The organism is Streptomyces luteireticuli, assembly GCF_041519305.1.
Taxonomy (GTDB): Bacteria; Actinomycetota; Actinomycetes; order Streptomycetales; family Streptomycetaceae; genus Streptomyces; species Streptomyces luteireticuli.
In genome coordinates, this window is record NZ_CP167927.1 from 6140172 (window position 1) to 6370857 (window position 230686).

At 71.8% G+C, this 230686-nt stretch carries 191 protein-coding genes, 4 pseudogenes and 1 riboswitch (2 of these 196 only partly in view); of the genes and pseudogenes, 124 read left to right on the forward strand and 71 right to left on the reverse strand.

Translation table 11 applies throughout. The annotated features are described in order from the left end of the window. Window positions 1–758: the 5' portion of a transcriptional repressor LexA gene (gene lexA, locus AB8735_RS27670; protein WP_199895797.1), read on the reverse strand. Its footprint begins 28 nt before the window's first position; the window shows 758 of its 786 coding nt (coding positions 1–758); the start codon lies at window positions 756–758; its stop codon lies beyond the left edge, outside the window. 658 nt (window positions 759–1416) lie between these two features. Here lexA and nrdR point away from each other — a divergent pair. Together nrdR and AB8735_RS27680 are read left to right on the forward strand one after the other, a co-directional pair. Beyond that, complete coding sequence (nrdR, locus tag AB8735_RS27675) at window positions 1417–1974, forward strand: transcriptional regulator NrdR (RefSeq protein ID WP_344025399.1); 558 nt, start codon at window positions 1417–1419, stop codon at window positions 1972–1974. 122 nt (window positions 1975–2096) lie between these two features. Beyond that, a complete protein-coding gene (locus AB8735_RS27680; protein ID WP_372410072.1) occupies window positions 2097–4967 on the forward strand; it encodes a vitamin B12-dependent ribonucleotide reductase in 2871 nt (956 codons plus the stop codon). Window positions 4968–5115: 148 nt separating this feature from the next. On the opposite strand, the gene AB8735_RS27685 is transcribed toward AB8735_RS27680, so the two are convergent. Then, window positions 5116–5538 (reverse strand): VOC family protein, encoded by a 423-nt coding sequence (locus AB8735_RS27685; protein ID WP_372410074.1) that lies wholly within the window; start codon window positions 5536–5538, stop codon window positions 5116–5118. 74 nt (window positions 5539–5612) lie between these two features. On the opposite strand from AB8735_RS27685, the gene AB8735_RS27690 reads away from it, so the two are divergent. Next, window positions 5613–6458: an arylamine N-acetyltransferase gene (locus tag AB8735_RS27690; RefSeq protein ID WP_372410075.1), complete on the forward strand. Its 846-nt coding sequence runs from the start codon at window positions 5613–5615 to the stop codon at window positions 6456–6458. A 33-nt stretch (window positions 6459–6491) separates the two neighbouring features. Beyond that, complete coding sequence (locus tag AB8735_RS27695) at window positions 6492–7097, forward strand: YdbC family protein (protein ID WP_372410077.1); 606 nt, start codon at window positions 6492–6494, stop codon at window positions 7095–7097. A gap of 84 nt (window positions 7098–7181) precedes the next feature. Here AB8735_RS27695 and AB8735_RS27700 read toward each other — a convergent pair whose 3' ends face one another. After that, the gene (locus AB8735_RS27700; RefSeq protein WP_372410078.1) at window positions 7182–7853 is read right to left on the reverse strand and encodes a TetR/AcrR family transcriptional regulator; all 672 of its coding nucleotides are present in this window, start codon (window positions 7851–7853) and stop codon (window positions 7182–7184) included. A 290-nt stretch (window positions 7854–8143) separates the two neighbouring features. Here AB8735_RS27700 and AB8735_RS27705 point away from each other — a divergent pair, with 290 nt between their 5' ends. From AB8735_RS27705 to AB8735_RS27720, 4 genes are all read left to right on the forward strand, one after another. Further along, on the forward strand, window positions 8144–8803 hold the full coding sequence (locus AB8735_RS27705; protein ID WP_344025386.1) for a histidine phosphatase family protein: 660 nt from the start codon (window positions 8144–8146) through the stop codon (window positions 8801–8803). 11 nt (window positions 8804–8814) lie between these two features. Then, window positions 8815–9711: an ADP-ribosylglycohydrolase family protein gene (locus tag AB8735_RS27710; RefSeq protein WP_372410079.1), complete on the forward strand. Its 897-nt coding sequence runs from the start codon at window positions 8815–8817 to the stop codon at window positions 9709–9711. A 65-nt stretch (window positions 9712–9776) separates the two neighbouring features. Next, window positions 9777–10493, forward strand: a complete 717-nt coding sequence (locus AB8735_RS27715) for a ribonuclease HII (protein WP_372410080.1) — start codon at window positions 9777–9779, stop codon at window positions 10491–10493. A gap of 67 nt (window positions 10494–10560) precedes the next feature. Continuing rightward, the gene (locus AB8735_RS27720) at window positions 10561–11157 is read left to right on the forward strand and encodes a hypothetical protein (RefSeq protein WP_372410082.1); all 597 of its coding nucleotides are present in this window, start codon (window positions 10561–10563) and stop codon (window positions 11155–11157) included. A gap of 90 nt (window positions 11158–11247) precedes the next feature. On the opposite strand, the gene AB8735_RS27725 is transcribed toward AB8735_RS27720, so the two are convergent. Together AB8735_RS27725 and AB8735_RS27730 are read right to left on the reverse strand one after the other, a co-directional pair. Continuing rightward, window positions 11248–11826, reverse strand: coding sequence for a hypothetical protein (locus AB8735_RS27725; protein ID WP_372410083.1), 579 nt, complete (start codon window positions 11824–11826; stop codon window positions 11248–11250). A gap of 216 nt (window positions 11827–12042) precedes the next feature. After that, entirely contained in the window at window positions 12043–14208 is a 2166-nt protein-coding gene (locus tag AB8735_RS27730) for a RecQ family ATP-dependent DNA helicase (RefSeq protein WP_372410084.1), read from the reverse strand. 142 nt (window positions 14209–14350) lie between these two features. Here AB8735_RS27730 and AB8735_RS27735 point away from each other — a divergent pair, with 142 nt between their 5' ends. From AB8735_RS27735 to AB8735_RS27765, 7 genes are all read left to right on the forward strand, one after another. Further along, the gene (locus tag AB8735_RS27735) at window positions 14351–15733 is read left to right on the forward strand and encodes a DUF4192 domain-containing protein (RefSeq protein ID WP_344025374.1); all 1383 of its coding nucleotides are present in this window, start codon (window positions 14351–14353) and stop codon (window positions 15731–15733) included. Window positions 15734–15848: 115 nt separating this feature from the next. Then, window positions 15849–17882: a glycogen debranching N-terminal domain-containing protein gene (locus AB8735_RS27740; protein ID WP_344025372.1), complete on the forward strand. Its 2034-nt coding sequence runs from the start codon at window positions 15849–15851 to the stop codon at window positions 17880–17882. Window positions 17883–17979: 97 nt separating this feature from the next. Continuing rightward, window positions 17980–18723 (forward strand): NUDIX domain-containing protein, encoded by a 744-nt coding sequence (locus AB8735_RS27745; protein WP_344025370.1) that lies wholly within the window; start codon window positions 17980–17982, stop codon window positions 18721–18723. 155 nt (window positions 18724–18878) lie between these two features. Beyond that, a complete protein-coding gene (locus AB8735_RS27750) occupies window positions 18879–20636 on the forward strand; it encodes an ATP-binding cassette domain-containing protein (RefSeq protein WP_372410086.1) in 1758 nt (585 codons plus the stop codon). A 254-nt stretch (window positions 20637–20890) separates the two neighbouring features. Next, window positions 20891–21829 carry an FCD domain-containing protein gene (locus AB8735_RS27755; protein WP_344025366.1) on the forward strand — a complete coding sequence of 313 codons (939 nt, stop codon included), beginning with the start codon at window positions 20891–20893 and terminating at the stop codon, window positions 21827–21829. Between the two features lie 381 nt (window positions 21830–22210). After that, window positions 22211–23779, forward strand: a complete 1569-nt coding sequence (locus tag AB8735_RS27760; RefSeq protein ID WP_344025364.1) for an RNA polymerase sigma factor — start codon at window positions 22211–22213, stop codon at window positions 23777–23779. Window positions 23780–23913: 134 nt separating this feature from the next. Continuing rightward, window positions 23914–24804 carry a serine protease gene (locus AB8735_RS27765; protein WP_344025362.1) on the forward strand — a complete coding sequence of 297 codons (891 nt, stop codon included), beginning with the start codon at window positions 23914–23916 and terminating at the stop codon, window positions 24802–24804. A 151-nt stretch (window positions 24805–24955) separates the two neighbouring features. On the opposite strand, the gene AB8735_RS27770 is transcribed toward AB8735_RS27765, so the two are convergent. After that, the gene (locus AB8735_RS27770) at window positions 24956–25186 is read right to left on the reverse strand and encodes a hypothetical protein (protein WP_004949045.1); all 231 of its coding nucleotides are present in this window, start codon (window positions 25184–25186) and stop codon (window positions 24956–24958) included. 433 nt (window positions 25187–25619) lie between these two features. Between AB8735_RS27770 and AB8735_RS27775 the strand changes: the two genes are divergently transcribed. From AB8735_RS27775 to AB8735_RS27790, 4 genes are all read left to right on the forward strand, one after another. After that, a complete protein-coding gene (locus AB8735_RS27775) occupies window positions 25620–27740 on the forward strand; it encodes a DNA topoisomerase IV subunit B (protein WP_344025359.1) in 2121 nt (706 codons plus the stop codon). 180 nt (window positions 27741–27920) lie between these two features. Then, window positions 27921–28409: a DUF1453 domain-containing protein gene (locus AB8735_RS27780; RefSeq protein ID WP_372410092.1), complete on the forward strand. Its 489-nt coding sequence runs from the start codon at window positions 27921–27923 to the stop codon at window positions 28407–28409. Window positions 28410–28443: 34 nt separating this feature from the next. Further along, window positions 28444–29592, forward strand: a complete 1149-nt coding sequence (locus AB8735_RS27785; protein WP_344025437.1) for a histidine kinase — start codon at window positions 28444–28446, stop codon at window positions 29590–29592. A gap of 85 nt (window positions 29593–29677) precedes the next feature. Beyond that, the gene (locus AB8735_RS27790; protein WP_372410094.1) at window positions 29678–30415 is read left to right on the forward strand and encodes a response regulator; all 738 of its coding nucleotides are present in this window, start codon (window positions 29678–29680) and stop codon (window positions 30413–30415) included. A 23-nt stretch (window positions 30416–30438) separates the two neighbouring features. Here AB8735_RS27790 and AB8735_RS27795 read toward each other — a convergent pair whose 3' ends face one another. Continuing rightward, on the reverse strand, window positions 30439–31116 hold the full coding sequence (locus AB8735_RS27795) for a response regulator (protein WP_344025352.1): 678 nt from the start codon (window positions 31114–31116) through the stop codon (window positions 30439–30441). After that, window positions 31113–32768: an ATP-binding protein gene (locus AB8735_RS27800; protein WP_372410097.1), complete on the reverse strand. Its 1656-nt coding sequence runs from the start codon at window positions 32766–32768 to the stop codon at window positions 31113–31115. Before AB8735_RS27800 ends, AB8735_RS27795 begins: the two co-directional genes overlap by 4 nt. A 246-nt stretch (window positions 32769–33014) precedes the next feature. Between AB8735_RS27800 and AB8735_RS27805 the strand changes: the two genes are divergently transcribed. The 3 genes from AB8735_RS27805 (at window position 33015) to AB8735_RS27815 (ending at window position 35908) form a co-directional block, all read left to right on the forward strand. Continuing rightward, on the forward strand, window positions 33015–33860 hold the full coding sequence (locus AB8735_RS27805) for an ABC transporter ATP-binding protein (RefSeq protein WP_372411924.1): 846 nt from the start codon (window positions 33015–33017) through the stop codon (window positions 33858–33860). After that, window positions 33850–34719, forward strand: coding sequence for an ABC transporter permease (locus tag AB8735_RS27810; RefSeq protein WP_372410098.1), 870 nt, complete (start codon window positions 33850–33852; stop codon window positions 34717–34719). Before AB8735_RS27805 ends, AB8735_RS27810 begins: the two co-directional genes overlap by 11 nt. A 130-nt stretch (window positions 34720–34849) precedes the next feature. Next, on the forward strand, window positions 34850–35908 hold the full coding sequence (locus AB8735_RS27815; RefSeq protein ID WP_344025346.1) for an ABC transporter substrate-binding protein: 1059 nt from the start codon (window positions 34850–34852) through the stop codon (window positions 35906–35908). Window position 35909: 1 nt separating this feature from the next. Here AB8735_RS27815 and AB8735_RS27820 read toward each other — a convergent pair whose 3' ends face one another. Then, on the reverse strand, window positions 35910–36830 hold the full coding sequence (locus tag AB8735_RS27820; RefSeq protein WP_372410100.1) for a sucrase ferredoxin: 921 nt from the start codon (window positions 36828–36830) through the stop codon (window positions 35910–35912). A gap of 172 nt (window positions 36831–37002) precedes the next feature. Here AB8735_RS27820 and AB8735_RS27825 point away from each other — a divergent pair, with 172 nt between their 5' ends. Further along, complete coding sequence (locus AB8735_RS27825; RefSeq protein WP_372410101.1) at window positions 37003–38058, forward strand: GTP-binding protein; 1056 nt, start codon at window positions 37003–37005, stop codon at window positions 38056–38058. 314 nt (window positions 38059–38372) lie between these two features. Here the strand turns inward: AB8735_RS27825 and AB8735_RS27830 are convergent, their stop codons facing one another. Continuing rightward, complete coding sequence (locus AB8735_RS27830) at window positions 38373–40832, reverse strand: DNA topoisomerase (ATP-hydrolyzing) subunit A (RefSeq protein ID WP_372410103.1); 2460 nt, start codon at window positions 40830–40832, stop codon at window positions 38373–38375. A 245-nt stretch (window positions 40833–41077) separates the two neighbouring features. On the opposite strand from AB8735_RS27830, the gene AB8735_RS27835 reads away from it, so the two are divergent. The 4 genes from AB8735_RS27835 (at window position 41078) to AB8735_RS27850 (ending at window position 46000) form a co-directional block, all read left to right on the forward strand. Continuing rightward, window positions 41078–42436, forward strand: coding sequence for a pitrilysin family protein (locus tag AB8735_RS27835; protein WP_344025433.1), 1359 nt, complete (start codon window positions 41078–41080; stop codon window positions 42434–42436). A gap of 44 nt (window positions 42437–42480) precedes the next feature. Next, on the forward strand, window positions 42481–43848 hold the full coding sequence (locus tag AB8735_RS27840; protein ID WP_344025431.1) for a pitrilysin family protein: 1368 nt from the start codon (window positions 42481–42483) through the stop codon (window positions 43846–43848). 232 nt (window positions 43849–44080) lie between these two features. Then, window positions 44081–44237, forward strand: a riboswitch (cyclic di-AMP (ydaO/yuaA leader). Between the two features lie 13 nt (window positions 44238–44250). Further along, a complete protein-coding gene (locus tag AB8735_RS27845) occupies window positions 44251–45060 on the forward strand; it encodes a M23 family metallopeptidase (protein WP_372410104.1) in 810 nt (269 codons plus the stop codon). Window positions 45061–45271: 211 nt separating this feature from the next. Further along, window positions 45272–46000 carry a GntR family transcriptional regulator gene (locus AB8735_RS27850; protein WP_372410106.1) on the forward strand — a complete coding sequence of 243 codons (729 nt, stop codon included), beginning with the start codon at window positions 45272–45274 and terminating at the stop codon, window positions 45998–46000. 154 nt (window positions 46001–46154) lie between these two features. Here AB8735_RS27850 and AB8735_RS27855 read toward each other — a convergent pair whose 3' ends face one another. Continuing rightward, on the reverse strand, window positions 46155–46436 hold the full coding sequence (locus AB8735_RS27855; protein ID WP_199895737.1) for an HPr family phosphocarrier protein: 282 nt from the start codon (window positions 46434–46436) through the stop codon (window positions 46155–46157). 98 nt (window positions 46437–46534) lie between these two features. On the opposite strand from AB8735_RS27855, the gene AB8735_RS27860 reads away from it, so the two are divergent. From AB8735_RS27860 to AB8735_RS27875, 4 genes are all read left to right on the forward strand, one after another. Further along, window positions 46535–49333: a GNAT family N-acetyltransferase gene (locus AB8735_RS27860; protein ID WP_372410108.1), complete on the forward strand. Its 2799-nt coding sequence runs from the start codon at window positions 46535–46537 to the stop codon at window positions 49331–49333. A gap of 116 nt (window positions 49334–49449) precedes the next feature. Then, window positions 49450–50037, forward strand: coding sequence for a DUF5998 family protein (locus AB8735_RS27865; RefSeq protein WP_344025331.1), 588 nt, complete (start codon window positions 49450–49452; stop codon window positions 50035–50037). Next, window positions 50037–51245, forward strand: a complete 1209-nt coding sequence (locus AB8735_RS27870) for a nucleotide pyrophosphatase/phosphodiesterase family protein (protein ID WP_344025329.1) — start codon at window positions 50037–50039, stop codon at window positions 51243–51245. Before AB8735_RS27865 ends, AB8735_RS27870 begins: the two co-directional genes overlap by 1 nt. A gap of 74 nt (window positions 51246–51319) precedes the next feature. Then, window positions 51320–52018, forward strand: a complete 699-nt coding sequence (locus AB8735_RS27875; RefSeq protein ID WP_344025327.1) for a thymidine kinase — start codon at window positions 51320–51322, stop codon at window positions 52016–52018. Here AB8735_RS27875 and AB8735_RS27880 read toward each other — a convergent pair. Continuing rightward, window positions 51993–52787: a VOC family protein gene (locus AB8735_RS27880; protein WP_372410111.1), complete on the reverse strand. Its 795-nt coding sequence runs from the start codon at window positions 52785–52787 to the stop codon at window positions 51993–51995. The genes AB8735_RS27875 and AB8735_RS27880 overlap by 26 nt on opposite strands. Before the next feature lie 286 nt (window positions 52788–53073). On the opposite strand from AB8735_RS27880, the gene AB8735_RS27885 reads away from it, so the two are divergent. Beyond that, on the forward strand, window positions 53074–53919 hold the full coding sequence (locus AB8735_RS27885) for a sulfurtransferase (RefSeq protein ID WP_372410112.1): 846 nt from the start codon (window positions 53074–53076) through the stop codon (window positions 53917–53919). 35 nt (window positions 53920–53954) lie between these two features. Here the strand turns inward: AB8735_RS27885 and sepH are convergent, their stop codons facing one another. Beyond that, window positions 53955–55022 carry a septation protein SepH gene (gene sepH / locus AB8735_RS27890; RefSeq protein ID WP_344025321.1) on the reverse strand — a complete coding sequence of 356 codons (1068 nt, stop codon included), beginning with the start codon at window positions 55020–55022 and terminating at the stop codon, window positions 53955–53957. A 347-nt stretch (window positions 55023–55369) separates the two neighbouring features. Here sepH and AB8735_RS27895 point away from each other — a divergent pair, with 347 nt between their 5' ends. Continuing rightward, window positions 55370–56341 carry a hypothetical protein gene (locus tag AB8735_RS27895; RefSeq protein WP_372410113.1) on the forward strand — a complete coding sequence of 324 codons (972 nt, stop codon included), beginning with the start codon at window positions 55370–55372 and terminating at the stop codon, window positions 56339–56341. Between the two features lie 191 nt (window positions 56342–56532). Here AB8735_RS27895 and AB8735_RS27900 read toward each other — a convergent pair whose 3' ends face one another. Together AB8735_RS27900 and AB8735_RS27905 are read right to left on the reverse strand one after the other, a co-directional pair. After that, window positions 56533–57846 carry a D-arabinono-1,4-lactone oxidase gene (locus tag AB8735_RS27900; RefSeq protein ID WP_372410115.1) on the reverse strand — a complete coding sequence of 438 codons (1314 nt, stop codon included), beginning with the start codon at window positions 57844–57846 and terminating at the stop codon, window positions 56533–56535. Further along, window positions 57812–59077 (reverse strand): MFS transporter, encoded by a 1266-nt coding sequence (locus AB8735_RS27905; protein WP_372410117.1) that lies wholly within the window; start codon window positions 59075–59077, stop codon window positions 57812–57814. The genes AB8735_RS27900 and AB8735_RS27905 overlap by 35 nt, the downstream gene beginning before the upstream one ends. A gap of 181 nt (window positions 59078–59258) precedes the next feature. On the opposite strand from AB8735_RS27905, the gene AB8735_RS27910 reads away from it, so the two are divergent. Next, window positions 59259–60386: a ferrochelatase gene (locus tag AB8735_RS27910; protein ID WP_372410119.1), complete on the forward strand. Its 1128-nt coding sequence runs from the start codon at window positions 59259–59261 to the stop codon at window positions 60384–60386. A gap of 9 nt (window positions 60387–60395) precedes the next feature. Then, window positions 60396–61187, forward strand: a complete 792-nt coding sequence (locus AB8735_RS27915) for an inositol monophosphatase family protein (protein ID WP_344025308.1) — start codon at window positions 60396–60398, stop codon at window positions 61185–61187. Window positions 61188–61271: 84 nt separating this feature from the next. Here AB8735_RS27915 and AB8735_RS27920 read toward each other — a convergent pair whose 3' ends face one another. Then, window positions 61272–61439 carry a hypothetical protein gene (locus AB8735_RS27920; RefSeq protein WP_344025304.1) on the reverse strand — a complete coding sequence of 56 codons (168 nt, stop codon included), beginning with the start codon at window positions 61437–61439 and terminating at the stop codon, window positions 61272–61274. Between the two features lie 378 nt (window positions 61440–61817). Here AB8735_RS27920 and AB8735_RS27925 point away from each other — a divergent pair, with 378 nt between their 5' ends. From AB8735_RS27925 to AB8735_RS27940, 4 genes are all read left to right on the forward strand, one after another. Next, window positions 61818–62471, forward strand: coding sequence for a response regulator transcription factor (locus tag AB8735_RS27925; RefSeq protein ID WP_344025302.1), 654 nt, complete (start codon window positions 61818–61820; stop codon window positions 62469–62471). A 5-nt stretch (window positions 62472–62476) separates the two neighbouring features. Next, the gene (locus AB8735_RS27930) at window positions 62477–63736 is read left to right on the forward strand and encodes a sensor histidine kinase (protein WP_372410121.1); all 1260 of its coding nucleotides are present in this window, start codon (window positions 62477–62479) and stop codon (window positions 63734–63736) included. A gap of 440 nt (window positions 63737–64176) precedes the next feature. Then, window positions 64177–64473: a DUF4193 domain-containing protein gene (locus AB8735_RS27935; protein ID WP_004949312.1), complete on the forward strand. Its 297-nt coding sequence runs from the start codon at window positions 64177–64179 to the stop codon at window positions 64471–64473. A 14-nt stretch (window positions 64474–64487) separates the two neighbouring features. Further along, window positions 64488–65333 (forward strand): hypothetical protein, encoded by an 846-nt coding sequence (locus AB8735_RS27940; protein WP_344025294.1) that lies wholly within the window; start codon window positions 64488–64490, stop codon window positions 65331–65333. On the opposite strand, the gene AB8735_RS27945 is transcribed toward AB8735_RS27940, so the two are convergent. Further along, on the reverse strand, window positions 65323–65775 hold the full coding sequence (locus AB8735_RS27945; RefSeq protein WP_372410124.1) for a DUF3093 domain-containing protein: 453 nt from the start codon (window positions 65773–65775) through the stop codon (window positions 65323–65325). The genes AB8735_RS27940 and AB8735_RS27945 overlap by 11 nt on opposite strands. 59 nt (window positions 65776–65834) lie before the next feature. Here AB8735_RS27945 and AB8735_RS27950 point away from each other — a divergent pair, with 59 nt between their 5' ends. From AB8735_RS27950 to kdpC, 7 genes are all read left to right on the forward strand, one after another. Next, complete coding sequence (locus AB8735_RS27950) at window positions 65835–66419, forward strand: PaaI family thioesterase (protein WP_344025289.1); 585 nt, start codon at window positions 65835–65837, stop codon at window positions 66417–66419. Next, complete coding sequence (gene dut, locus AB8735_RS27955; protein ID WP_344025287.1) at window positions 66419–66916, forward strand: dUTP diphosphatase; 498 nt, start codon at window positions 66419–66421, stop codon at window positions 66914–66916. The genes AB8735_RS27950 and dut overlap by 1 nt, the downstream gene beginning before the upstream one ends. A gap of 1 nt (window position 66917) precedes the next feature. Beyond that, a complete protein-coding gene (locus AB8735_RS27960) occupies window positions 66918–67685 on the forward strand; it encodes a DUF3710 domain-containing protein (protein WP_344025285.1) in 768 nt (255 codons plus the stop codon). Between the two features lie 327 nt (window positions 67686–68012). Continuing rightward, on the forward strand, window positions 68013–68102 hold the full coding sequence (gene kdpF, locus AB8735_RS27965; RefSeq protein ID WP_199895718.1) for a K(+)-transporting ATPase subunit F: 90 nt from the start codon (window positions 68013–68015) through the stop codon (window positions 68100–68102). A gap of 8 nt (window positions 68103–68110) precedes the next feature. After that, window positions 68111–69802 (forward strand): potassium-transporting ATPase subunit KdpA, encoded by a 1692-nt coding sequence (gene kdpA, locus AB8735_RS27970; protein ID WP_372410128.1) that lies wholly within the window; start codon window positions 68111–68113, stop codon window positions 69800–69802. Beyond that, a complete protein-coding gene (kdpB, locus tag AB8735_RS27975; protein ID WP_344025278.1) occupies window positions 69799–71910 on the forward strand; it encodes a potassium-transporting ATPase subunit KdpB in 2112 nt (703 codons plus the stop codon). The genes kdpA and kdpB overlap by 4 nt, the downstream gene beginning before the upstream one ends. A 4-nt stretch (window positions 71911–71914) precedes the next feature. After that, the gene (gene kdpC, locus AB8735_RS27980) at window positions 71915–72565 is read left to right on the forward strand and encodes a potassium-transporting ATPase subunit KdpC (protein ID WP_372410130.1); all 651 of its coding nucleotides are present in this window, start codon (window positions 71915–71917) and stop codon (window positions 72563–72565) included. Between the two features lie 132 nt (window positions 72566–72697). Here kdpC and AB8735_RS27985 read toward each other — a convergent pair whose 3' ends face one another. After that, entirely contained in the window at window positions 72698–73159 is a 462-nt protein-coding gene (locus tag AB8735_RS27985; RefSeq protein WP_344025274.1) for a MarR family transcriptional regulator, read from the reverse strand. A 63-nt stretch (window positions 73160–73222) separates the two neighbouring features. On the opposite strand from AB8735_RS27985, the gene AB8735_RS27990 reads away from it, so the two are divergent. The 5 genes from AB8735_RS27990 (at window position 73223) to AB8735_RS28010 (ending at window position 77794) form a co-directional block, all read left to right on the forward strand. Further along, entirely contained in the window at window positions 73223–74290 is a 1068-nt protein-coding gene (locus AB8735_RS27990; RefSeq protein ID WP_372410132.1) for an ABC transporter permease, read from the forward strand. 186 nt (window positions 74291–74476) lie between these two features. Beyond that, window positions 74477–74947, forward strand: a complete 471-nt coding sequence (locus AB8735_RS27995; protein ID WP_372410133.1) for a hypothetical protein — start codon at window positions 74477–74479, stop codon at window positions 74945–74947. Next, window positions 74944–75792 carry a DUF692 domain-containing protein gene (locus tag AB8735_RS28000; RefSeq protein ID WP_344025268.1) on the forward strand — a complete coding sequence of 283 codons (849 nt, stop codon included), beginning with the start codon at window positions 74944–74946 and terminating at the stop codon, window positions 75790–75792. Before AB8735_RS27995 ends, AB8735_RS28000 begins: the two co-directional genes overlap by 4 nt. Next, on the forward strand, window positions 75785–76429 hold the full coding sequence (locus tag AB8735_RS28005; protein ID WP_372410135.1) for a DNA-binding domain-containing protein: 645 nt from the start codon (window positions 75785–75787) through the stop codon (window positions 76427–76429). Before AB8735_RS28000 ends, AB8735_RS28005 begins: the two co-directional genes overlap by 8 nt. Window positions 76430–76456: 27 nt before the next feature. Further along, window positions 76457–77794: a ferritin-like protein gene (locus AB8735_RS28010; RefSeq protein ID WP_372410136.1), complete on the forward strand. Its 1338-nt coding sequence runs from the start codon at window positions 76457–76459 to the stop codon at window positions 77792–77794. Window positions 77795–77849: 55 nt separating this feature from the next. Here AB8735_RS28010 and AB8735_RS28015 read toward each other — a convergent pair whose 3' ends face one another. Then, the gene (locus AB8735_RS28015) at window positions 77850–79121 is read right to left on the reverse strand and encodes a phophatidylserine decarboxylase associated domain-containing protein (protein WP_372410138.1); all 1272 of its coding nucleotides are present in this window, start codon (window positions 79119–79121) and stop codon (window positions 77850–77852) included. A gap of 264 nt (window positions 79122–79385) precedes the next feature. Here AB8735_RS28015 and AB8735_RS28020 point away from each other — a divergent pair, with 264 nt between their 5' ends. The 5 genes from AB8735_RS28020 to AB8735_RS28040 all read left to right on the forward strand — a co-directional run bounded on the left by AB8735_RS28020 (window position 79386) and on the right by AB8735_RS28040 (window position 85442). Further along, a complete protein-coding gene (locus tag AB8735_RS28020; RefSeq protein ID WP_372410140.1) occupies window positions 79386–80681 on the forward strand; it encodes a phophatidylserine decarboxylase associated domain-containing protein in 1296 nt (431 codons plus the stop codon). 224 nt (window positions 80682–80905) lie between these two features. Further along, entirely contained in the window at window positions 80906–83458 is a 2553-nt protein-coding gene (locus tag AB8735_RS28025; RefSeq protein WP_344025258.1) for a sensor histidine kinase KdpD, read from the forward strand. A gap of 73 nt (window positions 83459–83531) precedes the next feature. Next, entirely contained in the window at window positions 83532–84221 is a 690-nt protein-coding gene (locus AB8735_RS28030) for a response regulator (RefSeq protein ID WP_344025256.1), read from the forward strand. Between the two features lie 87 nt (window positions 84222–84308). Beyond that, window positions 84309–84707 (forward strand): OB-fold nucleic acid binding domain-containing protein, encoded by a 399-nt coding sequence (locus tag AB8735_RS28035; RefSeq protein WP_344025255.1) that lies wholly within the window; start codon window positions 84309–84311, stop codon window positions 84705–84707. Between the two features lie 3 nt (window positions 84708–84710). Next, a complete protein-coding gene (locus AB8735_RS28040) occupies window positions 84711–85442 on the forward strand; it encodes a DUF3159 domain-containing protein (protein ID WP_372410143.1) in 732 nt (243 codons plus the stop codon). A 63-nt stretch (window positions 85443–85505) separates the two neighbouring features. Here AB8735_RS28040 and AB8735_RS28045 read toward each other — a convergent pair whose 3' ends face one another. Together AB8735_RS28045 and AB8735_RS28050 are read right to left on the reverse strand one after the other, a co-directional pair. Then, window positions 85506–86183: a TrkA family potassium uptake protein gene (locus tag AB8735_RS28045; RefSeq protein WP_344025254.1), complete on the reverse strand. Its 678-nt coding sequence runs from the start codon at window positions 86181–86183 to the stop codon at window positions 85506–85508. Continuing rightward, window positions 86183–86851 carry a TrkA family potassium uptake protein gene (locus tag AB8735_RS28050; RefSeq protein ID WP_344025252.1) on the reverse strand — a complete coding sequence of 223 codons (669 nt, stop codon included), beginning with the start codon at window positions 86849–86851 and terminating at the stop codon, window positions 86183–86185. Before AB8735_RS28050 ends, AB8735_RS28045 begins: the two co-directional genes overlap by 1 nt. Window positions 86852–87298: 447 nt before the next feature. Between AB8735_RS28050 and AB8735_RS28055 the strand changes: the two genes are divergently transcribed. Continuing rightward, window positions 87299–88537: a transposase gene (locus AB8735_RS28055; protein ID WP_344025250.1), complete on the forward strand. Its 1239-nt coding sequence runs from the start codon at window positions 87299–87301 to the stop codon at window positions 88535–88537. Here the strand turns inward: AB8735_RS28055 and AB8735_RS28060 are convergent. Together AB8735_RS28060 and AB8735_RS28065 are read right to left on the reverse strand one after the other, a co-directional pair. Then, window positions 88525–90468 (reverse strand): helix-turn-helix domain-containing protein, encoded by a 1944-nt coding sequence (locus AB8735_RS28060; protein WP_344025248.1) that lies wholly within the window; start codon window positions 90466–90468, stop codon window positions 88525–88527. The genes AB8735_RS28055 and AB8735_RS28060 overlap by 13 nt on opposite strands. Before the next feature lie 187 nt (window positions 90469–90655). After that, window positions 90656–91783: a transaldolase family protein gene (locus AB8735_RS28065; protein ID WP_372410145.1), complete on the reverse strand. Its 1128-nt coding sequence runs from the start codon at window positions 91781–91783 to the stop codon at window positions 90656–90658. Window positions 91784–92103: 320 nt separating this feature from the next. On the opposite strand from AB8735_RS28065, the gene wrbA reads away from it, so the two are divergent. The 11 genes from wrbA (at window position 92104) to AB8735_RS28120 (ending at window position 103136) form a co-directional block, all read left to right on the forward strand. Further along, window positions 92104–92721, forward strand: coding sequence for an NAD(P)H:quinone oxidoreductase (gene wrbA / locus AB8735_RS28070; protein WP_372410148.1), 618 nt, complete (start codon window positions 92104–92106; stop codon window positions 92719–92721). A 245-nt stretch (window positions 92722–92966) separates the two neighbouring features. Next, the gene (locus AB8735_RS28075) at window positions 92967–94847 is read left to right on the forward strand and encodes an ATP-binding protein (RefSeq protein ID WP_372410149.1); all 1881 of its coding nucleotides are present in this window, start codon (window positions 92967–92969) and stop codon (window positions 94845–94847) included. Continuing rightward, window positions 94844–95281, forward strand: a complete 438-nt coding sequence (locus AB8735_RS28080; protein ID WP_344025240.1) for a roadblock/LC7 domain-containing protein — start codon at window positions 94844–94846, stop codon at window positions 95279–95281. The genes AB8735_RS28075 and AB8735_RS28080 overlap by 4 nt, the downstream gene beginning before the upstream one ends. Further along, entirely contained in the window at window positions 95278–95640 is a 363-nt protein-coding gene (locus AB8735_RS28085) for a DUF742 domain-containing protein (RefSeq protein ID WP_344025238.1), read from the forward strand. The genes AB8735_RS28080 and AB8735_RS28085 overlap by 4 nt, the downstream gene beginning before the upstream one ends. Then, window positions 95618–96253: an ATP/GTP-binding protein gene (locus tag AB8735_RS28090; protein WP_344025236.1), complete on the forward strand. Its 636-nt coding sequence runs from the start codon at window positions 95618–95620 to the stop codon at window positions 96251–96253. Before AB8735_RS28085 ends, AB8735_RS28090 begins: the two co-directional genes overlap by 23 nt. Continuing rightward, window positions 96250–97689, forward strand: a complete 1440-nt coding sequence (locus AB8735_RS28095) for a cytochrome P450 (RefSeq protein ID WP_372410153.1) — start codon at window positions 96250–96252, stop codon at window positions 97687–97689. The genes AB8735_RS28090 and AB8735_RS28095 overlap by 4 nt, the downstream gene beginning before the upstream one ends. Next, complete coding sequence (locus AB8735_RS28100; protein WP_372410155.1) at window positions 97686–98798, forward strand: cytochrome P450; 1113 nt, start codon at window positions 97686–97688, stop codon at window positions 98796–98798. The genes AB8735_RS28095 and AB8735_RS28100 overlap by 4 nt, the downstream gene beginning before the upstream one ends. Before the next feature lie 115 nt (window positions 98799–98913). Further along, window positions 98914–100965, forward strand: coding sequence for an APC family permease (locus tag AB8735_RS28105; RefSeq protein ID WP_372410157.1), 2052 nt, complete (start codon window positions 98914–98916; stop codon window positions 100963–100965). A gap of 77 nt (window positions 100966–101042) precedes the next feature. Continuing rightward, window positions 101043–102362 (forward strand): class I SAM-dependent RNA methyltransferase, encoded by a 1320-nt coding sequence (locus AB8735_RS28110; protein ID WP_372410159.1) that lies wholly within the window; start codon window positions 101043–101045, stop codon window positions 102360–102362. Window positions 102363–102462: 100 nt separating this feature from the next. Further along, a complete protein-coding gene (locus tag AB8735_RS28115) occupies window positions 102463–102741 on the forward strand; it encodes a hypothetical protein (RefSeq protein ID WP_372410161.1) in 279 nt (92 codons plus the stop codon). After that, entirely contained in the window at window positions 102738–103136 is a 399-nt protein-coding gene (locus AB8735_RS28120) for a PIN domain-containing protein (protein ID WP_372410162.1), read from the forward strand. Before AB8735_RS28115 ends, AB8735_RS28120 begins: the two co-directional genes overlap by 4 nt. A gap of 138 nt (window positions 103137–103274) precedes the next feature. On the opposite strand, the gene AB8735_RS28125 is transcribed toward AB8735_RS28120, so the two are convergent. The 6 genes from AB8735_RS28125 to AB8735_RS28150 form a co-directional block, all read right to left on the reverse strand. After that, a complete protein-coding gene (locus AB8735_RS28125; protein ID WP_372410164.1) occupies window positions 103275–104393 on the reverse strand; it encodes a three-Cys-motif partner protein TcmP in 1119 nt (372 codons plus the stop codon). Window positions 104394–104491: 98 nt separating this feature from the next. Continuing rightward, window positions 104492–105247: a DUF5131 family protein gene (locus AB8735_RS28130; RefSeq protein ID WP_372410165.1), complete on the reverse strand. Its 756-nt coding sequence runs from the start codon at window positions 105245–105247 to the stop codon at window positions 104492–104494. Window positions 105248–105640: 393 nt separating this feature from the next. Beyond that, window positions 105641–106864: a TIGR02679 family protein gene (locus AB8735_RS28135; RefSeq protein WP_372410167.1), complete on the reverse strand. Its 1224-nt coding sequence runs from the start codon at window positions 106862–106864 to the stop codon at window positions 105641–105643. Next, the gene (locus AB8735_RS28140) at window positions 106861–110916 is read right to left on the reverse strand and encodes a TIGR02680 family protein (RefSeq protein ID WP_372410169.1); all 4056 of its coding nucleotides are present in this window, start codon (window positions 110914–110916) and stop codon (window positions 106861–106863) included. Before AB8735_RS28140 ends, AB8735_RS28135 begins: the two co-directional genes overlap by 4 nt. Then, window positions 110913–112151 (reverse strand): TIGR02678 family protein, encoded by a 1239-nt coding sequence (locus tag AB8735_RS28145; RefSeq protein WP_372411925.1) that lies wholly within the window; start codon window positions 112149–112151, stop codon window positions 110913–110915. The genes AB8735_RS28140 and AB8735_RS28145 overlap by 4 nt, the downstream gene beginning before the upstream one ends. A gap of 5 nt (window positions 112152–112156) precedes the next feature. After that, entirely contained in the window at window positions 112157–113713 is a 1557-nt protein-coding gene (locus tag AB8735_RS28150) for a TIGR02677 family protein (protein WP_372410170.1), read from the reverse strand. Window positions 113714–114095: 382 nt separating this feature from the next. Here AB8735_RS28150 and AB8735_RS28155 point away from each other — a divergent pair, with 382 nt between their 5' ends. The 3 genes and pseudogenes from AB8735_RS28155 to AB8735_RS28165 form a co-directional block, all read left to right on the forward strand. Beyond that, complete coding sequence (locus tag AB8735_RS28155; protein WP_372410172.1) at window positions 114096–120761, forward strand: DUF3320 domain-containing protein; 6666 nt, start codon at window positions 114096–114098, stop codon at window positions 120759–120761. Between the two features lie 156 nt (window positions 120762–120917). Then, window positions 120918–121025, forward strand: a pseudogene (locus AB8735_RS28160) (hypothetical protein); the annotation flags it as partial. Window positions 121026–121059: 34 nt separating this feature from the next. After that, a pseudogene (locus AB8735_RS28165) lies at window positions 121060–121218 on the forward strand (ATP-binding protein); the annotation flags it as partial. 274 nt (window positions 121219–121492) lie between these two features. Here the strand turns inward: AB8735_RS28165 and AB8735_RS28170 are convergent. The 5 genes from AB8735_RS28170 to AB8735_RS28190 form a co-directional block, all read right to left on the reverse strand. After that, on the reverse strand, window positions 121493–121750 hold the full coding sequence (locus tag AB8735_RS28170) for a hypothetical protein (RefSeq protein WP_372410173.1): 258 nt from the start codon (window positions 121748–121750) through the stop codon (window positions 121493–121495). 239 nt (window positions 121751–121989) lie between these two features. Continuing rightward, complete coding sequence (locus AB8735_RS28175) at window positions 121990–122211, reverse strand: hypothetical protein (RefSeq protein WP_372410174.1); 222 nt, start codon at window positions 122209–122211, stop codon at window positions 121990–121992. A 763-nt stretch (window positions 122212–122974) separates the two neighbouring features. Beyond that, window positions 122975–123976, reverse strand: a complete 1002-nt coding sequence (locus tag AB8735_RS28180) for an aldo/keto reductase (protein ID WP_372410176.1) — start codon at window positions 123974–123976, stop codon at window positions 122975–122977. Further along, complete coding sequence (locus AB8735_RS28185) at window positions 123973–125193, reverse strand: MAB_1171c family putative transporter (RefSeq protein ID WP_372410177.1); 1221 nt, start codon at window positions 125191–125193, stop codon at window positions 123973–123975. The genes AB8735_RS28180 and AB8735_RS28185 overlap by 4 nt, the downstream gene beginning before the upstream one ends. A gap of 75 nt (window positions 125194–125268) precedes the next feature. Continuing rightward, window positions 125269–125667: a toxin gene (locus AB8735_RS28190; protein WP_372410178.1), complete on the reverse strand. Its 399-nt coding sequence runs from the start codon at window positions 125665–125667 to the stop codon at window positions 125269–125271. A gap of 439 nt (window positions 125668–126106) precedes the next feature. On the opposite strand from AB8735_RS28190, the gene AB8735_RS28195 reads away from it, so the two are divergent. From AB8735_RS28195 to AB8735_RS28235, 9 genes are all read left to right on the forward strand, one after another. After that, entirely contained in the window at window positions 126107–126928 is an 822-nt protein-coding gene (locus tag AB8735_RS28195; RefSeq protein WP_372410179.1) for a Scr1 family TA system antitoxin-like transcriptional regulator, read from the forward strand. 17 nt (window positions 126929–126945) lie between these two features. After that, window positions 126946–127128: a DUF397 domain-containing protein gene (locus AB8735_RS28200; protein WP_372410180.1), complete on the forward strand. Its 183-nt coding sequence runs from the start codon at window positions 126946–126948 to the stop codon at window positions 127126–127128. Window positions 127129–127520: 392 nt separating this feature from the next. Then, window positions 127521–128426, forward strand: a complete 906-nt coding sequence (locus AB8735_RS28205; RefSeq protein ID WP_344025204.1) for an aromatic prenyltransferase — start codon at window positions 127521–127523, stop codon at window positions 128424–128426. 211 nt (window positions 128427–128637) lie between these two features. After that, complete coding sequence (mvk, locus tag AB8735_RS28210) at window positions 128638–129645, forward strand: mevalonate kinase (protein WP_372410182.1); 1008 nt, start codon at window positions 128638–128640, stop codon at window positions 129643–129645. Further along, window positions 129635–130651, forward strand: coding sequence for a diphosphomevalonate decarboxylase (mvaD, locus tag AB8735_RS28215; protein WP_372410183.1), 1017 nt, complete (start codon window positions 129635–129637; stop codon window positions 130649–130651). Before mvk ends, mvaD begins: the two co-directional genes overlap by 11 nt. Then, a complete protein-coding gene (locus AB8735_RS28220; protein ID WP_372410185.1) occupies window positions 130651–131766 on the forward strand; it encodes a phosphomevalonate kinase in 1116 nt (371 codons plus the stop codon). Before mvaD ends, AB8735_RS28220 begins: the two co-directional genes overlap by 1 nt. An 8-nt stretch (window positions 131767–131774) precedes the next feature. Further along, the gene (gene fni, locus AB8735_RS28225) at window positions 131775–132884 is read left to right on the forward strand and encodes a type 2 isopentenyl-diphosphate Delta-isomerase (RefSeq protein WP_344025425.1); all 1110 of its coding nucleotides are present in this window, start codon (window positions 131775–131777) and stop codon (window positions 132882–132884) included. Continuing rightward, entirely contained in the window at window positions 132881–133942 is a 1062-nt protein-coding gene (locus AB8735_RS28230; RefSeq protein WP_344025196.1) for a hydroxymethylglutaryl-CoA reductase, read from the forward strand. The genes fni and AB8735_RS28230 overlap by 4 nt, the downstream gene beginning before the upstream one ends. Window positions 133943–133945: 3 nt before the next feature. Beyond that, window positions 133946–135139: a hydroxymethylglutaryl-CoA synthase gene (locus AB8735_RS28235; protein WP_372410186.1), complete on the forward strand. Its 1194-nt coding sequence runs from the start codon at window positions 133946–133948 to the stop codon at window positions 135137–135139. A gap of 106 nt (window positions 135140–135245) precedes the next feature. On the opposite strand, the gene AB8735_RS28240 is transcribed toward AB8735_RS28235, so the two are convergent. From AB8735_RS28240 to AB8735_RS28270, 7 genes are all read right to left on the reverse strand, one after another. Continuing rightward, the gene (locus AB8735_RS28240) at window positions 135246–135500 is read right to left on the reverse strand and encodes a hypothetical protein (protein ID WP_344025191.1); all 255 of its coding nucleotides are present in this window, start codon (window positions 135498–135500) and stop codon (window positions 135246–135248) included. After that, a complete protein-coding gene (locus AB8735_RS28245) occupies window positions 135497–136132 on the reverse strand; it encodes a hypothetical protein (RefSeq protein WP_372410187.1) in 636 nt (211 codons plus the stop codon). The genes AB8735_RS28240 and AB8735_RS28245 overlap by 4 nt, the downstream gene beginning before the upstream one ends. A gap of 141 nt (window positions 136133–136273) precedes the next feature. Then, window positions 136274–137473 (reverse strand): phage tail sheath family protein, encoded by a 1200-nt coding sequence (locus AB8735_RS28250; RefSeq protein WP_372410188.1) that lies wholly within the window; start codon window positions 137471–137473, stop codon window positions 136274–136276. Window positions 137474–137665: 192 nt separating this feature from the next. Further along, window positions 137666–138172 (reverse strand): PhzA/PhzB family protein, encoded by a 507-nt coding sequence (locus AB8735_RS28255; RefSeq protein WP_344025185.1) that lies wholly within the window; start codon window positions 138170–138172, stop codon window positions 137666–137668. A gap of 341 nt (window positions 138173–138513) precedes the next feature. After that, the gene (locus AB8735_RS28260; protein WP_344025183.1) at window positions 138514–138825 is read right to left on the reverse strand and encodes a hypothetical protein; all 312 of its coding nucleotides are present in this window, start codon (window positions 138823–138825) and stop codon (window positions 138514–138516) included. Window positions 138826–138909: 84 nt separating this feature from the next. Continuing rightward, window positions 138910–140085 (reverse strand): 3-deoxy-7-phosphoheptulonate synthase, encoded by a 1176-nt coding sequence (locus AB8735_RS28265; RefSeq protein ID WP_372410190.1) that lies wholly within the window; start codon window positions 140083–140085, stop codon window positions 138910–138912. A gap of 37 nt (window positions 140086–140122) precedes the next feature. Beyond that, complete coding sequence (locus AB8735_RS28270; RefSeq protein WP_344025178.1) at window positions 140123–140386, reverse strand: hypothetical protein; 264 nt, start codon at window positions 140384–140386, stop codon at window positions 140123–140125. A gap of 410 nt (window positions 140387–140796) precedes the next feature. Between AB8735_RS28270 and AB8735_RS28275 the strand changes: the two genes are divergently transcribed. The 4 genes from AB8735_RS28275 to AB8735_RS28290 all read left to right on the forward strand — a co-directional run bounded on the left by AB8735_RS28275 (window position 140797) and on the right by AB8735_RS28290 (window position 145074). Continuing rightward, a complete protein-coding gene (locus tag AB8735_RS28275; protein WP_344025176.1) occupies window positions 140797–141426 on the forward strand; it encodes a DUF4956 domain-containing protein in 630 nt (209 codons plus the stop codon). Further along, on the forward strand, window positions 141423–142277 hold the full coding sequence (locus tag AB8735_RS28280; protein WP_344025174.1) for a polyphosphate polymerase domain-containing protein: 855 nt from the start codon (window positions 141423–141425) through the stop codon (window positions 142275–142277). Before AB8735_RS28275 ends, AB8735_RS28280 begins: the two co-directional genes overlap by 4 nt. 397 nt (window positions 142278–142674) lie before the next feature. Continuing rightward, complete coding sequence (locus AB8735_RS28285) at window positions 142675–144015, forward strand: cytochrome ubiquinol oxidase subunit I (RefSeq protein WP_344025172.1); 1341 nt, start codon at window positions 142675–142677, stop codon at window positions 144013–144015. A 72-nt stretch (window positions 144016–144087) separates the two neighbouring features. After that, window positions 144088–145074 carry a cytochrome d ubiquinol oxidase subunit II gene (locus tag AB8735_RS28290; protein WP_372410192.1) on the forward strand — a complete coding sequence of 329 codons (987 nt, stop codon included), beginning with the start codon at window positions 144088–144090 and terminating at the stop codon, window positions 145072–145074. A 321-nt stretch (window positions 145075–145395) separates the two neighbouring features. Here AB8735_RS28290 and AB8735_RS28295 read toward each other — a convergent pair whose 3' ends face one another. Together AB8735_RS28295 and AB8735_RS28300 are read right to left on the reverse strand one after the other, a co-directional pair. Next, complete coding sequence (locus tag AB8735_RS28295) at window positions 145396–145758, reverse strand: hypothetical protein (protein ID WP_344025168.1); 363 nt, start codon at window positions 145756–145758, stop codon at window positions 145396–145398. Window positions 145759–146354: 596 nt separating this feature from the next. Beyond that, window positions 146355–146693, reverse strand: coding sequence for a hypothetical protein (locus tag AB8735_RS28300; RefSeq protein ID WP_344025166.1), 339 nt, complete (start codon window positions 146691–146693; stop codon window positions 146355–146357). 256 nt (window positions 146694–146949) lie between these two features. Here AB8735_RS28300 and AB8735_RS28305 point away from each other — a divergent pair, with 256 nt between their 5' ends. The 4 genes from AB8735_RS28305 to AB8735_RS28320 all read left to right on the forward strand — a co-directional run bounded on the left by AB8735_RS28305 (window position 146950) and on the right by AB8735_RS28320 (window position 149558). Then, window positions 146950–147363, forward strand: a complete 414-nt coding sequence (locus AB8735_RS28305; RefSeq protein ID WP_344025164.1) for a cell division protein SepF — start codon at window positions 146950–146952, stop codon at window positions 147361–147363. Window positions 147364–147387: 24 nt separating this feature from the next. Beyond that, window positions 147388–148551: an ATP-binding protein gene (locus tag AB8735_RS28310; protein ID WP_344025162.1), complete on the forward strand. Its 1164-nt coding sequence runs from the start codon at window positions 147388–147390 to the stop codon at window positions 148549–148551. Continuing rightward, complete coding sequence (locus AB8735_RS28315) at window positions 148548–148982, forward strand: nucleotide pyrophosphohydrolase (RefSeq protein WP_372410195.1); 435 nt, start codon at window positions 148548–148550, stop codon at window positions 148980–148982. Before AB8735_RS28310 ends, AB8735_RS28315 begins: the two co-directional genes overlap by 4 nt. Window positions 148983–149099: 117 nt before the next feature. Then, window positions 149100–149558, forward strand: coding sequence for a DUF6099 family protein (locus AB8735_RS28320; protein ID WP_344025159.1), 459 nt, complete (start codon window positions 149100–149102; stop codon window positions 149556–149558). 11 nt (window positions 149559–149569) lie between these two features. Here the strand turns inward: AB8735_RS28320 and AB8735_RS28325 are convergent, their stop codons facing one another. Beyond that, entirely contained in the window at window positions 149570–149773 is a 204-nt protein-coding gene (locus AB8735_RS28325) for a hypothetical protein (protein ID WP_344025157.1), read from the reverse strand. 247 nt (window positions 149774–150020) lie between these two features. Here AB8735_RS28325 and AB8735_RS28330 point away from each other — a divergent pair, with 247 nt between their 5' ends. Next, entirely contained in the window at window positions 150021–150944 is a 924-nt protein-coding gene (locus tag AB8735_RS28330; RefSeq protein ID WP_344025155.1) for an LLM class F420-dependent oxidoreductase, read from the forward strand. A gap of 35 nt (window positions 150945–150979) precedes the next feature. Then, window positions 150980–151894 carry a homocysteine S-methyltransferase gene (gene mmuM, locus AB8735_RS28335; protein WP_344025153.1) on the forward strand — a complete coding sequence of 305 codons (915 nt, stop codon included), beginning with the start codon at window positions 150980–150982 and terminating at the stop codon, window positions 151892–151894. A 39-nt stretch (window positions 151895–151933) separates the two neighbouring features. Here mmuM and AB8735_RS28340 read toward each other — a convergent pair whose 3' ends face one another. Further along, complete coding sequence (locus tag AB8735_RS28340) at window positions 151934–152914, reverse strand: GlxA family transcriptional regulator (RefSeq protein WP_372410197.1); 981 nt, start codon at window positions 152912–152914, stop codon at window positions 151934–151936. 71 nt (window positions 152915–152985) lie between these two features. On the opposite strand from AB8735_RS28340, the gene AB8735_RS28345 reads away from it, so the two are divergent. From AB8735_RS28345 to AB8735_RS28380, 8 genes are all read left to right on the forward strand, one after another. Further along, window positions 152986–154413, forward strand: coding sequence for an MFS transporter (locus AB8735_RS28345; RefSeq protein WP_372410198.1), 1428 nt, complete (start codon window positions 152986–152988; stop codon window positions 154411–154413). 19 nt (window positions 154414–154432) lie between these two features. Continuing rightward, window positions 154433–155683, forward strand: coding sequence for an arginine deiminase (locus AB8735_RS28350; RefSeq protein ID WP_372410199.1), 1251 nt, complete (start codon window positions 154433–154435; stop codon window positions 155681–155683). A 37-nt stretch (window positions 155684–155720) separates the two neighbouring features. After that, complete coding sequence (argF, locus tag AB8735_RS28355) at window positions 155721–156773, forward strand: ornithine carbamoyltransferase (RefSeq protein ID WP_372410201.1); 1053 nt, start codon at window positions 155721–155723, stop codon at window positions 156771–156773. A gap of 76 nt (window positions 156774–156849) precedes the next feature. After that, complete coding sequence (locus tag AB8735_RS28360; RefSeq protein WP_344025143.1) at window positions 156850–157677, forward strand: enoyl-CoA hydratase family protein; 828 nt, start codon at window positions 156850–156852, stop codon at window positions 157675–157677. Between the two features lie 2 nt (window positions 157678–157679). Further along, window positions 157680–159926, forward strand: a complete 2247-nt coding sequence (locus AB8735_RS28365; protein ID WP_372410203.1) for a bifunctional salicylyl-CoA 5-hydroxylase/oxidoreductase — start codon at window positions 157680–157682, stop codon at window positions 159924–159926. A 208-nt stretch (window positions 159927–160134) separates the two neighbouring features. Continuing rightward, on the forward strand, window positions 160135–162132 hold the full coding sequence (locus AB8735_RS28370) for a hypothetical protein (RefSeq protein ID WP_372410204.1): 1998 nt from the start codon (window positions 160135–160137) through the stop codon (window positions 162130–162132). Between the two features lie 158 nt (window positions 162133–162290). Next, window positions 162291–163469 (forward strand): histidine kinase, encoded by a 1179-nt coding sequence (locus AB8735_RS28375; RefSeq protein WP_344025137.1) that lies wholly within the window; start codon window positions 162291–162293, stop codon window positions 163467–163469. A gap of 81 nt (window positions 163470–163550) precedes the next feature. Continuing rightward, complete coding sequence (locus AB8735_RS28380; protein WP_372410206.1) at window positions 163551–164210, forward strand: response regulator; 660 nt, start codon at window positions 163551–163553, stop codon at window positions 164208–164210. Between the two features lie 48 nt (window positions 164211–164258). Here the strand turns inward: AB8735_RS28380 and AB8735_RS28385 are convergent, their stop codons facing one another. From AB8735_RS28385 to AB8735_RS28400, 4 genes and pseudogenes are all read right to left on the reverse strand, one after another. After that, window positions 164259–165104: a PaaX family transcriptional regulator C-terminal domain-containing protein gene (locus AB8735_RS28385; protein WP_372410208.1), complete on the reverse strand. Its 846-nt coding sequence runs from the start codon at window positions 165102–165104 to the stop codon at window positions 164259–164261. Beyond that, window positions 165097–165858 (reverse strand): annotated as a pseudogene (locus tag AB8735_RS28390) (AMP-binding protein); the annotation flags it as partial. The gene AB8735_RS28385 and the pseudogene AB8735_RS28390, both read right to left, overlap by 8 nt. A 30-nt stretch (window positions 165859–165888) precedes the next feature. After that, the gene (locus tag AB8735_RS28395; protein ID WP_372406756.1) at window positions 165889–167226 is read right to left on the reverse strand and encodes an IS630 family transposase; all 1338 of its coding nucleotides are present in this window, start codon (window positions 167224–167226) and stop codon (window positions 165889–165891) included. A gap of 45 nt (window positions 167227–167271) precedes the next feature. After that, window positions 167272–168156: pseudogene (locus tag AB8735_RS28400) on the reverse strand (AMP-binding protein); the annotation flags it as partial. A gap of 166 nt (window positions 168157–168322) precedes the next feature. Here AB8735_RS28400 and AB8735_RS28405 point away from each other — a divergent pair. The 3 genes from AB8735_RS28405 to AB8735_RS28415 all read left to right on the forward strand — a co-directional run bounded on the left by AB8735_RS28405 (window position 168323) and on the right by AB8735_RS28415 (window position 170431). Further along, on the forward strand, window positions 168323–169447 hold the full coding sequence (locus tag AB8735_RS28405; RefSeq protein WP_372410210.1) for an acyl-CoA dehydrogenase family protein: 1125 nt from the start codon (window positions 168323–168325) through the stop codon (window positions 169445–169447). Next, the gene (locus tag AB8735_RS28410; RefSeq protein ID WP_372410211.1) at window positions 169444–169842 is read left to right on the forward strand and encodes a RidA family protein; all 399 of its coding nucleotides are present in this window, start codon (window positions 169444–169446) and stop codon (window positions 169840–169842) included. Before AB8735_RS28405 ends, AB8735_RS28410 begins: the two co-directional genes overlap by 4 nt. 88 nt (window positions 169843–169930) lie before the next feature. Continuing rightward, window positions 169931–170431, forward strand: a complete 501-nt coding sequence (locus AB8735_RS28415) for a DM13 domain-containing protein (protein ID WP_344025127.1) — start codon at window positions 169931–169933, stop codon at window positions 170429–170431. A 31-nt stretch (window positions 170432–170462) separates the two neighbouring features. Here the strand turns inward: AB8735_RS28415 and AB8735_RS28420 are convergent, their stop codons facing one another. After that, a complete protein-coding gene (locus tag AB8735_RS28420) occupies window positions 170463–171992 on the reverse strand; it encodes a UDP-N-acetylglucosamine 1-carboxyvinyltransferase (RefSeq protein WP_344025125.1) in 1530 nt (509 codons plus the stop codon). Window positions 171993–172274: 282 nt separating this feature from the next. On the opposite strand from AB8735_RS28420, the gene AB8735_RS28425 reads away from it, so the two are divergent. Then, window positions 172275–172784 (forward strand): DUF6624 domain-containing protein, encoded by a 510-nt coding sequence (locus tag AB8735_RS28425; protein WP_372410213.1) that lies wholly within the window; start codon window positions 172275–172277, stop codon window positions 172782–172784. Window positions 172785–172800: 16 nt separating this feature from the next. Here AB8735_RS28425 and AB8735_RS28430 read toward each other — a convergent pair whose 3' ends face one another. The 3 genes from AB8735_RS28430 to AB8735_RS28440 all read right to left on the reverse strand — a co-directional run bounded on the left by AB8735_RS28430 (window position 172801) and on the right by AB8735_RS28440 (window position 175955). Beyond that, a complete protein-coding gene (locus tag AB8735_RS28430; RefSeq protein ID WP_372410214.1) occupies window positions 172801–173355 on the reverse strand; it encodes a Uma2 family endonuclease in 555 nt (184 codons plus the stop codon). A 150-nt stretch (window positions 173356–173505) separates the two neighbouring features. Further along, window positions 173506–174549 (reverse strand): methyltransferase, encoded by a 1044-nt coding sequence (locus AB8735_RS28435; protein ID WP_372410215.1) that lies wholly within the window; start codon window positions 174547–174549, stop codon window positions 173506–173508. Window positions 174550–174836: 287 nt separating this feature from the next. After that, window positions 174837–175955: an alkene reductase gene (locus tag AB8735_RS28440; RefSeq protein ID WP_372410218.1), complete on the reverse strand. Its 1119-nt coding sequence runs from the start codon at window positions 175953–175955 to the stop codon at window positions 174837–174839. Window positions 175956–176033: 78 nt separating this feature from the next. On the opposite strand from AB8735_RS28440, the gene AB8735_RS28445 reads away from it, so the two are divergent. Beyond that, complete coding sequence (locus AB8735_RS28445; RefSeq protein ID WP_372410221.1) at window positions 176034–176915, forward strand: sigma-70 family RNA polymerase sigma factor; 882 nt, start codon at window positions 176034–176036, stop codon at window positions 176913–176915. Between the two features lie 119 nt (window positions 176916–177034). Here the strand turns inward: AB8735_RS28445 and AB8735_RS28450 are convergent, their stop codons facing one another. Continuing rightward, a complete protein-coding gene (locus tag AB8735_RS28450) occupies window positions 177035–178078 on the reverse strand; it encodes a S66 peptidase family protein (RefSeq protein ID WP_372410223.1) in 1044 nt (347 codons plus the stop codon). 302 nt (window positions 178079–178380) lie between these two features. Here AB8735_RS28450 and acnA point away from each other — a divergent pair, with 302 nt between their 5' ends. After that, complete coding sequence (gene acnA, locus AB8735_RS28455) at window positions 178381–181095, forward strand: aconitate hydratase AcnA (protein ID WP_372410226.1); 2715 nt, start codon at window positions 178381–178383, stop codon at window positions 181093–181095. Window positions 181096–181336: 241 nt separating this feature from the next. Then, window positions 181337–182362, forward strand: a complete 1026-nt coding sequence (locus AB8735_RS28460; protein ID WP_372410228.1) for a hypothetical protein — start codon at window positions 181337–181339, stop codon at window positions 182360–182362. Between the two features lie 60 nt (window positions 182363–182422). On the opposite strand, the gene AB8735_RS28465 is transcribed toward AB8735_RS28460, so the two are convergent. From AB8735_RS28465 to AB8735_RS28485, 5 genes are all read right to left on the reverse strand, one after another. Beyond that, the gene (locus AB8735_RS28465; RefSeq protein ID WP_344025103.1) at window positions 182423–183322 is read right to left on the reverse strand and encodes a VCBS repeat-containing protein; all 900 of its coding nucleotides are present in this window, start codon (window positions 183320–183322) and stop codon (window positions 182423–182425) included. A gap of 114 nt (window positions 183323–183436) precedes the next feature. After that, window positions 183437–184360: an FG-GAP repeat domain-containing protein gene (locus AB8735_RS28470; RefSeq protein WP_372410231.1), complete on the reverse strand. Its 924-nt coding sequence runs from the start codon at window positions 184358–184360 to the stop codon at window positions 183437–183439. 43 nt (window positions 184361–184403) lie between these two features. Next, window positions 184404–185348 carry an FG-GAP repeat domain-containing protein gene (locus AB8735_RS28475; protein WP_372410233.1) on the reverse strand — a complete coding sequence of 315 codons (945 nt, stop codon included), beginning with the start codon at window positions 185346–185348 and terminating at the stop codon, window positions 184404–184406. A 25-nt stretch (window positions 185349–185373) separates the two neighbouring features. After that, on the reverse strand, window positions 185374–186264 hold the full coding sequence (locus AB8735_RS28480) for an FG-GAP repeat domain-containing protein (RefSeq protein ID WP_372410236.1): 891 nt from the start codon (window positions 186262–186264) through the stop codon (window positions 185374–185376). A gap of 108 nt (window positions 186265–186372) precedes the next feature. Further along, complete coding sequence (locus tag AB8735_RS28485; RefSeq protein ID WP_372410239.1) at window positions 186373–190290, reverse strand: GH92 family glycosyl hydrolase; 3918 nt, start codon at window positions 190288–190290, stop codon at window positions 186373–186375. A gap of 454 nt (window positions 190291–190744) precedes the next feature. Between AB8735_RS28485 and ngcE the strand changes: the two genes are divergently transcribed. From ngcE to AB8735_RS28500, 3 genes are read left to right on the forward strand one after another with little or no spacing between them, the layout of a single operon-like run. Next, a complete protein-coding gene (gene ngcE, locus AB8735_RS28490; protein WP_372410242.1) occupies window positions 190745–192184 on the forward strand; it encodes an N-acetylglucosamine/diacetylchitobiose ABC transporter substrate-binding protein in 1440 nt (479 codons plus the stop codon). An 11-nt stretch (window positions 192185–192195) separates the two neighbouring features. Then, a complete protein-coding gene (locus tag AB8735_RS28495; protein WP_344025091.1) occupies window positions 192196–193107 on the forward strand; it encodes a sugar ABC transporter permease in 912 nt (303 codons plus the stop codon). Beyond that, entirely contained in the window at window positions 193107–194033 is a 927-nt protein-coding gene (locus tag AB8735_RS28500; RefSeq protein ID WP_344025090.1) for a carbohydrate ABC transporter permease, read from the forward strand. Before AB8735_RS28495 ends, AB8735_RS28500 begins: the two co-directional genes overlap by 1 nt. A 468-nt stretch (window positions 194034–194501) precedes the next feature. On the opposite strand, the gene AB8735_RS28505 is transcribed toward AB8735_RS28500, so the two are convergent. Further along, complete coding sequence (locus AB8735_RS28505) at window positions 194502–195752, reverse strand: IS110 family transposase (RefSeq protein WP_372411747.1); 1251 nt, start codon at window positions 195750–195752, stop codon at window positions 194502–194504. Window positions 195753–196313: 561 nt separating this feature from the next. On the opposite strand from AB8735_RS28505, the gene AB8735_RS28510 reads away from it, so the two are divergent. The 7 genes from AB8735_RS28510 (at window position 196314) to AB8735_RS28540 (ending at window position 206449) form a co-directional block, all read left to right on the forward strand. Further along, window positions 196314–197519 carry an ROK family transcriptional regulator gene (locus AB8735_RS28510; protein WP_344025417.1) on the forward strand — a complete coding sequence of 402 codons (1206 nt, stop codon included), beginning with the start codon at window positions 196314–196316 and terminating at the stop codon, window positions 197517–197519. Between the two features lie 258 nt (window positions 197520–197777). Further along, window positions 197778–198884 (forward strand): sugar ABC transporter substrate-binding protein, encoded by a 1107-nt coding sequence (locus tag AB8735_RS28515; RefSeq protein WP_372410246.1) that lies wholly within the window; start codon window positions 197778–197780, stop codon window positions 198882–198884. Between the two features lie 16 nt (window positions 198885–198900). After that, window positions 198901–199689: an ATP-binding cassette domain-containing protein gene (locus tag AB8735_RS28520; RefSeq protein WP_372410249.1), complete on the forward strand. Its 789-nt coding sequence runs from the start codon at window positions 198901–198903 to the stop codon at window positions 199687–199689. Further along, window positions 199686–200966: a sugar ABC transporter permease gene (locus tag AB8735_RS28525; RefSeq protein ID WP_372410252.1), complete on the forward strand. Its 1281-nt coding sequence runs from the start codon at window positions 199686–199688 to the stop codon at window positions 200964–200966. The genes AB8735_RS28520 and AB8735_RS28525 overlap by 4 nt, the downstream gene beginning before the upstream one ends. A 611-nt stretch (window positions 200967–201577) precedes the next feature. Further along, window positions 201578–203530, forward strand: coding sequence for a 1-deoxy-D-xylulose-5-phosphate synthase (dxs, locus tag AB8735_RS28530; RefSeq protein ID WP_344025082.1), 1953 nt, complete (start codon window positions 201578–201580; stop codon window positions 203528–203530). A gap of 195 nt (window positions 203531–203725) precedes the next feature. Beyond that, window positions 203726–205234 (forward strand): amino acid permease, encoded by a 1509-nt coding sequence (locus AB8735_RS28535; protein WP_344025080.1) that lies wholly within the window; start codon window positions 203726–203728, stop codon window positions 205232–205234. A 147-nt stretch (window positions 205235–205381) separates the two neighbouring features. Then, complete coding sequence (locus tag AB8735_RS28540; protein ID WP_344025078.1) at window positions 205382–206449, forward strand: hypothetical protein; 1068 nt, start codon at window positions 205382–205384, stop codon at window positions 206447–206449. 252 nt (window positions 206450–206701) lie between these two features. Here the strand turns inward: AB8735_RS28540 and AB8735_RS28545 are convergent, their stop codons facing one another. From AB8735_RS28545 to AB8735_RS28565, 5 genes are all read right to left on the reverse strand, one after another. Beyond that, window positions 206702–208837 (reverse strand): 3-hydroxyacyl-CoA dehydrogenase NAD-binding domain-containing protein, encoded by a 2136-nt coding sequence (locus AB8735_RS28545; RefSeq protein ID WP_344025076.1) that lies wholly within the window; start codon window positions 208835–208837, stop codon window positions 206702–206704. Then, window positions 208834–210048: an acetyl-CoA C-acyltransferase gene (locus tag AB8735_RS28550; RefSeq protein ID WP_344025071.1), complete on the reverse strand. Its 1215-nt coding sequence runs from the start codon at window positions 210046–210048 to the stop codon at window positions 208834–208836. Before AB8735_RS28550 ends, AB8735_RS28545 begins: the two co-directional genes overlap by 4 nt. A gap of 203 nt (window positions 210049–210251) precedes the next feature. Further along, window positions 210252–211526 (reverse strand): ribonuclease D, encoded by a 1275-nt coding sequence (locus AB8735_RS28555; protein WP_344025069.1) that lies wholly within the window; start codon window positions 211524–211526, stop codon window positions 210252–210254. A 74-nt stretch (window positions 211527–211600) separates the two neighbouring features. Further along, the gene (locus tag AB8735_RS28560; RefSeq protein WP_049714042.1) at window positions 211601–212260 is read right to left on the reverse strand and encodes a response regulator transcription factor; all 660 of its coding nucleotides are present in this window, start codon (window positions 212258–212260) and stop codon (window positions 211601–211603) included. A gap of 180 nt (window positions 212261–212440) precedes the next feature. After that, complete coding sequence (locus tag AB8735_RS28565) at window positions 212441–213100, reverse strand: DUF3000 domain-containing protein (RefSeq protein WP_344025065.1); 660 nt, start codon at window positions 213098–213100, stop codon at window positions 212441–212443. 91 nt (window positions 213101–213191) lie between these two features. Between AB8735_RS28565 and hemE the strand changes: the two genes are divergently transcribed. Then, window positions 213192–214256, forward strand: a complete 1065-nt coding sequence (gene hemE / locus AB8735_RS28570; protein ID WP_344025063.1) for a uroporphyrinogen decarboxylase — start codon at window positions 213192–213194, stop codon at window positions 214254–214256. A gap of 68 nt (window positions 214257–214324) precedes the next feature. Here the strand turns inward: hemE and AB8735_RS28575 are convergent, their stop codons facing one another. From AB8735_RS28575 to AB8735_RS28590, 4 genes are read right to left on the reverse strand one after another with little or no spacing between them, the layout of a single operon-like run. Further along, complete coding sequence (locus tag AB8735_RS28575) at window positions 214325–214759, reverse strand: protocatechuate 3,4-dioxygenase subunit alpha (RefSeq protein ID WP_372410260.1); 435 nt, start codon at window positions 214757–214759, stop codon at window positions 214325–214327. After that, window positions 214729–215367: a protocatechuate 3,4-dioxygenase subunit beta gene (locus AB8735_RS28580; RefSeq protein WP_344025060.1), complete on the reverse strand. Its 639-nt coding sequence runs from the start codon at window positions 215365–215367 to the stop codon at window positions 214729–214731. The genes AB8735_RS28575 and AB8735_RS28580 overlap by 31 nt, the downstream gene beginning before the upstream one ends. 29 nt (window positions 215368–215396) lie before the next feature. Beyond that, a complete protein-coding gene (locus AB8735_RS28585; RefSeq protein ID WP_372410264.1) occupies window positions 215397–216584 on the reverse strand; it encodes a 4-hydroxybenzoate 3-monooxygenase in 1188 nt (395 codons plus the stop codon). A gap of 30 nt (window positions 216585–216614) precedes the next feature. After that, the gene (locus AB8735_RS28590) at window positions 216615–217808 is read right to left on the reverse strand and encodes an acetyl-CoA C-acyltransferase (protein ID WP_372410266.1); all 1194 of its coding nucleotides are present in this window, start codon (window positions 217806–217808) and stop codon (window positions 216615–216617) included. Window positions 217809–217932: 124 nt separating this feature from the next. Between AB8735_RS28590 and hemG the strand changes: the two genes are divergently transcribed. Both hemG and hemQ read left to right on the forward strand, forming a co-directional pair. Further along, complete coding sequence (hemG, locus tag AB8735_RS28595; RefSeq protein ID WP_372410269.1) at window positions 217933–219396, forward strand: protoporphyrinogen oxidase; 1464 nt, start codon at window positions 217933–217935, stop codon at window positions 219394–219396. Between the two features lie 5 nt (window positions 219397–219401). Continuing rightward, a complete protein-coding gene (gene hemQ, locus AB8735_RS28600) occupies window positions 219402–220115 on the forward strand; it encodes a hydrogen peroxide-dependent heme synthase (protein ID WP_344025053.1) in 714 nt (237 codons plus the stop codon). Between the two features lie 163 nt (window positions 220116–220278). Here the strand turns inward: hemQ and AB8735_RS28605 are convergent, their stop codons facing one another. Further along, complete coding sequence (locus tag AB8735_RS28605; RefSeq protein WP_372410272.1) at window positions 220279–221853, reverse strand: alpha/beta hydrolase; 1575 nt, start codon at window positions 221851–221853, stop codon at window positions 220279–220281. Window positions 221854–222035: 182 nt separating this feature from the next. Here AB8735_RS28605 and AB8735_RS28610 point away from each other — a divergent pair, with 182 nt between their 5' ends. The 4 genes from AB8735_RS28610 to AB8735_RS28625 all read left to right on the forward strand — a co-directional run bounded on the left by AB8735_RS28610 (window position 222036) and on the right by AB8735_RS28625 (window position 227068). After that, window positions 222036–222755, forward strand: coding sequence for a nuclease-related domain-containing protein (locus AB8735_RS28610; protein ID WP_372410275.1), 720 nt, complete (start codon window positions 222036–222038; stop codon window positions 222753–222755). Between the two features lie 164 nt (window positions 222756–222919). Next, window positions 222920–224065: an imelysin family protein gene (locus AB8735_RS28615; RefSeq protein WP_372410277.1), complete on the forward strand. Its 1146-nt coding sequence runs from the start codon at window positions 222920–222922 to the stop codon at window positions 224063–224065. A 56-nt stretch (window positions 224066–224121) separates the two neighbouring features. Continuing rightward, window positions 224122–225255 carry a Dyp-type peroxidase gene (locus AB8735_RS28620; protein ID WP_372411926.1) on the forward strand — a complete coding sequence of 378 codons (1134 nt, stop codon included), beginning with the start codon at window positions 224122–224124 and terminating at the stop codon, window positions 225253–225255. 22 nt (window positions 225256–225277) lie between these two features. Further along, entirely contained in the window at window positions 225278–227068 is a 1791-nt protein-coding gene (locus tag AB8735_RS28625) for a phospholipase C (protein WP_372410280.1), read from the forward strand. Window positions 227069–227234: 166 nt separating this feature from the next. On the opposite strand, the gene AB8735_RS28630 is transcribed toward AB8735_RS28625, so the two are convergent. Further along, window positions 227235–227456, reverse strand: a complete 222-nt coding sequence (locus AB8735_RS28630) for a BlaI/MecI/CopY family transcriptional regulator (RefSeq protein ID WP_344019581.1) — start codon at window positions 227454–227456, stop codon at window positions 227235–227237. Window positions 227457–228203: 747 nt separating this feature from the next. On the opposite strand from AB8735_RS28630, the gene AB8735_RS28635 reads away from it, so the two are divergent. Both AB8735_RS28635 and AB8735_RS28640 read left to right on the forward strand, forming a co-directional pair. After that, window positions 228204–229979: an FG-GAP-like repeat-containing protein gene (locus tag AB8735_RS28635; RefSeq protein WP_372410282.1), complete on the forward strand. Its 1776-nt coding sequence runs from the start codon at window positions 228204–228206 to the stop codon at window positions 229977–229979. A gap of 46 nt (window positions 229980–230025) precedes the next feature. Further along, window positions 230026–230686: the beginning of a glycoside hydrolase domain-containing protein gene (locus tag AB8735_RS28640; RefSeq protein WP_372410285.1), read on the forward strand. 1814 nt of this gene lie beyond the right edge of the window; the window shows 661 of its 2475 coding nt (coding positions 1–661); the start codon lies at window positions 230026–230028; its stop codon lies off the right edge, out of view.

Here is a 230686-nt window from a genome sequence, read left to right on the forward strand (position 1 = left end):
TTGCCGAGGATCGTGGCCTCGTCGCCGGGGATCGGCTGGTAGGCGGCGTTGTGCGGGAGGAGCCAGACGTGGCCGTCCTCGCGCCGGAAGCGCTTGACCGTGGCCTCCCCGTCGAGCATGGCGGCCACGATGTCGCCGTTCTCCGCGACGGGCTGGCGGCGGACCGTCACCCAGTCCCCGTCACAGATGGCCGCCTCGATCATGGAGTCGCCGACCACCTTGAGGACGAACAGCTCGCCGTCGCCCACCAGCTGGCGGGGGAGGGGGAAGACGTCCTCGACGGACTCCTCGGCGAGGATCGGGCCGCCCGCCGCGATCCGGCCGACCAGGGGCACATAGGAGGCGGCCGGTTTGCCGGTGGTGTCCGTGGGCTGGGAGCTGGGCTGGTCGGAGCCGCGCACCTCGTAGGCGCGGGGGCGGTGCGGGTCGCGGCGGAGGAAGCCCTTGCGCTCCAGCGCCATCAGCTGGTGCGCCACGGAGGAGGTGCTGGAGAGCCCGACCGCCTGCCCGATCTCGCGCATGGACGGTGGGTAGCCGCGGCGCTGGACGGAGTCCCGGATGACCTCGATCACGCGTCGCTGCCGGTCGGTGAGGCCGGAGCTGTCCGCGCGGATTCCCGGTGGCCTGCCGGGGAGCGAGCGGGCCGGCTTCTGGCCCTCGGCGTTCATGGCTGAATCGTTCATCGGGTGTGTCTGGTCGAGTCGGTTCTGGGAGCGGTCCTGGGCGGTGATGGTGGCGCTGTTTGCGGTGGTGGTCACGTCGGCCCCTCTCGAAATGTTCTCCCTAGCTGGACAACGGTAGTTGCTTTCGAAAGGTTGCGCCAAACACACGTTCGAGTGAAATATCGCCGATTCACTGACGTGATCAGCTTGGAGGGTGTACGAGCGGAGATCAATTCGGCTCGTCCCGGTCCCCGCGCGGCGCCGTTCCCGTGAATTCGGTCGTCGTGTCCGACGCTTTTCCCGCAATTCCGAGGGGCCGTCCGGGATCCGATGCCGGGATCGCCGGGCGGGTCCGTGGAGGCGGTGGGCGACGGCGGCCGTCGCCGCGGTGCGTCCCCCGCCCGGTGTGCGGGCCACCAGTGTGTCATCCGCGGCCCCGTGGGCCCGCCACCGCGTCGCTCGCGTAGGCTCTCCAGCGGTCCCGCGCGGCGGCCGCCGCGCGACACGCGCCGGGCCCGCTTGGTCGCCGGACACCAGATCTAGTGGTTTGATGGCCTGCGCCGCCCACAAGTTGTGGTCGGTGACCGATCCCGGTCATCCCCACTCATGGCCATCGCCTATGCTTGGGGACTGCTTCGCCGGGGCGTGTTCGCCAGGCCGGCCGAGGCCGCGGATCGTGCACAGTTTCCCCGAGGTTCCCGTGTGCCGGGTTCCTCGCGGGTCATCCGAGGGTGAAGAAGGAGGGTGGAGAGCCATGCACTGCCCCTTCTGCAGGCACCCCGACAGCAGGGTCGTCGACAGCCGGACCACGGACGACGGTTGCTCGATCCGTCGGCGCCGCCAGTGCCCCGACTGCTCCCGGCGGTTCACGACGGTGGAGACCGCGTCACTGATGGTGATCAAGCGCAGCGGGGTCACCGAGCCCTTCAGCCGCACCAAGGTCATCTCCGGTGTGCGGAAGGCGTGTCAGGGACGGCCCGTGACCGAGGACGCCCTGGCCCTGCTCGGCCAGCGGGTCGAGGAGGCCGTGCGCGCCACCGGCAGCGCCGAGCTCACCACGCACGACGTCGGGCTGGCCATACTCGGCCCGCTCAAGGACCTCGACCTCGTGGCCTATCTGCGGTTCGCGTCCGTGTACCAGGCGTTCGACTCGCTCGAGGACTTCGAGGCCGCCGTCGCGGAACTGCGCGACAGCATCCCCGGCACCGCCGTCGGCGGACCGGGCCGGGAGGGCCGCGACGGACCCGCGAAGCCTGCCGGCGGCCGAGCCGGGGACCTCGAAGTCCCCGCGCCCGCCGCCGCGGCCGACTAGCGGCGACGACGGCGACACATCAGACCTACCCGGTGCGCCCCGTGCGCACCCGGGTGAAAGACACATCGCGCCACGGAAGAAATGGGCGCACAAGGGCGTTTTGCCCGGTAGAGGGAGGCGGCATGACAGAGACGACGAGCGGCCCGGCACGAGGTTCCCGCTCCAAGGGAAACAAGGGCGGCAAGGGTCTGCGCATCGAACGCATCCACACCACCCCCGGCGTGCACCCGTACGAAGAGGTGGTCTGGGAGCGTCGTGACGTCGTCATGACCAACTGGCGTGACGGCTCCATCAACTTCGAGCAGCGCGGCGTCGAGTTCCCCGACTTCTGGTCGGTGAACGCGGTCAACATCGTCACCAGCAAGTACTTCCGGGGCGCCGTCGGCTCCCCCGAGCGGGAGTCCGGCCTCAAGCAGCTGATCGACCGCGTCGTCGGCACCTACCGCAAGGCCGGTGAGGAGTACGGGTACTTCGCCTCCCCGGCGGACGCCGAGATCTTCGACCACGAGCTGACCTACGCGCTGCTGCACCAGGTCTTCAGCTTCAACTCGCCGGTCTGGTTCAACGTCGGCACCGCTCAGCCGCAGCAGGTCTCCGCCTGCTTCATCCTGTCCGTCGACGACTCCATGGAGTCGATCCTCGACTGGTACAAGGAAGAGGGGATGATCTTCAAGGGCGGCTCCGGTGCCGGCCTGAACCTCTCCCGCATCCGCTCCTCCAAGGAGCTGCTCTCCTCCGGCGGCAACGCCTCCGGTCCGGTCTCCTTCATGCGCGGCGCCGACGCGTCCGCCGGAACGATCAAGTCGGGCGGCGCCACCCGCCGCGCGGCCAAGATGGTCGTCCTCGACGTGGACCACCCGGACGTCGAGGCCTTCATCGACACCAAGGTGAAGGAGGAGGAGAAGGTCCGCGCCCTGCGCGACGCCGGGTTCGACATGGACCTGGGCGGCGACGACATCACCTCCGTCCAGTACCAGAACGCCAACAACTCCGTCCGCGTCAACGACGAGTTCATGAAGGCCGTCGAGACCGCGTCGAAGTTCGGGCTGCGCTCCCGCATGACCGGTGAGGTCATCGAGGAGGTCGACGCCAAGGCGCTGTTCCGCAAGATGGCCGAGGCCGCCTGGGCCTGCGCCGACCCCGGCATCCAGTACGACGACACCATCAACCACTGGCACACCTCGCCGGAGTCGGGCCGGATCACCGCGTCCAACCCGTGCAGCGAGTACATGCACCTGGACAACTCCTCGTGCAACCTCGCCTCGCTGAACCTGATGAAGTTCCTGCGCGACGACGACGGCAACCAGTCGTTCGACGCCGAGCGCTTCGCCAAGGTCGTCGAGCTGGTCATCACGGCGATGGACATCTCCATCTGCTTCGCCGACTTCCCGACCGAGAAGATCGGCGAGACCACCCGTGCCTTCCGCCAGCTGGGCATCGGCTACGCCAACCTCGGCGCCCTGCTGATGGCCACCGGCCACGCCTACGACAGCGAAGGCGGCCGCGCCCTGGCCGGTGCTATCACCTCGCTGATGACCGGCACCTCCTACCGCCGCTCGGCCGAGCTGGCCGCGGTGGTCGGTCCGTACGACGGCTACGCCCGCAACGCCGACGCCCACAAGCGCGTCATGAAGCAGCACGCCGACGCCAACGCGGCCGCCCCGCGCATGGACGACCTGGACAACCCGGTCTGGGCCGCGGCGACCGAGGCGTGGCAGGACGTCCTCCGCCTCGGCGAGAAGAACGGCTTCCGCAACGCCCAGGCGTCCGTGCTGGCCCCGACCGGCACCATCGGCCTGATGATGGACTGCGACACCACGGGCGTCGAGCCGGACCTGGCCCTGGTCAAGTTCAAGAAGCTCGTCGGCGGCGGCTCGATGCAGATCGTGAACAACACGGTCCCCAAGGCCCTCAAGCGCCTCGGCTACCAGCCCGAGCAGGTCGAGGCGATCGTCGCCCACATCGCCGAGCACGGCAATGTGATCGACGCCCCGGGCCTCAAGCCCGAGCACTACGAGGTCTTCGACTGCGCCATGGGCGAGCGCGCGATCTCGGCCATGGGCCACGTGCGCATGATGGCCGCCGCGCAGCCCTTCCTCTCCGGCGCGATCTCCAAGACCGTGAACCTGCCCGAGACGGCCACCGTCGAGGAGGTCGAGGAGGTCTACTTCGAGGGCTGGAAGATGGGCCTGAAGGCCCTCGCGATCTACCGCGACAACTGCAAGGTCGGCCAGCCGCTCTCCGCCAAGAAGAAGGAGGAGGAGAAGAAGGCCGAGACCGTCCCCGCCGTCGCCGAGAAGGTCGTCGAGTACCGTCCGGTCCGCAAGCGCCTCCCGAAGGGTCGTCCCGGCATCACCACCTCCTTCACGGTCGGCGGCGCCGAGGGCTACATGACCGCCAACTCCTACCCGGACGACGGTCTGGGCGAGGTCTTCCTGAAGATGTCCAAGCAGGGTTCGACCCTCGCGGGCATGATGGACGCCTTCTCCATCGCCGTCTCGGTGGGCCTGCAGTACGGCGTGCCGCTGGAGACCTACGTCTCGAAGTTCACCAACATGCGCTTCGAGCCGGCCGGCATGACCGACGACCCGGACGTGCGGATGGCGCAGTCGATCGTCGACTACATCTTCCGCCGCCTGGCGCTGGACTTCCTGCCGTTCGAGACCCGCTCGGCACTCGGCATCCACTCCGCCGAGGAGCGCCAGCGCCACCTGGACACCGGTTCGTACGAGCCGGCCGACGAGGACATGGACGTCGAGGGTCTGGCCCAGTCCGCGCCGCGCCAGGTGGAGGCCCCGAAGCCCCAGGTCCAGGAGCGTCCCGCGGCCGCCGTCCCGGCCCCGAAGCAGCCCCACAACTCCACCGAACTGATGGAGATGCAGCTCGGGCTGAACGCGGACGCGCCGCTGTGCTTCTCCTGCGGCACGAAGATGCAGCGCGCGGGCAGCTGCTACCTGTGCGAGGGCTGCGGCTCGACCAGCGGCTGCAGCTGATCCCAGCAGCCTGTCAGGGCGGTGGTGCCGGTTTCTGGCGCCGCCGCCCTGCGGTGCGTTCCGGGTGATTTCCGGCGGGTCGTGCTGTACGGATGTGTTGTGTCGTACGGGATGCGTGATGCCGTACGACGCGTGGTGCTGTACGGATTCAGCGGCGCGGGGGCTCCGCGTAGGACTGGAGCTCGATCAACGTCCCGTCGGGGGCCCGCAGATGGCCGGTGCGCAGTCCTGAGCCCCATGTGAAGCGGTCCTGCCCCGGGGTCAGCACCGTGGCGCCGTGACGGACGAGTACGGCGGAGGCGGCCTCGACGTCCTCCACCGGCAGGCACAGCATCGCGGCGTCCTGGCCCGTCGCGCGGGACGGCAGTCCGTCGGTCCCGATCACCTCGGCGACGGTGGAGCGGGGGAAAATGACCAGCAGGGCCTCGTCGCCGACGGCCCACTTGGCATAGCCGTCCTCCGGAAGGATTTTGACGGGCGCTAAGCCGAGCAGGTCACGGAGCGCCGGTTCCCAGAATCGGGTGGAGGTTTCGAAGTCTTCCACGAGCAGCCGTGGGTAAAGGATGTTCATGGGGTGAGGCTAGCAAGTCCCCTTGGACACAAGCCATATGACAAGGGCGGCCGGATTTGAGGGGCAATCGCGGAATGAATGAGTCCATATGGAATGGCGGCATATGGAACGGTGAGGATGTCGACCTTGACGCTTACCTTGCGCGGACAGAGCTGAGCGGCGGGCTGCGGCCGGACCTGGCGGCCCTCCGTGCGGTGCACCGCGCTCATGTGTCCGCCTTCGCGTTCGAGAACCTCGATGTGATGCTCGGGCGGCCGGTGCTGCTGGACGTCGCCTCGCTCCAGGCCAAGATGGTGGACGGCCGCCGGGGCGGCTACTGCTTCGAGCAGAACCTGCTGTTCGCCGCCGTGCTCGAACGCCTCGGATTCCGGGTGCGGGGACTCGCCGCCCGGGTGCGCATGGGCGGCACCAAGGTGTTGCCGATGACGCACATGGCGCTCCGGGTCGAGGCCGACGGTGAGCGATGGCTGTGCGACGTCGGATTCGGCGGGGAGGGGCTGTTGGAGCCGTTGCCCTTCCACGACGGCGCGCGGGCGCGGCAGGGGGAGTGGACGTTCTCCCTCGCGGACGAGCCCGAAGGGCCGCGCGTCCTGCGGTCGTTGCACAAGGAAGGGTGGTTCGACCTGTACGCCCTGGGCGCCGAGGAGCGCCTGCCCATCGACTACACGGTGGCGAACCACTACATCTCGACGCACCCGCGTTCCCCGTTCGTCTCGCAGGTAGTGGTACAGAAGACGGAGCCGGATGTGCGAACGACGCTCACGGGCTCGGTGCTGTCGGTTGTGCGCCCCGACGGTTCGGCCGACGAATGGGAAGTCGGGGAAGGGGAGTTGCGCGAGGTGTTGGTGGAGCGGTTCGGTATCGAGCTGGCCGACGACGACGCGGTGACGCTCGCCCGGGTGTACTCCTCGCGTACGTGATGCGTGCCACTGCGGGCGCCGTACGATGGCCCGGTGCTGGTCAAGTGGATTCGCTGCACCGTGGTGGACCGCCGCGGTTTCGAACGGGGGCAGCGAAAATGGGCGGGATTGCTGGGCGAGCCGGGATTCCGGGGGCAGGGGGGAGGGTGGAGCCGGGGCCGCCATGATGTGGCGCACCTCTTCAACTTCTGGGAGAGCCGGGCTTTTTACGACTCCTTCATGGCGCGCTCGCACGACAGACTGGCGGCCGCACAGGCCGGCACGTACAGGAATGTCCAGGTGAGGCTCTTCGAGCACCGTCTCGACGTCAAAGTGGGGTTCAGCCCGCAATTCACCGACGCGGACGTGGTGCGCGTCGCCCACTGCCGGGTCCGTGCGGACCGGGAGGAGCACTTCCGGTTGATGCAGGAAAAGGTGTGGAATCCGGCGATGGCAGGTTCCCCCGGAATGCTCCGCGGATTACTGGGAGAGGCTCCCGGCCCGGAATTCCTGGTGCTGTCGATGTGGAACTCCGGGGCCGAGCACGGGAAATACCGGGTGGAGCGGGTGGAACGCCTGGCGCTGCGGGCCCAGATCGAGGCGGATGTCGAGGCGATCACCGGTGATGTGGTCGAGATGGATCCTTCCTGGACGGTGTGAGGGCGGGTTCCGTCCTGCGGGGCCTTGCTGTGCTGCGGAGTTGTGCCGCCGTGCGAAGGGGCGCCGTTCTACGGGGCCGTCGGTCTACGGGGCCGTGCCGGCCGGTTCCCCGGCGGTCGGCTCCGGCGGCGAGGCCGCGTAGGCACCTGCCCGCGCGGCCGCGAGCACGGCCGTGACGGCCTGGTCGGCGACGGCCGCGTCGAGGGGTTCCCGGGTGATGAACAGCCGGAAGAACAACGGGGCGCTGACGGCCCGTGCCACGGCGCTCGCATCCGTGCCGGCCGGCACCTCGCCGCGCCCGACGGCGCGTTCGACGAGCGGGGCGCAGCGCCGGAAGCGTTCGTCGTAGAAGGCGCGGAGCGCGTCGGCGGCGCGGTCGGACTGGAAGGCGGCGGCGATGAACGCGGACGGCGCGGCCGCGGCGGCGGGGTCGGCGAAGGTGTCGAGCACCTCGTGGGCGAGGGCCGTCAGGTCGCCGTGGAGGGAACCGGTGTCGGGCGGGGTCCAGGTGTCCTCGCCCGCCAGGTCCAGGGCGTCGGCCACCAGCCCTTCGACGCCGCCCCAGCGACGGTAGAGGGTGGTCTTGTGGACGCCGGAGTGCTCGGCGACGTATTCGACGGTGAGGCCCGGGTAGCCGTGCTCGACCAGCCCGGTGAGGACCGCGTCGCGGACGGCCGCGCGGGTGCGTGCGGTGCGGCCGCCGGGCCGGACGGTGCCCGGTGTCCGCGGGGACTCGGCATCCGAAGTCAACTGCAACTCCCGTTGTGTTAAGCGGTGGGGTATGCCATCCTGATGGTAACGCGACGATGGTTGCATTTGACTGCCTGGCGTCGGTGCCGGTGGTCGGATGTTGCGGCGGTGTCGGATGTTGCGGACGGGGGAGGGGTGTATGGCTGCTCGACTGGTTCTGGTGCTGTTGTCCCTTCTGCTGCCGCTTCTGCTGTCGCTTCCGCGGGAGATGCCGGCGCCCCGCGGTGTTCGTGGTGCGGTGGGGATGCAGGGGGTGAGGCCGGGCATGACCGGCCGGTACGGCCTAGGGTGGCGCCATGGCACGGCCCCGGCGCATCGTTCTCCTCCGGCACGGCGAGTCGGAGGGCAATGCCGACGATTCCGTCTACGAGCGCGAGCCCGACCATGCCCTGAGCCTGACGCCCCTGGGCCGGCGGCAGGCCGAGGAGGCCGGGGTCCGGCTGCGCGAGCTCTTCGGGGACGAGCGGGTCTCCGCCTATGTCTCCCCCTACCGCCGGGCCCACCAGACCTTCCACGCCCTGGGCCTCGACCCGCGCCGGGTCAGGATCCGCGAGGAACCGCGGCTGCGCGAACAGGACTGGGGGAACTGGCAGGACCGCGAGGACGTGCGCCGGCAGAAGGCCTACCGGGACGCCTACGGCCACTTCTTCTACCGCTTCGCGCAGGGCGAGTCCGGGGCCGACGTCTACGACCGCGTCGGGTCCTTCCTGGAGAGCCTGTGGCGCAGCTTCGACGACCCGCGGCACCCGCCGAACGTCCTGCTGGTCACCCACGGGCTGACCATGAGGCTGTTCTGCATGCGCTGGCTGCACTGGTCCGTGGCCGAGTTCGAGAGCCTGTCGAACCCGGGCAACGGGGAGACCCGCGCCCTGCTGCTGGGGGACGACGGACGGTATTACCTGGACCGGCCGTTCGAGCGTTGGTGTACCCCAGAGTCGTACGGCTTCACCGATTAGAGTTCGCTGCGATGACCGCTGACCGATTCCACCGAGCCCTCGCGAGCCTGCGCGGGCTGGCCGTGGGCGACGCCCTCGGCTCCCAGTTCTTCGTCCCCGCCAACTACCCCTCCCTCCAGCGCCGCGAGGTGCCCGACGGCCCCTGGCAGTGGACCGACGACACCGAGATGGCCTGCTCCGTGCTGGCCGTCCTCGCGGACCACGGGCGCGTCGACCAGGACGTCCTGGCGCGGTCGTTCGCCGAGCACCACGACTTCGACCGGGGCTACGGCCCCACCGTGGGCCGCATGCTGCGGCTGATCAGGGAGGGGGGCGACTGGCGGGAGCTGGCGTCCTCGGTGTTCCAGGGGCAGGGGTCCTGGGGCAACGGCGCGGCGATGCGCATCGCCCCGCTGGGCGCCTGGTACGCGGACGACCCCGAGCAGGCCACCCACCAGGCCGAGATCTCGGCCTACACCACCCACCAGCACCGCGAGGCCGTGGCCGGCGCCATGGCCGTCGCCGCCGCCGCGGCGATCGCGGCCGAGGCGGACGGGGCTCCGGTCACCGGCGAGACGCTGCTGGACGGCGTGATCGCGCTCGTGCCGCGCAGCGCGGTGCAGGCGGGACTGCGCCGTGCCCGCGACATGCTCGACTACGGCGACGCGGGTACCGTCGCCGCCGTCCTCGGCTGCGGCCGACGGACCAGCGCGCACGACACGGTGCCGTTCGCCCTGTGGTCCGCGGCCCGCCATCTCGGCTCCTTCGAGGCCGGGTTCTGGACGACGGCGCTGGCGGGCGGCGACGTGGACACCACCTGCGCCATCGTCGGCGGAGTGGTCGCGGCGGCCGGCCGGGGGGCGCCGCCCGCCGTGTGGCTGCGCCGCACGGAGGAGCTGCCCGGCTGGGTCCCGGACGCCCCGCGCTGACCGGGCCCGGGAGGAGGGGGCCGGGGAGTCGCGCGCGGCTCCCAAGGCGTACCCTTGCTGGCGCCATGCCCTACCAACCGCCCACCCACAGCGTCGAGCGCTCCCTGCGAGCGACGACGGGAGCCAAGGTCGTCGCCGGCGTCGACGAGGTCGGCCGGGGTGCCTGGGCCGGGCCGGTCACGGTGTGCGCGGCCGTCACGGGTCTGCGCAGGCCGCCGGAGGGGCTCACCGACTCCAAGCTGCTGACCCCCAAGCGGCGCCTCGTGCTCGCCCGGCAGCTGGAGACCTGGGTCACGGCCTACGCCCTGGGCGAAGCCTCCCCCGAGGAGATCGACGCCCAGGGGATGACGGCGGCGCTCCGGCTGGCCGCCACCCGCGCGCTGGACGCCCTGCCGGTGCGGCCGGACGCGGTCATCCTCGACGGCAAGCACGACTACCTCGGTGATCCCTGGAGGGTCCGCACGGTCATCAAGGGCGACCAGTCCTGTGTGGCCGTGGCCGCGGCCTCGGTGATCGCCAAGGTCCAGCGCGACGGACTGATGGCCGAACTGGGGGACGGGCACGCCGACTTCGGGTTCTCCGACAACGCCGGGTACCCCTCGCCGGTGCACCGGGCCGCCCTGGAGCGGCTGGGGCCCACGCCGTACCACCGGTTGTCGTGGGCCTATCTCGACGCGCTGCCCCGGTGGCAGCACCTCAAGCGGCCGCGCCTCGTCCCCGAAGGGGCGACGGCCCGTGAGAACGCTTTGGAGGCCGGTGGTCAGCTCGGCTTCGACTTCTGACCGCTTCTGACCGCCAAAGCACCACCCGCCGACGCGACTCGCACCGGCGTTTGATAGATATCAACCCATGCCTCTCATCCCCGAGGAGCCTCAGATTCACGAGAGTGTCCCGGGTCCCCGCACCGTGCCGGCCGCCGGCCGCACCGCGCCGACCCCCCGACCCGTTCCTGGTCCCCGTCCGGCGGCTCCCCGCCCCGGCAACCCCGGTGCGCGCGCCGTGCCGGCGCCTCCGGCCCGGCGCGCCGCGCACGGGCCGGAGGCCGCCGGACCGGCCTCCGCTCCGCAGATCCAGCTGATCCCCGCTCCGGCGGAGGGTGCCCTGGACGCCGCGGACGAGGCCGTCGACCTGCTGCTCGACAGCGGTCGCGCCCCCGGCGAGATCCTGGTGCTCACCACCGGCGGTCCCCACCCCTGGGCCGCGCACGAGCTGTCCTTCGGCGAGGCGTCCTACTGGGCGCAGCAGGACGCCGTGGACGACGTCTTCTACGCCGACGCCGCGGCGGACCGGTCGGCCGGCCGTCCGGTCGTGGTCGTCGCCGTCAACGGCGGCGCGGACGCCGAGGTGACCCGGGCGCTGCCCGCGGCACTGAAGCGGGCGGGTGCCCTGCTGGTCGTCTGTGGCGATCCGCAGCGGGTCAACGCCCTGCTGTCCGTGGGCGTCTGACGACCCGCCCGCGCGTCGGCGTCCCCACGGGCACACGGCCCGCGGGGCGCTCTCGCGTTCCTCCGGGCCGGGTGGTGCCCTGCCGGTAGGTCAGCGCGCCGCGACGTGGCGGTGCAGGGCGGACTCCGGGCAGCCGGTGTCCAGGGGCACGGCGGGGCGCGCGGCCGACCGCGGGCGCCGTCCGCTGCGGCCTTCACCGAGGATCCGCCAGCCCGCTCCCGTCAGGGTGATATACGCGCCGCAGCGCAGCCCGTGCAGGGTGCAGGCGTCACGGAGCCCCCACATCCAGGCGCCGTCCTCCTCGGTCCAACGGCCGTCCCCCTCCCGGCAGTAGAGCAGTACGGCCGTCCGTACCGGCGAGCGCCTGCGCAGATCGTGCGGGATCACCCGGCGCAGCTGGGCGAGGAGTTCGTTGCGCAGTTCCCAGCCGTCGGGCGCATCGGCCCTGCGGGTGAAGGAGGCGCTGGCCGCCAGCCGTTCGTCGGGACCGAGGACGGCGACCACGGCCGTGGAGGGCGTCGGCAGGTGCCGGGCGTGCAACCCGGTGACGACCTCACGGGGGTTGCGCAGCAGGGGAATTCCGGCGGCGGCCCATTCGGCGGGTTCGAGCAGCCGGCCGGGGCGTGGAGCCGGGCCGGCGGACCGGGGCGGAGCGGGACCGAAGGCCATGGTTCTCCCTTCGTCTGCGCCCCCGGCGCGTCCGCACGGGGAATCGGCAACGAGCATCAGGAGACGGCAGCCCGGTGAGCCGCGAACGGGCGGGAGCGGGGAGCCGGTTCAATTCTCGCGGCCCCACCCGCCGTACGGCAACGATCAATTGACGCCACTGACCGGTATCCGGCGGTCCGCATCCGGTCCTCCGCCGCCCGCCCCCGCCTCTCCCGGTCAGCCCTGCACGGCCAGCACCAGGGGGAACACCTGGTCCGCCCCGGCCCGCCGCAGCAGCCGCGCGGCCACGGCCAGCGTCCAGCCGGTCTCCATCAGGTCGTCCACGAGCAGCACCGGCCCTTCCGCCGAGGCCAGCGCCGAGGCGAGGCCGGGCGGCACGGCCAGCGCCCCGTCCAGCGCGCGCAGCCGCTGGGCGCTGTTGCTGCGCGGAACAGGGGCGTCCGTCATCTCGGCGCGGTACTCCACCGAGCCGAGCAGGGGCATGCGCCCCACCGACGCGATGTGTTCGCCGAGCGACCTGATCAACTGCGGTCTGGTGCGGGAGTCCACGGTGACCACGCCCACCGGCCGGGCGAGGGCGTCCGGGGCGCCGGAGGCCCAACCGCCGGGCCCCCGGGCCCAGTCGGCGAGCACCGTGACCACCGCGGCGGCGACATCGTCCGGAATCCGGCCGTCCGGTGTGTGCGGCGCCAGCAGGGGGCGGAGCCGGTTCCCCCAGCCGATGTCGGAGAGCCGCCCAAGCGCACGGCCGGGAGCGGCCTGGTCGCCCGGCGGGATGCGGCCCTTGAGGTCCACCCCGACCGCGGCCATGCCCGTGGGCCACATCCGGCGCGGCTCGACCTCCACCCCCGGCCGGCCCAGCTCGCCGCGGGAGGAGTCGAGCGCCTCCTGCGAGACCCCGGTGCCGAAGCGCGGGCCCGCGCAGTTGTCGCAGCGGCCGCAGGGGGCCGCCTGCTCGTCGTCGAGCTGCCGGCGCAGGAACTCCATCCGGCACTGCTGTGTCGTCGCGTAGTCGCGCATGGCCTGCTGCTCGGCCGCGCGCTGCCGGGCCACCCAGGCGTAGCGCTCGGCGTCGTACGTCCACGGCCGGCCCGTGGCCGTCCAGCCGCCGCGCACCCGGTGGACGGCGCCGTCCACGTCGAGGACCTTGAGCATGGTCTCCAGCCGGGAGCGGCGCAGCTCCACGAGCGGCTCCAGGGCGGGGAGCGAGAGCGGGCGGTCCGCGGCGGCCAGCACGTCCAGCGTGCGGCGCACCTGGGCCTCGGGCGGGAAGGCCAGCGACGCGAAGTAGGTCCAGATCGCCTCGTCCTCCCGGCCGGGGAGCAGCAGCACCTCCGCGTGCTCGACACCGCGCCCGGCGCGGCCCACCTGCTGGTAGTAGGCGATGGGGGAGGAGGGCGAGCCCAGGTGGACGACGAAGCCCAGGTCGGGCTTGTCGAAGCCCATGCCGAGGGCGGACGTCGCGACCAGGGCCTTGACCCGGTTGGCGAGCAGGTCCTCCTCCGCCTGCTGGCGGTCGGCGTTCTCCGTCTTGCCGGTGTACGCGGTGACGGCGTGCCCTCGGCGGCGCAGGAACGCCGTCACCTCCTCGGCGGCGGCGACGGTCAGGGTGTAGATGATCCCGGAGCCGGGCAGCTCGGCGAGGTGGTCGGCGAGCCAGGCCAGCCGGTGGGCCGCGTCCGGGAGGCTCAGGACGCCGAGGCTCAGGCTCTCCCGGTCCAGCGGCCCCCGCAGCACGAGTGCCCGTTCGGTGCCCTCGCCGGTGCCCAGCTGCTCGGCGACGTCCGCGGTGACGCGGGCGTTGGCCGTGGCGGTGGTGGCGAGCACGGGGACGCCCGGGGGCAGCTCGGCGAGCATGGTGCGCAGCCGGCGGTAGTCGGGGCGGAAGTCGTGGCCCCAGTCGGAGATGCAGTGGGCCTCGTCCACCACCAGGAGACCCGTGGCGGCGGCGAGCTTGGGCAGGACGTTGTCCCGGAAGTCCGGGTTGTTCAGCCGCTCCGGCGAGACGAGCAGCACGTCCACCTCGCCGGCCGCGACCTCGGCCTGGACGGTGTCCCACTCCTCGGGGTTGGCGGAGTTGATCGTGCGCGCGTGGATGCCGGCCCGGGCCGCGGCCTCCACCTGGTTGCGCATCAGCGCGAGCAGCGGGGAGACGATCACGGTGGGACCGCTGCCGCGCTCGCGCAGCAGCGCGGTGGCCACGAAGTACACCGCGGACTTGCCCCACCCGGTGCGCTGGACGACCAGGGCCCGGCGGTGGTCGGCCACCAGGGCCTCGATCGCCCGCCACTGGTCCTCGCGCAGCACGGCGGTGCCGGTGGTGTCGCCCACGAGACGGGCGAGGACGGCATCGGCGGCGGTACGGAGGGCTTCGTTGCTCATGACCCCATGCAACACGAGGCCACTGACAACGCGCGAATGAAGCGGTGAAGGGGAGCCCTTCGTCCACAGGTATTAGTAGGACAATATCCGCGATATCCACAGGCCTGGCGGGTTCTTGCGCACCTGCGGGACTCTTCGGGCCATGGCCCACCACAACGAATCAGCCGGCCCCTCACCCCTGCCGTCCTCCGCCTGGGGACCGCCGCCGGAAAACCACGTCACCCTGCGCACCCCGGCCGAACTGGCCGATGCGCTCCCGTACTTGCTCGGCTTCCACCCCGACGACAGCATCGTCATGATGGCGCTCCACGGCGAGCGCAAGCGCTTCGGAGGCCGGCTCAGGCTCGGTATCCCGGCGGACCCCGGAGAATGGCCGTTCGTCTCCGACCAGCTCGCCCGCACCCTCGTCACGGCCACCACGAAGCGGGGCACCGCACCGGACGGGATCGTGCTCTACCTCTGCCAGGACCCCGCGGCCGGGGAGACCGGCCAAGCCGTCATGGAGCGGCTGCGACCGCTCGCCCAGCACCTGCGGATCGCCTGCGGCGGCCTCGACGTGCCCGTGTACGAGGCGCTGTGCCTGTCCGGCGGGCGCTTCTGGTCGTACTGCTGCTCCGACACCCGCTGCTGTCCGCCCGACGGCACGCCCCGGACGATGCCCGGCACCTCGGTCATGGCCGCCGCCGCGGCCTATGCGGGGATGAGGGTCGGAGGATCCCTGCGCGAGATGGAGGCACGGCTCGCACCGCTCGGCGGACAGGCGGCCGAGGAGCAGCGGCGCGCCCTGGACGCCGCCGCGGCCGAGCTCGTCCCGCGCATGCTCGGTGCCGAGTACGAGACCGTGCGGCGGGAGACGCTGGACCTGGCCGAGCTGGTCCTGCTGCGCTTCGACGGCACCCCGCCCGCCGGCGCACCCGCGGAGGCGGACGCGCGGGACGACGGCCTGGTCTCCGCCGACGAGGCGGCGGCGATCGTCCTCGGCCTCCAGGACCGCATCGCCCGGGACCGCGCCGCCGAGTGGATGGAAGGCCCGCGGCTGCCCGCCATCCTGCGGCTGTGGCGCGCACTCGCCCGCCGCTGCGTCCCGCCCTACTCGGAGCACGCCGCCGCGCCGCTGACCCTGGCGGGCTGGGTCGCCTGGGCCGGCGGCGAGCACACCGAGGCGAAGGTCGCCTTCGGCCGCGCGCTGACCGCCGACCCCGACTACCTCTTCGCCCAGCTCCTCCACCACGCCTGCAACGAGGGCCTCGACCCCGAGGCCCTGCGCGACTGCCTGCGCCAGGAACGGGCCGACCGGGCGGTCCTCGACGCCGCCTGTGCCGCCGCGGAGCGACGCGCCCGCCCGGACGGCGGGGCCGTGGAGGGGGACGGACCGGGCCGGGCGGTGTCCGGCGTCCGGCGCCGCAAGCCGCAGGGCGACACGGCCCGCCCGGGCCCGTCGCGCGGCACGGCGGCGGGCGGCCCGGAGGGAAAGCCCCGTGTCCGCCGGCAGCCGGGGCGGCGGGCGGCCCGCGACCGAAAGTGACCGGGGACACGTCCGGGCTCCCGTGACCCCGGCGGTGCCCGTGCCGTTCACCTGAGTGGCCCTCCGTCCGCATCCGTCGTCCCGGCCCGTGACCTCTCACAGGGAGCGCAGACCCGTGCAAGGCACCGCCGCCCACACCCCCTCCGTCCCCCGCCCGGCGGGGCCCCGCCGCCCCGGCCCCGCCCGCCCCCCGGGCCCGCAGCCGGTGCACGCGGCGCTGATCTGCGTCGCCCTCCCCGCACTCGCGATCTCCGGGGAACAGGGCCAGCTCACCGGCCAGGGTCTCGACGGCTTCTACCGGAACGGGCGGCGGCTGCTCGCACGGTGCGCGATCAGAGTGGACGGCGCCGAGCCGGTGCCGCTCCAGGGACGGCTGACGGACGCGGGCCGGGCCCGTTTCGTGGGCACGGTGCGGACCGCCGCGGACGAGGGGCCCGACCCGGCCGTCACCGTGGAGCGGCTCCGCGACGCCGAGGGCGTCGAGCGCATCACGCTGCGCAGCGCCGCGGCCCGGGAGACGCGGCTCGGCGTCGAGGTGTCCCTCGGGACCGACCTCGCCGAGCTGGGCGCCGTCGCCACGGGCGCCGCCGCTCCCGAGCTCCCCGCCGCCGTGCACGCCTCCGGCCTGCGCTGGTCGGCCCCCGGCCTGGACGCGGTGGTGACGGCCGACCCGGCTCCCGACGACGCCCTGGCCTCGGCGGGACTGCTGTGCTGGGAGATACGGCTGCCCCCCGGCGGTACGCAGAGCATCGAGCTCCGAGTCCGCCCGGAGGTGCCCGGCCGGCCACTCCCCGCCCCCGGCCCCGCGGCCCGTGGCGGCGTCCCCTGGGGCGACGCCCAGGCGGAGGGCGACGATGCCCGGACCACCGCCCTGTTCGCCACCGCCCTCGACGACCTCCGAGCCCTCCTGGTGCGTGACCGGCAGATCCCGGGCGACGTCCACCTCGCCGCCGGCGTGCCCTGGCGCTGCGGCCGGCTCGCCCCCGCCGAGGCCCTGTGGGCGGCCCGGATGACACTGCCCCTCGGGGTGCGGCTCGCCGCCGGAACGCTGCGCACCCTGGCCCGCACCCAGCTCCCCGGCCCGGGCCCCGACCGGGGCCGCATCCCCGGTGCCCTGCGGCACGCCGGGGCCCATCTGCCCCCGGGGTGCACCGGTGTCGAAGCGACGCTCCTGTTCCCGGCCGTGCTCGCCGAGGCATGGCGGTGGGGTCTGCCCGGCCAGGAGCTGGAGCCGCTGCTGCCGGCCGCGGAGCGGTGTCTGGCCTGGCTGCGCACGGCGGCCGGTGAGGGCGGCTATCTCGCCGATCCCCATCCCGGCGGGCCGTATCGCTGCGAGGTCCAGGCGCACGCCCATCGGGCGGCCCTGCTCGGCGCCGACCTGCTGGAGGCCCACGGCCGTCCCGGAGCCCGGGAGTGGCGGGACTGGGCGGCGGACCTCCGGCGCCGCTTCCGCGAGGACTTCTGGGTCGAGGACCGCGGCGGCGGTCGCCCGGCAGCGGCCGTCACCCCCGACGGACGCCCGATACCGCACCTGGGGTGTGCCGCCGCCCACCTTCTCGACACCGGCCTGACCGCGGCGGGCGCCTTCGCCCCCGGGCTGCTGGACCGGGTGCGCACCGAGCAGCTCGCCCGGCTCCTCGGCAGCCCGCCCCTCGACTCCGGCTGGGGCCTGCGCAGCCTGGGCACGAAGGAGCCCGGACACAATCCGTTCGGGCACCGCGGCGGAGCCGTGCGTGTCCACGAGACGGCCGTGGCGGTGGCGGGGCTCGCGGCCGCCGGGTTCGAGCGGGAGGCGGGTGCCCTGGCGCGCGGGGTGCTCGACGCCGCCGAGACCTTCGGCCACCGGCTGCCGGAGATGTACGCGGGCGAGCAGCGCACCGCCGGGAGCTCCCCGCTGCCGCATCCGGCGGCCTGCCGGCCCGCGGCCGTGGCCGCCGCGGGCGCGGTCCAGGTGCTGACGGCCTTCGCCGGCGTGCGGCCGGACGTTCCGGCCGGCGGGGTGACCGTCCGTCCGCCCGGCTCGGCGCCGCTCGGTGCCCTGCGCTTCACGGGGTTGAGCGTGGCCGGGCGGCCGTTCGCCGTACGGGTCAGCAGACTGGGCCTCGGCATGGTCGAGGAGGCCGCCGACGGCCTCCAACTGGGGGTGTGAACGCATGCGCACCGGGCTCACCGGAGGCCCGTCGCCGCTCGCGGCCGGCGATGGACAAGGACCTGATTATCGTCAGGCAGACGACTATGATCGCGTCATGCCCTACGACCCGTCGGCCTTCCCGCCCTTCGCCGTCACCGTCGACCTGGTCGTGCTCACCGTGCGCCGCCATTCCCTGTGCGCACTGGCCGTACGCCGCGGCGAACCCCCCTTCCAGGGCCGGTGGGCGCTGCCGGGCGGGTTCGTCCGGGGCGACGAGGACCTGGCGACGGCCGCCGCCAGGGAGCTGGCCGAGGAGACCGGGCTGCACGTCCACGACCCGGCCTGCCCGGCTCCCGCCAACGCCGCGCACCTCGAGCAGCTCGCCACCTACGGCGACCCCCGGCGCGACCCCCGCATGCGGGTGGTCAGCGTGGCGCACCTCGCGCTCGCCCCCGACCTGCCGGCCCCGCGGGCCGGCGGCGACGCGCACAGCGTGCGCTGGGCCCCGGTGGAAGATCTGCTGGGACAGGAAGGGGAGGAGGCCGCCCCCCTCGCCTTCGACCACGCCCGCATCCTCGCCGACGGGGTGGAGCGCGCCCGCTCCAAGATCGAGTACTCCTCCCTGGCCACCGCCTTCTGCCCCCAGGAGTTCACCGTCGGAGAGCTGCGCCGGGTCTACGAGGCGGTCTGGGGCGTGTCCCTCGACCCGCGCAATTTCCACCGCAAGGTCACCGGCACCCCGGGCTTCCTGGTGCCCACCGGCGGCACGACGACCCGTCAGGGCGGCCGTCCGGCGCAGCTCTTCCGTGCCGGCGGGGCCACTCTGCTGAACCCGCCCATGCTGCGCCCCGAGGCGTAGCCGCCGACCCGCCCGCGAGGGGCGGGACACGACCCTCCCGGGCACCGCGTTCCGCAGCAAATAGGACATATCGGGTTACCGTGCTGCGGAACGTCCCACGTTCCCGCGCGTCCCACGACGCCCGCGCGAGATGCCCACGCCCCGCGAGGGAAGTCATGATCCAGGCCATCGGACTGACCAGCGTCCCCCGTCGCAACCGACCCCCCGCCGTCGACGACCTCACCTTCGAGGCCCGTCCGGGGCGCGTCACCGTCCTCCTCGGCGAGTCCGGGGCGGGCAAGACCAGCGCCCTGCGCCTGATGCTCCGCCTCGACCCCGGCCGCGGCATCGCGCTCTTCCGCGGCCGCAGCCTCGACCGTGTCGCTCACCCGGTCCGCGAGGTCGGCGTGCTCCTCGGCGACGTCCCCGGTCACCCCGCCCGCACCGCCCGCGGCCATCTGCGCATGCTCGGCGCGGCCGCCGGCGTCCCGCCCGGCCGCGCTGACGAGGTGCTGGACGTCGTCGGCCTCAGCGGTCTGGCCGGCCGGCGCATCGGCGACTTCTCCCACGGCATGGACCGCCGTCTCGGCCTCGCCGCGGCCCTGCTCGGCGACCCCCACACCCTTCTGCTCGACGAACCGGCCGCCGGTCTCTCCCCGCGGGAGACTTCCTGGCTCCACGGTCTCCTGCGCGGCTACGCGGAACAGGGCGGCGCCGTCCTCGTCACCTCGTCCTCGCCCGGGGAAGCGGCACGTCTGGGCGACCAGGTGGTCACCATCCACCGCGGCCGCCTGGTCGCCGACCAGGAGGCCACCGTCTTCGCCCGGGCCCGGCTGCGGCCCAAGGTCGCCGTCCAGTCGCCGTCGGCCGCCCGTCTCGCGCACGTCATCGCGGCGGAGTCCGAGAGCGCCGAGCCGGTCCCCGACACCCCTCCCGTGGAGGTCGTCCACGACGGCGGCAGCACGCTGTCCGTCTACGGCCGCAGCTGCGCCGCGGTCGGGGAGACCGCGCACCGGCACGGCATCCTGGTGCACCGGCTCGCCGAGGAGATCGACACCGCCCCCCTGCCCCCGCTGCAGCGCGTCGACGGCCGCCGCCCGCCCGACGCCGACCCCGAAGCGGACGACGGGCAGGAACCCTTCGCCCGCATCCAGCCACCGCTCCCCGCTCCCGCCCCGGTCTGGCCGCTCCGCTACGAACTGCGCCGTGCCGCCGGCGTGCGGACGGGATGGATCGTGGTGGCCTCCTCGCTCCTGCTCTCGCTGGTGGCCTCGGTGCTCCTGGCCCGCGCCGGGGCGCCGGTCCTCAGCCTGCTCGCGGGCTGGCCCGCCCCGCTCCCGCTGCCGCCCGCGGCCCTGGGCGCCGGTGTGCTCGGTGCGATCGCCTTCGGCCAGGAGTTCCGCTACCCCGCCCTGGCCCCCGACGTGGGCAGCGTGCCGCGACGCCTGGCCCTGCTGGGCGGCAAGCTCGTCGTCACGGCCGCCGCCGCCCTGCTGCTGGCGCTCGCCTCGGTCGCCCTGGGCGCCGGAGCGGTGCGGCTGCTCTTCGGCGACACCGTGACCGTCCTCCCGGCGGCCTGGGGCACCGCCCTCGTCGGCTGGTCCGCGCTCACGCTCGGCTGTGCCTGGGCCGGGCTGCTCGCGGCGGGTCTGTTCCGCTCGACGATCCTGGGGCTGATGGCGGTCCTGGTGGTCCCGGCGCTGGTGGTGCCGATGGTGAGTGCCGTCCTGGCCCGGCCCGCCGCCCGGTCCCTCGCGGGGCTTCCCGAGCGGCTGCGCTCCACGGCCCTGCTGCAGTGGCCGGCCGGCATGGACGAGGGTCTCTCGACAGCGCTGCGGGTGATCTCCCAGCCCGTCGGCTGGGCTCTGGTCCTCTCGCTCACCGGGTTGCTCGGGGCGTACGTCCTCACGCTGCTGCGCGGGCGGCCGCGCTGAGGCTGTGCTAGTGCGGACGAGGGGCAGGCCCGGCCCGTCGCGCCGGTGCGATGCCGACGCAGAGTGACAATCCGTTCGTCGGGCGAGAGGGAAAGGTGGTCGTCATGAGCCGGGGATATGCCCCTGGGTACCCCTCCGCCGGCATGCCCGGGAGGCTCACCGTCGTTGCTCTGCGTACTTGCTCAACTCCGAAGGGTGCCCGGTTGTGTCCGTTTGGGCGTCAATTGTGAGGTAATGGGCGATCACCCTTTCGTGTGCTTTTCACCAAAGACCTCAAGGCATGTCGGCCCGTCGCCGACAAAGGAAGCGTGAGTACCCTTGCGCACACCATGATGACCGCGGCTCGCCCCGCCGACTCCGGCCTGACGGGCCCGGGCGAGCTCGACCGATACTCCTACGCAGAGGCCCCCGGGGCCGACCGCGGCTCCGCGCACGCCTGGGACGGCGACGCGGAGCTGGGGCGCGCCGGGCGCCGGGCGGCCGGCAGCCGCGGCCGGGGGCTGCACGGCCAGCTCGTACAGCAGCTGGGGCAGATGATCGTCTCCGGCGACCTGGGCGCCGACCGCCCGCTCGTCCCGGAGGAGATCGGGCAGCGCTTCGAAGTCTCCCGCACCGTCGTCCGCGAGTCGCTGCGCGTCCTCGAGGCCAAGGGCCTGGTCAGCGCCCGCCCCAACGTCGGCACCCGGGTCCGTCCGGTCAGTGACTGGAACCTCCTCGACCCGGACATCATCGAGTGGCGGGCCTTCGGCCCACAGCGCGACGACCAGCGCCGGGAGCTGTGCGAGCTGCGCTGGATCATCGAGCCGCTGGCCGCCCGGCTGGCCGCGGGGCACGGCCGCGAGGACGTCCAGCAGCGGCTCGCCGACATGGCGGAGATCATGGGGCACGCCCTGGCGCAGGGTGACTCGCTCACCTTCTCCCGCGCGGACGCCGAGTTCCACACCCTGCTCCTCCAGGTCGCCGGCAACCGCATGCTCGAGCACCTCTCGGGCATCGTCTCCGCCGCCCTCCACGTCTCGGGTGCGTCGGCCGGCGGCTGCGACCGGCCCACCGACACCGGCGTGGGGCACCACCTGCGGATCGTCGACGCCGTCGGCGCCGGTGACGCCGCCGCCGCCGAATCGGCGATGCGCCAGCTCCTCGTCTCCCACCCGGAGGTCGAGCGCGTGGTGCCCGCCCCGCGCGAGCACTGACCGCGGGAGCGGGGCCGTACGGACAGGGAAGTACGCGCGGGACTGCTCGTCCGCCCCGCGCGTACGGCCGTTGAGGGCGCGTGCGGGCGGCGAACGCGCCGCCGGTCTTGGGGTGTGCTGCGGAGAGGCGCAGCAATCCGCCCGGTTCGAAGGGATTTCATCCTGTATGTGGTGTGACTCGGGCCACGGGGATTGGGCGTAACGCTCCTTGAGGCAGTGCGATGACTAAAGAGGTGGTGGCTGCGGAGGGAATACAAGCCTCGTTCGAGGCGCTGTGTTGCACCGCACTATCGCCCGCGCCGCCGGTTCATCCTTGCCGGCGGTCGTCGGCTCCGGTCCGCAGCGGACGGAGCCGGAAGCCGTTTCCATCGTTCCGAGAGGTTGTTCGTGTCGGCCAGCACATCCCGTACGCTCCCGCCGGAGATCGCCGAATCCGAGTCTCTGATGGCGCTCATCGAGCAGGGAAAGGCCGAGGGGCAGATCGCCGGCGACGACGTGCGTCGGGCCTTCGAGGCTGACCAGATTCCGCCAACCCAGTGGAAGAACGTCCTGCGCAGCCTCAACCAGGTCCTCGACGAGGAGGGTGTGACGCTGATGGTCAGCGCGGCAGAGGCGCCCAAGCGCACCCGCAAGAGCGTCGCAGCGAAGAGCCCGGCGAAGCGCACCGCCACCAAGGCCGTCTCCTCCAAGACGGTGACGTCCCGGCAGACGTCCACCGCGGCCGCCTCCTCCGCGGCCTCCGCGGCGGGCGGTTACGGGGACGAGGCGGGCGACGAGTCCGTGGCGCCCGTCAAGAAGGCCGCCGCCAAGAAGACGGCCGCGAAGAAGACGGTGGCCAAGAAGGCCACCGCCAAGAAGGCGACGGCCAAGAAGGCCACCGCCAAGAAGGACTCCGACGAGCTGCTCGAGGACGAGCTGGCCGAGGAGACCCCGCTCCCGGGCAAGGGTGACGAGGAGGAGGAGACCGGCGAGAGCAAGGGCTTCGTCCTGTCCGACGAGGACGAGGACGACGCTCCCGCGCAGCAGGTCGCGGTGGCCGGCGCCACCGCCGACCCCGTCAAGGACTACCTCAAGCAGATCGGCAAGGTCCCCCTCCTCAACGCCGAGCAGGAGGTGGAGCTCGCCAAGCGCATCGAGGCCGGTCTCTTCGCCGAGGACAAGCTGGCGAACGCCGACAAGCTCGCGCCCAAGCTCAAGCGCGAGCTGGAGATCATCGCCGAGGACGGGCGCCGCGCCAAGAACCACCTGCTGGAGGCCAACCTCCGTCTGGTCGTCTCCCTGGCCAAGCGCTACACCGGTCGCGGCATGCTCTTCCTGGACCTGATCCAGGAGGGCAACCTCGGTCTGATCCGCGCGGTCGAGAAGTTCGACTACACCAAGGGCTACAAGTTCTCCACGTACGCGACGTGGTGGATCCGTCAGGCGATCACCCGCGCGATGGCCGACCAGGCCCGCACCATCCGTATCCCGGTGCACATGGTCGAGGTCATCAACAAGCTCGCCCGTGTGCAGCGCCAGATGCTCCAGGACCTGGGCCGCGAGCCCACCCCGGAGGAGCTGGCCAAGGAGCTCGACATGACCCCGGAGAAGGTCATCGAGGTCCAGAAGTACGGCCGTGAGCCGATCTCCCTCCACACCCCCCTGGGTGAGGACGGCGACAGCGAGTTCGGTGACCTCATCGAGGACTCCGAGGCGGTCGTCCCGGCCGACGCGGTCAGCTTCACGCTCCTCCAGGAGCAGCTGCACTCCGTCCTGGACACCCTGAGCGAGCGCGAGGCGGGCGTGGTCTCCATGCGCTTCGGCCTCACCGACGGCCAGCCCAAGACCCTCGACGAGATCGGCAAGGTCTACGGCGTGACGCGCGAGCGCATCCGCCAGATCGAGTCGAAGACGATGTCCAAGCTGCGGCACCCGTCGCGCTCCCAGGTGCTGCGCGACTACCTGGACTGAGCAGCGGCACACGGCGACATGGCGGGGCCCGGTTCCCTCTTCGGAGGGGCCGGGCCCTGTCGCTTCCGGATGCGGGGGCGGCTTCCGGGGTTGACTCTGGGTGTGCAAGGGACTCCCTCGCGTCAGGAGGTCGTATGCGTGCCCTGCGCTGGTCGTCCGCCCTCGCGCTCGCCCTGCTGCTCGCGCTGCCGGGCTCGACGGCGGCCGACGGGCGGCCCGTGGCCGACGGGCGGGTGGTCGTCGGAGGGCAGCCGGTGAAGACCTCCGACGTGCCGTGGGTGGTGGCCCTGGCGAGCCGTGAGCGGTTCGGTCCGACGAGGTCCGGGCAGTTCTGCGGCGGAGTCGTGGTGGCGCCCAGGACCGTGGTCACCGCGGCTCACTGTCTCACCCGCGAAGTACTGGGCAGCGACCCCCGCGAGATCAAGGACCTGCGGGTGCTCGTGGGGCGCGACAATCTGCGCGGCGCCGAGGGCACCGAGGTGCCCGTCCAGGAGGCATGGGCCAACCCGGGCTTCAACGTGATGACGAACGCCGGGGACATCGGCGTCGTCACTCTGGCGCAGCCGCTCCCCGCCACCCATGTGATCGGGATGGCGCAACGGGGCGAGACGGTCTACGGGCCGAACACACCGGCCGTGGTCTACGGCTGGGGCGACACGGTCGGCAACGGTGCCTATTCCGAGACCCTGCACGGCTCGCCGGTGCTGGTCCTGGCGGACGAGCTGTGCGAGCAGGCCTATCCCGGAGGGCTGGAGGGCGCCTTCAACCGGGCGTCCATGCTCTGCGCCGGCTGGCCGGAGGGCGGCAGGGACGCCTGCCAGGGGGACAGCGGCGGACCGCTGGTGGCCGGCGGACGGCTGGTCGGGATCGTCTCGTGGGGGAGCGGCTGTGCCCAGCCGGGCCGTCCCGGGGTCTATACGCGCATCTCCGCCGTTTCCAAGATGGTCACGGCGCACAGTCCGGAGGCCCGTCCCACAAGCGGTCAGAGCCCGCCTCAGGCCGGTCGGCCGGCGGTGCCGTCGTGAGGGGCGCGGAAGCGGAGGAACCCACGGGAACGGGCGGCCTCCCCCGTGGGGGCCGCCCGTTCCCGTCCGGCCGTGGAGGGCCGGGGCACGCTCGTCGTGGATGCGATGTGTCGGCGTTCCGCCGGTGGAGCCGGGAGCTCGCGGGGCGGACTCAGCGGTCCTCGTCGGACGCGGAGGCCGGGACGGCCGTCAGTCGCTCCGTCTCGTCCTGTATCTCCGCGGCGATCTTCTTGAGCTCCGGCTCGAACTTGCGCCCGTGGTGGGCGCAGAACAGCAGTTCACCGCCGCTCAGGAGAACGACGCGCAGGTAGGCCTGAGCGCCGCACCGGTCGCAGCGATCAGCGGCCGTCAGCGGGCTCGCGGGGGTCAGAACAGTAGTCACGTCGCCTCTTCTCTAGCTCGACGAGCTGTCGTACCAGGGTCAACATCCAACCAGGCCGAAAACGTTCCCGCTCGTGGCTTTTCCTCGAAACTTCCTTCCGAGTGAGCCGGATCTTGACGTTTGGCGGCGAATGAGCCGTATTGCGTGGGTTTACGGTTTCACATCGCTGGGGGTTTCCGTCCTCCCGGCCGGCTTGCCGGGTTGTTCTTGAGGACGTGCCCGGAGCCTAAATGGTTCATGCCTCCAAGGGAACGTGATGTGCACGTCACCCCATTGAGTCATCGAACCCTAGTTCGATGCTCGACTAGCATGGCCATTGCCGCGGGTGGCGGCACAAAGGCTCTACTGGGCCTCGGTACCCTCTGAACGGCGACCGAGCCAGCCATTGCGCCCTCAGACGGGCCAGAGAGAAATTCAGCGAGGAGCGAACCGCGTGACCGCCGATACGTCCGTGCCGTCCACTGCATTGCTGACCGGGGCAGACCGGGACGGATCCAACTACACCGCGCGGCACCTGCTCGTCCTCGAGGGACTCGAGGCCGTTCGCAAGCGTCCGGGCATGTACATCGGCTCCACGGACAGCCGTGGCCTGATGCACTGCCTCTGGGAGATCATCGACAACTCGGTCGACGAGGCCCTCGGCGGGTACTGCGACCACATCGAGGTGATCCTCCACGACGACGGCTCCGTCGAGGTCCGCGACAACGGCCGGGGCATCCCGGTGGACGTCGAGCCCAAGACCGGGCTCTCCGGCGTCGAGGTCGTCATGACCAAGCTGCACGCCGGAGGAAAGTTCGGCGGCGGCTCGTACGCCGCCTCCGGCGGTCTGCACGGTGTGGGCGCCTCGGTCGTCAACGCGCTCTCCGCCCGGCTGGACGTGGAGGTGGACCGCAGCAGCAGGACCCACGCGATCAGCTTCCGGCGCGGGGTGCCCGGCATCTTCACGGAGTCCGGCCCCGACGCCCCCTTCGACCCGGCCAACGGGCTCCTCAAGGGCAAGAAGGTGCCCAAGACCCGTACGGGCACCCGGGTCCGCTACTGGGCGGACCGGCAGATCTTCCTCAAGGACGCCAAGCTCTCCCTGGAGACGCTGTACGGGCGTGCCCGGCAGACCGCCTTCCTGGTGCCGGGGCTGACGATCGTGGTCCGCGACGAGCGGGACCTCGACGGCACGGGCGTCAGCGAGGAGACCTTCCGCTACGACGGCGGCATCAGCGAGTTCTGCGAGTTCCTCGCGCAGGACAAGGGCGTCTGCGACGTGCTGCGGCTCAGCGGCCAGGGCACGTTCAAGGAGACCGTCCCGGTCCTCGACGACCGCGGGCACATGACGCCCACCGAGGTCACCCGGGAGCTCGGGGTGGACATCGCGCTGCGCTGGGGCACCGGCTACGACACCACGGTCAAGTCCTTCGTCAACATCATCGCCACCCCCAAGGGCGGCACCCACGTGACGGGCTTCGAGCGGGCGGTCACCAGGACCGTCAACGAGGTGCTGCGCTCGTCCAAGCTGCTGCGGGTCGCCGAGGACGACGTGGTCAAGGACGACGCCATGGAGGGGCTCACCGCGGTGGTGACCGTCCGCCTGGCGGAGCCCCAGTTCGAGGGGCAGACGAAGGAGGTCCTGGGCACCTCGGCCGCCTCCCGGATCGTGGCCAATGTGGTTGCCAAGGAGCTCAAGGCGTTCCTGACCTCGACCAAGCGCGACGCCAAGCAGCAGGCGCGGGCCGTGCTGGAGAAGGTCGTCGCGGCGGCCCGCACGCGCATCGCGGCCCGTCAGCACAAGGAGGCGCAGCGCCGCAAGACGGCACTGGAGTCCTCGTCGCTGCCGGCCAAGCTCGCCGACTGCCGCAGTGACGACGTGGACCGCAGCGAACTGTTCATCGTCGAGGGCGACTCGGCGCTGGGCACCGCCAAGCTGGCGCGCAACTCCGAGTTCCAGGCGCTCCTCCCGATCCGCGGCAAGATCCTCAACGTCCAGAAGTCGTCGGTCTCGGACATGCTCAAGAACGCCGAGTGCGGCGCGATCATCCAGGTGATAGGGGCGGGGTCGGGCCGGACCTTCGACATCGACGCCGCGCGCTACGGGAAGGTCATCTTCCTCGCCGATGCCGATGTGGACGGCGCGCACATCCGCTGTCTGCTGCTCACGCTCTTCCAGCGCTACATGAGACCGATGGTGGAGCAGGGGCGGGTGTTCTCGGCGGTCCCGCCGCTGCACCGCGTGGAGCTGATCCAGCCCAAGAAGGGCCAGGACAAGTACATCTACACCTACTCCGACAACGAGCTGCGGCAGACCCTGCTGGAGCTGGAGCGCAAGGGCGTCCGCTACAAGGACTCCATCCAGCGCTACAAGGGCCTCGGCGAGATGGACGCCGACCAGCTCGCGGAGACCACGATGGACCCGCGCCACCGCACCCTGCGGAGGATCAACATCAGCGACCTGGAGGCCGCCGAGCGCGCCTTCGACCTGCTGATGGGCAACGAGGTGGCGCCGCGCAAGGAGTTCATCACCAACTCCGCCGCCACCCTGGACCGCTCGCGCATCGACGCCTGAGCCTCCACCCCCGGGTGGAGAAGGGGCCCCGGGCCGGGGAGCGATCTCCACCCGGGGTCCACCCGTGCTCCGATCCGGGCCGTCGGCCGGGTCCGTAGCGTCGGATGTGTCGTTCCGCGGCGTCCTGGTTGTGGCAGGACCGCGTGCGACCGTCGTGTCCGCGCTCCACGGAGGCTTTCCATGTCCGGTCCGGTCAATGTGCTGGTGGTCGTCGCGCTGGTGGCGCTGGTGGTCGTCCGCCAGATGAAGCCCCAGAAGGTCGTCCCGGGCTCCCGGCGGTGGTGGGTCGTCCCGGCGGTGCTGGGCGTCGTCGCCCTCCGCGAGCCGGGGCTGGTGGACGCCGGACACCGGGCCATGTCCGTGGGCCTGTTGGCGGCCGGGACACTGCTCGGTATCGGAACGGGCGTGGCCTGGGCGTGGACCACCCGAATATGGACCGACGACACCGGGGCGGTCTGGGCCCGGGGGACGAAGGCCACGGGAGCCGTCTGGGCCGGGGGGATGGTGCTGCGCCTGGGGCTGATCGGGATCGGGGTGCTGCTCGGGGTCCATCAGGGCGCGGCGGGCGCCATGCTGACGGTCGCCGCCATGCTGTCGGCCCGCTCGGTGGTCCTCCTGCACCGGGCCGGGCGGCTGGTTCCGTCGTACGGTGTCGTTGCCGGTGGCTGAGTCCCGCGCGTCGGCGGAGGAGCGGTACGTGCCCATGGAGAACTGGACCGAGTGGCCGCCCCGGGAGGCGCTCTCCCGGGTCGGCGTCCCGCGCCGCCGCCGGGTGCTGACCTGGATCGTGCGGGTCGTCCTGGTCGGGGTCTTCCTCACGGGCATCGTGCGCGAGGAGGCGCTGCATGGATGGGGCTATGCGGGGCTCGGGGCCGGTCTGGCGATCTGTTCCGTCGCGGTCTGGCGCTGTTTCATCACCACGCTCCAGCAGCGCTTCTGGCCCTCGGTGGGCCTGTTGACGGTGCTGATCGCAACGGGAGGCGTCGCGGAGTGGGCGGGGAGTCATGTCGCCGCTTCCGGGCTCTGGTGCGTCGCCGCGGTCGTCGCGGTGGAGCGGCTTCCCCTCGGGCCGGGGCTCGGCGTCGCGGGGGTCGCCATGGGGGCGTACATCCTGGCAGGCCGGGAGGCGCTGCCGACCGCCGCCGGGGCGGTGGGAGCGGTGCTCCTCATCGGGTACTCGCTGCGGCTGGACGAGGAGGCCCGGGGGGCGGGATTCCGGTTGCTGGCCCAGGAGCGGGCGGCGCGGCAGGCGGAGGCGGAGTCCGCCGCGCTTGCCGAACGGGCCCGGATCGCACGGGAGATCCATGATGTCCTGGCGCACAGCCTCTCCGCCCAGCTGGTGCACCTGGAGGCGGCCCGGCTGCTCATCGAGAGCGGAGCGGAGCGGCAACTGGTCCTCGAACGGGTCACGGCGGCGCGGGGGATGGCCCGTGAGGGGTTGTCCGAGACGCGGCAGGCGCTGTCGGCGCTGCGGGGCGAGATGACGCAGCCGGAGGAGTTCCTCCGGGACATCGCGGCCTCGGAGGGGGCCCGGCTCGATGTGACCGGGCGGCCGCGCCGGTTGCCGGCGGAGGCCGGGCTCGCGGTGCGCCGGGTCGCGCAGGAGGCGCTCACCAATGTGCGCAAGCACGCTCCCGGTGCGTGGGTGGCGATGGAATTCTCCTATCTGGAGGGGGAGGTGGAGCTTTCGGTTCACGACGGGGGAGCGCGCGGGCAGAACGAGGGTCTGGCGGCCTCCGGTGCCGGGTACGGTCTGCTCGGCATGCGGGAGCGCGCCGAGCTGCTCGGCGGCACCTTGGAGGCGGGGCCGGATCGGGAGGGGTTCGTGGTGCGATTGAGGGTGCCCGCGTGATGGGGTGCGCGGGGCGAGGGGGCATGTGGCGGCGGAGGGTTCCGGTGGCGCTGCCGGGCTCCGCAGTGCGGAAAGCGGGAGCGGTGTGAGCGAGGAGAGCGGAGCGGGTCCGAGGGCTGCGCGGGTGCTGGTCGTGGATGACCAGACCGTGGTGCGCGAGGGCATCGTGATGCTGTTGGGGCTGCTGCCGGGTATCGAGGTGGTCGGGTCGGCGGCCGACGGGCTGGAGGCGGTGCGGCTCGTCGGCGAGCACGCACCGGACGTGGTGCTGATGGATCTGCGCATGCCGCGTTGCGACGGGGTCGAGGCCACCCGGCGCATCCGCGCCCGCTATCCGGCCACCCAGGTGGTCGTGCTCACCACCTTCGGCGACGACGACTCGCTCTTCCCCGCGCTCCAGGCCGGTGCGCGGGGCTATCTCACCAAGGACGCCGGAGGGGAGGAGATCGTCCGGGCCATCGAGGACGTCAGATCGGGGGAGGCGGGGCTGTCGCCGCGGATCCAACGGCGGCTGCTGGAGCGGCTGTCCGCGGCCGGGAGCCCCCCGGACGCAGGGGAGCCGTCCGCGCGGGAGGCGGCGGACGGGCGGCGGTCGTCCGGCGTGCTGCCCGACGGGCTGACGGCCCGTGAGGCGGAGGTGCTCACCCTGGTCGCCGAGGGGCTGTCGAACGCGGAGATCGCCCGTCGGCTCCATGTGAGCACGGCGACGGTGAAGACGCACATCAACAACCTCTTCGCCAAGACCGGGGTGCGGGACCGGGCCCAGGCCGTCCGCTACGCCTTCCACCACGGCATCGCCCGGCCTCCGGGCCCGTCCCGCTGAGCGGGCGGGTCACTGCTTCGACCTCACTGCTTCGCCCAGGCGTAACGGTGTTCCGGCCGGCCCGTCTCCCCGTACCGCAGGGTGAGACTGAGCCGCCCGGACTCCTCCAGGCGCTTGAGGTAGCGCTGGGCGGTGGAGCGGCTCAGCCCGGAGCGGGCGGCGACCTCATGGGCGGAGAGCGGCTGCGCGGCGTCGGAGAGCACCTGGCGGATCAGCTCCGCGGTCGGGGCGGAGTGGCCCTTGGGCAGGGGAGGGGTGGTGGCGGCCGTGCGCAGGGCGCCGAAGATCCGGTCGACCTGGTCCTGTTCCGCCTCCTCCGTCCCCTCCAGCGTCCGGCGCAGCTGGGCGTACGCCTCCAGCTTCACCCGCAGCCCAGGGAAGGAGAACGGTTTGACCAGGTACTGAAGGGCGCCGTAGCGCATGGCGGTGCGGACGGTCGCGACGTCGCGGGCCGCGGTGACCATGATGACGTCGGTCCCATGGCCGTGCTGACGGATGCGGTGGATCAGCGAGAGGCCCGTCTCGTCCGGCAGATAGTGGTCGAGCAGCAGCAGATCGACGGGCTCCCGGTCCAGCACGGCCATGGCCTGGGCCGCGTTGTGGACCGTGGCTCTCACCCGGAAGCCCGGAATCCGGCGTACATAGGCCGCGTTGATCTCTGCAACGCGGAAGTCGTCGTCCACGACGAGGACTTCGATCATCGGTTCGCTCCTTCGGGCAGGCGCAGCGCCTCCGGGAGTTCCACCGTGAACACCGCCCCGCCACCGCTTCGTTCGCCTACCCGGGCCGAGCCGCCGTACCGCTCGGCCAACCGGTGGACGAGTGAGAGGCCGAGGCCCCGGCGGCGGTGCGGGACGGGTTCCTTGGTGGTCCAGCCGTCGGTGAAGACCAGCTCCCTCGCCTCCGCCGGAACGCCCGGTCCGTTGTCCGAGACCCGCAGGACCACGGTGGACCCCGCCACCCGCAGATCGACCTCCACCCACGGTTCCACGGACGGCCGCTCCGCGCCCCGCATTCCGGCCAACCGGCCGCCGCCCGACGCCGCTTCCAGGGCGTTGTCCACCAGATTGCCCAGAACGGTGACCAGATCCCGCGGGTCCGCCACCTCGTCCGGCAGCCGGCTGGCCGGGCTCAGCCGCAGTGCCACACCGCGCTCCGCGGCGACCGTGCCCTTGCCCACCAGCAGTGCGCCCACCAGGGGATCGTGCACCTGCTCGGCCACGGCCGCGGCCGTCCGTGCCTCCGGGGTCTCCGTCAGGCCGGTCGCCTCGGTGAGGAAGGCCGCCGCCTCCTCGTAGCGGCCCAGTTCGAGCAGCCCGGCCAGGGTGTGCATCCGGTTGGCGTGCTCGTGGCCCTGGACCCGCAGCGCCTCGGTGAGACCGCGGGTCCCGTCCAGTTCACGCCCGAGGTGCTCGACCTCGGTCCGGTCGCGCAGGGTTGCCACCGCCCCGCCGTCCGCCGTGTCCCTGCGGTTGACGACCAGGACGCGGCCGTCCCGCACCGTCAGCAGGTCCGTCCCCGTGATCCGGCCCGCCAGGACATCGGCGGTCCGGCCGGGCGGCAGCACGGAGTCGAGCGGTTGCCCCGCTGCGTCCGGCCCGAGGCCCAGCAGCCGCTGCGCCGCGTCGTTGACCAGCCGGACGCGGTCGTTCCGGTCGAGGGCGACGACACCCTCCCCGATGCCGTGCAGCACCGCCTCGCGCTCCTCCAGCAGTGAGGGGATCTCGGCGAGTTCGATGCCACGGGTGCGGGTGCGCAGCCGCCATGAGACGGCGGCGGCGGCCACGGCCCCGACGGCCAGCGCCGCTCCTGCGTACAGCAGGACACCGGGCACGGAGCGCAGCAGCAGGGCATGGACGCCGGCGTAGGAGATGCCGACGGACACCGCGCCGACGACCCTTCCCCGGGCGTCGCGCAGCGGGACCTTGCCCCGGGCCGAACGCCCGAGGGTGCCTCTCTCGATGCCCGTCCATTCGCGTCCGGCCAGGGCGGGCCCCGGATCGGTGCTGACGCGCCGGCCGATCCGCGCGGGATCGGTGTGCGAGTAGCGGATCCCCCGGGCGTCGGTCACCACGATGTAACGCACCCCGGTGGCCCGGCGGATGCGCTCGGCGTCGGCCTGCACGGGACCGTCCGGCACCGGACGCGCGGCCAGCAGGTCGTGGACGATGCCGGGCTGGGCCGCGGTGGTCTGGGCGATGGCCAGCGCCCGGCGCGTCGCCTGTTCGTCCAGGCGGGAGCCGAGCGGGGCCAGGACGGAGCCCGCGGTGAGCAGGGTGACCCCGGTGACGGTCAGCAACTGCGCCGACAGGACCTGGGCGAAGATGCGGCGGGGCCACCACCGGGGGCGCATGCGGATCCTTTCCGTGTGGCACCGGCACCCCTGCCGGAGCGCGACGTTCCGAGGCCTTGCGGCACGACAGCCTTTGTTCCGCCACCTGTTCTAGCGTGAGAAGAACGAGTAGAACAGGGTTCGTGCGCTCAACCCGCACAGCGCTCACAAGGCTGCCCGCCCCTCACGGGCCGCTCCTACCCTCCGCACAACGCCCCGTACATGATCGCGGGGCCGGGCGGCAGCGGGGCGAGCGGAGGCGGACGGATGAACATCGGCGATCCACCGGGAGGCGCCCCGGTCATCGAACTGCGCGGCGCGACAAAGGTGTTCCGGACACCGTCGGGCACGGACCACACGGCGGTCCGCGACCTCGATCTCGTCGTGGGACAGGGCGAGTTCGTGGCCGTGGTGGGTCCGACCGGTTGTGGCAAGTCCACCACGCTGACCCTGGTCAGCGGGTTGGAGGAGCCCACCGAGGGCGAAGTGCTGGTCGGCGGGCGGCCCGTGGCCGGCATTCCCCCGCAGGTCGGCTTCGTCTTCCAGCAGGACGCGGTCTTCCCGTGGCGCACCGTCCTGTCCAACGTCACGGCCGGTCCGCGCTTCCGCGGCATGCCGAAGGCCGAGGCCCGCGGCCGGGCCCGGGACTGGCTGCGCCGGGTGGGTCTCGCGGCCTTCGAGGACCGCTATCCGCACCAGCTCTCCGGCGGCCAGCGCAAGCGGGTGGCGCTCGCCCAGACCTTTGTGAACGAGCCGGAGATCCTGCTCATGGACGAGCCCTTCTCGGCACTGGATGTACAGACCCGGGCGCTGATGTCGGACGAACTGCTGGACCTGTGGGGCGGTACGCGCACCGGCCCCGCCTCCCGGGCCTCCGTCGTCTTCGTCACCCACGACCTGGAGGAGGCCATCGCCCTGGCGGACAGGGTCGTGGTGATGACCGCCGGGCCGGCCACCGTCAAGGAAGTCTTCCCCGTTCCGCTGGCCCGGCCCCGCAAGGTCGAATCCGTCCGTCTGGAGCCCCGGTTCGTCGAGATCTACCGCGAGATCTGGGCGTCGCTCGGGGAAGAGGTCCGCATCACCCGGGAGAGGGGGGCCGGCCGTGCCGCCTGAGTCCGTGACCGTGCCGGTGGCGGCGGAGCGGCCCGCCGGGGAGCGCGGCGCCGCCCGGGCCCGGGCCGCCCGCAAGCGCCGGGTCCTGGTCCTGCTGACCCGGGTGCTGCTGCTCGCCGCCCTGCTGGCTCTCTGGGAGGCGCTGTCCCGGGCGAAGGCCATCGATCCCTTCAACTTCTCGATGCCGTCGGAGATCTGGGACCAGATCTGGCAGTGGACCGCACACGGCACACCGCAGGGTTCGCTCGGCGAGCAGATCTGGGTCACCCTCCAGGAGGCCCTTCTCGGCTGGGGGATCGGCGTGGCGTGCGGGGTGGTGCTCGGCATCGCGCTGGGCCGGGTGCCGTTCCTGGCCGATGTCCTCGGCCCGTTCATCAAGGTGCTCAACGCCCTGCCGCGGATCGTCCTGGCCCCGCTCTTCCTGATCTGGTTCGGGCTGGGGCCGGCCTCCAAGGTGGCCTCGGCGGTGGTGCTGGTGTTCTTCCCGGTGTTCTTCAACGCCTTCCAGGGCGCGCGCGAGGTGGACCGGAACCTGGTCGCCAACGCCCGCATCCTGGGGGCGAGTCACCGGCGCGTCACCCTCCAGGTGGTCGTCCCCTCCGCCACCTCGTGGATCTTCACCAGCCTGCACGTCAGCTTCGGCTTCGCCCTGATCGGCGCCATCGTCGGCGAGTACATCGGCGCCTCCCAGGGTGTCGGCCTGCTGGTCTCCGGCTCGCAGGGCACCTTCAACACCGCCGGTGTGTACGCGGCGATGGTGATCCTCGCCGTGGTCGCGCTCCTCGCGGAGGCGTTGCTGACCTTCGCGGAGAAACGGTTGTTCCGCTGGAAGCCGCAGAACCGGGACGGGGGGCGCTGACGTCTCGTCCGTCCGCGGCGACCTCGTACGCCCCACGACACCCCGTACGCCCCGTGATCCTCGTACTTCCCGGCGCTCCCGCCGGACGCACGTCCCCGAACCCGTGCACCATGACCCGAAGGACTCAAGGATGCGCACGTTCCGCACGTTCACCAGGCTCTCCGCGGCGGTGACCGCGGGGGTCCTGTGCCTCGCCCTCGCCGGGTGCGCCGACGAGGCGTCCGGCGGCCCGGGGCCGAAGAGCAGGGACGCCCTCAGCGGCGAGCAGGTGAAGATCATGGTCGGTGGCCTGGACAAGGTCATCTACCTGCCGGTGATCCTCGCCCAGATGCTCGGGCACTTCCACGACGAGGGCGTCTCGGTCAAGCTGCTGACCGAACCCGCCGGGGTGCAGGCCACCACCGCCCTGGTGTCCGGGGAGGTCCAGGGCGCGGTGGGCTTCTACGACCACACGCTCGACCTCCAGGCCAAGGGCAAGTCCGTCGAGTCCGTGGTCCAACTGGCCCGGACGCCGGGCGAGGTGGAGATCGTCTCCACGAAGGCCGCCTCCGGCATCACCTCGGCCAAGGACTTCAAGGGCAGGAAGCTCGGGGTCACCGGCCTCGGGTCGTCCACGGACTTCCTGACGAAGTACCTGGCGGTGAAGAACGGCGTGCGGGTCAGTGAGTTCACCCCGGTCGCGGTCGGCGCGGGCCAGACGTTCGTCGCCGCGCTCCAGCGGGGGTCCGTCGACGCCGGCATGACCACCGACCCCACCGTCGCCCAGATCCTCGCCAAGGGCGCGGGCAAGGTGCTGATCGACATGAGGACCCCGGAGGGATCCAGGGCCGCGCTCGGCGGGCTCTACCCCTCCTCCAGCCTCTACATGAACACCAGTTGGGTCGACGGGCACAAGGAGATCGTGCAGCGGCTCGCCAACGCCCTGGTGAAGACATTGAAGTGGATGGCCTCGCACAGGCCCGAGGAAATCGCCGCCAAGATGCCGGCCGACTACGCCAAGGGCGGCAAGGAGCTCTACACCAAGGCGATCGCCGGCACCCTGCCGATGTTCACCGAGGACGGGGTGATGCCGGAGGACGGGCCGAGGACGGTCCACGAGGTGCTCAAGTCCTTCAACCCCGAGCTCGGGCACGCCTCGGTGGACCTGAGCAGGACCTACACGACCGAGTTCGTGAAGAAGGCGGGCTGAGTCAGCCGGCCGGGGCGATGTGGACCACGTCCATCCGGCCCGGTGAGACCGGTGCCCGGCCACAGCTCTCCGGCCGGGCCGGAGTCGCGGCGCCCTGCTCGACGACGACCCGCCACGACCGGCCGTCGGTGTGGGTCACGGTCACCGTCCAGCGCGGCGCCGCCCCCGGGTTCCCGGAGGTGTCGGTCCCGGACACGTCCAGGGCGTCCGCGCCCTCCTCGCCGGTCAGCGCCCGGACCGCCAGCTCGGCGGCCTGGGCCGGACGCGCCCAGGCGGAGCGGCCGCGGCAGCCGGCGGTGACGATCCGGCCCTCGCGCGCCGCCTCCAGCGCCTCCTTGACCGCGGGGGCGGTGGCGCGGCCGTAGGAGTAGCCGTACGGCAGCACGAGGAGGGTCGGCGCGAAGCGGTGGCCGCCTATGTGGGTCACCTCCCAGACCTCGGTCCCGCCCGCGGCGGTCAGCTCGGCCGCCAGCGGCCGGCCCAGCAGGGCGCAGCAGCGGTCCCGCTTGCCGTTGGTGCACACCAGCGCGAGGGGTTCGCCCTCGTACGCCTCTCCCAGGCCGCCGTGGTCCCCGGCGCCGAGCGCCGCGAAGTCCAGGTCCAGGAGGAGCGCGGGGTCGGTGACCTCGGCCGTGCGGATCCAGGAGCGGCCGGGGGCGGTGTGGGCGGCGAAGATCCGCCGGGTGCCGGGCCGGTGGCAGTCCGCGTGCCGCCCCGGGCGGCGGATCAGGGCGATCCGTACGTCGGTGCCGGCGGTGGCCTCCTCCAGCGCCCGGCCCGTCGCGGGGTCGAGGTGGCTCATGGTGAGCGCCCGGTCGCCCCACGGTCCGGGCTGTTCGACGAGCAGCCAGGTGCGCGCGGTGGCGGCGGTGCCGGAGAGGGGTTCGGCCAGCAGTCGGGAGGCGGTCGCGCACGTGCTCACATAGGCGAGCCTAACCTGATTGGCGGAACGGTTCAGCTCGGAAGTCCGTTTCCGGTACGACCATATCCTGGTGCGGGCGGGGCCCCCGGGGCCCGACGGCTCCCGGGGCGGCCGGTGCGCTCCCGGCCCGACTTCCGGCCCTGCGGGGCCCCGACGGCGGAGGATTTTCCGCGTGACCAAGCGACAGATCCCGGTCATCGTGCTGGCGGGCTTCCTCGGGTCCGGCAAGACCACCCTGCTCAACCATCTGCTCGCGCACAGCGGGGGCAGCCGGGTCGGCGTCGTCGTCAACGACTTCGGCAGCATCGAGATCGACGCGATGAGCGTGGCCGGGCAGGTCGGGTCGTCCATGGTGTCGCTGGGCAACGGCTGTCTGTGCTGTGCCGTGGACACCAGCGATCTGGACGCGTTCCTCGACCGGCTGTCCCGGCCCGCGGCCCGCATCGACGTCATCGTCATCGAGGCGAGCGGGCTGGCCGAGCCGCAGGAGCTCGTCCGCATGATCCTCGCCAGCGACAACACGGAGATCATGTACGGCGGGCTGGTCGAGGTCGTCGACGCCGCGGAGTTCGGACGGACCCGGGTCCGGCATCCCGAGCTGGACCGGCACCTGGGCATCGCGGACCTGGTGGTCCTCAACAAGACGGACCGGATCGGTGAGGCGGAGCGGGCGGAACTCGCGGCGACGCTGGAGGAGCTGGCGCCGGGGACGCCTGTCGTCGCCGCCTCGTACGGGCGGGTGGACCCGGAGCTGCTCTTCGACCGCAGGCCGCGGGAGGAACGGCTGGAGGAGATCCGGCAGTTGTCGTTCGAGGACCTCGTCCACGACGGGGCCGGTGATGATCACGACCATGGGCACGAGGTGCATCTGCACGCCGCCTACGAGAGCGTCGAGTTCGTCTCCGACGAGCCGTTGCACCCGCGGTTGTTCATGGAGTTCCTCGACCGCAGGCCGGAAGGGCTCTACCGGATCAAGGGGTTCGTGTACTTCGGGGTGCCCGGGCACCGGCAGAAGTTCGCGCTCCACGCGGTGGGGGACTTTCTGCGGATGCACCGGACGGCGTGGGGGCGCTCGGAGCGGCGCACCACGCAGTTGGTGATGATCGGGAGCGGGGTCGACGGGGGCGCGTTGCGGGAGGGGCTGGAGGGGTGCCGGAGGGCCGGGGAGGGGGCGGGGGACGTGGACGAGCGGAGCATGTGGGGCGTGCTGCGGTATACGCAGGGCTGAGGTGGGGGTGAGCGCCCCGGCCCCACCCTTTCGCCGTTTCCCACAGGGGCTGCGCCCCTGCGCCACCCCGCGTGCGCGCTGCCGCGCGGGTGGGCGGGGCTTCGCCCCTGCACCCCACCGGGGGCTCCGCCCCCTGGACCCCCGGCCGGGGCCGCGGAGACCTGGTGCCGCGCGCCGGGTGCTGCTCCCGGGCTTCGGGCCTCCCCGAGTACCGCGCGGGTTGATCTGCTCGGACGCCCGTACACCCCGCTCCCCGCGGCCACGGGCCGGCTTCCGGGCCCCGCCCGAAAACCGGCCCGTTCGAGGGCCGTCGCCTACACCGGCCCCGCCAGCGACGCCACCGGCTTCGCCAGCGGTGTGCCCGAGCCGTCGCGGCGCGGGTCCGGGTCGGGGAGGGGGACGGGGGCGCCCGACGCGTTCGCGGCGCGGGCGGGGGAGGTGCCGGCCCAGGCCAGGACCAGGCAGTCCTCGCCCTTGAGGAAGCGCTGGCAGCGGACGCCGCCCGTGGCCCGGCCCTTGCGCGGGTACTGGTCGAACGGGGTCAGCTTCGCAGTGCCCTCCGACGCCGCGCCCGGGAGGCCTCCCTTGGCGCCCGCCACCGTGAACACCGCGGCGTCCTCCGCCGGATCGACGGCGGTGAACGAGATCACCTTCGCCCCGGAGGACAGCTTGATGCCCGCCATGCCACCGGCCGGCCGGCCCTGCGGCCGCACCTGCGAGGCCTGGTAGCGCAGCAGTTGCGCGTCGTCGGTGATGAAGACCAGGTCCTCCTCGCCGGTGCGGAGTTCGACCGCGCCGACGATCCGGTCGCCCTCCTTGAGGCCGATCACCTCCAGCTCGTCCTTGTTGGCCGGGTAGTCGGGGACCACGCGCTTGACGACGCCCTGCTCCGTGCCGATCGCCAGGCCCGGCGAGGACTCGTCGAGCGTGGTGAGGCAGACCACCCGCTCGTCGTCCTCCAGGGACAGGAACTCCGTCAGGGGGGCGCCGCCGGCCAGGTTCGGCGCGGACGCCGTCTCCGGGAGCTGCGGCAGGTCGATCACGCGCAGCCGCAGCAGGCGGCCGGCGGAGGTCACCGCGCCCACCTCGCCGAGGGCCGTCGCCGGGACGGCCGAGACGATCACGTCGTGCTTCACGCGCTGGGCCTCGCCCGCCTCCGGCGCGAAGGGCTCGCCGGTGGCCGTGCGGGCCAGCAGGCCGGTGGAGGAGAGCAGCACCCGGCAGGGGTCGTCGGCGACCTGGAGGGGGCCGGCCGAGGCGGGGGAGCCCGCCGACTCCAGCAGGACCGTGCGCCGGTCGGTGCCGAACTTCTTGGCCACGTCGGCCAGTTCGGCGGAGACGAGCTTGCGCAGCTCGGCGTCGGACTCCAGGATCCGGGTCAGTTCCTCGATCTCCGCGGTGAGCTTGTCGCGCTCCGACTCCAGCTCGATCCGGTCGAACTTCGTCAGCCGGCGCAGCGGGGTGTCGAGGATGTACTGGGTCTGCACGTCGGAGAGCGAGAACCGCGTCACGAGTGACGCCTTGGCCTCCGACGCGTTGTCGCTCGATCGAATGATCCTGATGACCTCGTCGATGTCAACGAGGGCCGTCAGAAGTCCCTCGACCAGGTGGAGCCGGTCGCGCCGCTTGCCGCGACGGAACTCGCTCCGCCGGCGCACCACCTCGAAGCGGTGGTCGACGTAGACCTCCAGCAGCTCCTTGAGGCCGAGCGTCAGTGGCTGGCCGTCCACCAGCGCGACGTTGTTGATGCCGAAGGACTCCTCCATCGGCGTCAGCTTGTAGAGCTGCTCCAGCACGGCCTCGGGGTTGAAGCCGTTCTTGATCTCGATGACCAGCCGCAGGCCGTGGGAGCGGTCGGTGAGGTCCTTCACATCGGCGATGCCCTGGAGCTTCTTCGAGCCGACCAGGTCCTTGATCTTGGAGATGACCTTCTCCGGGCCCACCGCGAACGGCAGCTCGGTGACCACCAGGCCCTTCCGGCGCGCGGTCACGTTCTCCACCGCGACGGTGGCGCGGATCTTGAAGGTGCCGCGGCCCGTCTCGTACGCGTCCCGGATGCCGCCGAGGCCCACGATCCGGCCGCCCGTGGGCAGGTCGGGGCCGGGGACGTACCTCATCAGGGTGTCGAGGTCGGCGTTCGGATGCCGGATCAGGTGCCGGGCGGCGGCGACGACCTCGCCCAGATTGTGCGGCGGCATGTTGGTCGCCATGCCGACCGCGATGCCCGTCGCGCCGTTGACCAGCAGGTTCGGATAGGCGGCCGGGAGGGCGACCGGCTCCTGCTCGCTGCCGTCGTAGTTGGGCGCGAAGTCGACCGTGTCCTCCTCGATGGAGGCGGTCATCAGCGCCGTCGTGGAGGCCATCCGGGCCTCGGTGTACCGCATGGCGGCCGGCGGGTCGTCGTTGCCGAGCGAGCCGAAGTTGCCGTGGCCGTCGACCAGCGGCACCCGCATCGAGAACGGCTGCGCCATGCGCACCAGGGCGTCGTAGATGGAGGCGTCGCCGTGCGGGTGGAGCTTGCCCATCACCTCGCCGACGACCCGGGCGCACTTCACATAGCCGCGCTCGGGCCGCAGGCCCATCTCGTTCATCTGGAAGAGGATGCGCCGCTGCACCGGCTTGAGGCCGTCGCGGGCGTCGGGCAGGGCCCGGGAGTAGATGACGGAGTAGGCGTATTCGAGGAAGGAGCCCTGCATCTCGTCGACGACGTCGATGTCGAGGATGCGCTCCTCGAACTCTTCCGGCGGCGGGGTCTTCGTGCTGCGGCGGGCCATCGCGGCTGCGGCTCCTTCGATCGGTTGCCGGGGGCGGGTACGACGCCGACCATTGTGGACCGCCCCACCGACAACCCCGACCGCGACCCGTCCACAAGAGGGCACCCGGCCGGGAACTTCGCGGGATGTCAGTGCGCTTGCATACAGTGACAGCACAGTTCATCCGCGAGCCGTCGCGGGCGCCGCACGGTTGCGGCGGCGCGCGACGAGGCGAGAAGCAAGCGATCGAAGGGACGTACATGCCCATGGGTCACACGGCCGCGCAGCGGGCCGGTACCGGCGGCCTGACAGCGACCGAGCACCGCCTGGCCAATGGCCTGAGGGTCGTGCTCTCCGAGGACCATCTGACCCCGGTCGCGGCCGTCTGCCTCTGGTACGACGTCGGCTCGCGGCACGAGGTCGAGGGCCGCACCGGCCTCGCCCACCTCTTCGAGCACCTGATGTTCCAGGGCTCGGCGCAGGTCACGGGGAACGGCCACTTCGAGCTGGTGCAGGGCGCCGGCGGTTCGCTCAACGGCACCACCAGCTTCGAGCGGACCAACTACTTCGAGACCATGCCCGCCCACCAGGTGGAGCTGGCGCTGTGGCTGGAAGCCGACCGGATGGGCTCGCTGCTCACCGCGCTCGACGACGAGTCCATGGAGAACCAGCGCGACGTCGTCAAGAACGAGCGCCGCCAGCGCTACGACAACGTGCCCTACGGCACCGCGTTCGAGCGGCTGACGGCGATGGCCTACCCCGAGGGCCACCCGTACCACCACACGCCCATCGGCTCCATGGCCGACCTGGACGCCACCTCCCTGGAGGACGCGCGGGAGTTCTTCCGCACGTACTACGCGCCGGGCAACGCCGTCCTCTCCGTCGTCGGCGACATCGACACCGAGCAGACGCTCGCCTGGATCGAGAAGTACTTCGGCTCCATCCCCGCCCACGACCGCAAGCAGCCCCCGCGCGACGGCAGCCTGCCGGACGTCATCGGCCGGCAGCTGCGCCAGGTCGTGCGCGAAGAGGTGCCCTCCCGGGCCCTGATGGCCGCCTACCGCCTGCCGCACGACGGCACCCGCGAGGCGGACGCCGCGGACCTGGCGCTGACCGTGCTCGGCGGCGGCGAGTCCTCCCGCCTGCACAACCGCCTGGTCCGGCACGACCGCAGCGCCGTCGCCGCCGGCTTCGGCCTGCTGCGCCTGGCGGGCGCCCCCTCGCTCGGCTGGCTGGACGTCAAGGCGTCGGCCGGTGCCGAGGTCTCCGCCATCGAGGCGGCGGTCGACGAGGAGCTGGCCCGCTTCGCCCTGGAGGGGCCCACCGCGCAGGAGATGGAGCGGGCCCAGGCCCAGCTGGAGCGCGAGTGGCTGGACCGGCTGGCCACGGTCAGCGGCCGTGCCGACGAACTGTGCCGCTTCGCCGTGCTCTTCGGCGACCCGCAGCTCGCCCTCACCGCCGTGCAGCGCGTCCTGGACATCACCCCGGAGGAGGTGCGGGCCGTCGCCAAGTCCCGCCTCCACCCGGACAACCGCGCGGTGCTGGTGTACGAACCGACCGGCCCGCAGGCGGACGCCGACGCACAGGCCGACGACAACGCACAGGAACAGGAGACGGCCCAGTGACCGACGCCGCAGTCGTGGGCGCCACCGACACCGCGGAGCCCGCCATGCACTTCCACCCGCAGCCCCGGCCCGGCACGGCCACGCCCTGGGACTTCCCGGCCCCCGGCCGCGAGGTGCTGCCCAACGGCCTGACGGTGCTGCGCTGCCACCGCCCCGGCCAGCAGGTCGTCGCCGTCGAGGTCAGCCTGGCCGCGCCGCTGGAGGCCGAGCCCGCCGGGCTCGACGGAGTGGCCACGATCATGGCCCGGGCGTTCTCCGAGGGCACCGACAAGCTCAGCGCCGAGGACTTCACCGCCGAGCTGGAGCGCTGCGGCGCCACCCTGGACGCGCACGCCGACCACCCGGGCGTCCGGCTGTCGCTGGAGGTTCCGGCCTCCCGGCTGCCCAAGGCCCTCGGCCTGCTCGCGGACGCCCTGCGCGCCCCCGCCTTCCCCGACAACGAGATCGAGCGCCTCGTCCTCAACCGCCTCGACGAGATCCCCCACGAGCTGGCCAACCCGGCCCGCCGGGCCGCCATGGCCCTGTCGGACGCGCTCTTCCCGGCCGACTCGCGGATGTCGCGGCCGCGCCAGGGCACCCAGGAGACGGTCGAGCGCATCGACGCCGCGTCCGTCCGCGCCTTCTACGAGGCCCACGTCCGCCCGGCCACCGCCACCGCCGTCGTCGTGGGCGACCTCACCGGGGTCGACCTCGACCAGGCCCTCGCCGACACCCTCGGCGCCTGGACGGGCTCCCCGGCCGAGCCCCGGCCCGTGCCGCCCGTCTCCGCCGACGACACCGGCCGCGTGATCATCGTGGACCGGCCGGGCGCCGTCCAGACGCAGCTCCTCATCGGCCGCACCGGCGCGGACCGGCACGAGCGCGTCTGGCCCGCCCAGGTGCTCGGCACCTACTGCCTGGGCGGCACCCTGACCTCCCGGCTCGACAAGGTGCTGCGCGAGGAGAAGGGCTACACCTACGGCGTCCGCGCCTTCGCCCAGGTCCTGCGCTCCACCCCGGACGGCAGGGGCACCGCGATGCTGGCCATCAGCGGCTCGGTGGACACCCCCAACACCGGCCCGGCGCTGGCGGATCTGTGGACCGTGCTGCGCACCCTCGCCGCCGAGGGCCTGACCGACACCGAGCGCGACGTCGCCGTGCAGAACCTCGTGGGCGTCGCCCCGCTGAAGTACGAGACGGCGGCGGCCGTCGCGGGCACCCTCGCCGACCAGGTCGAGCAGCACCTGGCCGACGACTTCCAGGCCCGGCTCTACGAACGCCTCGCGGAGACCGGCACGGTGGAGGCCACGGCGGCCGTCGTCGCCGCCTTCCCGGCCGACCGTCTGGTGACGGTCCTCGTCGGGGACGCTGCCGAGATCGCCGAGCCCGTCAAGGCGCTCGGGATCGGCGAAGTGACGGTCATCTCCGCCTGAGCGGGCCGATTTCGGCCCGACGGCGGCTCAGGGGCGGGCCAACGCCCCAGGCCATGGAGGCGCGTGGGTCCTGAGGGACCCACGCGCCTCCGATATGCCCGAATTGACAAGGTGGTTGCACGAGGGCTGTGTGGCGTGCGTCACGAAAACGCGGTTCCGTTTGCCGTTCGAATCTGACGCCGATTAGCTTCGGGACGGCAGTCCGTCAGATCGGAGCCGCAACCGCGGCCCCGGGCAGCCATCGCCGAGTCCCCGTACGGCGCGAGCCAGGGGAGCCGGGGAACCACCTGTTCCCTGGGGTGAATCGGATCCCTCTCCGGAGGGGGCCGTAGGAGACCTTCCTGCTCCGAACCCGTCAGCTAACCCGGTAGGCGACAGGGAAGGAAAGGAACAGCCGCAGCCATGGCGTTCACCCGTGCCACCGGGAAGCACCGTCGTCCGAGCCGCGCCGCCCGTGTCGGCGCCAACGTCGCCGGTATAGCCACCCTCACCGCCGCGGGCGTCGTCGCCGGCGTCGCCGCTCCGGCCTTCGCCGCCTCCCCCGCGGACGATGCCCAGCGCCACGAGGACACCGGCCTCACCCAGGCCGTCGTGCTCTCCGACCACGTCGCCGACAGCGTCGGCGAGCAGGCTCAGATGCAGCAGGGCTCCGCCGACCAGGCCGCCGCCCGCCACCAGGCCGAGGCCGAGGCCACGCAGCAGGCCGCCCTGGTCAAGAAGCGCGCGGACGAGGCGAAGCGCAAGGCCGAGGCCGAGCGTGCCGAGCAGGAGCGGGCCGCCCGCGAGGCGGAGCGCAAGCGCCTCAACGCGTTCGTGCTGCCGATCGCCGGCTCGTTCGTCTCCACCACCTACAAGGCCACCAGCGGCCTGTGGTCCTCCGGCAGCCACACCGGTGTGGACTTCCACGCCGCCGAGGGCACCACCGTGCAGGCCGTCGGCGCCGGCACCGTCGTCGAGGCCGGCTGGGGCGGCGCGTACGGCAACAACATCGTCATCCAGCACAACGACGGCACCTACACCCAGTACGGCCACCTGTCGTCCATATCCGTCGCCGTCGGCCAGGTCGTCACCCCCGGCCAGCAGATCGGCCTCTCCGGCTCCACCGGCAACGTCACCGGCCCGCACCTGCACTTCGAGGCCCGCACCGCGCCCACCTACGGTTCGGACATCGACCCGGTCGCGTACCTGCGCGCCCACGGCGTCGACCTGTAGGACACACCTGGACTTCCCGAAGGCCCCGGCTCCGGCCGGGGCCTTTCGGCATGGCCAAAACATTTCCCTGCCCTGCGGGCGGCTATCGGAATTCGCACGTGATTGCAATAGAGTCGATCGTCCCCGGGCATCCCTGAGCAGACGTCAACCGGATGCCGTCCGGCCGGTCCGGCGGGGCGATGCGGAGGGGTTCGTCGATGCGGGGACGTTCGTGAACGGCGACGGCGACGAGGCGGGGGACGCCCGCCGCGTCTCCGCCCAGGCCGTGTGCGCGGCCATCCGCGACGACATCGTCTCCGGCGCCTTCCCGCCCGGCAGCCGGCTCATCGAGGAGCTCCTCGCCCGCCGCTACGGCGTCTCCCGCGTACCCGTCCGCGAGGCCCTGCGCACCCTGGCCTCCGAGGGGTTCGTCACCACCCGCCGGCACGCCGGCGCCTGCGTCGCCGAGCCGACCGAGCAGGAGGCCGCCGATCTGCTCGACGTCCGCGCCCTGTTGGAACCGCTGGGCGCCGCCCGGGCCGCCCAGCGGCGCACCGACGCCCATCTGAAGGTGCTGCGGGGGCTGGTGAGGCTGGGCCGGGAGCGCGTCCGGTCCGGACGGACGGGCGAACTGTGCCCGCTGGGCGACTGGTTCGACGAGACGCTCGCCCAGGCGTCCGGCAGTCCGAGTCTCGCCGCCCTGCTCACCCAGGTCCGGCGGAAGATCTCCTGGGTGTACGAGGCCGAGCCGCCCGCCCGTCCGGCGGAGACCTGGGAGACGCACGCGGCGCTGGTGGACGCCGTCCTGCGGCGGGACGCCGAGCGGGCGCGGTCCATCGCGGCCGTACGGGCCCAGCGGCAGCCGGGGGAGTTCCGGCTGTGGCGCCCGGTCCCGCCGGCCGGGGTGCCGCGGGCGGCGGACGGGAAACGCGCCGTAAACACGGCGAGCGCCCGCATTTAACAACGCCGGGCTATTCCAGTACACGGAAGGAGTTCCGGCCGGGAATCGTGGCGGTTTCCGGGCGGGCTCCCGCCCGCCCGTGCGCCGGGCGGCGCACACGACGGGGCCGCGGCGGCCGGTGCGGGCCACCGCGGCCCCGCCGCGCGCCGGAGGATCAGACGGTCTCCGGGAGCTCCTCGAGGCCCTCGGCGACCAGCTTCGCCAGGCGGTCGAGCGCGGCCTCGGCGCCCTCGGACTCGCTGGCGAGGACGAGCTCCTCGCCACCCTGGGCGCCCAGGCCCAGCACGGCCAGCATGGACGCGGCGTTGACGGGGGTGCCACCGGCCTTGGCGACCGTCACGGGGACCCCGGCAGCCGTCGCCGCACGGACGAAGATCGACGCCGGGCGGGCGTGCAGACCCTCGGCCCAGCCGACGTTCACTCGGCGCTCAACCATGGTGTTGCCCTTCAAGTCGGAGAGGTTGTCTAGACCAGTGTCGCACGGTGCGGACGGTGCTCGGTCGCGGTGTCGGTACCCGGTCGTACGCTGGCCCCATGCAGACGCCGTCCGAGCACGCGACACGGTTCCTCGCCTACCCGGCCCACTGGGAAGCCGATGTCGTCCTGCGTGACGGCGGCACCACCCGGATCCGTCCCATCACCCCCGACGACGCCCAGCGCCTGGTCAGCTTCTACGAGCACGTCTCGGACGAGTCCAAGTACTACCGCTTCTTCGCGCCCTACCCCCGGCTGTCCGACCGGGATGTGCACCGCTTCACCCACCACGACTACAACGACCGGGTCGGCCTCGCCGCCACCATCGGCGGCGAGTTCATCGCCACCGTCCGCTACGACCGCATCGACCCCCGGGGCCGCCCCGCGGCGACCGCGACAGACGAGGCGGAGGTCGCCTTCCTGGTCCAGGACGCCCACCAGGGCCGGGGCGTGGCCTCCGCCCTGCTGGAGCACATCGCGGCCGTGGCCCGGGAGCGCGGCATCCGGCGCTTCGCCGCCGAGGTGCTGCCCGCCAACACCAAGATGATCAAGGTGTTCACCGACGCCGGCTACACCCAGAAGCGCAGCTTCGAGGACGGTGTCGTCCGCCTCGAACTCGACCTGGAGCCCACCGACCGCTCGCTCGCCGTCCAGCGCGCCCGCGAGCAGCGCGCCGAGGCCCGCTCCGTGCAGCGCCTCCTCGCCCCCGGCAGCGTCGCCGTCGTCGGTACCGGCCGCGCCCCGGACGGCCTGGGCCGCACCGTGCTGCGCAACCTCCTGGCCGGCGGCTTCACCGGCCGGGTCCACGCGGTCAACCGGGCCTTCCCGGACGGGCTGACGCGGCTCGACCCCGAGGGCGTCCCCGCCGCCCGGTCGCTCCGCGCGATCGACGGCCCGGTCGACCTCGCCGTCGTCGCCGTGCCCGCCGCCGAGGTGCCCTCCGTCGTCGCCGACTGCGGAGAGCACGGCGTCCAGGGCCTCGTGGTGCTCTCCGCCGGATTCGCGGAGAGCGGGCCCGAGGGCCGCGACCGCCAGCGCGAACTGGTCCGCCGGGCCCGGTCCTACGGCATGCGCATCATCGGCCCCAACTCCTTCGGCCTGGTCAACACCGCCGCCGGCGTCCGGCTCAACGCCTCCCTCGCGCCCGAGCTGCCCGCCCCCGGCCGGGTCGGCCTCTTCAGCCAGTCCGGGGCCATCGGCATCGCGCTCCTCTCCGAGCTGCACCGGCGGGCCGCCGGAGCCGGGCTCGCCTCCGTCTCCACCTTCGTCTCCGCCGGAAACCGCGCCGACCTCTCCGGAAACGACTTCCTCCAGTTCTGGTACGACGACCCGGACACCGACGTCGCCCTCATGTACCTCGAATCCATCGGCAACCCGCGGAAGTTCACCCGCCTCGCCCGGCGCACCGCCCGCCGCAAGCCCGTCGTCGTGGTCAAGGGCGCCCGGCACGGCGCCGCCGCCCCCGCCGGCCACACCGTGCCCACCACCCGCATCCCCGACGCCACCGTCTCCGACCTGCTGCGCCAGGCCGGGGTCATCCGGGTCGACACCGTCACCGAGCTCACCGACACCGGACTGCTGCTCGCCGCCCAGCCGCTGCCCGCCGGGCCCCGCGTGGCCATCCTGGGCAACTCCCAGTCGCTGGCGCTGCTCACCTACGACGCCTGTCTGACCGACGGGCTGCGCCCGCACCCCCCGCTCGACCTCACCACCGACGCCCGCCCGGAGCACTTCCGCGCCGCCCTCGCCACCGCCCTGACGGACGACGCCTGCGACGCCGTCGTCGTCACCGCCATCCCCAGGGTCGGCAGCGAGTCCGCCGAGGAGCTCGCCGCGGCCCTGCGCTCCGCCGTCGCCGCCGGTCCCACGGCCAAGCCGGTGTGCGTGGTCCACCTGGAGATACCCGGCCTCGCCGAGGCCCTGGCCGCCCTGCCGGAGGAGGAGGCCGGGCCCCCCGGCTCCGTGCGCATCCCCGCCTACCCCGCCGCCGAGCGGGCCGCCCGGGCCCTGGCCCAGGCCGCGCGCTACGCCCAGTGGCGCCGCCGCGCCGAGGAGTCCCCCGGCCGCGTCCCCGAGTACGACGACATCGACGAGGCGGGCGCCGCCGCCGACATCGAGGTGCTGCTCGACGCGCACGGCGCCACCGCGGCCGCCGGCGGCACCGGCCCGCGCGCCGTCACCCTCTCCGCCGCCGACACCCAGCGCCTGCTCGCCCGCTACGGCATCGCCGTGCTCCCCGCCCTGCCCGCCCCCGACCCGGACGCCGCCGTGGCCGCCGCCCACCGGCTCGGCTTCCCCGTCGCGCTCAAGCCCACCGCCCCGCATCTGCGCCACCGCGCCGACCTCGGCGGCGTCCGCCTCGACCTCGGCGGCGAGGCCGAACTGCTGCGTGCCTACGCCGAGTTGACCGAGCTGCTCGGCAAGCCATCGGAGACCCGGCTGGTGGTGCAGGCGATGGCCCCGCGCGGCGTCGACACCGTCGTCCGCGCCGCGATCGACCCGGCCGCCGGCGCCGTGCTCTCCTTCGGGCTGGCCGGTGCCCCGTCCCTGCTCCTCGGCGACACCGCGCACTGCCTGGTCCCGGCCACCGACCGCGACGCGGCCGAGCTGATCCGGTCGGTGCGCACCGCGCCGCTGCTGTTCGGCTGGCGCGGCGCCGCCCCCGTGGACACCCGGGCCCTGGAGGAGCTGCTGCTGCGCCTCTCGCGGCTGGTCGACGACCACCCGGAGGTCGTCGGCGCGGATCTGGAGCCGGTGATCGTCGCCCAGCACGGCGTCCACGTCCTGGGCGCCTCCCTGCGCCTGGCCCCGCCCCCGCCGCGCACGGACCTCGGCCCCCGCAGCCTCCCGTCGTACTGATCGTCCCGTCGCCGGGCGTCCTGACCGCCGGCAGCCGTCCGGACATGGCCGGGATCCACCGGACCGGAGCGGGCATCGGCGGCGGAGGGGGTCCATACGCCCCGTAGGATGGGCGTATGGCGAAGACCGGTACGACGACCCAGGGGCTGCGCGCGGCTATCGAGCGCAGCGGCTACTACCCGGCCCTCGTGGCCGAGGCCGTGGAGGCGGCCGTGGGCGGGGAGCCGGTCGTGTCGTACCTGGTGCACCAGGAGACGACGTTCGACTCCAACGAGGTCCGCCGCCATGTGACGGTGCTCGTCCTGACGGGCACGCGGTTCATCGTCAGCCACACCGACGAGCAGGCCGCCGACGGCACCTCGCCGTCGCCGTACGCCACCACCTCGACCGAGTCCGTGAAGCTGGAGCGGATCTCCTCGGTCGTCGTCAGCCGCGTCGTCGCCAACCCCGAGTCGTACACCCCGGGCTCGCTGCCCCGCGAGGTCGTGCTCACCATCGGCTGGGGCGCGGTGTCCCGGATCGACCTGGAGCCCGCCGCCTGCGGCGACCCCAACTGCGACGCGGACCACGGCTACACGGGCTCCACGACCGCGGACGACCTGAGCCTGCGCGTCAGCGAGGCGGGCGACGGGCCGGACAGCGTCCGTCAGACCCTGGCCTTCGCCCAGGCGCTCTCCGAGGCGACCGCGGTCGCCGGCCGCTGATGTCCCACCCGAGCACCGCGGGCTCCGCCTGGTACGAGCCCGCCCCCCTGGACCCGCGCTCCGCCCCGCTGCCGCGCTACGGCACCGGTTCCCTGGCCGACCTGCTGCCCTCCGCCGTGGCGGGCATGGGCGTCCCCGGCTTCCGTTCCGGACTGGAGCTGGCGCCTGCCGACCGGGTCTGTGTCTTCCTGATCGACGGCCTGGGCTGGGAGCTGCTGCGCGCCCACCCCGCCGAGGCGCCGTTCCTCCACTCGCTGCTGGGCAGTTCGGGCAACGGCACCGGTACGCCGCTGACCGCGGGCTTCCCCTCCACCACGGCCACCTCGCTGGCCTCGGTGGGCACCGGTCTGCCGCCCGGCGTCCACGGCCTGCCCGGCTACACCGTCGCCGACCCGGCGACCGGGCAGCTGATGAACCAGCTGCGCTGGCGCCCGTGGACCGACCCGCACCAGTGGCAGCCGTACCCCACGGTCTTCTCGCTCGCGGACGACGCGGGGATCCACACCTGCCAGGTCTCCGCCCCCGACTTCCAGCACACCCCGCTGACGAAGATCGCGCTCAGCGGCGGCACCTTCCACGGCCGCCTCTCCGGCGAGGACCGGATGGACTTCGCGGCCGAGCAGCTCGGCGCCGCCGACCGCTCGCTGGTGTACACGTACTACAGCGAGGTGGACGGCAAGGGCCACCGCTTCGGCGTCGACTCCGAGGAGTGGCGCGGCCAGCTGATGTACGTGGACCTGCTGGCCCAGCGGCTCGCCGAGCGGCTCCCGCCGCGCTCGGTGCTCTATGTCACCGCCGACCACGGCATGATCGACATCCCCTTCACCCCCGAGGCGCGCATCGACTTCGACGAGGACTGGGAGCTGCGCGCCGGTGTGTCCCTCCTCGGCGGCGAGGCGCGCGCCCGGCACGTCTACGCGGTGCCGGGCGCAGCGGCCGATGTGCTCGCCGTGTGGCGCGAGGTGCTGGGGGAGCAGATGTGGGTCGCCGGGCGCGACGAGGCCATCGAGGCCGGCTGGTTCGGTCCGCCGGGAGCCGGCGTGGACGACCGGGTGTACGCGCGGATCGGCGACGTGGTCGCCGCCGCACGGGACGACGTCGCGATCGTCGCGACCGAGACCGAGCCCAACGAGTCCGCCATGGTCGGACTGCACGGTTCCATGACGCCCGTCGAACAGCTCGTACCGCTCCTCGAAGTGCGCTCCTGACGCCCTTGCACTCACTCTGCACGACCCCGCACGACTCTGCACGACCCCCACGAATGAAAGGCATTGGCCTTCCCATGCCCGAGCTGGTGTTCTTCTCCGGAACCATGGACTGCGGAAAGAGCACCCTCGCTCTGCAGATCGAGCACAACCGCTCGGCGCGCGGGCTGCAAGGGATGATCTACACCCGCGACGACCGTGCGGGCGAGGGCAAGCTCTCCTCGCGGCTCGGCCTGGTGACGGACTCCGTCGAGGCGGGCGAGGGCTTCGACTTCTACGCGCACATCGTCGGCCACCTCTCCTCGGGCGGCCGTGCCGACTACGTCATCTGCGACGAGGCCCAGTTCCTCGCTCCCGAGCAGATAGACCAACTGGCCCGGATCGTCGACGACCTCGAACTGGACGTCTTCGCCTTCGGCATCACCACCGACTTCCGCACCAAGCTCTTCCCGGGCTCGCAGCGGCTGGTCGAACTCGCCGACCGCATCGAGGTCCTGCAGGTCGAAGCGCTCTGCTGGTGCGGGGCGCGCGCCACCCACAACGCCCGTACGGTCGGCGGGCAGATGGTCGTCGAGGGCGCCCAGGTCGTCGTCGGCGACGTCAACCAGCCCGAGACGGTGGTGGGTTACGAGGTGCTGTGCCGCCGTCACCACCGCCGGCGGCTGACGGCGGCCGCGGCGCGGGCCGCCGCGCTCTCCCCCGACGTGCTGCCGGTGGACCCGGAACCCGTCGACGGAGCGGTCGGCGCGGCTAACGGACCGTCCGCAGCAGGGTGAGGGCGGCGCCCTCCGGATCCTCGACCGAGGCCATGCGGCCCGCCGGGTCGTCGTGCGGGGGGTCCAGCACGCGTCCGCCCAACTCCTCGGCCCGCCGGGCGGCGTCGTCGGTGTCGGCCACCTCGAACCAGGTGGTCCAGTGCGGGCGGCGCAGCGCGGCCCCGGCGCCGCGGACCGAGGCCACCGGCCGGCCGTCCAGGAGCAGGGTGAGCAGGTCGCGGCCGGCGGAGCCGGCCGGCTTGGTCTCGTAACGGAACAGCGCCCGGTAGAACTTCACCACCTCGGCCGCGTCATGGGTGACCAGTTCGTGCCACACGGGCGTGCCGGGCACACCGGCGGGCTGCGGCCCCGTCAGGTCCTCCCCCTGCCAGACGCCGAAGGGGGCGCCGGCCGGGTCGGAGGCGAGCACCAGGCGGCCGATGTCCTCGGCGGCGAGGGGGCCCACCCCGACCGTGCCGCCGGAGCAGCGGATCCACTCCGCGGCGGTGTCGGCGTCGTCGCTCGCCAGATAGGTGGTCCACGCGGTCGGCAGCAGCCTGTCGGGCGGCAGTTCACCGATCCCGGCGACGTCGCGCCCGTCGATCGTGGCGCGGACGTACGGACCGAGCTGGCGCGGACCGGGGCTGTAGTAGCTCCAGCCGAACAGGCCGGCGTAGAAGTCCTTGGTCGCTTCCAGGTCGTGCACCAGGAGGCTCGTCCAGCAGGGGGTGCCGGGGGTGTGCCGGGCGGGCTGCCCCCGCCGCGGGGAGGAACCCCATACCTCGGTCATCGTCGCTCTCTCCTCGGACCATCGTGGTGGCCGCGCGTTCTCCCGTGCGGGTCCGGCGGTGCGCGGGGTGGTACAGGACGGTGCCTGAGCAGATGTTTGCACCACCGGTGGTGACATGCCCCCCGGCCGCGCCGGATTTCACTGGTTCCCGCGGGATCTCACGGGAAGAGACCGGAATTCGCGTTTCGCTTCCGTTTCCGCGCCGTTGCCGTCCAGTATCGATCGGCCGGAACCAGCGCACCAGAGTGCCTGTCGGTCGCACGCCGACTACGCCAGGATGGCTGGCATGAATGCGATCATCAGCGCAAAGGAATTGGCCGGGGAACTGGCGGGGGAGCAGCCGCCCGTCCTGCTGGACATCCGCTGGGAGATGGGCGCCACCTCGCGCCGTCCGGACTACGACGCCGGGCACATCCCCGGGGCGGTCTACCTGGACCTGGAGACCGAGCTGACGGGGCCGAAGGAGACGGGCCGGGGCTGCCGCCATCCGCTCCCGGACCCGGAGGCGTTCGGGGCGGCGATGCGCCGGGCCGGCGTCCGGGCCGACCGCGGCGTGGTCGTCTACGACGGCGGGCTGGGCTGGGGAGCCGCGCGCGTGTGGTGGCTGCTGAGCTGGACGGGGCACCCGTCGGTGCGCGTCCTGGACGGCGGCCTGCCCGCGTGGACGGCGCAGGGCGGCGCGGTCACGGCCGAGGTGCCCGTCGTCCCCGAGGGCGACTTCGTCCCCGAGCCCGGGGCGCGCCCGCTGTTGATCGACGCCGACGGGGCCGCCGCGCTGGCCCGTCGCGGGGTGCTGCTGGACGCGCGGGCGGGGGAGCGGTACCGCGGCGAGGTGGAGCCGTTGGACCCGGTCGCGGGGCACATCCCCGGCGCCCGCTCCGCTCCGACGACGGAGAACGTGACCGCCGACGGGCTGTTCCGGCCCGCCGGGGAACTGGCGGATCACTTCGCCGCGCTCGGCGCGGTGCCGGACGCGGAGGTCGGCGTCTACTGCGGGTCCGGCGTCTCCGGCGCGCACGAGGCGCTGGCACTCGCGGTGGCGGGCGTGCCGGCGGTGCTGTACGCGGGGTCCTGGAGCGAGTGGACGGCGGATCCGTCCCGCCCGGTGGCCACCGGGCCGCAGCCGGGCTGACGACGGGTGGGCGGCCCCGGCCCGGGGCCGCCCGGCTAGTCCTGTTTCTTGCGGCGCGTGCCGAAGACGATCTCGTCCCAGCTCGGCACCGCCGCCCGGCGGCCCGGACGGACGCCGTCCGCCTCCGCCTGACGGTCCGTCGTACCGATGAGCCGCTCGCGGTGCCCCGCCACGGAGCGCGGCATCAGCACGTCCGCGTAGGCGGATCCGGCGCTCGCCGCCGGGGCGGGCGGCTCGACCGCCTCCGCCTCCTCGGCCGGTGTCTCCTCGGCCGCCGGGGCCGGCGACGGCTCGGGGACGATCATGTCGCCCCGGAAGCTGGGCACGGCCTCGAGCAGGCTGGTCAGGGAGTCCCGCTCCTTGCCGGAGTCCTCCGGCGCGGCGCCGTCCCCGGCCTCCGGCGCGGTGGCCGGGGAGGTCCGCTCCGCACGGTCCGCGGGCCGGTCGCGGGGCAGCCGGGCGATGCGCGGCACGAAGGGGAAGCTCGGCTCCGGGGTGTCCTCGGTCTCGCCGATCAGCGCCCGGGCCTCGTCGTCCAGCGCAGAGACGATCCGGCGGGGCGGATCGTACGTCCAGCTCGCGGCGCGCGGCTCACCTGCCAGGCGGTAGACGAGCAGCACCTCCCAGGTGCCGTCGTCGCGCCGCCAGGAGTCCCACTGGGCGGTGTCCTTCTCGGCGCCGCGCAGCAGGAGCCGCTCGGCGACCGCCTCGCCGAGCTGGGGGCCGGTGCTCTCACCGGGACGGCGCACGGGGGTCTTGCGGGCGCGCTCGGCCATGAACGCGCGCTCCGCCAGGACGGGCCCCTCGAAGCGCCGCACCCGCTCGACGGGGATGCCCGCGAGCTGCGCGACCTCCTCCGCGGAGGCGCCGGCCCGGATCCGGGCCTGGATGTCACGGGGCCTGAGGTGGCTCTCCACCTCGATCTCGATCTGGCCCAGGCGTGCGCGGTCGTTGCGCACGGCGGCACGCAGCCGCTCGTCGATGGGGAGGGTGTACTCCGTGCTGTCCGCTGCCTTGAGCACCAGCCGTGTGCCGTCGTTGGAGACGGCCACGACACGCAGTTCGGGCATGGGGACCTCCCGGGTGGTGCCTGCCGACGTCACGTGCGTCGCTGCTTCCGCTAGTCGAGTGTGGCCTGCCCGGGTAGCAGCCTGCCACAACATTGCCGAGTTGACGGGGCGAGAGCCGCCCGGGCCCCTCCCGGTCGGGTCCGGGCAGCCGGACGTAATACCGGGGCCGGGCTCGCCACAGTACTCCATTCGGACCACCGGGGGTGGAACGGCGCGCCATCGATGTTCACGTCCGGCAAGGGAGTTGATTCCGCCTTCTTGCGCCGGAGACCTTCCCACGGGTGGCGAGGTTCACACAATCAACGAATTCGGAACTGTTCGCCACACTCGAATGTCTCTTCTTGCTGCAAGAGGTGCGAAAGGTTCGACAGAGGCCGGAGATGGACGACAAAGCCGAAAGTGGCGCAAAGACCAAGGGCAAACGCCTGGACTTGAGCGTCGCCCAGGTAGCCGGAAGTGCGCTGGCGGCGGTCGTCGCCGCACTGCTCGCGGGCAAGCTCGGTGTCTACGGCACCGTGATCGGCGCCGGTGTCGTCAGTGTGGTCGCCACCACGGGCGGCACCGTCTTCCAGCACCTGTTCCGGCGCACGGGCGAGCAGGTGCGGGACGTGGCCGTGCAGGCGTCCCGGCCCAAGCTGCGGCAGGTGCCGCTGGACGAGGCGGGCCGGGTGGTCGGCCGGGCGCGCGGCCGCGACGACGCGACGCGGATGCTGCCGGAGGCACACGCCGGTGCGTACCCCGGCGCGTACGACGCCGTGCACCCGGACTCCGTGCCGCCCGGGTTTTCCGAGGAGTACACCGAGGGGACGACGCACGGCACCCGGCTGCGCGGCTGGAAGCGCTCTCTGCTGGCCGCCGGGGCGGTCTTCGTCCTGGCGATGGGCACGGTGACGACGGTCGAGCTGGTGTCCGGGCAGAGCCCGGACGGGAAGAGGGACGAGCCGACGATCCTGCGGCCCTTCCAGGGCGGGGGCGGTAGCTCGGGGAAGAAGGAGAAGGAGCACGGGACGGTGCCGGACCCGGGCACGTCCCGGACGCCGGGGTCCGGCTCCGTCACCGGTGGTGGCGGCGAGGACGACGGCAAGGGCGGTGCCTCGTCGTCTCCCGACACGTCGCAGTCGACCGGCGGCGGGTCGGGCAGTCCTTCGCCGGATACCGGGGGGTCGTCCTCCGGCGGGTCCTCGCCGAGCCCGGAGAAGTCGCCGGACGCGAGCGGGTCGCCGGACGCGGGGTCGGGGGGCTCGTCCGGGGAGAAGACGTCCGGGGGGACGGGGGATGGCGGCAGGACGCCGCCGCCGGTCACGCAGGCGCCGCCGGCGAAGGGGGCGGGGGGTGCGAGTTCGGCGCCGTAGGGCGCCGGTGGGGGGATGTGCCCCTGGCCCGCCCTTTCACCGTTTCTTCCGGGGAGACCCCGGACCCCGTCCGCCCTTCGGGCGGAGTCCTCAAGCGCCGGACGGGCTGATATTCAGCCCGTCCGGCGCTTGAGGACAGCGCGCGCAGCGTGCTGCTGCGGGAACGGTGGAAGGGCGGGCCAGGGGCGAATTCACTCCCCGAGCACGCGCCGCAGATACGCGTTCGCGAACACCCGGTCCGGATCCAGCCGGTCCCGCACCGCAGTGAACTTCGTGAACTCCGGGTACACCCCGGCCAGGTACTCCGCGTCGCGCGAGTGCAGCTTCCCCCAGTGCGGCCGCCCGCCATGGGCGGTCATGATCTGCTCCGCGGCGGAGAAGTACTCGCGGTAGGGAGCCCCCCGGTACATGTGCACGGCGATGTACGCCGTCTCCCGCCCGGACGCGGTGGACAGCGGGATGTCGTCGGCGGGCGCGGTCCGCACTTCGACGGGGAAGCTCACCCGCAGCCGGCGGCGCTCGATGACGGAGCACAGCTCCCGCAGCGCGGTCATCGCCGCCTCGCGGGGCAGCGCGTACTCCATCTCCAGGAAGCGGACCCGGCGCGGGCTGGTGAAGACCTTGTACGGGATGTCGGTGTAGGTGCGGGCCGACAGGGCCCGCCCGGTGAGCCGGGCGATGCCGGGCACGGTCGCCGGTACGGCCCGGCCGAGCGCGCACACCGCCCCGAACAGGCCGTTGGAGAGCAGCTCGTCGTCCACCCAGGCCGCGGCCCGGCCGAGCGGAGCCGCCGGACCCTCGCTGCGGTTGTTGCGCTTGGTGGTGCAGTGCTCGGTGTGGGGGAACCAGTAGAACTCGAAGTGCTCGTTCTCGGTCACGAGCCGGTCGAACTCCGCGGTGACCCGGCCCAGGGACATCGGCTCCTCACGGGCCGTCAGCAGGAACTCCGGCTCCACGGCGAAGGTGACCGCCGTGATCACGCCCAGTGCGCCCAGCCCCACCCGCGCCGCCGCGAAGACCTCCGCGTTCTGCGCCGCGGAGCACTCCAGCACCGAGCCGTCCGCGATCACCAGCTCCAGACCTCGTAACTGCGCGGCGACGGCGGCCGAATCGCGGCCCGTTCCGTGGGTGCCGGTGCCGACCGCGCCGGAGACGGTCTGCTCCATGATGTCGCCCATGTTCGTCAGCGACAGACCGTGTGCGGACAGCAGCCGGTTGAGCGTGCCGAGCCGCATCCCGGCCCCGACCGTCACCGTCCCGGCGGCGCGGTCGACGGCCCGCAGGCCGGTCAGCCGCTCCGGGCGTATCAGCAGGCCGTCGGTGACGGCCGCGGCGGTGAAGGAGTGCCCCGAGCCGACGGCCTTGACCCGCAGGCCGTCCGCCGCCGCTGCCGCGACGGCCTCGGCCGTCCCGCGCGCCGTGGCGGGTGCCACGGTGCGCGCGGGGCGTGCGGTCACGTTCCCCGCCCAGTTACGCCACGCGCTCGTCCTCGCTGTCCCCGTCATGTGCGCCAGCCCCTCCCCTTGCCCGCGGGACGGAGGCCTCCGCCCGCTCCGGCGCCGGCCGCAGCCGGCGGTACCCGAGGAACGCGACCGCCGCGGCCAGCGCGCCCGCGGTGCCGGGCACCACGTACCCCGTGCCCGCCCCGGCGGCGTCGACCACCGAGCCTGCGGCGGACGAACCGAGGGCCGCACCGACCGCCATCCCGGTGCTCATCCAGCTCAGGCCCTCGGTGAAGTTCGCCCGGGGTACGTGGTGCCCGACGAGGGCCATGGTGGTGACCATCGTCGGTGCGATGGCCAGGCCCGCGAAGAAGAGCGCGATGGCCAAGACCGTGAGGTTCCCGACCAGTTGGAGGGGGATCATACTCACGGCCATGGCGCACACGCCCAGCAACCAGCGGAGTGCCGGGTCGCCCTTGGGGCGCAGCAGTCCGAACACCGCGCCGGCCAGGCACGATCCGAGGGCCCACACCGCGAGCACCACGCTGGACACCGCCTTGTGGCCGTGCTCCTCGGCGAAGGCCACGGTCACCACCTCGATGGAGCCGAACAGGCCGCCGGTGGCGACGAAGGTGACCACCAGGACCTGCAGGCCGCGCGAGCGCAGCGCGGAGCCGCCGGTGCGGTGGGCGGCGGGCGCGGGGGCGGGCTCGGTGGCGCGCTGCGCGGTGAGCCAGAAGACCCCGGTCACCAGGAAGGCGCCGGCCAGCAGCGGGCCGGCCTCGGGGAACCAGCCGGTGGACAGGCCGATGGCGAGGATCGGTCCGGCGATGAAGACCACCTCGTCGATGACGGACTCGGCGGAGTAGGCCGTGTGCAGCCGGTCGGGGGAGTCGCCGTAGAGGGCCGACCAGCGGGCCCGCACCATCGAGCCGACGCTCGGCACGGCGCCCACGCCCAGCACGAAGAGGAACAGGGTCCACTCGGGCCAGCCCTGTTGGGCGCTCAGCAGGAGAGCGGCCGTCGAGGCCGCCGCGACCAGGGTGACGGGGCGCATGACGCGTCGCTGTCCATGGCGGTCGACCATGCGCGAGACCTGCGGGCCCATCACGGCCGTGGCCAGTGCGAGGGTCGCGGAGAGCGCTCCCGCCAGCCCGTACCTGCCGGTCAGCTCGGAGACCATGGTGACGATGCCGATGCCCATCATCGACAGCGGCATGCGGCCGAGGAGCCCGGCCGCGGAGAACGCCTTGGCGCCGGGGGCCGCGAATATCGCACGGTAGGGACTGGACAAGCCGACTCCGCACTGTGGGGATGGAGAGGTTCGACACGAGGGTGCCGTAAGGACCTTGGGTGGCCCATACAGCTTACGAGTGAACATCTGTGCGTCGCACGGCAATTTCAGGACCGGGGCCACCGGGGGTAACCCGAGCCGGGTGCGGCCGCTGTCAGTGGCGGGTGGCAGGATCGGAGCCATGTCGGATCAGCCAGCCCACGCCCCGTACGACGCCCTGCTGTTGCTCTCCTTCGGCGGCCCCGAGGGCCCGGACGACGTCGTCCCGTTCCTGGAGAACGTGACGCGCGGCCGCGGCATCCCCCGCGAGCGGCTCAAGGAGGTCGGCCGGCACTACTTCCTCTTCGGCGGCGTCAGCCCCATCAACGAGCAGAACCGCGAGCTGCTCCGCGTGCTGCGCGAGGAGCTCGCCGGCGCCGGCCTCGATCTGCCGGTCTACTGGGGCAACCGCAACTGGACGCCGTATCTGACCGACACCCTGCGCCAACTGGTCGCCGACGGCCACCGCCGCGTCCTCACCCTCGCCACCAGCGCCTATGCCTCCTACTCCGGCTGCCGCCAGTACCGCGAGAACCTCGCCGACGCCCTGGCCGCCCTGGAGGCCGAGGACCTGCCCGTGCCGCGGGTCGACAAGCTGCGCCACTACTTCAACCACCCCGGCTTCGTCCGCCCCATGGTCGACGCCACCCTGGCCGCCCTCGACGCGCTGCCCGAGGAGGTCCGCGCCGGGGCCCACCTCGCCTTCACCACCCACTCCATCCCCACGGCCGCCGCCGACACCTCGGGCCCCGCCGAGGACCACGGCGACGGCGGCGCCTATGTCGCCCAGCACCTGGACGTCGCCCGGACGATCGCCGAGGCGGTCCGCGCGGAGACCGGAACCGACCGCCCGTGGGAGCTGGTCTACCAGTCGCGCAGCGGCGCCCCGCACATCCCCTGGCTCGAACCCGACATCTGCGACCACCTGGAGGCGGTGCACGGCGAGGGCGCCCCGGCCGTCGTCATGGTCCCCATCGGCTTCGTCTCGGACCACATGGAGGTCAAGTACGACCTCGACACCGAGGCCGTCGCCAAGGCCGCCGAGCTGGGCCTGCCCGTCGCCCGGGCCGCGACCGTGGGCGCCGACCCGCGCTTCGCCGCCGCCGTCCGCGAGCTGGTCCTGGAGCGCGCCGCCGCCGAGCGCGGCGAGCGCCCCGAGCGCTGCGCCCTGGGCGCCCTCGGCCCCTCCCACGACCTGTGCCCGGTCGGCTGCTGCCCGGCCCGTTCCCCCCGCCCCGCCGCCGCGGGCGCCGACAGCCCGTACGCGTAAGGAAGCACCGTGAGCAACTCCGAGCTCCTGGCCGTGGCCCTGGAGGCCGCCGCCCGGGCCGGCGCCCTGCTGAAGGACGGCCGCCCGGCCGACCTGGGCGTGGCCGCCACCAAGACCAGCGCCGTCGACGTCGTCACCGAGATGGACCTCGCCGCCGAGAAGCTGATCACCGACTTCCTCGCCGAGCGCCGCCCGCACGACGGGCTGCTGGGGGAGGAAGGCGCCAGCAGCGAGGGCACCAGCGGCGTCCGCTGGGTGATCGACCCGCTCGACGGCACGGTCAACTACCTGTACGGGCTGCCCTCCTGGGCGGTCTCCATCGCCGCCGAGGCGGACGGGGAGACCGTGGTGGGCGTGGTCGCCGCACCGATGCGGGGCGAGACCTATCGGGCGGTGCTCGGCGAGGGCGCGTACTGCGGCGAGCGGCGGCTGCGGGTGCGCCCGGCGCCGGAGTTCGCGCAGGCGCTCGTCGGCACCGGCTTCGGCTACCTCGCCGAGCGCCGCGCCGCCCAGGCCGAGGTGGTGCGCGCCCTGCTGCCCGAGGTGCGCGACATCCGCCGGGCGGGAGCCGCCGCCGTCGACCTGTGCGACGTCGCCTGCGGCCGGCTCGACGGCTACTACGAGCGCGGCCTCAACCCCTGGGACTTCGCGGCCGGCGCCCTGATCGCCCGCGAGGCGGGCGCCCTCACCGGCGGCCGCCCGGGCCGGGCCCCCTCCGGCGAGCTGACCGTCGCCGCCCCGCCCGGCCTCTTCGAGCCGCTCCAGGCCCGCCTGGAGGCGCTGGGCGCCTGGCACGACTGAGGCGGGGGCCGCTCATGACGGAGCGCCCCGGTGCGACGTACGCACCGGGACGCTCCTTCGTGTACCGCGGGACCGGGTCAGGGGTCAGGCGGCGCTGACCTCGACGCCGTGCTCCGCCGCGAGGCGGTGCAGATCGTCCAGCTGCGACTGCTCCATGTCGATGAGAAAGTCGTCGCCGCTGAGGCGGGCCCGGTCGAGGGACTGCCGTGTGCTCTCTATGCGCTGCAGAATGCCGGCGGTGAACGCGTCCATGCTGCGCCCCCTCCTGGGTCGGCTCGGTTGGCACGGGGGTGTGCCGGGGGGTCCCGGCCGGCGGCCGGGAACGATCACGTGCGTGGTGGTACCCCTGCGGTACGGCGGATCGGGGCGTACCGCGGTACAGGGTCGTGATCGCGGGTGTGCAGACGTCTTCCCCACCCCCGTCCGGACGGAAACATGCCGTCCGCAAACAGGCCCGAATCCCCGTCCCACCCGACGGTCCCGGACCCCTTACAGCCGGTTTACCGGGTGACGAGGCACGATGGAGGCACTCACCACGGTCCGTCGCGCCTGTTCAGAGCCTGCTCGGGGCACCCGCGCGGACCGTCCGCATCCCTCGGCCCACCGGGCCCACACGGAAGGAAGAGCGCCGTGCGCGTACTCGTCGTCGAGGACGAGCAGCTGCTCGCCGATGCCGTCGCCACCGGACTCCGCCGGGAGGCCATGGCCGTCGACGTCGTGTACGACGGAGCCGCCGCCCTGGAGCGCATCGCCGTCAACGACTACGACGTCGTGGTCCTCGACCGCGACCTGCCCGTCGTCCACGGCGACGACGTCTGCCGCAAGGTCATCGAGCTCCAGCTGCCCACCCGCATCCTGATGCTGACCGCCTCCGGCGACGTCAGCGACCGGGTCGAGGGCCTGGAGATCGGCGCCGACGACTACCTCCCCAAGCCGTTCGCCTTCAGCGAGCTGATCGCCCGCGTACGGGCCCTGGGCCGGCGGACCACCGTCGCCCTGCCGCCCGTCCTGGAGCGGGCCGGCATCCGGCTGGACCCCAACCGCCGGGAGGTCTTCCGCGACGGGCGTGAGGTGCAGCTGGCGCCCAAGGAGTTCGCGGTGCTGGAGGTGCTGATGCGCAGCGAGGGTGCCGTGGTCTCCGCGGAGCAGCTGCTGGAGAAGGCCTGGGACGAGAACACCGACCCGTTCACCAACGTCGTCCGCGTCACCGTCATGACGCTGCGCCGCAAGCTCGGCGAGCCCGCCGTGATCGTCACGGTCCCCGGCTCGGGATACCGGATCTGACCCCGATGGCCGCTCAGACCCCCACACCCCCCTCGGCGCCGCCGCAGCCCTCCTCCCCGCCCAGACCGGCCTGGGACCCCCGCCAGCCGGTGGTGCGGCCCTTCCCCTGGCTGCGGCCCACCATCCGGATACGGCTCACCCTGCTGTACGGCGGGATGTTCCTGATGGCCGGCGTCCTGCTGCTGACGATCATCTATCTGCTGGCCGCGGACGCGATGCGGCAGGGCAGCGAGCTGCCGTTCAGCCTTGTCGAGGGCAAGGTGCAGGTCGCCACCAACTGCCCCGATCTCGCCAGTCTCGGCGACAAGAACGAGTTCATGAAGGGCGTCAAGGCCTGCACCGACCACCAGCGCGCCCTGGCCCTGGACGGACTGCTGCGCCGCTCGCTGCTGGCCCTGCTCGGGCTCGCCGTGATCGCCTTCGCCTTCGGCTACGCCATGGCCGGCCGGGTCCTCTCCCCGCTGGGCAAGATCACGCGCACCGCCCGCCGGGTGGCCGCGACGGACCTGACCCGGCGCATCGAGCTCGGCGGCCCGGACGACGAGCTCAAGGAGCTGTCGGACACCTTCGACGAGATGCTCGACCGGCTGGAGCGGGCCTTCACGGCCCAGCAGCGCTTCGTGGCCAACGCCTCGCACGAGCTGCGCACCCCGCTGGCGATCAACCGCACCCTCCTGGAGGTGCACCTCTCGGACCCCGGGGCCTCGCCCGAGCTCCAGCAGCTGGGCAAGACGCTGCTCGCCACCAACGAGCGCAGCGAGCAGCTGGTGGAGGGCCTGCTGCTGCTGGCCCGCAGCGACAACGAGATCGTGGACCGCAAGCCCGTGGATCTCGCGGAGGTCGCCGACCGGGCTCTCGACCAGGCCCGTGCCGAGGCCCAGGCCAAGGGCGTGGAGCTGCGCGGCACCCGGCAGCCCGCTGTGGTGCAGGGCAACGGTGTCCTCCTGGAGCGGATCGCGCTCAACCTGGTGCAGAACGCCGTCCGTTACAACACCCCGGACGGCTGGGTCGAGGTCACCACCGAGACGCAGCCGGGCCAGGCGGTGCTGGTGGTGGAGAACACCGGCCCGGTCGTGCCCGCCTACGAGTTGGACAACATCTTCGAGCCGTTCCGCCGGCTGCGTACCGAGCGCACCGGCAGCGACAAGGGCGTGGGCCTGGGACTGTCCATCGTGCGCTCCGTGGCCCGGGCGCACGGCGGCCGGATCACGGCGGTGCCCCGGGAGGGCGGCGGGCTGGTCATGAGGGTCGTCCTGCCCGCCTGAGGGACGACCTGACAGACTCCCCGGCGCGACGTCACCGCTCCGGGGAATCTGCGACAATACGGCGGGCACGGGTTCGCTTTGCGCGGAATTTTCCCGGTCTGGTGGGCGCTGTTGTTGTGTGTGATCGATCACATGGGGCGACATCCGGCCATCTACTCTCCGTGAGCGGAGGCTCCCCTGGAACGCCGGGAAAATGGGGGTTTCCGGGGGTCTTGATCACGGGAAGTACAGGAGATGGCGCCGCGACGAGCGGCCTGCGGACCGTGTACGGTCCCGTTCGCCACCCGATCCGATCACCTCTTCAGGTGTGCGGTTGGGTGTCGATTGAGTAACAGACCTTGATGTGAGGCAAAATCTCCGCCTCGGGTCGGGCACAAGTCCGGCTCCTCACGCGTTACGTGCGCTGGAGACACCGCAGACACCCAGAGGGGGAGAGCGACATGGCAACGGATTACGACACCCCACGCAAGACCGACGATGACGTCAACGAGGACAGCATCGAGGAACTGAAGTCCCGGCGGAACGACAAGTCGGCCTCGGCCGTCGACGTCGACGAGTTCGAGGCCGTCGAGGGCCTGGAACTGCCGGGCGCGGACCTTTCCAACGAGGAACTGTCCGTTCGCGTCCTGCCCCGGCAGGCCGACGAGTTCACCTGCATGAGCTGCTTCCTCGTGCACCACCGCAGCCAGCTGGCCGGCGAGAAGAACGGCCAGCCGATCTGCCGCGACTGCGAGTGAGGCGCGGGTCTGCCATGGCAGGCTCGGAACCCTTCCGGAAGCGGCGAGCACGGCGCATCCGGGCCCTGGGGCCGGCGGGGGACGGCACGGGGCCGCAGGAGGCCGCACCGGACGGCGCGGCCGACACCGACGCCGAGCGGGGCCGCACGGCCTCGCTCGCCGCGGCCGGCCGCGGCATCGAGGCTCCGGCCGACACGGAGCCGCAGGGACGGGCCCGGCGATGGAGCCGGGGCGTCAAGGCGGGGCTGACCGTCGTCGCCGACCGGATCGTCACGAACGCCCCGCGGATCCCGGTGCGCGATCTCGCCACCCTGCGGGCCCAGTTCCCGGGGCTCGGACCGGAGGAGATCGCCGACAAGCTGGTGGCCGGTGCCGCGAACGGCACGTCCACCGTGGGGGCCGGCATCGGGGCCGCGGCGATGCTGCCGGTGCCCCCGGCCATGCCGGCGGAGCTCGCCGCCGAGATCGTCGGAGTGGCGGCCGTCGAGTTCAAACTGATCGCCGAGCTGCACGAGGTCTACGGCCTCCGGGCGCCCGGCACACTGCGCCAGCGGGCGATGGCCTACCTCGCCGCCTGGGCCGACGAACGCGGGGTCGACGTCACCGCGCCGACGACCATCAATGTGGCGCTGGGCGGACAGCTGCGGCGCGAGCTGCGCCAGCAGGTCCTCAAGCGCACCTTCCGCAACCTCCCCAGCCTCACGCCGTTCATGATCGGCGCCACCGTGGGCGCGGTGATGAACCGCCGGGACACCCGCAAGCTCGCCGCCAAGGTCCGTACCGACCTGCGCCGCCGCCAGGTGCCCTGGGAGGAGCTGCCGGCCCCGGAGGCCGACGGGCGCCCCGGGCTCAGCTCCTGACGCCCCGGGCCGCCTCCAGGGCCGCCGCCAGCCGCTCGGGGGAGCGGGTGGAGAGATAGGCGTACGGCGTCGGGTCGTCCGGGTCCGTGATCTCGATCCGCACGGCGGTGGGCACATAGCCGCGCAGCAGCATGAACGCCCGGGTGTCGGCCTTGTGGGTCCGCCAGGCACGCGCCTCCTCGGCGTCGAGGACCTGCGCCTCGCCCAGGGCCTCGACGGGGATCCGCGCGTCCCCCGCGAGGAGGGCGCCGCCCACCACTCGGATCCGCGCCGAGCCGTAGGAGCTCACCGCGATCGCGGCCAGGGCCGCCCCTCCGGCGAAACCGGCGAGCGTCGCGATCCCGCCCAGGGGCAGCAGGATCAGGGCCATGGCGACCCCGACGAGCACCGCGACGGCCCACCAGGATCCGGGCGCGGTCAGGCGTTCTTCGTAAGGCTGCATGAGCCCAAGCTTGGCACGGACGGGACCGGGTGCCGCTCGCGCGGGTAAGGTCAGCCCCTGTGAGTGGACGAACGACAGCGCTGACACCGCCGGCCGATGCCCGGCCGCCGGTGCGGCACCCCGAGGCCCCCGCGCCGGGCGAGGTCATCGGGGCGCACTACGACAACTGCTTCGGCTGCGGCGGCGGTGTCCCGCACGGCCTGCACCTGGAGGTGCGGGCCGGCGAGGGCGTGCGCGTCACGGCCGAGTTCCGGGTCAGGGAGGCCCACCAGGGAGCCCCCGGCCTGGCGCACGGCGGAGTGCTGGCGACGGCGCTGGACGAGACGCTGGGGTCGCTGAACTGGCTGACCCGCGTCATCGCGGTGACCGGCCGGCTGGAGACGGACTATGTGCTGCCCGTCCCCGTCGACACCGTGCTGCACCTGGACGCCGAGGTGTCCGCGGTGCACGGCCGCAAGATCTACTGCACGGCCACCGGCCGGATCGGCGGCCCCGAGGGGCCGGTCGCGGTCCGCGCCGACGCGGTGTTCATCGAGGTCAAGCTGGAGCACTTCGTCAACAACGGCCGTCCCGCCGAGATCAAGGCGGTGCTCTCCGATCCCGACCAGCTGAAGGTCGTCCGAGCCTTCGAGGTGAACCCCTGATGCGTCAGCCCGTCGACGTCCTGATCCACCGGATCGATCCCGCTGTTCCGCTTCCCTCCTACGCGCACCCCGGCGACGCCGGCTGCGACCTGGTGACCACCGAGGCCGCCGTCCTGGCGCCCGGCGAGCGGGCCGTGCTGCCCACCGGGGTGTCGATCGCGCTGCCCGACGGGTACGCGGCCTTCGTGCACCCGCGGTCCGGTCTCGCCGCCCGCTGCGGGGTCTCCATGGTGAATGCCCCGGGGACCATCGATGCCGGGTACCGTGGAGAGATCAAGGTGATTGTGGTCAATCTGGACCCGCGCGAGAGCGTGCGGTTCGAGCGGTTCGACCGCGTCGCCCAATTGGTTGTCCAGCAGGTCGAGAAGGTCCGCTTCCACGAGGTGGCGGAGCTTCCCGGCTCGGCGCGGGGCGAAGGGGGCTTCGGGTCCACCGGGGGCCACGACGCCGTGGGGCATGGATTCGCTTCGGTCGCCTCTGACCGGGAAGGACAGTGACGTGTTCGGTCGTCGCAAGCGCAGCGAGGACGCCGTCGAACGGATCGACGACGTGATCTCCGAGCAGACCGCGGAGGACTCCCTCGCCGACGAGGGCGCACAGGACGCCGAGGCGCACCGGGTGCGCCTGGAGCCCGAGCCCCGTCCGGACGGGCCGTGGGACGTCTCCGAGGTGCAGGCCCCCGCCGAGGGCCGCGTCGACCTGGGCGGGCTCTACGTGCCCGGCGTCGAGGGCATGGAGCTCCGGGTCGAGGTCGCGGGGGACGCGATCGTCGCCGCGACCGTGGTGCTGCGCGACAGCGCCGTGCAGCTGCAGGCCTTCGCCGCCCCCAAGCGCGAGGGCATCTGGGGCGAGGTCCGCGACGAGATCGCGGCCGGCATCACCCAGCAGGGCGGTGTCGTGGACGAGGTGCAGGGCCCGCTGGGCTGGGAGCTGCGGGCCCAGGTGCCCGTCGCCCTGCCCGACGGGACGAACGGCGTGCAGCTGGTGCGCTTCGTGGGCTGTGACGGTCCGCGCTGGTTCCTGCGGGGTGTGATCTCGGGCCAGGGCGCCGTGCAGCCGCAGACCGCGGGCATGCTGGAGCAGATCTTCCGGGACACCGTCGTCCTGCGCGGCGATTCCCCGATGGCCCCGCGCGACCCGATCGTCCTCAAGCTGCCCGACGACGCGCAGATGGTCGCCGAGGGTCTCCAGGACGAGGGCCAGTCGCGTTTCGCGGGCGGCGTGGAGCGCCTCCAGCGCGGCCCGGAGATCTCCGAGATCCGTTGACGCACGGCCGCCCCTGAGCGGCCCGAATGCCGCGCACAGACGGCCGGATTGTGCCCTTCCGCTGGGCCGGAACCCCTTGCCGGGGTTCCGGCCCAGCGGCGTTTTCGCAGGTCCGGGGCGCTCCCGTATGAATCCCGTCAAGGGGGCGCTAATGGCCGTAAGGGAGGCGTCAACGAACGCTGTGCCGGTCGGTATCGGATGTTTCCTCTAGAGGTCCGTTCATGTCCGAACTCTCTAGGAGCACACGATGGCCGACGTGGCCTTCGTCGTCACCTGTGTCGCGGTCTTCGCGCTGGTGGCTCTCGTCGCCAAGGGGGTGACGAAGCTGTGAGCATCGAGAACATCGTCGGTCTGGTCGTGGCCGTCGCCCTCCTGGGCTACCTGGTCCTCGCCCTCGTTTTCCCGGAGAGGTTCTGAGCACCCCTATGAGCCCCGTCCTCTCCGGAGTCCTCCAGCTCACCGCGCTCGTCGCGGCGCTGGCGCTGGTCTACCGCCCGCTCGGCGACTACATGGCCCGCGTCTACAGCTCCGAGAAGCACCTGCGCGCCGAGAAGCTGATCTACCGCCTCATCGGCGCCAACCCGTCCGCCGAGATGCGCTGGCCCGCCTATCTGCGCGGCATCCTCGCCTTCTCGCTCGCGAGCATCCTCTTCCTCTACCTGCTCCAGCGGATCCAGGGCGTGCTCCCGCACTCCCTGTCGCTGGGCTTCACGGCGATCAGCCCGGACCAGGCGTTCAACACCGCCGCCTCGTTCGTCGCCAACACCAACTGGCAGTCGTACTCGGGCGAGCAGGCCATGGGCCACGCCGTCCAGACGCTGGGCCTGGCGGTGCAGAACTTCGTCTCCGCCGCGGTCGGCATGGCCGTCGCCATCGCCCTCGTCCGGGGCTTCGCCCGCTCCCGCACCGGTGAACTGGGCAACTTCTGGGCCGACCTGGTGCGCGGCACCGTCCGGATCCTGATCCCGATCTCCGTCGTCGGCGCGCTGGTCCTGGTCGCCTGCGGCGCCATCCAGAACTTCGCCGGCATCCACGAGATCGGCCAGCTGACCGGCGGCACCCAGCAGGTGAACGGCGGCGCCGTGGCCTCGCAGGAGGTCATCAAGGAGCTGGGCACCAACGGCGGCGGCTACTTCAACGCCAACTCGGCCCACCCCTTCGAGAACCCCAACGCCTTCACCAACCTCTTCGAGATCTTCCTGATCCTGGTCATCCCCTTCGCGCTGACCCGGACGTTCGGCAAGCTGGTGGGCAACGTCAAGCAGGGCTACGCGATCCTGGCCACGATGGGGATCATCTGGCTCGGTTTCACCGCGCTGATGATGTGGACCGAGTACGCGCACCACGGCGCCGCGCTGCAGGCGGCCGGCAGCGCGATGGAGGGCAAGGAGCAGCGCTTCGGCGTCGGCGCCTCGGCGATCTTCGCCACCACGACGACGCTCACCTCCACCGGCGCGGTGGACTCCTTCCACTCGTCCTTCACCGGACTGGGCGGCGGCCTCACCCTGCTGAGCATGATGCTCGGCGAGATCGCGCCCGGCGGCGTGGGCTCCGGCCTCTACGGCATGCTCGTCATGGCGGTCATCGCGGTCTTCATCGCCGGCCTCATGGTGGGCCGCACGCCCGAGTACCTCGGCAAGAAGATCGGCACCCGCGAGATCAAGCTCGCCGCCTGCTACATCCTCATCACGCCGACCCTGGTGCTGGGCTTCACGGCCCTGTCCATGGCGCTGGCCGGACCGCCGGAGTCGATCCTCAACACCGCGGGCAACTCGGTGAACAACAGCGGCGCGCACGGCTTCTCCGAAGTCCTGTACGCCTTCACCTCGGGCGCCAACAACAACGGCTCGGCCTTCGCGGGCCTGAACGCCAACACCCCCTGGTACAACACCACGATCGGCCTCGCGATGCTGCTCGGCCGCTTCCTGCCGATGGTCTTCGTCCTGGCGCTGGCCGGCTCGCTCGCCGAGCAGAAGCCCGTCCCCGAGACCGCCGGCACCCTGCGCACCGAGAAGCCGCTGTTCGCCGGGCTGCTCGTGGGCGCGATCCTCATCATCACCGGCTTGACCTACTTCCCGGCCCTGGCCCTTGGCCCGATGGCGGAGGGACTCTCATGAGCACGACCACCCCTGTCCGTACCGCCCCCGAGGGCCCCAAGGACGAGCAGCCGCACGGCGACGGGGAGCAGGGCCGGGTCTCCGGCGGCCTCTTCGACCCCGCGCAGCTGGTGAAGTCGCTGCCGGACGCCTTCCGCAAGCTCGACCCCCGGCTGATGGTCAAGTCCCCGGTGATGTTCGTGGTCGAGATCGGCTCGGTGGTCACCACCGTTCTCGCCCTGAAGGACCCGGGCGACTGGTTCGGCTGGACGATCACGGTCTGGCTCTGGCTGACCGTGCTCTTCGCCAACCTGGCGGAGGCCGTCGCGGAGGGCCGCGGCAAGGCCCAGGCCGACACCCTGCGCAAGGCCAAGACCGACACCGTCGCGCGCCGGCTGACCGGCGACGGCGGCGAGGAGTCGGTGCCCGGTGCCCAGTTGACCGTGGGCGACCTGGTCGTCTGCGAGGCGGGCGACGTCATCCCGGGCGACGGCGACGTGGTCGAGGGCGTGGCGAGCGTCGACGAGTCGGCGATCACCGGTGAATCCGCCCCGGTCATCCGGGAGTCGGGCGGTGACCGCTCGGCCGTCACCGGCGGCACCAAGGTGCTCTCCGACCGCATCGTCATCAAGATCACGACCAAGCCGGGCGAGACCTTCATCGACCGGATGATCAACCTGGTCGAGGGTGCGGCCCGGCAGAAGACGCCGAACGAGATCGCGCTCAACATCCTGCTGGCGTCGCTGACCATCGTCTTCCTGCTGGCGGTCATTACCCTCCAGCCGTTCGCGATCTACGCGGGCGCCGAGCAGACGATGATCGTGCTCGCCGCGCTGCTGGTCTGCCTCATCCCGACCACGATCGGCGCGCTGCTCTCCGCGATCGGCATCGCGGGCATGGACCGGCTGGTCCAGCGCAACGTCCTGGCGATGTCCGGGCGCGCGGTGGAGGCCGCGGGCGACGTCTCGACGCTGCTGCTCGACAAGACCGGCACGATCACCTACGGCAACCGCCAGGCCGCCGAGTTCGTCCCCGTCAAGGGCACCATGGCGGCCGAGGTCGCCGACGCCGCCCAGCTCTCGTCGCTCGCCGACGAGACGCCCGAGGGCCGCTCGATCGTCGTCCTCGCCAAGGAGAAGTACGGCCTGCGCGAGCGCCACGAGGGCGAGCTGGTCGGTGCCGAGTGGATCCCGTTCACGGCGCAGACCCGGATGTCCGGTGTGGACGTCGAGGGCCGCAAGGTCCGCAAGGGCGCGACCGGTTCGGTCATCGCCTGGGTCGAGGAGCAGGGCGGCACGGTCGCCGAGGACGCCCGTACGCTCACCGACGACATCTCCCAGGCCGGCGGCACCCCGCTGCTGGTTGCCGTGGAGGACGACAAGGGCGCCCGCGTCCTCGGCGTCATCCACCTCAAGGACGTCGTCAAGGAGGGCATGCGGGAGCGCTTCGACGAGCTGCGCGCCATGGGCATCAAGACCGTCATGATCACGGGTGACAACCCGCTGACGGCGAAGGCCATCGCCCAGGAGGCCGGGGTCGACGACTTCCTGGCGGAGGCCACGCCCGAGGACAAGATGGCGCTCATCAAGCGCGAGCAGGCCGGCGGCAAGCTCGTCGCGATGACCGGCGACGGGACGAACGACGCCCCGGCCCTGGCCCAGGCGGACGTCGGTGTCGCGATGAACACCGGCACCTCGGCCGCCAAGGAGGCCGGGAACATGGTGGACCTGGACTCCAACCCCACCAAGCTCATCGAGATCGTCGAGATCGGCAAGCAGCTCCTCATCACCCGGGGTGCCTTGACGACCTTCTCCATCGCCAACGACGTCGCGAAGTACTTCGCGATCATCCCCGCGATGTTCGCGGTCGCCTACCCGGGCCTGGACAAGCTCAACATCATGAGCCTGCACTCGCCGCAGTCGGCGATCCTGTCGGCGGTCATCTTCAACGCGCTGATCATCGTGGCCCTGGTGCCGCTCGCCCTCAAGGGCGTCCGCTACCGGCCGATGAGCGCGGACGCGATGCTCCGCCGCAACCTCTTGATCTACGGACTGGGCGGCCTGATCTCCCCGTTCATCGGCATCAAGATCATCGACCTGCTCCTGACCCTCATCCCTGGCATCGGGTGACGACATGAACATCTCCGTACGCAACGCGGCCCGGCTGGCGGGGGCGGGGCTCCGCGCCCTGCTCGTCCTCACCGTCGTCTGCGGCGTGATCTACCCGCTCGTCGTCACGGGCCTGGCCCAACTGGCCTTCCACGACAAGGCGAACGGCTCCGAGCTGAAGGTGGACGGCAAGTCCGTCGGCTCCGGACTGCTCGGCCAGAGCTACACGCTCGACAAGAAGGACAAGGACGGCAACCCGCTGCCCGACCCGAAGTTCTTCCAGGGCCGCCCCTCGGCGGCGGGCCCCAACACCGAGAACACCCAGTACAAGCTGCTGGTCTCGGGCGCCTCCAACCTGGCCGCCGACAGCAAGGTGCTGCTCGACAGCGTCAAGCAGCGTCGCGCGGACGTCGCCGCCTTCAACGGGGTCTCCCCGTCGTCGGTCCCGGTGGACGCCCTCACCGCCTCCGCCTCGGGCGTCGACCCGGACATCTCCCCGGAGTACGCCGAGCTCCAGGCCGGGCGGGTCGCCAAGGCCAACGGGCTGCCGGCGGACAAGGTCGAGCAGCTGGTGAAGGACCACACCGACGGCCGGCAGCTGGGCTTCATGGGCGAGAAGCACGTCAATGTGCTCAAGCTCAACATCGCGCTCAAGGAGCTGGCCTCCGGCGAGTAGGGGATTCCGGCGCCCGGTTCCTCGTCGTGCGGAGAGATCCGCCGACGGGGGCCGGGCGCTGGCGCATTCCCGGGGGCCGGAACCGCGGGCCGAAGGGGTCTCGGGCCGGAGGGGCCCCGGGTCGAAGGGGGCTCAGTCCGAAGGAGGCGGCAGGACACCGGGGTTGACGTGCTCGACCAGGCGGCGCAGGACGTCGTGCGTGGTCGCGCGCTCCTCGGGGGAGAGGACGGCGAGGACCTCGTCGTTCATCCGGTGCACGATCCTCGCCGACCGCTCGGCCATCCGCCGGCCGTCGTCGGTGATGTACAGGCACAGCACGCGGCGGTTGGTCGGGTGCGGGCGGCGCTCCATCAGCCCCCGCTCGGCCAGGCCGTTGATCGCGGCCCCCATGGACTGGGCCGTGATGCCGGCGCGGCGCGCGGCCGCGGCGCTGGAGGTGCCGGGCTCGTGCCGGACGTGCTGGAGCGCGTTGTGCTGCGCCAGGGTCAGGTCCAGGGTGCGCAGCTCCTTCTCCAGGCGGCCGGCCATGGCCTGGGAGAACTGCCACGCGAGGAAGCCGGTGGAGAAGGAGGGCTCGTTCATGGGGACCGCCACTTGTAAGGCACCTTATGGTTGCTGCTACGGTTATAAGGCAGCTTACAAGTTTGGACGGTTCCCTTGTCGCTCCCCAGCCCTTCCCTGTCCCCTTCGCGGGACGCCGCCCCGCACGCCGACATCCCGGATCCCGCGCCGCCGCAGCACCCGCGGGGCGGCTGGAAGGGCGTCCTCCTCCCGGTGGCGGTCGTGCTCGTCATCGGGACGGTCTTCGTGAGCGTCTACCTCGCGGCCTTCCACGCGCCCAAGCCGCACGACCTCCCGGTGGCGGTCGTGGGCACCCAGCGGGACGCCCAACGGGTCGGGGAGAGCCTGGAGTCCGCCGTCCCCGGCGGCTTCGAGGTCCGGTACTACGCGGAGGAGGGCGCCGCCCGGGAGGCCATCGGACACCGCAGCGTCTTCGCCGCCTACCTCACCGGCCATGGCCGGGGCGGCCCGAAGCTGCTCTACGCCGGTGCCAACGGGCCCTCCGTCACCGGCACGCTCACCGGAGCCTTCGGCCCGGTCGCCGAGGCGGGCGGGCACCGGCTCGCCCAGGAGGACGTCCTCCCCGCCTCCGCCGGGGACACCAGGGGGCTGGCGATCTTCTACGCGTCCTTCGGCCTGGTCCTCGCCGGATATCTCTTCGGCCTCATGACCTACCAGGCGGCCCCCGCGCTGCGCCTGCGGCAGCGCCTGGCCAGCCTGGCGATCTTCGGTGTCCTGGGCGGGATCATCATCGCCCTCCTCGCGGGCGGCACCGGCTTCGGGGCGCTGCCCGGCTCCTTCGCGGGCATCGCCGGGATCACCGCGCTGATGGCCATGGCGGCGGGCGGGGCGACGATGGTCTTCGTGAAGTGGACCGGCCCGGCGGGCTCGGGTCTGGCCTCGATCGTCCTGCTGACCCTCGGCAACAGCACCAGCGGCGGTGTGATGCCCGCCTCCTATCTGCCCGGCTGGCTGCACCCGCTCTCCGGCGTCCTGCCGGTCGGCGCGGGGGTGCGGGCCGTCCAGGGCCTGGCGTACTTCCACGACGACGGTCTGGGGCACGGCATCGCCGTCCTGGTGGCGTGGATCGTCGTCTGCGCGGGGCTGCTCTATCTGCGGGACGCGCGCGGGGCGAAGGGCGCCCGTACGGCCCGTACGGCCTGAGGGTCCGCCGCCGTACGTCGACGGCCGACGGCGTACGGCGGTGGCCGCGGCTCAAGTCGCGCCGGACACTGGCCTGTTCCATGCGGGCGCGACGCCGCTGGCCGGTTCGCTCCCTCCCTTCGTCCCGGTACGCCCTGGCATGGTGTGGCCTTCGTCCTCGTCGCCGAACGGAGAGGAACGGACACCATGACGGAAAACCCCCGGCAAGGCCCGTGTCCGGACGCGCCGCCGTCCCCCGTCCCGCAGGAGCAGCCGAAGGAACTGCACATCTGCATGGGGCTCAACTCCTGTGCAGGGCTCGACCGTCCGGGCACCGCCACCATGGCCGGCACGGGGCAGTGTGCCACCGTCTTCCACGTCTGCCACGGCGAAGGAGCCTGCCGCGGCCAGGGCGGCTGCGGCTACGCGGGCACCGACTACGAGCAGTTCCACCCCGGCGAGCAGGACTGCCGCTACAACGGCAGCTGCGCCAGCCCGATCAACGAGAGCCGGGTCTTCTCCGCCGGGCCGCTCAAGGGCAAGAGCGTCTGGAGGCAGGCGCGGAGGCTCTTCGAGGCCCGGATGTACGCGGCGGGCAAGGCGTTCGGGCCCTCGCCGGGCGAGGGGATCCCGGACAGGCGGATGCCGCACTACGACTACATGCAGCAGCCGCAGTGACCGCGGCCCGGCTGGGCCTGCCCCACCTGGGGTTCGGGGTGGGGTTACGGTCCGCGCACCTGCCCTACGTCCGCCGCTACCGGCCGCCGGTGGGGTTCTTCGAGGTCATCTCGGAGAACTTCCTCGACAACCGCGGCGGCAGGCGCCGGGCGCTCGACGAGATCGCCGAACAGTACCCGGTGATCCCGCATGGAGTGTCGCTGTCGATCGGCAGCACCGACCCCCTCGACCTCGGCCATCTGCGCCGGCTGAAGCGGCTGGCCGACTCGCTGGACGCGCCCTGGGTCTCGGACCACGTCTGCTGGACGGGCGTCCTGGGCGTGCACACCCACGACCTGCTGCCGCTGCCGTTCACCGAGGAGACCCTGGCCCATGTGGTGGCCCGGATCCGCGTCGTGCAGAACGAGCTGGAACGGCCGCTGATCCTGGAGAACCCCAGCAGTTACGTCGAGTTCCGGGCGTCCGCCCTCACCGAGTGGGAGTTCCTGGCCCGGATGGCGGAGGAGGCGGACTGCGGGCTGCTGCTCGACGTCAACAACGTCCACGTCTCCGCCTTCAACCACGACTTCGACCCCGAGGCGTATCTGAGGGCGCTCCCGCACGAGCGCGTCGTCCAGATGCACCTCGCCGGGCACACGGACCACGGCACTCATCTGATCGACACCCATGACGCGCCGGTGGCCGAGCCGGTGTGGGAGCTCTACCGGCTCGCCACCGAACTGACCGGCGGGGCCTCGACGTTGCTGGAGCGGGACGAGAACCTGCCGCCCTTTCCCGAGCTGCTGGCCGAGCTCAACCGGGCCCGGGCCGTCGCCGTGCTGCCGTCCGGAGGCGTCCATGGCTGACGCCCCTTCCCTGGCGGCGGTACAGCGCTGGATGCAGGAGGCCCTGCTCGACCCGTCCGGCACCCGGCCGGACGCGATGGTCACCGCGTCCCGCCGGCAGTCCGCCCGCGAGCGCCTGTTCGTCTACCAGCACGGCTACCGGCAGCGGCTGGTGGAGTGCATGCGCTCGCTGCACCCGGGGTCGGTGCGGCTGCTGGGCGAGGAGATCTTCGACGGGTTCGCGCTGGACTACCTCGCCGCGCACCCGTCCCGTTCGCCCCTGCTGGCCGGGCTGAGCGACGGCTTCGCGGACCATCTGGCGCGCACCCGGCCGGACGCCGGACCCGGCGCGGAGCGCGAGCCGTGGATCGACCTGCTGATCGATCTCGTCCGCTTCGAGCGGGCGTTCGTCGAGGTGCTGGACGGCCCGGGGCCGGAGGACGGCGCGGGCCCCGCCCCGCCCGCCCGGCTGCTGCGGGCCTGCGCGCCCGTCCACGCCTATCTGGCGGCCGTGCACCGGGGCGAGGACCCCGAACCGCCCCCGCCGGCACCGGTGTTCCTCGCGCTGCGGCGCCGCGACTACGCGGTGGTCACCCGGGAGCTGAGCCGTGCGGCGTACGAGCGCCTGCTCAGAGCCCGTGCAACTCCCCAGACCTGACGGCCCCTTCACACCGGAGGACTCTTCATGACCGGGAAATCCGCGCGCGCCGAACGGAAAGTGCCCGAGATCGCCACTCTGCGGGAACTGACCGAGCACCTGGTCGCCGCCGCGAAGGTGGAGCTCTCCACGATCCCGCTCTATCTCTACTCGACCTACTCGATCAGGACCAAGGGCTATTCGCAGTGGGCCGCCGGGAAGTCGGCCCAGCGCACCATGATCGGCGTCGCCATCGAGGAGATGCTCCATCTGACGCTCGCGCGCAACCTGCTGGTGGCGATCGGCAGCGGGGACGCGGTGCGCTTCTACGACCGGGAGTACAGCGCCGACGGGTTCACGACGCCGTACCCCAAGCCGATGCTCATGCGGGAGCCGGACCTGGAACTCCACCTCCGGCGCCTCTCCAAGGAGCAGGTCACCGGCACGTTCATGCAGATCGAGCTGCCCGACGACAAGGCGACCGAACTGGCCGCGGAGATCAGGCCGTACAAGACGCTGGGCGAGTTCTACGCACGCATCGAGCAGGGCATCCGCGACCTCAGCTCCGACCACCTCAAGGAGAAGATCGACTGGGGCAGGGCCAGGAGGGAGCTGTGGAAGTTCCAGTACCACCGGGGCTACTGGAACCAGAACGGCGGTTCGGACGGCCCCATGATCATCGTGGACGAGAAGACGGCGCTCCACGCGATGGAGATCATCGTGGACCAGGGGGAGGGTGCCCGCCAGGACCACGGCTACCTGCCCGACCCGATCTTCCGCACGGCCGACCACCCGGACCAGGAAGTCGGCAAGTGGCAGGCGTCGCACTACACCAAGTTCCAGGACATCGCGAAGGGTCTCAACGGCATCGGTGTCATCTGTGACGACAACGGCAGGCAGAAGTTCACGATCGACGACTCCGAGGTCATCTGGCCGGTGCTGGACGATCCGGCCCTCGCCAGGCTGGTGCCGGGCCGTCCGGTGCACAAGCTGACGGAGTTCTCGAACGCCGTCTACTGCTATGTGCTGGCGCTGCTCGACGCGATCTATGCGACGCCCATGACGCCGTACACGGATGCTGCGCCGTTCCACGAGAGCGAGCGGTACGGGCTCGAACGGGGCTTCGTCGCGGCGATGCAGGGGGTGCTGTACCCGGTGGCCGATCTCCTGGTCCGGACGCCGCTCGTCGACGGGGACATGCCCGGCGTCCGTCCGGACGCGAACGCGGGCCCGCCGTTCGAGCACTATGCGTTCACGACACAGAGGCCCAAGGGCGAACTCGTCGCCCTCTGCAACGATCTGCTGGCGCTCTACCCGGAACTGGGCGGTGACGACGGGGTGCAGCGGCAGATCTCGCTGCTGCCGGACTTCGAACTGCTGAGTTGACGGGACGAAAGGTGGCTCCCTCCACCGGAGGGCGCCACCTTCCCCGCGGCCGGGGCTACTTGGCCCGGGCGATCGTCCCGTTGACGAAGACGGGCGCTCCGTCGTCGCCGACCACGTCCTTCCGGCCGGGCGGAACGGTGAATTCGACCCTGCCCGGCTGGAACACCAGGCACATGCTCGACCCGCCGTAGCTGAACCGGCCGATCTCATCGCCCCGGGTCACCCGGTCGCCCTCCTGGACGGTGATGTCGACCGAGGAGATCTCGGTGATGCCGACGGGGACGACACAGACCTTGCCGATGTCGGGGGACTCGCTCCTGATGACCACAATTCCCCGGGTGTTGACGTTCGCCTGGTAGCCCTGGGAGAGCGTGCCGGCGCTCGGGTCCACATGGTCCGTGTCGTACAGTTCGCTGAACTGGAGACCGGGCACCTTCTCCACGTACTCGACGACACCGTCCACCGGGGCGTGCCACCGGTGGTAGTCCGCCCCCGAGAGGAAGGACTGGAAGATGTCGCCGCCCGCGAAGTCTCCCTTTTTCCTGTACTTGCCGAGCATCAGGTCGAGGGAGTACGGCTGCGCCTTGACTTCGATTTTGGGAACGTCCAGCTGGGCATTCGGATAGACCCTGACCACCTTTCCGTCGTTGGCCGAGACGACGGCCCGCAGGTCGTGCAGGGCACCGTTGGGACGGAATTCCGGCTTGATCGGACGGTGGAAGAAGGCGTTGTAGGAGGCGAATCCTCCGTAGGCCGCCTCCGGGCGGTAGTCGAACTCGTAGAGTTTGAACTGCTCGTAGGCGGCCTGTCCCAGCCAGCCCTCCGGGCCGTCGTGCAGGACGTAGCGGCTCCGCGGGCTGTCCAGGAATTCGCACCACGCCTTCAGGATCCCGCGCAGGGCCTTGTTGAACTGCTGGTGCTTGAAGAGCTCGTTGCCCGACTTCGTCGCCATCATGTAGACGAACAGGGCGGACATGGGGAAGAAGATCCGCTGCTTGGGGTCCAGCCGGTATTCCGGCGCGGTCCCGGTGACGAGGTCGAGGGCGGCCAGCATCTCCTCGGTGTTCCTGACCCCTTGGTCGTGCAGCCTGAGGGCTTCCTTGACGGTCTGCGTCACGAGGTCCGCGAGTTCCTTGTCCTTTCCCAGCAACTCCGCGAGCTTCTGCACCGAGGGCACGTGTCCGTCCGTCCGCGCCCGGGCCCGGCGCGCCAGGTCCGCCTGCCAGGCCTCCACGGCCCTGCGGTCGCCCGGCAGATAACCGGCCGCCCGGCCGTACGAGTTCCGGTACCGCGCTTCGATCTCCGCCGCGGTGATGGGCTTGCTCATGGATCCCCTCCGTCGGTCGACCCGTCGTACGGAAACGAGCAACGACCGTACTGCGGTGCCGATGTGGCCGCATGAGCCCCTTTTCGGCCGTATGGCACGGAGGGTCCGGACGGCTCAACAGCCATGCGTTCGAGGGAAAATGGCCCGTATTTCTTTGGCCTGATTGCTCCTGGTGAGCCGAATACCCCGGCGGCCAGGCTGTGCCCCGCGCCGGATCAGCCTCTTTCACCGCGCACGGCATTCCCGGAACTGGAGCCCACGGTCATGACCGCTGTCCTGAGCACAGAGGAACTGCACGCCCGCTACCGGACCACCTTCGGCCGGGCCGGCGGATATCTGCCGCGCAATCCCGCCGCGATCGACGAATGGCACCGGAACCTCACCCAGCGGGCGGCGGACGCCAAGGAGGAGTTCGTCGGGCCGGTCAAGGACCTGGCCGAGATCCTGTACTCCGACGGCATCGTCCGGATGTATGTGACGCAGATGATCAACGAGCTTCCGGAGAAGCACCGGCACGTCACCTCCGTCGACGACCTGCTCCAGAAACTCAACGTCATCGTCCGCACCGCACCGGCCTACGACCCGGACCCCACCAAGCACATCTTCCTGCCGATGTCCGCCCTCTTCGGTCATCTGCGGCTCACCAGGGCGGGTGCGGTCGTCTTCCGCAACCAGCGGTTCGGCACCGCGCTCCAGGCGATACTCCAGGACTGGTGCCGCTTCCTCGACAGTCCCGAGAGCCGCTATGTGCTCAGCACCCGGGAGAACGGCTGGTTCTCGCAGTCGGCCGCCGAGCTCAACAAGCTCTACGAATACGAGTGCTGGGACCGCCGGGACGAACCCCACTGGGGCTTCGGGTCGTTCAACGACTTCTTCCACCGCCGCATCAAGCTGGACGAGTTCCGGCCGCTCGCCGGCCCGGACGACCCCTCGGTCATCACCGCCCCGAACGACGGCACGGTCTACAACATGCAGCGCGACGTCCCCCGGAGCGCCGACTTCTGGATCAAGGGGCATTACTACTCGCTGGAGAACATGCTCCACGGCCGGGAGTGCAAGGACGAATACGTCGGCAGGTTCGTCGGTGGCGACGTCTACCAGGGGTTCCTCTCGGTCAACAGCTTCCACCGCTGGCACGTGCCGGTGAGCGGGACGATCAGGCACCTGGAGGTTGTGCCGGGCCTGATGTTCAGCCACGCCGAGAGCGAGAGCCCCGACCCGGCGACCTGGACCCACTCGCAGGCGTACCAGTCCAACGTCAACACCCGCGGACTGGCGTTCATCGAGACGGGTGAGGAACTGGGCCGGCGCATGGTGTGCGCCGTGGTCATCGGCATGGACGAGGTCTCCTCCGTCCAGTGGAAGCCGGGGCTCGCCGTGGGCAGCGAGGTCCGGAAGGGCGACGAGCTCGGCTTCTTCAGCTACGGCGGGTCGAGCATGGCCCTGGTCTTCGAGCCGGGCATCGTCGGCGACTTCACCGTCCCGGAGAACAACCCGGACAAGCACCCCGACGACGGCCCCAGCGTCTTCGTGCGGCAGCAGATCGCCCGCGCGGTCTAGATCCGCTCGTACCCGGTAGGTACGCCCCTCCCGCCCGGAGGGGCGTACACGCTGGTCACGAATCCGCCGCAGGCGTCAGAGCTGCGTCAATACCTGCCGCGCGCCCCACCGCCCGCCCGATTTGTCCCGACCGTCCGCCGTAAAGTCGTTCTGCGCGGCAGTGCAGCACTTCAGGACGGAGAACCGCCCCGGCCACCGCCGCCCTCCTGAAAGACAATGGGGCCATGGGACGCGGCAACCTCCGGATCTACCTCGGCGCGGCACCGGGCGTCGGCAAGACCTACGCCATGCTCTCCGAGGCGCACCGCCGTGCGGAGCGCGGCACCGACATCGTCGTGGGCTTCGTGGAGCACCACGGGCGCCCGCGCACGGAGGTCATGCTCCACGGGCTGGAGGAGGTGCCCCGCCGTTCCCTCACCTACCGCGACAGCGCGTTCACGGAGATGGACGTGGACGCGGTCCTCGCCCGGCGCCCCAAGGTCGTGCTGGTCGACGAGCTGGCCCATACCAACGTCCCGGGCTCGCGCAACACCAAGCGCTGGCAGGACGTCGAGGAACTGCTCCAGGCCGGCATCGACGTCATCTCCACGGTCAACATCCAGCACCTGGAATCGCTGGGCGACGTCGTCGAGTCGATAACCGGCGTGCGGCAGCGCGAGACCGTCCCGGACGAGGTGGTGCGCAGGGCCGGCCAGATCGAACTGGTCGACATGTCGCCGCAGGCCCTGCGCCGCCGCATGGCGCACGGCAACATCTACAAGTCCGACAAGGTCGACGCGGCGCTCTCCAACTACTTCCGCCCCGGCAACCTGACCGCGCTGCGCGAACTGGCCCTGCTGTGGACCGCCGACCGGGTCGACGAGTACCTGCGGCAGTACCGCACCGACCACAGCGTCTCGACGATATGGAACGCCCGCGAGCGCATCGTCGTCGGCCTGACCGGCGGCCCCGAGGGCCGCACCCTGATCCGCCGGGCCGCGCGGATGGCCGCCAAGGGCTCCGGCAGCGAGATCCTCGCCGTCTACATCGCCCGCAGCGACGGGCTGACCTCGGCCTCGCCCAAGGAACTGGCCGTCCAGCGCACCCTCGTCGAGGACCTCGGCGGCACCTTCCACCACGTCATAGGCGACGACGTGCCCGCCTCGCTGCTGGAGTTCGCGCGCGGGGTCAACGCCACCCAGATCGTCCTCGGCTCCAGCCGCCGCAAGACCTGGCAGTACATCTTCGGCCCCGGCGTCGGCCAGACCGTCGCCCGGGACTCCGGCCCCGACCTCGACGTCCACATCGTCACCCACGACGAGGTCGCCAAGGGCCGCGGCCTGCCCGTCACCCGCGGCGCCCGGCTGGGCCGCGGCCGCATCGTGGCCGGCTGGCTGGTCGGCGTCCTCGGGCCGGTCCTGCTCAGCCTGCTGCTCAGCCACGTCGTCCCGGACCTGGGACTGGCCAACGACATGCTGCTGTTCTTGTGCATGACGGTGGCCGCGGCGCTGCTCGGCGGACTGCTGCCCGCGCTGGCCTCGGCGGCCTTCGGCTCGCTGCTGCTGAACTGGTTCTTCACCCGGCCCATCCACGAGCTGACGATCACCGACCCCAAGAACATCGTCGCCATCGCGATCTTCGTCTTCGTCGCGGTGTCCGTGGCCTCCGTGGTGGACCTCGCCGCCCGCCGCACCCACCAGGCGGCCCGGCTGCGCGCCGAGTCCGAGATCCTCTCCTTCCTGGCCGGCAGCGTGCTGCGCGGCGACACCAGCCTGGACGCGCTGCTGGAGCGGGTCCGCGAGACCTTCGCCATGGAGTCCGTCGCCCTGCTGGAGCGCGCCAGCGACGTCGACCCGTGGACCAGCGCCGCCAGCGTGGTCACCAGCACCGGCAAGCCGCTGCTGCGGCCCGAGGACGGCGATGTGGACATGCCCGTCGGCGACACCATGGCGCTGGTCCTCGCCGGGCGTGTCCTGCCCGCCGAGGACCGCCGCGTGCTCGCCGCCTTCGCCGCCCAGGCGGCCGTCGTCCTGGACCGCCAGCGGCTGGTCGGCGAGGCCGAGCGGGCCCGGCGCCTCGACGAGGGCAACCGCATACGCACCGCCCTGCTGGCCGCCGTCAGCCACGACCTGCGCACCCCGCTCGCCGCGATCAAGGCCGCCGTCACCTCGCTCCGCTCCGACGACGTCGCCTGGTCCGAGGAGGACGAGGCGGAGCTGCTCGCCGGCATCGAGGACGGCGCCGACCGGCTCGACCACCTCGTCGGCAACCTGCTGGACATGTCCCGGCTCCAGACCGGCACCGTCACCCCGCTGATCCGCGAGATCGACATCGACGAGGTGGTCCCGATGGCCCTCGGCGGCGTCCCCGAGGGCAGTGTGACCCTCGACATCCCCGAGACCCTGCCCATGGTCGCGGTGGACCCGGGACTGCTGGAGCGCAGCGTCGCCAACATCGTTGAGAACGCCGTGAAGTACAGCCCGGCGGACACGCCCGTGCACGTCGCGGCCAGCGCGCTGGGCGACCGGGTCGAGGTCCGGGTGGCCGACCGGGGCCCCGGCGTCCCCGACAGCGACAAGGACCGGATCTTCGAGCCCTTCCAGCGGTACGGCGACGCGCCGCGCGGCGCCGGGGTCGGCCTCGGCCTCGCGGTCGCCCGCGGCTTCGCCGAGGCCATGGGCGGCACGCTCGCGGCGGAGGACACCCCCGGCGGCGGCATGACCATGGTCCTCACCCTGCGGGTGGCGGCGGGCCGCGCCCCCGTCCGCCCCGACCTGCCGGCCCAGGTCACCACATGAGCCGCGCCGGTGACCCCCGTCGATTTCCCGGGCCCCAGGGCGGGGTCCGCATGAACAGCAGAGGTGGTTCCTCATGAACCGGGTGCTCGTGGTGGACGACGAGCCGCAGATCGTCCGCGCCCTTGTGATCAACCTCAAGGCCCGCAAGTACGAGGTCGACGCCGCGCCCGACGGCGCCACCGCGCTCCAGCTCGCCGCCGCCCGCCACCCCGACGTCGTCATCCTCGACCTGGGCCTGCCGGACATGGACGGCGTCGAGGTCATCAAGGGCCTGCGCGGCTGGACCCGGGTGCCCATCCTCGTCCTCTCCGCCCGGCAGACCTCCGACGAGAAGGTCGAGGCGCTGGACGCGGGCGCCGACGACTATGTGACCAAGCCGTTCGGCATGGACGAGCTGCTGGCCCGGCTGCGGGCCGCGGTCCGCCGGGCCGAGCCCACGGGCCCGTCGGCCGCGGGGGACGACGCGATCGTCGAGACGGAGGTCTTCACCGTCGACCTGGCGGCGAAGAAGGTCAACCGGGGCGGGAAGGACGTCCGCCTCACGCCGACGGAGTGGCACCTGCTGGAGGTGCTGGTGCGCAACACGGGCCGCCTGGTGAGCCAGAAGCAGCTGCTCCAGGAGGTCTGGGGTCCGTCGTACGGCACGGAGACCAACTACCTGCGGGTCTACATGGCCCAGCTGCGGCGCAAGCTGGAACAGGACCCGTCGCATCCGAAGCACTTCATTACTGAGCCGGGGATGGGGTACCGCTTCGAGCTGTGAGGGGTGCCGCTTCGAGTCGGCGGGGCTGTGGGGCGGGTGCGGTCGGAGGACTGCAATGGGGCTCCGGGACCCCGGTACGCTGGATTCATGAGTGCCGTATCCCGTTCCGAGAAGTCGACCGGCCGGTTCCGCCGGATGCTCGACCGGCTTTCCTCCTCGCCCGAGGAGCTGCACCAGGCCGAGCTGCAGCAGGACACGGAAGCGGTGGGATGCACCCGGATCTGTGACTGCGACGACCGGCAGATCGTCAAGGTCACCGGCACCCTGCGGACCGTCACGCTGCGACCGCGCGCCGGCGTCCCCGCGCTGGAGGCCGAGCTCTTCGACGGCTCCGCGGCGCTGGACGTCGTATGGCTGGGGCGCCGTTCCATAGCGGGCATCGAGCCGGGCCGTAAGCTGATCGCCTCCGGCCGGATCTCGATGAGCCGTGGCCGCAGAGTGCTGTTCAACCCCCGATACGAACTCCGACCGCTCGGACAGGAGTAGCCCTTGTCGTCCCTCGACAAGCCGATGGACCACCAGCCCGGCAGACACCGCGACGAAGGGTCACGGTCCGCGACCGAGGCAGCGCTCTTCGAGGCGTTCGGCGGTGTCCGCGGCATGGTGGAGACCACCGTCCCCGGCCTGGTGTTCGTCGCCGTCTTCACCGTCAACCGGAACATCCACACCGCCGCCGTCGCCGCCCTGGCCCTCTCGCTGGCCCTCGGCGTCGCCCGGCTGGTGCGCAAGGACACCCTCAAGCACGCCTTCGGCGGCGTCTTCGGTGTGGCCTTCGGCGCGGTGTTCGCGATGATGTCCGGCGACGCCAAGAACTTCTACCTGCCGGGCATGCTCTACACGCTCGGCCTCGCGGTGGCCTACATCGTCACGTCCCTGGTCGGCTACCCGCTGCTCGGCCTGATCCTCGGGCCGGTGTTCAAGGAGAACCTTTCCTGGCGGACCCGCAACCCCGGCCGCAAGAAGGCCTACACCAAGGCCAGTTGGGCCTGGGGGCTGATCCTGCTCGCCAAGTCGGCGATCCTCTTCCCGCTCTACTGGTGGGGCGACGCGACCCAGTTGGGCTGGGTCAAGGTGGCGCTCGGCATTCCGCCGATGCTGCTCTCGGTCTATCTGACCTGGATCTTCCTGGCCAAGGCCCCGCCGCCGATCGACGTGTTCGCGGAGATGGAGGCCGAGGAGGCCCGCCGCGCGGAGCGCGAGAAGGCGGAGAAGACGGTCTGAGACGACCACGAAGCATGGGAAAGGCCCCGGGGAACCGGGGCCTTTCCCATGGTCGGACGACCGTCAGTCGGAGCTCTCCTCGCGGCGGACCGACAGCAGGTCCTCCAGCTGCTCCTCGCGCGCCGGGGCCGCGACGAACAGCAGCTCGTCACCGGCCTCCAGGGCGTCCTCCTTGTTGGGGGTCAGGACGCGGTTGCCGCGGATGATCGTGACCAGGGAGGTGTCCTCGGGCCAGTCCACGTCGCCGACCCGGGTGCCTGCGAGCGCGGCCTCCGGCGGCAGCGTGAGCTCGACCAGGTTGGCGTCGCCCTGGCTGAAGCGCAGCAGGCGCACCAGGTCGCCGACGCTCACGGCCTCCTCGACGAGCGCCGACATCAGACGCGGGGTGGAGACGGCGACGTCCACACCCCACGACTCGTTGAACAGCCACTCGTTCTTGGGGTTGTTGACCCGGGCCACGACGCGCGGGACGCCGTACTCCGTCTTGGCCAGCAGCGACACCACGAGGTTGACCTTGTCGTCACCGGTCGCGGCGATCACCACGTTGCAGCGCTGGAGCGCCGCCTCGTCGAGCGAGGTGATCTCGCACGCGTCGGCCAGCAGCCACTCGGCCAGCGGCACCCGCTCGACCGAGATGGCGGACGGCGCCTTGTCGATGAGCAGGACCTCGTGCCCGTTCTCCAGCAGTTCGCCGGCGATGGAACGGCCGACGGCACCGGCCCCTGCGATCGCGACCCGCATCAGTGACCGCCTTCCTCGGGGCCCTGCGCGAACGCGGCCTCCACCTTTTCGACCTCGTCGGTGCGCATCATCACATGCACCAGGTCGCCTTCCTGCAGCACCGTCGCGGAGGTCGGCAGCATGGCCTCGCCGAGCCGGGTCAGGAACGCGACCCGGACGCCGGTCTCCTCCTGGAGCCTGCTGATCCGGTGCCCTATCCACGCCGGGGAGGCAGGGACCTCGGCGAGCTGGACGCCCCCGGTGGGGTCGCGCCACAGCGGCTCCGCACCGGACGGCAGCAGCCGCCGCAGCATCTGGTCGGCGGTCCAGCGGACGGTCGCCACCGTCGGGATGCCGAGCCGCTGGTAGACCTCGGCGCGGCGCGGGTCGTAGATGCGGGCCGCCACGTTCTCCACGCCGAACATCTCGCGGGCCACCCGGGCCGCGATGATGTTGGAGTTGTCGCCGCTGCTGACCGCGGCGAAGGCACCCGCCTCCTCGATGCCCGCCTCGCGCAGGGTGTCCTGGTCGAAGCCGACACCGGTCACCCGCCGCCCGCCGAAACCGGAGCCCAGACGCCGGAAGGCGGTCGGGTCCTGGTCGACCACGGCGACCGTGTGGCCCTGCTGCTCCAGGGTCTGGGCGAGGGCCGAGCCCACCCGCCCGCACCCCATGATCACAATGTGCACGACGCCTGCCCCGTACTCCGGAATTCCGCGTTGACCTGCACCAACACCCTGCTCACTTCTTCCTGCTCAGTTGAGCCAGCCGGCGCTCCCGGACGTCCGCTCCCTGCGGGCGGCCCGGCGGCACCGATTCGACCGCGCCCAGGGACGTCGTCGTTCCCACGGGCGTACGCCACCACCGTAGCCGCATCGTCCCGGCGCCCCGTCCCCCGGACCCGCCGTCCGGCCGCGCGCCCCGTTCCGCCCGGCTTCTCCCGGGGGTGTGGTGGCCCGGCCACACCCCCGGGAGGAGCCGGGCGGCGCCCTCGGGGCGCCCATGGGCCCGCCTGGTGGCCGGACCACTCCCGGGCAGGTCAGCCGGGTGCTGTGCACACCTGGGGCCGGACGGGGGGCGGGGGAGAAGGTGGTGGACGGCCCGATCGGCGTGCGAGGACGAAGTGGGGGAGAGCGATGAACGGCACGGCTCTGCACAAGGGGACCGGACGTCGGAACTCCATGACGGCGGGCCCGGAGGCGCGGGACCTGCTGCTCGCCGAGCTGGGCGGGTCCCTGTTCGCCTCGCTGCCGCGCAGCGACCAGCGCCGCCGGGGCGAGGCCTATCTGCGGGGGCTGCTGGCGGCGCGGGGGCGCAAGTCCATCCGCAACATCGCGGCGCTGAGCGGCGGTCCGGCCGCCGAGCAGAGCCTGCACCACTTCGTCTCCAGCTCCACCTGGGACTGGGAGCCGGTCCGCCGGGCGCTCGCCGCGTACACCGCGCGGATCGCGCCCCCGCAGGCCTGGGTGGTGCGGCCCATGGTGATCCCCAAGGCCGGCGACAACTCCGTCGGCGTCGAGCGCCGCTTCTGTCCGGTCCGGGGCCAGGTGATCAACGCCCAGCAGGCCGTGGGCGTCTGGGCGGCCTCCGACGACTTCGCCGTCCCGGTCAACTGGCGGCTGTTCCTCTCCGAGTCCTGGCTGGAGGACCCGCTGCGCCGGCGCCAGGCGTCGATCCCCGACTCGGTGCGGGCCGAGACGCTGGGGGAGTGCACCGTCGAGGCGTACGTCGGGATGATGCGCGACTGGGGCCTGCCGGTGCGGCCCGTGGTGATGGACGCCCGGGAGGCGGACGCGCTCTCCGCCCTCCACCGGCTGCGGGCCGCGGGCGTCCCGGTGCTGGCCCGCGTCGGCGGCTCCCTGCGGCTGGCGCCGGCGGAGCCCACGCTGCCCGGGCGCGGCGGCGAGGCGCTGCCCGCCCACCAGATCATGGGCGCCGCCCGGGACCTGCGCCGGCCCGTGCTCTGGCGCGACCACGACGGCCGGCGCAGCGTGCACACCTCGCTGACCGCCGCCGTCCGCGTCGGCCTGCCCGGCCGCCGCCCGGCCCCCGGCGAGCCCGTCCGGCGCCGGGACATGCTGCTGCTGGGCCTGGGCGACGCCGCCGGCCGCTGGCCGGCCGAGCTGTGGCTCACCGACCTGCTGAATGTGCCGCCCGCCGCCCTGGTGCGGCTGAGCCGGCTGATGGGACGGGTGCGCCGGGACTTCGACGAGGTCGCCGACGAGGTCGGCATCCGCGACTTCGCGGGCCGCTCCTTCGGCGGCTGGCACCGGCACACCACGCTGGCCTCGGCCGCGCACGCGGTGCGGGTGCTGACCCGGCCGGGGGCCGCCGGGGCGGACGAGGAGGCCGAGTGCCTGGGTCAGGCCTCCTGAGCGCCGTCCGCCGCGGGCCCGGTGCCGCCGAGGACGGCGCGCACCCGGTGGACGCGCAGCGCCAGCTGCACCTCCAGGGCGCGCCGGGGGTCCTGCCACTCGGGGCCCAGCAGTTCGCCGATGCGCTCCAGCCGGCGGGCGACGGTGTTGGGGTGGACGTGGAGCCGCTTGGCCGCGTTCGTCGGACTGCCGCCCGCCTCGAAGTAGGCCTCCAGGGTCCGGGTGAGGTCGGTGAACCGCTGCTCGTCGTAGTCGATGACGGGGCCGATGGCGGAGTGCACAAAGGCCCCCACGTCGTGCCCGTCCGACAGCAGGACGCCGAGGAAGCCCAGGTCGCGCAGCGAGCCGGCCTGTCCCGTGGCGCCCAGCGCGGTCATGGCGTCCAGACAGCGCAGCGCCTCGTGGAACCCGTCGCGGACCGCGGCCGGGTCGCCGGCCGGGCCCGCCGCGGCCACGGTCACCGGGTGGCCGAGGAGCGGGGACAGCTCGGCGGAGACCGCGCGGGCGGCGGCCCCCGGGTCGCCGCCGGGCAGCAGCAGCACGGCGAGACCGTTCTGCATGCTGCGCAGCCCCTTCTGCCGGTAGGCGTACGACGAGGCCCACACGGCCGGTTTGCCGTGCGCCTCGCCCTCGGGCCGGGCCACCACGACGACGTGTTCCCGGCGCAGGTCGATGCCCAACCGGCGGGCGCTCTGCTCCAGTTGCGGGCGCGGGCGCTGCGGGCCGGTCAGCAGGTCGCCGAGGAAGTCCTCGCGGATCTGGCCCTCGGTGATGGCCGTCCGGCTGTTCTCCACCAGCAGCTGGACGGAGACGGCCTGGCCGACGAGCGGCAGCAGCTGCTCCTCCTCGGTGCTCCACGGCCGTTTCGGGCGCAGCACCAGGGTGCCCAGGTGGCCGGTGCCGGCCGCCAGGGGAACGGCCCAGACGCCGTCGTCCAGTTCGCCGGGTCTGCGCGGGGCGAGCGCGCCCAGCCGCGAGAGCGTCGCGGGGTCCGCCGCGCACACCGGTGCCTCGCCGGCCGTCGCGAGGGGGGTGCCGTCGGCGGAGTAGACGCACGCGTGGGCGTCGAGCTCCCGGCGGACCTCGTCGGTCAGGGAGTGCAGATCACCGTCGTCCAACACCAGTTCGATCAGCCGGTGGTGGGTCTGGCTCAGCCCGCGTACGTCCCGCAGTCCGGCCTCCACCGTGATGGTGTGGCGTTCGAGGGCGGCGATCAGCGCGGCGTTGCGCTCGATGAGGCGTACGTGCTTGATGGCCACGCTGGTCAGGTCGGCCAGCGAGCGCAGCAGGGCCACCTCGTCCGGCGCGTAGTGGCGCACCTTGCGCTCGCCCACGTAGAGCGAGCCGACCGGACCGCCGACGCGGGACAGCGGCACCGCGAGCATGGCACGGGTGCGTTCCAGGCGGACGACGTCGTCCACGGACGGGCTGTGCAGGATGCGCTCGTCGGCGAGGTAGTCGGGCGTCCAGAAGGGCGACGGGTTCTGCTCCCGGGTCGTGGCCGAGCCGAGCCCGACGCCCGGGTCCAGCCGCAGGCCGACGTTCCGGTCGGTGATGTGGCCGTCGGAGGCGCGGATGACGTGCCGGCCCTCCTCGTCGTCGTAGAGGCCGATCCAGGCCATGTCCGAGGAGAGCAGCACCCGGGCCCGCCGGAGGACCATCGTCAGCAGGGAGTCGAGGTCCTGCGGGACGGCCATGTCGAAACCGGTCTCGAAGAGGGCCGACATGGTGGCCAGGCGCTGCTGTTCGTTCTCGCCCCGGGCCCGCACGGACAGCCCCAGCCGTTTCGCCCGTTCCAGGGCGGCCAGTTCCTCGTCCCCCGCGCCGGATCTCCGGGCGTCCTCCACGAGCATCTCGAACTCGTCCGGCGGCGCCCCGCCGTCCAGCAGTTCCAGTACGGCGAACACCCCGGCATCCGACTTCTGCGACACGCGCCCCTCCTTGGTGCTGACCATGCGTCACCGCACGTCATGGGTCACAGGCCCCCCGGCCTGTAAGCCCCGATCCCCCTCAGTGGCACCTACTCCACCAAACGGTCAAGTTATGCGAGGCGTTCGGGAGCCGCAAGGCCGGTCCGCGGGGGCCGGCCCCCGCACCGGTGCCCGTCGGCACCCCTGGTCAGCGCCGGCCGACGCGCAGTTGTTCCCCCACCACCCGTCGCAGCACCCGCCAGGCATCGGTGAGCCGCTCCAGCCGGTCCCCGGCCAGCTCCGCCGCGGTGTCCTCGAAGGAGACGCCGAGCCGCTCGACCTCCTCGACCAGGGCGGCCGCCTCGCGGTGACGGCAGGTCAGGGTGTCGCCCTCCGGCCGGGCGCCGGCGGCGGCCGCCGCCAGCGCGGCGGGGGACAGGACCACACCGGTGCCCCAGGCCACCAGGGTCTCCGCGTGGCGCAGTTCGCGGCCCGCGTCGCCGCCGGCGGCCTCCCAGAGCGGCCGCGGCGGGCGGGCCCCGGCGGCGGCCAGCCGCCGCCAGCAGGCCGTGCCCAGCCGCTCCTCGTAGAGCCGGTAGGCGAGCCGGGCCACGGCCAGGGCCGCCGTGCCGCGCAGCGCGAGCGCGTCCGGCGTGCCGAGGGCCGTGAGCCGGGCGTCGATACCCGCCTCGATGCGGCCCGCCGCCAGCGAGGTGCACACGGGCAGGGCGGCGAGGTCGTGCCCGGCCGCCCGGGCGTCCTCCAGCCCGTCCAGACAGGCGTCGAGGGCCTGCCCGTAGCGGCGCGCGGAGAAGATCTCCGTGACGTGCACCCCGATGCCCCGGCCCAGGCAGGCCCGGACCGCGGTCAGTCCCCGGCCGGTGGCCGGGATCTTGACCAGGGCGTTGCTCCGGCGCGCGGCCCGGTGCAGCTCCTCGGCGGCGGCCACCGTGCCGTCCGCGTCGTGCGCCAGGGCGGCGTCCACGTCCATGGACACACAGCCGTCCGAACCGTGCCCGGCGTCGAAGACCGGGCGCAGGACGTCGCACGCCGAGCGCAGGTCGTAGGCGCTCAGCGCCAGGACGGCCGTGTCCGGCGCGGCCGGACGGCGCGCCAGCAGGGACAGCTGCTCCCGGCAGCCGTCGTCCTCCGCGGCGTCGGCGGCCAGGCCCTCCGGGCCGAACGACGCCCCGCGCAGGCCCGCCCCGGTCAGCAGCTCCGGCAGCCGGCCGGAGGTGACCAGGGAGCGGCGGAGCCCGCCGAGCCACGGGGCGACGCCCTCGGCGGCCAGGGCGTCCAGACCCCCCGGGGCCGGACCGGCCTTGCTCTCTCCCATGGCAGCGAACCCTTCTCCCGCAACCTTCTCCCGCAACATGGAACACCCACCGCAGCATGCACATTAGGAAGGGAACGCCCCGGCGTCGAACGATCCGGACCTACTTCGTCACATACGGGGCCTTCGGGGTGCCGCATCCGGACACGCCCCAGGAAGTGGCGAGTTGACTGACTGCCGACGCCGCCTTTGGCCGTTCGCACGGTAACGCCTCACCATATGCCGACACCGCTCGACCGGTTCGACGCTTTCGACACCGCTTTCGACACCGCTTCCGAGATCGCTTTCGACATCGCTTTTGACGCCGAGGAGTTCGCAGGGCCATGACCAACGTCGCCGTCATCTACTACTCGTCCACGGGCAACATCCACAAGATGGCCGAGGCCGCCGCGGCCGAGGCCGAGAAGGCCGGCGCCGAGGTGCGCCTCCGCAAGGTCGCCGAACTCGCCCCGCGCAGCGCCGTCGAGAGCAACCCGGCCTGGGCGGCGCACACGGCGGCCACCGAGGACGTGCCCGTGGCGACGCCGGACGACCTGGTCTGGGCCGATGCGGTGCTCCTCGGCACGCCCACCCGCTTCGGCCTGCCGTCCGCCCAGCTCAAGCAGTTCCTCGACTCGGTCGGCGGGGTCTGGGCCCAGGGCAAGCTGGCCAACAAGGTCGTCTCGTCCTTCACCTCGACCAACAACGCCCACGGCGGCCAGGAGTCCACCATCCTGGCGCTGAACAACACCTTCTACCACTGGGGCGCGATCATCGTGCCGCCCGGCTTCACGGACCCGGTCCAGTTCGAGAAGGCCAACGGCAACCCGTACGGCGCGAGCAGCGTGACCCACAACCAGCCGGGCAACGTGCACCCCGACAACCTCGCCGCCGTCGCCTACCAGGCCCGCCGGGCGACGGAGATCGCCACCGCGCTGAAGGCCGGCCTCTCCGCGGTCTGACGCCCGGTCAGCGCGGCCTGCGCGGACGCCGTTCGGGCCGAATTCCGGCCGAAAACCCTCTGGCGCCTCCCGCCCGCCCCGGCATGGGCGGGCGGGAGGCGCTTGTTTGTTCGGTATTCGAGAAGGGAAACGGACGCAGGGTCACGGGTGTGGTTGGATGATCCGCGTATTCCGCTTTTGGACGGGACGTCAGGACGCAGCGATCCGTCCCGCCGCCCGCACGAACCGGCGTCCAAGAGGAATTGATGTCACATCACATATCGGAAGCGGGGATCTGGTGCCTGGCCGTGGCACTGGTCGCCGTGGTGGTCCTGCTGGTGCGCCAGCGCCGGATCGCCGCCGCGCTGCGGGCCCGCGCCGCCGCGCTGGAGGAGAACGTGCGGGCGCGCGACGAGGAGGCCGCCCGCCTGGTCGACGTGCGCCTGCCGGCCGTCACGGACGCGGCGGACACCGCCGTGCCGCTGCCCGGCCTCCTCGACGACCGGCTCGCCGGCACCGCGTTCGCCCACAGCCTCCAGTCCGTGATGGACCACTTCGCCAAGGCCGTGGACAAGGCCCGGGTGCGCGCCGACCAGTCCGCCAAGGCGGCGCTGCGCGCCTCCATGCGCGCCCTCCAGGGCCTCGCGCACGAGCAGCAACTGGCCATCTCCACCATGCAGGACCGGCACGACAACCCCGAAGTGCTGCGCGACCTGCTGGAGATCGACCACACCAACTCCCAGTTCGGCCGCCGCGCCCAGGCCATCGGCGTGCTCTGCGGCTCGTGGCCCGGCCGGCAGCGCGTCGCTTCCCCGCTGACCGACGTCGTGCGCGGCGCCACCTCCCGGATCCGCGACTACCGGCGCGTCCGGGTGCACGGCCCGGCCGGCGAGTCGCTCGCCGTCGTCAGCCGCGCGGTGGAGCCCGTCGTCCTCGCCGTCGCCGAGCTCCTCGACAACGCCGCCCGTCACTCGCAGCCCAGCACCACCGTCGAGGTCAGCCTCCAGCCGGTGCACAACGGCGCCTGCGTCGTCATCGACGACGCCGGTGTGGGCATGGACCGCCAGGAGGTGGAACGGGCCGTCGCGCTGCTGTCCGGACGCCGGGGCGTGGACGTCTCCCGGCTCGGCGACCCCCCGCAGTTCGGCTTCCCCGTCATCGGGGCGCTCGCCGCCCGCTACGGCTTCAGCGTCTCCGTGGACACGCGTTCGCCCTACGGCGGTGTGCGGGCCGTGCTGTTCCTGCCCGTCGCGCTGCTGACGCATCTGGATCTCGACGGCCCCGGGACCGTGCCGCTGGTGGCCCCGGGCCGCGCCGCGGGTCCGTCGCGCCGGGCGGCACGGCCCGCCACGGCGGCGGGACCCGGGGCCTCCCGCCCGGCGGGCCCCCCGGAGCCGCCCGCACCGGCCGGCCACCCGGTCCCCGGTCCGCCGGCCGCTTTCCCGGACGACCGCTCGCCGTCCGACCGCTTCCCGGCAGCGCGCCCGGCGCCCGCACCGGGTCCGGCTGGGCCCGCGTCGGCCGGCCACTCCGTGCCCGGGACACCGGGTCACCCCGCCTCCGGGGCGTCCGCCGCCACCCCGGCGGACCGCTCGGCATGGGAGCCGCCCGGTGCCGTCCCCGCGTCCTCCCGGACCGGTCACCCGGCCTCCGAGTGGTCCGGGACCACCTCTGCCGGTGATCCGGACAGGGAACCGCCCGGCGCCGTCCCCGGGCCTGCCGCCGCCGCTCCGGCGGACCACCCGGCGTGGGAGCCGCTCGGCACCACTCCCGCTCCCGGGCCGACGGGCCGCCACGCCTCCGGGTCCGACGGCTTCCTCCTGCCGGAGTCGGCCGGGACCACTCATGACTCCGGGCCGGACGGCCGCTCCGTGCCCGAACCGCCCCGCGCCACCACCGCCGGCGGCCTGCCCAAGCGCCGTCGGCGCCGCCCCGGGACGGCCGGTCACGCCGCGCCCCGGCCGGCCGCCGTGCCGCCCGCCGAGATGCCCGCGGAGCGTTCGCCCGAGGAGACCGCCCGCCGCATGGGCGCGTTCGCCCGCGGCACCCGCTCCGGGCGCACCCCCGCCGCGGGCACCCCGCTCCCCGGTCCGCTCCCCGCCCCCGCCCCCGCCCCCGCAGAAGACGAAGGGAACCCCTCCGCGTGAACGACCATCTGAACAACGACCTGGCGTGGATGCTGGACGAGGTCGTCAAGATCCCCGAGGCCCGCCACGCGATCCTGCTCTCCGCCGACGGCATGCTGCGCGCCCACTCCGCCGGCATCGCCCGCGACGAGGCCGAACGCCAGGCCGCCGCGCTCTCCGGCCTCCAGTCGATCAGCCGCTCCACGGCGGACTTCTGCACCCACCCGGCCCCTCAGGACACCCCCTGGCGGCAGACCCTCATCGAGTTCGCCCACGGCTACGTCTTCCTCATCGCCGCCGGCCCCGGCGCCTACCTCGCCGTCTCGGCCACCGAGAACGTCGACATGGAGGCCGTCACCTACCGCATGCAGAAGACCGTCGCGGGCCTCGGCAAGGAGCTGACCACCCCGCCGCGGCAGGACAACGGCTGGCAGGGCCCGGGCAGTCCGGCATGACCCCGGCGACGCCGCGGCGCGAGCGGGGACTCGTCAGGCCGTACGTCGTCACGGACGGCCGGTCCCACCCCACGCGCAACACCTTCGACCTGGTCACCCTGGTCATGGCGCACTCGGACCGGCCGCTGTCCGGGCTCAGCCCGGAGAAGCGCCGGATGATGGAGCTCTGCCTCGGCGGAGCCCTCTCCGTCGCCGAGATCGCCGGCCATCTCGCCCTGCCGGTCAGCGTCACCAAAGTGCTCCTCGGCGACCTGGTCGACAGCGGCCACCTCGCCACCCGCGCCCCCATCCCCTCGGCCCAGCTGCCCGAGGCCCAGATCCTCCAGGAGGTGCTCGATGGACTCCGCGCTCGCCTCTGACAGCGGCGTTCGCGACGGCCGTGCACGCGACGGCGTCTATCTGCCGCGGACCGTGCGCACCGCGGCGAAGGTGCTCGTCGTCGGCCACTTCGGGGTGGGCAAGACCACCTTCGTCGGCGCCCTCTCCGAGATCCGGCCGCTGCGCACTGAGGAGACGATGACCCAGGCCGGTGCGTACGTGGACGACCTGGCCGGCACCGCGGGGAAGACGACCACCACCGTCGCCATGGACTTCGGCCGCATCACCATCAACGACGGCCTCGTCCTCTACCTCTTCGGCGCCCCCGGCCAACAGCGGTTCACCCGGCTGTGGATGGACATGACCCAGGGCGCCCTCGGCGCGATCGTGCTCGCCGACACCCGGCGGCTGGACCAGTCCTTCGACGTCATGGGCCTGCTGGAGGAGCACGACCTGCCGTACGCGGTCGCCGTCAACCACTTCGACGACGCCCCCTCGCACCCCGAGGAGGAGATCCGCGAGGCCCTCGACCTGCTCCCCGACACCCCGCTGGTCACCTGCGACGCCCGGGACCGCCGCTCCGCCACCCGTGCCCTGATCACCCTCGTGGACCACCTGCTCCGCACGCGCACCACCACCCGGGAGCCCGTGTGAACCACCGCTCCACCCCGGCCCCCGGGCGGTGCCCCGCCGCCCACGGGGCCGTCACCGCCCTGCACGGACCGGAGTTCGCGGCCGACCCGCACGCCGTCTACCGCCGGCTGCGCGCCCACGGCCCCGTGGCCCCCGTCGAACTCGCCCCCGGCGTACCGGCGCACCTGGTCACCGACTACCGCGCCGCCCTCGAAGTGCTGCGCAGCACCGAGGCGTTCGGCAAGGACCCCCGGCGCTGGCGCGACCTGGCCGAGGGCCGCATCGCCCCGGACAACCCCGTCCTGCCGATGATGGCGTACCGGCCCAACTGCCTTTTCACCGACGGCGAGCAGCACCGCCGGCTGCGCGGGGCGGTCGACGACAGCCTGGAGCGCATCGACCCCAACGCCCTGCGCGGCTACGTCGAGCGCAGCGCCGACAGCCTCATCGACCGCTTCACCACCACCGGCGAGGCCGACCTGCTCGGCTCCTACGCCAAGGTCCTGCCGCTGCTGGTCTTCAACCAGCTCTTCGGCTGCCCGCCGGAGCTCGGCGACCGCCTCGTCGAGGGCATGACCGGCATCTTCGACGGCGTCGACGCGGAGCGCGCCAACGCGCTCGTCTACACCACCCTCACCGAACTCATCGGCATCAAACGGCAACAGCCCGGTGCCGACATGACCTCCTGGCTGATGGCCCACCCGGCCCGGCTCACCGACGAGGAGATGATCCACCAGATCGTCGTCCTCATGGGCGCCGGCACCCAGCCCCAGCAGAACCTCGTCGCGGGGGCGCTGCGCCTGCTGCTGTGTGACGACCGCTTCGCGGGCGATCTGGCCGGCGGCAGCATGCCCGTCGACGACGCGCTCGACGAAGTCCTCTGGCTGGACCCGCCGATGGCCAACTACGGCGTCCATTACCCCCTGGCCGACGTGGACTTCGCGGGCGTACGGCTGCGCGCGGGCGATCCCGTCGTCGTCAGCTTCGCCGCTGCCAACACCGACCCCTCCCTCCGCCCCGAGCGGCACTCGGGACAGCGCACCGGCAACCGCGCCCACCTCGCCTGGAGCGCCGGACCCCACCACTGCCCGGCCAAGAGCCCCGCCCGGCTCATCGCCTCCGTCGCCGTCGAGCGGCTCCTCGACCGGCTGCCCGACCTCGAACTGGCCGTACCCGCCGACCGGTTGGTGTGGCGGCCCGGACCCTTTCACCGCGCCCTCACCGCGCTGCCCGTCCGCTTCCCGCCGCAGCCCGTCCCCGCGCGGAGGCCGGACCCGGCCGCCGCACCCGCTACCGGCACCGCCGAGACCTCTGGAGACAGCCGATGGAACCCTCCCTCCCGCCCCTCCGGATCGACCCCTCCGGACGGGACGTCCACGGCGAGGCCGCCCGCGTCCGCTCCCGCGGCCCGGCGACCCCCGTGGAACTTCCTGGTGGCGTGGTGGCATGGGCGGTGAGCTCCCAGGCGCTGCTCAAGCGCCTGCTCACCGACCCCCGCGTCTCCAAGGACCCCCGCCGGCACTGGCCCGCCTGGATCGACGGCGAGATCTCCCCGGAGTGGCCGCTGTTCACCTGGGTCGCGGTGCAGAACATGTTCACCGCCTACGGCAGTGACCACCGCCGGCTGCGCGGCCTCGTCGCCAAGGCCCTCACCCCCCGCCGGGTCGCCGCCATGCGCCCCCGCGTCGAGAAGATCACCGCGGAGCTCCTCGACGGCCTCGCCGCGCAGGGGCCCGGCGCCACCGTGGACCTGCGTGAGGGCTACGCCTACCCGCTGCCCATCCAGGTCATCTGCGAGCTGATGGGCGTCGAGGACGGCAAGCTGCGCGACGGCCTGCGCCGCTGCGTCGACTCGATCTTCCACACCTCGGCCGACCCCGAGGAGGTCACCGCGACCTACACCGAGATGTACCGGCTGCTGGGCGAACTCGTCGCCGCCAAGCGCACCGAGCCCGGCGACGACATGACCAGCGCCCTGATCGCCGCGCGCGACGACGAGGGCGACACCCGGCTCAGCGAGCAGGAACTCCTCGACACCCTCCTGCTGGTGATCAGCGCCGGTCATGAGACCACCGTCAACCTCCTCGACAACGCCATCCACGCCCTGCTCACCCACCCCGACCAGCTCGCCATGGTCCGCGCGGGCCGGGCCGGCTGGAACGACGTCGTCGAGGAGACCCTCCGCGTCCAGGCGCCCGTGGCCAACCTGCCGCTGCGCTACGCCGTGGAGGACATCGAGCTCGACGGCGGCGTCACCCTCCGCAAGGGCGACGCGATCCTCGCGGCCTACGCCGCCGCCGGCCGCGACCCGGAGCGGTACGGCGAGGGCACCCGGCCCGACGCCTTCGACGTGACACGCACCACGAAGGAACACCTCGCCTTCGGCCACGGCGTCCACTTCTGCATCGGTGCCCCGCTGGCCCGCCTGGAGGCGGCCGTCGCCCTGCCCGCGCTCTTCGAGCGGTTCCCCGAACTGACCCTGGCCGTCGCCCCGGAGCTGCTGGAACCGGTCGATTCCTTCATCTCCAACGGCCACCGGTCCCTCCCGGCGCGGCTGCACCCGTGACACCCCGCGTCACCCACCGGATCCGGCGATCGAAGGTGATCGCGTGGAATCCGATTTCCGGCCCCGGTGGGTGGCGGGTGGGCGCGGTCAATACGGACCCCTTACGATCCTCTGCGTGTCCAAACTGACCGACCTGCCGAAACGGATCCTCATCGGGCAGGCGCTGCGCAGCGACAAGCTGGGAGAAACCCTTCTTCCCAAGCGCATCGCACTCCCCGTCTTCGCGTCCGACCCGCTCTCCTCGGTGGCGTACGCGCCGGGCGAAGTGCTCCTCGTCCTCTCCGTGGCCGGCGTGTCGGCCTACAAGTACAGCCCATGGATCGCCGTCGCGGTCGTCGTGCTGATGTTCACGGTGGTCGCCTCGTACCGCCAGAACGTCCACGCCTACCCCAGCGGCGGCGGCGACTACGAGGTCGCCACCACCAACCTCGGCCCCCGGGCCGGCCTCACCGTCGCCAGCGCCCTGCTCGTCGACTACGTCCTCACCGTCGCGGTCTCCATCGCCTCAGGCATCGAGAACCTCGGCTCCGCCGTGCCCTTCATCATCGAGCACAAGACCGCCTGCGCCATCGCGGTGATCGTGCTGCTCACGCTGATGAACCTGCGCGGCGTCAAGGAGTCGGGCAAGCTCTTCGCGATCCCGACATACGTCTTCGTCGGCGGCGTCTTCCTGATGATCCTCTGGGGCGCCTACCGCGGCCTGGTCGCGGGCGACACCATGAAGGCCCCCACCGCCGACTACACCATCCACGCCGAGCACCAGGGCCTCGCCGGCTTCGCGCTGGTCTTCCTGCTGCTGCGGGCCTTCTCCTCCGGCTGTGCGGCGCTCACCGGCGTCGAGGCGATCAGTAACGGCGTCCCCGCCTTCCGCAAGCCGAAGTCGAAGAACGCGGCCACGACCCTGGCCCTGATGGGCGGCCTCGCCGTCACCATGTTCTGCGGCATCATCGCCCTGGCCATGGTCACCAAGGTCCGGATGGCCGAGAACCCGGCCACCGACCTGCTCAAGAACGGCACCCCGGTCGGCGACGGCTACACCCAGAACCCGGTCATCTCGCAGGTCGCCGAAGCCGTCTTCGGCAACGGCTCGTTCCTCTTCATCCTGCTCGCCGCCGCCACCGCGCTGGTCCTCTTCCTGGCCGCGAACACCGCCTACAACGGCTTCCCGCTGCTCGGCTCGATCCTCGCCCAGGACCGCTACCTGCCGCGCCAGCTGCACACCCGCGGCGACCGGCTCGCCTTCTCCAACGGCATCGTGCTGCTGGCCGGCGCCGCCGCCGTCCTCACCTACATCTACGGGGCCGACTCCACCAAGCTGATCCAGCTCTACATCGTCGGCGTCTTCGTCTCCTTCACCCTCAGCCAGATCGGCATGGTCCGGCACTGGAACCGCCACCTGGCGACCGAGACCGACCCGGCCAAGCGCCGCCACATGGTCCGCTCCCGGGCGATCAACACCTTCGGCGGCTTCCTCACCGGCCTGGTCCTCGTCGTCGTCCTGCTGACGAAGTTCACCCACGGCGCCTGGGTCGCCCTGCTCGGCATGGTGATCTTCTACGCGATCATGACGGCGATCCGCCGCCACTACGACCGCGTCGCCGAGGAGATCGCCCTCGCCGACGAGGCCGGCGAGCACGCCGTCCGCCCGTCCCGGGTGCACTCCATCGTGCTCGTCTCCAAGGTCCACAAGCCGACCCTGCGCGCCCTCGGCTACGCCAAGCTGATGCGCTCGGACACGCTGGAGGCCCTGAGCATCAGCGTCGACACGGCCGAGACCAAGGCACTGCGCGAGGAGTGGCACAACCGGGGCATCGACGTCCCGCTGAAGATCCTCGACTCGCCGTACCGCGAGATCACCAGGCCGGTCATCGACTACGTGAAGTCGCTCCGCAAGGAGAGCCCGCGCGACGTCGTCAGCGTCTACATCCCCGAGTACGTGGTGGGCCACTGGTACGAGCACCTGCTCCACAACCAGAGCGCCCTGCGCCTGAAGAGCCGCCTGCTCTTCACCCCCGGCGTGATGGTCACCTCCATCCCCTGGCAGCTCGACTCCTCCGAGGCCGCCCGCCGCCGCGCCCGCAAGCGCGCCGAGTGGAACGCCCCGGGCTCGGTGCGGCGCGGCCCCGTGGCACAGCCCCGCAAGGAAAAGGCCGCCACGAAGAAGTAGCCGGTGAGGCGAGTGGTGCGGCGGGCCGTAGACTGAACGGCTGCCGCACCACCGACCCCCTCAGGAGCTCTTCCCCCATGCAGACGGATTCGACGGACTCCCTGGTCGGCCACGAGTACGAGGTGGAGGTCGGCCCGGTCGCCCACGGCGGCCACTGCGTCGCCCGCACGGACGCCGGCCGCGTCCTGTTCGTCCGCCACGCCCTCCCCGGCGAGCGCGTGATCGCCCGCGTCACCGAGGGCGAATCGACCTCCCGCTTCCTCCGCGCCGACGCCGTCTCGATCATCGAGGCGTCCAAGGACCGCGTCGAGGCCCCCTGCCCCTTCTCCGGCCCCGGCAAGTGCGGCGGCTGCGACTGGCAGCACGCCAAGCCGGGCGCCCAGCGCCGCCTCAAGGGCGAGGTCGTCGCCGAACAGCTGCTCCGCCTCGCGGGCCTGACCCCCGAGGAGGCGGGCTGGGACGGCACCGTCGCCCCCGCCGAGGGCGACAAGCTCCCCGCCGGCGAGGTCCCCGCCTGGCGCACCCGCGTCCAGTACGCCGTCGACGCCGAGGGCCACGCGGGCCTGCGCAAGCACCGCTCCCACGAGGTCCAGGTCATCGACCGCTGCCTGATCGCGGCCCCCGGCGTCACCGAACTCGGCATCGAGCGCCGCTCCTGGCCCCAGATCGCCTCCGTCGAGGCCATCGCCGCCACCGGCTCCGCCGACCGCCAGGTCATCCTCACCCCGAAGCCCGGCGGCCGCCTCCCCATCGTCGAACTCGACAAGCCGGTCTCGGTGATGCGCGTGGGCGAGAAGGACGGCCGCATCCACCGCGTCCACGGCCGCCCCTTCGTCCGCGAGCGCGCGGACGAGCGCACGTACCGCGTCGGCGAGGGCGGCTTCTGGCAGGTCCACCCCAAGGCCGCCGACACCCTCGTCCAGGCCGTCATGCAGGGCCTCATGCCCCGCAAGGGCGACATGGCCCTCGACCTCTACTGCGGCGTCGGCCTCTTCGCCGGCGCCCTCGGCGAACGCGTCGGCGACAAGGGCGCCGTCCTTGGCATCGAATCGAGCAAGCGCGCCGTCGAGGACGCCCGCCACAACCTCCAGGACCTCGACCGCGTCCGCATCGAACACGGCAAGGTCGAGTCCGTCCTCCCGCGGACCGGCATCGACTCCGCCGACATCGTCGTCCTCGACCCGCCGCGCGCGGGCGCGGGCAAAGAGACGGTCCGGCATCTGGCGGGGCTGGGTGCGCGCCGCATCGCGTATGTCGCGTGCGATCCGGCGGCGCTGGCGCGGGACTTGAAGTACTTCGAGGGGGAGGGGTACCGGCCGGTGAAGCTGCGGGTGTTCGATCTCTTCCCGATGACGCATCACGTGGAGTGTGTGGCGATTCTGAAGCGGGTGTCGTAGGACGCCTGGCCAGCTCGTCCTGCTGGGGCACGCAGTGGTGGCGCAACCGGTGAACTCTGCTGAGGCTCACGTATGGCATTTTGAATGCCATACTGGGCCTATGGCTGAGGACGCTGAGTTCGCCCCGGGTGATGGCCCCACCAGCGGGGTGTCCATCACCTTGACGGAGGGCACCTTGCAGGCCATTCGTGAGCGGGTGGGCAGGAGAGGGGTCTCCGCGTACCTGGAGCGTGCCGCGCAGCGGCAGATCGAGCGCGACAACCTGGACGAACTGATCGCCTCCTTTGACCAGGCCCATGGACCGGCCGATCCAGAGGCCGTGGCGGCCAAGCGCGCCAAGCTCATGGGTCGGACGCCGCAGGCCGGTGCGGCTGCGTGAGTGGCGCGCTTGTCCTGGACAGTGAGGGCCTGGCGAAGGCCGTCCAGCGGGATCGTGAAGTTCATGAGTGGCTGACGGCGGCCCGTGATGCGGATCTGCCGGTCATCACTTCGGCCGCAGTGCTGGTCGAGGTGATTCATCCCGGAATCAATGACGCGGCGCTGAAGTGGACCCTGTCCCGTCTTCGAGTGGAGCCGGTCACCCAGGCTCTGGCCCAGTCCGCGTCGACCTTGCTGCGGGAAGCGGGGCTGCACGGGCACAAGTACGCCATCGACGCCATGTTGTGCGCAACGGCTCTGGCGCAGCCGGGGCGGGTGACCATTCTGACCTCGGACGTGGAGGACATCTCGATGCTCACGGTCGGCCACGCCCGGGTAGTGGCCGAGAAGGTCTGATGTGCGCTCGCCCGGCATGGCTGGGCGTGTGGACGGAGAGGTTGGCCGGGTGGCCCCTGATAAGGGACTGCACCCGGCCAGGGTGACTTGCTCCCGCATCGTGCAGGTCTGGTGCGGACGCCTTCCTGCACGATCGCCCTAGAAGAATGCTCCCTGGTCGTACCGGGGCTTCGGATCAGTATCCGGTACGTAGGGCAGAACAATGGTCTCGCTTGTGACCTTGTAGGGCTCTGTCGCTACCAGGCGATCGTTCCGCATCTGCCTCACGAGCGCGGTGACTTGGGCAGGCCGATAGACGGTTTCCAACAGCGTGTACTTCTTCAGCTCTGCCACCGTCCTGCCGTTCGGCGATGAGGCGATGTGATCACGCAGGATCCTGCGGAGGGGGCCGGTGTCCGGTTCCATCTCAAGTTCGAGCTGCTGCTGTTGAAGGTCCTTGGGGTCGCGGTAGCGGACGCCGTGGTCGGAATCCACGCTCCACATCGCATCCTTCATCTTCTCCAGTCCTCGCGCATGACTGGTCCCGAAAAGCAGGTAGAGAGGGTGGCCGCCTTCGTCGACCATCTCGAAGTAGAGGGCGTGACTGAAGCCGGCCCGCCGGAGTGTGATCCGGTATTGATCTCTGAGGAACGTGAACTTCTCGTCGGGGCGACGAGTGAAGACCGCTTGCCAGTCGGTGCTCCCGAAAGCGACGTTCCCCGCGCTCCGGTGCATGTCGTTCTTCTCTGCGAAGCGGGTGAGGAATGACGGTACGAAGGTGATCAGTACTTCGGTGCTGGGGTAGCGCGCGAGTTCCTTGAGGAGCTCAAAGGGGATGTCGGGACCTCCGTAACTGTCCAGGAGCACAAAGAGCGGTCGCCCCAGACGGCCCTCGGTCCTCAGCTCGTGGATGAGCAGTGGATGACAGGTTCCCTGATGGATGGCAGTGGTCAGGCGTTGGCTGCCGGTTCGTTGTCGGGCGCGGCCGACCTGGCGATGCAGCTCGGCAACGCGGCGTCCGTCCTCCTCGACGAGGACCATGCGTATGTTCTTGGGGCGTTGCCGCAAGGTGTCGGCGAAGACGGCGTGGGCGACGATCGGGGAGCCGGGCTCCCCTTTTGTGTAGATGCCGGGGCCCGCGAACCCCTCGGCGTATGTGACGGTGTCATGCTGACTCAGCAAGATCAGCGACCAAGGTTGCAGGTACTTCTTGAGCAGATCGTGTTTGGCTGCTGTGTGCGGATCGAGCTGCCATATGGTCTCTTTGGGCACGGCCACGTCTGTTCCCCCCTGTCGGACACAACCTCCCTGGGCCAGAGGATCACACGTCGCCGGGGAAGGCGCCAGGGTGCGTGCGGAGCATGGGCCGGGGAAACTCAGGCAGTTGGCGCCGGGAGGCGCTGTGGGATCTCGTCCCAGGTCTGACCGGCGAGCTCGCGGCCTCCTGTTCTGGGCGTGCGGCCGCCCCACTGTTTGAAGAAGAACGGCACGCCGTGAGCCGTGCAGTTGTCGCGGATCTCAAGGATCCACCCTTCGCGGAGAGGGCGATGGTTGGGCCCGGACTCGCCTCCGGCGATGACCCACCCGATTCCGGTAAGGTCCATCCCGGTGAGCGGACCCAGGAGCGGCTCACAGGAGAGAAACCGGAGGGCTGCCGGGACGTGTCGCAGATCCTCGACACGGCCGAGCTGGTCGGCGTGTTCGATGGAGACTCCCATCCATAGGTTGGGAGGCCAGTCGAGCCGGTCCGCCAGTCGTCTGAGCCGCAAGGAACGTTTGGTCAGCAACTGATATGTGTGTTGAGGCGTAGCGGCTATGACCTCGAATACCTGCCGTACGAACGTGAGCGGTACCCTGGCATGGAAGAGATCGCTCATCGAGTTGACGAAGACCATCCGTGGCGCTTTCCACTGGGACGGAACCTTGAGTGAGTCCGGGTGCAGTGTGACGCCGAACCCTGGCCCGGATGTTCGAGGATCCCCATCGTTCTGGTACTTCGCAGTGCCCATGGCCTTGAGGCGCCGGGCCAACGTCAAGGCGTAGCAGTTGTCGCATCCTGACGTGACGCGATCGCACCCCGTTGTGGGGTTCCAGGTGGCCTCGGTCCACTCGATCGCGCTGCGATCACTCATAGCTGTCTCCCTGGCGTGAGACGAGAAGCGCTGTCTGCGTCCATGTGTGCTCCGGTTGATCTGCACAACGAGCGGCGTGGCGAGCTGGCACGTGATCACACCATCATTCATGTCAAACTTGCGTTCTGTATAGAAGGGTTGGAAGTGCAACTGCCGCTGCATGCCCGGTAAGTGACAGGAAATCTGCCTCTGGATCCGGTGACGTCCTCCGAACCGGAGCGCGCTCGTGAGCCCGAGGTCCGGCCGATGTTGTTCACTGCCCAAACTGTCCGAGCCTCTGGTGTCCGATTGCGATGCGCTCTGATCTATCTGCCCTGACAGGCCACCCCATGGATGCGCCGCCCGGCCGGGTGCTGACGGGGATTTTGCTATCCGGGTAGTGGGCACATGCGGTCAGACGAGATCCGCGAGCAAGGGGCCCAGGGCCACCTCTTCCTCGACGCGTACTCCGAATTCGGACAAGGCCGCTGCCAGGGCCGGGTCCCAGGGGGATTCGGCCGACGCTCCCGTCAGAGGCGGCAGCTGGGGCGTGGTGGCGGCCAGGGCGCGGTAGTCAGCGGCTGCGTACCGCCAAGGACGCCACGGCACTTGGCTCAGCAGTAGGTTCGCGATCCGGAGGCCGCCCCAGTCGAAGTCTCCGTGGTAGAGGAGGGTCGCGCCATCGTCGTTGAGGTGGCGCAGGAGGGCCAGGGCTGCGGCGGACGGCTGGCCCTGGAGGCAGATCAGCGGCGGGCAGGCGGCGCCGTAAGCATCGGCGGCGGCTGCCAGGACGGACGGGTTCTCGCAGATGCGTACCACCGGTGGAGTGGACCGGGGGCGCTGGTGGGTGAGTTGCCGGAGGGTCAGGACGCATGGTTCGCCCGCTTCGGCCATCCAGTCCAGGGCGGGGGTGCCACGAAGGTTCAGGGTGAGGACAGTTGAGGGCAGCTCGTCGCGCAGTAGCCCCGCGGACGCCCATGCGTCACGGCGCCATGTGGCGCCACTGCCGTCAGGGAAGCCGGTGAAGCTGCGTATGCCCGACAGGGTAAGCGTGGCCAGGGGCGTTCCGTCGTCCAGGGCATGCGCGCTGCCGAGGACGCGGGCGGCGAACGCGGGGAGCGATACGGCGGGTTCGGCAGGGAGTTCCCGGAGGACTCGCGCGGTGTCGGCGGTCAAGGAGCAGGCGGCTTCGGGGGTACGGGCGAGGCGCCGGACGAGGGCCTCGGTGCGCGGCCCGGCGGTCCAGTCGGCGAGGTGGGGCAGCTCGCGGCCCAGGGTCCGGAGCGGCTGGAGAGCCTCCTGCCAGGCGCGGGATGCGGCTGTGCGCGTCCGGCGGAGCGGAGTGACGGGACCCGTCAGGGCTTCGACAGCCGCGGCGAGGCCGTCGGGGCTAACGCCGGAGCGGCGCAGGACGTCGTCCACGGCGTCGAGCCGGACGGTCAACGACCGTCCAGCGCTCGGCGCCCGGCCCAGCAGGCGCTCGACAGCCGCGCGCTGGGCGTCGGTGGGGGCGTTCAGTGAGACGGGCCCGGTGAGGGGCTGCTCGCGTTCGAGGCGCCGTCCCGCGCGGTCGACCAGCCAGGCGAGGCCGGGGGTGCCGAGCAGCCGTCGCAGGCGGTCGAGATCGATCCCGTTCATGCCCACAGCGGGTCCTGGCCGTCCACTTCGGCGCACACCGGGGCGTCGCGGCGCAAGCGCGCCGAGCCGTCCCACTCCCAGCGGGTGACCAGGACTGCCGCGACCTCGTCGGTCCGTGAGAGCTGGGCGATGGCGATGCCGGGCACCTGCGGGTAGCAGGCCCATTCCCGTTCGCTGGTCATCACCACGTCCAGGTCGAAGGCGTGCAGCAGACCCAGGCACTTGGCGCGCGAGTCGTCGTCGACCCCCGCGAACGCCTCGTCGAGGGTGACCAGACGCGGCGCGTGCGGATTGCCCGCGCTCGCGTAGTGCGAGGACGCGGCGGCGAACAGGGGTACGGACATGGCGAGGACGCGTTCGCCGCCCGAGGCGGGGCCGGTGGCCGGGACCCAGCGGCCCTGCTGGTGACGTTCGACGCCGAACTCGTACCATGCGCGGTAGTCGAGGGCGGCGGTGAGGTGTTCGAGCCAGCTGCCGGCGGTGTCGCCGGTCTGCTGCTGGGTGATCTGTGCCTGCAGGAACTCGCCGACCGCCGCCCGGTCCTCCGCGGACCAGGCATCGGCGGACTGGCGCAGGCGTTCCCGCGCCCGGTCGAGACCCGCCGGGGCCTTGCGGGAGGCCCGCCACACCAGGCGCAACTTCATGCCGGTCGAGGTCGGGCGCTCCTCCAACTCGGCGTTCATGGCCCGTACATGCCGCTCGGCCGCGCCGATCAGTTCCTGCAGGGTGCCCGCCACCTCGGTGATGAGGTGGGTTTCGAGGACCTCCCGCTCGTGGGCGGACAGTATGCGGGTGAGTTCACCGACCTCGGCGGCGAGCGCCTCGGCGAGTTCGGGTACGGCGCGTTCGCGGCCCTGGTAGACGATATCGACGACCATGCCGTCCTCGATCATGCGGGCGGACGCGGTGTGGCCGTGCCGGGACAGGGCGTCCTGCAGGGTCTTGTGCTCTTCGCTGAGACGCTTCTGCACTCGGTCCCAAGCCCCGTCGGAGTCGTCCGTTCGGGACAGTTCGGTCTCGATGGAACGGGCCAGGGCGATGGCCGGGGTGGCCGCCCACGGACCTTCCCCGCCCGGCGGTACGGTCAGTCCGGGCAGAGCCACCGTGATCAGGCCGGTGCCGGCGAACCGCTGGAGACCGGCGATCGCTTCGGCACGGGCGGAGGCCGCCTCGGCGATCCCGTGTTCCAGCTGCTCGATGCGGCCTTCGGCCCGGCTGGCCCGCCGGTCCGCCGCGGTGTGCAGCTCGCGGGTGCGACGCTGCTCCGCGCCGCACTCGCGCAGCGCGTCGGTGGTCTCGGCGAGGCGGCGCTGAAGTTCGGCGACGGCCGCGCCGACCGTGGAACGCAGGGTGCTGTGGCGCTCGTCGGCGGCGGTGGCCTCGCGGGCCGAGTCCTCGGCCCGGAGCGTGTGTTCCGCGGCCCGTTGCCCGGCCTGTTCGGCCTCGTCGCGCTCCTCGCCCGCCTGACGGTCCGCCTCGGCGCGCTCGCGCAGGGCGGGCCACAGGTCGGCCAGGACGAGGGCGAGGCCGGTGAGGGCCTGGCGTACGGAGGTGAGTGCGGACTTGTCGGCCGGCAGACCCAAGTCGGCTGCTGTCGAGTCGAGTTCGGCTGCCGCCCGCTCGGCGGCCTGGGCCGCTCCGGTGAGGTCGCCGGCCCGTTCGTCGCGCCGGGCGCGATACCGGCGCACGGTGCCGGCGGCCGCGGCCACGCGGGCGTACGCCTGCCTGAGCGGTGCGTCGTCGGGTACGGCGGCCAGCTCGGCGTCGAGCACGCGGCGGCGTTCCACGACAGCCTCGGTCCCGGCCGCGGTGAGGGCCAGCTCTTCCTGGAGCGAGGCGAGTTGGGTGCGCAGGGCGGCGATGCGGGACCGTCGCGCTTCTTCGCGGGCGCCCTCACCGACGTATTCCGCGGAGGGCTTGGCCCACCGGCCGGTGAGCGCGCCGACACGGAAACGACCGTCGGTCGCCGCCCAGTCGGCCGCACCGCTGTCCGCGCCCAGCCCGACTGCCGCGAGCAGCCGGGCCACCGTTCCCTCGCCGACCGTCGCGGCCCGGGCGTCGCCGTGGTCCACGGCCGGGCGCAGTACATCGGCCAGGGACGGCCCGGGAACCGGACCAGTCCGTGGGGTGAGCAGCACATCGTGCCCGTCGGCGTCGAGGGCCGTGCCGTCCGGGCGCACCCAGGCGTCCAACAGGCCGGACGCCTCCAGGGCCGCTTCCAGTCCCGCGCGTTCGGTGTCGTCGGTCCCTTCCCGGAAGTCGACCAGCCGCCACAGAGGGGCGCCAGTCGTGCGCTCGCGCAGCCCCGAGGCGCGGGTGTACGGGGCCTTCGGCCCGCGCTGGCCACCGGCTTCGAGTGCGGTCAGCTCCTGCTCCACCTCCCGCAGGTGTGAGCGGAGTTCAGCTCTGCGATGCGTCAGGCCGGCCGCCTGATCGGCGAGCTGCGCCGAAGTGGCGCTGTGGGCACGCGAGGCGTGGGTGCGGGCCGGGCAGGGCCCGTCGAGGTGCTCCGTCCACTGCTGGAGCTCGTCGAGGAGACCGACCGGATCCGGGTATGCCAACTCCCCGCATTCCCCCACATGTTCACGTACGGCATCCAGCAGCGCCCGGCCGGCCGCCGCTACTGCCTCCTCCGCCTGCCGCTGCGTCTCGGCCGCGAGCGCGAGGTCGGACTCCGCCTCGTCGAGCCGCCGGGAGGCCGCGCGGCGCTCGCCTGAGGTCCGGTCGGCCGTGTCCGCGAGCTGTTCCACGTGGGTGAGGGTGCGCCGCCTGCGGTCCATCGCCTCCTCAGCTGCCTCCCGGGTCGGCTCCTCGGGCAGGACGACCAGGGCTTCCCCGGCCACTTCCTGGGCACGGATCAACACGGTCCCGGCCCGGTGCCCGGCAGAGGCGAGCCGGTTCTCGGCCGCACGGAGCCGCTCCAGCGCCCGCGCATGAAGGCGTGCGGCCTGCGTCCGGTCGGCTTCCGCGCGTTCCCGGGCCTGCGCTGTGCGAGCCGCCTCCTCGGCCGCCTGCTCCAGTTCACGGGCGCTGCGCATCTCGGGTCCCGCGCGCAGGGCGGCGTCCTGGGCGCGCAGCCGGGTCCCGGTCTCTTCCAGAACGGCGATGCGCTCCTCGGCCGCCGCCCGCTCCTCCTCCGCGCGGGCCTTGTCCGCCTGGGCCTCGGAGAAGTCCCGCTGGAGGTGCTCGTACCGGGAGTGCTCGCTGCGCGGGAGGCGGGCCCGCCGACGGGTGGCGATGCGGGCGTAGCGCCGGTAGTGGTCCAGGAAGGCCGAGGCGGCGTGCTCGGCCTCGGCGGCGGCCCGCAGCTCCTCCTTCTCCTCGTCCAGCGAACGGAACGCCTCCGCCGCGTCGGCGACGACCGCCTGGTCCATGGGCGGCAGCGCTTCGGTCAGGGCCCGGGAGAGGGCGGCCTCGTTGGGGCGCTTGGACAGCTGGGGCTGGCGCAACTGGATGAGCAGGTCCACGAGGGCGGCGTACCGCTGCTCGCCGAGTCCGAACAGCGCCTCGTCCACGGCCCTTCGGTAGGTCTTGGCCTGGTCGTACACCATCCCGTGCCCGGCCACCGCCTCGGCGAGCCGGTCCCGGGACAGCGCGGTGCCGGTGGCGTCGAGCAGGCTGAGGTCCGCACCGATCCGCTGGTCGGTGACCGCGTACCAATGGCGCGCGATGCCGCGCCCGGTGACGGCCTTGAGCCCGCAGGCGAGCGTACGGAAGTGCGCCTCGCCGGTCGTCCCGTCCCGTCGGCCGAACTCGATCCAGGTGTAGCCGAGCCGTTCGGGATGCGGGTGTTCGCCGCCGAGGAGCAGGTTCCACTCCATGCGCTTGCCCGGGTCGCCGTCGGGCTCGACGCGGCGCGGGGTGAGGTCCCCGTCCAGCAGGAAGGGCAGGGTCAGGGCGAGGACCTTGGACTTTCCGGTGCCGTTGTTGCCGCGCAGCAGCAGCCGCCCGTCACGGAAGTGGAACTCCTCCTGGTCGTAGTGGAAGAGGTCGACGAGCCCGATGCGCATCGGCTGCCAGCGCGGACGGGTGGGGACGGGGAGGGCGGTCACTGCCGGCTCGCCTTTCGCTGCTGGGGCATGCGCGTGGTGCGGGGTTCGAGAACGACGGTCTCGCCGACGGCGTACCGGGCGAGGGCCGGGCGCGGCGCGATCTCGTCGCCCCGGCGGGTGATGAGCCCGAGGGCGGCGAGCTTGGCGAGCGCCTGCTCGACCAGTTCGCCTTCCATGCCCGGTTCCTTGGCGGACTTGGCCCAGAATCCGGCGTATTCGGCGGCGAGTTCACGGACCTTGCGCCGGAGGTCACCGGTGGTGACGGATTCGCCGCGCGCTGCCGCCAGGTGTTCGGTGAGCAGCAGGGTGATGTGGCCATGGGTGCCCTGTTCGGGCATGCGGACATCGGTGAGGTCGTCGTCGGGGTCGACCATGGCGATGCCCTCGGCCCGTACCTCGGCGACGAGCCCGGTCAGTTCCGTGATGCGGGCGGTGAGGAAGCCGCGCTGCCGGGTGAGGTACGCCAGCTCCGCGTCGGTGAGCTCGTCGTAGTACAGCACCGGGTCGTCGAGCAGCCGGCGGGTCAGGGAGCGGCGCATCGCGCGGAACCGCAAGTCGTCGCTGTCCAGAGCGGTTTCGGCAACCAGCTCGGCCAGGCGCTCGTCGAAGGCGTCGGCGCGCACGGTGGAAGGGCCCCGGCGGGTGGCGAGCAGACCGGCCAGCACGCGGCGCTCGACGTCGTACAGGACGTCGCCCGCCCCGCTGACGTACGCGTCCTCGTCGCCGGCGACCCGCCGCAGAACGCCGAGTTTCAGCAGGAGCCTGACGACGGCGGCGAGATCGAGGCGCTCGTCGCGGCGGTCCAGGGTGAAGTGGATGCCGGCGGCGGTGAGGTGGGGATCCGCCGCGTCCAGGACGACCTGGTCGGCGAGACGGCCGAGTGCCACCTGGGCCTCGCCCCGTTCGAGGGCGGCGAGGGCGAGGCAGAGCAGGACATAGCGCCGACGGGTGAAGGGGGCGCCGGCCCGGCTGACTTCACGGGCGGGGTGCGTCGGGTCGGCGAGAGATCCAGGGGTCTTGAGCAGGCGGGCGGAGTCGGCGTCCACGTGGAGGGGCCAGCCGGTGTTGCGGTCGAACCATTCGCGCAGTTCCGAGGCGTGGCGGCGGACGAGCCGGAAGTCGTCCGAACGCGGCCCGCGGGCGAGGAGGAGAGGCTCTTTGAGCAGAGCGCGTGCGGCCCTGCGCAGCTCGGCGGAGTGCTGCCCGTCCAGGACCTCGGCGAGCGGGGTGTTCACCGCGTTCATCGCCTGCTGTCTCCCTCGGTCAGGTCGATGATCTCGACGGTGTGGTCGGGGCCCCGGAACGTACCTCCCAGGGTGGTGATCTCGGCGGTCCTGCCGTCGTCGAGCGCCGTGAGGCGGATCTCCATCGAGCCGTCGTTACTGGTCGCGGACGTGTGTGTCATACCGGGCCGCCAGGTGGCGAGAGCGTCACCGAGAAGCTGGAGGAAGAGGCCGAAGGCGAGCGGATCGAGGTCACCGAGGGCGGAGAGCCGGGTGACACCGTCGGTGGCGAGCCGTGCCCGCGCGGTGGCGGTCTCGGCAGCCTGCTTGGCCGCGATCTGGGCGAGATGACGGCGTGCCTCGGAGCGGTCCTCGACCTTACGGGGCTTGCCGCGCCGTTCGTAACTTCCGGTGCGCCGCAACTGCGGGCTGATGCGCAGTGGTTCGGCCGCGGCCCATGGGGTGGCGGCGGGCACCGGCCGCGCCGTGCGGGCGGCGAGAGTCTCGGCGTCGACCGTGAGATGACGGGCGGGGTGGAGCCCGAAGGCGGTGCGCCACAGGCGGTGCCGGGCATCGTCGTCGGGTGCCTCGGCGAACCAGCGGGCGAGCGTCCGGAAGTCGGCGGAACGGTCGGAGCGTCCGGCTCTCCGCTCATTCAGGGCTCTTACGACCGCGAGGAGTTGGGGAATCGCCCCGAGGGCCCGGCCGCGCAGCAGCCGCGCCTGCGATTCTCGCCCGTCCCTGCTGATGAACCAGGCGGCGAGCCCGTCCCAGCGCCCGGTCCACCGCGCGTACGCCTCCCGCTCGGCGTGTTCCGCGTCCTCCGGAGAGGCGTCGGCGGCCTCGCGGGCGGCGGCGGTCCGGAGCAGTGGTGCGATGCCGTCGCCGTCCTCCAGCTCCAGGATCAGCTGGGCGATGCGCCCGCCGAGTGTGATCAAGTCCTGGATGAACCGCTCCAGATACTGGATGAGCCGGTCCTTGTAGGCGAGGAAGACCTCTTCCTCGACGTCGTGCAGGTCGATGGTGCGCTGCAAGGAGCCCATGAAGGCCCGGGCGTTCTCTGCGAGGGCCGCGAAACGGCTGGCCAGCGCGTCGAGTGCGAGGTACGTCTTGGCCGGGTCGGCCACCTCCTCGGCACCCAGGACGAGCAGGGCGCGCAGCTGGGTGACAATGTCGTGCAGCGCGACCGCCTGCAGCGCGCCGCGCCGCCCGAGTGCCTCGTCGTACGCGGAGAGCGCCTCCTCCGCCGCCTCTCCCGCCCGGGTGAGCTGATAGACGAACCGTTTGCGGTAGAAGTCCTCGACGGCGGTGACGCGCGCGGTGTCGGGATCGGCGCGCAGATTCCCCCACTTGACGAGCTTGTCGAGTGCGTCGACCACGGTGTCGAGCTCGGCCGGACGCTCGGCGGCGGGCAGGGCGGCGTGCACATCCTCGGGGCGCAGATGCACCGCGAAGCGTTCCTTGGCGGCGAGGAACGTCCGCATGGTCCGCCGGTAGAGGGCGGAGTTGGGCGCGGTGAGGTGGGCGAAGGGGGCGTACCCGGCCGGGGCCGGGGGCTCGGGTGTCGTGGTCATTGCCTGGCCATTCTTTCCGACGCCGCGTGGTACGGACAGGGAAATTGGGGAATCCCACGAATCACACGGATCGGAGAGGGGCTTTCCTCATGGGCCGAGACGGCCAGGCTCCCGGTGATCCTTGCGGCGTCCACGGTGACGAAGAGATCACAGAGTGTCCGATCTACCAGGGCAAATCGGGCGATCCTCTCTTCAATCGGCTGTCTCAACCGTATGATTCGTACATCGGTGGGGTCAGCATGCGTCGTGCGGGGTTTGGGCTGGGGGATGTCCGAACCCGTGCGTCGTGCCGGGGGCAGCGGCATCCCGGGAGAGCCTCTGTGAGTGACGACGAGTGGGGAACGGCGTGACGGCTCCTGGGTTCTCGGGTACCGGCGATGAGGTGGAACGGCTCAAGGCGATCCTGGCCGGGTGGAGGTCCTCGCTCGTCGACCTGAGCGGCCGTAACCGACTGCTCAACTTCCGGCATACCAAGGCCGCAACCCTGGAAGTCCAGACGCCCTTGCCCACCGTTCTCTGTGAAGGGCTCGGCCGCGGATGGGAATTCGCTCCACTGCCCGACGAGGGCACGGAGAAAGAACCGACCTCAGCGGAACCGGACAACCTGCCGGACAAGCGGGGCGGTTCCGTGGGCGACGCCATCGTCACCCAGAAGAAGACGGCTTCCGCGCTGCTCCGTACCCTTGGGGGCTTGCGTAGAAGGTCCGTTCAGGTCTTCAACGACTACGGTCTGTGGACCCTGCAGCTCGGTGTGGGCATGCTTCATTGGCGCGAAGACCGGGCCCAAGCCGGCAGTGACGCCCCCCTTGTACTGCTACCCGTGTCCATCGAGCGTCTGGCGAACGGACGTTTCCGGCTGCGGGCCAACGAGGACGAGGAACCGCGCTTCAACCCCGCTCTGAAAGTGAAGCTCGAACAGTTCGGCATCGACTGGACGCAGGTGACCGAGCAGGACCCGCTGGATATTGCTGCCATCCTGGATGCCGCCAGCCGTGCGGTGGAAGGGAAGGCGGGATGGACCGTCGCCTCCCGGGCGGTCGTTGCGTTGTTCGCGTCGCACAAGGAGTCGATGTACCAGGACCTGCTGGACAACCAGGAGCAGGTCCTCGGCAGTGATCTCGTACGGGCTCTTGCCCTTGGGCCGAACGCCGGGCTGGCGCCCGACCGGTTCGACTTCGAAGAGATCGATCCGCATCGCATCGACGAACTGAGTCCGCCGGAGGACAGCCCTCTCGTGCTCGATGCCGACGCATCCCAGCGGCAGGCGATCGCCGCGGCCGTGGCCGGTCGGTCCTTCGTCCTGGACGGGCCTCCTGGTACCGGCAAGAGCCAGACGATCACCAACATGATTGCCGGGCTCATGTATGCCGGACGCACCGTACTGTTCGTCAGTGAGAAGGCCGCAGCGCTCGACGTCGTACTGAACCGGCTCAAGAGCGTTGGCCTGGACTCCTACGCGCTTGCCCTGCACAGCCACAACACCAGCCGCCAGGCCGTCGCCCGGGAACTGGGCCGGGCACTCACCGAGGAGCCGCAGGCCCCACGGCTCGCCCGGGAAGCAGTGGCACGGGCCCGGGAGACCCGGCAGTTGCTCAGTGCATACGCGGACGCGATGAATGAGGTTCGAGAACCCCTGCGGCGCACGCTGCATGATGCGATCGGCAGGATCGGGCAGCTGGTCGAAGCGCCCGTGGCCTATCTCGTCCCGGACGGTGACCGGACGTCCCCGGAACCGGACGCCTTCCGACCCGACATGCTCAGCGCCCAGGATCTGGAAGTGATCATCCGGGCGACCGGGACCATCGCGGGTGCCTGGGACACCGTCGCCGATCCGGACTTCCCCTGGCGCGACCTGCGGCCGGAAGCTCCGCATCCGCGCCCCGCGTTGGAGCAGGCCATGGCAGCGCGGGAGGCGCTGGCCGCTGCTGTGGTCCGGTACCAGGATCTCGCCTCCGACGGACGGCCCCTCGACGACCAGCCCGGTATCGACCGTCTGATCCGGTTGCTGCGGTTGGTCGATACCCGTATCCCGGTCCCGGAGGACTGGCTGATGACGGAGCGGTTCGCGGACGAGGTGCTGGACCCTGCCGATGCTTTTCTCCAGGAACTGGGGGACACCGGACGAGCGCGTGCGGCAGCCCGGGCCGTGGTCGGCGAGCGCTGGCAGGAGATCTCTCCCCGGCTCAGCGCCGAACCGGGAGACGCCGAGCGGGCTCTGCGGACGATGACTCCGCCCGGCCTCGACATCACCCAACTCACCGAAGAACAGACCCGGCAGCTTGCGACCGACTGCGACGCTGTCGCGGGAAGTCTGGAGCGCGCACAGCGAGTTCTGGCGAATCACCTCGAACGAGCGGGCCTCGGGCAGCCGGACGGTCTGGAGCAGGCCAGGGATCTCTGCACCCTCCTGGCCGCGGCAGGCGCGGACTGCCGTCCGCCGGCGAGCTGGCTGGTGCCCGGAGGAGCATCCGAGGCCGAGGCCGCTGCGGTGGATGTCCTGGCCGAAGGCCTGCAGTCCTTCTTCTCCCGCCGGGACTGTGTGCTGTCCGCGCAGGGGCTCGCCGAGGCGACGGCAGGTCCCGGCTGGCGGGAGGTACCGGCGGAACTGAGCACGGAACCCTCCCGGGAAGAGACCGGGCTCACCGAGCTGGAACCACGTGGTGCCGATATCACGGCGCTCTCCCGGCCTCAGGCCGCAGATTTCGCCGAGCGGTTCCGCGAACTGGCCGCATTCCTCGATGTCTGGGGCGGACGGCTGGACAGCGCCGCCGACCTGCTGGGCATCTCCCGGCCCCGATCGGTCGCCGAGTCGGAGGACCTGATCAGCGTCATCGAGTCGGCCGCAACGTCGCACCGATGCCTGGACACCTGGCTCGACCCGGGTGTACTGCCCCAGGTGCGGTCCGCCGTGGCGGAGATCGAGGAGGCGGCGGACGCGCTTCGGGTTGCCGAGGCCGCCGCTCGGGACTTCTTCACCGACACCATGGTGAATGCCGAGGATCTCCCCGCGGCCGTACAGCGCCTCACCGAGGCCGGCCGTGGCGTGATGGCCCTCCTGTCCGGCCGTATACGCGCGGACCGCAAGTTCGTGGCGGGGCTTACTCGCGGCGGAACCTGGCGCGGGGAGCTCTACGCCAAGCTTCCGCTGGCACACGACTGGTACGCGGCACATCATCGCCTGCGCGCCATCGCGACCAGCCACGCCGAACTCCTCGGTGGATATGCGGGCGTGGACCTGCCCGATACGCTCGCCCTGCGAGATGCACTGGAGCACGCGCAGACCGTGCACCGACTGGCGCCAGAGACGGTTGCGAACCCCCGGCTACGCGTACGGCTCGCTTCCCACATCGCCGCCGGCCGGGTGCTCGGCCCGGAACTCCGTGACAATGAGACCGAACTCCGCCGTGGTGCGGAGTTGTGGAAGCACAGCCTGACCGAGCCCGAACTCGACGCGTACGCGGACGACTTGGCAAAGCTGTCTCCGGCCCGGGCCGCAGGATGGCTCCGTACCCACGTGGAGCCTCTGCGGCAGGCCGTTGTCCTGCTGGACACCCTGTCGGAAACCGGCCGAGCCGCCGGCCCCGAACACACCCTCGGCACCGCCCGGGCCGCGGTCGCGGCAGCGCACGCCGCTCAGCGGGAGACAGCCGCGTTCCATTCCCGAGCGGAGGACGACAGAACTCTCCTGGGCCCCTGGTACCGCGGCCTCGAAACAGAACCTGGCGGCTTGAACGAGAACAGCCCTCTCGGCACCACGGGTTACGAGTCTGTAGGGGCGCTCCTGCGCCGTTCCCTGAGCAGGGCCGGCCGCCAGCCGGACCTGTGCGCTACGAGTGAGCAGCGCGGATTGCTGGGCCGGTACGCCGACGGGGAGCGGGTCCGCACGGAAGACCTGTGCGGTGCGCTCGAAACCGTTCGCCTGATCGCACGACTCGCTCCTGCCACACTCGCAGATCCGGCCCGCCGGTCCCGTCTGGCCGATGTCCTGGCCGACGGTCGGCCTGTGTCCGGGGAATTGCTCGACGGGGTGGCCATGGTCCGCCGCGCGCTGGACGAGTGGGAGGCCTTCGCGAGGAAGCTGCAGGACACTTCCTCGGGCGCCGCGCTCCTCGGGTTGCCGCTCGCCGACGCGGCCGTGTGGTTGCGCGCGCATGCGGAACCGCTCGAAGAGGCGGTCGACCTCGTCCACGCCACGGCCCGTGTAACGGGCGACCGTGCCCGGAACCTCCTGATGGCCCGCGAGGCCGTCGCGGTCGTCGCGGCCGCGCGTCGTGCCGAGGCCCGCTTCGCGGAGCACGAAGCGGATCACCGAAGCCTTCTGGGAACTCTGTACCGGGGCACGGATACGGACAGGGCCGAGGTGCGTGCCGCCGTGGACTGGGCGCAAGAAGTCCGGCGCGCCGCGCATGGCGGCCATGCGGCGCCGCTGAGCGGTCCGGCCGCACGCATGATGCTGACCTTGTCCGCCGGCGCCGCTGCTGTCGCACAACGCGAGGAGGACTGGCGTCGCCAGCGCGACGCACTGGTCGGACACTTCGCTTCCGAACGCGCCGAGGGGCTTCGGTGTGAACTTGCCCGGTCTCTGGAAGCGGCCGGGGCGGAGCTGGCTCGTCTGGACGGGCACCGGCATGGCCCCGAGGCATGGATCGACTCTGCCGGAGCCATGGCCCAACTGAGGAAGTTCGGACTCGGCAGCCTGCCCGGCCAGTTGGCGGATCGGCAGGCCGGGGCAGGGGACTTCCCCACAGCCGTGGAGCGTGCCGTGCTCACCGCGTGGGTCGAGCACCACCTCGTACGCGATCCCCGTCTGAAGCCGGTGCGTGCGGACGACCGGGACCAGCTCGTGGAGAGTTTCCGGGCAGCCGACCGGGCCCTCGTGGAGACCGCCCACGCCGAGGTCATCAGCGCGTGCAACGCACGGCGGCCCCGCCGTACATCGGTCGGACAGGCGGCGGTGATCCGGCGGGAGGCCGAGAAGAAGCGGCGGCACATGCCGGTACGCAGGCTGCTGCAGGAGACTCGTGATGTCGTGCGGCTCATCAAGCCCTGCTTGATGATGAGCCCGCTCACGGTCAGCCAGTTCCTGCCCCCGGACTTCACCTTCGACGTGGTCGTCTTCGACGAGGCCTCACAGGTCCTGCCACAGGACGCCGTCAACTCGGTCTACCGGGGCCGGGCGCTCATCGTCGCCGGTGACCAGAAGCAGCTGCCGCCGACCTCGTTCTTCAGCACGGGAGTCGATGATGGGGACGAGGACGAGTGGGACGAGGATGCGCCCATCGGCTTCGATTCCGTCCTGGACGCGAGCAAGGCCAGTGGCGTCCTGCGGAGTCTGCCGCTGCGCTGGCACTACCGCAGCCGCCACGAGAACCTCATCGCGTTCAGCAATCACGAGTTCTACGATGGTGGTCTGGTCACATTCCCCGGAGCGCTTGAACAAGGGCCGGACATCGGGGTGGAGTTCATCAAGGCCGACGGGGTCTACGACCGGGGTGGGCGCAGCAACAACCCTGTTGAGGCGGCGACGGTGGCACAGCGGGTCATCCACCACTTCACGACCCGGCCGGACCTCACACTCGGGGTGGTCGCCCTGTCCAAGGTGCAGGCCGAGACCATCGAAGACGAGCTTCAGAAGGCCAGGGCCGGGCGCCCCGACCTTGATCCGTACTTCACCGAGGGGCGTCTCGACGGGTTCTTCGTGAAGAACCTCGAAACCGTGCAGGGCGACGAGCGAGACGTGATCATCCTGTCGGTCGGATACGGCCCCGACCAACATGGCAAGTTGCACGCGGCTTTCGGTCCGCTTAACAAGGAGGACGGCTGGCGTCGCCTCAACGTGGCCGTCACCCGGGCCCGTCGCCGGATGGAGGTCGTGGCCTCTTTCCACGGCGGAGAACTTCCCGAGGGCACCAATCGCAGCGTGCTCGCACTCAAGCGGTACTTGGAGTACGCCGAGCGCGGACCGCAGGTGCTGCGGACCGAGGTGGCCGATCCGGATGCCGTCCCGGAGAGCCCTTTCGAGGAGGAGGTGCTCGCCGTCCTCCGTGGGTGGGGATACACGGTCCAACCTCAGGTGGGCGTCGCCGGATACCGGATCGACATGGCCGTACGGCACCCGGATGCCCCGGGCGCGTATGCGCTCGGCATCGAATGCGACGGCGCCATGTACCACTCCTCGCGGGCGGCCCGGGACCGGGACCGGCTGCGGGAGTCGGTGCTCCGGGAGTTGGGTTGGCGATTGCACCGGATCTGGGGCACCGACTGGTACCGGAACCGCCGGGATGCGATGGAGCGGCTGCGCGCTGCGGTGGAAGCAGCCTGTGAGGACGACCCGTACGAGTCGGCGGAGGCGCCTCCCGCTTCGTCGGAGACGCCGGCCGTTGATGTCCCTGAGGAGGCCGATATCCCCGAGACGGTCCCAGTGGTGCAGATCGTCCCGGTGGATGCCGCTTCGGTGGTCTGGAAGCAGCCGTATCAGGAAGTGGAGCCGGAGTTGCTGTCGGAGGTGCGCTCGCGTTCGTGCGCCCGGCTCGGAGTGCCGGGGATCGATCTTCAGGACCGTGCCGCCGCCGCGGCCGTCGCCGATGTGGCGCTGTGCGTCGTCGAGGTCGAGGGGCCGGTCGAGGAGGAGCTGGTTTTCACGCGGCTTCGCATGGCTTGGGGACTCGGCCGAGCGGGTCAGGTCGTTCGGGAGAGGATTCGGGAGGTGCTGCGTGTTCTGGAGCGGCAGGGCAAGATCGTGCGCTTCGGTACGGCCTACGACCGGCCCGGACATGAGGTCGCCGTCGCGCGTACGCCGACACCGGGCTGCAACCGGAAAGTCGCTCTGGTCCCCGCTGTTGAACGCCGGTTCGCCCTGTGTCGTGTGGTGGAGGAGGGGCCCGGCACTCACCGTGAGGACCTCATGCGTGAAGCGGCAAGGCTCTTCGGCTGGACACGGCTCGGTCCGGACATCCGGGCTGAGTTGACGAAGGACGTCGATGCAATGGTTGCGGAGGGATGCCTGGTGGAGACGGAAGGCGGGCTCATACCTGCTGTTGGCGAGTGAGGTTGAGGCGTCGGGCCGCGGGTCGTCGGAGGTGATGCCGTCACACGCACGATTCGTTTCGCGTTGGTTCCGGTTACGGGTGTCGTCATGCGGCGGTAGCGTGACCGGAAGTGACGGCCGCGGAAGGCCGTGTCTCCATGGGGAGGGCGTACGACCGTGCCCGCGCCGAAGCGGAACGAACCGACGAATCTGAACGAGTGGTACGGCCTGAAGATCCGTGAGTTGCGCGAAGCACGAGGCTGGACGCAGGCGGATCTGGGGAAGGCCGTCAGCCTCAGCGCCGGCCGGATCGCCCAGTTCGAGCGGGGGCTGGACCAAGACTTTCACCGACCCTCGCTTCTGCGCGGCCATCGTCGACCGCCTCACCTTCAACGGCGCCATCATCGAGACCGGCACCGACTCCTACCGCCTCGCCAGCGCCAGGGCCCGAGCCGAGGAACCGGCCGAGGTCAGCTGACCACTCCAGGTCCCTACTCGATGGCCCGCCGCCCTTCGGGCGGCGGGCCATCACCATGCAGTGACGTCATTTCCCATAAACATCCGCAGCGATCAAGATCGCTAACTGCTGCCGAAACCGACGTCCAAACGCTGCATTTCAAGTGAACGAAGCCACGCGTGTAGGCGGACACCGGGAATCCCCCGCTGGCGGACACGCCGGGCTCGTCGGGCGGCGGTGACGTTCTGTCACCTTCCTCGGCGGGCCAGGTGGGGGTGCCTAACGGCGGCAACGGCTAACCGAGGCCGGTTACGCTGCCAACACCACCAAGAAGAACCTCGCCGAGTTGGGCGGTTTTGTTGGCCAGGACATCGAACTGAAACGACGTCGCAGGCTCAAGAATTGATGTCACGGCGTCATCAGCGGCCGCTGGCGAGGCGTCAACCAGCGTGACTGCCACCAGCACAGCTAGGGCAGCACCAGCAGTACGGATGTGTCGAACAATGTCCCCCTGTCTTGAGAAGGTCACTTTCTGGTCCTTGAGCCCGGTCATGGGGCCGAGGTGATGATTACGCGGGCCTTCCCGGCGGTTGCGCCAGGTGCTCACCCGCAGCCGGGCGCTGCTGCCGGGGCCAGCCCCGCGCCCGGCCTCTTGGCCCGGCCGTGGAAATGCCTGAAGCGCACGGACAGTACGCGCCGCGGAACCAGGCCCTCACTTCGGTCAGAGCTGCCTCGAGGCCAATACCTTCGCCAGGCCGGCTTTAAGGTCTGTGAACGTTTCGATGGTGCTCTCTAGGTAGCGGTGACTACCGCGCCGGTGATGTCCCCGGAGATGTCCACGACGGTCTCCACGGCGCCTTCCTGGGCGTGGGCGGGTGTGGGGGTGGCGAGGGTAGCGAGGCCGGTGACGGCGAAGGTGGTGACGGCCAGGGTGCTCAGGCGGGCGAGCCACCGGCGGCCGGCGCCCGGTCGACGGGCGGGAACGAGCTCTTCAGGGACGGATGACGGGGGCACCACGGAACCTTTCGGGTCGGGACGGGAGCTGACTCGGCTGCACGCTCATGTGCCGGCATTCCTTACACGGGGCCGAACAGGCCGAAGTGGCCGGTCGGCAAGGTCGGTTCTGCGTATCGGCAGTCGGCATGCGCGCGGTCGTCATGACAGACGTCGATGGTTCACCGACGGCCTTGGCCTGCTGCCGGAGAACCGTGCCTGGGTGAACCGCAACGCAGTAAGGCTTCCCGGGAAACGTGTTGGATCGCATGCCGGGGAGGGGCGCACGGCATCAGCGGCCGTAGCAGGGAGTCACACCCCGGAGCGCCACCGGCGGCCGGCCCGCAGTTCGCCGAGTCTCCGAACCCGCCCCGTCCAGTTTGCGCCGCACTCCAGCCGCCGGCGCCCGCCCCGGGAACCAAGCGCCGACCACCGCCCTGGCACAACGCGCGACGACACAGCGGTCAACTGATCGTCTCCACGGAATGCGTGCCAGAGCACGATTTCACCCGTCGCCGACAATCACGCCGAGTGAGGGCCGGTCCATCAATGGGGAGCCATCGTGTCCGTACCTCCATCGGCACCTGTCCATCAGCGGGGAATCCACGGTATCCGCTCACACACGCGCCGACTCTCCTCTGCTGACTCCTCTCTGCGGCACCACGGCAACTCCGATGGTGAAGGGCCGCGTATCGCACCGCGCATGTGCCGGTGGCTGTCGGGGCGACGCCCCGGTGCGTGACCGTTGCCGACTACCTTGGCGCGCCTGCGAGAAGAGAGGGTCTCAGTGCCCCAGCCGCTCCAGCGCTTGTGCCGGGTACCGTTCGCCGGCCACCGCGTCTTCCGGTACGGCCTCGCGCAGCAGGGCGAGGTCGCCGGGGGTCAGACGCAGGTCGGCCGCGTCGGCGTTCTCCTCCAGATACCGGCGGCGCTTGGTGCCGGGGATGGGCACGATGTCGTCTCCCTGGGCCAGCAGCCAGGCCAGAGCCGCCTGGGCCGGGGAGCAGCCGATCCGTGCGGCGACGTCCCCCACGGCCCGGACGAGTGCCAGGTTCCGGCCGATGTTGTCGTCGGCGAACCGCGGCCAGCGCCTCCGGTTGTCGTGCGGGGCCAGGTCGTCGCGGGAGGAGAGCGCCCCGGTGAGCATGCCGCGTCCCAGGGGAGAGTAGGCCACGACCGCGATTCCCAGTTCCCGGCAGGTGTCGAGGAGTTCACCCTCCACCACGTTCCGGGTGAAGAGCGAGTACTCGACCTGTACCGCGCTGACGGGATGGACGGCATGTGCCCTGCGGAGTGTGTCGGCGCTGATCTCGCTCAGGCCGATGTGTCGCACCAGTCCCTCGTCGACCAGCCGGGCCAGGGCGCCCACCGTCTCCTCGACGGGGGTGCCGGGGTTCCTGCGGTGCGCGTAGTAGACGTCGATGTGGTCGATGCCCAGGCGGCGCAGGGAGGCACGGCAGGCGACCGGGACATAGTCGGCCGAGGTGTCGACGTCACCCACCCGGCCGGTGGTCGCGTCATGGCGCAGGCCGAACTTGGTCGCCACCACCACCCGGTCCCGGTCTCCCCTGTGCCGGCGAAGCCAGCGACCCACCAGCTCCTCGTTGAGGCCCTGCCCGTAGGCGTCCGCGGTGTCGAACAAGGTGACGCCCCTCTCCAGGGCGCGATCCAGCGTGTGTTGGGACTCCTCCTCGTCGGGAACGCCGTAGGCGATCGACATGCCCATGCAGCCCAGGCCGATCGCCGACACCTCGGGCCCGTCGGTCCCGAGCTTGCGGTACTTCATCGCTTGGTCCTTTCAGCACTTTCAGCAGGGGGAAGAGCGGTGTACGCCCGGGCGACCCTCAGCAGCCACGCCACCTCGTCGGCGTAGCCGCCGCCCTCGGCCGTGTCCGGGCCGAGAGGCGCGGGCTCCTCCGCCGACCGCTGCCGGTGGTCGCGCTTCGCGCGCAGGGCCGCCGCCAGCGAGACGGCCTGCGCCCGGGCCCGCAGCGCGTCGCCCGACAGCCCCGCCTCGTGTCCCGACCGCCGGGCGGCGGTGACGATGTCCGGGTCCATGTAGGGGCGCAGGGCGAGCAGGCCGTCCTGTATCTCGATGACCCTGCGGTAGAGCCGGAAGTCGATATCGCCCGGCAGCAGGCGGGCGAGGCGGTTGGCCGGCCGGGGGTTGAGCGCGATGCCGGGGGTTGCCGTGAACAGCGCATGCCACAGCGGGTGCAGCCGCTGATACGTGACGAAGTTACGGGCCATTCGCCGCACGTCGGACACCCGGGGACCCCACGAGGGCATGGTGAGCCCCGCCACCAGGAAGAAGATGCCCGTGCCATTGGCGACCGGCGTCAGCAACTCCCACTCCAGCGGGTCGAGTCCGCACTGCACCGTGATCAGGGAGAGCAGGCGGTTGAGGCAGTAGACAAGGCATGCGCTCGCGCCGATCGCCGTGGCGTGCAGCCCTCTGCGGAGCGACTGTCGCCCCGCCACCCGCCCGTACCTCAGACACAGGCGGATGATCTCGATCATCCCGGAGCCGAACGCGCTGACGTACAGGAGCAGATATGCGGCCACGGCAGGGCGGTGCGCGTTCTGCAGGAGGTAGTGCGCACTGCGCTGCTGGCCCCCTTGTTTCGCCGCGGCCCACAGACCGACCATGACGACCGCCACCGCGGCCGCGGCCAGGAGCCGTACGAGCGCGCGTCGGCGGGCCTCCTCGCGCGGGTACACCCAGTAGACGATCGCGATGAGGAACGCGGCACTGGAGGCCACGCCGCCGAAGAGATGGATGCCCAGCGCCCCCAGGTCGTCCACTCCCAGGGCGATGTCCACCTTCCGCGCGACGAGCGGCGTGGAGAGCGTGAAGGAGACGCCTTTGCAGGAAAAGGCGACGAGCAGCGCCAGCAGTGCCGGGTCGTCCCGCCGGTGCCGTGCGTCGCGCAGCTTGTAGAGGAAGGCCAGCGCACACAGGGCCGCGCAGGCCGGGAACACCACGGCCTTCACGTCGGTCATGACATCCCCTGCCGTCGCCGCGGGCCGACGAGGAGAGGACAGCGGTGCGCGCGAGCCTCGGCAGGGACGGCAAGGTCAGCCGGGTTTGCCGGGGTTGAGGGAGTGGTCGATGCGCGCGACGGTCTCGGCGTCGACGGGCGGGACGTCCCAACGGGACTCCACCGGAGGGCGTGTGACCCGTTCGAGGATGAGGGAGGCGACGGTCTCCGCCTCCTGCTCCTCCGTACTGGAGTAGCTCGTACGCCCGAGGATCTCGCGGACGCGCTGAGGATCCAGATTCGGCAGCAGATATCCGAACCCCGTCGGGTCCAGTCCGGTGGAGTCGCGATGCCCGCACAGCATGTGCGCGAGTTCGTGGGCGATGATGTGATCACGATGCAGCCGACTGGTGTTCGCCTCGACGACGATGAAGTCGGCCTCGTTCGTCGCCAGCCAGATGCCGCAGGGCGACTTCGCTCCCAGAGGGAGTTCCACGAGTTGGATCGGGCGGTCGCGGTCCGCGCTGAGCCGCTCAGCGACCGTGGCGATGCCGCATCCGTCAGGCAGATCCAGCCTGGCCAGGATCGCTTCCGAAGTCTCCCGTGTGCCCGTTGTTCTCGCCGACGGCACACCGAGCCTTCGCAAGAGAGCATGTTTCCCGCGCACGCGCGAATCCCGTGACATGTCATTCTCCCCGACACACCATTCCACTGACGCTGTCTCGTGCGGCTGCATGGCTGTCGGCGATGGTAGCCCGCACTCACGGAACAGCAAGGCAATGCCACCAGGCAGCACGAAGTAGCTCGTGCGGGTGGGCTCTTCACGCGCAGGGTTCCTTCGCGTCGGTTCCGGTTACGGGCGTCGGTGCGTGGCGGTAGCTTGACCGGAAGTGACGGCCCCAGAGGGTCGTGTCTCCATGGGAGGGCGTACGACCGTGCCCGCGCCGAAGCGGAACGAACCGACGAATCTGAACGAGTGGTACGGCCTGAAGATCCGGGAGTTGCGCGAAGCGCGGGGCTGGACGCAGGCGGATCTGGGGAAGGCGGTCAGCCTCAGCGGCAGTCGGATCGCCCAGTTCGAGCGGGCGGAGGGTGTGCCGCCGAAGGACATCGCGAAGCTGCTCGACGAGGTTCTGGAGTCCGGGGGTGTCTTCACAGAGATGCGTCCGTTTCTCCAGCGCAGTGCGCACGCGAAGCGGTTCGAGATGCTGGTCGGTCCGGAGTCCGATGCGCTGAAGATCCAGCAGTACGCTCTCCTCGTCCCCGGCATCCTTCAGACTCGGGAGTATGCGACGGCCCTGCTGAGTGCGGGCGTTCCTTTCTTCGGCGGTGACCTGGAGGAGAAGGTCGCACTCCGCATGGCACGTCGAGCCGTCCTTGACAGTCCGAAGAGTCCATGGGTGCGTGCCATCATCGACGAGTCCGCTCTGTACAAGGTCATTGGTGGCGCCGACGTCATGCGACGTCAGCTGACGCATGTGCTGGAGATGTGCGAGAGGCCGCGTGTAGGGGTCCAGGTGCTGCCTCGTGACGGCTCTTCCCTGGTGGTAACGAGCCTTGCCCAGGCTGTCATCTGGATGCTTGAAGACGGGCGCACAGTCGTCGCCCAAGAGACAATGATCGACGCGTCGTTGATCTGGGACCCGGCCCAGGTGTCGCTGGTTACTTCGATCTACGATCAGCTGGCGGCCGACTCGCTCTCGGCTGATGCGTCAACCACTCTCATTCGTAAAGTGCTTGAGGAGCAGTACTCGTGACCTCTCTCGGTTCCGGTATGCCTCGCTTTGGCTGGCGCAAGAGCACCTACAGCGATGGGCTTGAGCAGTGCGTCGAAGTCGCCGACAACATACCCGGCCGCATACCCATACGCGACAGCAAACGCCGCCTCCACGTCATCACCGCCCAGCCGGGATCCTGGGCCGCCTTCGTCGCGGCCCTGCGCACCGGCGCCCTCTGACCCCCGCCCGCGTGGCCCACGTCACTGCGCCGCCCCTTGGTGTGTGGGCACTGCACGTGTCACTATTTCTGCACGCCGACCCTGCCCAAAAGCCGCTGCGAAGCGCCGGGTTGAGCGCCGGATCTGCCAGGTCCGCGCAGGTGGGGCGGTTCTCCTGAAGCCCGTCCGTCGGCCTCTTCGACGGTGAGTCTCCAGGGCGAGGAGCGCCTTGGCGACCGACGTGATCGGTAAGGGCACGCCGCATCGCGTCACGGTCATCGGTCATCGCACTGTTCCAACTCGTCATCGCTCCCCGCCGGAGCGTTCGAGCATGGGCCGTTCTCCCCGTCCGGGGAGGGCGGCCCTTGGTGTGTCCTCGTCCAACCGACGTCAATCTGAAACGTGGAGGAAGAATGTCGGATTCCGCTGGGATCACGGAGTTCTACACGGTCACCGAGGAGACCGCCCGGCTGATGGGCGTTCCTTGCGAGCGCGACACGGTGTGGCCCGTCCTGGAGACGTACAAGGACGTGATGGCGCTTCCGACCGTCATCTCCTTCCGGACGCAGACCGGTCCGCGTGGTGCGGGGGACGTGGACTGCCGCTGGACGATGCTGCACAAGGACGTCGACCCGTACGCCATCGCCCTGGAGAAGGGGCTGGTGCAGAAGACGGATCACCCGGTGGGCAAGCTGCTGGGGGAGATTCACGAGGCGTTCCCCATCGGGGGGTACGGCTTCGACTACGGCGTCGTCGGCGGGTTCAAGAAGACCTGGACGTTCTTCCCGGCGCCCGAGCCGCAGCCGGCGGCCAAGGTTGCCGAGCTTCCCTCGATGCCGCGCAGCGTGGCGGAGAACCAGGGGTTCTTCGAGAAGTACGGCCTTGAGGAGATCGTCAACACGATCGGCATCGACTACGCGAAGCGTACGGTGAACCTCTACTTCAACCCGCCGGAGCGGGAGTTCTTCTCGGCGGAGGGGATCCGGTCGGTCCTGCGCGACGCCGGGATGCCGGAGCCGAGCGAGGGGCTGCTGAAGTTCTGTGAGCAGGCGTTCGGGATCTACCTCACGCTGAGCTGGGATTCGTCGAAGATCGAGCGCGTGACGTTCGCGGTGAAGACCACGGACCCGCTGGGGCTTCCCGTGCAGGTCGACCCGGTGATCGAGAAGATCGTGAAGAACGCCCCGTACACCGCGGGCGAGCAGTACGTCTACGGCATCGCGGCGACCCCCAAGGGCGAGAACCACAAGATCCAGTCGTACTACCAGTGGCACACCCGGGTGGAGAGCCTGCTCACGCCCGTCGTCGACGCCGGATGACGAGCAGCCCGCCGGTGCGGAGGCGGGCTGTGTCCCTGGAGAGGTTGTCCGGCCGGCCACGGGGGAGTCGGACGGGACCGCCAGGGGCTTCGCGGAGCGAGTCGAGCCAGTCGAGCAAGTCCAGCACCGATACGGGACCGGAGGCCGGTCCCTGCCAAGAACTCTGGATGATGCGATCTCAATGCAGAAAGAACAAGGGGAGTTGAGTGCGTTGACTCTGCCTACCTCAGCGGAAGAGACATCGGAGGGCCATCGGGCCCGCACGGTCGGTGTCGGCCGTGCGCACGCCAAGGCCATCGTGCTGGGGGAGCACGCGGTCGTCTACGGGGCTCCGGCGATCGCCCTTCCGGTTCCGCAGTTGTCGGTCACGGCGACCGCCGGGTGGTCCGCCAACTCCCCTGACGACCCGGGCGACGTGTCCCTCACGATGACCGGTTCCGCGTCGAGGCCGGTGGCGACGCAGGCCTCCGACGGACTGCGGCGGCTGACCGCCGAGTTCAGGGCGATCATGGGGGTGGCGGACGACCTGCACCTCGACGTGGTCCTCGACAGCGCGATCCCGGCCGGCCGGGGGCTCGGTTCCAGTGCGGCGTGTTCGCGCGCGGTCGTCTTCGCCCTCGCCGATCTCTTCGACCGCGAAGTGACGCCGAGCATGGCGTTCGACCTGGTGCAGACGGCCGAGAACGTGGTGCACGGCCGGGCCAGCGGCGTCGACGCCCTGACCGTCGGTGCGTCCGCCCCGCTGCTGTTCCAGGCGGGCGAGGCCCAGGAACTGCCCATCGGCTGCGACGGTTCGTTCATCATCGCGGACAGCGGCGACGTGGGCCGGACCAAGGACGCGGTCGAGCTGCTGCGCGAGGGGTTCCGGCGCCGGCCGGGGGCGCAGGAGGAGTTCGTGCGCCGGGCGACCGAGTTGACGGAGGACGCCAGGCACGCCCTCGCCGACGGCCGGCCGGAGGAGCTCGGCGCGCGGCTCACCGAGTACCACGAGCTGCTCCGCGAGGCCGGACTCAGCACCGACCGGATCGACGCGATGGTCGCGGCCGCGCTCGCGGCGGGCTCTCTCGGAGCCAAGATCACGGGGGGCGGGATGGGCGGTTGCATGATCGCGCTGGCCCGGACCGAGCAGGCGGACGACGTCACCCGGCGGCTGCACGAAGCCGGTGCCGTGCAGACATGGGTCGTGCCGTTGAAGGGGTTCGCCGACGATGAGCGCTGAACACCGAAGCAACGGAAGCGCCACCGCCGTCGCGCATCCCAACATCGCGCTGATCAAGTACTGGGGCAAGAGCGACGAACAGCTCGTCCTCCCGCGGACCGACAGCCTGTCGATGACCCTGGACATCTTCCCGACGACCACCCGGGTCCGGCTCGTCCCCGAGGCGGAGCACGACGAGGTGACGCTCGGCGGCGCGCCTCTGGAGGGGGAGGCGCGGCGACGTGTCGTCGCGTTCCTGGACCTGGTGCGGGAGAGGGCGGGCAGCTCTCAACGGGCCGTCGTGGCAACCGAGAACACCGTTCCCACGGGGGCGGGTCTGGCGTCCTCCGCGAGCGGCTTCGCCGCCCTCGCCGTCGCCGCCTCCGCCGCGTACGGGCTCGACTCCGACCCCACCGCGCTGTCGCGTCTCGCCCGGCGCGGATCCGGGTCGGCGTCGCGGTCCGTCTTCGGCGACTTCGCGATCTGGCACGCGGGAAGGCCCGGAGAAGCGGACGCGGACCTCAGCTCGTACGCCGAGCCGGTGACCACCGGGGAGTTCGACCCCGCGCTGGTCATCGCGGTGGTCAACGCGGGCCCCAAGGCCGTCTCCAGCCGCGCGGCCATGCGGCGGACCGTCGACACCTCGCCGCTGTACGAGCCGTGGGCAGCCTCCAGCAAGGACGACCTCGCGGAGATGCGGGAGGCGCTCCTCAAGGGCGACCTCGACGCGGTGGGGGAGATCGCGGAGCGGAACGCGCTCGGCATGCACGCGACGATGCTGGCCGCGCGCCCGGCGGTGCGCTACCTGTCGGCGCCGACACTCACCGTGCTCGACAGCGTGCTGCAGCTCCGGCGCGACGGAGTGCCGGCCTACGCGACCATGGACGCCGGGCCGAACGTCAAGGTGCTCTGCCACCGCAAGGACGCCGAGCGGGTGGCCGCGGTCGTGCGCGGTGCCGTCCCGGGGGGCTCGGTGCACGTCGCCGGTCCCGGGCCGGGCGCCCGGCTGCTGAACGGGGCTGCCTGATGGCCCGTCAGCGGGCTGTTGTCCGGCGCGCGCCGGGCAAGTTGTTCGTCGCGGGCGAGTATGCGGTCGTGGATCCCGGCAACCCGGCGATCCTGGTGGCCGTCGACCGGTACGTCACCGTCACCGTGTCGGGGGCCGATGAGGACGGGGTCGTCGTCTCCTCCGACCTCGCCCCGCGACAGGTGCGTTGGCAGTGGCGCGACGGCAGGCTCGTCGTACGCGGCGAAGCGGACGGACAGCACGCCCGCGCCGGTCTGGAGCACGTGCTGGCGGCCGTCGAGGCCGTGGGCCGGCTGCTGACCGAACGCGGCCTGCCCACGCCCGCGATGGACATCTCGATCGGCAGCGAACTGCACGACAACGGCACGAAGTTCGGGCTGGGGTCGAGCGGCGCGGTGACCGTGGCGACCGTCGACGCCGTGGCGGCCTTCTGCGGACTGGAGCTGTCGCCCGACATCCGGTACCGCCTGGCCGTGCTGGCGACGGTGGAGATCGACCCCAGGTCCTCCTGCGGCGACCTGGCCGCCAGCACCTGGGGCGGCTGGATCGCCTACCGGGCGCCCGACCGGGACGCCGTGCTCGACCTCGTCCGGCGCCGGGGCGTCGAGGAGGCGCTCGGCACGCCCTGGCCGGGGTTCGAGGCGCGCCGGCTGCCGCCGCCCGCCGGCCTCTCGCTGGAGGTCGGCTGGACCGGAACGCCTGCCTCCACCACGGCCCTTGTAGCCGGTCTGAACCGGCGGACCTGGCGGGGCACCGCGTCCCACCGCAGATTCGTGGAGACCAGCACGGACTTCGTGCACGCCGCGGTCTCCGCCCTCGAACGGGGCGACGGTGCCGGGCTGCAGCAGCAGATCCGCCGCGCCCGGCGGGAGTTGGCCCGGCTGGACGACGAGGTCGGGCTGGGCGTCTTCACGACCGGGCTGACGGCGCTGTGCGCCGCCGCCGAGGCCGTCGGCGGCGCCGCCAAGCCCTCGGGGGCGGGGGGCGGCGACTGCGGCATCGCCCTGCTGGACGCCGAGGCGACACAGGACATCACTCACGTACGGGAACGGTGGGCCATGGCGGGTGTGCGGCCCCTGCCGATCCGTCCCGCCCTGGAAGGGAACCAAGAATGACCGAACCGCTGATCGCTCAACGCAAGGACGACCACGTCAGGCTCGCCGTCGAGCAGCAGCACGACCACAGCGGACGCAACCAGTTCGACGAGGTGACGTTCGTCCACCACGCCCTGGCCGGCATCGACCGCGAGGACGTGTCGCTGGCCACGTCGTTCGCCGGGATCTCCTGGCAGGTGCCGCTGTACATCAACGCGATGACCGGCGGCAGCGTCAACACCGGTGTCATCAACCGGAACCTGGCCATCGCCGCCCGTGAGACCGGTGTGCCCATCGCGACGGGCTCCATGAGCGCGTACTTCAAGGACCCCTCGTGCTCCGGCACGTACAGCGTGCTGCGCGAGGAGAACCCGGACGGGTTCATCCTGGCGAACGTCAACGCGACGGCCTCGGTCGAGAACGCGCAGCGCGCCGTCGACCTGCTCAAGGCCGACGCCCTGCAGATCCACATCAACACGGTGCAGGAAACCGTGATGCCGGAGGGCGACCGGTCCTTCGCTTCCTGGGTCCCGCAGATCGGGAAGATCGCGGCGGCCGTCGACGTCCCCGTCATCGTCAAGGAGGTCGGCTTCGGACTGAGCCGCGAGACCCTCCGGGTGGTGCAGGACCTGGGCGTGCGGGTGGCGGACGTCAGCGGCCGGGGCGGCACGGACTTCGCCCGCATCGAGAACGGCCGCCGGCGGCTCGGCGACTACGCCTACCTGGTCGGCTGGGGCCAGTCCACCGCCGCCTGCCTCCTGGACGCGCAGGGCGCCGGTATCCCGGTGCTCGCCTCCGGCGGCGTCCGCAACCCGCTCGACGTCGTCCGCGCGCTGGCGCTCGGCGCGTCCGGCGTCGGCGCCTCCGGCGGGTTCCTCCGCACGCTGCAGGACGAGGGCGTCGAGGCCCTGGTCGCCCAGCTCACGACGTGGCTGGACCAGCTGGCCGCGATGATGACCATGCTCGGTGCGCGCACCCCCGCGGAGCTGACGGGCTGCGATCTGCTGATCAGCGGCGGCCTCCGCGACTTCTGCGCCGACCGGGGCATCGAGACACGGCAGTTCGCCCGGCGTTCCAGCCGTACGGACGCAACCGGCGCCATCGGCGCCACCGACGAACCGACGGGGAGCACACGATGACCGAGGCACACGCGACAGCAGGCGTCCCCATGAAGTGGGTGGGGCCCCTGCGTATATCGGGGAACGTCGCCACCACCGAGACCGAAGTCCCGCTCGCCACCTACGAGTCGCCGCTGTGGCCCTCCGTGGGCCGTGGCGCGAAGGTCTCCCGGCTGGTCGAGGGGGGCATCGTCGCCACGCTCGTCGACGAGCGGATGACCCGTTCGGTGCTCGTCGAGGCCGTGGACGCGCAGACCGCGTACACCGCCGCGCGGACCATCGACGCGCGGATCGACGAGCTGCGCGACGTGGTGCGCACCTGCAGCCGGTTCGCCGAACTGATCGCCATCCGGCACGAGATCAACGCCAACCTGCTCTTCATCCGGTTCGAGTTCCGCACCGGCGACGCGTCCGGGCACAACATGGCGACGCTCGCGTCGGACGTGCTCCTCGGGCACCTGCTGCAGACGATTCCGGGCATCTCCTACGGCTCGATCTCCGGCAACTACTGCACGGACAAGAAGGCCACCGCGATCAACGGCATCCTCGGCCGCGGCAAGAATGTGGTCACGGAACTGCTCATCCCGCGGGACGTGGTCGAGCGCACCCTGCACACGACCGCTGCCAAGATCGTTCAGCTGAACATCCGCAAGAACATGCTCGGCACGCTGCTCGCCGGCGGCATCCGCTCGGCGAACGCCCACTTCGCGAACATGCTGCTCGGCTTCTACCTGGCGACGGGCCAGGACGCGGCCAACATCGTCGAGGGCTCGCAGGGCGTCGTCATGGCCGAGGACCGGGACGGCGACCTCTACTTCGCCTGCACCCTGCCGAACCTGATCGTCGGCACGGTGGGCAACGGCAAGGGCCTCGGGTTCGTGGAGACCAACCTGACCCGGCTCGGCTGCCGGGAGGACCGCGCCCCCGGGGAGAACGCGCGCCGGCTCGCCGTCATCGCGGCGGCGACGGTGCTGTGCGGCGAGCTCTCGCTCCTCGCGGCGCAGACGAACCCGGGCGAGCTCATGCGGGCCCACGTCCAGCTGGAGCGGGCCAACGAGTCGGTAAAGGTCGGTGTGTAGAGCATGACCAACAACAGTTCCGCCGCCGGTAATTCAGCCATCGGCATCCACGATCTCTCGTTCGCCACCACCGAGTTCGTCCTGCCGCACACGGCGCTCGCCGACTACAACGGCACCGAGATCGGCAAGTACCACCTGGGCATCGGCCAGCGGTCGATGAGCGTGCCGGCCGCCGACGAGGACATCGTGACCCTGGGCGCGGCCGCCGCCGCGCCCATCATCGCCCGGCACGGCGCCGAGGGGATCCGGACGGTCGTCTTCGCGACGGAGTCCTCGATCGACCAGGCGAAGTCGGCCGGTGTGTACGTCCATTCGCTGCTCGGGCTGCCGTCGGCCGCCCGGGTCGTCGAGCTGAAGCAGGCCTGCTACGGGGCGACGGCGGCCCTGCAGTTCGCCATCGGCCTCGTGCACCGTGACCCGGGACACCGCGTCCTGGTGATCGCGAGCGATGTCTCCAAGTACGACCTGGACAGCCCGGGCGAGGCGACGCAGGGCGCGGCGGCGGTCGCCATGCTGATCGGCGCCGACCCCGCGCTGGTGCGCATCGAGGGACCGTCGGGTCTGTTCACCGCGGACGTCATGGACTTCTGGCGGCCGAACTACCGCGACACCGCGCTGGTCGACGGCCAGGACTCCATCAACGCGTACCTCCAGGCGGCGCAGGGCGCCTGGAAGGACTACACGGAGCAGGGCGGGCGCGCGCTGGAGGAGTTCAGCGCGTTCTGCTACCACCAGCCGTTCACGAAGATGGCCTACAAGGCGCACCGCCATCTGCTGAACTACTGCGGGCACGAGGTCGACGAGGCGACGGTCGCGCGCCACATCGGGCAGACCACCGCCTACAACTCCGTCGTCGGCAACAGCTACACGGCGTCGGTGTACCTCGCCCTCGCCGCGCTGCTCGACCGGGCGGACGACATGACGGGTCAGGCCATCGGCTTCCTCAGCTACGGCTCCGGCAGCGTCGCCGAGTTCTTCGGCGGGACCGTCGTTCCCGGTTACCGGGAGCACCTGCGGACCGCGGCGCACCGCGAGGCGATCGAGCGGCGGAAGCCGGTCGACTACGCCCGCTACCGCGCACTGCACGAGCGGTCCTTCCCGGCCGACGGCGGCGACCACCCCACCCCGTCGGAGACGACCGGGCCGTTCCGCCTGGCGGGTCTGCGCGACCACAAGCGGCTCTACGAGAGCTGCTAGAAGGCCGGTTCGGACATATGAGTACGTGGGCATCCCCTGAGGGGTGCCCACGTACGGGTCGGTATACGGGTCGGTATACGGGTCGGTATACGGGTCGGTATACGGGTCAGTGCCGGCGCTGGAGGGCGATCTCCGTCAGTTCCTCGATGTCGAACTCCGAGCGGCCCGGCGTGCCGTAACGCGTGATCTTCCCGCGGCTCACCCACTTCCGGATGGTCGCCTCGGTCACGCCCGCGGCGAGGGCGGCCACGTTCGTCGGCACGAGCCTGTGGCGCGGCGGCTTGTTCCTGCGCGGCGGTCGGTCCGTGAACGACGGTTGGCCCGTGAACGACGGCTGGTCCGTGCACGACGGCTGGTTCACGCGGCGTCCTTGCTCCGCCGGACCATGAGATGCCGGAGGGTGAGCCATTCGCGTATCTCCCATGAATGTCCTGACGAGCAGCGGATGCTGCTCTTTCCTGCGGTGCCGCCCGCGCCCCTCTGCGGCGCGGCGTTGATCGTTCCTGTGCAGTCGTCCATGACGCACTCCACGGCGGGGAGCCGGGGGCGGCCGCCGGATTCGGGGTCGACGGCGCGGAGTAACGCCCCGTGGAGACCCTCGATCTCGGCCGCGAAGTCGGCGGCCGGCGGCCGGCCGACGAGCCATTCCAGATTGCGCAGGAGAAAGCCCGCCAGGGGGCCGACGGAACGGGCCGGAACAACGGTTCCGAGTTCCTCCGCGACATATCCGGACCAGGACTCCAGGACGGCGAGAACGTCGTTCCGGGCGTCCAGCGCGGACATGTTCAGATGGTCCCGCCTGCGGCTTCCGGACACCTTCGTCGGGTTCCGCTGCCGGGGTATCGCCAGGACGTGGTGCAGGGATTCCTGGTGGAGGCCGGGAAGCGCGCGCAGCCGGCAGTCCAGCTGTCCGATGCACGCGGCGCAGAGGACGGACCCGGCGGCGGAGCGGACTGCCTCCGCATGGTTCCTGGGGCACGAGTCGAATTCCATGGATTTCCTCGGGAGTTCCGGTCTTTCCGGTGGTCCGGTCAGGGATGGTGGTCCGGCCGGGGACCGTGGTCCGGTCAGGGACGGTGGTCCGGTCGGGGATATGGGTGCGGGATCTGATGCGTTCAGCGGATCGCCTCCTCCTTACACCGCCCCCTCCTTGTACCGCGCGTCCCCGGCGGCGGTGGCCTGCCGCACGCGGAAGGTGATGAATTCGTCCGGGCGTACGGCGGCGAGGCCGACGTCGAGGTGCAATGCGCTCCGTGCGGTGTCCCCGGAGGTGTCCCCGGAGGTGTCGCCCTCCTCGCAGACGACGGAGAACGCCTGGTCGGCGGAGCGGCCGTGGAGTGCCCCCCGGTCCCACAGGTCCTTCAGGAACGCCGTGGCGGACCGCTGGACCCCGGCCCGCAGCCGGGCGTCGTCCGGCTCGGCGGCGGCCCACCGGATGCCCTCTTCGAGCGACTTGCGGACGTGTCCCACCAGGCGGCGCACGCCGATGTGCGTCCAGTCGGGCTCGGTGGACAGCGTGCGCGCGCCCACCACCCGGATTCCCTGCCCGGGGAAGGACCGCAGACAGTTCACCCCCATGCCGCCGACCGACTCCCGCTCGTCGTCGGACAGTTCCCTCTCGTGTTTCACCACGCCCAACAACGCCCCGACAGGCGCCTGGTGTACGCCCTGTTCCGCGTCGACGCGGCAGTACAGTCCGGACACATGACCCGAAGGCGGCACCAGACGTTCGTCCCCGTCGGTTCCGGTCACGGTGATCCACGGGTAATAGACGGCGGCGAACCGGGCGTTCGGCTCCCCGAGCCCGAACGGTCTGCCCGTCATCCCGTCCGGGGCGAGGCCCTGCCGGGTGTGCAGCAGGGCGAACCGGTCGCCCATGCGGCCGCAGTGCTCGGTGATCGCTTCCGCGATCCGCTCCGCGTCCTCCTCCACCCGCCACAGATCCGGCGCCACCACGAGGGTGATCTCCGGAATGCGCTCCAGCTCGGCGAGAGCCGACCGGTAGGCGGCGACGCGATCCCCGCCATCGGCCGTTCCGAGGACCCAGACCCCGCTGCCGCCGTTGCGGAAGTGGCCGAGCACGGCATCGCGGACGAAGGAGCGCGCCTGCCCGCCGGCCCCGTCCGGCAGGAAGGTCTCGATGAACTCCCGCGGACCCCGCGCGAAGACCGGCCCGTCCGGCAGGCCCGGGGCGTCACCGAGGAATGCGGTCACCGACGTGCTCACGCCGTGGACGGCGCGCGTTCCGCCGTCCGCTTCCCGGTCCCGGGCCTCCTGGGCGAGGGGGCCGGCGGCGGTGACGGTGCGCGGTTCGTTCGGCTGTCGTGGGGACATGCAGACTCCTCGGTCACGGTGGGAAGGCCACGGTGGGAAGTCCCACGGTGGGGAGGGCTCACGGTGGGAAGGCGGAGCCGCGGCCTCGCGTCGGTCACGTCGACGGCGGCCACCGGTCCGTCCTCGGACAGGGCTTCATGATCTGACGGTCCGTCAGGTACTTCCGTCAAGTGATGATCGATGGCCGACGGCTCAGGACGGGATCCAGTCCCGCTTGATGTGCGGGGTCTCGATGCTGAGGGCGCGCATGTGCTCGATCGGGTTGGTGTACTCGCGGCTGGAGACGATGTATCCGTCGCTCAGCGTGAAGCCGTGGATGAAGTGGTTGCGGTAGACGCCCTCGGGATAGCCGGGGAACCGAATCGTTCCCTCGCCCTCGCACTCGACCCAGATGACGGACGGGTCCTGCGTCTCGTAGACGGTCACGTCGGACCACTGCCAGTCGGGCAGCACCTTGAGGGAGAGCTCTCCGTGCCGCTTGAGCTTCTCCCGGCCCCGGACGACGATGGGCCGGCTGATGTCGGTGTAGAAGAGGGACGCGGTGCCGTCCTCCGCGTAGAGCGTGTACCTGAGCAGCCGGGCCTCCGCGCCGGTCTCCATGTACTGCTCCACGGCCCGGCGGTTGCGGGCGCGCAGGTCGTGGTGATCGGCGAAAGCCGTTTGCTCAGTGGTGTGTTGGGGAATGAGTGACGAGGTCATGAACATCTCCCGGGGGGTTGGTGAAGGCTGGGGTCCAGGGGCGCCGGTGGTCGCGGAGGTGCTGCCCGGACGTAGCCGCGAGGGGATGCGCACGGGGGTGTGCGCAGGTGTCACGGCCGGTGTCCGCCGAGGTCCCGGCCGCGGTCGGCGCGGCCGTGGTGCGGCTGCTCGCGCGGTCGCTCCATGACTCGTCGACAGAAGACAAGACCGTCGACACGAGACCGTCGACAGAAGACCTGAGTCGGACAGAAGACCTGAGTCGGCGGGACGGTCCGGTACGGGCGCGCGGACGGCGGACCGTGCGGGCCCGTACCGGTGGGTCGATCCGGCTGTTCGGGCGGTCAGGCCGGTACGAGGGCCCGGGTGCGGGCCGGTGCGACCGGACCGGCCGGTGTTCTGCCCACGGTCCGGGGCCGCCCCTCTCCGGTGGGCGGAGGTCCGGGGCGGACCCGGGCGGAGGCCGGGGCCCGCTCCGTCGCGACCGTGCCGCGTCCCTCGACGCCGTACGTGCCGTCGCGCCGATGGACCGTCATACGCCGTACCGACAGCAGTCGTTGGCCGGTCGCCGTCGGCGCGGAGGTGTCCGCGTCGCCCGGGGCCGGGTCTCCTTCGGCGGGCTGCGGGTACGGGTGAACGGTGGATGTGCCGGTCATGGTTTCGGTTCCTGGCTTGATGCGCGTGTGCTTCGTGCGCAGAGTGGAACAGAGAGCAGTCATTGCGTCACGAGGGCCGGAGGATCAGGCGGGCCAGGACGAGACCACGGACAGAGCCTGCGACGGGTTGAGACGGGGGTCGCAGTGCGACGTGTAGCGCTCCCCGACGGTGTCGAGTTCGGCCTCGGTGGCGGCACACTCGGTGACGTCGTCCGGCGTCGTCTCCAGGTGCAGCCCGCCGGCGACGCCGCCCGCGGTGCGCACGGCCTCGACGAAGCGGGAGACCTCCAGCGACACGGTCTCCACGAGCCGCGACTTGAGGCCGCCGGGCGCCGTGACGGTGTTGCCGTGGACGGGGTCGCCGAGCCAGATGACGGGGTGCCCCGCGCCGCGTACGGCTTCGACGAGCCGTGGCAGGCGGTCGGTTACGGCATCGGCTCCCATCCGTGCGATGAGGGTGAGCCGCCCGGGGTCGCGCCACGGGTCGAGCCGCTCGCACAGGGCGAGCAGATCGCCGGGCTCCATGCCGGGGCCGACCTTGCACGCCACCGGGTTGCTCACCTCGGCCAGCAGGGCGACGTGGGCGCCCTCGACCTGGCGGGTGCGCTCGCCGATCCACGGCCAGTGGGTCGAGCCCAGGAACAGCCGTCCCTTCTCGTCGGTGCGCAGCATGGGCATCTCGTAGTCGAGCAGAAGCGCCTCATGGCTGGTCCACACCGGCGGCGCCACGACGTCGCGCCCCGCGGCGCGGTCGCGCCAGCCCAGGTGCTCGACGATGTCACCGGCGGCCATGTAGCCGGTGAGGATGCGCAGGGGGTCGGGCCGGCGGCTCTCGCCGTCCGGCTCCGGGCCGTTGACCATATGGCCCCGGAAGACGGGGAGTTCGGCACCGTCGACGCATTCGGTGGGCTTGGAGCGGGGCTTGGCGAACTGCCCCGCGATGCGTCCTGCGCGCAGGACGGGTTTGCCGGTGATCAGTCCGAGCGCCCCGGCGAGCAGATCGAGCAGCGCGGCCTTGCGCGCGACATGGTGGCGCGTGCATTCCTGAGGGTCCTCGGCGCAGTCGCCGGACTGCAGCACCATGGCCTCGCCGAGCGCCACCTTGCCCAAGAGGGTGCGTAACGTGGCCAGGTCGTCGGCCCGTACGAGGGTGGGGCGTGCGGCGAGTGCCTCGCCCACCCGGCTTACCTGGAGAGGGTCGCTCCATTCGGGTTGCTGCAATGCCCCGCGGATACGAATCTCCCGTTTTACGTCTTTCAAGACGTACTCCGATCCAGCGGCGATGTTCGCGCTTTTGTCAGGCGGGTATTTTTTCGTGCTCGATTTCCGGGACCGGAATTCCCGGTGCCGGAATTTCAAACACCCGTGACTGCTGGAACGGATTGATGGACCCAGGATTCTGCCCGGCCTTCCCGCGCTCGGCTCCGGCCGAATGCGGGAGGCTCCTGAGGTGGCTCTCGGTCACGTACTGCTCGGCGGTGACGCGGTTGATGCGGCCGCAGTTGATGCGGCGAGGTCCAGCCCCGCCGGGGAACCCGTAAGGGTTGACGGTCTCAGACACAGATATCTCCCCCGTGTGTCTTTCGAGCAACTGAATGTGTGGCGCAAGCACTCCTGTTGAATACTGCCCCAGGCTGCTGGCTTCCGCAAGGGACGACGATGAAGTGCGGATGAAGGCACGAACAGCTCGATCTCGTCTCGATTTGCCCGGATCCTGATCGTCGGCGCGGGCCCCAATTAGCTGGTTGGTACAACAAAGTTGTGAGCGGCGGGGGTGAAGGGGGGCGTTGCGAAGGGGCCTCGAAGGGGGCTGCGGAGTGGGAGGTGAAGGGAGTCGCGAAGGGAGCCGCGAAGGAGAACGGTTTCTCCACAGGCTCAACACGTTCGGCCGCTCTTTGGTTACTCTCTGTGTTCGCTGCTCCGTGCAGCTCGCTGCGACACACAACCCGATGCACAGGGGGGAACCACGCCATGGACGCTCTGCGGCACATCGCCGCCCACGCGGTACTCGACCTTGCCGCCGTCTGCCTGCTGACCTTCGCCGTCTACCGTCCACGCCACCGCCGGCGCGACCTCGTGCCGGCCTACCTCGCCCTGAACGCCGGGCTGTTCACCGTCGTCGTCGCCCTCGCCGAGGCGCGGAGCGGCGGTGCGGCGCTCGGGTTCGGGCTCTTCGGGGTGCTGTCCATCGTCCGGCTGCGGTCCGACGCGGTGCAGCAGGAGGAGGTCGCCTACTACTTCACGACGCTGGTCCTCGGCCTCGTCTGCGGGGTGCCGGGGCTGGCGCTCCCCGACGCGGCCGGACTGAGCGCCGTCCTGCTGTTCGTCGTCTGGGCCGCCGACCACCCCCGGCTCCTGGCACGCGACCGGCGCGCCGTCGTCGTCCTCGACGCCGTGCACAGGTGCCCCGACGCCCTCCGTGCCGACCTGGCCGTGCGGCTGGGCGAGCCGCTCAACTGGACGGTCAGGGAGGTGGACTTCGTGCGCGACCTGATGGTCGTGGACGTGCGCTACCGCGAGTCGCGGCGCGGTGCGGATCCCCGTCCGGCCGCCGTCCCCGGGGCGGCCCGCCGTGTCGCGCCGGTCGGGGAGCCGGTGTGAGCGCGCCGGCCGTGGAGGCCGTCGCCGGTGCCGCGGCCGCCGCGGCGCCCGTCTCCCTCGCCGAGGTCAACGAGCGCGCCGAGCTCCTCGTCCGCTTCGACCGCAGCTATCTCGTGCCCGTGGACGACTTCCTGTGGCTCGCGGAGTGCCTCACCGGGCCACGGCGGTCCGGGGATCCCGTCCGCCCCCTCCGTCCCTTCCGGGCGCTGACGATCGGCGGACGGCGTGCCTTCCGCTACCACTCCGTCTACTACGACACCCCCGGCCTGCGCTCCTTCCACGACCACCGGCAGGGACGCAGGCTCCGTTTCAAGGTCCGCGAGCGGGTGTACGAGGATTCCGGCGAGCGGCAGTTCGAGATCAAGATGAAGGGGCGGTGCGGCGCCACGGTCAAGCACCGCCGCCGGATGGCCGGTGCGGACGCCCCGCTGGACGCGAGGCACCGGGCGTACCTCGCCGAGACCCTGTGGCGTACCTACGGCATCGCCGCGCCGGAGGATCTGGGCCCCTCCCTCGGCACCGACTACCTGCGGGCGACGCTGGTCGCCGACGGCGAACGCGTCACCTGCGACGCGGGGCTGTCCTGCGCCGACCCGGTCACGGGGCGCACCGTGCGCTGTGATCCCGGTCTCGTCCTGGTCGAGACGAAGTCGGCGGGCCATCCGGGCGAGGCCGACCGGCTGTTGCACGCGTGCGGACTGCGGCCCGCCGTCTTCACCAAGTACTGCGGAGCCCTCGCGGCCCTGCGTCCCGCCCTTCCGGGGAACCGCTGGCGCCGGGCCGCGCGCCGGGTGTTCGGTGCCGGTGCCCCTGACGGTCCGTGTCTGACGGGTGATCAGACATGCGAGTAACCGGAATCATGGATTCCTGCGCAGCGCCGCGAATATCCGGCGTTCTGTTGTTCCGTCATCCGTCATGACGCGCTCGGCGGCTTAGTTCTCGGGACGTAGTTCCATATCCGGATCTCACATCGTTCTCGACGGATCGAGAGGACGGGAACACCGTTCCCGCAAGGGCCAGTCGGCCGTCACGGAGAATTCCTTCGGCCGTCGCCGGCGAACTCCGGCACCGAACTCCTGGGCCGAACTCCGCCGAACTCCGGGGGCGGGGAGATCTTCGAGTGACCGCTCGCTACGATGAGCGCATGGAGTTAAGCCAGTTGAAGAACTCGGTGGTCGCGGCCGAAGTGGCCGGAGCCCTGCCGATGGCTTCCGAACTGCCCGTGCCCCGCCCCCTGGAGAGCGCCACGTGAACGTCGTCGACCTAGCCCGGCTGCAGTTCGCCGTCACCGCAACACTGCACTTCCTGTTCGTCGCCGTCACCCTCGGGCTGGTCACGGTCGTCGCCCTCATGCAGACCCGGGCGGCGCGCACCGGGGATCCGGACCTGCACGCGGCCCGAATGCGCCGGGTGCGCTTCTGGGGCGGCCTCTATGTCATCAACTACGCGCTGGGCATCGTCAGCGGTCTCGTCCAGGAGTTCCAGTTCGGGCTCAACTGGTCCGGTCTCTCCCATGTCCTGGGCAATGTCGTCGGCACGCCGCTCGCCATCGAGACCATCGTCGCCTTCTTCCTGGAGTCGACGTTCCTGGGACTGTGGGCGTTCGGGTTCAAGCGGGTGAAGCCCCGGGTCCACCTCGCACTGATCTGGGGGGTCACGGTCACCGCGTACCTCTCCACCTTCTGGATCATGGTGGTCAACGGCTTTATGCAGAAGCCGGTCGGCTATGCGAAGCGCGACGGCGTCGCCTACGTCACCGACTGGGGAGCCATCCTCACCAACGGGGCCACCTGGTACGCCGTGTTCCACATCGCCGGCGCCGTGGCCCTCCTGGCCGGTCTGATCCTGGCCGCGGTCAGCGCGCACCACCTGCGCCGCGACCGCGACATCGCCTTCTTCCGGCCGACCCTGCGCCAGGGCTCGCTGCTCGCGGGCGTCGGAGCGGTCGCCGCCGTGTCCGCCGGCTTCATCCACCTCGACGCGCTCAAGGGCACCGAGCCCGAGAAGTACGTCGTTCTCATGGGGGAGTCCGGCGAGGAGGTCGAGAAGGCCCGGGCCGCCGCGCAGGCCGCCCACGGCCCGGGCGACTGGATGCCGCCGGCCTGGGTCAGCCACGCCTCCCTCGCCATGCTCCTCATCGGCATGGTGCTGATCGTCCTCGCATGGGTCCCGTTCTTCGCGGCCCGCGGCAAGGACCCCGAGGCGCCGGTGGCCCGGGGGCGCTTCCTGCTGCGGCTGCCCGTCATCCTGCTGCCCCTCGGCTTTGTGGCCCTGATCTGCGGCTGGCTGAGCCGCGAGGTGGGCCGCCAGCCCTGGATGGTCAGCGGCGAACTGACCGTCCGCGACGCCATCGGCGACGTGTCCGCCGGCGGGATGGCCGTCTCCTTCGCGGCGTTCACGCTCGTGCTCGGCGTCCTCGCCCTGGTCGACTGGATGCTGATGGTCCGCTACGCCCGCCTCGGGCCCGACGCCGGACTCCTCGGCGACACGGACCTCTTCCCCGACGGCCCCGACGGTTCCGGCAGCGGCCGGCCGGCGGACGACGGCCCGCGGAAGTCCTCCGCGGCCGACGTGCCCGTCTCGTACTGACCTTCCCCTCCCGAACCGTCCCTCAGACACCGTCCCTTAGACCATGTCCGCACGCTGACAGGGGAATCACCCGTGGATGTCTTCTGGTATGCCCTCGTCGGGCTGCTCCTCACCGGCTATCTGGTGCTGGAGAGCATCGACTTCGGGGTGGGGATGCTGATCCCGCTCGCCGATACGGAGGCCGGCCGCGTACGGCTCCGCCGCACGATCGTCCCCCTCTTCCTCGTGAACGAGGTGTGGCTGGTGGCCTTCGGCGGGCTCCTGTTCGGGGCCCTGCCCCTGCTGGAGGGGGAACTGCTGCACGCGCAGCGGACCCCCGTGGTCGTCCTGCTGTGCGCCTGGTTCCTGCGCGACGCCGCCCTGTGGTTCCGCCACGCCTCGCCGGGCACGGCCTGGAGGCGCGCCTGGGACGCGGTGCTCCCCGTGACCAGCCTCGTCCTGGCGGCCGGCTGGGGCATCGTCCTGGCGACGCTGGTGCGGGGCCTGTCCACCGGTGACAACGGCCGGGCCGACGCCACCGCGGGCGACATCTTCCACCCCTTCAGCCTGCTCTGCGCGGCCCTGGTCGTCGTGGCCGGACTGCGTCAGGGCGCCCTCTTCGCCGGCCGCGGGCTGCCCGAGGGGGACGCGCTGCGCGCCCGGCTCGACCGGACCGCGAAGGTCCTCACCCCGGTCCTGGCCGGGCTGCTCCTGGTGACCGCCGCCGTCGGCGCCGCGGTCACCGACTCCCCGGTGACCGTCGGTGTCGTCGCCGCCGTCTGCGTCTACGCCTCCCACCTCGCCCGGGGCGCCGGGCGCACGGTGCCGGCCCTGCTCCTGGGCGGCGTCCCGCTGCTCGCCCTGCCGGTCATGGTGGGCTTCGCCCACGGGAGCACCGTCCTGGCCACCCGCTCCGGCGCGGGGGATCTGGCGCTGTCCCGGGCGATCGCGGACGACGCGTCGCTCACCCTGCTGTCGGCGACGGTGCTCCCGACACTGGTCGCCGTCGCCCTCGGGCAGGTGTGGATCTGGCGGGAGTTCGGCCGTCCGGCGGTCCGCCCGGCGTTCACGGAGGCCTGACCGCCGGGTGACGACGGCGGGGAACGTGGAGGACCGGACGGTCGCCACGGCCCCGCCGTCATGTGTTTCCGGGCGCCCGGCGACCCCTGCCGGGCCGGTGGATGCGGGCGTCCGTACGGCGGGAATCGCCGGGCTTCTTTTTCTCGGAATTCCCTGCCCCATTGCGGACTCCGGCGATCGGATCTCCTCTCCGGGGGAAGCACCGGGCCATTGGCGGAGGTTGTCCGGAAGAGATTGCCGGTGTGTGCGTCATCGGCGTACCAGTCATCGGCGTCTCCGCCGCTCCGCGGCGAGGGACCGCCGTGCGCCGCGACCGTGGCGTCAGTAGTTCTCCAACTGCCGCTGAACCTGCGGCAGGAGCGCCGTCCCGAGGCCGCCGAGGGAAGGCAGACCATGATCTCCCTCGACCGTCGCCTCCACGTCGAACCACTCCCGGAAGTCGAGAGCGTGGCCTATGATCTCGCCCGCGCTGCGGGGGAGGGACGCCTTGGCGGCGGCCTCCTCGGACTCCCAGATCATCACCGCCCCCCAGCGGTTCTGCTCCGGTGCGGACACCCAGAATTTCAGCACCAGACCGGGGATGTCCGACCAGGACTGCCGGGCTTCTTCACGAAGAAAATCACGCAGCGTCTCGGCATTCTGCTGCGATGCGCTGAGATCCCACCATGCGATCATTGCCTTCATCGGTCCAGTGTACGAGCGGACCGCCTCACAAGCCCCTATACCGCACTGGAAAATACGGTTTGGAGGCCAGCTGAGACAGCGCGCCGGCACGGTATTTGGGGAATTTGAACAGCGAAGTACCGGCTGTTTCCTGGGTATTTGCAGGAACGGTAAAAATTTTTTGGGACGCGGGACTGTCTCGCTACGCGTCTCCGCGTCTCCCGGAGCGGGCGGTGTGCGCCCATCCCGGGAGACGCGTGGCTTCCGTCAGGCCGACGGCGGGGCGCACGGCCCCGCGTCACCGGCGCGCCGCGTCGCCGGCCGGCCGCCGCGCAGCCGCAGCAGGAACCGGATGAAGGGGTTCGCCGGAGCGGGCGCGGGGGCCGGGGCCGGGGCCGGGGGAACCGTGGCGGCTTCCGGAGGGACGGGGGGCGAAGAGGGCTCCGGTGGAAGTGGGTCGGGAACGGGACGGAGTTGGTCGCGGTATGCCTGGGCGCGCAGGTAGGCGCCCACGGCCCGCGTGGGGTCGAGGGGCATCGTCTTCTCTGCTCTCGTGCCTGCGGTCTGGGGAACGTCGGAGCGCCGTCGGCCCGGCGGGCGGGACGGCGCGGCGCTCCTCAGCAGCGCAGGACGGCGTTGCGCGCGCCTTCGGCGCGAGGCGGGGCGGAGAGAGGACGGGGAGCGTCCGGGCGGTCCGGCGACGGCGCGGAGGCCGACGGGGCATCAGGCCGCTGAAGACACCGCTGTGGTACGCCCATGGCCCGGCTCTCCGGCACGAGAACGTCCGGAGCGCGGTCGTCGCAGACGGTCAGCTCAGTGGAGACGGCCCCCTCCTCGGCGGCGCCGTCGAGTGCGGCGGCCTCGACGCCGCCGGACACGACGAGCAGCAGGGAGAGCAGCGCGGCCGTCACCGTGCGCGCGACGGTCCGCGCGAGAGCGCGACTCCACCAGGGCATGTGCACATGGTAATCGAGCAACTACTCTACGTGTATTCCCTCGATCGGGTGGCGTGGCCCCACCGGCGTGCGGTGATGCTCTGTCAGATGTGCGGGGTGGCGCCCGCGTCGCCACGGCGGTCACTACGGCAAAGGGAGAATTCGGGAGGAAACGCAGCGATCCGGGCGCGGTGCGTGTCAGTGGGCCGAATGGGGGCGTCGCTCCCTAGAATCGCCGGATGTACATAACGAGCGCGTTCCCCGGAGGGGTGATCCGGTGAACAGGTCAGAGGCCACCGACGAGCAGTGGGAGGGGCTGGCCGAGGTCGTGCCCCTGCGCGGCCACCACACCTGGCCGTCCTGGGCCAACCACCGGTCGCTTCCCGAGGAGGAGCCGGAAACGTCAGCGAACCAGCACAAGCTCGTCATCCTGCGGGTGCAGTTCTTCGCCGACGCGCGCGAGGTCGCGGAGCACCTGATCGCCGGGGTGCCCGTGCTGCTGGACCTCACCAGTGCCGACATCGACGTGGCCAAGCGCATCCTCGACTTCTCCAGCGGCGTCGTCTTCGGGCTCGGCAGCGGCATGCACCGGGTGGACACCAACGTCTTCCTGCTCGCGCCCGAGGGGACCGAGGTCGCCGCCACGTACCCCGATCGTAGGAAGAATGATCAGCTGAAACGGTTTGGCTGACCGGTCGCGCCATACGGTCCGGGCATGGACGCACGCCGTGCCCGACCGGACGCCTCCCGGCCCCCGCGCCCCGTCGTCACCGAACTGCGGCTCTCCGCCTTCAAGTCGCACCGCAACGCCACCTTCGCGCTGGGCCCGCTGACGTTCTTCCGGGGCGCGAGTGGCACCGGAAAGTCCAGCGCGCTCCAGGCGTACGAGGCCCTGGCGCGTCTCGCGGGCGGTGGTTCCCTGGCCGAGGCGCTGGCCCCGGCGGGCGGCGCCGCGGCCTGCGTTCCGCACCGGGCGCGGCCCGACGCGCAGGGGCGGCGCGGCTTCCGGATCGGCTGCACGGTCGAGGGGCCCGCCGGTCCCGTGCGGCTGGACCTGGCCGTCCAGGCCGAGCCGGAGACGCGGGTGGTCGGCGAACGGCTGACCGGCGCCGGCCGGACGCTGCTGTCCACGGCGCTGCGCGACCCGGGGCTGCCGACGGTCGAGGCGGCCTGGCACACGGCCGGGGCCGTTCCGGTCACCCGGGCGCCCCTGCCCGACGACCGGCTGGGCACCGCCCTGCTGCCGCTGCGGGTGGCGGGCAAGACGCCGGGCCAGCGGCTGGTGCTGGGCGCCGCGGAGCAGGTGGTGGTCGCCCTGCGCTCGGTCTTCGCCTGCGACCCGCGGCCCGAGCTGATGCGGGCGCCGGCCGCGGCCCGGGACGGCCGGCTGCGCGGCGCGTGCGACAACGTCGCCGCCGTGCTGGGCCGTACCGGCAGCGAGTGCGCCATCCGGCACGCGGTCCTGGTCACGGCGGCGGGTGCCGGATGCCGCGGACGGGTCGAGGGGCTGGGGGTGGAAGGGCTCGACGGCGGCTTCGTCCGGGCGGTCCTGGCCCGCGGTGCGGGGCCGGCGACGCCGCTGGAGCGGCTCGGGGACGGCGAGCTGCGCTATCTGGCGCTGTGCCTGGTCCTGTTGACCGGGCCCGAGGTGCTCGCCGTCGACGCGGCGGCCGAGGTGCTCCCCGCCCGGCAGGCGCTGACCGTCCTCGCCGACGGCCTCGACCGGTGCCTCGATCCGCGCCAGGCGCGGGAGTTGGTGGGGCTGGCGGCGCGGATGTGCGAGCGGGGGCACATCAGGCTGGTGGGGACGGTGGGCGAGGAGGCGGGACGGGTGGCGGCGGAGGTGCCGGGTGCCGCGATGGTAGACCTGGGGGAATGATGAAGAACAAGGGGATCCCAGAGGGTACTGAGGCGGCCGGGGCCGATGGGCTTCCGGAGACGGCCGGGGGCCTCGCCGCGCTGCAGCGCCGGCTGGCCGACTTCGCGGCGGCCCGCGACTGGCAGCCCTTCCACACCCCCAAGAACCTGGCCTCGGCCCTCAGCGTCGAGGCGGCCGAACTGGTGGAGATCTTCCAGTGGTTGACGCCGGAGCAGTCGGCCCGTGTGATGGCGGACGCGGCGGCCGCGGACCGGGTGACGGACGAGGTCGCGGACGTCCTGGCGTACCTGCTGCAGTTCTGCGGGGTGCTGGGGATCGACCCCCTCGCCGCGCTGTCCGCCAAGATCGACAGGAACGAGCGGCGGTTTCCGGTACCCGGGGAGCGGGCCCCGGAGGGTCAGGGTTCGCCGGATCGTCACTCTCCGGAGTGATTGAGTTGTCCACAGTGCATTTGGTATCCACAGATTTCTGAATTCCCCTGGCTTTTCCGGCGGTTAGTCATCACTCTGGGTAGTGAGAGCGCAACGGCGGGAACTGGGGGACCGGGCATGGACGCACTGCGGTTGATCGAGGCCACCCGACTTGCCCTGGCGCGGGCCAGGTCGATGGAGGACATCGTCGCCGAGGCATGGCAGACACAGGCTCTGGCCCAGGCCGTCGGCGCGCATCTCGCGAGCCAGGGGCCCTTCGCGGCGCGGGCGGCCGCGGGCCACCTCAGCGAGGCGGGCGGGAGGACCTCCGGTGCGCTGCGCCAGATCGCGCTGCGCGCCGGAGGGTTACGGGCCGCGAGACTCTCCGAAGTCCGGGATCCCTGGGGCACGTTGACCGATCTCGGCGTGCTCCTCGGAGAGGTGGGCATCGCCCTGGTGGGCGTCGCCTGCGCCTGCGAGGAGGACGGCCTCTACTGGCAGTGCATCGAGGCCATCGACGCGGCCGACGAGACCGGCGACCGGGTGAGCGGCCTGCTGAGACGGCTCACCCTGAGGGAGAGAGGAGGCGCCGCATGAGGCGCGGGGGATCAGCCGGCGGCGTCCCCATGGGGAGAGGGCCGCTCCGCGGACGACTGCAGATCGGCGTCGAGCTGGGTCAGATCGGCGTTCAGCGCTGCCATCAGCTCCTCCATCTGTTGCAGCAGGCCCTTGGGTGCGCCCTGTTGCGGGGCGGCGGCCGGGGCGCTCGCCGCCTCGGTCACTACCTCGTCGGGCACGGCTTCCTGGTGCATCTGGCCTCCTCGGCCCCGGGCCCTCCCGGTCCGGGAGGGCGGCGTTGCGGTCGTCGCCTCCGGCAGGGAACACCGGTGCGCGGGCCGGGCGGTCCGGCTCCGCCGAGGCCAACGATCACTGTGCACGCCGGACACTGGCCGGTGACGGGGCGTTCGGTACGGGCGGGCGATATTCACCCGCCAGGGGTGGGAGCGGCGGGGCGGGGGGTGTGCGGTTGACGTGTGTTCGAGAGTGCAGGATGGAGGTATGGACCTGCGCATTTTCACCGAGCCCCAGCAGGGCGCCGACTACGACACCCTGCTCCGTGTGGCCAAGGCCACCGAGGACCTCGGCTTCGACGCCTTCTTCCGCTCCGACCACTATCTGGCGATGGGTTCCTCGGACGGCCTGCCCGGCCCGACCGACGCCTGGATCACCCTGGCCGGACTCGCCCGCGAGACCAGCCGCATCCGGCTCGGCACGCTGATGACCGCCGGGACGTTCCGGCTCCCGGGCGTGCTGGCCATCCAGGTGGCCCAGGTGGACCGGATGTCGGGCGGCCGGATCGAGCTGGGGCTGGGCGCCGGGTGGTACGCCGAGGAGCACACCGCCTATGGAATCCCCTTCCCCAAGGAGAAGTTCGGGCGGCTGGAGGAGCAGCTCGCGATCGTCACGGGGCTGTGGGGGACGCCGGTCGGCGAGAAGTTCGACTTCGACGGGAGGTACTACCGGCTGGCCGATTCCCCGGCGCTGCCCAAGCCGGCCCAGGAGCGGGTGCCGGTGCTGATCGGCGGCCTGGGAGCGACCCGGACGCCCAGGATCGCCGCCCGGTACGCCGACGAGTTCAATGTGCCCTTCTCGTCGGTCGAGGACAGCGAGCGGCAGTTCGGCCGGGTGCGGGCCGCGGCCGAGGAAGCGGGGCGCAAGCCCGGCGACCTGGTGTACTCCAACGCACTGGTCGTCTGCGTGGGCCGGGACGACGCGGAGGTGGCCCGCCGGGCGGCGGCCATCGGCCGTGAGGTCGACGAGCTGAAGGAGAACGGACTGGCCGGTTCCCCGGCCGAAGTGGTCGACAAGCTCGGCCGGTACGCCGGGATCGGGTCCTCCCGCGCCTACCTCCAGATCCTCGACCTGGACGACCTCGACCACTTGGAGCTGATCTCCTCCCAGGTCCAGTCCCAGCTGGGCTGACGCCGAGGAGGGGGAGGAGGGAAGGGAGCGCGGTCATGACATCCGTGCCACGCACTCCGCTGGCCGAGGCGCTGGCCCGCGGGCCGCTGGTCCTCGACGGCGGGCTGTCCAACCAACTGGAGGCACAGGGCTGCGACTTGTCGGACGCGCTCTGGTCGGCCCGGCTGCTCGCGGACGACCCCGGGCAGATCGAGCGTGCCCACGCGGCGTATGTACGGGCGGGCGCCCGGGTGTTGATCACCGCGAGCTACCAGGCCAGCCTGGAGGGGTTCGCCCGGCGGGGGCTGGGGCGGACGGAGGCCGAGGCCCTGCTGCGGCGCAGCGTCGTGCTGGCCCGGCGGGCGAGCGGGGCGGCGGAGCAGGAGGTGTGGGTCGCCGCATCCGTCGGGCCGTACGGGGCGATGCTCGCGGACGGCAGCGAGTACCGGGGGCGGTACGGGGTGGGGGCGGGGGAGCTGGAGCGGTTCCACCGTCCCCGGATCGAGGCACTGGCCGCCGCCGGGCCGGATGTGCTGGCCCTGGAGACCGTGCCCGACGCGGAGGAAGGCCGGGCCCTGCTGCGGGCCGTGCGCGGCTGCGGGGTGCCGGTGTGGCTGACGTACAGCTGCTCCGGGGGCGAGACCCGGGCCGGGCAGCCGCTGGAGGAGGCGTTCGCCCCCGCGGCGGAGAACGATCAGGTGGTAGCGGTCGGCGTCAACTGCTGTGCGCCGGAGGATGTGACGGGCGCCGTGGAGATCGCGGCACGGGTGACCGGGAAGCCGGTCGTGGTCTACCCGAACAGCGGGGAGGGGTGGGATGCGGGGGCCCGGCGGTGGCGCGGCCCGGCGACGTACGACCCCGGGAGGGTCGGCGCATGGGTGGAGGCGGGGGCCCGGCTGGTGGGGGGCTGCTGCCGGGTCGGACCGGAGCGCATCGGGGAGTTGGCCGCGCTGGTGGAGGGGCGCGGTTAGGGAGGCGCTGCGCCCGGCCGTGCCCCCCCGTCCCGCCTCCTACGCCGCTCCCTTCGCCCGGAACGCCCTGCGGTAGTCGTGCGGCGCCACGCCCACCAGCTTGGTGAAGCGGCGGCGCAGGTTCGCCGCCGTGCCCAGGCCGCACAGCTGGGCCACGCGCTCCACCGGGGTGTCGCCGCCCTCCAGCAACTCCCGGGCCCTGGCGACCCGTTGGGCCTGGAGCCACTGCATCGGGGTCGTGCCGGTCGCCGCCCGGAAGCGCCGGGCCAGGGTGCGGGGGCTGGTGTGGGCGCGGCGCGCCAGGTCGGTGACGGTCAGCGGGTCCGCCAGCCGTTCCACCGCCCAGTGGAGGAGCGGCGCCAGGGAGTCGTCGCCCCGCTCGGGCAGGGGGGCCTCGATGAACTGGGCCTGCCCGCCCGGCCGGTGGGCCGGTGCCACCAGCTGCCGGGCCACCGCGTTGGCCGCCTCGACGCCGAAGTCCTCGCGGACCAGGTGCAGACAGACGTCGATGCTCGCGGTCGAGCCGGCCCCGGTGATGATGTCGCCGTGGTCCACATAGAGCACCGCCGGGTCCACCCGCACCGCCGGGTGGCGCTCGGCGAGGAGCCGGGCGTAGGCCCAGTGCGTGGTCGCGGTCCGGCCGTCGAGCAGCCCGGTGGCCGCCAGGGTGAACGCGCCCGAGCACAGCGACACCAGCCGGGCGCCGCGCCGGTGCGCCTCGCGCAGGGCGTCGAGCAGTTCGGCCGGGGGGTCGCCGTGCACGTCGGCCGAGGCCGGCACCAGTACGGTGTCGGCGGTCACCAACTCCTCGGCCCCGTAGGGCGTCTGCGTCCGGAACCAGGAGCGGGCCCGGGCGGCGCCCTCCTCCTCCGTGCCCACGGTGCAGACCCGCAGGTCGTACCAGGGGTCGGGGAGGTCCATCCGGTCGCCGCCGAAGATGTGGCAGGGGATGGCCAGTTCGAAGAACGGCATGCCGTCCGTCACGGCCACGGCTATCGAGGGCGCTGCTGTCGAGGGCATGGCAGCAATGTACCGGCCGTTGTCGTTCCTGCCACTCGTCCGGGGCGGACGGGCTCCGGATGCTGGAGGGCATGAAGATCACCGAGGTGGCGCCTTCGCACTCCGCCACCGCCACCGCCGTCGCCCCCGACCCCCGCCGCTGGGCGGTCCTCGCCGTCGCGTCCGCCGCGCAGTTCCTCGCCGTGCTCGACGTCTCCGCCGTCAACGTCGCCTTCCCCGTCATCGGCGAGGAGTTCCCCACGGCGTCCGCGGCCGGTCTGTCCTGGGTGCTCAACGCCTACACCGTCGTGCTCGCCGCCCTGCTCGTCCCGGCCGGCCGGCTGGCCGACGCGGCAGGCCGCCGGCGCTCGTTTCTCCTCGGGCTCGCCCTGTTCGGGCTGGCCTCCGTCGGCTGCGGCCTCGCCCCCGGCCTGGGATGGCTGGTCGTCGCCCGGACCGTCCAGGGGATCGGCGCGGCCGTCCTCGTCCCCACCTCCCTCTCCCTGGCGCTGCCCGCCTTCCCGGCCGGCGAGCGCGCCACGGCCGTCGGCGCCTGGACGGCCATCAGCGCCCTCGCGGCCAGTGGCGGCCCGGTGCTCGGCGGGCTGCTCGCGGCCTCCGACTGGCGCTGGGTCTTCCTCGTCAACGTGCCGGTGGTGCTCGCCGCCCTGGCGGCCGGCGCACGCCTGCTGCCGAGCCCCGTGCCGGGGCCCCGGCAGGGCCGCGACCCGCTGGGCACGGTGTTCGTCCTCGTCGCCGTCGGCGCCCTGACGACCGCCGTCGTGGAGGCCGGCGACTGGGGCCGCGCCTCGCCCGCGACGCTCGGCACGCTCGCCGCCGGGCTGCTGGCCACGGTGCTGTGCGTCCGGCACGTACGGCGCGTCCCCGAACCGGTCGTCGATCCACGGCTGTTCCGCACCCCCGGCTTCACCGCCGCCGCCCTCGGCCTGTTCGTCTATTTCCTCGCCTACGCCGCGATGCTGCTCGCGGCGTCCACCCTCTGCTCCGACGTGTGGGGCTGGTCCGTCCGCCGCACAGGCCTGGCCCTGGCGCCGTGGCCCGGCACGGTGCTGGTGGTCTCGCTGCTGTCCGGCCGGCTCGTGGCGGCCGTGGGCGAACGCGCCACGGCGTCGCTGGGCGCGCTCTGCTTCACGGCGGCCCCGCTCTGGTGGCTGGCCGCTGTTGCCGCCGGCCCGGCGGCGGGCGCGCACTACGCCTCCGCGGTGCTGCCCGGGCTCCTCCTCGCCGGGGTCGGTACCGCGCTCTGCCAGTCGGTGATGTTCGCCGCCGCCGGGCGGCTGCCGGAGCGGAGGATGTCGCTGGGCTCGGGGGTGCTGATGGTCTCCCGGCAGGCCGGCACCGCCCTCGGCACGGCCGTGCTCGTCGGCTTGGGCGGCGGCGCCCACCGCCTCGGCCTGGGAACCCTGCGCGCCGGCTGGGTGTTCGCCGCCGTGGCCGCCGCGCTCGCCCTGGCGGCCGCGCTCACATTCCGCGGCGGCGACCGGGGTGAACGGGACTGAATCAGGTGAGGATGGAGGGATGGGATTCCATGTCGATTCCGAGGCCGGGCGGCTGCGACGCGTCATCCTCCACCGCCCGGACCTGGAACTGAAGCGGCTCACCCCGTCCAACAAGGACGCCCTCCTCTTCGACGACGTGCTGTGGGTGCGCCGCGCCCGCGCCGAGCACGACGGGTTCGCCGACGTGCTGCGCGAGCGCGGCGTCGAGGTGCACCTCTTCCAGGACCTGCTGGAGGAGAGCCTGGCCGCCCCCGCCGCCCGCTCCCTGGTCCTGGACCGGGTCTTCGACGAGAAGGAGTACGGCCCCCTGGCCACCGGCCATCTGCGCGCGGCCTTCGACCGGATGCCCGTCCCGCAGCTGACTTCGTGGCTCGTCGGCGGGATGACCAAGCGCGAGTTCCTGGAGGGGTACGCCGAGCCCGTCTCCGTGCGCTTCCATGTGATGGAGCTCGACGACTTCCTGATCAATCCGCTGCCCAACCACCTCTTCACCCGCGACACCTCGGCCTGGATCTACGACGGTGTGTGCATCAACGCCATGCGCTGGCCCGCGCGTTGGCACGAGACCGTGCACTACGAGGCCGTCTACCGGCACCACCCGCTGTTCCGCGGCGGCGGGTTCCACATCTGGTCCGAGGGCCAGGCCGCCTATCCGTCCACCATCGAGGGCGGGGACGTGCTGGTGATCGGCGAGGGCGCGGTGCTGATCGGGATGAGCGAGCGGACCACCCCGCAGGCCGTGGAGATGCTCGCCCACCGGCTCTTCGCGGCGGGCTCGGCCCGCACGATCGTGGCGCTGGACATGCCCAAGCGGCGCGCGCAGATGCACCTGGACACGGTGATGACCATGGTGGACGGCGACACCTTCACCCAGTACGCGGGCCTGGGCATGCTGCGCTCGTACACGATCGAGCCCGGCGTCGGCGAGCGCGAGCTCAAGGTCACCGACCATCCGCCGGAGCATATGCACCGCGCCATCGCCGCCGCCCTCGGGCTGGACTCCATCCGCGTCCTCTCCGCCCGCCAGGACGTGCACGAGGCGGAGCGGGAGCAGTGGGACGACGGGTGCAATGTGCTGGCGATAGAGCCGGGCGTGGTGGTCGCCTACGAGCGCAACGCGACGACCAACACCTATCTGCGCAAACATGGAATCGAGGTCATCACCATCCCCGGCAGTGAGCTGGGGCGGGGGAGGGGCGGGCCGCGCTGTATGAGCTGCCCGGTGGAGAGGGACCCCGTCGGAGGGGCCGGAGGAACCATGAGTGCATAATGTTGCGACCAGACGCATAGAGTTCCAGGGAGTCCTCATGGCCACAGACCTCGCGGGCCGCAGTCTGCTCAAGGAAACGGACCTGACCGCCGGGGAGTTCCACGGCCTGATCGAGCTGGCGGCGGAGCTCAAGGCGGCCAAGCGCTCCGGCGCCGAGGTGCCCCGGCTCGGCGGGCTGAACATCGCGCTGATCTTCGAGAAGACCTCCACCCGCACCCGCTGCGCCTTCGAGGTCGCCGCCGCCGACCAGGGGGCCCGGACGACCTACCTCGACCCCGCCGGGTCGCAGCTCGGGCACAAGGAGTCGGTCAAGGACACCGCGCGCGTCCTCGGCCGGATGTTCGACGCGATCCAGTACCGGGGGCACGGCCAGGACGTCGTCGAGGAACTGGCCGCGTACGCCGGGGTGCCCGTCTTCAACGGGCTGACCGACGAGTGGCACCCGACCCAGATGCTCGCCGACGTCCTCACCATGTCCGAGCACACCGCCAAGCCCCTGGAGCACGTCGCCTTCGCCTACCTCGGCGACGCCCGCTACAACATGGGCAACTCCTACCTGGTCACCGGCGCGCTGCTGGGCATGGACGTACGCATCGTCGCCCCCGAGGAGCTGTGGCCCGCCCCCGCCGTGGTGGAGCGGGCCCGGCAGCTCGCCCGGTGGAGCGGCGCCCGCATCACGCTCACCGCGGACGTCGGGGAGGGGGTGGCCGACGCCGACTTCCTCGCCACGGACGTCTGGGTGTCCATGGGGGAGCCCAAGGAGGTGTGGGACGCGCGCATCGCCCTGCTCGCCCCCTACGCGGTGACCATGGACGTCCTGCGGGCCACCGGCAACCCCGCCGTGAAGTTCCTGCACTGCCTGCCGGCCTTCCACGACCTCGGCACCACCGTCGCCCGGGAGATCCACGAGCGGCACGGCCTCACCTCGCTCGAAGTCACCGACGAGGTCTTCGAGTCCGTGCACTCCATCGTCTGGGACCAGGCCGAGAACCGGATGCACACCATCAAGGCGGTGCTCGTCGCCTGTCTCGCCCGCACCGAGCCCGCCGGAGTCGTCGAGGAGACCCCCGTTCCTATCGCGCACTCGTGACGACAGTCACACTTCGGTGATAGCTTCACCGGGCACGCACCACACCAGCCCATGGCTGTGAAGGAGGCCGTGCCCGATGAGTCCGTTCACCGGCTCCGCGTCCACGACCGAGGAATGGCGGCACCTGCGCCTGACCCTCGACTCCGGCGTCGCCACCGTCACCCTCGCCCGCCCGGACCGGCTCAACGCCCTGACCTTCGGCGCCTACGCCGACCTGCGCGACCTGCTCCCCGAGCTGGCCCGCGACGGGTCCGTACGGGCCCTGGTCCTCGGCGGCGAGGGGCGCGGCTTCTGCTCCGGGGGCGACGTCGAGGAGATCATCGGCGCCACCCTCGCCATGGACACCGGCCGCCTGCTCGACTTCAACCGCATGACCGGGCAGGCCGTCCGGGCGCTGCGCGAGTGCCCCTTCCCGGTCGTCGCCGCCCTGCACGGCATCGCGGCCGGCGCCGGGGCCGTGCTCGCGCTCGCCGCGGACTTCCGCGTCGCCGACCCGACCGCCCGCTTCGCCTTCCTCTTCACCAGGGTCGGGCTCTCCGGCGGCGACATGGGCGCCGCCTATCTCCTGCCCCGCGTCGTCGGCCTCGGCCATGCCACGCGGCTGCTGATGCTCGGCGACACCGTCCGCGCCGCCGAGGCCGAACGGATCGGCCTCATCAGCCAGATGACGGACGAGGGCGGGGCGGACGCCGCGGCCCATGCCCTCGCCCGCCGCCTCGCCGAGGGCCCCGCCCTCGCCCACGCCCAGACCAAGGCCCTGCTGGCCGCCGAGCTCGACATGCCCTTCGCCGCCGCCGTCGAACTGGACGCCGCCACCCAGGCGCTGCTGATGAACAGCGCCGACTACGCCGAGTTCCACGCCGCGTTCACGGAAGGGCGGCCTCCCGTGTGGAGAGGGGCGTAGCCATGCGCGTCGCGGTCATCGGCGGCGGCCCCGGCGGCCTCTACGCCGCCGCCCTCCTCAAACGGGACGCCCCCGAGCGGGAGATCACCCTCTGGGAGCGCAACGCCCCCGAAGACACCTTCGGTTTCGGCGTCGTCCTCTCCGACGAGACCCTCGGCGGCATCGAGGACGCCGACCCCGAGGTCTATGCCGCGCTGCGCCGGGAGTTCGTCCGCTGGGACGCCATCGACATCGTCCACCGCGGCCGGCGGCTGCGCTCCGGCGGCCATGGCTTCGCCGCGCTGGGACGGCGCCGTCTGCTGGAGATCCTCCACGAGCGCTGCCGGGGTCTCGGCGTCGGCCTGCGCTTCCGCACCGAGGCGCCGCCCGCCGCCGAACTCGCCCGCGACCACGACCTGGTGATCGCCGCCGACGGCGTCCACAGCCGGACGCGGGCCGCCCACGCCGACCACTTCCGGCCCTCCGTCACCACCCACCGCTGCCGCTACATCTGGCTCTCCGCCGACCTCGCGCTGGACGCCTTCCGCTTCGAGATCGCCGGGACGCCGCACGGCGTCATGCAGCTCCACGGCTACCCGTACGCGCCCGGCGCCTCCACCGTCATCGTCGAGATGCGCGAGGAGGTCTGGCTCCGGGCCGGGTTCGACCGGCTGTCCGAGGGCGAGACCCTCGACGCCTGCGGCGCGGTCTTCTCCGACGTCCTGCGCGGCGCCCCGCTGCGCTCCAACCGGTCCGCCTGGACCGCCTTCCGCACGGTCGTCAACGAGCGCTGGTCGTACGGCCGTACGGTGCTGATCGGCGACGCCGCCCACACCGCGCACTTCTCCATCGGCTCGGGCACCAAGCTGGCCGTCGAGGACGCGCTGTCCCTGGCCGGGCAGGTGACCGCGCACCATGACATACCCGCCGCGCTGGCGGCGTACGAGGCCGAGCGGCGGCCGCTCGTCGCGTCCACCCAGCGGGCGGCCCGGGCCAGCCTGGAGTGGTTCGAGGAACTGGCGATGCGGCGCGACCAGCCGCCCCGGCGGTTCGCCTTCGACCTGCTCACCCGCAGCCGCCGGGTCACCCACGACAACCTGCGGCTGCGCGACGCGGAGTTCGTCGCCGCCGTCGAGGAGGAGGCGGGGATCCCGCCCGGGACACCGCCGATGTTCACCCCGTTCCGGCTGCGCGGACTGACCCTGCGCAACCGGGTCGTCGTCTCCTCGATGGACATGTACTCCGCGGTGGACGGCGTGCCCGGCGACTTCCACCTCGTCCACCTGGGCGCCCGCGCGCTGGGCGGGGCGGGGCTGGTGATGACGGAGATGGTCTGCGTGAGCGAGCGCGGGCGCATCACGCCCGGCTGCACGGGGCTGTACGCGCCCGCCCACGAGACGGCCTGGCGGCGCATCACGGACTTCGTGCACGGGCCGGTGGTGCCGGCCGGGACGGCCATCGGCGTACAGATCGGGCACTCCGGGCGCAAGGGCTCCACCAAGTTCATGTGGGAGGGCATCGACCAGCCGCTGGAGGAGGGCAACTGGCCCGTGGTGGGGCCGTCGGCGGTGCCGTACCGGGCGGGGGTGAACCAGGTGCCGCACGCCCTGTCGCGCTCCGAACTGCGCACGATAAGGGAGGAGTTCGCCGCCTCCGCCGCCTCGGCCGCCCGCGCCGGGTTCGACCTGCTGGAGCTGCACTGCGGGCACGGCTATCTGCTGTCGTCCTTCATCTCGCCGCTGACCAACCGGCGCGACGACGCCTACGGGGGCGACCTCGGTCACCGGCTGGCCTATCCGCTGGAGGTCTTCGACGCGGTCCGGAAGGTGTGGCCGGCGGACCGGCCGATGACCGTGCGGATCTCCGCGACCGACTGGGCGGACGGGGGCGTCACGGCCGACGACGCGGTCGTCGTCGCCCGGGCCTTCGCCGAGCACGGCGCGGACGCGGTCGACGTCTCGACCGGACAGGTCGTGCCGGACGAACGCCCGGCGTTCGGGCGGTCCTACCAGACGCCGTTCGCGGAGCGGATCCGGCGGGAGGCGGGCGTGCCGGTGATCGCGGTGGGGCTCATCTCGTCCTGGGACGACGTGAATTCGCTGATCCTGGCGGGGCGGGCGGACCTGTGCGCGGTGGGACGGCCGCATCTGTACGACCCGCACTGGACGCTGCACGCGGCGGCGGACCAGGAGTACACGGGACCCGGGGTGCAGTGGCCGGCGCCGTACCGGGCGGGGAGCCGGAAGCCGCCGGCGGGGCGGCGGGGGTGACACCGCCCGTGGGGCGACGGGGACTCCTCCCGGAGGAGGAGGCGTGTGGTCCGTGGACGACAACGGACGGACCCATGGACGACAGCGGTGGCGGCGCGGCCGGTGACAGCATTCGGAGCATCTGATTCCGGCCCCGTCCGGCTCCCCCCACCGCTCCAGGCAGAGGAAGTCCATGAGAACCCCAGGGCAGAGGCGTGCCGTCTCCCGCGTGATCACCACGGCCATGGCGTCGGCCGTGGTGCTGGCCGTCATCGGCGAGGCGGCCGTCCAGGCGGCTCCGTCCGGCGACTCGGGCGGCGCGGCCGCCGTCCAGCAGGCCCACGCCGACGAGTACACCCACATCGTCATCGACAAGCGGCCCGCCGGGGAGGTCGATCTCGACGAGCTGCGTCAATCGCTGAGCAGGAACGGCCTCCAGACCACCAAGAGCCGCTGGCTCGCCGAGGGCAAGGACGTGGCGGCCGAACTGAGGAAGCTGCCCGCGGGGTACGTGGACAACGCCCACCACGAGCACGTCTTCATGTGGGACTCCACGAAGAAGGGCATCGAGGGCGCCAACGCCCTGGAGGACCGCGAGGCCTTCTACCGCAGCAAGAACACCGGGACGGCCGCCCCCGCGACGGAACGGCACGCCGTCAGGGTCAAGGTCCGCTGGGACGCGCTGAAGAAGGACGGCCGCGTCTTCGGCGGCACGCTCAAGGGGGACGCCGGCGGCGGCCCGCTCGGCGGGGCCTCGACCAACGGCGCCTGGGCGTACAAGGGGGACATCCCCCGGAAGTACCTCTACATCGAGGGGATCGACGACCCCGCCCACCCCGGCATGAGCCAGTGGCTCGCGGGCAAGGGCTGGCCCGAGGGCACCGGCGTCTGCGCGACGGGCGCCTCCTCGGGCCGGGCCAAGCGCTCGGCCCCGGCCCTGGCGTGCAGCGAGGACATCGCCCGCACCCAGCGGGAACGCCTGCGCGCGCACGGCGACGACGTCGAATACGTCACCTCCCTGGAGGAGTTCGAGAAGAACCCCAAGGCGCTGCTGTCGCCGCTGCGCGAGACCAACAAGGTCCTGAACGACGCCAGGAGCGCCGAACTCGGCTCCCAGGACTTCGAGAAGTTCTCCGCGAAGGTGGGCGAGGCCTTCGAGCGCGACCTCCGGGCCGCGCACGAGCTCACCACCGACAGCGGTCTGCTCGCCCGGGTGGGCGCCAAGGCCGGCCGCGCCGCCGAACTGGGCGCGAAGGCCCTGCCGTTCGTGGGCATCGCCGCGACCGGCTACGCGATAGCCGAGGACGTCAAGTCCGGCGACTACGCGAACCTCGCCTTCGACTCGGTCGCCGAGGGGCTCCAGGTCGCCATGACGGCCCAGCCGGAGTTCGCCCCGCTCCTCGAACCCGTCCTGCTGGCCGAGCAGTTGGCGCAGCTCGTGTACGGCGAGGTCGCCGGGTGGATCGCGGAGCAGAAGCAGCTGGACCACGACCGCGGCCAGTGGGACGGCGCCGTCAAGGACCTGGTGGCGCACCGCGACGCGCAGTGGCGCAACCGGCTCGAAGGGCAGGCCCTGGAGAAGCTCTTCCCGCAGCTCAACGAGAAGTTCAAGCGCGTCCTGGACAGCGACGTGGCCACCCTGAAGAAGTGGGCCAAGGCCAAGAAGGAGGCCGTCGCCCGGATCTCCGAGCGGTCCCAGGGCCGCGCCGCCTCCGAGGCGGAGAAGCAGCGCATCCGCGCCCACGAGACCGCGCTGAAGAAGAAGATCGACGCGAAGGTGTGGGAGCAGCAGGACGCCCGCACCGAGCTGTACGGGGACCAGATCGCCAAGGTCGCCGCCGGTGCCTTCGCCGCGGTGCTGAAGCCGGGCAAGGACGGGAAGAGCGGATTCGACACCTTCAACGACCAGTTCGTGGAGAAGAGCGTCAAGCCGTATCTGGACAAGCTGATCGGGAAGATATCCGACGACGAGTTCCGGGCCAGCGGCGCCCGGTCCTGGGGGCAGGCGGAGCTCACCCGCCGCCAGGCGCGCTGGAAGAAGATGACCGAGGACAAGCTCGCCGAGGTGCGCAGGGCGCTGTCCGACGGGGGCCGGACCACCCTGTCCGAGGAGGACGTGCGGAAGATGCAGAAGCAGTACTTCCCGGTGAAGGACACCTTCCGCGACCCCGACCGCGACCGGGACCGGATCTTCGCCGAGCTCGTGCGGGACCAGCGGAATCGCTGAACCCGGTACCGGGGACTACACGGCTGTCCACCATGGTCCACTTCCGACGGCGCCGCCCGGAAGTTAGGATTCACTACCGATTCGGACATTTCGTGACGGCCCCGGTGCCCACGGACCGACCGGTCCGACGACAGGCGAGAGAAGGGCGCGCGCGTTCCATGTCCGAGCAGCAGTCCCCGGCGACGCGCGGCCTGGGTATGGAGTGGTACGCCGCCCTCTGCGGCAGCCGGTGGAAGAACCCCGTCCTGGCGCTGCTCTACGGCATTCCGCTCGTCGAGATCGCGCTGGCCCTGCCGCAGGCCGGGCTCGTCCCGAACCGGACCGCGGGCCTGCTGCTCTCCCTCGCCGTCGCGGTGGCCACGGTGTGGCGCGAGCGCCTGCTCCTGCCCTACAGCGCGCTCTCCCTCGCCGGCGTCGTGGTCACCGGCCATCTGATGAGCACCACGGTGGCCTGCTACACCGCCGTCCGCCAGGGCCGCTCCGTCCTGGCCGCGGTCCTGGTGCTCGTCTCCCTGGTCTTCGCCCTGGCGACGCCGGAGGCGCTGGCCGCGCACGCCCCGCACCCGGAGGCCACGCTCTCCGGGGCCGCGGTGATCGTCCTGGTGCCGGTGCTCCTGGGCTACCTGGCCAAGACGAACCAGAGGATGGCCGAGCTCACCGCCGAACAGCAGGCGCAGGAGGCCCTGTTGCAGGAGGGCCGGCTCCGCGAGGAGGCCCTGCGCCAGCGCGAGCGGCTCGTACGGGAGATCCACGACGGGGTCGGGCGGCAGATCACGCTCATGGTGCTCCAGGCCGGTGCCATCGCGGTCCGCAAGGACGCCTCGGAACCGGTCAAGGAGCGCTGCCGGATCGTCTCCGACGCGGGGCGCGACGCCGTCGAGGCGCTGCGGGAGATCGTCACGCTCGCGAGGACGCCCGGCCCGGACGACGTGCCGCCGGCCGGCCGCCGGTACGCCCTGGCGGACCTGGCCCCGGTGATCGGCCGCTACCGCAGCGGCGGCCACCCGGTCACCGTCGCCGTCCGCATCTCCCGGGTCCCGCCGGACCCGGCCGCCCAGGACCTCGCCTACAAGGTCGTCTCGGAGGGGCTGAGCAACGCCGCCCGCCACGCCCGCGGCGCCGCCGTCGACATCCGGATCGAGCAGACCGACGGCGAGATGGTCGTCGCCGTGCGCAACGGGGCGCCGCCGCCGGGCGGCGACCCGCTGCCGGGCACCGGCCACGGCCTCGGCTGGCTCCGCGAGGAGGTCCGGTCCGCGGGCGGCACCCTGACGACGGCCCCCGGGCCCGGCGGGGGCTTCGTCCTGGAGGCCCGGCTGCCGGTTCCCCGGCCCTGACATCCCCCTGCGACATCCCCGCACCCGCGCACCGGCCCGCACCCGCGCACAGGCCCGCATCCCGCACCGAGGAGAGACCGCATGATCCGTGTCCTGATCGCCGACGACGACGCCCTGGTGCGCGCCGGGATCCGCGCCATCGTGGAGGCCGCCGAGGAGATCACGGTCATGGGGGAGGCCCGGGACGGTGCCGAGGTCCTCGACGAGGTCCGCCGCTGCCGCCCGGACGTGGTGCTGATGGACATCGAGATGCCCGGCTGCGACGGGCTGACCGCCACGCGGCGCCTCCTCGCGCAGCCCGATCCCCCCAAGGTGCTCGTCCTGACCACGTTCGGCATGGACGAGAACATCACCGCCGCGCTGCACGCGGGGGCGTCGGGGTTCCTGCTGAAGCAGCTCAACCCGGAACAGCTGATCCACGCCGTCTGCACGGTCGCCGCCGGGGGCACGGTGCTGTCCCCCGCGGTCACGCGGCAACTCCTCTCCCGCAGCGCGCCCCTGGACCGGGGCGCGGACGAGGCCCGTGCCCGGGTCGCCCGGCTCAGCGAACGCGAACGGCAGGTCTTCGACCTCCTCGGGGAGGGCATGGGCAACGCCGAGATCGCCGGACGGCTGTACATGAGCATGTCCACCACCAAGACGTACGTCTCCCGTGCCCTCACCAAGCTCGGCGTCGAGAACCGCACGCAGGCGGCGCTGCTGGCGTACGAACTCCGGCTGCACGGCCCCGACGGACCGTGACCGGCCCCGCCCCCAGGACTTTCGCAGCTCCGGGACTTTCGCGCGGCGTTACTCCAGCACCTGCACCACGAACCCTTCCCCCGCGTCCCGCAACCGCCCGTGCAGCCCGGCGAACACCCGCCCCGCCCGCACCCCCGGCCATCCCTCCGGCAGCAGCCCCACCGGCAGTCCCGGGTCGGCGTACGGCAGGCGCCGCCAGGCGTCCAGGGCCAGGAGGTAGTCCCGGTACGCCTCCTCCGCCGGCGTCGCGCGCCGTCGGGTCCAGCGGCGCAGCACCGGCTCGTGGGCGTCGAGGAAGGCCCGGTGGCGCCGGGCCAGCGCGTCCAGGTCCCACCAGCGGGCCACCGCGTCCGCCGTCGGCTCGAAGCCGAGATGACGGCCGCGGAAGAGCTCCACATAGCCGGCCAGCCCGAGGCGCTCCAGCGTGTGGCGGGTCTCGTCGTGGACGTGGGCGGGCGCGATCCACACACCCGGCGCGGCCGTGCCGAACCCCAGCCGCGCCAGCCGCGAGCGCAGCAAGTGCCGCTTGTGGCGCTCGTGTTCGGGGACGGAGAAGACGGCCAGGAGCCAGCCGTGGTGTCCCGGCCGGGGGGACGACGGCCGGACGTAGATGCGCCGGTCGCCGTCGGACAGGAGCTGGTGCGCGGCGCCGGACAGTCCGTACCCGGCCGCGCCGCCCGCCGCCCGGGACGAGGTCAGCAGACCGCGCCGCTTGAGCCGGGAGATGGCCGACCGCACCGACGGTGCGTCGACGCCCACCGCGCCGAGGAGCCGGATCAGCGCCGCGATCGGCACCGGGCCGGCCGGTCGTCCGGCCACCCCGCGTCCGTACGCGCCGTAGAAGGAGACGATCAGGGAGCGGGGGGTGTGGGGCAGCGGCTGCTGGTCAGTCACGGGGAGACTGTAAAGGAGCCGGCGGGGGCCCCGAACGCAGCAGGAAGCGCTGGAGTTTGCCGTTGGGGGTGCGGGGGAGCGCGTCGTGGAACACGATCTCGCGAGGGCACTTGTAGGGGGCGATCTCCTTTGTGGTGAACTCCCGCAGCCGCTCCGCGGCCGCCCCGTCGCGCGGCACCCCGGCCCGCAGGACGACGTGGGCGACGGCCACTTCGCCCCGCCGCTCGTCCGGCCGCCCGACGACGGCCGCCTCCAGCACGTCCGGATGGCGCAGCAGCGCGTCCTCGACCTCGGCGCCCGCGATGTTGTACCCGGCGGAGACGATCAGGTCGTCGGCGCGGCCGAGGAAGGTGAACCAGCCCTCGGCGTCCCGGACATAGCGGTCGCCCGTGACGTTCCACCCGTCCCGTACGTACGCGGTCTGCCGTTCGTCGGCGAGGTAGCGGCAGCCGGTGGGGCCGCGCACCGCCAGCAGCCCGGGGGAGCCGTCGGGGACCGGGACGCCGTCGTCACCGACCACGCGGGCCTCGTAGCCGGGCACGGGCCGGCCGGTGGTGCCGGGGCGGGCGTCGTCGTCGGCGGCGAGGAAGATGTGCAGCATCTCGGTCGCCCCTATGCCGTTGACCAGGCGCAGCCCGGTCGCCCGCCGCCACGCGTGCCACAGCGCGGCGGGCAGGTGCTCGCCCGCGGAGACGCACCGCCGCAGGGACGAGGTGTCGTGCGCGCCGATGCGTTCGAGCATGGCCCGGTAGTGTGATGCGCCAGAAATCAGAGGCGTAAGTGGCTAGGGAGTCTTGGTGTCGGGCGGGGCGATCTTCGCGAGGTAGTCCGCGAGCGAGTTGAGGATCTCGTCGGCGGTCTTGGTCCAGGTGAAGGGCCGTGGGTTCTCGTTCCACGTCTCGATCCATGCCCTGATGTCGTCTTCCAGGGCCTTCACAGAGCGGTGGACACCGCGGCGGATGAGTTTGTCGGTCAGCAGGCCGAACCACCGCTCCACTTGGTTGAGCCAGGAGGAACCGGTGGGGGTGAAGTGCACGTGGAAGCGGGGATGCCGGCCCAGCCACGTCCTGATCTCGGGGGTGTTGTGGGTGGCGTAGTTGTCGCATACCAGGTGCACATCGAGTTCGCGCGGCACTGCCTTGTCGATCGTGACCAGGAACTTCTTGAACTCGATGGCCCGGTGACGGCGGTGGAGTTCCGATATGACGGTGCCGTCGGCGATGTTGAAGGCGGCGAACAGGCTGGTGATGCCGTGCCGGAAGTAGTCGTGGGTACGCCGCTCGGGCATCCCCGGCATCATCGGCAGGACCGGCTGGGAACGGTCCAGAGCCTGGATCTGGCTCTTCTCGTCCACGCACAGCACTACCGCCTTCTCGGGCGGGTGGTGGTACAGGCCGACGACGTCGACGACCTTGGCGACGAACTGCGGGTCGGTGGAGAGCTTGAAGGTGTCCTGCAAGTGTGGCTTGAGATCGAACCGCTTCCAGATCCGCCCGACCGTCGACTTCGACAGGCCCGAGTGCTTCGCCATGGAGGCCCGCGACCAGTGCGTGTCCCGGCCGGGCGTGGACTCCAGCGTCGCCACGAGGACGTCCTCGACCTGGTCCAGCAGGATCGACGGCGGACGGCCCACGCGCGGCTCGTCCGCCAGTCCGTCCAGACGGCGGGCGATGAAGCGGGACCGCCAGCGGTTCACCGTCGCATGGGCAATGCCCAGCTCGGCGGCGACCTGCTTGTTCGTCCCGCCTTCCGCGCACCGCAGCACGATCTTCGCGCGCAGAGCGAGGTACTGCGCGGTCTTCGCCCGCCTCGCCCAGCGCGTCAGCTGGACATGCTCCTCGTCGGTCAGGACCAGTCCCGCCTTGCGCCGGCCCGGCCGCGGCGCGTCCGTCAGAGCATCCATCCGCCGCTCAGCGAACCGTGTTCGCCACTTGCGGACCGTGTCCGCCGTCACGCCGAGCTTCGCCGCCACACGCACGGTCGGCAGCCCCTCGGCGCAGGCCAGGACAATCCGCGCCCGTTCCGCCAGACGCGCCCCTGCCGCCCCGTCGGCCCACCGCGTCAGCTCCGTGAACTCCTCAGCGGACAACACAATTTCAACAGCACGAGGCCCTGGTGACATGAGAAAACCCTAGCCACTTACGCCTCTGATTTCTGGCGCATCACAGTAGGCGGTGGGCGCGGTGAACAGCACGGAGATCCGCTGCCGTTGGACGTCGGCGAGCAGCTGCCCGGCGCCGGACCGGTCGGCGAGCAGCGTCGAGGCGCCGGCGCGCAGCGGGAAGACGACGAGGCCGCCGAGGCCGAAGGTGAAGCCGAGCGGCGGGCTGCCGCCGAAGACGTCGTCCGGGCGCGGGCGCACGAGGCGGGCGGAGAAGGTGTCGGCCACGGCGAGCACGTCGCGGTGGAAGTGCAGGCAGCCCTTGGGGCGTCCGGTGGTCCCGGAGGTGAACGCGACGATCGCGACGTCGTCCGCGGAGGTCGGCACCGGGTCGTACGATGGCGGTTTGCGCGCCGACAGGCGCAGCAGGTCGCGGGGTGAACCGCCGCCGAAGAGCGTCATCCGCAGGGAGGGCACCGCCGCCTTGACGAGCTCCCCGGCCGACCGCGCGTCGCACAGGGCGTGCCGGATGCGCGCGATGCGGCAGATCTCCGCCAGCTCCCGGGCCCGGTGGGCGGCCAGGACGGTCACGGCGACGGCGCCGGCCTTCATCACCGCGAGCCAGCAGACCGCGAGATGGGGCGTGGTGGGACCGCGCAGCAGCACCCGGTTGCCGGGGACCACGCCCAGGTCCTCCACGAGCGTGTGCGCGACGCGGTCGACGCGCTCCTTGAGCTCGCCGTAGGTCCAGACCGCGCCGGCCCGGTCGCGGACCGCGGGCCGGTCCGGCCCCAGCCGGGCGATGGTCCCGTCCAGCAGCTCCGCGCCGCAGTTGAGGCGGTCGGGGTAGTGCGGGGCGCCCAGGTCGAAGCGGAGCCGGGGCCACTGCGCGGCGGGCGGCAGGCTGTCGCGGGCGAAGGTGTCGACATGCGCCGACGGGAGGAGCCCCATGGCGTCCATGGCGGGATGCGCCCCCTCGTGCCGGGGAAGGAGTGGAGGTGCGCAGGGGGTGTCCGTCATCGGACACCCCCTGGGGGACTTGCCGACCGTACGGATGCGCTGCCAGCGTAACGAGGCCGTGACGACAGTCAACAGAGCGCGACAGAGGGGATATACGGTGACGACGTCCTTCGCCCTGGACCGGGAGCAGCGCGCCTGGTGCGCGGAGCTGCGCACGCTCGCCGCGCGGCGATTACACCCGCTGGCCGCCGCCGGCGAACCCGGCCGCGTCAACCGCCCCCTGGTCGCCGCGCTCGGCGAACTCGGCCTGCTGGCCCGGGTGTTGCCCGAGGACGGCATCGTACGGGCCATGGACCTGTGCCTGCTGCGCGAGTCGCTCGCCCAGGAGTCCACCGCGGCCGAGACGGCCCTCGCCCTCCAGGGGCTCGGCGCCTGCCCGGTGGTGCTCGCCGGCACGGCGGAGCAGCGGTCGCGGTGGCTGCCGGAGGTCGTGGCGGGACGCGCCGTCACGGCGTTCGCGCTCAGCGAGCCGGGCGCGGGCTCGGACGCGGCGGCGCTGGAGCTGCGCGCCGAACCGGCCGCGCACGGCTGGACCCTGCACGGCGAGAAGACCTGGATCTCCAACGCCCCCGGCGCCGACCTCCACACGGTCTTCGCCCGGACCCGCCCGGGCGCCCGCGCGCACGGCATCACCGCCTTCCTGGTCCCCGCCGGCCGCCCCGGACTCGGCGGCCACCCGCGGGAGATGACCGGCGGGCACCCCGTCGGCACCCTCACCTTCGACGGCGTCCCGGTCGGCCCCGAGGACGTCGTGGGGGAGGTGGACGGCGGCTTCCGGCTGGCCATGCGTACGCTCGACCTCTTCCGGCCGAGCGTCGGCGCCCTCGCCGTGGGCATGGCGCGCGCCGCCCTGCGCGCCGCCCTCGCCCACGCCGGCGAACGCCGGGCGTTCGGCGGCCCGTTGAAGGACCTCCAGGCCGTCTCGCACCAGCTCGCCGAGATGGCCACCCGCACCGAGGCGGCCGCCCTCCTCGTCCACTCGGCGGCCGCCGCCCACGACGCGGGCGCGGCGGACGTCACCGGCCGCTCGGCCATGGCCAAGCTCTACGCCACCGAGACGGCACAGTACGTCGTGGACGCGGCGATCCAGATCCACGGCGCCCGTGCCCTGGAGAAGGGGCATCTGCTGGAGCACCTCTACCGCGAGGTCCGCGCCCCGCGCATCTACGAGGGTGCCACGGAGGTCCAGCGCACCGTGATAGCCCGGGAGTTGTACCGATGAGCCTGGAGCGGCTGAACCCCGCCTCCCTCTCCCCGCCGCGCGGCTTCTCCCACGCCGTGACCGCCACCGGCGGCCGGCTGGTCCTCCTCGCGGGCCAGACGGCCCTGGACGCCCGCGGCCGCGTCGTTTCCGGCGGCCCGGCGGCCCAGTTCGAGCGCGCCCTGTCGAACCTGCTGACCGCCCTGGCCGCCGCGGGCGGCGACCCGTCCCACCTGGCCCGCGTCACCGTCTACACGACCGACGTCGCCGCCTACCGCGCGTGCGCGGCCGAACTGGGCGCGGTGTGGCGGAGGCTGGCGGGCCGGGAGTATCCGGCGATGGCGGTGATCGGCGTGGTGCGGCTGTGGGACGAGGAGGCGCTGGTCGAGCTGGACGGGATCGCGGTCGTTCCATAACGGCGGTCGTTCCATAACGGGGGAGAAATCCCGACGTGTCGGTCGTTACCCCCGGTACAGAGCGATCGGCGACATCGAGGAGCGGGGCATGGGACGCGTACGGAAGTGGCTGCGGAGGCCGGTGGTCGTCGGTGCGCTGGGGGTCGGCGTCCTGTTGATCGGCGCCGCCGCCTACTGGTTCCAGCCCTGGAAACTCTGGCAGGACCGCACCGTCCACGAATCCGCCACCGCCGCCGCCCGCACCCTCGCCACCGGCAGCCTCATCAGCCACGAACACACCACCTCGGGCGCGGTCAAGATCCTCCAGGCCCCCGACGGGAGCCGCACCCTGCGCCTGGAGGGCCTCTCCACCAGCAACGGCCCCGACGTGAAGGTCCTGCTCAGCGACGCCCCCGTGAAGCCGGGCAAGGCAGGCTGGTACGTCTTCGACGACGGGGCCCATGTGAGCCTGGGCTCCCTGAAGGGCAACAAGGGCGACCAGAACTACACCCTGCCCAAGGACCTCGACTTGTCCCGGTACACGAGCGTCAGCATCTGGTGCGACCGCTTCGACGTGTCGTTCGGGGCGAGCGAGCTGGCCCGGGTGTGAGGCGGTTCCCGCCCCGCACCCGGCGCCCGTCCTAGATATCCCGGAAGATCTCGATCTGCGCGCCGATCGAGTTCAGCCGGTCCGCCAGGTCCTCGTAACCCCGGTTGATCACATAGACGTTGCGCAGCACGGACGTGCCCTCCGCCGCCATCATCGCCAGCAGCACCACCACCGCGGGGCGCAGCGCCGGCGGGCACATCATCTCGGCCGAGCGCCAGCGGGTCGGGCCCTCGACCAGGACGCGGTGCGGGTCGAGGAGCTTGACGTCGGCGCCGAGGCGGTTGAGGTCCGTGAGGTAGATGGCGCGGTTGTCGTAGACCCAGTCGTGGATGAGGGTCTGGCCCTGGGCGGAGGCGGCGATCGCCGCGAAGAACGGGACGTTGTCGATGTTGAGCCCGGGGAAGGGCATCGGGTGGATCTTGTCGATGGGGGCCCGGAGCTTGGAGGGGCGCACGGTGAGGTCGAGCAGCCGGGTGCGGCCGTTGTCGGCGCGGTACTCGGGGCTGCGCTCGTGGTCGAGGCCCATCTCCTCCAGCACCGCGAGCTCGATCTCCAGGAACTCCACGGGCACGCGGCGGATGGTCAGTTCGGACTCGGTGACCACGGCGGCGGCCAGCAGGCTCATGGCCTCGACCGGGTCCTCGGACGGCGCGTAGTCCACGTCCCGGTCGATGCGGGCGACGCCGTGGACGGTGAGGGTCGTGGTGCCCACGCCCTCCACCCGTACGCCCAGTTCCTCCAGGAAGAAGCAGAGGTCCTGGACCATGTAGTTGGAGCTGGCGTTGCGGATGACGGTCACGCCGTCGTGCCGGGCGGCGGCCAGCAGGGCGTTCTCGGTGACGGTGTCCCCGCGCTCGGTCAGCACGATGGCGCGGGTCGGACGGACCTCGCGGTCGACGCGGGCGTGGTACGTGCCGTCGGTCGCGGTGATCTCCAGACCGAAGTGGCGCAGGGCCGCCATGTGCGGCTGGACCGTCCGCGTGCCCAGGTCGCAGCCGCCGGCGTAGGGGATGCCGAACTGGTCCATGCGGTGCAGGAGGGGCCCGAGGAACATGATGACGCTCCGGGTGCGGCGGGCCGCCTCCCGGTCCATCGACGCCAGGTCGAGGTCGGCCGGCGGGACGACCTCCAGGTCGTTGCCGTCGTTGATCCAGCGGGTGCGCACGCCGATGCTGCCGAGCACCTCCAGGATCCGGTAGACCTCCTCGATCCGCGCGACGCGCCGCAGGGTGGTGCGGCCGGCGTTGAGGAGGGTCGCGCAGAGCAGGGCCACGCAGGCGTTCTTGCTGGTCTTCACGTCGATCGAACCGGACAGCCGGCGGCCGCCGACGACGCGCAGATGCATGGGACCCGCGTAGCCGAGGGAGACGATCTCGCTGTCCAGGGCCTCACCGATGCGGGCGATCATATCAAGGCTGATGTTCTGATTTCCGCGCTCGATGCGGTTGACCGCGCTCTGGCTGGTACCGAGTGCGTCGGCGAGCTGCGCCTGGGTCCAGCCGCGGTGCTGCCGGGCGTCACGGATGAGCTTGCCGATGCGGGCGAGGTAGGCGTCTGTCATGAGTCAGACGGTATCTCAGATATGAGATCGTTCGGTGGAGGGGGTGTGAAACCGGAGTCGTTCCCTGGTCGGGCGGGCGAAGGGGTGCCATGGACCGGGCCGGGCCCCGTCAGTCGGAGGGGGAGAACCTCGATCTGGTCCGCACCGGATCGGGCACAGCTTCAGTATCCCGGTCCCGAGCCGGGCTTGTCACCCCCCTTCAGGAGAAGTTTCCGCAGCTCAGAGCCGCCTAGTGTGAGGCGCGGGCCGCACCGGGCGGCCTGGGGAAGGAGGGTCGGCCCGATGACCGACCGGGAGACGGAACTGGCCGCGGAGCTGGTGGCCATGGCCGCCGAGGACCATGCGGCGACGGCCATGGCGCACAGCGAGGACGTGGCCGAGCGGCTGGCCTGGCGCCGCCTGACCGCCCGCCATGGCGACCGGCTCGCCGGGATCATGGACGCCCATGGCTGGCCCACGGCCGCCCTCGTCGGCGAGGAGGCGGCCCGCGCCGCCTGGCTGATCGCCCAGCACGCCGACCATCAACTCCACGTGCAGCGCCGGGCGGTGGAGCTGATGACGGCGGCGGTCGAGGCCGGCGGGGCGGCGGCCCGCGACCTGGCCTTCCTGACCGACCGGATGCTGACCAACGAGGGGCGCGAGCAGATCTACGGCACCCAGATCGCCGGCGTCGACGCCGACGGCGGCCCCGTCCCGTGGCCGTGCCGCGAGCCGGACCGGGTGGACGCCCTGCGCGCCGGGGTGGGCATCGAGCCCTTCGCGACGTACATGGCGCGGCACGCGCCGCGGTGACTCCTCCTGAGGGGAATCAGAACTCCGAGGTGTCCAGGTCGAGTTCGAAGGGCTCGGGGAGTCGCACGGGCGTGCCGAACGGGCGGGGGCCGTCGGCCTTCGTGTAGCCGAGCTCGCCGGGCTCCGAGAAGAGCGTGCAGGAGCGCTCCTGGCGGTCGACGAGGAGGTAGAGCGGGGCGCCGTACTCGGCGTAGCGGCGGCGCTTCACGATTCTGTCGTTGTCCCCGTTCGAGTCCGAGGTGACCTCGACGATCAGGAGCGTCTGGTCCGGGAACAGGGCCCCTGCTCCTTTGGCGAGGTCCTTGGGCACCACGGCAAGGTCCGGCACGTACCAGTTGGGGCTGCCGGGGAGATCCAGATCGCCGGACCCGGCTCGGCAGGAGAGTTTTCGCATGGTGGGGCCGATTTGCTCACGGATCACATCCGCGGCGTTCTCGTGATCCCAGCTCGGTGACACGGCGTCGATGACCCCCTCCACGATCTGCACACGGTCTCCCTTGATGTGCTGGATCGCGTACTTCAGCGCGGTTTCGGGGTCGTCGGCTGCGTACGTGTGAGGTTGCGTGCTCATGGGGCCTCCTGCGAAGCATCGTGGTAGCAGCATGACGACTGTCCAGGATCTACAGCAATGGCCGCACGCACGCCGGGCTCTCAATCAGGCGTTCACTCGTACGGGTGTTGCAGGTCCCGGCGGCGCCCGGAGGGGCACCGCCGGGAACCACTACGCCCGCACCGCCTCCACGATCGAGAACCCCGTGTACGACGGCAACGGGAGCACGTCCGTGACCCGCAGACCCGCCCGTCCGCACAATTCCTCGAAATCCGAGCGGGTGCGTTCCTTGCCGCTCACCAGGATCTGCATTTGGAGATCCTTGATGTAGGGATTGAGTTCCGCGGTGTCGGGGGCCGCCGTCTCGGGGAGGACGACCTCGACGATGAGGACGCGGCCGTGGTCGGGCAGTGCCTCGCGGCAGTTGCGGAGAATGGCGGCCGCGCGCTCGTCGTCCCAGTTGTGGATGACGCTTTTGACGACGAGGAGGTCCGCGCCGGACGGCACGCTCCGGAAGAAGTCGCCGGTGGCGACCGAGCAACGTCCCTCCAGACCGGCGGCCTTCACGGTGCCGGCCGCCTGCGCCGCGCCCTCGGCGCTCTCGAACACCACGCCCTTGAGGCCGGGATGGCGCTGGAGGATCGCGGTGAGCAGCGTCCCGTCCCCGCCGCCGATGTCCATGACGGTGCCGTGGCGCCCGAAGTCGTAGTGTCCGGGCAGCTCCACGGCCACCTTGTTGCTCTCCTGGCTCATGGCCGAGTTGAAGGTCGCCGTCAGTTCCGGCTTGTCGGCGAAGTACTCGTAGAGCGGCATGCCGAAGTGCTCGTCGAAGGCGGTGTGCCCGGTGCGCAGGCTGGACTCCAGGCGGGACCAGGGCTCCACGGCCACCGGCGCGGTGTGGAACCGGGCGAAGTCGCCCAGCGAGTCCGGGTGTCCGGACCGGAGCAGCGCGCCGGCCTCCGTGAGCGCATAGCGCCCGGGGGAGGGCTCGGTACACAGCCCGAGGCTTGCCAGGGCCCGCATCAGCCGGTTCAGCTGTCCGGCGGGGATGTCGCAGGAACGGGCGAGATCGGCCACGTCCGCCCCGCCGTCCCCGAGGGTTTCCGGGATGTTCAGCCGGAGCGCGGTGACCAGAACCTCCGTGGCCCGGGAACCGAATATCCACTGCATCAGCAGCCGACGTGCCTCATGCTCTTCCGGGCTCCGTTCCGCCATTTCCCGATCCTCTCCACGACTTTGTGATGTATGGGTTTTCTGGTGCAGATGTTCCCGACGCGTATCCTGCGAGCCCGGAGGGGTGTTCAAAACACAGAAGGCGGAAATTTCCTGGTAGTTGACGTATATGGCCGACAATCGGCGAGAGCTGGCGGAAAACCCTGCGTCCCCCCCGCGCAACCCGGACGGAGCAGCACGTTCCGCGCCCGTCCCGGCCCGGTGATAGGACGGAGAGGATAGAGAGCCGGCCCCCGGAGCCCCCCCCGGAGAGGAGGCCCACGATGTCCTCACCGGGTCCAGTGGGTGCAGACCGGGTAGTCGACGTACCCCTCGGCCCCGCCCGAGTAGTACGTGGCCGGGTCGCCGGCCGTCAGCTCCTGCCCCAGCGCGAACCGGCTGACCAGGTCCGGGTTGGCGATGAAGTGCGTGGCGAACGAGACGGCGTCGGCGATGCCCGCCGCGATCAGGGCGTTCGCGGAGGCCCGGTCGAAGCCGTTGTTGGCGATCAACGGGCCGTGGAACAGCCGCCGGTAGCGGTCGAGCGCCGCGAAGTCGGGCCCGGCCTCCGGCGGGACCGGGTCCCGGCCGCGCAGGTGCAGATAGGCCAGCGGACAGCCGTTCAGCACGTCCACGAGCTCGTCGAACTCGGCGAGCGTCCGGGCGTCGGGGGCGAACCGGGCGGACGTCCAGTACGGCGACAGCCGTACGCCCACCCGGCGCCCGGGCCAGGGCGCCGCGGCCGCCCCGACGACCTCCAGCAGCAGTCGGCGGCGCCGGGCGGGCGTCCCGCCGTAGGCGTCGGTGCGGCGGTTCAGCCGCGGGTTGAGGAACTGCGGGATCAGGTACGGGCCGACGGCATGGATCTCCACCCCGTCGAACCCGGCCCGCCGGGCGTTCGCGGACGCGGTCCCGTACGCGGCGACCGTCCCCTCGATCTCCGCGCGGGTCATCGCGCGCGGGACGACCGTGGGCCGGCGTCCGTCCGCCGTGAAGGACGTCTCGCGCGGATCGACCGCCGACGGGCCCAGGGGCCGCTCGCCGCCCAGGTGGTCGGGGTGCGAGACGGCGCCGGTGTGCCAGAGCTGGAGCACGATCCGGCCGCCGAGGCAGTGGACGACGTCCGTCACCCGCCGCCAGCCCTCGACCTGCTCGTCGCTCCAGACGCCCGGGACGCGGACGAAGCCGACGGCCCGCTCGTCGACCCAGGTGCCCTCGGTGACGATCAGCCCCGCGGCGGCCCGCTGGCCGTAGTACGCGGCGTGCAGCGCCGTCGGCACGAGTCCGGCCCCGGCCGCCCGGGCGCGGGTGGCCGGGGCCATGACGGTGCGGTTGGGGAGCCTGAGGTCCCCGAGCCGGAAGGGGCTCAGCAGGGGCTGCTCGACGGAGGTCCGGATCAGGGTGCTCATCGTGGTCACCTCGCCCTGTCTGTACAAGCGATTCGGCCGGTCGTCAGGTCGACGGACCGCGGCGCGGAAAGGTGACCCGTGGACGGGTGCGACGGCGCGGCGGAACGGTTCGAGCAGCACAGGGGGCGGCTGCGGGCCGTCGCCCACCGGATGCTCGGCTCGCCCGCCGAGGCGGACGACGCCGTTCAGGAGACCTGGCTGCGGCTCGATCGCACCGGTGCCGAGGGCATCGGGAACCTGGGCGCCTGGCTGACGACGGTCGTCTCCCGGGTCTGCCTGGACATGCTGCGCTCCCGCGCCGCGCGCCGCGAGGAGCCGGCCCGTGACGTCCCGCTGCCGGACGGGGACGGCCCCGAGGACGAGGTGCTGCTCCTGGACTCCGTGGGCCGTGCGCTGCTCGTGGTCCTGGACCGGCTGGGACCGGCCGAGCGGGTCGCCTTCGTGCTGCACGACCTCTTCTCCGTGCCGTTCGACGAGATCGCACCGGTCGTGGGCCGCACCCCCGCCACCACGAAGAAGCTCGCCAGCCGCGCCCGCCACAAGGTGCACGGCAGCCCCGTGGTCCCCGAGGCGGACCTCGCCCGGCAGCGGGACGTCGTCGACGCCTTCCTCGCCGCCTCGCGCGACGGCGACCTCGAAGGGCTCCTCGCGGTGCTCGCCCCCGACGCCGTCCGCCGCGCCGACCCCGCCGCCCTGCCGCCCGGCGTCCCGGCCGAGGTCCGCGGCGCGAACGCCGTCGTACGCGAGACCGCCGTCCTCGGCCGCCGGGCCCGCCACGCGCAGACGGCGCTGGTGGACGGCGCCGTGGGCGTCGTCGTGGCCCCGCGCGGCCGGCTGCTCCTCGTCCTCGTCCCCACGGTCGTGGACGGCCGGATCGCGGCGTACGAGGTGATCGCGGACCCGGGGCGGCTGGCCGCGCTCGATCTGGCGGTGCTGGACCCGGTGCGGGGCGCGGCCTGAGCCGCGGGGTCCGTCCCGTACCGCAGCGTCCACGTCGCGGAGCGGGTTCCGCCGCCCGGACGTTCCGCCCCGCCCGGCCCTGTGCGGCTGTCGGCCACGGTGTCGGCGGGGCGCCGCGCTCAGTACGTGACCGTGATCCGCCGGGCCGGCCCGTCCACCCGGATGCGGCCTCCGACCGGGATCACCACCTGCGGGTCGGTGTGACCGAGGTCGACGTCGAAGACGGCCATCGTCTCCGGTGCGTAACGGTCCAGGGCGCGCAGCACCGCCGTACGCTGCTCCGCGCGGAAGCGGGCCCGCTCGGGGGCCGTGAGGGGTTTCTCGAACGACCAGCTCTTGGCCCGGCCCATCAGCAGCGCGGGGAACTGCCGCAGCAGCCCTCGCTCGCCCATGCTGCGCAGGATCCGGTGCACCGCCTCCGCGCCGGGCAGTTCCTCCGAGGTCTCCAGGAAGAGCACGTTGCCCGCGTAGTCCTCCGGCGGCAGGATCTCCCGCCCGGCCATCAGCAGCCAGGACAGCACCTCCACCTCGCCGCCCCAGCCCGGCCCCTCGACGACCCGGTCGGCGCGGTGCCAACTCCAGCCCCCGGCGGGCTCCATGGCCGGTTCGGAGGCGAAGGTGCGCGGGTCGTCCCAGGGGCGCTCGACGTCCCCGGAGGCCGTGGCCGGGGCGAGTTCGTACGGGCCGGAGGTGAACAGCGCGGCCCGCAGGGAGTCCGCGGTCATCGGGTGCAGGGCTCCGGGCCGCCCGAACTGGACCATCGCGCAGCCCCCGTGGTACCCCACGATGCCCAGGTTGCGCAGGAGCAGCAGCAGGTTGGTGTTGTCGCTGTACCCGAGGAACGGCTTGGGGTGGGTGCGGAGGAGTTCACGGTCGAGGTGGGGCAGGACGGTGATCTGGTCGTCGCCCCCGACGCTGGCGATCACGGCCTTGATCTCCGGGTCGGCGAAGGCCGTGTGGAGATCGGCCGCCCGTTGCCCGGGCGTCGCGTGCATCGTCCGGGTCGCCGGGTACTCCACGGGCACCAGCCCGAAGTCCTCGCGCAGCCTGTGCAGTCCGAGCTCGAAGGGGGCGGGGAAGAGGCCGGGCAGGCCGGACGACGGGGACACGATGGCGACTTTGTCGCCGGGGCGGGGCTTGGCGGGGTACCGGGGAGCCGTCATCCCGTGATCGTAGGAACCGGAGGGGACCCGTGGAATCGGATTTTCCGATGCCCCGGTGCGATCACCCGCGGTAGTGGGTTCACTGGAACATGAGAGGCAAACCGGACGAACGGAATCCAGGCATGACCGGACCTCCATCGATGTACTAGAGTTATCTCGACATCGAGATATCTGCGTAGAGGCGTACCGCTCTCGCGCCACTAAGGCGGACCTAAGTTAGGTGAACCTTAGCGGATGTGGTGCGACCGTGTCGCGGCAGGATGGCCGCAGTACGCGCATTCATGCACATGAAGGAGACTGTCGTGTCGGCGAACAGCTTCGACGCCCGCAGCACGCTGAAGGTGGGCGACGAGTCGTACGAGATCTTCCGGCTGGACAAGGTCGAGGGCTCCGCGCGCCTTCCCTACAGCCTCAAGGTCCTCCTGGAGAACCTGCTCCGCACCGAGGACGGCGCCAACATCACCGCCGACCACATCCGTGCCCTCGGCAGCTGGGACTCCCAGGCCCAGCCGTCGCAGGAGATCCAGTTCACGCCGGCCCGCGTGATCATGCAGGACTTCACCGGCGTGCCCTGTGTCGTCGACCTGGCCACCATGCGCGAGGCCGTCAAGGAGCTCGGCGGCGACCCGGCGAAGATCAACCCGCTGGCCCCGGCCGAGCTGGTCATCGACCACTCCGTCATCGCCGACAAGTTCGGCACCAAGGACGCCTTCGGCCAGAACGTCGAGCTGGAGTACGGCCGCAACAAGGAGCGTTACCAGTTCCTGCGCTGGGGCCAGACCGCCTTCGACGAGTTCAAGGTCGTCCCGCCGGGCACCGGCATCGTCCACCAGGTGAACATCGAGCACCTGGCCCGCACGGTCATGGTCCGCAACGGCCAGGCCTACCCGGACACCCTCGTCGGCACCGACTCGCACACCACCATGGTCAACGGCCTCGGTGTGCTCGGCTGGGGCGTCGGCGGCATCGAGGCCGAGGCCGCGATGCTCGGCCAGCCGGTCTCGATGCTCATCCCGCGCGTCGTCGGCTTCAAGCTGACCGGTGAGCTGCCCACCGGCACCACCGCCACCGACCTCGTCCTCACGATCACCGAGATGCTGCGCAAGCACGGCGTCGTCGGCAAGTTCGTCGAGTTCTACGGCGAGGGCGTCGCCGCCACCTCGCTGGCCAACCGCGCCACCATCGGCAACATGTCGCCGGAGTTCGGCTCCACCGCGGCGATCTTTCCGATCGACGGCGAGACCCTGAACTACCTCAAGCTCACGGGCCGTTCCGAGCAGCAGGTCGCGCTCGTCGAGGCGTACGCCAAGGAGCAGGGCCTGTGGCTGGACCCGGCCGCCGAGCCGGACTTCTCCGAGAAGCTGGAGCTCGACCTCTCCACGGTCGTCCCCTCCATCGCCGGCCCGAAGCGCCCGCAGGACCGCATCGTCCTGGCCAACGCCGCCACGCAGTTCGAGCGTGACGTCCTCAACTACGTCTCCACCGCGGACGAGGCGGGCGAGGAGTCCTTCCCGGCCTCCGACTCCCCGGCCGCCGCCGACGGCGTCCCGTCGAACCCGGTCACCGTCACCGCCCCCGACGGCTCGACCTACCAGATCGACCACGGCGCCGTCACCGTCGCCGCGATCACCTCCTGCACCAACACCTCGAACCCCTACGTCATGGTCGCCGCCGCGCTCGTGGCCAAGAAGGCGGTCGAGAAGGGCCTGACCCGCAAGCCCTGGGTCAAGACCACCCTGGCCCCCGGCTCCAAGGTCGTCACCGACTACTTCGACAAGGCGGGCCTGACCCCGTACCTCGACAAGGTCGGCTTCAACCTGGTCGGTTACGGCTGCACCACCTGCATCGGCAACTCCGGCCCGCTGCCGGAGGAGGTCTCCAAGGCCGTCAACGACCACGACCTGGCCGTCACTTCGGTGCTCTCCGGCAACCGCAACTTCGAGGGCCGGATCAACCCCGACGTCAAGATGAACTACCTGGCGTCCCCGCCGCTGGTCGTCGCCTACGCGATCGCCGGCTCCATGAAGGTCGACATCACGCGGGACGCCCTGGGCACCGACCAGGACGGCAACCCGGTCTTCCTGAAGGACATCTGGCCCTCCGAGGCCGAGGTCAACGACGTCGTGGCCAACGCCATCGGCGAGGACATGTTCAACAAGTCCTACCAGGACGTCTTCGCGGGCGACGCCCAGTGGCAGGCCCTGCCGATCCCGACCGGCAACACCTTCGAGTGGGACGCCGAGTCCACCTACGTCCGCAAGCCCCCGTACTTCGAGGGCATGACGATGGAGACCACTCCCGTCACGGACATCACCGGCGCCCGCGTCCTGGCCAAGCTGGGCGACTCGGTCACCACCGACCACATCTCCCCGGCCGGTGCGATCAAGGCCGACACCCCGGCCGGCAAGTACCTCACGGAGCACGGCGTCGAGCGTCGCGACTTCAACAGCTACGGCTCCCGCCGCGGCAACCACGAGGTCATGATCCGCGGTACGTTCGCCAACATCCGCCTGCGCAACCAGATCGCGCCGGGCACGGAGGGCGGCTTCACCCGCGACTTCACGAAGGCGGACGCCCCCGTCTCCTTCATCTACGACGCCTCCCAGAACTACCAGTCGGCGGGCATCCCGCTGGTCGTCCTGGCCGGCAAGGAGTACGGCTCCGGCTCGTCCCGCGACTGGGCGGCCAAGGGCACCGCGCTCCTCGGCGTCAAGGCCGTCATCGCCGAGTCCTACGAGCGCATCCACCGCTCGAACCTCATCGGCATGGGCGTCCTGCCCCTGCAGTTCCCGGAGGGCGCCTCGGCGGAGTCCCTCGGCCTGACCGGTGAGGAGACCTTCTCCTTCGCCGGCGTCACCGAGCTCAACGAGGGCCGCACGCCGCGCACGGTCAAGGTCACGACCGACACGGGCGTGGAGTTCGACGCGGTCGTCCGCATCGACACCCCCGGTGAGGCGGACTACTACCGCAACGGCGGCATCATGCAGTACGTGCTGCGCTCGCTGATCCGCAAGTAAGGGATCGACGCGGGAAACGAGGGCCGCACTCCCCGGACCGGGGGGTGCGGCCCTCGCGCGTGCGGCGTCCATGCGGCATCTGCGCGGCATCCGTGCGGCGTCCGAAAACCTTTTTGACATTGCCCGGCCTTTGCCATTGAGTTGTCCCGTAAAGAAGAAGAATGTTCGACATGGGGGGCATGTCATCGTTACCAAGCGCACAAAGCGCACCGCCGTGGCCGCGGCCTGCTGCGCCGTTCTCATGACGACCGGCGCCGTCGCCTGCGGCCCGGGCGAGAAGAGCGCCGCGGACAAGCTGGACAAGGCATTCGACCGCCTGGGGGAGGACAAGGCGGTCGCGCTCGACATCGCCTTGAACGCGAGTGCCGACGAGATCCACACCGCGCTCAAGGACGGCAAGGACGGCATCGACCGCGAGGACGCCGAGATCCTCGCCGGGCTGAAGCTGAGCTACGGGATCAGCTCCGATATGCCGCTGAAGACCAAGGACAAGGACGAGAAGGGCGCCGGCGTCAATGTGTCCTTCAAGGTGGCCAAGAAGGACGGCGGATCGCTCCTGGAGTTCCGCAGCCTCGACAAGAAGACGTATCTGCGCGCCGACCTCAAGGCACTCGCCGGAATGAAGAAGCCGGTTACCGCCAAGGAGCGCGCGGAAAAGCGCGACTTCGAGGAGATGCTCCGGGGCGTCGATCAACTTCCGCCCGCCCTCGGTGCGTTCCGCGACGTCATCAAGGGCGAATGGGTCGTCCTCGATTCCAAGGACGTCGAGGAGTTCCGCAAGAAGGCGCAGGAGAAGGACGGCGACGCGTCCAAGGACCTGGACAAGAAGACCGAGAAGCAGGTCTCCGAAGCCCTGCGCAAGGCGCTCACCGAGAACTCCCGCATCAAGGAGAAGGGCTCCGGCCACATCGAGGTCACGGTCTCGGCGCGCAAGGCGGCCAAGGAGCTCAAGGAAGCGGTCAAGCCGCTCGAATCGCAGCTCCGCGCGGCGGGCAAGGACAAGAAGCTGCCCGACCCCAGCGAGGTCCCGGACCAGGACGTCGTCTTCGACGTGGCCCTCAAGGACGGCAGGCTCTCCTCCATCGGCTTCGACATGAGCCGGCTGGACAAGGACGTGCACGGCAAGCTGCCCGTGACCGTCGGCCTCGGCGGCCGGCCCGAGCCGGTCACCGCACCGTCCGGCGCCAAGGAGCTCAAGCTCCAGGACATGATGGGCGCGATCATGGGCCTCGCCGCGGGGAAGGACAAGGACCGCGTCAGCCTGTAGGCCATGAAGAGGGCCGCACCCCGTTCCGGCGGGGTGCGGCCCTCGTGCGTGGATGGCGGGTCAGAACACCAGGCGGTACTGGTTCCAGCCCGACTTGCCTATCAGCACGCGGGACTTGTAGGGGGACGACGCCTTGCCCGTGCCCCTGTAGAGCCACAGGGCACCGCTCTTGTCGCGGGCCAGCAGGTCCGCGCGGCCGTCGAGGTCCACGTCACCGGTGCCGAGGAGCAGGTTGTACTGGTTCCAGCCGCCGCCGATCTGCTTGCGGGCCTTGAAGGGCTTGTCGGCGTTGCCGGTTCCCGGGTAGAGCCACAGGAACCCCTTCTTGTCCCGGGCGACGATGTCCGTCCTCCCGTCGCCGGTGAGGTCGCCGCGGCCGGTGATCTGGGTGTACTGCCCCCAGCCGGTGCCGACCTTCTTCCGGCCGGAGAGCGAGCCGTCGGCCTTCGCGAGGTAGAGCCAGAGCGTGCCCTGCCGGTCGCGGACGAGGAGGTCGGACTGCTTGGAGCCGCCGAGCGTGCCGGGGGAGAAGAGGCTGTCGTACTGGCCCCAGTCGGATGCGACCCGGCGGCCGGTGGAACCGGACACATACGTCAGGTCATGCTGGTCCGAGAGGAAATAGAGGCCGTCGGAGAGGCCGTCCCGGTCGTGATCGACCTGAGTCGCGGCCCTCACTGCCTGCAGGTCCGCACCGGCGGCCTCGCGGGGTGACAGGCCGCCTTTGCCGTTGGGGAGATAGAAGTACCCGTCTCCCTTGCCGTTGATCACCTGGACGGGGAAGAACGGCGCGTCCGGCGGGAAGCTCACCTTCCCGGTACCGGCGAGCGGTCGCGGCGCTTTCCGGACGGGCGCGGGAGTGTCGGCCGCCGCTGCGGCGGCCGTGGTGCCGACGAGGGCGGCGGCCGTCACGGCCGTGACAAGACGCGCGAACGCGCGGCGGCGGGTGGGGACTTGGGTCACGGAGGTTGACTCCTAGCTCGGGATGCACAGAGCGGGGCGCTCCGCGTCCACGGAGCGCCCCGCACAGGTTCGGGCCGAGTTTATAGACTCGTCACCCGGGCGACGGAGGGACCGTCAGAAGACCAGACGGTAGTCGCCCCAGCCGCCGCCCAGCTTGGCCGGGTTCTTGGTGAACGGCGCGGACTGCTTGCCCGTGCCCTTGAAGAGCCACATCACGCCGCCCTTGTCGCGGGCGAGCAGGTCGCTGCGGCCGTCGCCGTCGACGTCACCGGTGCTGACCAGCAGGTTGTACTTGTTCCAGCCGCCGCCGACCTTGGTGCGCCCGGCGAAGGGCTTGTTGATGTCGCCGGTGCCCTTGTAGACCCAGAGGTCACCCTTCTTGTCGCGGGCGACGATGTCGGTCTTCTTGTCACCGGTGTAGTCGCCGCGGCCGGCGATGGCAGTGAACTGGCCCCAGCCGCCGCCGACCTTCTTGCGCGGCTTGAGCGTGCCGATGATGTCGGCCTGGTAGGCCCACAGGACGCCGGACTTGTCGCGGGTCAGAAGGTCGGAGTCCTTGGAGCCGCCGAGGTTGCCGGGGGAGAGGAAGGCGTCGTACATCCCCCAGTTGGTGCCGACGCGCTGGGAGTAGCCGTGACTGGCGAACCAGGCCTCGTTGTTGGTCTGGAGGTAGAAGGTGCCCTCTTCGTTGCCGTAGGGGCTGTGCCGCTGGGCCGCCACCTTCATGTGCTGCCAGGCGGTACGGGACTGGGCGGTGTTCTTGCCCGGCTTGCGCTTGGTGAGGCCGCCCTTGCCGTTGAGCTCGTAGAGGTAGACGTTGCCCTTCTTGTCGACGGCCTTGACCGCCAGCTGCGGCGCCGGGCCGTCCGGGGTGCCGAAACCGGCCTGGCGGGCCGCCGCGGCACCGAGGTTGGCCTGGGCGGCCTGGGCGGCCTGAGGAGCCGCCGGGCCGTCCGCCAGAGCCGTGCCGGCCGTCGTGCCGACGAGGGTGACCGCGATGGCCGCGGTCACGATGCGCGAGAGGGCGCGGTTGGTCACGTAGGACTCCATGAATCGTGGAGAGTTGAAGAGGAAAAGGAGGTCAGTAGAGCAGGCGGAACTGGTTCCAGCCCGAGTTGCCGATCTTCGTGGGCGACGAGAACGGCCCGGACGCCTTGCCGGTGCCCTTGTACAGCCACAGCGCGCCCTTGCCGTCGACGGCCAACAGGTCGGCGTGGCCGTCCCCGTTGACGTCGCCGGTGGAGACGAGGCGGGTGTACTTGTTCCAGCTGCCGCCGATGCGCGTACGGTCCGCGAAGGGCTTGTCGGCGTTGCCGGTGCCCTTGTAGAGCCAGAGCACGCCGTTCCGGTCCCGGGCGACGATGTCGGTCCGGTGGTCGCCGGTCAGGTCGCCGCGGCCCGTGATCGAGGTGTAGGCGTTCCAGCCGCCGCCGATCCGCTTGCGCGGGGAGAGGGAGGCGTAGTCGCCCGGGGCGTTGCTGCCCCGGTAGAGCCAGAGCACGCCTTTGCCGTCGCGGACGACGATGTCGGAACCGCTGTTGCCGCCGAGGTCACCGGGGCTGAAGAAGGTGTTGTAACCACCCCAGCCGCCGGCCACCTTGCTCGCGCGCCCGGCCCGCCCCTGGTAGAGGACGTCGCCGTTGGTACGGAGCTCGTACGTGCCGTCGTTGGCACGGCCGTCCCGGTCGTGGTCGACGTTGGTCGACGCCTTGGTCTTCTTCCACCAGGCGCCCTTGGCGGAACCGCCGAGGCTCAGGCCGCCCTTGCCGTTCGGGACGTACCAGCGGAACTCGCCGGAGCGGGTGACGCCCTCGACGTTGACCAGCGGCGCGTCCGCGCTCGGCCTGTGCGCCGCGGCCGTCGACGGGGCATCGGCGGCCGCGCTCAGCGCTGCCCGCCGCGTGCTCCCGGCGTCGTGAACGGGCGCGTCGGCCAGGGCCGTACCGGCCGTGGCGCCGACGAGGGTGACGGCCGTGGCCGTCGTGACGAGGCGTGCGAGGGCACGCCGACGGAAGGTCCGGTTCACAGGAGACTCCATCAGGCCGGCAGGATCAGAAGACCAGGCGGTACTGGTTCCAGCCCGACTTGCCGATCTTCACCGGGGCCTTGAAGGGGGCGGACGCCTTGCCCGTGCCCTTGTAGAGCCACAGGGCGCCGGCGTTGTCGCGGGCGAGCAGGTCGCTGCGGCCGTCGCCGTCCAGGTCGCCGTTGGAGAAGAGGTGGTTGTACTTGCCCCAGCCGCCGCCGATCCGCGTACGCTCCGCGAACGGCTTCTTGGCGTTGCCGGTGCCCTTGTAGAGCCAGAGGACGCCCTTCATGTCCTCGGCGACGATGTCGGCCCTGCCGTCACCGGTGAGGTCGCCACGGCCCGCGTACGCGACGTACTGGCCGAACTCCCCGGCGCTGCCGACCTTCTGCTTGCTCGCGATGTCACCGTTGAACTTGGTGGTGAACAGCCACAGCGTGCCCTGGTAGCCGGTGGCCAGGAGGTCGCCCTCCTTGGAGCCGCCCAGGTTGCCCGGGGAGAGGAGCTTGCGGAACTCGAAGTGGCGCGCGATGGTGCGGTCCTGGCCGGTCATGCCGTGCCACTTGAGGTCGCCCTCCTTGGTGACGAAGTAGTCGGCGTCGTGCTTGCCGTCGGCGTCACGGTCGACCTGGACGGCGTCGAGCTCGGTCATCTTGTTGAACGGACCGAAGCGGGGGCTCAGTCCGCCCTTGCCGTCGGGCGTGTAGACGTAGAACTTGTCCGCCTTGGTGACGGCGCCGATCGGGAACTGCGGCGCGGCGGCCGTCGGCTTCTTCTTGGCGGCGACCTGGACGCTGCCGAACTGCGCGCCCGTGGTGTGTGCCGAAGCAGTGCCCGCGGCCATCCCCCCGGCAAGGGCCACGGCGGCAGCGGCGGTGACGAGGCGCGACAGACCGCGCCCGGAAATACGAGCCATGAAAGCTCCCCCCAAACAAATTCAAGAAAAATGAAGTGCTGTGGTGCCCCTCGCGACGAAGGTTGTCACGAAGGGCACCACAGGTTCATCACGATTTTTACACAACTCTCAGGATGCAAACTCCCCTTGTGGCGCACCCAACAGCTCGATCTCGGCCAGAGTCGCCTCGCCACCGATGACTTTCAGCCGGTAGTGGCGGTAGGTCACGGCAGAGCGCAGGGAGAACACCCGTGTCTGCCGGTCCCAGGTGAAGGACTCTCCCGAACGGCGATCGGTTGCGGTCCACTCCCGTCCGTCGTCCGATCCCTCCAGGACCCAGCCGCGCGGCGCCCGGGTCCGGTCGGAGGAGGTCAGGGTGTACGAGGCGACGCGCGCGCCGGGGGTCACCTCCAGGGGGGCCGTGGTGAACGCGGCGTCCGTGCGGGAGGTGTTGTCGGTGAGGGCGGAGCCGTCGGGGACGGTGACGTCGGAGGCCGGGGCCGGGATTCCGTCGCCATGGGTGATCGACGTCGGTCCGGCGTCCTTGCCGGTGGCCCAGGACGAGGGCTCGGGACCCATGGCGAACTCCAGCGTCGCGCCGTCCGCCAGCACGGAGTGCGGCAGGGCGGTGGAGTCCCAGGCCTTGCCGTTGACCCGCAGTCCTTGCACATAGATGTTGCGGGCGCTGTTGCGCGGGGCCTTGACCACCAGGTCACGGCCGTTCTCCAGGTGCACGGTGGCCTTGGTGAACAGCGGTGAGCCGATCGCGTACTCGCCCTGGCCCATCACCAGCGGGTGGAAGCCCAGCGCGCCGAAGACGTACCAGGCGGACATCTCGCCGTTGTCCTCGTCGCCCGGGTAGCCCTGGCCGATCTCGCTGCCGAGGTAGAGCCGGGACAGTACCTCGCGGACCTTCTCCTGGGTCTTCCACGGCTGTCCGGCCGCGTCGTAGAGGTAGGCGATGTGGTGCGAGGGCTGGTTGCTGTGGCCGTACATGCCCATGCGGACGTCCCGCGCCTCGGTCATCTCGTGGATGACGCCGCCGTAGGAGCCGGCGAACTCCGGGTCCCCGGTCTCCTGGGCGGCGAAGTACGCGTCCAGCTTGCGGGCCAGCCCGGAGGGGCCGCCGTAGAGGTTGGCGAGCCCGCGGGTGTCCTGGGGCGCGGTGAAGGCGAAGTTCCAGCCGTTGGTCTCGGTGTAGTCGTAGCCCCAGACGCGAGGATCGTAGGCGTCGGGCGACCGCCGCCAGGAGCCGTCCTCGTTCTTGCCCTGGAAGAAGCCGATGCGGCGGTCGAAGAGGCGGATGTAGTTGCGGGCCCGGTTCAGGAAGTACTCCGACTCCTCGCGGTAGCGCTCCTTGTGCGTCTTCTCGTACAACGACCGCCCCATCCGCGCCAGGCCGAAGTCGTTGAGGTAGCCGTCCAGCGCCCAGGACATGCCCTCGTGGGTGCGCGTGCTCGTCCAGCCGAGGAAGACGGAAGTGTCCATGCCCTTGCGGCCGGTGCCCGGGTCGGTCGGGGCGACGGTCGCGTTCTTGAGCGCGGCTTCGTAGGCGGCCTCGGCGTCGAAGCGGACGCCCTTCATATACGCGTCGGCGAAGGCGATGTCGGAACTGGTGCCGGTCATCAGGTCGGCGTAGCCGGGGGAGGACCAGCGCGAGACCCAGCCGCCGTCCTTGTACTGCTGGACGAAGCCGTCCACGAGCTTCCCCGCCTGCCGGGGGGCGAGCAGGGAGTAGGCGGGCCAGGTGGTGCGATAGGTGTCCCAGAAGCCGTTGTTGACGTACACCTCGCCGTCCACGATCCGCGCGCCGGTGCGGGTCGGGGTGGTGTCGCCGGTGGGCGGGGAGAAGGGGCTGGCGTAGCGGGGGCGGGGCCGGTCCTTGGTGCCGGTGTTCTCGAAGCCGGAGTTGGGATAGAGGAAGAGCCGGTAGAGGCCGGAGTAGAGCGTGGTGAGCTGGTCCTTGGTGGCGCCCTCGACCTCGACGCGGCGCAGCAGCGCGTCCCAGGCGTCCCGGGCCCGGTCGTGGACGCGGGAGTAGGAGGTGCCGGCCGGGATCTCCTGCTCCAGGTTGGCCTTCGCCTGGTCGGTCCCGATGAGGGAGGTGGCGATCCGCAGGGTGACGGTGCGGTCCTTGCCGGGCCTGAAGCGCAGATAGCCGGTGACGTCGCTGCTCTTCGCCGAGGGGCCGCCGCGGCGGAGCGCGCCGCCGCCGGAGACGGGCGCGTCGAAGACCCCGTACACGAAGAGCCGGCCGGCGCCCGCGGACAGACCGCTCTTCACGTCGGACCAGCCGGTGAACGTTCCGCGCGCGGTGTCGATCCGCAGGCCGCCGTGGTTGTTGACGTTGTCAAGGATCACGCTGGCGTTTTCACCGGGAAAGGTGAATCGCATCATCGCGGCGTGGTCGGTGGGCACGATGTCGGCCCGCAGCCCGTTGTCGAAGGTGACGCCGTAGTGGTGCGGCGCGGCGGTCTCGCGCGCGTGGTGGAAGGGGAGGGCGCGGGCCGTGCGGGAGGCGTCGGGGGTGCCCGGGGCGACCGAGGGCATCACCTGGAAGGTCTGCCGGTCGCCCATCCAGGGGCTCGGCTCGTGGCTCGCGGAGAAGGCCTGGAGGGTGGGGAGGTTGTCCGCGTTGTTGGCGGCGGCGTACTGGTAGAGCCAGGAGGTGGCGCCCGCGTCGGTCACCGGGGTCCAGAAGTTGAAGCCGTGGGGGACGGCGGTGGCGGGGAAGGTGTTGCCGCGCGAGAAGGTCGCGCTGGAGAGCGTGCCGCGGGTGGTCAGGACGCGGTCGGCCGGGTGGGCGGGGGAGTGCTCCTCGGGGGCGGGGGCCAGGGAGACGTCGTCGATCCAGCCGCGGAAGGGCGCGGGCCCGGAGGGTGCGTCGTAGGCGACGAGGACGCGCGCCACGGTCTTGCCCGCGGCGACGGCGCCGACCGACGCCTCCTTGTTGTTCCACTGGTTGACGTAGAGCGTCTTGGAGTCCGCCTGGCCCCGGGGGGTGAGCGGCGCCCCGTGCTGGTCGCGCGCGCCCAGGTCGCTGAGGTAGGTGCCGTCGGTGAAGGCGAGGTCGAGGGAGACGTGGGTGGCGGGGTAGCGCGGATCGCGCTGGGGCATGGCGGGGAAGATCTTGTACGCCAGCACGGTCCGGGGGGTGACCCGGACGTCGACGGCGAAGACCTTGTTGTACGCGTAGGCACGGCCGCGGCTGTCGTGGGTGCCCCCGTAGCGCAGCGCGTGCGTTCCGGTGAAGCCCGCGCGGGCCTTGGCGGTGGGGGAGCCGGACGGCCCGGCGTCGGTGTAGGTGCGCATGCCCCGCGGCGGGGGCGGGGAGGCGTCCGCCGTGGCGAACTGCACCTCGGCGAGCTGGGTGGCGGCGTCGCCGCCGTTGCGCGTTATGTCGAGCCGGAAGTGCCGGTAGGCGGTGCGGCCCTCCAGGGTGAACTGCCGTGTCTGGAAGCGCTTTTCGAAGGTCTCGTCCTCCCGGGTGTCGAGGACGGTCCAGTGCTGCCCGTCGGCCGAGCCCTTGAGCGTCCACGAGCGGGGGTCGCGGGCGGGGGCGTCGTTCGCGGAGGTCAGCGCGTAGCGCACGGCCGTGACCGGCTCCGCGAGCGTGAACTCCACCCAGGGCGTGCGCTGGAAGGTCAGCCACTTGGTGGTGTTCTCGCCGTCGGCGAGATTCTCCTTCACCTCTCCGTCGGCGGTGTTCTCGCCGCTGGCGCGCACCGCGGTCACCTTGTCCGTGACGTTGCCGGGGATGCCCTGGCCCTCCCCGCCGCCGACGCCGGAGGAGCGCGGGGTGCCGTCCTTGCCGGTCTCGGCCGTGTTGCGCCAGCCGGGTTGCGGGTCGCCCGGCTCGAAGGAGGACGCGAAGCGCTCCTGCGCCCGCTGTTCCCGTGCCCCCTGCGCCTGCTCCGCGGCCCGCCCTCCCGGGGCCGCGAGGGCCGCGCCGGGGCCGAACTGAGGGATCGTCACCAGAAGGGCGGCGGCCAGGAGGGCCACGGGGCGGCCGAGGGCCCGCCGGCGACGTCTGAGTCCCTGTCTCATCCCTTGCCTCTCAGAAGGCTTCCGGAAGGCTCCGGAAGACGTCCGGATGGGTGGCCTGGGTGGCCTCCGGAAGGCTGACAACGTTGTCGCCCGGGTAGCGCTCTGTTAAGTAGGGCGTGAGGCACCAGTGGTGTCAAGGCTTCAGGGGGGTTTCCGGGGGTGGTGTCGCCGGATGTCGAAGAGGTCTCAACTCGGGAAAGACTGACGGCCAATGCCGCTTCCGATCTTGCCCAGTTGGTGCGAAGTGGACTATACCTGTCGGCGTCCGGGGCGACCCCGCGTCGCCGTGGCGGACCGGGGGAGTACGCCGACGGCGCGCCCTGGCACTTCTCCGGCGCACACCCAGCACGCCCAGCACTTCAACTGACCCGCGGTGTCGGGCCCTTTCGTCGAGCCGACTGCACAGGGGAGACCGCCACACCGCCTGAGTCCTGGAGAAGGCGAGGACTTGAGCATGGGATCCACCTCGGAATTCAGCCGGCGCGACCTGATCAAACGGGCCGCCGCGGCCGGCCTGCTCGCGGTGCCGGCGATGGGCGTGCTGAGCGCCTGCGCCACGGGCGACGACGGCGACGACAAGACCGCCGACACGGGCAAGGGCAACAAGCCCGGCGAACTCAAACCGCTGAACGTCAACGGCTCCACACCGCTCGACGTCGTCATCTTCGACGGCGGCTTCGGCCAGCAGTACGCCAAGGACGCCGAGGCCGAGTACAAAAAGGCGTACCCGAAGGCCGACATCAAGCACACCGGCACCCAGGACATCGCCCCCCAGATCCAGCCGCGCTTCAACGGCGGCACCCCGCCGGACATCATCGACAACTCCGGTGCCAAACAGATGGACTTGGGAACCCTCGTCGGCCTCAAGCAGCTCACCGACCTCAACGCCCTGCTGGACGCACCCTCCTTGGACGACCCCAAGAAGAAGGTCCGCGACACCCTGCGGCCCGGTGTCGTCGACATGGGCAAGTTCGACGGCGAGGAGGTCTGGGTCCTCTACTACGCCTACACCGTCTACGGCGTGTGGTACTCGCGCACGAACCTGGCGAAGCTCGACGCCCAGTACCCCGAGACCTGGGACGAGATGCTCAAGGTCTGCGAGAAGGCGAAGAAGAAGGGCATCGCCGGCTGGACGTACGCGGGCCAGCACCCGTACTACCTGCCGTTCAGCCTCTACCCGTTCATCGCCAAGATCGGCGGCGTGGAGGTGATGGACCGGATCGACAACCTGGAGCCCGACGCCTGGAAGCACCCGGCCGTCAAGGCCGCCTTCGAGGCGTACTACGAGCTCTACCGCAAGGGCTACATCCTCCAGGGCACCCCGGGCCTCGACCACATCCAGTCCCAGACGGCCTGGAACGAGGGCAAGGCGCTGTTCATCCCCAACGGCTCCTGGGTGGAGAACGAGGCGAAGCGCATGACGCCCCCCGACTTCAAGATGGCCGTCGGCGCCCCGTCCAGCCTCGACAGGAACGACAAGCTGCCGTTCGGCACCCTCTGGGCGTCCGGCGGCGAGCCGTTCATCGTCCCCAGGAGCGCCAAGAACCCGCAGGGCGGCATGGAGTTGCTGCGCATCATGCTGGGCAGGAAGTCCACCCAGAACTTCATCAAGGCCGTCTCCTCGCTCAGCTCCCTCAACGGCGGCACCGAGGGCCTGACCCTGCCGCCCGGCCTCGCCTCCTCCCAGGAGGCGCTCACCAAGGCCGGGAAGAACGTCGTCAACCCCCGGCTCCAGGACTGGTACGTGACCCTCCAGAAGGAGAAGATCGGCAAGGCCGCGCTGGGCGAGATGATGGCCGGCCGGCTCACCCCGGACGAAGCCATCAAGAAGATCCAGAAGTTCACCGACGAGACCCGCAACGACGACTCCGTCAAGAAGTACCGGCACAAGTGAGGAACCGGTAAATGCAGCACGGCAAGTACCGGTTCATCGCCGGATTCCTGCTGATCCCGCTGGCGGTGTACGGGGTCTTCGTCATCTCGCCGTTCGTCCAGGCCATCTACTACTCGTTCACCAACTGGACCGGCCTGAGCTCGAAGTTCAGGATGACCGGGCTCAAGAACTACCAACGCCTGTGGGACGACGAGCTGTTCTGGAAGGCGCTGGGTCACAACCTCCTGCTCCTCCTGCTGCTGCCGCTGCTGACGCTGGGACTCGGGCTGTTCTTCGCGTTCATGCTCAACGTCGGCGGGCGGCGCCGGAGGAACGCCGCGGTGGCGGGGGTGCGGGGCTCGGCCGTCTACAAGATCGTGTACTTCTTCCCCCAGGTCCTGTCCATCGCGATCGTCGCCCTGCTGTTCAAGTTCGCCTACAACCCCAACAGCGGTGCGCTGAACGCCTTCTTCGACGCCGTCGGCCTGTCCTGGCGGCCCGACTGGCTGGGCGATCCGGACCTCGCGCTGTGGTGCGTCATGGCGGTGATGGTCTGGAGCAACGTCGGCTTCTACGTCGTGCTGTTCTCCGCCGGCATGAGCTCGATCCCGAGGGACTTCTACGAGGCCGCCCTGCTCGACGGGGCCAACCGCTTCCAGACCTTCTTCCGCATCACCCTGCCGCTGCTGTGGGACACGGTCCAGACCGGCTGGGTCTACATGGGGATTATGGCGCTCGACGGCTTCGCGGTCGTCCAGATCATGATGGACGGGCCGGGCCCCGACTACTCCACCGAACTGCTGACCTACTACCTCTACACCAAGGCGTTCAACGACGGACAGGCCGGATACGCGACCGCCCTCGGCGTCGCGCTGCTGATCGTCACCCTGCTCTTCGCCGGCGTCGTGATGAAGCTGGGCCGCCGCGAGCGGCTGGAGTTCTGATGGCCGCGAGCTCCGAGGGCCGCGCTCCTTCCCGTCCGTCCGCACCATCACCCGGGGGTGGCACCGTGACCGCGCAAGCCGAGCAGCCGAAGAAGACCGAGGGCGGCGTCCTCAACGTCTTCTCCCACGGCATCCTCGCGATCTGGGGGCTGATGGTCACCCTGCCGCTGCTCTGGGCGGTGATGAGCGCCTTCAAGACGGACAAGGAGATCTTCACCTCGCCCTGGGCGCTGCCCAAGGCCCTGCACGTGGACGCCTGGGGCCGCGCCTGGTCCGAGGCGCACATGAGCCAGTACTTCCTCAACTCGGTCCTGCTGGTGGCGGGTTCGCTGACCGGGACGATGCTGCTGGGGTCGATGGCCGCCTATGTGCTGGCCCGCTTCGACTTCCCCGGCAACCGCTTCGTCTACTTCCTGTTCGTCGGCGGGATGAGCTTCCCGATCATCCTGGCGCTGGTGCCGCTGTTCTTCGTGATGAAGAACATGCACCTGCTGAACACCTATCCCGGGCTGATCCTGGTCTACATCGCCTACTCGCTGCCGTTCACCGTCTTCTTCATGACCGGCTTCTTCAAGACACTGCCCAGTTCGGTCGCCGAGGCGGCGCTGATCGACGGGGCGTCGCACACCCGGACCTTCTTCCAGGTGATGCTCCCCATGGCCAAGCCCGGGCTGATCAGCGTCGGGATCTTCAACTTCCTCGGCCAGTGGAACCAGTACCTGCTGCCCGCGGTGCTCAACATCGGCGACGAGGACAAGAAACTGCTGCCCCAGGGCCTGGTGGCGCTCGCGGCCAGCCAGCGGTACAAGGGGGACTGGTCGGGGTTGTTCGCGGGGCTGGTGATGGCGATGTTGCCGGTGTTGGCGGCGTATGTCGTTTTTCAGCGGCAGGTGCAGGCGGGGTTGACGGCGGGGGCGTTGAAGTAGGCGGCGGGGGCTTTTACTCTCCCCGCCCCGCCCTAATCCGTTTTCGCAGGGGCTGCGCCCCTGCGGATCCCCGCGCGCTGCCGCGCGCGGGGATCCGCGCTTCGCGCGGGTGGGCGGGGCTTCGCCCCTGCGCCCCACCGGGGGCTGCGCCCCCTGGCCCCCCGAGGCGCCCTGTGGGCGCTGTCCTCAGGTGCCGGATGGGTTGGGTGTGTGCCCCTGTCCCGCCCTTTCACCGTTTCTTCCGGGGAGACCCCGGGCCCCGTCCGCCCTTCGGGCGCTGTCCTCAAACGCCGGACGGGCTGAAGTGCCCGCCCGGGCCGAAGTGCGCGCCCAGGCTGAAGTGTGCGCCCGGGCTTTGGATTCCGGCCCGGGCGCGCACTTCAGCCTGTCCGGCGTTTGAGGACGAGCGGCGGAGCCGCGACAACGGGGTCCGGGGCGGAGCCCGAAAAGGTGCCCCTATGGTTTTCGTCAAGCGGCGATGGCGGTAGGGGGCGCGTAGAAGGTGCCGTCGCGGAGCATGGCGAAGAGCACGTCGATGCGCCGCCGGGCGAGGCAGACGAGGGCGGCGACGTGGTGCTTTCCCTGCCGTCGCTTCTTGTCGTAGTAGGTGCGTGATTCGGGCTGGGACAGCGATGCGAACGCAGCGAGGTAGAAGGCTCGTTTGAGCTGTTTGTTGCCTCGTCGGGAGGGATGCTCGCCGCGTATGGAGGAGCCGGAGCTCCTGGTCACGGGTGCCAGTCCGGCGTAGGCGGCCAGGTGGCCGGCCGTGGGGAAAGCGCTGGCGTCGCCGACGTCGATGAGGATGCGGGCTCCGGTCCTGACCCCGATGCCGGGCATGGAGGTCAGGACCGGGGAAAGAGGGTGGGCCTCCAGCAGTTCCTCGATGCGGGCGGCGAGGAGTTTGCGCTGGTCGAGCACGGAGGTGAGTGAGCCGGCGAGGCTGGGGACGATCAGCGAGGCTGCGTCGGTGCCGGGCACGACGACGCTCTGCTCGTCGAGGGCGTCGAAGACGTCCTCGACCAGGCGCTCGGCCAGCCGCGGGGCCTTGGGTCTGAGCAGGGTCACCAGTCGGCGTCGCCCGGCTTTCCTCAACTGGGCCGGGGATCCGTGACGTTCGAGGAGTGTCAGGACGGCGGGATGATCCAGCCTGGGACCGAGGACCCGCTCCAACGACGGGTGGATCTGGGTGAGCAGGCCACGCAGACGGTTCTTGATCCGCGTGGACTCGGTAGCCAGGTCGTCGTCGAAGCCGACGATCATCTCCAGCTCGGCAATGGTCTCGTCGGACGGCGCCAGGTTTCGCAGCGTGTGCGGCATCGTCCGCGCGGCATCGGCGATGATCGCCGCGTCCCGGGCATCGGTCTTGGCCTCACCGGCGTACAGATCGGCGATCCGTCGCATCGTCAGGCCGGGCAAGTAGGCGACGCTGCAGCCCATGTCACGGGCCACCGCCAGCGGCAGAGCTCCGATCGAAGCCGGCTGGTCGACCACCACCAGCACAGTGCCGTGCTTGGCCTGGAGCTTGGCGAACACCTCACGCAGTTTCGGCTCGGTGTTGGGCAGCCGCTTGTCGAAGACCCGCTTGCCCACCGGAGTCAGGGCGGTGGCATGGTGCTCGCCCTTGCCCACGTCCAGGCCCAGGTAGACGTCGATGTCACCCGTGTCGATCACGTGCACTCTCCACAGCGGTCGCGCCCTCCCCGGCCTCACCTGCGGCATCAGCGTGCCGGCATCCACGTTACGAAGAGACTGCCTCACCCGGAACAGGATCGGCGCTCGTGCCCCTAATCAGCGGTCTGCCAATGCCTCCGGTACCCGGTGACACCACCTTTTCGATCATGATCGACAGGGGCTGCAAGTCATGCCGGGACCAGAGGCCGGGAACCCCGTTGCGGGGCCACGAAAAAGGTAACGGGGCCAGGGGCGAAGCCCCGGAAGCAGGGGCGCAGGGGGCGCAGCCCCCGCCGGGGCGCAGGGGCGGAGCCCCGCCCACCGCGGCGAAGCCGCGGTGCCGGGCCCCGGGGCGGAGCCCCCGGAAGAAACGGTGAAAGGGCGGGACAGGGGCAAACACCCAGCCCGCCCGACCCCCGAGGCCGAACACGACGCGCAGCCCCGTCACAGCGCCACCCGACCCGCCCCCCCGGGAGAACGGCGAAGACGCGGCCCCGGGGCGGAATCCACCCCTTGACGCCCCCGCACGCTCCCGCTGAGCTTAGAGTTCATATGTTGTACGGACACCACGTGCCCGCAAAGAAGCAGGCGAGGTAGGAGCGAATGAGCGTGGAGACTCCGGGGTCGCAGTCCTCGCTGCACCGGGCCAACCTGGAGAGGGTCGTGCGCGCGGTGCGCAGGGCAGGGGCCCTCACCCAAGCCGAGATCGCCCGCGCCACGGGTCTCTCCGCGGCCACCGTCTCCAACATCGTCCGGGAGCTGAAGGACGGCGGCACGGTCGAGGTGACCCCCACCTCCTCCGGCGGCCGCCGGGCCCGCAGCGTCTCCCTGTCCGGCGACGCCGGCATCGTGGTCGGGGTGGACTTCGGCCATACGCACCTGCGCGTCGCCATCGGCAACCTGGCCCACCGGGTCCTGGCCGAGGAGGCCGAGCCGCTGGATGTGGACGCCTCCGCGGCCCAGGGCCTCGAACGGGCGGAGCACCTGGTCAAGTCGCTGATCGCACACGAGGGCATCGACGCGCGCAAGATCGTCGGGGTGGGCCTGGGCGTGCCCGGCCCCATCGACGTCGAGTCGGGGCTGCTCGGCTCCACGGCGATCCTCCCGGGCTGGGCCGGCACCAACCCGCGCGACGAGCTCGCCGCCCGCCTCGACGTACCGGTGCACGTCGACAACGACGCCAACCTCGGCGCGCTCGGCGAGCTGGTCTGGGGCGCCGGGCGGGGGGCCACCGACCTGGCGTACATCAAGGTCGCCAGCGGCGTCGGCGCCGGCCTGGTGATCAACGGGCAGATCTACCGGGGGCCGGGCGGCACCGCCGGGGAGATCGGCCACATCACCCTGGACGAGTCCGGGCCCGTCTGCCGCTGCGGCAACCGCGGCTGCCTGGAGACCTTCACGGCCCACCGCTATGTCCTGCCCCTGCTGCACTCGGCGCACGGCCCGGACCTGACCGCGCCGCGCATGGTCCGGCTCGCCCGCGACGGCGACGTCGGCTGCCGGCGGGTGATCGCGGACGTCGGCCGGCACATCGGCACCGGCGTCGCCAGCCTCTGCAACCTCCTCAACCCCAGCCGGGTGGTGCTCGGCGGCGACCTCGCCGAGGCCGGGGAGCTCGTCCTCGGGCCGATCCGCGAGTCCGTCGGGCGGTACGCGATCCCCAGCGCCGCACGGCAGTTGGAGGTCGTGCCCGGGGCGCTGGGCGGGCGGGCCGAGGTGCTCGGCGCCCTGGCGCTCGTCCTCAGCGAGATGGGTGACTCCACCCTGCTCGACGGAACGGTGACCGGGGACGGGGACACGCCCGGGGCCGGCTGACGTCCGTACGCCCGCCCGAAGCGCATCAGTTGAGTTCACACAGGTAACGCATGGCATCGTTGCCATCTCGTTAAGGGTTTACTTCTTGACGCTCCTTGACCGGCCGAGTTGACTTCCGGTCACCTCGGCCGCAACGGCGCGGCCATGTCAGGGAGGTACCGTTTCGTGCTGCATCTTCCCGGGGGACAACCCCCGAACCCCCGGCCGGAACCGCAGGCCCGCAAGGCACGCCGGACCGGCAACGCGAGGCAGATCTCGGTGAACACGCATCTGCGCCGCGCCGCGGTGGTCGTGGCGGCCGTCTCGACGGCCGTAGGGCTCGCCGCTTGCGGCAAGGCCAAGGAGGCCGGCGGCGGTGACCACAGGAAGGACGCCAAGGGCGCGCTGACGATCGGGCTGCTCCTGCCCGAGAACCAGACCGCCCGCTACGAGCGCTTCGACAAGCCGCTGATCGAGAAGAAGATCAAGGAACTGGCGGGCACCAGCGCCACCGTTCTCTACGAGAACGCCAAACAGGACGCCTCGCTCCAGCAGCAGCAGGTCGACACGATGATCACGAAGAGGGTCGACGTGCTGATCGTCGACGCCGTGGACGCCAAGTCGATAGCGAGCTCGGTCAAGAAGGCCGACGACAAGGGCATTCCCGTCGTCGCCTACGACCGCCTGGCCGAGGGCCCGGTGAAGGCGTACACCTCGGTCGACAACGAACGCGTGGGCAAGATCCAGGGCGAGTCCCTGCTCAAGGAGCTGGGCGACAACGCCGGCAAGGGCGAGATCGTCATGATGAACGGCTCGGTCACCGACCCCAACGCCAAGATGTACAAGGACGGCGCCCACTCCGTCCTCGACGGCAAGGTGAAGATCGGCAAGGAGTACGACACCAAGGAGTGGAAGCCGGAGAACGCCAACGAGAACATGAAGGGCGCCATCTCCTCGCTGGGCAAGGACCACATCGTCGGGGTCTACTCCGCCAACGACGGCATGGCGGGCGGCATCATCACCGCCCTCAAGAGCGCCGGCTTCGACAGGCTTCCGCCCGTCACCGGACAGGACGCCGAACTCTCCGCCGTCCAACGGATCCTGGCGGGCGAGCAGTTCATGAGCGTCTACAAGCCCTACCAGCCCGAGGCCGACGCCGTCGCCACCCTGGCGGTGAACCTCGCACAGGGCAAGAAGCTCGACAACGTTGCCAAGGCGACGGTCGACAGCGGCACCCAGAAGAAGATCCCCTCGATCATCGTCGACCCCTTCGCCCTGACCAAGGCCGACATCGCCAAGTACGTCGGCAAACCGGGCTTCTTCACCCTCGACGAGATCTGCACCGCCAAGTACAAGGCGGAGTGCGACAAGGCCGGCCTCAAGTAGGCGCACGGCGAAGGAGTTGATCCACATGTCCGCTGCGCCCGTACTGGCGTTGCGCGGGATCTCCAAGCGGTTCGGTGCCGTGCAGGCGCTCACCGACGTGGACCTGGAGATCCGTTCCGGCGAGGTGGTCGCCCTGGTCGGCGACAACGGCGCCGGCAAGTCCACCCTCGTCAAGACCATCGCGGGCGTCGGCCCGGCGGACGACGGCGTCATCGAGTGGGAGGGCCGGCGCGTCACCATCGACCGCCCGCACACCGCCCAGGAACTCGGCATCGCGACCGTCTACCAGGACCTCGCGCTCTGCGACAACCTCGACGTCGTCGGCAACCTCTTCCTCGGCCGGGAGTCCTCCCGCTTCGGGGTGCTCGACGAGGTCGAGATGGAGCGGCGCGCCCGCGAACTGCTCGCCACCCTCTCCATCCGGATCCCCAGCGTGCGGATCCCGGTCGCCGCGCTCTCCGGCGGCCAGCGGCAGACCGTCGCCATCGCCCGCTCGCTGCTCGGCGAGCCCAAGGTCGTCATCCTCGACGAGCCCACCGCGGCGCTCGGCGTCGAACAGACCGCCCAGGTCCTCGACCTCGTCGAGCGGCTGCGCGAACGCGGCCTGGGCGTGATCCTGATCAGCCACAACATGGCCGACGTCAAGGCCGTCGCCGACCGGGTCGCCGTGCTGCGCCTCGGCCGCAACAACGGCGTCTTCGAGGTGCGCGCCACCACCCAGGAGGAGATCGTCTCCGCCATCACCGGCGCCACCGACAACGCCGTCACCCGCCGCAAGGCCCGCACCGCGGAGGACCGGACGTGACCACCGACCTGTCGAAGACCGCCCCCGACGACGGACAGCAGCCCGCGGCCGCCGCGGTCACGCCCGTCGACCCCCGGCTGCTGGTCCGCGAGGAGGGCTTCGCCGGCTACTGGAGCGAGTTCGCCCGCAAGCTGCGCAGCGGCGAGCTGGGCTCGCTGCCCGTCGTCGTCGGCCTGATCGTCATCTGCCTGGTCTTCCAGCTCCAGGACTCGGCGTTCCTCGGCGCGGAGAACCTCTCCAACCTCCTCGTCACCGCCGCGGGCACCGGGCTGATCGCCGTCGGCATCGTCTTCGTGCTGATCCTCGGCGAGATCGATCTCTCCGTCGGCTCGGTCAGCGGGCTGGCGGCCGCGGTCTTCGCCGTGCTCAACGTGAACCACGGCATGCCGGAATGGCTGGCCCTGCTCCTCGCCCTGCTCTCCGGCACCGTCGCCGGTGTGCTCCACGGCTTCTTCTTCGCCCGCATCGGCGTGCCCGCGTTCGTCGTCACGCTCGCCGGGCTGCTCGGCTGGAACGGCCTGATGCTCCAGGTGCTGGGCTCCAACGGCACCATCAACCTGGACGACTCCGGGCTGGTCGCCGCCCTGACCAACCACTACTTCGAGGACATCGCCTGGGCCAACGGGCTGGCGACCGCCGTCGTGGCCGGTTATTTCCTGGTCTCCTGGCGCGACGGCCGCCGCCGGGCGGCGGCCGGGGTGCCGGCCCGCCCGCTCACCGAAACGCTCCTGCGCACGGCGGCCCTGGCGGTGCCCGCCTACGCCGTGGCCTGGCTCTTCAACCAGTACAAGGGCCTCCCGCTGGCCGTGGTGATCTTCCTCGGCATTGTGGTCGCCCTGGACCTGGTGCTGCGCCGCACCGGGTACGGCCGCAGGGTCTTCGCCCTCGGCGGCAGCGTGGAGGCGGCCCGGCGCGCCGGCATCAATGTCGCGGCGGTCCGGATCTCCGTCTTCGCGCTCTCCGGGACGATGGCGGCGCTGGGCGGCATGTTCCTGGCCTCGCAGATCAACGCGGCGAACCAGTCGTCGGGCGCGGGCAGCCTGCTGATGAACGCGATCGCCGCGGCCGTGATCGGCGGCACGAGCCTCTTCGGGGGGCGCGGCAAGACATGGTCCGCGCTGCTGGGTGTACTGGTGATCCAGTCGATCGCGTCCGGGATGGCCCTGCTGGGCATCGCGTCGGCCGTGCAGTACATGATCACGGGGGCGGTGCTGCTGGCGGCGGTGGTGATCGACTCGGTGTCGCGGCGGACGCAGCGGACGGCGGGGCGGGCGTAGGGCGGGTTCCGTGTGTGGGGGGGCGGGGGAGGGGGGATTTTGCCCCTGTCCCGCCCTTTCACCGTTTCCTCCGGGGCTGCGCCCCGGGGCCCGCAACGCGGCTGCGCCGCGTTGACCGGGGGCTTCGCCCCCTGGACCCCTGACCGGGGCTGCGCCCCTGGCCCCCGAAGCGCCCTGCGGGCTCCCCCAGAGGGGGCACCCCCAGTCCTCAAACGCCGGACGGGCTGAAGTGCGCGCCCGGGCCTGATCTCGAGCGCGAGATTTCAGGCGCGGGCGCGCCATCCCAGCCCGTCCGGCGTTTGAGGACGAGCGGCGAAGCCGCGACAGACGGGGTCCGGGGCGGAGCCCCGAAGCAGGGTGCAGGGGGCGCAGCCCCCGCCTACCGCGCGGCAGCGCGGTACCGGGCCGGGGGGCGGAGCCCCCGGAAGAAACGGTGAAAGGGCGAGCCAGGGGCAAACCCCACCCCACCCCCCACAGGCACACCCCGCCGTTCAGGTGACATACGTCGCATCACCCGTTCACCGACACCACGGGCGGAAGATTAAACTCGACCGGCAATGCCCGATTGGCAACGCCCGACCGGCAACGCCCGACAGCTAAAGGAGGCACGGGTGGCTCTGCTGACCCGCATCAGGGGACCGCGCGATCTGGACCGGCTGAGCCCCGAGCAGCTCGGGCGGCTCGCCGCGGAGATCCGCACCTTCCTCGTCGACGCAGTCGCCAAGACCGGCGGACACCTGGGGCCCAACCTCGGTGTCGTCGAGCTCACCATCGCCCTGCACCGTGTCTTCGACTCCCCCAAGGACCGGGTCCTCTTCGACACCGGGCACCAGGCGTATGTGCACAAGCTGCTCACCGGCCGCCAGGACTTCTCGAAGCTGCGCGCCAAGGACGGTCTGTCGGGCTACCCGTCGCGCGCCGAGTCCGAGCACGACGTGATCGAGAACAGCCACGCCTCCACCGTCCTCGGCTGGGCCGACGGTCTGGCCAAGGCCAACCAGGTCCTGGGGAAGCAGGACCACGTCGTCGCCGTCATCGGTGACGGCGCGCTCACCGGCGGCATGGCCTGGGAGGCGCTCAACAACATCGCCGTCGCCAAGGACCGCCCCCTCGTCATCGTCGTCAACGACAACGAGCGCTCCTACGCGCCCACCATCGGCGGCCTGGCCAACCACCTGGCCACCCTGCGCACCACCGACGGCTACGAGCGCTTCCTCGCCCGCGGCAAGGACCTGCTGGAGCGCACCCCGGTCGTCGGCAGGCCGCTCTACGAGACGCTGCACGGCGCCAAGAAGGGCCTCAAGGACTTCATCGCCCCGCAGGGCATGTTCGAGGACCTGGGCCTGAAGTACGTCGGTCCCATCGACGGCCACGACCTGGAGGCCCTGGAGTCCGCGCTCCAGCGCGCCAAGCGCTTCGGCGGCCCGGTGATCGTCCACTGCCTGACCGAGAAGGGCCGCGGCTACAAGCCCGCCGAGCAGCACGAGGGCGACCGCTTCCACGGCATCGGCGTCATCCACCCGGACACCGGCCTGCCCGTCGTCGCCTCCGGCGCCAGCTGGACCTCCGTCTTCGGGGACGAGATGGTGAAGCTCGGCCGCGAGCGCGAGGACATCGTGGCCATCACGGCGGCGATGATGCAGCCGGTGGGCCTCGGCAAGTTCGCCGAGGAGTTCCCCGACCGCGTCTACGACGTGGGCATCGCCGAGCAGCACGCGGCCACCTCCGCGGCCGGTCTGGCGACCGGCGGGCTGCACCCGGTCTTCGCCGTCTACGCGACGTTCCTCAACCGGGCCTTCGACCAGGTCCTGATGGACGTGGCGCTGCACAAGTGCGGCGTCACCTTCGTCCTGGACCGCGCCGGCGTCACCGGCGACGACGGAGCCTCGCACAACGGCATGTGGGACATGTCGATCCTCCAGGTCGTCCCCGGCCTGCGGATCGCCGCCCCGCGCGACGCGGACCAGGTGCGCGCCCAGCTCCGCGAGGCCGTCGAGGTCGAGGACGCGCCGACCGTGGTGCGCTACTCCAAGGGCACGGTCGGCCCGGCCGTCGAGGCCGTGGGCCGCGTCGGCGGCATGGACGTCCTCCGCCGCCCCGCCGAGGGCACCGGGAAGCCCGACGTGCTCCTCGTCTCCGTCGGCGCCCTCGCCCCGATGTGCCTGGAGATCGCCGACCTCCTCGACAAGCAGGGCATCTCCGCCACCGTCGTGGACCCGCGCTGGGTCAAGCCGGTCGACGAGGCCCTGCCGGGCCTGGCCGCGCGGCACCGCGTCGTCGTCACCGTCGAGGACAACGGCCGTGTGGGCGGCGTCGGTTCGGCGGTCGCGCAGGCGCTGCGCGACGCGGGCGTGGACCTGCCGCTGCGCGACTTCGGCATCCCGCCGCGCTTCCTCGACCACGCCTCCCGCAAGGAGGTCATGGCCGAGATCGGGCTGACCGCCCCGGACATCGCCCGCCAGGTGACCGGGCTGGTCGCCAGGCTGGACGGCGGCGCCGTGGTCGGCGAGGAGCCCGCCGAGCCCGCCAAGGCCGCGGAGGCCGCCGAGGCCGTCTCCGACTGACGCGCACTCGACGCGGCGAAGGGCCGGACGGACCATCTTTACGAGTGGTCCGGCCGGCCCTCGCGCATACCGGTGGCTGCCCTCCATCGGGTGAATCCGGCGGGAGGGAAGCTGTGGCCCGCCGGACCGGCCCGGATCATCGCGGACACTCGCTCAGTTCGCGAACGAGGGACCACGACCGGTGGAGGTGAGCCGATGGGCACGCAGCAGCCCGTCCGGAACGGCCGCGGCAGGAGCGGTATGTTCCGGACGAAGACGGTGGAACAGTCCATCCGGGACACCGAAGAACCGGAGCACGTCCTCAAGAAATCGCTCTCCGCGCTCGATCTGACCGTCTTCGGCGTCGGCGTCGTCATCGGCACCGGCATCTTCGTCCTCACCGGGAAGGTCGCCAAGGAGAGCGCCGGCCCCTCGGTGGCCCTGGCCTTCGTCCTGGCCGGCGTCGTGTGCGGGCTCGCGGCGCTCTGCTACGCGGAGTTCGCCTCGACGGTGCCGGTGGCCGGGTCCGCGTACACCTTCTCGTACGCCTCGCTCGGCGAACTGCCCGCCTGGATCATCGGCTGGGACCTGATCCTCGAACTCGCCCTCGGCTGCGCCGTCGTCGCCGTCGGCTGGTCCGGCTACATCCGCTCGCTGCTGGACACCGCCGGCTGGCATCTGCCGCAGGCCCTCTCCGGGCCGCACGGCGGCCACTTCGGCTTCGACATCCTGGCCTGTGTGCTGGTCCTGGCGCTGACCGTGATCCTGGTCGCCGGCATGAAGCTGTCCTCCCGGGTGACCTCGGTCATCGTCGGGGTGAAGGTCACCGTCGTCCTCATCGTGATCGTCGTCGGCGCCTTCCTCGTCAGCGGCGCCAACTACGACCCGTTCATCCCGCCCTCGCAGAGCAGCAAGGCCAGCGGCGGACTGGCCGCACCGCTGGTCCAGCTCATGTTCGGCTTCACCCCCTCGCACTTCGGCGTCATGGGTATCTTCTCGGCCGCCGCCGTGGTCTTCTTCGCGTTCATCGGCTTCGACATCGTCGCCACCGCCGCCGAGGAGACCCACAACCCCCAGCGCGACGTGCCGCGCGGCATCCTCGGCTCGCTCGCCATCTGCACCGTGCTCTACGTGGCCGTGTCCGTCGTCGTCACCGGCATGCAGAAGTACAGCGAACTGTCGGTCGACGCGCCCCTCGCGGACGCCTTCAAGGACCGGGGACACCCCTTCTGGGCCGGGCTCATCAGCTTCGGCGCGGCCGTCGGCCTCACCTCCGTGTGCATGATCCTGCTGCTGGGGCAGAGCCGGGTGTTCTTCGCGATGAGCCGCGACGGCCTGCTGCCGAGGGTCTTCTCCACCGTCCACCCTCGCTTCGGCACGCCGTACCGCTCCACCATCCTGCTGGGGGCCGTCGTCGCCGTAGTCGCGGGCTTCACCTCCATCGACGTCCTGGCCGAACTGGTCAACATCGGGACGCTGTTCGCGTTCGTCGTCGTCGCGCTGGGCGTGGTCCTGCTGCGCCGCTCCCGGCCGGACCTGCCGCGGGCCTTCCGCACCCCGTTCGTACCGGCCGTGCCGCTGCTGTCGGTGCTGGCGTCGCTGTGGCTGATGCTCAATCTGCCCGCCGAGACATGGCTGAGGTTCGCCGTGTGGATGGCGCTGGGCGTCGTCGTCTACTTCGCCTACGGGCGGCGGCACAGCCGGGTGTCGGCCGAGGGGAAGTGATCCCGGGCCGGATATGCGCGATTTCGCACGGTGATTTCGGGCCGGAATTCCGCGTCCCGTCGAATGTTATTGTCGGGGGTCGGAAAACGCAGGTGAAACGGCTCCGCATCACGCGGAATTGGGGCAACGAGAGGCTGGCAGCGAGTCATGGCACGGACGGCCACCCCCACCACCGGCTGGCTGCTGCGGGGCCAGGACGGCCGTCTGACGGCCTACGCACCGGCCGAGAACGGACTGCTGCGCTGGACCGAGACCCGGCCCGGCGGGCCGGAGTGGACCGGCCCCGAGCGCCTCGTCGTCCCCGGTCTGGAGCCGCATCTCTCCCTGTGCCGTACGGAGCGCGGCTACGTCTACCTGTTCGGCGTCCGCAGCCGCGTCCTGGACGACGGCCGCACCGCGACGGACGTCGTCTACGCGACCCAGTTCCAGCCCGGCCGGGCCCTGACGCCCTGGCGGTCGATCGGCACGCCCTACGGCCAGGACCACGACCGCGCGGCGCAGATCGGCGCCCCGGCGGCCGTCGTCGACAAACACGGACCGAACGTCTTCATACGCAACGCCGGCGGCGGCGTCTGCGGGCGCCGCCAGGACGCCAAGGGCGTCTGGGGTCCGTGGCTGGACATGAAGGGCAGCAACGTCCTCGACGCGCTCTGCGCCGCCGCGACGGAGGACGGCCGGGCCGAACTGCTCGCGCTCTCCAGCGAGACGGTGCAGAGCTGGGCCCAGGACGAGCCCGGGGGGCAGTTGAAGCGGGTGCGCAACATCCCCGCCAAGGCGCTCTCCGGGACGGGCTCGTCCGTCGCGGGCGGGGCCGGGCGCATCGCGCACTTCTGGCGCGACGCGGCCGAGTCGGCGTTGCACACGCATACGCACACGGGAGTCGAACCCGGCGTCCCGGTGTCCCTCGGCTCGTACGAGGACGACGGGTCCGGCCCGGTCGCGGCGGTCCGTACGACGATCGACGGCCACGACTGCACCGTCCTCGCCCAGCGGACGGCATCCGGTCTGCCGGCGGTGGCGGCGTACCCCACGGGGGACGAGGAGGCCGGCGTCTTCTGGTCGAAGACCGGCGAAGTGTGCGTGGGCGCACCCGCGTTGGCGCTGGACGCGAACGGCCGCGTCGTCCTGGCCGCGTTCGCCCCGGACGGCGGCCTGCGCGTGGCGCGCCAGAAGGACGAGTCGGGCCTGGCGCTGGGGCGTTGGGTGCGGGTGTGAGTCCGCTGAGGCGGTGACTTTGCCCCTGTCCCGCCCTTTCACCGTTTCTTCGCGCTCCGCGCGGTTGTCCTCAAACGCCGGACGGGCTGATTTCAGCCCGTCCGGCGTTTGAGGACCTCGCGGCGAAGCCGCGATGCCCCGCGCGGCAGCGCGCAAGAAACGGTGAAAGGGCGGGACAGGGGCACAAATCCCCCCACGACGGCGGGGGCCGCACGGGCAAGCCCGCACGACCCCCGTCGAAACCCCCGGCGGCTACGCCACCGGCACGCTCGCCACCCCCGGCGAAAGGAACCGCTTCCCGTTCACCCGCTCCGAGACACCCTCCCGGTCCAGGTACGGCGTGATCCCGCCCAGGTGGAACGGCCAGCCCGCCCCCGTGATCAGGCACAGGTCGATGTCCTGCGCCTCGGCGACGACGCCCTCGTCCAGCATGAGGCCGATCTCCTGCGCCACCGCGTCCAGGACGCGGGCCCGCACCTGCTCCTCCGTCAGGACGGAGGAACCCTGCTTGAGCAGCGCCACGACCTCGGGGTCGAGCTCCGGCTTCCCGGAGTCGTAGACGTAGAAGCCGCGCTTGCCGGCCTTGACGACCGCGGCCAGGTTCTCCGAGACCGTGAAGCGGTCGGGGAACGCGGCGGCCAGCGTCTCCGAGACGTGCAGACCGATCGCGGGACCGACCAGCTCCAGCAGCACCAGCGGCGACATCGGCAGCCCGAGCGGCTCGACGGCCTTCTCGGCGACCGCGACCGGCGTGCCCTCGTCGATGACGTTCTGGACCTCGCCCAGGAAGCGGGTGAGGATGCGGTTGACGACGAACGCCGGGGCGTCCTTCACCAGCACCGCGGTCTTCTTCAGCTTCTTGGCGACACCGAACGCGGTGGCCAGCGACGCGTCGTCGGTCCGCTCGCCGCGCACGATCTCCAGCAGCGGCAGCACCGCCACCGGGTTGAAGAAGTGGAAGCCCACGACCCGCTCGGGGTGCTTGAGCTTCGAGGCCATCTCCGAGACCGACAGCGACGAGGTGTTGGTGGCCAGGATGGTGTGCTCCGGCACGACCGCCTCGACCTCGGCGAACACCTGCTGCTTGACGCCCATCTCCTCGAAGACGGCCTCGATGACGAAGTCCGCGTCGCCGAAGGCGGCGGCCTTGTCGAGGGAGCCCGTCACCGCGCCCTTGAGACGGTTGGCCTTGTCCTGGTTGATGCGGCCCTTGCCGAGCAGCTTGTCGATCTCGCCGTGGACGTAGGCCACGCCCTTGTCGACGCGCTCCTGGTCGATGTCGGTCAGCACGACCGGCACCTCCAGGCGGCGCAGGAAGAGCAGCGCGAGCTGGGAGGCCATCAGACCGGCGCCGACGACGCCCACCTTGGTGACCGGGCGGGCCAGCGACTTGTCCGGGGCCCCGGCCGGCCGCTTGCCGCGCTTCTGCACCAGGTTGAACGCGTAGATGCCGCTGCGCAGTTCGCCGCCCATGATGAGGTCGGCGAGCGCCTCGCTCTCGGCGTCGAAGCCCTGGCGCAGGTCGCCGTTCCTCGCCGCGGAGATGATGTCCAGCGCGCGGTAGGCGGCCGGGGCGGCGCCGTGCACCTTGGAGTCGGCGATGGCGCGGCCGCGCTCGACGGCCCGGTCCCAGGCCTCGCCGCGGTCGATCTCGGGGCGGGAGACCTGGGTCTCGCCCTTCAGCACGGAGGCCGTCCAGATCAGCGACTGCTCCAGGAAGTCCGCGCCCTCGAAGATCGCGTCGGCGATCCCGAGCTCGAAGACCTGCTTGCCCTTCAACTGACGGTTCTGGTTGAGGGAGTTCTCGATGATGACCGAGACCGCCCGGTCCGCGCCGATGATGTTCGGCAGCAGGGCGCAGCCGCCCCAGCCCGGGACGAGGCCGAGGAAGACCTCGGGCAGCGAGAAGGCCGGGATGGCCTTGGACACCGTGCGGTAGGTGCAGTGCAGACCGGCCTCGACGCCGCCGCCCATGGCCGCGCCGTTGTAGTACGCGAAGGTCGGCACGGCCAGCGCCGCCAGCCGCTTGAAGACCTCGTGGCCGCCCTTGCCGATGGCCAGCGCGTCCTCGCGCTTCGCCAGCAGCTCCACGCCCTTGAGGTCGGCGCCGACGGCGAAGATGAACGGCTTGCCGGTGAGGCCGACGCCGACGATCTTCCCCTCGGCGGCCTCCGCCTCGACCTTGTCGATCGCGGCGTCGAGGTTGGCCAGCGACTGCGGGCCGAAGGTGGTCGGCTTGGTGTGGTCCAGGCCGTTGTCCAGCGTGATGAGCGCGAACGTGCCCGCGCCCAGCGGCAGTTCGAGGTGGCGCACATGCGCCTGGGTGACGACCTCGCCAGGGAACAGCTCCGCCGCCCCCTTCAGCAACTCAGCGGTGGTGGTGCTCACTTGCCCTCCCAGTGGGGGTTCTCCCAGATGACCGTGCCGCCCATGCCGAAGCCGACGCACATGCTGGTGATGCCGTAGCGGACGTGCGGCTGCTCCTCGAACTGCCGGGCCAGCTGCGTCATCAGGCGGACGCCGGAGGAGGCCAGCGGGTGGCCGAAGGCGATCGCGCCGCCGTACTGGTTGACGCGCGGGTCGTCGTCGGCGATGCCGTAGTGGTCCAGGAGCGAGAGCACCTGCACCGCGAAGGCCTCGTTGATCTCGAACAGGCCGATGTCGTCGATGGACAGGCCCGCCTTGGCGAGCGCCTTCTCGGTGGCCGGGACCGGGCCGATGCCCATGACCTCCGGCTCCACGCCCGCGAAGGCGTAGGAGACCAGCCGCATCTTGACGGGCAGGCCCAGCTCGCGCGCCACGTCCTCGGCGGCGATCAGCGAGGCGGTGGCGCCGTCGTTGAGACCGGCGGCGTTGCCCGCGGTGACCCGGCCGTGCGGGCGGAACGGGGTCTTGAGCGACGCCAGGCCCTCCAGCGTGGTGCCCGGGCGCATCGGCTCGTCGGCGGTGGCCAGGCCCCAGCCGGTCTCGCCGGCCTCGGGGTTGGTGCGGCGCACGGAGATCGGCACCAGGTCGGCCTGGATCCTGCCGTCGGCGTAGGCCTTGGCGGCCTTCTCCTGGCTGCGGAGCGCGTACGCGTCGGCGCGCTCCTTGGTGAGGTGCGGCAGCCGGTCGTGCAGGTTCTCCGCCGTCATGCCCATGAACAGGGCGGACTCGTCGACCAGCTTCTCCGAGACGAAGCGCGGGTTGGGGTCCACGCCCTCGCCCATCGGGTGGCGGCCCATGTGCTCGACGCCACCGGCGACGGCGAGGTCGTACGCGCCGAAGGCGACGCCGCCGGCGACGCTGGTGACGGCGGTCATCGCACCGGCGCACATGCGGTCGATGGAGAAGCCGGGGACCGACTGCGGGAGGCCCGCGAGGATGCCGGCGGTACGGCCCAGCGTCAGGCCCTGGTCGCCGATCTGGGTCGTCGCGGCGATGGCCACCTCGTCGATCCGGGCCGGGTCCAGGTCCGGGTTGCGGCGCAGCAGCTCCCGGATGCACTTGACGACCAGGTCGTCGGCGCGGGTCTCGTGGTAGATGCCCTTCGGGCCCGCCTTGCCGAACGGGGTGCGGACGCCGTCGACGAAAACGACGTCCCTAGCGGTACGAGGCACGTTGGCTCTCCTCCAGGTGCGGATCGCTGCGCGGGCATGCCGGACCGGCGTACGCCACAGCGCGGGACTCACCGTCATGCTACTTGCGGGTAACCATGCTGCCCAGTCCCCCCGGCCCACGCGTCGAAGGTCACACCCCGGCCCCCGGGCATGCGAAAGGCCCCGGCCCGCCACAGGGGCGGACCGGGGCCTTCGGCGGACGCTCAGGCGGCCGACGACAACGCCGTCACCAGCACCGGCGTCACCTGCTCGACCTGCCAGGGCCGGGCGCCGTGCGCAGCGAGCGCCTCGGCGACGGTCTCCGGCGTCGGGTTCTTCGGCGGCTCCCAGCACAGCCGGCGCACGGTGTCCGGGGTGATCAGGTTCTCCTGGGGCATCGTCAGCCGCTCGGCCAGCTCCGTCACCGCGGTACGGGCCGCCGTCAGCCGCGCCGCGGCGACCGGGTCCTTGTCGGCCCAGGCGCGCGGTGGGGGCGGCCCGGTCAGCGGCTGGCCCGGCTGCGGCAGTTCGGACTCCGGCACCGCCCGGGCCCGGTCGATCGCCGCCTGCCACTGCTCCAGCTGACGCCGGCCCATCCGCGCCCCGAAGCCCGGCAGCGCCGCCAGGGCACCCGCGTTGGCCGGCATGCTCAGCGCGGCCTCGATGATCGCGCCGTCGCCCAGCACCTTGCCCGGCGACACATCGCGCCGCTGCGCCACCCGGTCGCGCGCGGTCCACAACTCCCGCACCACGGCCATCTGCCGCCGCCGGCGCACCTTGTGCATGCCGGAGGTGCGCCGCCAGGGGTCCTTGCGCGGCGGCGCGGGCGGGGCGGCGACGATGGCCGAGAACTCCTGCCGCGCCCACTCCAGCTTGCCCTGCCGCTCCAGCTCCTCCTCCAGCGCGTCGCGCAGGTCGACGAGCAGCTCCACGTCGAGCGCGGCGTAGCGCAGCCAGGGCTCGGGCAGCGGACGGGTGGACCAGTCGACGGCCGAGTGGCCCTTCTCCAGGGCGTAGCCGAGGACGTTCTCCACCATCGCGCCCAGGCCCACCCGCGCGAAGCCGGCGAGGCGGCCGGCCAGCTCGGTGTCGAAGAGCCGGGCCGGGGACATCCCTATCTCGCGCAGGCACGGCAGGTCCTGGGTGGCGGCGTGCAGCACCCACTCCGCGTCGCCGATGGCCGCGCCCAGCGCGGACAGGTCGGGGCAGCCGACCGGGTCGATCAGCGCCGAGCCGGCGCCCTCCCGGCGCAGCTGGACGAGGTAGGCGCGCTGGCCGTAGCGGTAGCCCGAGGCGCGCTCGGCGTCGACGGCCACGGGGCCGCGGCCCGCGGCGAAGGCCTCGACGACGGCGGCCAGCGCCTCGTCGTCGGCGACGACCGGGGGGATGCCCTCGCGCGGCTCCAGCAGGGGGATCGGCGCCGGGACGACGTCGTCCGGGGGGCCGCCCCCGGGGGTTCGCAGTGGATGGTCTGCTGCGGTGTCTTGGGCGTCGGTCACCGGTCAAGGGTATCCGGGGATGACGGAAGCCCGCCGACGGAACGTTCCGCCGACGGGCGAGAGGGGGAATCGGGTCAGTGGATGATGCCGGTGCGCAGGGCCACGGCGACCATCCCGGCCCGGTCGCCGGTGCCGAGCTTGCGGGCGATCCGGGCGAGGTGGCTCTTGACGGTGAGGGCGGACAGCCCCATCGAGACGCCGATGGCCTTGTTCGACTGGCCCTCCGCAACCAGCCGCAGGACCTCGACCTCACGGCCGGACAGTTCGCGGTAGCCGCCGGGATGGCCCGGCGCGCCGGGCGGACGGCGCTGCATCCGCGCGGCCGCGGCGCCGATGGGCGAGAGCCCCGGCCGGCCGGGGACGCCGAGATTGGTGCGGGTTCCGGTGACCACATAGCCTTTGACGCCGCCCGCCAGCGCGTTGCGCACGGCGCCGATGTCGTCGGCGGCGGAGAGGGCGAGCCCGTTGGGCCAGCCGGCGGCGCGGGTCTCGGACAGCAGGGTCAGTCCGGAGCCGTCGGGGAGATGGACGTCGGCGACGCAGATGTCGCGCGGGTTGCCGATGCGGGGCCGGGCCTCGGCGATGGACGACGCCTCGATCACGTCCCGTACGCCCAGCGCCCACAGGTGGCGGGTGACGGTGGAACGGACTCGGGGATCGGCGACGACGACCATGGCGGTCGGTTTCGTCGGGCGGTAGGCGAGGCTCGCAGGTTGCTCGAGGAGAACGGACACCAGGCCTCCAGGGGGAGTGGCGGGGACGGGTGCCGACTTTTGGGTAAGCCGGGGCGATCCGTATGGGAAGGGTCACAAGCTCCTTCGGCAGTCGAACCGCCCGGCTTTAGGGAATGATCACGAATTGATGAGTAACAATTCGGGCAATTCAGGCCATGGTGTGAGCCTGTATCAGTCATTTCAACGGCTCTGCGGCCCCCGCCGCTGAGGCAGCGTCACGACACCGGCCTCCGGCGCGCCCCCCGGCGGCAGCCCGGCGATCTGGCAGAGCAGGTCGCACCAGGCCGCCAGGTGGGCCGCGGTGTCCGGAGCGGACCGCTCGCCGCCGTTCGCGGCGCCCGGCTCGATCGGCGACCAGGACGCCCGGATCTCGATCTGGGTCGACGGCGGCCGCTCCCGCAGGCCCCCGAAGTAGTGCGAGCCCGCCCGGGTCACCGTGCCGCTCGGCGCCGCGTAGGGCACCCGGCGCGCCTCCAGCGCGCCCGTCAGCCAGGACCAGCAGACCTCCGGCAGCAGCGGGTCCTGCGCCATCTCCTCCTCCAGATCGGCGTGGACGAGCGTCACCAGCCGGAAGGTGCCGCCCCACGCCTCGTGCCCCGCCGGGTCGTGCAGCAGGATCAGCCGACCGTCCGCCAGTTCCTCGTCGTCTACGACGACCGCCGCCTCCAGCGCGTACGAGTAGGGGGCGAGCCGCTGGGGCGGCGGGGTCGCGTCAAGTTCGATCTCGGGCCGCAGGAGTACCCCCTGCAGCCCGGCGACCGCCTGCCGGAAGACGGACGGGGAGCCCTCCCCACCCACGTCGTCCGGACCGTCCGAGTGGTGTCCGTGCGCCGCAGCCATGCCCGGAAGACTAGGCGGAACGACCCGCGGTTCCGGGTAGGGACACCCACATGCGCGGGTCACTCGTTCGGCCCGTGCGAAGATTTGGGACATGAGTGAGCGCAGCCAGCATCAGACGGGCCGCACCGCGGCGTACGATTCGGCCTTCCTGCGCGCCTGTCGGCGCGAACCCGTGCCGCACACGCCGGTCTGGTTCATGCGGCAGGCGGGCCGCTCGCTCCCCGAGTACCGCAAGGTGCGCGAGGGCATCCCGATGCTCGAGTCCTGCATGCGGCCCGAGCTCGTCACCGAGATCACCCTGCAGCCGGTCCGCCGGCACGGCGTCGACGCCGCCATCTTCTTCAGCGACATCGTCGTCCCGCTCAAGGCCATCGGCATCGACCTCGACATCAAGCCCGGCATCGGGCCCGTCGTCGAGAACCCCATCCGCACTCGCGCCGACCTGGAGCGGCTGCGGCCGCTGTCGGGCGACGACGTCCCGTATGTGACCGAGGCCGTGCGCATGCTCACCGCCGAGCTCGGCGCCACGCCGCTCATCGGCTTCGCCGGCGCGCCCTTCACCCTGGCCAGCTATCTGGTCGAGGGCGGGCCCTCGCGCAACCACGAGCACACCAAGGCGCTCATGTACGGCGACCCGGAGCTGTGGGCCGATCTGCTCGACCGGCTCGCGGACATCACGTCGGCGTTCCTGAAGGTGCAGATCGAGGCGGGCGCCTCGGCCGTGCAGCTCTTCGACTCCTGGGTCGGCGCCCTCGCCCCCGCCGACTACCGACGCCATGTGATGCCGGCCTCCGCCAAGGTCTTCGACGCGGTCGCCGGGTACGGCGTGCCCCGGATCCACTTCGGCGTGGGCACCGGCGAACTGCTCGGCCTCATGGGCGAGGCGGGCGCGGACGTCGTCGGCGCGGACTGGCGGGTGCCGCTGGACGAGGCGGCGCGGCGGGTCGGCCCCGGCAAGGCGCTCCAGGGGAACCTGGACCCGGCCGTGCTCTTCGCGCCGCGCGAGGCGGTGGAGGAGAAGGCGGCCGCGGTGCTGGAGGCTGCGGCCGGGCTGGAGGGGCATGTGTTCAACCTGGGGCACGGGGTGTTGCCGACGACGGATCCGGATGCGTTGACGCGGCTGGTGGAGTTCGTCCACGAGCGGTCCGCCCGGTAGGGGGTTTCCCCCCGCCCCGGTCCCGCAGTACGGGACCGGGGCGGATTCCTCGTCAGCAGGATTCCTCGTCAGAAGGACAGGAAGACCGTTTCCCGTTCGCCGCGCAGGCGCACGTCGAAGCGGGGTCCCGGCAGGGCCAGGAGCGTTGTCCGGCGCTCCGGGGGCAGCGCGCTCAGCAGCGGGTCGCCCGCCGGTTCCGAGAAGTAGACGCGGGTGAAGAGGTGGTGCGGCAGGCCCCGCGCGTGGACGCACACCGCCAGGTACGGCGGGACGGCCGGGGACGTGCGCAGGGCGTAGGAGCCGTCCGCGGCGGTGGGGACGCGGGCGAAGGGGGGCCAGAACTCCAGCAGTGCGTCCGGGACTCCGGCTCCGTCCCCGTCGAGGACCGAGCCGCGCAGGACCAGCGGGCCGGTCCCGAAGGGCGGCAGTGCCGGGCCGAAGTACGGGCCGATCGTCTGGGACGGGGTCGTCGTCACCGCGTGCCCTCCGTCCACGTCGCACATGGTCCGTCCAGGACCACGTCCCAGTGGTAGGCCGGTCCGGCCGGGTCGCGGGCGGCGATCAGCCGCGCCCGTGCGGCGGGGTCGCGGACGGCGTGGTGGATGCCGTCCCGGTCCAGGAGCGGGTCGCCGGGGAAGTACATCTGGGTCACCAGGCGTTGGGCGAAGGTCGTGCCGAAGAGGGAGAAGTGGATGTGGGCCGGGCGCCATGCGGTGGCGTCCACCGGGTAGGCGCCGGGGCGGACCGTGGTGAAGCGGTAGCGGCCCTCGTCGTCGGTGAGGCAGCGGCCCGTCCCGGTGAAGTTCGGGTCCAGCGGGGCGGGGTTGCGGTCGGCGGGGTGGGCGTATCTGCCGGCCGCGTTGGCCTGCCATATCTCCACGAGCTGGCCGCGGACGGGGCGGCCGCGGCGGTCGAGTATCCGACCGGAGACGGTGATGCGTTCGCCCAGCGGCTCCCCGGTGTGCCGCCGGGTCAGGTCGTGGTCCGAGGGGCCCACCGCGGCCGGTCCGAAGACCGGTCCGGTCAGTTCGGCCGCCTCCGGGTCGCAGGGGAGGAGCACGGGCGGGTGGTGCGGCTGCCGCCCGGGAATTCCGGAGTAGGGAACCGTCATGGGTGGTGCCTACCCTTGCCTGTCGGCCGTCAGACGAACGGCACCTCGGTCGGCAGCCCGGCGTAGTTCTCCGCGAACTCCGCCGCCGCGGCCGTGGGCCCCACGAGCCGGTCGAGCCGGCTGGCCCGCAGCCGGCGCTCGTACGCGTCCGCGTCCGGCGCCGCGTGCAGCAGCGTCGTCATCGCGTGCGCGAAGTACTGGACCTGCCAGACCCGGCGCAGGCAGTGGTCCGAGTAGCGGTCGAGCAGGGCGGTCGAGCCGTTCCTGCGCCAGTGGGCGAACCCGCGGGCCATGGTGACGACGTCGGAGAAGGCCAGGCTGAGCCCCTTGGCCGCGGTGGGCGGCACGACGTGGGCGGCGTCACCGGCCAGCAGCAGCCGCCCGTACCGCATCGGTTCGACCACCTCGCCGCGCAGCGGGAACATGCACCGGTCCGAGATCGGCCCGGGGCTCAGCGGCCGGTCCGCGACGGTCAGCCGGGCCTCCAGCTCCGCCCAGATCCGGTCCTCCGGCCAGTCGTCGGGCTCCGTGCCGGCCGGCACCTGGAGATAGAGCCGGGAGAGGGTGGGGGAGCGCATGCCGTGCAGGGCGAAGCCGCGGTCGTGCGCGGCGAGCAGCAACTCGTCGGCCGAGGGCGGGGCTTCGGCGGAGACGCCCAGCCAGGCGTAGGGGTAGCCGCGCCGGTGCAGCCGCGCCGTGCCGGTGGCCAGCAGGGCCCGGCGCGCGGCGCCGTCCGCGCCGTCGCAGCCGGCGACATAGGCGCACTCCAGCTCGTGCTCCGCGCCGTCCCGGAGGTAGCGGATCACCGGCCGGCCGCCGTCCAGCCCCTCCAGGGCGGTCACCCGGGCGCCGAACAGCAGCGGTACCCCGTCGGCGAGCTGAAGCGCGATCAGGTCCTTGACGAGCTCGTGCTGCGGGTAGAGCGTCGTGGCCCGGCCGCCGGTGCGCCCGGCCACGTCGAAGCGGTGCGCCCGGCCGCCGAAGCGGAGTTCGAAGCCTTCGTGGAGCACGCCGTCCACGTCCAGCCGGCCGGCCGCGCCGCAGGCCCGGAGGGCTTCCACCGCGCCCTGCTCCAGGACCCCGGCCCGCTGCCGCCCCTCCACCCCGGCCCGGCTCCGGGCCTCCAGCACCACGCAGTCCACCCCTGCCCTGCGCAGCAGCCGGGCGAGCAGGAGGCCGGCGGGTCCGGCCCCGACGATGCCGACGGTGGTGCGCACGTGCGGTCGCCTCCCGGGGAGTCCGGCGCTTCAGCGTTCGAGGACCAGCGCCTGGCCCTGCCCCACGCCGATGCACAGCGCGGCCACGCCCGTTCCGGATCCCGCCGCGGCGAGCTGGTGGGCGAGGGAACCGGCGAGCCGGGCGCCGGAGGCACCCAGCGGGTGCCCGATCGCCAGGGCTCCGCCGCGCTGGTTGACGAGGGCGGGGTCGAGTTCCGGCCACTCCGTGAAGCATCCCAGGGCCTGTGCGGCATACGCCTCGTTCAGCTCGAAATGTGTCAGGTCGGCGAAGGTCCGGCCGGCCCGGCCGAGCGCCCGCCGCACGGCCGCCACCGGCCCGAGCCCGTACAGCTCCGGCTCGATGCCGGTGACCGCCGACGCCCGGATCCGGGCCAGCGGTTCGCGGCCGGCCGCGCGCAGCCCCTCCTCGTCGCAGAGCAGCAGTGCGGCGGCGCCGTCGGTGAGCGGGCAGGAGTTGCCCGCGGTCACCGTGCCCTCCTCCGGGCGGAACGCGGGCTTCAGCCTGGCCAGGGCCTCCGTCGAGGTGGTGTCGCGGATGCTCTCGTCGCGGGCGAGGTCCACGCCCGGCAGCGGAACGACCTCGTCGGCGAAGGCGCCGTCCCGCCAGGCCCGTGCCGCCTTCCGGTGGCTGGCGAGGGCGAAGGCGTCCTGCTTGGCGCGGCCGATGCCGTGCTTGTCGGCGATCAGCTCGGCGCCCTCGCCGAGGGAGACCGTCCACTCCTCGGGCATGGCCGGGTTGGTCATCCGCCAGCCCAGCGTCGTCGAGTACAGCTGCTGGTGGCCGGAAGGGAAGGCGCGCTCGGCCTTGGGCATCACCCAGGGCGCGCGGCTCATCGACTCGACGCCGCCCGCCACCACCACCGAGGCGTCGCCGACGGCGACCGCCCGGTACGCCTGGACGACGGCCTCCAGCCCGGAGGCGCACAGCCGGTTGACGGTCGCCCCGGGCACGGTCACCGGCAGGCCCGCGAGCAGCACGGCCATGCGGCCCACGTTGCGGTTCTCCTCGCCGGCGCCGTTGGCGTTGCCGAGCAGCACCTCGTCGATCCCGGCCGGGTCGAGCGCGGGCGAGCGGTCCACCAGGGACCGGACGACGTGTGCGGCGAGGTCGTCGGGGCGGACGGCGGCCAGGGCGCCGCCGTACTTGCCGAAGGGGGTGCGGACGGCGTCGGCGACGTAGACGTCCCGGATGCGGTCGTGCATATGAGCTCTCCGTAAGGTGGGTTGGTGCCCGACTGACCGTTCGGTCGAGAGTCTCCGCACGGCCCCGGAGCGCTGTCAATGGGGCGCGGGCGGGCGGCCCGGGGCCGTCTGAGACAGTGAGGTCATGAGCGAGGCCATGAGCGAAGACCGGAACCGCGCACACCATGTGGCCGTGATCGGCGGCGGCATCTCGGGGCTGACCGCCGCCCTGCGCCTGCTGGAGGGCGGTGCGCGTGTCACGGTCCTGGAGGCCACCGACCGCCTGGGCGGCAAGCTCCTGGCGGGCGAGGTCGCGGGCGTGCCGGTGGACCTCGGCGCCGAGTCGATGCTGGCCCGGCGGCCGGAGGCGGTCGACCTCGCCCGCGCCGTCGGCCTCGGCGAGCGTCTCCAGCCGCCCGCCACCGCCACCGCCGGGGTGTGGACCCGCGGCGGTCTGCGTCCGCTGCCCAAGGGCCAGATGATGGGCGTCCCCGGCGACCTCGACGCGCTCGCCGCCTCCGGGGTGCTCTCGCCCGAGGGCCTGGCCGCCGTCGCCCGCGACGCGGACCTGCCGCCCACCGAGATCGGCGACGACGTGGCCGTCGGCGCGTACGTGGCCGAGCGGCTGGGCCACGAGGTCGTGGACCGGCTGGTGGAGCCGCTGCTCGGCGGGGTCTACGCGGGCGACTCCTACCGCACCTCGATGCGCGCCGCCGTCCCCAAGCTCTTCGAGGCCGCCCGCGCCCACCGCTCGCTGACCGAGGCCGTCCGCGCCCTGTCCGCCGCCGCGCCCGCGCAGGGCGGGCCCGTCTTCGCGGGCCTCGCCGGCGGCGTGGGGACCCTGCCGGGCGCCGTCGCCCGCGCCGTCCGCGCCGCCGGCGGCGAGATCCGGACCGGCGCACCGGTCGCCGGGCTGGAACGCACCGCCGACGGCTGGCGGCTCGACCTCGACGGCGCGTACGCCACCGCCGACGCCGTCGTCCTGGCGACGCCCGCGCACGACGCGGCCCGGCTGCTCGCCCCGGTCGCCCGGGCCGCCGCCGGGGAGCTCGCGGAGATCGACTACGCCTCCATGGCCCTGGTCACCCTCGCCTTCCGCCGGACCGACGTCGCCGGACTGCCCGCCGGCAGCGGCTTCCTCGTGCCGCCGCGCGACGGCCGGCGGATCAAGGCCTCCACCTTCGCCAGCAACAAGTGGGGCTGGATCGCGGAGGCGGACCCGGACGTCTTCGTGCTGCGCACCTCCCTCGGCCGCTACGGGGACGAGACCGATCTGCTGCGCGGCGACGAGGAGTTGGTGCGGCTGTCCCTGACGGACCTGCACGACGCGGTGGGGCTGTCCGCCACGCCGCTGGAGAGCCGCGTCACCCGCTGGGACCGGGGCCTGCCCCAGTATCCGGTCGGCCACCTCGACCGCGTCGCCCGTGTCCGCGCCGCCGTCGCCGCCCTGCCCGGTCTGCGGGTCTGCGGCGCCGCCTACGACGGCGTCGGCATCCCCTCGTGCGTCTCCGGCGCGCGCCGGGCCGCCGAGGAGCTGCTCGCCGCCATGCCGACCCTGCCGTCCATGCCGACCCTGCCCGAGGGCGCCGGTGCCGCGGGGGGACAATAGGGACCATGACTGACGCCCAGAAGATCCCGAACGCCGGCAAGAAGGCCAAGGACCTCAACGAGGTCATCCGCTACACCCTCTGGTCGGTGTTCAAGCTGCGCGACGTGCTCCCGCAGGACCGGTCCGGCTACGCGGAGGAGGTCGAGGAGCTCTTCGCCCAGCTCGCCGAGAAGGACGTCACGGTGCGCGGCACCTACGACCTCTCCGGTCTCCGGGCCGACGCCGACGTGATGATCTGGTGGCACTCCGAGACCTCCGACGCGCTCCAGGACGCCTACAACCGCTTCCGCCGCACGCGTCTCGGGCGCGCCCTGGAGCCGGTGTGGTCGAACATGGCGCTGCACCGCCCCGCGGAGTTCAACAAGTCGCACATCCCGGCGTTCCTCGCGGACGAGACGCCGCGCGACTACGTCAGCGTGTACCCGTTCGTCCGCTCCTACGACTGGTACCTGCTGCCCGACGAGGACCGCCGCCGCATGCTCGCCGACCACGGCAAGATGGCCCGCGGCTACCCGGACGTCCGGGCCAACACGGTCGCCTCGTTCTCGCTGGGTGACTACGAGTGGATCCTGGCCTTCGAGGCGAACGACCTGTACCGGATCGTCGACCTGATGCGCCACCTGCGGGCTTCCGAGGCGCGGATGCACGTCCGCGAGGAGGTGCCGTTCTACACGGGGCGCCGGAAGGCGGTCGCGGATCTGGTGGCGGGCTTGGCGTAAGCCGGTCGGCTGGCCCGGGGGTTTTTCTCCCCGCCCCGCCCTTTCACCGTTTCTTGCGCGCTCCGCGCGGGCGACGCGGCTTCGCCGCGTTCGTCCTCAAACGCCGGACGGGCTGGATTCCGCGCCCAGGCGCGACAATCAGCCCGTCCGGCGGCTCGGGTCCCTAGCTCGCCCGCGGCTCCGGGCGCCCTGCGCATGCCGTCCGCCGCGCCGGGAGCGCGCCCGTCAACAGGTACTTGTCCAGATGGCCGTTGGCGCACGCGTTCGGGCCGCCGCCGATGCCGTGCGTGCCGGCGTTCCGCTCGGTGACCAGCGCCGCCGACGGCAGCCGGCGCAGCAGCTCCAGCGCCCCCGCGTACGGCGTCGCCGCGTCCCGCTCCGCCGCCAGCAGGAGCACGGGCGGCAGCGCCTTGCGGGCCGCCCGGACGTCCAGCGGCTGCTGCCGGGGCGTCGTCCAGTAGGCGCACGGCAGGTTCATGAAGGCGTTGGCCCAGGTCTCGAACGGCGCCTTGCGGGCGAGGCGGGTGTTGTCCCGGTCCCACTGGTGCCAACTGTGCGGCCAGGTCGCGTCGTTGCACTCGACGGCGGTGTAGACGGCGTTGCTGTTCTCGGCCGCCGGTGCTCCGGACGCGCTGGGTCCGGCGAGCGCGACCAGCGGGCCGTCGTCGCCGCGCAGGTACGCGGCGAGCGCGCGCGCCCCCGGCGCCCACGCGCTGTCGGTGTATCCGGCCCGGACGAGGGCGCTCTGGAGCTGGCCGGGGCCGACCCTGCCGCCCGCGGCCCGGCGGCGCAGCTGTTCCATCGCCTTGCGGTACGAGGCGAGGACCCGGCGCTCGGTGCGGCCGAGGTGGTAGACGGCGTCGTGCCGGGCGGCCCAGCGCCGCCAGTCGGTCCAGCGCCGTTCGAACGCGGCGGACTGGTCGAGGTTGTTGCGGTACCAGACGTGGCGCGGGTCCGGGTTGACCACGCTGTCGAAGACCATACGGCGCACGTGCCCGGGGAAGAGTGTGGCGTACACGGCGCCGAAGTACGTCCCGTAGGACGCCCCGAGGTAGTTGAGCCGCTGCTCGCCGAGGGCCGCGCGCAGCACGTCGAGGTCGCGCGCGTTGTTGCGGCTGGTGAAGTACTGGAGGTCCGCGCCGTTCCTGGTGCGGCAACCCTGCGCGTACGCCTTGGCCTTGGCGATGTGCTGCTTCTTGTACGCGGCGGTGGGCTGCTCGGGCGCGTCGCCCGGCGCCTGGTTGAACGCGGCCGGGTCCATGCAGGACAGCGGGGCGGAGCGGGCGACGCCGCGGGGCGCGTAGCCGACGAAGTCGTAGGCCTCGGCGAGCCGTTGCCACTGGGGCAGGCCGGCGAGCAGTGGGAAGATCATGCCGGAGCCGCCGGGGCCGCCGGGGTTGAAGACGAGGGCGCCCTGGTGCGCCGAGCGCGGGCCGGTGGCGTGGCCGCGGCTGACGGTGAGGGCGATGTGCCGGCCGTTGGGCCTGGCGTAGTCCACGGGGACGGAGACCGTGCCGCACTCCACGGTCCGGGGGAGGTTCTCGGTGGCCGGGCAGGCGCCGAAGGCGATGCCCCGCTCGGCGGCCCGCTCGGCGGCCAGTGCCACGCCGCGGGCCTCGGCGGGGCCGTCCGGGGAGAGGAGGGCTCCGGCGCCCTGGGCGGCGGGCGCGGGGGTGAGGACGGTGAGTCCGGTGAGGATGAGGGAGCCGACGGTTCCGTAGAGGGCAGCTGTGCGCACGGGTGTCCCTTCATATCTAATTGCGACAAAAGGGATATTTGATTCGGCAGTCGCTGAAGTAAAGCACCGGGCGGCGATGTCGGGGCGAAGGGCCCGAAGAGGTGGCGGGCGGGTGGGGACCGCAACAGGTGTTCGGTCGGGTTGGTTCCCGCCCAACTGCGGCAAGATGGCGGGAGGGGGTGATGGGCGTGCGCGAGCGGCCGGATGCGGATCCCGGGGCGGGTGCCGACGTCAAACGGGGGGCGGCCGGGCGGAGCTACGACCCGGACCGGCTCTTCCTCCACCCTGACGACGACCTCGCCCCCAACCGCCCCGGCGAGACCCTCCGTGCCGGGCTCGACGCGTCCCGGACCGGCCGCTGGTCCCTGTTCCTCGCCCGGCTGCTCGGCCGCCACCCCGTGGAGGACGCCTGGCGCCGGGCGCTGGCCGCCGAACAGCTCGTCGGGGCGGCCCTGGAGGCGCTGACGCCGGGCGGCTGGGAGGTGCTCCATTCGGTCGTCCTGCCCGGCGACGCGGTCGTCTCCCATCTGCTGATCGGGCCCGGCGGGGTGTTCTGCATCCACACCGAACCGGTGCGGCGGGCGGGACCGGTCCGGGTGGACGAGGCGTTCGTACGGGTGCCGGGGGAGCGCCACCCGCGCCCGGTCGTCCGGTGGGCCCGGCAGAGCGCGGCGCGGTGCGCGCCGGTGCTGGCGCGGGGGTGCGGGTTTCCTGTGCGGGTGCGGGGGATGGTGGTGCTGGTGGGGGCTTCGGAGGTGGCCGCCCCGGGGGACGACGATGTGGCCGTCCTGATGGAGCGTCAGGTTGCCGGGCTCGGCATGCTGGGCGGGGTGCTGCGGCCGGAGCGGGTGGACCGGGTGCATACGGTGGCGCGGAATCGGCGGGTGTGGCTGGGGTGCTGAGCGCGTGGTGAGCGTGCGCTGACGGATGGGTGAATCCGGGCCCTGCCCTGCGTGGGGGCGCGGGTCGGCCTGCCTACGATGGCCGCCTTGTCGGCGGGTCGTGGTGGACGGTGGGTGCGGTGGGCGGTGGACGGTGCGGGTGCCGGGGCAGACCCCCAGCGTCGGTGCACCCCCTCCTCGCCGCCGCCCTCGCCCTCCTCCTCGGCGCCTGCGCCGCCCCGCCCCGGGCCACGGCACCCGCCCCGGCGGCGGCCGGCACCGCCGTCGACATCTCCCCCTCCGCCTGCGGCCACGGCTGGACCCGCCCCCGCCCCGGCACCCAGACCTTCGCCCTGCGCAACACCGCCTCCGCCCCCGCCGAGGCCCTGCTGCGGGACGCGCGCACCGGGGCCGTCCTCGGCGAAGTGGAGGGCGTCGGCCCCGCCGGGGTCCGGCTGTTGGCCGTCCGGCTGGGCCCCGGCACGTACGCGTTCGTCTGCCGGGCCGCCGACGCGGCGCCCGTCACCGGCCCCGCCGTCCGCGTCACCGGGCACGGCGCCCGCGGCCCCGCCGTCGTCCCCGTCACCCGCCGCGAGCTCATCGCGCCCGCCCTCGCCTACCAGCGGTGGGTCGGGCACGAGCTCGGCCGGCTCGTCCGGGCGACCGCCGCCCTGGCCGCGCGTCCGGACGACGTCCGGCGCGCCCGCGCCGCCTGGCTCGCGGCCCATCTGCGCTACCAGCGCCTCGGCGCGGCCTACGGCGCCTTCGGCGAGCGCGGCGAGGCCATCGACCGGACGGCCGCCGGGCTGCCCCGCGGCACGCGCGATCCCCGCTTCACCGGCTTCCACCGCGTCGAGTACGGCCTGTGGCACGGCGAACGCGGCCCCGCCCTGCGCCGCGCCGTCCGCCGACTGGCGTCCGACGTCCGCGCGCTGTACGGAAGTTGGGCCGACACGCGCATGGACCCGGCCGAACTCGGGCGCCGCGCGCACGAGATCGTGGAGGACGCCCTCCGCCTGGAGCTCACCGGCCGCACCGACCACGGCAGCGGCACCTCGCTCGCCACCGCCCGCGCCCGGCTCGACGGCGCCCGCCGCGCCCTCGACGCCCTCCGCCCCGCGCTGCGCGCCCGCGGCGTCACCACCACCGCCCTCGACCGGGGGTTCCGCCGCGCCCGGCGGATCCTGGACGGGCAGCGCAGGAACGGCCGTTGGGTCCCGGTCGCCCGGCTCGGCCGGGCCGACCGGGAACGGATCGACGCCTGCTTCGGCGACCTCGCCGAGCGGCTCGCCGTCGTCGCCGCCGTCTGCGACGTACGGAGCGCGGCGTGAACCCGGTGCGCCGCCGCGGCTTCCTGCGCGGCGCCGCCGCCGGCGCGGCCTGTGCCATGACCGGCCCGGCCGCCACCGCGCCGGGGAGCGGAGTGCCCTTCCATGGCCCGTGGCAGCGCGCCGTCCTCACCCCGCCCGCCCGCTGCACCGCCCTCACCTCCTTCGACGTCACCGCCACCGGGCGTGCCGAACTCGCAGACATGCTGCGGACGTTGACCGACCGCGCCCGTTTCCTCGCCACCGGCGGCACCCCGCTCCCCACCGGCGTCGCCGCACCGCCGGCCGACTCCGGGCTGCTGGGCCCCCGCGTCCCGGCGGACGGCGCCGTCCGCGCCACCGTCGCCGTCGGCCCGTCCCTCTTCGACGGGCGCTACGGGCTCACCGGCCGCGCCCCCCGGCGGCTGCGGCCCATGCCGGTCTTCCCCGACGACGACCTCGACCCCGACTGGTGCCACGGCGACCTCGCCGTCCAGCTCTGCGCCGACAGCCCGGACACCGTGCTGCACGCCCTGCGCGACATCGCCCGGCACACCCGTGGCGCCCTCCAGATCCGCTGGCGGCTCAACGGCTTCACCGGCCCCTCCCGCCCCATGGGCGCTCCGCGTAATCTCTTCGGGTTCAAGGAGGGCACCGCCAACCCGGACCGGGCCGACGCCCGGCTGATGGACCGCCTGGTGTGGGCCGGACCCGACGAGCCCGGCTGGGCGGCCGGCGGCACCTACCTCGTCGTACGGCTGATCCGCATGCACGTCGAGTTCTGGGACCGCGTCCCGCTCTCCGAACAGGAACGGCTGCTCGGCCGCGCCCGCGACACCGGGGCCCCGCTCGACGGCGCCCGCGAGGACGACGCGCCCCGCTACGCGTACGACCCCGAGGGCGAGGTGATCCCGCTGGACAGTCACATCCGCGCCGCCGACCCGCGCACCCCGCACACCCGGGGCCAGCGCCTGCTGCGCCGCTCCTACAGCTACGACCGGGGGACGCTCCCCAACGGCGACCTCGACGTGGGGACGCTGTTCTGCTGCTACCAGCAGGACCCCGTACGGCAGTTCACGGCCGTCCAGCACCGGCTGGCGGGCGAGCCGCTGACCGACTACGTGACCCCGTTCGGCGGGGGATGGTTCTTCGTGCTGCCGGGGGTGCGCGACCGCGCGGACTGGTACGGCCGCGCGCTGATGGACGAAGCGTGAGGGACAAGGGACGGAAGCGCGCATGACCACCAGCACCAGATGTGCCCTGGCCGCCGCCGGAACGCTGGCCGCCCTCGCCCTCCTCGGGGCGGGCGCCGACGCCCCGCCCCCGGCCGCCGCCCCCGCGGTGGCGACGGCGACGCCCGTCAAGCACCTCGTCGTCGTCTTCGGCGAGAACGTCTCCTTCGACCACTACTTCGCCACCTACCCCCACGCCGCCAACACCGACGGCACCCGCTTCACCCCCGCCCCGGACACCCCCCAGGACATCGACAACCTGCGCACCGCCGGGCTGCTCACCCACAACCCCAACCGCTACCCGCCCCGCCGCCTGGGCCCGGGGCAGGCCCTGACCTGCGACCAGAACCACCTCTACGGCCCCGAGCAGCTCGCCGCCCACGACGGCGCGGCCGACCGGTACGTCGAGCACACCGACTCCGGCCGCTGCTCCGGCCGCCTCTACGGCGAACCCGGCCTGGTCATGGACCACTACGACGGCAACACCGTCACCGCGCTCTGGAACTACGCCCAGCACTACGCCCTCAACGACCGCTCCTTCGGCTCCACTTACGGCCCGTCCACCCCCGGCGCCGTCAACCTCGTCTCCGGGCAGACGCACGGCGTCGTCTCCACCGACCCGGTCTCCGGCTCCGAACACCCCCGGCAGACCCCCCGTCCCGACCCGTTCGCCGTGGTCGCCCCCGACGCGCGGGGCGTCGGCACGCTCGTCAACGACCCCCAGCCCGCGTACGACGACTGCTCGGGCGACGGACACCGGGGCCGCAGCCCGCTCGCCGCGCTCCGCGGCCGCACCGTCGGCGACCTGCTCAACGCCCGGAAGGTGAGCTGGGGTTGGTTCCAGGGCGGCTTCCGGCCCGGCACCCCCTGGGACGGGAAGCCCGGGCACTACGCCCGCTGCTCCGGCCGCACCAGCACCAACTCCGGCGGCACCGAGGTGATCGACTACATCCCGCACCACGAGCCGTTCCAGTACTACGCCTCGACCGCCAACCCGCACCACCTGCCGCCCGCCTCGATCGCCGAGATCGGGCACGAGGGGCGGGCCAACCACCAGTACGACCTGGCCGACTTCGACGCCGTCCTGCGCGCCGGACGGCTGCCGTCCGTGAGCTTCCTCAAGGCCCCCGCGGCACAGGACGGCCACGCGGGCTACTCCGGGCCGCTGGACGAACAGCGCTTCCTCGTCACCTGGATCAACCGGATCCAGAGCGCGCCGCAGTGGCGGGACACGGCGGTCGTCCTCGCCTACGACGACTCCGACGGCTGGTACGACCACGCCTGGGCGCCGCCGCGCAACGGGTCGCGGGTGGCCGGCCTGGACGCCGCCGCCTGCCGGTCCGGCCCCGCGCCCGGCGGCGGGCACCAGGGGCGGTGCGGCCCCGGACCACGGCTGCCGCTGCTCGTCGTCTCGCCGTACAGCAAGGTCAACACGGTGGACCACACGCCGACCGAGACGGCGTCGGTGCTCCGGTTCATCGAGGACAACTGGCGGCTCGGGCGGATCGGCGGCTCGTCGTTCGACGCGCGGGCGGGGTCGCTGATGCAGCTGTTCGACTTCCGGCGGCCGAACGGGCGGCGGGTGCTGCTGGGGCGGGACGGGGCGGTGCGGGTGGTGGCGCATCTTCCGCGGGAGGGCGCTCCTGTCGTGGAGGGCGCGCCCGCGCCGCACTATGTCGTCGCCGCGCAGCCGGGGCGTCCGGCGTCCGGGCCGCCGGGGTGGGCGCATGTCGTGGCGGCGGTGGCCGTGGTGGGGGCGGGGGTGGCGGTGCGGAGGTTGCTGCGGGGGCGGTGAATTTGCCCCTGGCCCGCCCTTTCACCGTTTCTTTGCGCTCCGCGCGGGTGTCCTCAAGCGCCGGACGGGCTGAATAGCCCGTCCGGCGCTTGAGGACTGGGGGTGCCCCCTCTGGGGGAGCGCGCAGCGTGCTGCTGCGGGAACGGTGAAAGGGCGGGCCGGGGGACTAAACCGCCGCGTAGGCGAAAGCCAACCCCCGCCGCACCCGCGTCAGCACCCGCTTCCCGTGCAGCCGTCGCAGAATCGTCACCACCGTGCAGTACGTGAGCGCCCCCGGCAGCTCCTCCTGCACCTCGCGGGGGGTCAGCGGGCCCCCGGCCCGCTGGAGCGCCGCGAGGACCTCGCACTCCAGCGTCCCGTTCGCACGGCGCCGTGTGCTCGTACGCATGTGTCTGATCCCTCTGCCGTCGCTGTCCGTCGTCAGACGAGTGTAAAGGGCCGCCGTCACAGCGCGGGGTGCCCGGCGGCCACCGTGCACGGGCCAGGCGTGATCGCATTCGGGGCGATGCCTTGCCTTACGCCTCTCACCTGCTCTTATGCGCTGCCTGCGCGGGGCTGCTGCGGGGCCCCATGGGGTGCGACGCCGGTACCCCGGAGGGCAGCGCGGTGGCATGTAACGCATAGCCCGGCTCGCGTACTGGGCGTCGTTTTCCGTTCACTCACAGTAGTGGTCGCGGCCGATCAGGTCCGCGGCCTTCACTGCGGCCGGGTCCGCAACCCTGGCGCGGGGTGCCGCGCTCGGCGCGCTCGGCCGCCGAAAAGTTTTTCCGCGAACCTGTCACACCTTCGGCACATGAAGCGTCAAGGCAGTAACGGTAGTTGAAGCGGTTGCCCGACGATGCCGAAGGAGACCATGGGGATGGCTACGCATGTGCGGACCCTGGGGCGGAGGACCCCGTCGACAGGAATCAGCCGTCCGCCGCTGATCTAGCCATCCGTCCCACCGTTCACGGACACCTCTTGCCGCACCTCCCACGCGGCCCCCGCATCCGAGCGGTCGGCTGACGGCGCCCCGCAACGCCGCGTACACCACCCACGCACCTCGCTACGCCGAAGGCTGCCCGAAAACAGAAGGCCGAAGAAAGCACACATGAAGATCTCTCGAATAGGCCACGCGTCATCCCTGGCTGCTCTGGTGACAACCGCACTTGCCTTCACGGTCGTCGGCGCCGTCGCTCCGGCGGCCGTCGCCGACTCCCGCACGGTCGCCGCTTCCGGGACGCGGGACGACCGTCCGAGCCCGGGCCAGGGCACCTCCACCTCGGAGCTCCAGCGCCGGGGCCTGATCGCGTCGAGTCTCGTGGCCAAGCCCATCACCCGCAGTGAGACCCTCAGACGCGCCGCCAGTTGGTTCGGCAAGGGCCTCCACTACAGCGGGAGCGGCAGTTATCAGGGCTGGCGCACGGACTGCTCCGGTTTCGTCGCCATGGCCTGGGGGCTGCCCGGCCCGGGCGAGACCACCGATTCGTTCATTCCCGCGGGCGTCGCCCACGAAATCTCCAAGGACGAGCTGAAGCCCGGCGACGCGCTCAACAACAAAAATCCCGGCAACGACGGTCACGTCGTCCTGTTCGAAAAGTGGGCCGATTCCTCCCGGTCCTCCTATTGGGGCTATGAGTTCAGCAGCAGCGGTCTGCACCACCATGTGATCCCGTACGCCTACTTCTCCAAGTCCGAGCAGTACCGCCCGATCCGCCTCAACACCATCGTGGACGACGACCCGGCCGCAGCGCCCGCCGAGGACAACGCCCGGGTCAAGGGCGACTTCGACGGCGATGGCCGCGACGACGTGGCAGTGCTCTACGACTACGGCAGGAAGGACGACCGCAGTCGCTCGGGCCTGTGGACGTTCAACGGCAGCGCCGGCGGCTTCAACAGCCCCAAGCAGGTGTGGGACAGCGGGACGACGGAGAGCTGGAACTGGGCCTCCAGCAAGCTGACGGTCGGCGACTTCAACGGCGACGGCAAGTCCGACATCGGCGTCCTCTACAACATGGGTGCGACCGAGGACGATCGCAATCGCACCAAGTTGTTCGTGTTCACCAGTACCGGCAGTGGGTTCGCCGCCCCGGTCAAGGTCTGGGACAGCAATGACGACCCCGTCAAGAGCTGGAACTGGAATGCCAGCAAGCTGACGGTCGGCGACTTCAACGGCGACGGCAAGGCCGACATCGGGGTGTTGTACGACTACGGCAAGGACGACGACCACAACCGGACGGGGCTCTGGACGTTCACCAGCACGGGGAGCGGGTTCAACAGTCCCAAGCAGGTGTGGGACAGCAACAGCGATCCGGTGAAGAGCTGGAGTTGGGATGCCAGCAAGCCTGTCTCCGGAGACTTCAACGGCGACGGCAAGGCCGACATCGGTGTGCTCTACGACTACGGCAGGACCGACTCCGGCAGCCGCACCGGGCTCTGGACGTTCACCGGCACCGGCAGCGGGTTCAACGGTCCCAAGCAGGTGTGGGACAGCAAGAGCGATCCGGTGAAGAGCTGGAGTTGGGATGCCAGCAAGCCTGTCTCCGGAGACTTCAACGGCGACGGCAAGAGCGACATCGGCGTTCTCTACGACATGGGCCGCACCGAGGACGGCCGCAACCGCACCAAGCTGTTCACCTTCACCGGCACCACGACCGGGTTCAACAGCCCGGTCAAGACGTGGGACAGCAACGAGGACACCGTGAAGAGCTGGAACGCGTCCGCCAGCAAGCCGGTCGCAGGTGACTTCAACGGCGATGGCAAAACGGATGTCGGCGTGCTCTACGACTACGGCAGGACCGACTCCGGCAGCCGCACCGGCCTGTGGACCTTCACCAGCAACGGCAGCGGCAGCGACAGCCCCAAGCTCGCCTGGGACAGCAGCACGGACCCCGTCAAGAGCTGGAACTGGAGCGCGAGCAAGCTCGGCTGACCGGCTTCGCCCCTCCTCACCTCACTGTTCGGGAGATCCACCGCACATGCGAACCGTACGAATGCGAAGAACGAACGGCACGGCCTTCTCCGCCGCTGCCGCTGCCGCTCTGATGGTCCTCGCCGCCTCCGGCACGGCTACGGCCCGGGCCGTGCCCTCGGACGCCGGACGGCCCGGCACCACTCCGGTCACCTACCGTGGCCTCACCCTCGACGTACCCTCCGGCTGGCCGGTCGTGGACCTGGAGAAAAGCCCGGACACATGCGTGCGGCTCGACCGCCACACGGTGTACTTGGGCCACCCCGGCCCCGAACAGTCCTGCCCCTCCCATCTGGTCGCGGACAAGACGGATGCCCTGATACTGGAGCCGATCACCGGAGCCGGCGGTCAGGACGTCTCCCATGCACTGCGCGTCCCCACCGGGGCCCCGGTGCCGCACGAACTGCCGGTGACGTACGACCACGAGACGAAGGTCGCCGTCGAAGGCGCCGGAGTCATGGTCACGGCCTCCTACGGCACGTCCAGTATGAAGGTCGCCGCCGTCCTCGGATCGGCCCGTCCCGACGCGACGGCCAAGCCAACCCCCCTGCCCGGCAAGGCGGGCAGCGGCCTCGTGGCTCCACCGGTTGCCGCCGTCACGGCCGACAAGGGGTACACGGGGCCGGGCTTCGAGTCCTGCACCGCCCCTTCGTCCGCCGCGATGAAGG

What these genes read in the sequence shown, in the direction of transcription:
- nrdR (WP_344025399.1), top strand. Translation starts at nt 1,417, where the DNA reads ATGCACTGCCCCTTCTGCAGGCACCCCGACAGCAGGGTCGTCGACAGC.
- AB8735_RS27680 (WP_372410072.1), top strand. Translation starts at nt 2,097, where the DNA reads ATGACAGAGACGACGAGCGGCCCGGCACGAGGTTCCCGCTCCAAGGGA.
- AB8735_RS27685 (WP_372410074.1), bottom strand. Translation starts at nt 5,538, where the DNA reads ATGAACATCCTTTACCCACGGCTGCTCGTGGAAGACTTCGAAACCTCC.
- AB8735_RS27690 (WP_372410075.1), top strand. Translation starts at nt 5,613, where the DNA reads ATGAATGAGTCCATATGGAATGGCGGCATATGGAACGGTGAGGATGTC.
- AB8735_RS27705 (WP_344025386.1), top strand. Translation starts at nt 8,144, where the DNA reads ATGGCACGGCCCCGGCGCATCGTTCTCCTCCGGCACGGCGAGTCGGAG.
- AB8735_RS27710 (WP_372410079.1), top strand. Translation starts at nt 8,815, where the DNA reads ATGACCGCTGACCGATTCCACCGAGCCCTCGCGAGCCTGCGCGGGCTG.
- AB8735_RS27715 (WP_372410080.1), top strand. Translation starts at nt 9,777, where the DNA reads ATGCCCTACCAACCGCCCACCCACAGCGTCGAGCGCTCCCTGCGAGCG.
- AB8735_RS27720 (WP_372410082.1), top strand. Translation starts at nt 10,561, where the DNA reads ATGCCTCTCATCCCCGAGGAGCCTCAGATTCACGAGAGTGTCCCGGGT.
- AB8735_RS27725 (WP_372410083.1), bottom strand. Translation starts at nt 11,826, where the DNA reads ATGGCCTTCGGTCCCGCTCCGCCCCGGTCCGCCGGCCCGGCTCCACGC.
- AB8735_RS27730 (WP_372410084.1), bottom strand. Translation starts at nt 14,208, where the DNA reads ATGAGCAACGAAGCCCTCCGTACCGCCGCCGATGCCGTCCTCGCCCGT.
- AB8735_RS27735 (WP_344025374.1), top strand. Translation starts at nt 14,351, where the DNA reads ATGGCCCACCACAACGAATCAGCCGGCCCCTCACCCCTGCCGTCCTCC.
- AB8735_RS27745 (WP_344025370.1), top strand. Translation starts at nt 17,980, where the DNA reads ATGCCCTACGACCCGTCGGCCTTCCCGCCCTTCGCCGTCACCGTCGAC.
- AB8735_RS27750 (WP_372410086.1), top strand. Translation starts at nt 18,879, where the DNA reads ATGATCCAGGCCATCGGACTGACCAGCGTCCCCCGTCGCAACCGACCC.
- AB8735_RS27765 (WP_344025362.1), top strand. Translation starts at nt 23,914, where the DNA reads ATGCGTGCCCTGCGCTGGTCGTCCGCCCTCGCGCTCGCCCTGCTGCTC.
- AB8735_RS27780 (WP_372410092.1), top strand. Translation starts at nt 27,921, where the DNA reads ATGTCCGGTCCGGTCAATGTGCTGGTGGTCGTCGCGCTGGTGGCGCTG.
- AB8735_RS27785 (WP_344025437.1), top strand. Translation starts at nt 28,444, where the DNA reads ATGGAGAACTGGACCGAGTGGCCGCCCCGGGAGGCGCTCTCCCGGGTC.
- AB8735_RS27795 (WP_344025352.1), bottom strand. Translation starts at nt 31,116, where the DNA reads ATGATCGAAGTCCTCGTCGTGGACGACGACTTCCGCGTTGCAGAGATC.
- AB8735_RS27800 (WP_372410097.1), bottom strand. Translation starts at nt 32,768, where the DNA reads ATGCGCCCCCGGTGGTGGCCCCGCCGCATCTTCGCCCAGGTCCTGTCG.
- AB8735_RS27805 (WP_372411924.1), top strand. Translation starts at nt 33,015, where the DNA reads ATGAACATCGGCGATCCACCGGGAGGCGCCCCGGTCATCGAACTGCGC.
- AB8735_RS27815 (WP_344025346.1), top strand. Translation starts at nt 34,850, where the DNA reads ATGCGCACGTTCCGCACGTTCACCAGGCTCTCCGCGGCGGTGACCGCG.
- AB8735_RS27830 (WP_372410103.1), bottom strand. Translation starts at nt 40,832, where the DNA reads ATGGCCCGCCGCAGCACGAAGACCCCGCCGCCGGAAGAGTTCGAGGAG.
- AB8735_RS27835 (WP_344025433.1), top strand. Translation starts at nt 41,078, where the DNA reads ATGGGTCACACGGCCGCGCAGCGGGCCGGTACCGGCGGCCTGACAGCG.
- AB8735_RS27840 (WP_344025431.1), top strand. Translation starts at nt 42,481, where the DNA reads ATGCACTTCCACCCGCAGCCCCGGCCCGGCACGGCCACGCCCTGGGAC.
- AB8735_RS27845 (WP_372410104.1), top strand. Translation starts at nt 44,251, where the DNA reads ATGGCGTTCACCCGTGCCACCGGGAAGCACCGTCGTCCGAGCCGCGCC.
- AB8735_RS27855 (WP_199895737.1), bottom strand. Translation starts at nt 46,436, where the DNA reads ATGGTTGAGCGCCGAGTGAACGTCGGCTGGGCCGAGGGTCTGCACGCC.
- AB8735_RS27860 (WP_372410108.1), top strand. Translation starts at nt 46,535, where the DNA reads ATGCAGACGCCGTCCGAGCACGCGACACGGTTCCTCGCCTACCCGGCC.
- AB8735_RS27865 (WP_344025331.1), top strand. Translation starts at nt 49,450, where the DNA reads ATGGCGAAGACCGGTACGACGACCCAGGGGCTGCGCGCGGCTATCGAG.
- AB8735_RS27870 (WP_344025329.1), top strand. Translation starts at nt 50,037, where the DNA reads ATGTCCCACCCGAGCACCGCGGGCTCCGCCTGGTACGAGCCCGCCCCC.
- AB8735_RS27875 (WP_344025327.1), top strand. Translation starts at nt 51,320, where the DNA reads ATGCCCGAGCTGGTGTTCTTCTCCGGAACCATGGACTGCGGAAAGAGC.
- AB8735_RS27880 (WP_372410111.1), bottom strand. Translation starts at nt 52,787, where the DNA reads ATGACCGAGGTATGGGGTTCCTCCCCGCGGCGGGGGCAGCCCGCCCGG.
- AB8735_RS27885 (WP_372410112.1), top strand. Translation starts at nt 53,074, where the DNA reads ATGAATGCGATCATCAGCGCAAAGGAATTGGCCGGGGAACTGGCGGGG.
- AB8735_RS27895 (WP_372410113.1), top strand. Translation starts at nt 55,370, where the DNA reads ATGGACGACAAAGCCGAAAGTGGCGCAAAGACCAAGGGCAAACGCCTG.
- AB8735_RS27900 (WP_372410115.1), bottom strand. Translation starts at nt 57,846, where the DNA reads ATGACGGGGACAGCGAGGACGAGCGCGTGGCGTAACTGGGCGGGGAAC.
- AB8735_RS27910 (WP_372410119.1), top strand. Translation starts at nt 59,259, where the DNA reads ATGTCGGATCAGCCAGCCCACGCCCCGTACGACGCCCTGCTGTTGCTC.
- AB8735_RS27920 (WP_344025304.1), bottom strand. Translation starts at nt 61,439, where the DNA reads ATGGACGCGTTCACCGCCGGCATTCTGCAGCGCATAGAGAGCACACGG.
- AB8735_RS27930 (WP_372410121.1), top strand. Translation starts at nt 62,477, where the DNA reads ATGGCCGCTCAGACCCCCACACCCCCCTCGGCGCCGCCGCAGCCCTCC.
- AB8735_RS27935 (WP_004949312.1), top strand. Translation starts at nt 64,177, where the DNA reads ATGGCAACGGATTACGACACCCCACGCAAGACCGACGATGACGTCAAC.
- AB8735_RS27940 (WP_344025294.1), top strand. Translation starts at nt 64,488, where the DNA reads ATGGCAGGCTCGGAACCCTTCCGGAAGCGGCGAGCACGGCGCATCCGG.
- AB8735_RS27945 (WP_372410124.1), bottom strand. Translation starts at nt 65,775, where the DNA reads ATGCAGCCTTACGAAGAACGCCTGACCGCGCCCGGATCCTGGTGGGCC.
- dut (WP_344025287.1), top strand. Translation starts at nt 66,419, where the DNA reads ATGCGTCAGCCCGTCGACGTCCTGATCCACCGGATCGATCCCGCTGTT.
- kdpA (WP_372410128.1), top strand. Translation starts at nt 68,111, where the DNA reads ATGAGCCCCGTCCTCTCCGGAGTCCTCCAGCTCACCGCGCTCGTCGCG.
- kdpB (WP_344025278.1), top strand. Translation starts at nt 69,799, where the DNA reads ATGAGCACGACCACCCCTGTCCGTACCGCCCCCGAGGGCCCCAAGGAC.
- kdpC (WP_372410130.1), top strand. Translation starts at nt 71,915, where the DNA reads ATGAACATCTCCGTACGCAACGCGGCCCGGCTGGCGGGGGCGGGGCTC.
- AB8735_RS27995 (WP_372410133.1), top strand. Translation starts at nt 74,477, where the DNA reads ATGACGGAAAACCCCCGGCAAGGCCCGTGTCCGGACGCGCCGCCGTCC.
- AB8735_RS28005 (WP_372410135.1), top strand. Translation starts at nt 75,785, where the DNA reads ATGGCTGACGCCCCTTCCCTGGCGGCGGTACAGCGCTGGATGCAGGAG.
- AB8735_RS28010 (WP_372410136.1), top strand. Translation starts at nt 76,457, where the DNA reads ATGACCGGGAAATCCGCGCGCGCCGAACGGAAAGTGCCCGAGATCGCC.
- AB8735_RS28015 (WP_372410138.1), bottom strand. Translation starts at nt 79,121, where the DNA reads ATGAGCAAGCCCATCACCGCGGCGGAGATCGAAGCGCGGTACCGGAAC.
- AB8735_RS28020 (WP_372410140.1), top strand. Translation starts at nt 79,386, where the DNA reads ATGACCGCTGTCCTGAGCACAGAGGAACTGCACGCCCGCTACCGGACC.
- AB8735_RS28025 (WP_344025258.1), top strand. Translation starts at nt 80,906, where the DNA reads ATGGGACGCGGCAACCTCCGGATCTACCTCGGCGCGGCACCGGGCGTC.
- AB8735_RS28030 (WP_344025256.1), top strand. Translation starts at nt 83,532, where the DNA reads ATGAACCGGGTGCTCGTGGTGGACGACGAGCCGCAGATCGTCCGCGCC.
- AB8735_RS28035 (WP_344025255.1), top strand. Translation starts at nt 84,309, where the DNA reads ATGAGTGCCGTATCCCGTTCCGAGAAGTCGACCGGCCGGTTCCGCCGG.
- AB8735_RS28045 (WP_344025254.1), bottom strand. Translation starts at nt 86,183, where the DNA reads ATGCGGGTCGCGATCGCAGGGGCCGGTGCCGTCGGCCGTTCCATCGCC.
- AB8735_RS28055 (WP_344025250.1), top strand. Translation starts at nt 87,299, where the DNA reads ATGAACGGCACGGCTCTGCACAAGGGGACCGGACGTCGGAACTCCATG.
- AB8735_RS28065 (WP_372410145.1), bottom strand. Translation starts at nt 91,783, where the DNA reads ATGGGAGAGAGCAAGGCCGGTCCGGCCCCGGGGGGTCTGGACGCCCTG.
- wrbA (WP_372410148.1), top strand. Translation starts at nt 92,104, where the DNA reads ATGACCAACGTCGCCGTCATCTACTACTCGTCCACGGGCAACATCCAC.
- AB8735_RS28075 (WP_372410149.1), top strand. Translation starts at nt 92,967, where the DNA reads ATGTCACATCACATATCGGAAGCGGGGATCTGGTGCCTGGCCGTGGCA.
- AB8735_RS28085 (WP_344025238.1), top strand. Translation starts at nt 95,278, where the DNA reads ATGACCCCGGCGACGCCGCGGCGCGAGCGGGGACTCGTCAGGCCGTAC.
- AB8735_RS28090 (WP_344025236.1), top strand. Translation starts at nt 95,618, where the DNA reads ATGGACTCCGCGCTCGCCTCTGACAGCGGCGTTCGCGACGGCCGTGCA.
- AB8735_RS28110 (WP_372410159.1), top strand. Translation starts at nt 101,043, where the DNA reads ATGCAGACGGATTCGACGGACTCCCTGGTCGGCCACGAGTACGAGGTG.
- AB8735_RS28115 (WP_372410161.1), top strand. Translation starts at nt 102,463, where the DNA reads ATGGCTGAGGACGCTGAGTTCGCCCCGGGTGATGGCCCCACCAGCGGG.
- AB8735_RS28130 (WP_372410165.1), bottom strand. Translation starts at nt 105,247, where the DNA reads ATGAGTGATCGCAGCGCGATCGAGTGGACCGAGGCCACCTGGAACCCC.
- AB8735_RS28135 (WP_372410167.1), bottom strand. Translation starts at nt 106,864, where the DNA reads ATGAACGGGATCGATCTCGACCGCCTGCGACGGCTGCTCGGCACCCCC.
- AB8735_RS28150 (WP_372410170.1), bottom strand. Translation starts at nt 113,713, where the DNA reads ATGACCACGACACCCGAGCCCCCGGCCCCGGCCGGGTACGCCCCCTTC.
- AB8735_RS28170 (WP_372410173.1), bottom strand. Translation starts at nt 121,750, where the DNA reads ATGACCGGGCTCAAGGACCAGAAAGTGACCTTCTCAAGACAGGGGGAC.
- AB8735_RS28180 (WP_372410176.1), bottom strand. Translation starts at nt 123,976, where the DNA reads ATGAAGTACCGCAAGCTCGGGACCGACGGGCCCGAGGTGTCGGCGATC.
- AB8735_RS28185 (WP_372410177.1), bottom strand. Translation starts at nt 125,193, where the DNA reads ATGACCGACGTGAAGGCCGTGGTGTTCCCGGCCTGCGCGGCCCTGTGT.
- AB8735_RS28200 (WP_372410180.1), top strand. Translation starts at nt 126,946, where the DNA reads ATGCCTCGCTTTGGCTGGCGCAAGAGCACCTACAGCGATGGGCTTGAG.
- AB8735_RS28205 (WP_344025204.1), top strand. Translation starts at nt 127,521, where the DNA reads ATGTCGGATTCCGCTGGGATCACGGAGTTCTACACGGTCACCGAGGAG.
- mvaD (WP_372410183.1), top strand. Translation starts at nt 129,635, where the DNA reads ATGAGCGCTGAACACCGAAGCAACGGAAGCGCCACCGCCGTCGCGCAT.
- AB8735_RS28220 (WP_372410185.1), top strand. Translation starts at nt 130,651, where the DNA reads ATGGCCCGTCAGCGGGCTGTTGTCCGGCGCGCGCCGGGCAAGTTGTTC.
- AB8735_RS28230 (WP_344025196.1), top strand. Translation starts at nt 132,881, where the DNA reads ATGACCGAGGCACACGCGACAGCAGGCGTCCCCATGAAGTGGGTGGGG.
- AB8735_RS28235 (WP_372410186.1), top strand. Translation starts at nt 133,946, where the DNA reads ATGACCAACAACAGTTCCGCCGCCGGTAATTCAGCCATCGGCATCCAC.
- AB8735_RS28245 (WP_372410187.1), bottom strand. Translation starts at nt 136,132, where the DNA reads ATGGAATTCGACTCGTGCCCCAGGAACCATGCGGAGGCAGTCCGCTCC.
- AB8735_RS28250 (WP_372410188.1), bottom strand. Translation starts at nt 137,473, where the DNA reads ATGTCCCCACGACAGCCGAACGAACCGCGCACCGTCACCGCCGCCGGC.
- AB8735_RS28255 (WP_344025185.1), bottom strand. Translation starts at nt 138,172, where the DNA reads ATGACCTCGTCACTCATTCCCCAACACACCACTGAGCAAACGGCTTTC.
- AB8735_RS28260 (WP_344025183.1), bottom strand. Translation starts at nt 138,825, where the DNA reads ATGACCGGCACATCCACCGTTCACCCGTACCCGCAGCCCGCCGAAGGA.
- AB8735_RS28275 (WP_344025176.1), top strand. Translation starts at nt 140,797, where the DNA reads ATGGACGCTCTGCGGCACATCGCCGCCCACGCGGTACTCGACCTTGCC.
- AB8735_RS28295 (WP_344025168.1), bottom strand. Translation starts at nt 145,758, where the DNA reads ATGAAGGCAATGATCGCATGGTGGGATCTCAGCGCATCGCAGCAGAAT.
- AB8735_RS28300 (WP_344025166.1), bottom strand. Translation starts at nt 146,693, where the DNA reads ATGCCCTGGTGGAGTCGCGCTCTCGCGCGGACCGTCGCGCGCACGGTG.
- AB8735_RS28310 (WP_344025162.1), top strand. Translation starts at nt 147,388, where the DNA reads ATGGACGCACGCCGTGCCCGACCGGACGCCTCCCGGCCCCCGCGCCCC.
- AB8735_RS28315 (WP_372410195.1), top strand. Translation starts at nt 148,548, where the DNA reads ATGATGAAGAACAAGGGGATCCCAGAGGGTACTGAGGCGGCCGGGGCC.
- AB8735_RS28320 (WP_344025159.1), top strand. Translation starts at nt 149,100, where the DNA reads ATGGACGCACTGCGGTTGATCGAGGCCACCCGACTTGCCCTGGCGCGG.
- AB8735_RS28325 (WP_344025157.1), bottom strand. Translation starts at nt 149,773, where the DNA reads ATGCACCAGGAAGCCGTGCCCGACGAGGTAGTGACCGAGGCGGCGAGC.
- AB8735_RS28330 (WP_344025155.1), top strand. Translation starts at nt 150,021, where the DNA reads ATGGACCTGCGCATTTTCACCGAGCCCCAGCAGGGCGCCGACTACGAC.
- mmuM (WP_344025153.1), top strand. Translation starts at nt 150,980, where the DNA reads ATGACATCCGTGCCACGCACTCCGCTGGCCGAGGCGCTGGCCCGCGGG.
- AB8735_RS28340 (WP_372410197.1), bottom strand. Translation starts at nt 152,914, where the DNA reads ATGCCCTCGACAGCAGCGCCCTCGATAGCCGTGGCCGTGACGGACGGC.
- AB8735_RS28345 (WP_372410198.1), top strand. Translation starts at nt 152,986, where the DNA reads ATGAAGATCACCGAGGTGGCGCCTTCGCACTCCGCCACCGCCACCGCC.
- AB8735_RS28350 (WP_372410199.1), top strand. Translation starts at nt 154,433, where the DNA reads ATGGGATTCCATGTCGATTCCGAGGCCGGGCGGCTGCGACGCGTCATC.
- argF (WP_372410201.1), top strand. Translation starts at nt 155,721, where the DNA reads ATGGCCACAGACCTCGCGGGCCGCAGTCTGCTCAAGGAAACGGACCTG.
- AB8735_RS28360 (WP_344025143.1), top strand. Translation starts at nt 156,850, where the DNA reads ATGAGTCCGTTCACCGGCTCCGCGTCCACGACCGAGGAATGGCGGCAC.
- AB8735_RS28365 (WP_372410203.1), top strand. Translation starts at nt 157,680, where the DNA reads ATGCGCGTCGCGGTCATCGGCGGCGGCCCCGGCGGCCTCTACGCCGCC.
- AB8735_RS28375 (WP_344025137.1), top strand. Translation starts at nt 162,291, where the DNA reads ATGTCCGAGCAGCAGTCCCCGGCGACGCGCGGCCTGGGTATGGAGTGG.
- AB8735_RS28380 (WP_372410206.1), top strand. Translation starts at nt 163,551, where the DNA reads ATGATCCGTGTCCTGATCGCCGACGACGACGCCCTGGTGCGCGCCGGG.
- AB8735_RS28395 (WP_372406756.1), bottom strand. Translation starts at nt 167,226, where the DNA reads ATGTCACCAGGGCCTCGTGCTGTTGAAATTGTGTTGTCCGCTGAGGAG.
- AB8735_RS28410 (WP_372410211.1), top strand. Translation starts at nt 169,444, where the DNA reads ATGAGCCTGGAGCGGCTGAACCCCGCCTCCCTCTCCCCGCCGCGCGGC.
- AB8735_RS28415 (WP_344025127.1), top strand. Translation starts at nt 169,931, where the DNA reads ATGGGACGCGTACGGAAGTGGCTGCGGAGGCCGGTGGTCGTCGGTGCG.
- AB8735_RS28420 (WP_344025125.1), bottom strand. Translation starts at nt 171,992, where the DNA reads ATGACAGACGCCTACCTCGCCCGCATCGGCAAGCTCATCCGTGACGCC.
- AB8735_RS28425 (WP_372410213.1), top strand. Translation starts at nt 172,275, where the DNA reads ATGACCGACCGGGAGACGGAACTGGCCGCGGAGCTGGTGGCCATGGCC.
- AB8735_RS28430 (WP_372410214.1), bottom strand. Translation starts at nt 173,355, where the DNA reads ATGAGCACGCAACCTCACACGTACGCAGCCGACGACCCCGAAACCGCG.
- AB8735_RS28435 (WP_372410215.1), bottom strand. Translation starts at nt 174,549, where the DNA reads ATGGCGGAACGGAGCCCGGAAGAGCATGAGGCACGTCGGCTGCTGATG.
- AB8735_RS28440 (WP_372410218.1), bottom strand. Translation starts at nt 175,955, where the DNA reads ATGAGCACCCTGATCCGGACCTCCGTCGAGCAGCCCCTGCTGAGCCCC.
- AB8735_RS28450 (WP_372410223.1), bottom strand. Translation starts at nt 178,078, where the DNA reads ATGACGGCTCCCCGGTACCCCGCCAAGCCCCGCCCCGGCGACAAAGTC.
- AB8735_RS28460 (WP_372410228.1), top strand. Translation starts at nt 181,337, where the DNA reads ATGACGACCGGCGCCGTCGCCTGCGGCCCGGGCGAGAAGAGCGCCGCG.
- AB8735_RS28480 (WP_372410236.1), bottom strand. Translation starts at nt 186,264, where the DNA reads ATGGCTCGTATTTCCGGGCGCGGTCTGTCGCGCCTCGTCACCGCCGCT.
- AB8735_RS28485 (WP_372410239.1), bottom strand. Translation starts at nt 190,290, where the DNA reads ATGAGACAGGGACTCAGACGTCGCCGGCGGGCCCTCGGCCGCCCCGTG.
- ngcE (WP_372410242.1), top strand. Translation starts at nt 190,745, where the DNA reads ATGGGATCCACCTCGGAATTCAGCCGGCGCGACCTGATCAAACGGGCC.
- AB8735_RS28495 (WP_344025091.1), top strand. Translation starts at nt 192,196, where the DNA reads ATGCAGCACGGCAAGTACCGGTTCATCGCCGGATTCCTGCTGATCCCG.
- AB8735_RS28500 (WP_344025090.1), top strand. Translation starts at nt 193,107, where the DNA reads ATGGCCGCGAGCTCCGAGGGCCGCGCTCCTTCCCGTCCGTCCGCACCA.
- AB8735_RS28505 (WP_372411747.1), bottom strand. Translation starts at nt 195,752, where the DNA reads ATGCCGCAGGTGAGGCCGGGGAGGGCGCGACCGCTGTGGAGAGTGCAC.
- AB8735_RS28535 (WP_344025080.1), top strand. Translation starts at nt 203,726, where the DNA reads ATGGGCACGCAGCAGCCCGTCCGGAACGGCCGCGGCAGGAGCGGTATG.
- AB8735_RS28540 (WP_344025078.1), top strand. Translation starts at nt 205,382, where the DNA reads ATGGCACGGACGGCCACCCCCACCACCGGCTGGCTGCTGCGGGGCCAG.
- AB8735_RS28565 (WP_344025065.1), bottom strand. Translation starts at nt 213,100, where the DNA reads ATGGCTGCGGCGCACGGACACCACTCGGACGGTCCGGACGACGTGGGT.
- hemE (WP_344025063.1), top strand. Translation starts at nt 213,192, where the DNA reads ATGAGTGAGCGCAGCCAGCATCAGACGGGCCGCACCGCGGCGTACGAT.
- AB8735_RS28575 (WP_372410260.1), bottom strand. Translation starts at nt 214,759, where the DNA reads ATGTGCGACGTGGACGGAGGGCACGCGGTGACGACGACCCCGTCCCAG.
- AB8735_RS28580 (WP_344025060.1), bottom strand. Translation starts at nt 215,367, where the DNA reads ATGACGGTTCCCTACTCCGGAATTCCCGGGCGGCAGCCGCACCACCCG.
- AB8735_RS28590 (WP_372410266.1), bottom strand. Translation starts at nt 217,808, where the DNA reads ATGCACGACCGCATCCGGGACGTCTACGTCGCCGACGCCGTCCGCACC.
- hemG (WP_372410269.1), top strand. Translation starts at nt 217,933, where the DNA reads ATGAGCGAGGCCATGAGCGAAGACCGGAACCGCGCACACCATGTGGCC.
- hemQ (WP_344025053.1), top strand. Translation starts at nt 219,402, where the DNA reads ATGACTGACGCCCAGAAGATCCCGAACGCCGGCAAGAAGGCCAAGGAC.
- AB8735_RS28610 (WP_372410275.1), top strand. Translation starts at nt 222,036, where the DNA reads ATGGGCGTGCGCGAGCGGCCGGATGCGGATCCCGGGGCGGGTGCCGAC.
- AB8735_RS28620 (WP_372411926.1), top strand. Translation starts at nt 224,122, where the DNA reads ATGACCGGCCCGGCCGCCACCGCGCCGGGGAGCGGAGTGCCCTTCCAT.
- AB8735_RS28625 (WP_372410280.1), top strand. Translation starts at nt 225,278, where the DNA reads ATGACCACCAGCACCAGATGTGCCCTGGCCGCCGCCGGAACGCTGGCC.
- AB8735_RS28630 (WP_344019581.1), bottom strand. Translation starts at nt 227,456, where the DNA reads ATGCGTACGAGCACACGGCGCCGTGCGAACGGGACGCTGGAGTGCGAG.